We start from the raw sequence: 230,686 nt of genomic DNA, 5'->3' as shown, positions 1-230,686 counted from the left end.
ATCGTTCTCATTGGTTTGCTAGTAGTTTACTGTTTGCACAAAATTAAAACAGACGAATTACCTATATAGAGGGCGATCGTGACAAAATAAGGGGGCTTTTGAGACCAGGTAAACTACTCTACCACCTTAGTTACGCATCAACAAACTAACCGTTTTCGGCGTAGCGATCAGGAATTGCCTACAGTAGGTTAGATACTAACGTATATGAACTATTTCATTTGTATCCGTAAGTTTGCTGCTCCTGCAATAAGCGATATAGAAAAATGAATCAAAGAAGGGCCGAATCAAAAGATTTTTTATTACGCCTGAGCCTGTTTTTCCTACTAACTATTTGTTTAATCCTTACCATCGTTATTCGTTTTCGGCTTATTTTTCTGGCTAATTCTGATATTGGAGGCATCGAAAGCAATGTGATTTATTCGATTCAACGGTATCTGGCGGGGTATTCGCTGTATAGTAATCCAGAAGTAGCACCGTACTCAATCACCCAGTACAGCCCATTTTACTACCGAATAGTTGCTTTTATTGGGCAACTATTAGACCTCGATCCGGACAACACGTTGCAGATATACCGGGTAAGCCGATTTCTGTCGTTGCTTGCCAATCTACTTTATGCGCTGGTAATTGCGGGGATTTGTCGCCGATTTCAACTCAATCTGTTCACGGCTATTCTTGTCGCTATGACAGCCTTTGTTTTGTTACCGCCACAAACATATTCGCGGCCCGATAGCGTCTATACCTTGTTGGTATTATGCGCACTGTATGCAGGTGTTAGAACCGTACAGGCTCAGAAAACAAGTCTGAAAAATAGATGGCTGGTTATTGGCATTGTTGCCTCGGCGCTTGCTATTGCTACCAAGCAATCGGGGATTGTATTGCCAGCTATCTATGCCAGTTATTTTCTCTTTTTAGAAAGAAATTGGTTAAAAGGAATAATAGTTGGCGCGTGTATTGGCCTGCTAAGTTTACTGCTGCTTTATAGCCTGATGCCAGAGCATGATCTGGTTTTATTGTATGCCAATATTGTTACCGGTGTTAGTCAGGGCCTGGACTGGAGCTCCTATAAGATTAATATTTTTGATCATTACCTACGTCCCTTTGGCTTACACAATGCCCTGGGAATAGCTATTTCATTCTGGCTAACTCGGCAAAGTAGGGCAGATTATCGATGGTTAGGTTATTTTGTGCTGGTATTATTTGGATTTGCTTCACTTACTGGCCTAAAACAAGGGTCTGCCTTAAACTATTATACAGAGTTTGTATCACTTGCCGGTTTGGAATTTGCGCTCTGGTTAAAAGCGAAAAATGATTTAAAACTAGAAAAATGGGGTGTAGGCACGCCATTACTTGTTTTATCAGTGGTTTTCTGGGCGGTGATCCCCAATATCACCAATTTTAACTGGCCTATGGCTTTAAAGCGGGATGCCATGTCTGACCAGCCTTATTTGGAGCAAAAAAAGGTCGCGGATTATGTGAAGGATTCTCTGAGCCTTAAGCCAACCGACGCGGTGTTCATTACTAATTACAATTACTGCTATCTAAATGGGCTTCTTTACCGGAACTGCATTTTGCCCCAGCAGGAGATCGTGATAGTCATGTACCCCCGTAAAGAACTGAATTATGAGGCCTTTAACAAACAAATTCACCAGGGTGCTATTCGCTTTTTAATTACACGTCCCAATGAAACCACAACACCTTTCCCGGGACTGACGACAGCCAATTATATACTCAGGCGTAAATTTCCAGAGTTTGATGTGTATGAACGAAAGCAACTACGGATAGAGTAAGTACTTTTTTCGCATTTGCTTATAGGCTGTCAAACCGGGCTCCCAGCTTTGGCGAATTTCCTTTTCAGATACGCCTGCTATGATCTGCTTTTTGAGCGCTTCGTTACCACTGCGGAAGTTAAAATTGCCAATTTGGTTACTGTAGCTCGTATCGAAAAAACGGGCTTTGTCTGGGTACGCTTTGTATAGCTCCATCAGCCATTTTAGATTAAGCTGTTTTGTTTTCCGGAAAACGCTGGTGTCGTATTTGCGCAGATCAAGTCCGTAACAATCCGTATCCTGATGCAAGGGCGTTTCGCTCATCCCTTTGATACTGACGGGTTTAAAGGAAAATGAATAGATGCCTTTCAAGGCTGGTGCACCCAGAACTGTAAAGGGCATATAGGTTCCCCGACCCTGACTGATCATTGTCCCTTCAAACCAGCAAGTGCTTGGATATAGCAAAATAGATTGTTGTGTATTCAAATTCGGTGAGGGAAGAACGGGCAACGTATAAGGAGTATCGTGCGTATAATTAGCTAGTTTGACAATCTTGAGTTTACACAAGTTTTTGCCTGGTAATCCACCCCATCCTTCCCCATTGATCATTTGCGCAAATTCAGCAATAGTACAGCCGTGTGTTATGGGAATGGGGTGCATCCCAATACCTGAATAAAGGTGTTTTTCCAGAATAGGCCCGTCAATGATGAAACCGTTCGGATTGGGGCGGTCCAGAATCATCAGCTCCTTGTTATTTTCGGCGCAGGCTTCCATCACGTGGTTGAGCGTATTGATATACGTGTAAAACCGGCAACCCACGTCCTGAATGTCGAAAATCATCAAATCAACATCTGCCAGTTGTTCTTTGGATGGTTTTCGATTTTTGCCGTACAGCGAGATAATAGGTATCCCCGTTTTCGCATCGACGTCGTCATCCACTCTGGCTCCATTGCTGGCGTTTCCCCGAAAGCCGTGCTCAGGGCCGAAGACTTTAACAATGTTTACCCCTAAACTGTGTAAGCTATCAACACTGGGTTTACTGCCAATAATAGAGGTTTGATTAACGACCATGCCAATTCGTTTGCCCTTGAGATAAGGCAAATAGGCAGAAACCTGATCAGCACCCGTTACCAGACTGTTTGCCGTAGGAGAGGGCTTGACAAATGCCTTCTGGGCTAGTTCAGCCTGATTAGCTGGATAAAAAAAACCGATTAGGATCGGCAGCAGGACTAGGAAAATCGTTTTCATGAACAGTCAGCGTTGCAGAGAAAGTGGCAAGTTGCTGATAAAAATCCTGAAGACAAATAGAATAAAGTTTGAGGTTCCAGGTTTCAAGTTGTGGACGTGCAAAAAACTTGAAACCTGGAACCTCAAACTCGTTATTGCCCTGACGCATCGCCCTTTGCTATTTATTCACTTCGCAAACTCTTGATTGGGTTCATGAGCGCAGCTTTAGTTGCCTGATAGCCAACCGTCAGAAAGGCGATCAGGAATGTTCCGGCAATGGCGAAAGCGAATACATCAAGACCTACACTTACCTGGAATTGAAAGTTGTCGAGCCATTTGTTCATAGCGTACCAGGCAATAGGAGCGGCAACGATAAAGGCGATCAGAATCAGGCGAGAGAATTCTTTCGCGAAAATCCAGATGATTTGCCCAGTGCTGCTGCCCAGCACTTTTCGGATACCAATCTCTTTGGTTTTCTGTGATGCCATAAACGAAACCAGCCCGTAAAGACCTAAACAGCCGATGAAAATAGCCATAGCTGCAAACGCCTGAATAAGCTTCAGCATCAAAGATTCGGTTTGGTAAAACTCCGCGATCTGATCATCCAGAAATTCGTAATCGTACACCTGATCGGGATGCATTTCACTCCAGGTTTGATCCAGTGCAGCCAGCGTTTGTTGCGTATTCGCGAGATCAATTTTTACCGCATAATAATCGTATTGATCCATAGCGGAACCAATGCAGACAGCATTAATAGTCTCGTGGAAGGAGAGGTCGTGAAAATCCTTCACCACACCAACGATAGGGCCTTTCATCCGGCCACCGTTCAGACTGACCAGTTTGCCCAATACTTCGTCGGGGGATTTAAGGTTCAGTTTCTTCGCGAACGTTTCATTCACGACAAACTCTTTTGCAGAGTCGGATGGGAAAAGGTTATGTCCGGCAACCAGATCCAGTTCAAACATTGGAATGTAGTGCTCATCAGCAGATCGTACGTTGACGTTGAAATTTTCCGCTTCCGCTCGGTTGTCATACGTGGGCGAGGTTGTCCAATTGCTGCTCGAAGAAGGGGCTGCTTTGCAAAGCGATACGTTTTTCACGCCCGAGATTTTGCCTAGTCGATCGGTTAACGTATGCATCGTTTGTGAATTCGATCCTGATGCGATGGGGAGCATCACGACGGCATCCTTATTGAAACCCAGGTCGGATTGTTTGGCGTACCGCATTTGGTTTGCAATAACAATCACGCCGATAATCAACATCTGGGAAATGGCAAACTGCGTAACAATCAGCGACCGCCGAATATTGAAACCACCTATGTTTTGCTGTGATAGCTTTCCCTTGAGTGCCAGCACAGGCTGAAAACGAGCGATAATCAGGCCAGGATAGGAACCAGAGAAGAAAATCACGAATAACGTAACAACCAGAATAAATACCGTTAATCGCCAATCGGTGAGGAAGTTGATGCGCATCTGCGATTGAAACCATTCATTCACATACGGGAGTGTCAGCAGCGAAAGTACAATTGCCAGTACGGCCGCTGTAACGGTAATAAGTCCGGTTTCGGAAATAAATTGCCAGAAAAGTTGCCCGCGAATGCTGCCCAAAACTTTCCGCACCCCCACTTCCTTTGATCGATTCAGCGCTTGCGCGGTTGCCAGGTTGACGAAGTTGACACAAGCCGTAATGATTAAAAATAGCCCGATTAACCCCAATACCCACAGGTTGGTTTTAGTCATTGCACCGCCATATCGAGCATCGAAATGCATGTCGGTAAGCGGCTGGAGTTTGTAGATGTGAACATTTTTACTTTTAGCCCGGTACTTTTTGACGTAAGCGGGCAACAGACTTTCGATTTTCGTTGGTGATGCACCTGGCCGAAGCTTAACATAGCATTGCATAACGCTCGAAATTCCACCCCAGGCGTCATCACTGGATAACCAATCATCAAACTGTTTGAGCGTAGGGTAGGAGACATAAATTTCCGCTCGTTGGTCGGTATTGATGGGCAAGTCTTTCAGAACGCCCGTAACTCTGAAACTGACTTTATTGTCTACTCGGAAAGTCTTGTTGATTGGATTTGCCTCCCCAAAATACTTTCTGGCCATGCGCTCTGTGAGAATGGCCGTGTTGGGTTGCGTTAAAACACTTGCTTTATCCCCCTTAATCAGCGGTAAATTAAAGATGTCGAAGAAGTCCGTCTCTGTAAAGGCAACCCCGTCCGCTTCCTTAAATTTTTGAACATCTCGACCTGATTCAACAGTAACCAGTATATCGTCGTACGTGGCGACACGGGCCACCTTTTCGCCGAATGTATAATCGTTTTGAAAGGCTTTTCCCAGGGGGCTGGGTACGCTACGTGAATGATGGATAGTTTCGCGGTGCTGTTCAGTTACGAAGCGGTAAATCCGATCGGTGTCGGCATGGAAATTATCGAAGCTGAGATGATAACTGACCAGCGTAAAAATCAAAATGGCGCAGGTCATGCCTAAAGCGAGCCCCAATACATTAATGGTCGCATAGGATTTGTTTCGCGACAGATTTCGGAAAGCGATTGTTAAATAATTACGTAGCATCGTTGGACTCAAAAAGAAAGGTGTTGTGTACTGTTCTGTTGTTTTACGTTTGGCCAGTGGCCGGAGCAATTTTAGCGCACTCCAGCCATATCGCCAATTTGCCTTCTGCACGCCCACTGTCTGTACCCAATGGGCATAGAGTTCCAGCAAATCACCCTGTACTTCTTCCGATGTATCAGGATGGCCGAAGGTATTTAATAACCAGGTGGCGAAGCGGGGAGGAGTAGGTTGCATAGGACAGGGGCTGGGCAGCGGGTTGTAAGCCGGAATTACCCCAGGCTCCAATCCCGCTGCCTTCTGCTATTTATTCAGATCGTAACGATTTCACCGGATTTACCAGTGCGGCTTTAACGCTTTGGAAACTGACCGTTATTAAGGCGATGAATGCCATCAACAGGCCAGTAAGGGCAAATACCCACCATTGAATGTCGATCTTAAATTCGAAATTCTGCAGCCATTGACTCACGGCATACCAGGCAATCGGGGAGGCAATTACAACGGCAATCAACATGAGTCTTAGAAAATCTTTCGACAAGAGTACGACGACGCTGCCGATTGATGCGCCCAATACTTTCCGAACGCCAATTTCTTTAGTACGCTGTTCGGCGGTGAACGTAGCGAGGCCAAATAATCCCAGACAGGCAATCAGGACCGCTAGTAAGGTTGAGGTTTCGATAAGTTGCGCCGTTCGGGTTTCAGACTGATAAGCCTGCGCCAATGCTTCATCCAGAAATTTGTAATCAAATACCTGATTTGGAAACGTGGCAGTCCAGTTATTTTCGATTTGTGCCAATGCTGTCTGTATGGCTTCGGCCGTAGGCTTCTCAGTTTGTAGTTTGATACTGGCCTGATAAAAATTGTTGGGGACGACCTGAAGGATAGTTGGGTCGATTTTCTGATGTAACGAATTGACGTTGAAGTTTTTTACGACCCCAACGATCGTTGCAAACTCGTTACCGTCGCCATAAAATACAGGTTGACCAATAGCATCTGATGGACGGCTCAGTCCCATTCGATTGAGGAATATTTCGTTGATCATCACCTTTAACGCAGCCGACGATGTATCTGTGTCGTGGAGTTGCTCACCGGCCAGTACCTGAATGCCGTATGTATTCAGATAATGCGAATCGCCCATTTTCATCTGGGTTTTGATATCAGTGGCCTTAGCCCCTTTTCGAAATTGCATCAGCTGCATCCAGTTACTTTCTGCCGAAGCACTGTTGAATGAGAAACTGACGTCTTTTATCTGTGGAGACTGAAGTAACTGCTCGCGTAAACTTTGTAATTTCTCCGGTTTGTTATCAGGAAGACCAACCGTGATGATGGCCGATTTATTGAATCCTAAGTCGGCGTTTCGGAAGAAAGTAAGTTGCTGATTGATTAGTAACGCGCTGCTAATCAGTATTAGCGATACCGTAAACTGAACCACTACTAACCCCTGACGTAGCGAAAACCACTGTTTTGCCTGCACCAGTTTATTGGTTTTTAAAGCCCAAATTGGTGCCATACCCGACAATCGAAATGCTGGATAAATTCCCGCCAATAAGGTTGTTAAGGTTGTCATGACAAGCGCGAAGAGGACCGTTTGACCAGTAAACAGATCGGATGGTTTCAGGGGGACCGCCAGCATATTGGCCATTGTTGGTAGCGAAACCCAGGCCAGCAGCAAAGCGACCAGAACGGCCAGGAATGTAATCAGACCTGCCTCCGTCAGAAACTGGTAAATAAGCGACCACCGATTACTCCCAACCGCTTTCCGGATACCTACCTCTTTTGCCCGTTTGAAGGCTTGAGCTGTACTTAAATTGATGAAGTTGAAACAGGCGATTAGCAATACCAATAAACCAATAAGCGACAGCGTTTTGAGCAAACTTAAATTGGCCGACCGGCCTCCCAGATTACTGCCGTAATGTAGTTGGGCTAGTGAGTTTAAAAAGAAACGCTTGTCGGAAAGCATCTCTTTACCCATGTATTTAACGATAATAGTCCGGAATCGACTGGTCAACTGGTCAGGATTAACGCCATTTTTCAGTAGCACAAACACCTGAAAATTATCATTCCAGCCATTCCATTTGTTAAGGTCTAAATCCGGGTTCGTGTTTTTAACTGTGGAGAACGAAACCAGCATATTGAACGGAAAACTGGTTGTAGTTGGATGATCTTCCAGAACACCCGCTATCAGCAAATCCTGTTTATTATTGAGTTGAATGGTTTTGTTCAGCACATCGGTTGAACCGAAATATTTCTCTGCATACGTCCGTGTCAAGACAACCGTATTCGGCTGCGAAAGAGCTGTTTTGGGGTTGCCTTTTATCCACTGATAATCAAGTAGATGGAATAATTCATTCCCTGCAAATACGAATCTTTCTTTGAATCGTTTATCGGAGTTGGGTACAGCAACCGTATTGCCACCCATCTGAAGCAGGGGAACAACTAACTCGGCTTCGGGTAGGTCCGTGCGTAGTGCATTTGCCATACCCGTATACGTACCAGGATACGAATGTCCTTCTTTTATATTTTCCCCTTCAACCCGGTAAATCCGGTTTCGGTTGGCATGTTGCTGATCGTAGCGGGTTTCGTGGCTAACTGCTAAAAAGATTAGCATCGTACAGGCCATTCCCACGGCCAGACCGACGATATTGATAAACGAATATCCCTTGCTCTTGGTCAGGCTTCGATACGCGATTGTTACATAGTTTCGGATCATGATAGGACTTAATAAATGGGGTTGAGGATACTCTTTCGACCTTTTTGATTTGGCCAATGGTCGCAGCAATTTCAGAGCGCTCAAACTATAGCGCCAATCTGCTTTTGGTTTACCTGCCGTTTCGACCCAATGGTTATACAGTTCCAGCAAATCACCCTGCACTTCTTCCGAGGTGTCGGGATGACCGAAGGTCTTTAGCAGCCAGTTTGCGAAGCGGGGTGGGGGCATAGTGATGAATGATGAGAGAAATGAAATGAATAGATTTGTGGTCTGATAAAGAGATTGTTATTAGTCATCGTTCATCACTCATCACTTATAGTTTCCTTCATCCGCCCATTAGTTGCAACGTCTGTGGAGGTAAGGCATGCCATAATTCTTCGCGTACTTGTCGGACTTCGGACAGAGCTTTCCGGCCTGCCGATGTGACAGTGAAAAATCGCTTTCGGCGACCGCCCCTTTCTGCTGTAGCGCCCCCCATTTGCGAGGTTAGAAATCCTTTTTCCTCTAGTCGTTGAAGGGTAGTATGCACCGTGCTGAACCCAACCGCTCGCCCTGTTTTTTGCTCAATTTCCTGCGTGATATTTACGCCGTAGGCGCCTTCGTCAAGGACAGCTACGGTTAATAACACTACTTCTTCAAACTCTCCCAGAAAGGCCCTTTTCATGGTTTGGTTATTTTATACGATAATGCCGAACAAATGCGGTGCCAACAGTGAAAAATGCCTTTAATCGCTAAATGAGGCTGTTTTGGCTGAGTCGCGCTTAAATCAACTGTCCGATTCTGGACATCAGTTGTCCGCAAATCGGACAGGAAAAGTTAAATGCTTATCTTTGGATAATGCAGTTCCGACTCTACGATATCGCTCCCGTACTGAAGCCTTTTGTCAAGGAAATTTGCTCGGTTGAAAGTAATGGCTCTGCGGCATCGTCAGTCCCAATTCGGGTATTGCCAGATGCCTGTGTGGAGCTTTTCGTAAATGTTGGTGAGCCGCAAACCATTGTTTCTTCAACTGGGAAGAAAGCGCATACCGGAAAGAGTTTTGTTACGTCACGAATGAGCCATTTTATGGACGTTCAGACGTTAGAAAGTTTATCGTTCGTATCGGTTTGTTTTTCGATTGGCAATGCTTACCCATTCTTTTCTGCGTCAATGCTGGCTATCACGAATCAGGTTATTGACCTGCGTGATCTCTGGGGGCCCATCGTCGATGACTTGCAGCAGTATGTTGATGGAGCACAAACGATGGCGCAGCGGGTTCAGCTTATTCAGCAGTATCTGATTCGGCAACTATCGAAAGCCGAGCCACGTGATCCGAGTGTTGCTTATTGTATTCATCAGATCCGGCAGGTGAATGGGCAGCTTTCGCTGGAAGAATTGGCCAATCGGGTTGGTATCAGCAATCGACAATTAATTCGACGCTTCAATCAGCGTATTGGCCTGTCGCCCAAAGAATTTGCTCGAATAACTGCATTTAAACAGGCCTTGGTGCGCTTAAAAAACGACTCTGATCACAATCTGACTCAGATTGCCTACGAAAGTGGTTATTACGATCAGGCTCACTTTATTCATACCTGTCGTGACTATTCGGGTTTGAGCCCACGCCAATTGCTATCCGCGAACTATATCTTATGCTGATGTCCGATTTTTACAATTACGATGTACAGCTCATTCGCAACTTTGCCGAAACTTAATGAACAACTGTATGCGTAAGGTAATTTTAGAGCTGGCCGTTAGTCTGGATGGCTATATTGAGGGGCCAAATGGCGAATACGACTGGTGTTTCACCGATCAGGATTATGGTTTGAACGCGTTTTTAAAACGGATCGACTCGATTTTTATCGGGCGGAAAAGCTACGAATTGATGAATAATCCAGCTGAAGCGGCCAGCGATTATCAATTCTCAGAATACAAAAAATACGTGTTCTCGAACACACTAACTGAAGTAAGCGAGGGGGCGGAGTTGGTGCGCGGTAATCTGAAATCGCAGGTTGATGCACTTAAAAATCAACCCGGTAAAGATTTCTGGTTGTTTGGTGGGGCCGATCTGACAACGTCATTTATGAATGAATGCCTGGTCGATGAATTATTCCTGGCGGTGCACCCCATTATTTTAGGGGCTGGTAAACCGCTTTTTCAGGCTATTAAAGATCGCATCAATCTGACACTTACCGACTCGAAAACTTACGAAACGGGTTTGGTTTCACTGACGTATCAAGTGAATTAGAAAAGTCATTCCGGTCGTTTGACAAGTTGCCGTAAACGGGTACAAACAATCGCTAGATTCAGGATAGCTACCAGACCAAATCCCAGCAAGCCATCCGGCATCATCAGGAAAATACGTTCCCAGTTCAATACACGACCGCTAATCGCTGTAAGCAAGGATGGGATCAGTAGGAACGTGACAAAAGGCAGTAAGCGAATAAAAAGGAATACCCACGATCGCCAGACTGGCCGCTGCTGATAGGTTTGAAGCCATTGCCTAATTCGGGAAAGTCGGCGGATTGCTAAACCCATGAATAACAGTAAAATCAGTCCGACGAAGATTGGCCAAACCCAATCAGGCAACGTTGGTAACTCTGGCTCTCCTCCGGCCAGAATCTCAGTGACACCCCGCAGAAATGAATTGTAGTCGATATACGGATTGATGCCGCTATTGAAGAGCATGACTATGCCATAACCGTCTTTAGTTAATAAAATCTGCTCGGCACTGTATGTCCACAGAATACCAGTATGATATAGGGTTGAATCACTCCGTACAATCCAGCCCATCCCGTAATGCATCGACGTTTTGGCCGGAGGATTATGCATCAACGCCATCGACTCGCCACTCACTATTTGCGTACCGCCAACACGACCGTGGGCCAATTGCAGACTGAGCCAGTGCGCCATATCGTTGACCGTAGAACGCATTCCGGCGGCTCCGTCAACGAACCAATTCGGTTCCCGGATTGCAACAGGTTTACCCAGAACGAAAATATGCCCATTATCAATCCGATCTGAGCCTGTATAAAACGACTTTGTGGTCGAGACATCGCCAGTGTGTGTCATTTGCAATGGCTTGAAAATGTGGTTCTGCAAATAACCGGCGAATGACTCATGACTGACAGCTTCCACTATGTTTGCCAGCAGTCGGTAATTGGGATTGTGGTAATGAAATTGATTGCCCGGCTCACTGATCAGTTGGGCGCTTTTAAGCTGAGCAGTTGCTTCATCTAACGTTCCTGGCTGCTCGCGGAAGGCTAATTCTGGAAACCCTGTATCCGCCAGTCCGCTGGTTTGGTGTACTACTTGTCGCACCGTAATCGACTTGCTGCGATTGTCTTGCGTTGTGAAGGAAGGAACATATTGAACGACAGGGGTATCAAGTGAAAGTTGCCCTGCATCGACCAATTGCATAATAGCCATCGCCGTAAAGGCTTTGCTAAGGGAAGCAATGGCAAACGGGGTATTGGCGGTAATGGGTATGTTGGTACTAGTAGCACCGTAGCCTTTCGAGAGTAGTAATGTATCGTTATGAACAACGGCAATGGCCAGGCCTGGAACGCTACTTTTCGCCAGATGTGCCTGAAGGTATTGATCTATTTTATCGACTACGGATTGTCCATACGTAACGCGAACGGAAAGCGAAATGCTGAAAAAAAGTGCTAAGGCAAATCGTATTGACATTGAAACGGTTTTAACTTTCTTTTTAGGGTCAGTTCGTCATACGAAAATACAGGCAAATCCAATTTTTACTGACTAATCAAATCTCTGCTGACTTACTTCTCATACTTTATTGGGAGTAAGTCGGAAAAAATAAACGTTCTTTGTTCATCAGTCTACGTTGTAAACAACACAATATCAGTCTCCTTGATGGAACTATGGCTTCCTACGAACCGCATCTTCTGAAAAAACGATCCGTTCTTTTTGCCTGCATTCCCCTGTATGGGCATCTTGGGCCGTTGCAAAGACTAGCGGAAGAGCTTGCCCGACGTGGATGGAGGGTGCAGATAGCGTCGACTGATGAAGCACGACCTTATTTCGAAAAAGGGATTCAGCAGGTTGAATATGTTAGCATTGGATCAGGAGGTCTGGCCGTTCAGGAAGCTCAGAAGATTGTTGAACGTGTTACGAAGGAACCCGATTTTTTAAAAGGTATGATGCAGATTGTCAGCTCAATGAGCGACTCATGGCCTATTCAGTATGATGGATTCCTGGCTGCTATTACAGAACATCGGCCCGATTTGATGGTGATTGATTTTGCGACGACGGCAGCACTCGATGCCGCTGAAGCCGCTAACGTACCGTTTATTGTCAATAATGCGGATCTGCTCCCTGTATTACCCAGTGGCCTTTTTCCCCCCGCCAACAATGTTCCGTCACTTTTCGCCGGAAAGTCGAAGCGGGATTTTACGTTAATTGACCGATACCTCGCGCCAGTTAGTCGCTTAATCAGCGATTTTGCGGTGTCCATGACGATTGGGCGCGCCCAAAATAAATGCCGTCAATCCCGAGGGCTTCCACCAGTCAATTTTCATAAACGTTTATTGAATACATTAATTCTGGTCGACACCGCTTTTGGGATTGAATACGAACGACCCTTGCCGCCATCGATTCAACTAGTTGGCCCTTTACTCGACCCCAATGAACCCCAACTTACTGAAGCGGAAAAAGACTGGCTGACGGATGGTCTGCCGGTTGTATTTGTCAACATGGGTACGGTTTCTCAACTTTCGCGTGAGCATGTAGAGAAATTAGCTCTAGGATTCGCATCAACCGATTTTCGCGTTCTTTGGGTAATTCGTAGCCCTGCACGTGAATACATACCTAACAATATTGCCCCGAATATCCGTCTGATTTCCTGGGTGAGTTCCCAGTTACGAGTGCTTGCTCATCCGAATGTTAAGGCTTTCGTTTCGCATTGTGGAACAAACAGTGTGCAGGAATCAATAGCTGGTGGAACGCCCATTGTCGGTTTTCCGATGTTTGCCGCCCAGCGCGACATGGGTTTCCGTATTACAGATGCAGGTATTGGTTTGCATCTGGACAAAACTCATTTTACACTCCGTGAATTACAGGACGCAATCAAGCAGGTTCTCAACGACAACCATTTCCGGGCCGCGATCCACCCGATTCAGAAGCGATTTGCTGAAGCAGGTGGAGTACGTCGGGCGGCTGATCTGATCGAAATGTATGCGGAACCGATTACAACTTGAGAACGACTTTGTTTACTAGGATTCTTCTAAAACAGCAGAGTCGACAAGTCGTCCCAACAATCGGGTGGCTTCAAAAATGGCCTGATGAGTATGCAAAGCAGCTTGCTGTTTATAGATAGGTGAGACAAGTATCTGTTGGATAGCTGGCACAACCTCATCAATGTCTTTGGCCAGAATGCCAACCTTATGCTTAACGAGCCATTCTTCATTACCGCGCTGAACGGGACGCATTCCCCGACTTTTGAGCGCGATAAGTGGGGTGTGCGTGATAAGTGCTTCTGTAATGGTCATGGCTCCAGGTTTCCCAATGGCAAAATCCGCTAAATGAAGATAGTGAATGGGCGTTTCTGGAAGATAACTGAGTGCAACTGAAGGGTGCGGGAATAGTAGGTTGTTGATTTCGTCGTAAACGGCCTTATTGTGTCCACATAAAAAGATCAGGTTGGCTCGTACGGACGACTGCGCTATCTTTTTCGCAATGGCCTGAACGTGTGTGCAGCCTTGTCCACCAAACGAAACGAATCCTGTCGGTAAGTCAGGATCAAGGCCAAGCCGACTAAGTTCAGTGGCTCGATCAGCCGGGGGAGCCTGATAGCAGGAGGGGTCTACAATCATTCCCGAAATCCGGTGGTTATATCGGTTTGCAATGCCTGCTTTCTGAGCTTGTTCCATCAGACGGTCGGTGCCATTGACATAATATTGTTCTACTTTCGGTGTGAACCAGTACCGGGCTTTCACTTGGTCAAAATCAACGGGAATGGTTACACACACGGCATTGGGATTCACCAACCGGACACTCCGATACAAAGCTGGGTTATACATCGGAGTTACGGACACGACTAAATCAGGTGGAGAGTCTGCCCAGAATCGGGCCAGTTGCGCAATTCCTTTGTCTGTTAGTAGATCATGGCATAGCAGCGAAAGATTAATCTGTCCACCTAAATCAAAAACTTTATCGTTCTTGAGCTGATGATTGAACCGATCAATACCGTAGCGTACAACGGGGCCCAGACGTTTATGAAGATCGAATACCTCGACAATATTGACAAGTTGAACTGACCAGTCGGAGTATGCCATATGAATGGCTCGTTTGAGTCCGGATGCTGCCGAACGATGTCCGGATGCTGCGTCAAAGTATAGAATAACGACTCGCTTACTCGTTGTATTTATCATACCTATCATCTGAATTGACTATGCCTTCAGTCGGCAATAGCATAAAGGGTGTAGATATTCATTAGCTTATGAAGTTCCCAATCTTCCTGATCAACCGTCGTTCGAAAACCATGCTTTTTGAAAAGAGCAACTAGCGTATTAACCCGGTCATTCAGATCGTGGACTTCGATGATAAACTGACGGATTTTTGGCCAGTCAGCTGCTTCAATGCCTTGAATTACATCCAGTTCGCTACCTTCTACATCAATTTTGATGACGTCGATACGGCTTAGGCACTGTTCACGAATCACGTCCGAAATTGTCTTTAGCGAACAAGTGATTCGCTGAGTTGACAGATTTTGTATAGCGCTGACGGCCAGGATGGGTAATCCCAAAATACCTAGCGTCAACGGACGTAAATAGGGGTGGGACAAACCCCGAATTCCCCATCGAGCCAGCCCTGGTGAAAACCGGGATACTTTTGCCATATCGCCAATGAAAGCTTGTAACCAGGTGTAGCTGCTAGCCTGTTTTTGCGAACTTTCGGCCAAAACATCAGGATACATGCTCGCGGTCATGCTCATAGAAGGCTTAAAGGTGAACTGAGCTGTTCCGGTTTTTGCGGCTAACCCTACATTCTGCAACTGAACATTCGCACCTGAGAAAAGAGAGGTTGCGTTGGCATGTAGTACATCAAACAAAGCGGGAATGGGTTCAAACGAAAATAACCTGATTGTTGGGTACTTCTGGGTCAGGAAAATCGAATACAATCCAATATTCGCTCCGACATCAAAGACACAACTTTCATTTGTGATCTGAATACCATGCTTTTGGTAAGATTGCATGGTGAAAATTTCGTGATAAAGCATATCCGCTTCCGTACCATTTAAGGCTTGAATAACCAAGCCGTTAGGTAGCCTCACTGGTTTCATCTACAACGGGGATTTAGACACTGAGTAACGTTTGGTAAGTAGTGGTTTTGCCATTCCAACCGAGACGCATAGTCGTTAGTAAGAATGACAAAACATGATCTATTAACCTTAAAAGGGTTAATAATGACGCTCAAGTACGTACCAACTGAATGCCCGAAGTTTGATCTTTACGTCGGAATCAGGGAGTAATGTATCCAATTTCTGCCACGCTAGCTCAACAAGTTCTACAGCCTGCTGTTGGCAAGCCTGAATAGCGCCACACGCTTCCAGGCGCCCAATAATGTCAGCAATTACTGCTGTATCAGTCGGTTTTGCCTGAATGTCGTTCCATAAATCCCGGCGGGCAGGCCATCCCAAACGACTCATCGCTTTGGCTACGGGAAGGGTAATCTTACCACAGCGAATGTCCTCTCCTTTACTTTTCAGATCACGCTCAAAACCACGTAGATTCAGTACGTCGTCAATAATTTGGAAGGCTAAACCTAAAGCTTCAAAGAAAGCACCCAACACGGTTCCCTGTTCTCTAGTGCCATTACCTAAAACAGCCCCTAACTGAGCCAGCGAACTCGCCGGTACAGCTGACTTAAGTCGATGAACGGCCAGAATACGATCTTCCAACTGAGCGCCCCGCCCATAACCAACGACTTCAGGCATCAGACTTGCAAATCCATCAATATCAATCGCTTGTCCTGCGTGTGCAGCACGCATTGTTTCGAAATACAACTCGTAAATTTTTAGCTTCTGTGCATCTGAAATCCGGGCATCTGTTAGTAGTAATTCACCAAGAAAGTAGCACGCATTTCCCGCATTGATTGCCGTTGCTTCTCCAAATAAAGTGTGGCAGGAAGCTTCACCCCGTCGTATGGTTGATTGATCTTGTACATCATCGACAATCAACGAGCCGGTATGCAATAGCTCCGGCCAGGCCATCCAGTTAATGAACTGACCAGAATTTCCACCTACCAGATCAATACAAGCCAAGGCTGCATAAGAACGCCACGATTTGCCACCCCGATCAATGATTTCCCGAATAGGCTTTAGGAGTGCGTTACTATATTGTACAGGATCGAGACCATTGAGGTAATGAGCGTTCGCATCAGTGGCAACTAACCGACGAAGCTGATCGTCGGTTGGGGAGAGGGGAACCAATGCCTGAATGGACTTACGGGTCTGTTTAGTCACAGATCTGAAGAAATCATCCAACTTATCAATACGCCCGAATCCACTCCGCTCTACATAGCCAAGACCAACAACAGGTTCATGCTCAAACATTCCTTTGATGGTAACGCGACCCTCCCAGAAAGCGGGTTTTGAAATGATGGTGATAAATTCCTGAGCTGCAAACTCTGCTTCAACGTATAAGGAAATGGCTGCGTCAGGAATATCTAGTTGCCAGGCGGTTGGATATGTATCGAAGGTGCGGGAACTGGTCCAGTTTTTCAGGGGCTGGAACGTAAAATCCTCATAATACCGCGCATTCCCTTGCAGATCTATAACGATGACCCAACGACCGCAACCCGCTCCATTTGCATTATTATCAAACAGATCATAGGCGCTGATTCGATAACCGTTCACCAACTGAACTGAAATCCAGTTCCAGGCCGTGCTATGATCGATACGACCTTCTGGCGTATCATTGGTAGGCTTACCGAATTCGTGATCATACCAACCAGTAGCTTCTGCGACCTGACTGGTGTTCGTTTCCAAGGTAATTGTCCCTTCAACCTGGCAGTGCGGCATAAAATAATAGAACATATCCTCCCCGGCCGTTCCCCGAACCAAGCCATCGTCGCCATGTCGAACGGGCGCCGTTTGAGAATGAAAATACAAATCAGCTCCGACAGACTGGTCAGCCTTGAGTAAGGTCAGATGATAGCGTCCATCTGCTTCTTTGACAAACCGATTTCCATCGTAATCGAGCGATAGCGTATCCAGACTGACAAGCGCATCACGGGTCAGTAAACGATCGGGGAGGGGAACTGCGCCTTTTTGCAGTACTTCTCTTAAGGCTCTTTGCGGAAGTGGATCGGTCGTCTCCAACCCCTTATCAATCATGTCAATTCCAACCTGTGGCGCACATTGATCAACAAGCGAATCAATATGATATCGCTGGGTGCTAACATCACTTAACCCCCAGGTGAGTGAATGCGCGTAGTGAAATTCCTGTGTCTGTTCATTACGCCCGATGGCCATTCTGAAAAAGGAAGCAAACAGAGAGCAGTGTCGGCCATCGGTTAGTGTTAGATGGCTGTTAACGTACCACCATTCAATCGTAGATGAAGCATGTGGTAAGTCATGAATTGCCAGATCGATGGGTCCGGCCTTGGGCCAGTCAGTAGGAAAGGAGCGGGTATCCTGTAGGATAGCCAGCGGAGGTATTGGTTCAGTTTGGGTAATAGTTGACATGATTAAAGTAATTATGGGTTAATTCAGTTTACAATAAAATCAAGAGGATTGTCAAGAGAAGAGGCTCGATCAATGACTATAAGTGCATTTCACTGATCGAGTATCTGCGATCAAAAATGCGGATTCTCTCACCGTTAGACTATAACAGTTATTGCAAAAACTATAACAGTTGTTGCATGATAAGAAAAAGTGGGCAATTCTTAATGAATTTGTTTGGTTATCTCTGACAGGATTAGAGAGGAGGATACGGCGAGGTAACGTAAAATAAGTATTCCGCTTTTTTGCTCTGAAAGGGCTATTCAACTGATCGTTTGGATCAGAATTTGCCTGTCTTTAGGTTCTTACTTCTCAAACTTAAACAAGCCTATGGAAATAAATAACTACAAACTGCTAAATTTCAAAGAGGAATCGACAAGCTTGTATAATAAGCGGCTTGAAGCGTTTGCCATCTCGAACCGGCTTCCCCGACCCAGCAACTTTGCCTACGTAGCTGACCAGATCGTCAAGCAGGAATTGATAAATCGGTTCAAATATTTTGTACCCCCTACGATATAAATAGAGGGGACAAAATAGATCAGAAACGTATGCGGTGAAAAAAGGTTCGTTGGGAAATCCTTCCCAACGACAGCGTGTCATTTGTTTAAGTTATGTTAATGTGCCCGTTAGACTAATAGGCCGATTAGTAACTTTATCGCCAGGCAAAATAGCCAGAACGAAATGGCGATAATCAGCGTCCATGGGCCGGGTAAAAATGGCAGCATCCGGTCGAAAGCATTACGAGCTATGCGCCGAAGCTCAATAGCCAAGGTATGCCAAAGACGGTTCATATAATGTAGCCTTATTATGCTTAACAGAATAGTTATAAAAAATAACTAATATTTAATGCTTTTGACTGCTAACAAAAGGGAAAGTAACGGTGCTCCAATTATTTTTGTAATTGGAAATTGACAACTAAGGCAAGGGTCGTCAGAAAAATGGACGAGAAAAAGGTAATAGTAGCCAATAAATAATCGGTACTATACATGAATCGACCACTGATGAGCAGTAGGAGAAGGGCCTTGACACACAGGCCAGGGAAGAGGTAGTACAATAATTTTTGGCGCATTATACGGTGGATAGCTTAACAAATGCTTTATCATTAGACTCGAGCACTTTATAAAGCAGATTTAAGTTATCATGCCTAGTTTATCAGTAGGTATGGCTTATTTTTAGTAGACAAATCTGAAAGATAAATATGCTTTTGTTGTCCAGAACTCATTTCAGCGCTACTGGAAAACGCGTTTTAGCGGTTATTGGCCTGGCCATAATGCTACCAATGGCTGGGCTGGTTTCTGTTAATGAACAAATAGGAAATTCCGGTCGATTCGAAAATGGGATTGTTGGATATGCTGATCAGTGGCAACTGGTAAACGCCTTCCCAAAGCTGACCTTCGATCGACCAGTAGAATTTATTCAGGCAGGTGACGGGAGTAATCGACTTTTCGTTCTGGAGCAGGAAGGACGTATCCGCGTATTTGATAAGAACCCGGCTGTTCAGAAAGCTTCGATTTACCTGGATATCAAAGGGAAAGTCTCGTCTGAAGGCGAGATGGGGTTACTTGGCCTGGCTTTTCACCCTGACTTTAAGCGCAATGGATTCTTTTACGTTTACTACACTAAGCGAAATCCGTTAGAATCAGTCATTGCACGGTACCAAGTTTCCAGTGCTGACCAGATGACGGTTGATCCAGCTACTGAAAAGGTTATTCTTCGCTTTGCGCAACCCTATGATAATCACAATGGCGGCAAAATTGCATTCGGTCCAGACGGTTATCTCTATATTTCGACGGGCGACGGCGGTGCCTGGGGCGACCAGCATAATTATGCGCAGAATCGGACTTTCTGGCTAGGAAAGATCCTCCGACTGGATATTAACAAGCAAGATAAAGGTACTTACGGGATTCCGGCTGACAACCCATTTGCCGGTAATCAGGAAGGACTTCGGGAGGAAATCTTTGCGTATGGTCTTCGAAATCCCTGGCGCTTTAGTTTTGATCGGAAAACAGGTCAGATTTGGGCAGGTGATGTTGGGCAAAATCAATTCGAAGAAATTGATATTATTATAAAAGGTGGAAATTATGGTTGGCGGCTGAAAGAGGCTGACACCTGCTTTAATCCTCGTAAAGATTGTGATACAGGTAATTTGATCGATCCAATACATCAATATCCTCGTTCGGAAGGCGTTTCGATTACAGGCGGAGTTGTTTATAGAGGAACCCGCCATCCTGAATTAGTGGGTAGCTATTTATACGCTGATTATGCCAGCGGCAAAGTATGGGCGTTGGCTTTTGAGGGGAATAAGCGGGTTGGTAATCAGTTACTTATTTCAGGTGCTGGCTCCATTTCCGCTTTTGGCGAAGATGCTGCGGGTGAAGTATTCCTACTTGATCATCAGGGGACAATCAAACAGTTTGCACCAAAAGAAAAGTAAGTCAGAAGTTGCTGGAGTGCTTTTTTGAGCAATCAGGATCGATTGAAATAGTGACTGGTTTATTAAGTACGCTTTGTTGGCTTGATTTCACAGAAATCAATCCGATCATAGTAAATCGTTGTTTCAGACATATGCATTCCTTTTGGTACGGCTATCATTCCCTGACGAGATAAATCGATTAAATAATTAGGAATGAAATCATCGTGTTTCACATTTTCACTTTGATCGACCAGAGAATAGTTTTTGGGCAACGAAGTGAGTCCTTCAACAGATAATCGAGTGTTTTTTTGCCTTAAAAGAGCCATGATAAATGGCCGTCCTCCAAGCTTGATAAATTCTTTTAGAATGATTGCTTCGTCGAGAGCTAATTTTTTAAGAATTTCTACTAATTCAGGGTAATTTTTCTCAAGACTATCTAAATCTTCAGCCTGCGTATGGGCTGATGAAAGAGATTCAATTTTCGCCTTCTCTTCTAAGGCATCCAGATAGAGTAATGAGTCTAAAGCCGGATCAACGTCACTAGAATCTGGCACAGGGATATCTAAAGATGATAGGCTCTCCTGCTTTTTACTAAAAAACTTTGGAAGTTTAAGAGGTAGTAAAGCCATATTAATCTAGTGAATTAAGAGATTAAACGGTGCGCTAAGCTAGTATCTGACTTTAAATGCTGCTTTGGATTAAGCAAAAGAACGTTCTTTGAAGGTGACTTTTTCTTTCTTTTTTAGTCCTTTTAGACCAGGGAATCTAGCCTAATTTCATGGGTATTTACTGGCAAAATAAGATTACTGAGCGAGCATAATAACCTTCAAAATTGATGCCAAACTTTGTTTAAGCGTTAGATTTGACCCATAGCTCCTGACTAATCGAAAAAGCACATATACTCAAAAAAAATAGAGATTCATAAGGGTAGGCCTACTCTAGTTGATCTAAGTAGGGCGTTTCTGGTTATTCTTCTGTAAAAACAGGACTAATCGGTGAATTTGCGTGCTTTTTGATTGTTTTTGTGATTCCCTAAATGCCTGAGAATTACTTATTTACTTACCAGATTTGCCAATTCAGTAACATTGAGTAAAACAACTACCAGTTAATAAATACTGCTTTGGCAGGATTAACAGGGTAGGCACAATTTTTGGTTATAATATATATTTGATTATACTCTTGGTTGGGTTTTTTCACACTTTTCCATACATGATGCAGGTTATGGGAGCTACTTTATCTCGTCTTCTCTGTTTTAACCGATTGTCGATATACTTTCTGATTGTAGGCTTGCCTATTTGCGGGTACGGTCAGATTAACTATTCGGTTACCACGCCCAATTCCACAACTCCGGGTAATTTCAATACATTGGTTGGTCCGTTCGCCGGGAATAGTTCTATGCGGGGCTTTTACAATGTATTTGTTGGTAACAATGCTGGGCAGGCCACAACCACAGGATATTACAATGTCTTTATGGGATATGGAGCTGGTCAGGCGAATACAACAGGTTCACAAAATACCTTCGTTGGTATTAATGTAGGCGTCAATAATACCATTGGCTCTCAGAATGCAATTCTTGGGAGTTATGCTGGCCAGTTCAACACCACAGGTTATTCAAATGCGTTTGTAGGCAGTTATGCCGGTTACACCAATACGCTTGGTTCTCAAAACGTTTTCCTGGGGACATATGCTGGCTATCTGAACACCATCGGGGTTGATAATGCGTTTGTGGGGAGTTATGCGGGCTATAAAAATACGGCTTCTCAAAATGCGTTTGTAGGAAGCTTTGCTGGTTATAATAATACAACTGGTACCAGAAATGCTTTTCTAGGGTATAATGCCGGTCGATCAGTAGTGGCGGGTTCTCAGAACGTCTTTTCTGGTACTGAAGCTGGTTTTGGAAGTACTTCTGGATCAAATAACACCTTCACAGGTTACCGGGCAGGTTACAATAATACGGTGGGTTCGCAAAATGTATTTGTGGGCGAGAGTGCAGGATATGCCAACACGACCGGGCTCAATAATGCGATTCTAGGCAATGCCGCGAGTTATTCCAATACAACAGGTTCCAACAATATCAGCATTGGTATACGGGCTGCATATCTGAATGTGATAGGTTCCAACAATGTGATATTAGGTGATTCGGCCGGCTATAATAATATAGTTAGCAATAACGTATTGGTTGGCTCAAAGGCTGGCTTTTTAAATCAGACTGGCGCTCAGAACACATTCATAGGGTATCAGTCAGGCTATACTACAACGGCTGGGTCTAACACGTTTCTGGGTTATTTAACTGGGCGGAACAATACGACAGGGGCTGATAACACATTTATAGGCGTTAATGTAGGTCGTAGTAATACAACAGGTTCATTTAACTTTTTTGCTGGCAGCGGGGCTGGCCAGAGTAACACGAGCGGGGCCAGCAATGTATTTATTGGTAATCAATCAGGGATAAATAACACATTGGGGAACTTCAATGTGTTTGTGGGTAACTCATCAGGTGCCAGTACTACTTCTGGTAATGGCAACACGTTTGTGGGTGATGGTTCGGGCTATGCCAATCAGGCAGGCATGCGTAATACCTATTTAGGCCAGTATGCTGGTTTCAGAACGACCCAGGGTGCTCAGAACGTATTTGTTGGTTCAAGTGCGGGTTACTCAACAACGACGGGTGTGAATAACGTATTACTGGGTAGTGGTGCCAGTTTTTTAAATACGATTGGTTCCCGTAATGTGATTGTGGGCGACTCCGCTGGCTATAACAATACAGTCAGTAACAACGTATTGGTTGGCTCGAAGGCTGGTTTTTTTAATCAAACAGGAGTTCAGAATACGTTTGTAGGCTACCAGTCCGGTTATAGTACCACAGCCAGTGCCAATACTTTTCTGGGGTATTCGTCCGGGCAAAATAACTCCACTGGAGCTGAGAATACTTTTTTAGGGGCGAGTGTAGGTCTTAGCAACACCACAGGTTCGTTTAACTTCTTTGGGGGGAGTAATGCTGGACAGAGCAACACCACAGGGGGGAACAATGTATTTGTAGGCTCCTATGCGGGAGCGGCTAATACCACGGGCACCAGTAATGTGTTTCTGGGCAATCAGTCGGGCCAGGCCAACACAGTAGGTGGATTTAATACGTTTATGGGCAATGGAGCCGGTGCGAACACCACTACGGGCAATGGCAACACGTTTATGGGCGATGGTTCAGGCTTTGGAAATCTGGGAGGCACCCGCAACACGTTCCTGGGCCAGTACGCTGGTTTTAAATCGACAAATGGTTATCAGAATGTGCTGGTCGGCTCGAGTGCAGGTTTCTCAACGACGGCAGGCGTGAATAATGTGGTGTTGGGTAGTGCTGCTAGCTTTTCGAATACAATAGGTTCAAGCAATGTAATTATAGGTGATTCGGCTGGTTTCAGCAACACGGTTAGTAATAACGTATTGATAGGTTCGAAGGCTGGTTTTCTCAATCAAATAGGCGCTCAGAATACGTTTGTAGGTTACCTTTCAGGCTATAATTCCACAGCAGACGCTAACACTTTTCTAGGTTATTTATCAGGACGGGCAAATACCACTGGAGCCAATAATACGTTCCTCGGTGTGAATGTAGGCCGTAGTAATACGACGGGATCATTTAATATTTTTGCCGGTAGCAATGCTGGGTCGGCTAACACCACCGGGGGGAACAATGTTTTTGTAGGGTCTAATGCCGGAGCGGCTAACTCAACGGGAGCCAGTAATGTATTCTTGGGGAATCAAGCCGGTCAGACCAACACGGCGGGGGGCTTCAACACGTTTATGGGCAACGGAGCGGGGGCTAATACAAACAGTGGTAATGGCAACACATTTATAGGTGATGGTTCGGGCTACGGCAACCAAAGCGGAGCTCGCAATACCTATATTGGCCAATTCGCTGGTTTTAAGGGAAATACGACTGGTACTAACAATGTTTTTGTTGGCGTTGCGGCTGGTGTTAATGATGAAGCAACTACGGTTAATAATTCTGTCGCGCTGGGCGCAAATGCAATTGTCAATCAGAGTAATTCAATTGTGCTTGGCGGATCAGGTGTTAATTCCGTAAGCGTTGGTATAGGGACCAGTACTCCTCAGAACAAATTGGAAATAACACAAGGTACACCAGGGGCTAGTGGCTTACGATTAACCAATTTAACATCAACTTTTGTCCCAACCGGAACAGCAACTAAATTTTTAACGGTAGATGCTAATGGGGATATCTATTTAGCGAATGCTGCTTCTTCTACTGTGATATCGACTACGGTTATTTCTACTTCGGTTGTAAATGGAACCGGTGTTACAGGAAGCACTGATAATTTGTGGGTACGGCAAAATGGTAATTTGTTCCCTACTCAGGATAATTCGTTGGTAATTGGAGCAGGAATAACCAAAATACCAGTCGGATATAAATTGTATGTAGAAAATGGAATTCTGACTGACAAAGTAAAAGTTGCCATCAAAAACTCGAACGAATGGAGTGATCACGTTTTCGCACCCAACTATAAACTAAGAAGCTTGGAGGAAGTAGGGAAATTTATTCAAGTGAACAAACACCTACCTGGCATACCCTCTGCAAAAGAAATGGTGAAAAATGGCAATGATCTACATCAGACGGATGCTAAACTACTGGAGAAAATAGAAGAACTGACTTTGTATAGTATTCAGTTAGAGAAAGATAATCAGGAGCAGCGTTCACTCAATAAGCAACAAGAGGCTAAACTCAAAAAAGTGGAAGAGGAACTACAATCCTTAAAACAGGCCGTTCAGCAATTGCTGTTACAATCGTCTAAAAAGTAGTTGTATAAATCAATGAACCAGGAACCCTAACGCTTTCCTGAGCTTAAAACTTTAAGGAAACTCCCCATAAATGTGAAGAAACATTTATGGGGAGTTTCCTTATCGACGAAGATGTAAAAGTAAATAATGGAAAATATCGACTTTAAAACTGACGCTTTATAAAGCCCTATAATTTAAATTAGTACGAGTATATTCAGAAACAGAAAATCCCGTCAGAAATCGATTCCTGACGGGATTTTCTGTTTCTGAACAAAACTTATAAGTATTCAATCAGACGTTTGCCTGTAAGTCCGTTTTGCAGTTCCCGACGTAAAACAGCCCATCGACGACGAGGATGCGTTGATACATACTTTACGCGCATTTTGAGAATGAAACTTACGAGCATGTAAACCCCGAACAAACATCCGATGATCACTAATGATAACGTATTCGAGATATTACGATGGAGTAAAAGAAACATAACCGTATTGCATAACGATACTCCGCAGAGTACGGCTGTTGCACCAATATGCGAAAGACCGTTGTCTAATAAAATATGATGCATATGATTACGATCGGCAGAGAACGGTGAACGACCCGCTAAAATCCGCACCAGAAAAACCCGCAACGTATCGAAAATCGGAATAATTAAAATGACAATGGCTATGATCGGAGCGTTGAAAAACGCAGTCGGTTCATAGCGATAGGAAGCATTCAAACTAACGAATCGGACCGCAAAGAAAGCCAGCATAAAGCCAATAATGAGCGAACCCGTATTGCCCATGAAAATTTTGCTGGTTTTCGAGAAATTGAACCGAAGGAAGCCTAATAACGCGCCAGTCAATGTGAAAGCCAGGCAAGCCATCGTAAAATGGTTGGTTAACAGAAACCATCCGCCAAACGTACCACTGGCAATAGTCGCAATTCCCCCCGCTAACCCATCAATACCATCAATGAGGTTAATCGCGTTGGTGAGAGCAATAAAAATAAAGCATGTTAATAAAATACCTACTGCGTCAGCAACATGATGAAATCCCAGAATTCCATATAAATAATTGACGCGTAGGTCGCCAAAGAAAATCAGGACCATGGCCGCCAATACCTGAAACAAGATCTTTTTGGCTGGGTCGATTCCTACCAGATCATCCTTAATGCCGATGAAAAAAAGAATCGTCATACCGGCAATCGATAAATTCGTTCGATAGATTTCGGTTTGATCAATACTTGGCCATAGAAAATAGGCAATCAGAAGACCCGCAAAAATGGCAATACCGCCGAAGGTAGGGGTGGGGGTGGAATGAGATCGACGCTCACCCGGCTTTTCCATGAGCGATTTAAGCTCAGAAATCTTAATAATAACCGGAATCGAGACAACCGAAACAAAGCAGGCAACCAGCATGGAAAGTATACACTGATAAAGCCCTAATGTAAATAGGTCGTCTTTAAATTTATGTTGCAGGTAAGCAACGAATAAGTCAATGTTCATAAGCTAGGGCGTTTTAATAGTGTTACCCATTTGTTAATTCTTGAATAACTCGTCGAGTATCGCTACCTCAGGTCGACCCAGTGCCCTGTTTTGGTCGCGTAAAGAGCATAAAATATATGGCTTAAACTAACGTTATTGTTAAATCTGATTTAACGGCAAGTAGGATTAGCGATCCTTAACTTCGGGAGGCTTACTAATATATTGCTTCAGTTTACGCAAAGGTTTGAGCCAAAAGGTGAAAAAATAAGGTTTAAGTTCATTTAGTTGCCAAGCAAGTTTATCTTCTCGGTTTGCCCGAACACGATTCTGTAAACTACTATTACTAATACCTCCCGAGCGCATCACAATTGTTACTTCGTCCATATAAGCCAGCTTAGCTTTGTGTTTATGGATGAATCGAAGCATCAATTCGTAATCAGCGGCACTTTTCATATCGAGTCGGAACAAGCCGTAGGTAGAGTAAAGCGATCGTTTCGCAAAGAATGACAAGTGCCCAGGCATCCAGCCCCATAAAAAGGCATTGGGGCTATACCATCCTGAACGCCAGTAGCGATTGAGTTTGTTAGGGTTCGCACGATCCACATAAAGCATATCACCGTAGACCGCATCACTGTTTGTCCGCTCAAACGTAGCGACCATATTTTCAATGACACGATTATGCCGATAAAAGTCGTCAGCATTCAACAGCCCGATTACGTCACCGGTTGCTAAACGGATTCCTTTATTCATTGCATCGTATAATCCTTTGTCAGGTTCAGTGACAAAACGAGCAATTTTTGTGCCGTACGATTGTACAATTTCCACCGTTCCATCCGTCGATTTCCCATCGATAACGATGTACTCAATATCAGGATATGTCTGATTGACAATGGATTCGATGCAGTCTCGAATAAATTCTGCGCCGTTATATACAACAGTTATGATAGAGACTTTCACGCTTTGATAATTCGTTGTCGTATGAAAACAGCCGGATTGCCCTGATAAATGCCATACGGGTCTAATGAACGCGTAGCTACTGAGTTCACGGATAATACGGCATGAGAACCGCACTGCACACCCGCACACACAACAGCCTTAGCCCCAATCCAGACGCCATCTTCCAGTGTAATAGGACGAGTCGTCAGATCGAACGTAGAACGCTGGTAATCGTGGTTGCCTGTTAAAATCATAGCTCCCTGCGATAGACAGGCGTGACTACCAATAGTAACCGGGCTTAAGTTGTCGATCCAGACTTGTTCACCAATCCAGACGTAATCTCCCACGGTAAGTAACCAGGGATATTTGACATTTACGGCTGGCTTGATCATGACATTACGCCCGATTTTAGCTCCAAAAAGTCGTAAAACGGCGATTCGGAGACTTGTTGGAATGGGCAGATACGTATTTAAAAAATAGGCATTGATCAAAAACCACAAGATCACTCGCCAGCGTGGACCATGATCGTACCAGCTATTGTCGAAACGCGACAAGTCGGTTTTTCCGTTGATCTGGTCAGTCATAGTTGTTACTTAGGTAATTGAGTGATTTTCTTTGGGTTGTGTTTAGGAATGCGTCACTTGTTGTGGCCGGATCGCTTTCAGATCTTTGCCGTACTCTGTTCGGAAATAATCAATAATCGCTTCCTTATCGCGGCCAATCCGGATGTCTAATTCCAGCAGTTTGGCATCAACCAAAAACCGATACCACAAAGCTTGCAGGAAGCACCAGACAAAACCTGGTCGACCGTCCAGAAACCCTAATCGAACAAAGTATCGATACAGGAAATAAAGGATTGGCCGGGTAAAGTAGGGTAGGGATGCGTACTTCTCTTTCAAATAGCGAATTCGTTGATCCTGCGTGCCAAAAAACTTGGGTTGTACTTTTTCGGCCTGATCGAATTGATAGCGATAGTTGAGCAGATTAATCATTTCCAGAATGGTATAATGATTATGTTTCTGCGTCCACCAGGTCAGATTGTTAAGATTGTGATCAACAATGTCGTGATCAAACTGAATCGGTTCACCCTTCGTTATTTTGATATGTTCATCATGCCAGACCTGCTCACAAAACCCATCACCCCGTCGCCATAGCCGTAACAGCCAGATAGGATAGAAACCACCGTAACGAATCCAGCGATTCAGGAAGAACACCCGCCGTTTGACATAAACGCCACCCGTGTCTGCCGATAAACCAGATAAACGACGATTTATTTCGTCGGCTAGTTCGGGCATTACATATTCATCTGCATCCATTCGCATAAGCCAACTTGTTTGGAAAGGCGTATGCTCGATACCATAATTGAATTGCGTGGCATAATTGACCCAGGCATTCTGCACCACCACTGCACCCATCGAACGGGCTATTTCCACTGTTCGATCCGTTGAGAATGAATCAACGATGAAAATTTTGTCCGTAAATGGAAGTAGGCTCTGTAAACAACGAGTAATGTGTTTTTCCTCGTTGAAAGTCAGAATGATGACGGATACGTCGGCCATAACTTATAGCACCATTTGCCCTATAAATGGCCTATTCTGATCGTTTTTCGAGAACAGGACCCGTTTTTATTGGCAAATCCAGGGGTTGATAAATCATGCAATATTATAACTTTTTTTATACGCAACAAAGTAAATGACTCTACTTCATTAGTATGCTATATTGTTTTTGTACTATTTTTGGGTAACTACTAGTAACAGTCAGGTCGTGTTCGATAGATTCTATGGTAGAAAAGAGAACTCTGTAGACGAATAGCTAGCAGGCTTTTCATTGGAATACGTAGTTTTGTAATAACAACCTTCTTGATACCAATTATGCGTCTTGTATTTCTAACTCAGGATGACCCGTTTTATCTTGCTCGTAATATTGATTATCTACTGAAAAACTTACCGCCTTATGCTGAAGTAGTGGCTACGGTTGTATTCGATGTGTCGCCGTTTGGGAAGCGGGAAAGTTTCAGCGAGAAGATGAAGAAAACGTACGACATTTTTGGGCTGCCTTTCTTCATCCGCTATGGGACGAAATTTGTGATGTCGAAATTGAATAGTAAGAATAATGTTCGGAAAGTGCTGGCCGAACGAAACATTCCATTGATTCACATTGAGGGAAGCATCAATAAAGCAGAAAATCTGGAAAAACTTCGAGCGTATAAACCTGATTTATTTGTCTCAATTGCTGGTAACCAGATCTTTAAACAACAGCTTCTCGATGTAGCTACCTATGGTTGCATCAATTTACATACGGCCCTATTACCTAAATATCGCGGATTAATGCCATCGTTCTGGGTGTTGAGACATGGCGAAACGCATACGGGCGTATCGGTATTTTTCGTAGACGAAGGTATCGACAGTGGGCCGATTCTGGTTCAGGAGAAACTCGCTATTGGCAACATGAGTCAAGCTGAGTTGATTGATGTGACCAAAAAAATGGGTATGGATGCCATTCTGAAATCGATCGATAAAATTCATTCAGGAAATTATGAACTAATTGAGAATGATGCCTCTCAAATGACGTATTTCACCTTTCCAACCCGAGAGGATGTAGAAGCTTTCAAAGCAGCCGGAAAACGTTTCTATTAATCTTATCAAGCCGATATAACGGTCGATAGCTGCCATTAGCTGGTGACTAAAGACTATTGACTTTTATGAATATTCTGACGTTTGATATTGAAGAGTGGTTTCATATTCTGGATAATGCGTCAACGCGAACCGAAGCTGAATGGGGGCAGTATGAGAGCCGGATTTATCAGAATATGGATCGCATCTTCCAACTTTTGGACGAGACCAATACGCGGGCTACCTTTTTTTGCCTCGGTTGGGTTGCCGATAAGCATCCGGATGTAATTCGACGAATTGATGCCGCTGGCTACGAAATTGCGACGCATTCATACGCTCATCAACTAGCTTATGAGCAGACACCTGAACAATTTCAGGCTGACCTGGAACGATCGATCAAGCATTTACAAGATTTAACGGGAAAAAAAGTACGATCCTACCGGGCACCGGGTTTTTCGATAAAGTCGTATAATCGATGGGTATTTCCCATCCTGATCGAGCAAGGGATCGAGATAGATTGCTCAGTATTTTCAGCCCGGCGCTCGCATGGTGGTGATGCATCGCTAGGCATGTTTGCTCCAGGGTATCTTAATGTAGGCGGTACACTATTGAAGGAATTTCCGATCAATACGGCTGCCGTAGTTGGGCAAGACTTAATCTTTTCGGGCGGAGGTTATTTTCGTTTATTCCCTTACCCTGTGATTAAAACGCTTATGCGTAGGTCTCCCTATGTGATGACGTATTTTCACCCCCGCGACTTTGATGCCGAACAACCCATGATTCCGGGATTGAGTCGAACACGGCAATTTAAGTCATATTATGGCCTTCGCAGTTGCTGGCCCAAGCTGAAACAGTTGCTACTCGAATTCCCATTTGTTGATCTTTCCGAAGCAGAAAAGCAGGTAAACTGGGAAAATGTTGTTCAGCGAGTTGTGTAAGTTTAGTTAGTAGCGCGTTTTTTATCAACGATTTTAACGTACTCATCCAGCAACTGCTTGGCTACTATGTCGATATCATAGTAGGTCTGAACTGCCTTCGTCGCATTGGCGGCCACTTCTTTTCGGTAGTCAGGATTCCCAAGTAATTTTTTTAGCCCTTCTGTTACTGCTTCTGGGGTCAGGCTTGTTAAGAGAGCGGCCATTTGGTTTTGGCGAATAGCCTCGCCAAAACCAACCCGATCCGATACAAGGGCAGGGGCTCCAGAAGCCATTGCTTCGAGTACTGCCATTGAAAAACCCTCTGAATAGGAGGGTAGGGTGAACACATCAGCATCTGCCAGTGCGGCTTTCTTGTCGTCACCCGTAAGCATCCCAACCAACCGGATCGAATCGCTCAGCTTGTGGTTTTCAATAAACTGTCGGGTAGTTGCTTCATACCCATCATCAGAACCAGCTAAAGCGAGTATCGTATCAGGATGCTCGCGGACATAGGCCTGAAAGCCAGGTAAGAGTAAGTCTAACCCTTTTTTGGCGTTCAGGCGGCTCATAAACAGAACCAGTTTTTTGTTAGCGGGCAAATTGAATTTTTTACGAAATGTTCCTTTAGGGGGGAGATTGTCGAAATCGCTAAGCTTGACACCGTTCGGAATAATGACCAGATTCGGATGCGGCCCTCCGAGATAGCGTTGCACATCTTCCCGCTCATCCGTATTATTAATTTGTACCAGATCGGCTCGACGTAAATAGGCTTTTTGGGCCAACGTATCCATTACCTGTTTTTTCCAGTTATTATGGGCATATACCCATCGATCAAGTACGCCATGAATGGTAATGACCTTGGCCACTTTGCGATCGAGCATAAACGGGGCCAAGGTTCCGAAATGCCATAAACCGTGGCAGTGAATCACATCATATTCATGAATATGTTTCTGCAGAAACTGGTAAAGTTCAATGGAGAATTCCCGGAAAAAGCGACTGATGCCAGGTGTTCGCTTGCACAGGAAAAGTCGAGCGCCTTCCGGCACCGTATACGGCTTTTCGCCTGGAGAAATTGGGCTGAGGATATCTACCTGATGACCGTATCGAAGAACGACCTGCGTATGGTCGAAGATAATTTTAGGTGGCCCTCCCGTTTGCCAGGTGTAAGCACAGATGTTTAAAATTCGCATATATGCTGCGAAATAACCGATTATTTCGCGATTTTGATAAATCCGTCAAGCATTTCCTGAGCCACCGCTTCGGGTGAATACGGTTCAATAAATGCTTTTGCTGACTGTCCCATTAGCTCAGCGTTAACGGTACCATCCATAAATTGAATAAGTCGGTGCGTAAGTTGTGCGGGTTGGTCGGGGGAGAAAACAAAGCCATTTTGCCCATCATGTACAAGATCAATAGCGCACCCACAACGATCGGAGACAATAACGGGCAGGCCACAAGCCATCGCTTCATTCACGACTAACCCCCAGGGTTCCGAACGGCTTGGTAGTACCAATACATTGCTGAGTGCTAGTATTTCCGGTACGCGAAACCAGGGTCGCCCCGGCAAAATGGTGACCCGATCAGCGAGATTGAGCGTTTGGACTAGGTTCATCAGATTGCTTGCCTCAGCACCATCACCCAATAAAATTAATCCCCATTGAGCCCCATTTACGGATCGTTTACAGGCTTCGGTAAACGAGGAAATTAACATGGGTAGGTTCTTAACGTCAATGAGTCGTCCTACAAAAACAAAGTTATTGGGACGTAAACCGAGCAGCTGTTGTTGAGAAGTTCGCTGGATAAGCGCTTGTTCATAAACAGCCTGAAGCGTATTGTTGTCTACAGCGTTTTTGCGAAGCAGGATTTTGGCTGGTGTTACACCTAACTGAATCACATAGTCCGCAGCCTGGCTCCCGAAACAGAAAAAACCGTCGCATCGGCTGAATATCCATCGCTTAAAGCTTTCCTTCCAGCCTCCGCGTTGCTGATCGATTGCTGTACTTTCGTTCTGCATGATCACCCGAATGCCTCTTGCTTTGGCCCATAGTAGCAATAGCAGTTGAGCAGGATCATAATAACCCGTGAGGTTAATGACATCGGGTCGGTAAGCGCGGGCACGTTTCAATAAGGCCTGGGTGCGCTCCCTCAAACTGACTTCTTCTATATACCGATCAAAAAGCAGTTCGTAGGTATAGTGATATTCAGGTGAGTTTTCGTCTTTCGCTGCTTCCAGGCCTGCTCGAGAGCGTTCATTTCGAGCAATCTGCAATACATTGAGAGACACGTCGCCTTGCTGATCGACCAATTGCTGCAGGGCCTGAAATACGCTGGATTTATAGTGCGCCCACAGTAAATTATGGACAATTAAGATACGCATCAGGCCGGTTCTGGAGTTGAAACCACAATGTATTCTTCTGTCGGTTTAGCCGGAGGATTATCAGACACATGGGCTGGAAATAAATGCTCAACTCCCATAAATCGGATCATCATCGCGAGCGGAAACCAGAAGGATATTTCATTGGGTCGCCCATTGGTGAACAATTGCACCAGAATGAGTATGTAGAAATAAGCTAGAAACGTACTTAATGGATTTGGATTTTCGCGCATAATCCGCAAGGCATGCTTGAAAATCTTTAGGTTCAAACCGCCGAATAATACAAGCCCCAAAATTCCCTGGTTGATAATCGATTCAAGGATCGGAATATCCAGATAAAGAAACTTATAGCCGTACCCAAAGACAAGCATATGTATGTGCCCAACTAATATGTTTCGGAGGGTATCGGCGCTCACTGAACGGTTAGCTGTTGAATCGTCAAGAACGGCTTTATAGGCTGCTCCGGATGATTTTAGACCAAGCATGGCATAAACAGTTTCCAGATTCCGGTTAAATAACCCTATCACATACTCAGACAGAATCACGTACGTATAGGAGTATCGCTGGAAAAAAACGATGATCCCGGCAATCCCTAATCCTATAACCATTAAAGGAACCGGCGTGATTAAACTACGGGCAGCCGTACGAATTTGAGCTGGTCGGACATTGAAATATAAAAAGAAGCCCAACGCTATAAAAAAAGCCAGAATCGCCGATCGAGTTGATGTCAATACAAGTACTGCTAAGTTGAGAGCGCCAGCAAAAATGGATAGTAAGCGAAAGAAAATGTTGGTGTTTGGGCGAACTAACCAGATGGCACAGCCAATAATGCCAATGTAAGCATTTCGGGAAAAGGCGTGCGGATTTCCAGAACCTGCATCGCCATTATTCAGCGTAATCGTTGCCCGTTGCCCCAGTGACCAGGTAGGGTCGGTAATTAGCGCATAAATTAATCCCAGATTGGACAACAAGGTGAAAACAACAACGACCGGGATAAACATTGGAATGAAGTCGTTGGGAATATTTATCAGTAGAAATAAGAAGATCAGGACATACGTGAAATAGATCATGTCCTTCCCCGTCTCATCAAAACCGGGAACACCATTGTACACGAACATGTAGAAAATGGTAAGAACAAGAAATCCTATTCCCATCCAGAACATGGTGATATTAGGCCGGTAAAGTTTGTGGAGGGCCGTAAATGGAACCATCAGTACTAAACCGAAAGCCAGCGCCAGTGCCGTGAAAGTCGTGCTGGCAGGGGCCAGTCGCATTGTTTCCCGGAAAAAGAAAATAAGTGGATATCCATCAATAACAATGCAGATACCTAAGGCCATCCGCATGAAATTGAGGGTATGAAATAGACGAATCAGGTTATTCATAAACAGATTACTGTTTAAATCTTATCTTTTCTAAATCGCCTTACGTTGCGTCGAAAATGCCTGACCCTTGGCGAAAAGAATAGTGGTTATGTAGAGACAATAACGTTGCCAGAATGATGAGATTCTAAGGAAGGCCTGGAAATCAAGGCCTGCTTATATTTCTCCGAAAATATTCTGACAAAAATAAGGCTATCTGCCGATAATTCATTCCAGGATTGTCCATTCAGGAAAAGTACCTTAACGGATTGCTGGTAGATACACACGGTCAATAAACTGCTTAACCGCTTTCATGGACTGGATCGTCTCGCTTCGCCACCCTCGAATTATCGGTGGTTGCGGCTGGTTCCCATATACTGGACTACTCTTTTCGAAAGCTGGTCCTGAATGAGCAGTGATGGCGCTCCGATAAACTTGCAGCAGGGTAGTTATATCCGATCGTTCTGAAAGGTGTACTCGATTTTGTAAGGCAAAAAGCCCTTCGTCTGGATTCAATAGCCCTTTGAAATTCACGAAAAGCAGGGGTTGGTCGGGACTCGATGGACTGTTGACGAACCATTTCCCTGCCTGGAACCGGAGCGTACGTTCGGTCAGATTCCAGAGTGCTACATGCCATCCTGCTTTTTTTACGATAACTACATCCCGAAAAAAAATGGGGACATGCATGAGCCAAATCTGATCCAGGCAAAGTCCCTCGCAAAAGTTAATGTACGCCCGTTCACGCACCCGACTATCCCACCAGTTTAACATACGCTCTGTTTCGGCTGAACGTCTGAACACCAGAAAATCAGAACTGTAGAGACCTGTATTCTGAAAATGTTTCTCATCGGGCCAGGCTTTGCCAGTCGGTTTCAGGGCTGGATTGGTCGTAATATGCGGAGTGATCAGTACCGTTGCTTTGTCAACCTGTTCCCAAATAGTCGTAATTGGAGACAGAAACAGGATGGAAGGATCGGCATAAATCAGTCGATCGATATGAGGATATCGGCGAAAGGCTTCCGCAATGAACATAGGCTTGCAGGCGGCCGCAAATTCAACGGGTGTGTACTTGACTGATAAAGCAGTCAGTTGTTCAGGCGTAAGTAAATCCCTGATTGGCAGTATCGGATAGGGTGATACGAAATCAGATGGTAGATGGGTCGGGTCATCAACCAGGCCGATAATCACCGTCCTCAAGTTGTCATTACTTTCGAATTGACTGAAACTGCTGCCCAGCGCGAGTGCCTGGGGGAGTTGACGGATTGTACAGATAGTTAGTAGCACAGTAACTGCAAAACTACGTCATTCAAGCATATCGCCCAAAAAGGCCAGGTAAGGCGCATATCGATTGGCCGCCGGATCTGCATACCGATGATAGTTTCCTTTTAGCAAATTAGTTAGCACAGGCAAAATGCGTTTCAGGCGATTATGAGGCAGATTACTGCGTAACGTATAGTGAGCCAACTGCCGATATAGCTGAGGCAAACCAGGTGCATCTGCTGGAACTCTGCTTTGAAGTAACGCGCTGATTGCTTTTAACTGGATCTGTTTTTTATGGAGCGGTGCTAATTTCCGGGCGCGGTGACGGGTAAGGCGATCGCGCAGCCTGATGCGTTCCCGTACTTCTGGCGGCCTAACCCCAACCTCTTGCTGAACGTGCGTGCGATACAGTTGAAGAGGCAGGTTAATAAAATGAATCGCATTTTGAGCAGCTGCCACCAGGGCCATCCATCCATCATAAATATAGCCGGGAATGGTATTGGGAATTGGTAGGAGTAAAGACAAATAGGTTCGACGGAGAACCGTTGCACATCCCATCATTCGATTGCCACCCAGTAAAACATCCATTGCTTCGCCTGCTAACCATTGCTCCTGCGCTGCGTGATCGAAGCGGACGGCTTTCCAAAAACGAGCCTGGCGCCCATCCAGAAATTCATCGGTAACCCAGGCATCGCAAAAGGCAAGCTGCGCTTCAGGATGGTCTACCATGTATTGAACCATGGTACTGATTTTTTCGGGTAGCCAGAAATCGTCCTGATCACAGATGAAAATCAAATCACCTGTACAGGCTGATAAGGCTCGTTCAAAATTCTTGTTATAGCCCAGACGGGTTCTATTGGGCAGAATGTTTACAGAAAAAGGCGCTTCTTCAGCAAACTGCTTCAGTAAATCGGGAGTGCCGTCGGTAGAACAATCGTCGGAAATAATGACTTCATTCGGTAAAAGTTGCTGATGAAGTAGACTATGCCATTGCACCGGCAAATAAGTCTTCCCATTGTAGGTGCATAGGGCGATGGATATAGTAGGTTGTTGCACAGAAGTAGTCATACGCTCAGTCATATTTGATAACCGTACTTGGCGAAAATTGGGCGCCAGTACGCTAATCCATGAATATTCCAGGCGTGGCAACCGAACGGGAGTTGACCATCATTATAATGTTCAATAGCCCATTTCGGGTAAAATTCAACTGAAAAATGTAAAGCTTTCCGATAATCTGGAATTCGTAAACGTGGCCAGTACCGATTTACTTCGATACTCCAGAAAACATCTTCGTGAAAATGGTCGGTGGTTTTGCTATTGTATTCCGCAATTTTTTGTTCAAATGGTTTGAGGCACCCCAACATAGCTGATACTCGGCGAAGCGAAAAACCTCCACCACCAACTCCATTTAGATTAATAATTTCACGGGGAGTCACACCATCTGCTTTCTTAAGATTTAACCAAGTGGCTATCTGTTGTTTAATGCTGAAAAAGGTCTGGTCTACCCAACCGGTAGAATCCCGATCGCGCAGCCAGGGCGCTCCGATATAATCATAATTCTGCTGGCACCAATACGCTAATTCGTCCTTAAACACAAACGCATCTAACTGATAGATTAGCAAATATTCCTGATCGGTAAAAGCCTGATAAAATTCTTCCGACAGTACAAGGCGATTATAACCCTGTATGCCCTTAAAATAACTTTCGTCAAACGTTCGAGCCTGTAATTCAGGACCTATTTCACGATACGCGGAAAGGTCGAGCGAATGAGGAGCCACTAGCCAGATAGGATATTTTCCTAAAATACGTAGACACTGAGTTAGAGAAATTTTCTCATAATCAGTGAGTTGTGTTTTGTAAACGGGTATGACTATGTTAACACTTACTGACGATTTCATATAAGTTTGGGGAGCGACAAACGCTCCTGTACGGCTCTTTCTACCCAATCATAGGGTAATTCAGAGCAAGGGTGGTCGAAATTATTCAGAATGGTAATTCCTTCTCCCCGTTTGAAACGACCTGAGTAGGGTAGGTAATCGATAAAGTCAAATAACTTACCCAGTAATATAATTGATTCTGTATCTGAGGCATTAGCCATATGAGCAGGCCCACTGTCGATGCCAATAAACAAACAAGCCTGTCGGATTACTTCGGCGGTTTCGAGCAGGCTTAATTGACCGCATAGGTTGTAGACATGTGGTAAATTCTCCGTTAAAGTTGGTACTAGCCCCACCTCAATCACCGAATAGCCATGCAAAGTCGTTAACCACGTTACCAAACGATTCCAATGAGCTGCTGGCCAGTCGCGTTTGTAATGGCTTGACTGACAGTGGATGACTACAAAGTTAGTGGGTAATTTTCGTGACTGTATCGATTGCCGAACTGTTTCCGGAATATACATTCTGGGATCGGCTGTAAGGGCGGGCAGGCCAGCCGCTTGCGGGAATACATACAATAAATCGCCCCGAAAGTAGTAATTGTCAAAGTTTAGCCCAATCTGATCGGCGATAGGATTAATGGGATCGTCCGGACAATATTTACACTTTCGGTGGGATATATGTAGATTATAGACCTTATCGAAAATACCGGATTGAAGCAATTTCACGCGTTCGCCAGGACATTTTTCAATCAGATGACCATCTAAATCTGGGTGATATTTCACCAAATCCAGATAAGCTTTACGGACGACCCAGATAATATAATCGTTGGGATGCCGACGCCGGACTTCACGAGCAACTGGCTCACAGGCAATGATATCGCCCATTTGCTCCGAGAGAATAATGGCCACCAACTTACGACCTTTATTTTTTCGTTTGATCAGGCTTAGTTGGATGTATTTGACAGCGAACGACCAAAATTTACCCACAATGTGGGTATACTTATTGAAACGATACGTCCAGAGTGCCCGCAAGCCCGGCCCATATGCCGCCATATACTAAACAGATTCTAACAGATTGATAACTTGGTTGAACGGTGTTTTGAGCAATTTACGAATTCGCTGATAACGCAGTACTACGGGCGGTTTAATGTAAACGCACGGGTACTGTTTATAGCGATCATTCTGATTCGCTACAAGTCTATCCCGATATAAATCGAATAATGGTCGAACATCAGGACGTTGCTGCTTTACTTGTGTTGAATCGGCAAAGGTATAACGTGTTTGATATTTTGAGATTTCATCCGGGCGATCAGCGGAATAACCGCTATAGTGGAAGAATTGAAGCGGTTCCGTTGCTTTTTTGCTAGTCGTTAGATCGCTAAACTCTTCCGGACCACTTATCTGCCACTCTCCCGACGCATCCTGGGAGAAATAGCGTTCGTGAAGATTCCAGTAGGCTACGTTATAGCCTAAATGATGATCGATCAGAACATTATCGTAATATACAGGTGCAAAATTTACCCAATGTTGATCAACGAAAAGACCTTCGCAAAGATCAATTCGACATTCGTACACCAGTCGATCTTTCCACCAGTTAACAAACTCTCGCGCCGTCTTATCATTACGCAAACCGATAAAACCCAGATTGAAAATGCCCGTATTCAGATGATGCAGTTCGTTGGGCCTTTCCCAATCTGGTGTTGGCGAGCACGTATGCGGAGTAAGAATTAAACTGTTGTTTTTCAGTGCTTCATTCAGGTCATGCAATGGCTGAAAAACAATAATGTCCGGGTCGAAGTAAATGACCTCAGTAGCGTCGGGATAGGAATGATAGAAATAATCAATGAAAAAGGGCTTGACGGCCGTGTTCAGTTCCGTGATGTCGTAGCGATCGCACATGGCTTCGAAATCCGGAATCCCGATTTTGTCCACTTCAAGCATTGGATAATCGGGCACTAAGTCTGCGGGCAAATTAGCCTCGCTTAGTTTATCAACTAAACCAATAATATATTGATAATCAGGATTGGTTTGTCGGAGCGAATCGCCCAGTGTTCGGGCTTGGGCCAGGTAATTTATCGAACAGATGGTAAAAGCAAGTGTCATGTATTGAACGACGGATTATAGACTACAGGTCATGATTTATTGTTGGCGATGCTATAGATCATGCTGTAGTTTGCTATTCGTCCGCCATAATCACGTCAGTTGATTGAACAAATATACGAGAGTTTGAACGCTTTGTTGTGCGGGATGCCGTTCGAGAATTTTTTGTCCGAGTCGTTTGCCCATTTGCTGGCGAAGGGCTGGCTGATGGAGCAACTCAAGAATTCGTTCGCTCATGGCGTCCAGATCGAGATAGGGGACAACAAAACCACCATCGGTTTCAACCAGTTCGGGCGACCCGCCAGCGCCATCGAAACACACTACCGGAACATCGCATAATCCTGCTTCAAAGACGACCAGAGGATAGGGATCTTCGCGAGAGCAAAGTACAAATACGTCAAATCGGCTGATGTAGCGAAGAACGTCAGGTGTTGGCGGAATCAAGTGGACATAACTGGCAAGTCCGGCTTTCTGAATATCCAGCCATAAATCATCGTGTAGTGACCCCGGAGGCATACCCACCCACACAAAATGAATCGGCTGGCCGGTCGTATTCCTATAACGTCCAATTACCTGTTTGGCGAGGGTAACAAATAAATCGTTGCCTTTGCGCCATTCCGCATTCCCGCAGCCACCTACAATCAACGCATCATCTGGTAATCCTAGCGACGAATAAATAGTAGGCTGTGAACGGGCTTTCTGTACGTTACTCTCCAGACTTGGCGTATCGATGAGGGTATAAAGCGAGATGCGGGCTGGATTGAAGCCGTGTACTTGCTCGTAATACCGGGCCGTGGCTTTTGATACGGCTAATAAATGATTGGTTCGCTGAAGTAAATAGGCAAGCTCGTCAGGATGCGTATAGATCCTGACTGACATCGCCAGTTCATGCACAAACGTGACGACTGGTGTTTTAGCGGGGATGTCTAACTGCCTAAACCATCGGCTGCTGGTAACCGTGTTCACCAGAACCAGATCTACAGTATCCAGAGCCAGCTGAGCCCGGATATCGCGCTGATGGGACTCCAGTTGTCGATTATGAAGTGATTGCCATAAACCTAACTTACCCAGCACTTTATCAGCTAAAGCACCTACTATATAACGGGGTTGGGCTGGCCAGATAATTACGGGACAAACAGCTTGATAATCCTCCAAAATGGGGCCGCCTTCCCCGAGCAACAAACGCATCTGAAACCCCTCCGCCTTCAACAGACGCATCAGATTTAGTAAGACAAGCTGCGCTCCAGCGCGGTTGGCGTCGTGACCTATTAAGAGAAGATTCTTCAAGGGATGGGTATAGAGTTTTAGCGTTGTAGAGTTGTAGAGAAGGTGATTTCAGTATACACTTTGTGACTCTATAACTCTATGACTTTACAACTCCTTAGTACGCTTTATAGCTAGGAATTGGCCGTTTTTCAGCGGGGTTGCCAACATAGACGCCCCACGCTTCGGTGGGCTTAGTGATGGCTGCTGCCATGCCGACCAGTGTTCCTTCGGCGATGGTCAAAAAGTCGCGAATGGTGCTATTTACGCCGAAAAAGCAATAGGACTCAATCACGCAATGACCTGACATGACTACGTGAGAGGTAAAGAAAACGTGATCTTTTATCTGTCCATGATGGCCAATGTGATTGCCACTCCAAAGCACAACATTGTTGCCGATGGTCGTGAATGGCTGGATGGTGTTATCTTCCAGAATAAAGCAATTTTCTCCGATCTGGTTACCAAAGGTTGTTGCCTTTGAACTGATATACGAAATGAATTCGTATCCTTTAGCTTTGGCTTCCAGATAAATTCGTTCACGATTTCGGTTCATCCCCCGTCCCGTCATTGGCGCGAAGAATTTATATTCCTTTGGAGAAAACAAGGTTTCTACATCTTCAAAAGCGACTAAGGGTAGCCCCTGAAACGTATCGCTCTTCATGTATTCACGACTGACCGTAAAGGCTGCGACCTCATGTTCAGAATCGTGCGTAAGGTAGAAATGAGCCAGTTCGGCCGTATCCATTACGCCAAAAATGATAACTTTTGCCATGCTTTTATGAGTGATGAGTGATGAGTGATTTCTATGGATCACTCATCACTCAAAGTTTACACCAATTCATATTCATCCAGCATCATTTTAACACTGGCTACGTCGTTATTCATTAACACGTCGATGATTGATAACCAGGGCACAAACGGGGTTCGACTGACTCCCTGTAGATACTCGACTTTATTTGATTTAATAAAATTCAGTTTAATACCGGCTTCATCAAATGTTGGTTTGTCGTATAACTCAGTGCCACCAATTGGGTTGATGTAATGCGTTGCTGACTCCTGTCGACAAATATCCAAAATACGCTCCTGCGCTTTCAAATCCGAATTACCGTAGATCGTTGACGACTGGACCAGCTCTGTCGAGAGACCGATATATTGGTTTAATTCAACAAGGCTATAGTATACTAAATCGGCAATTGAATCGGTCGTAAAATTGACGATTTTTTCGGTTAGCGGCATCACCGTTGGATAATAGGGAGCTTTCCGATATCCTTGCTCCATTGTTTTCAATAATTTACTCCGCCACTTCGGATCATCCGCTATGTGAACCTCGTTGATTCGCTTATTCTGACTGGCATCTTTCAGAGGAACGGTAAAAAGATATTCCTGACCATTGATTAGCAATCGATTCCGATTGATCCAACCTCTATTGATAAAAGCAACATCGTCGTATAACACAAATTTATCGACTGCCTTAATAAGCTGCATATAACCAATGTAAGGCAGAAAGTAAGGCTGCATAATAGCAAGAGTCATAGTAATTATGACCGCGTGGGCGGCCCCGTTACGATTTACAGATTACGAATGAAAAATTGTATTCTGTAAATCAGTGCAGTTTTCGTAAATAATAATCTTCGCCGGGGACAATCACGGCGTTACGCATCGTTGTATCGGTTCCTAATCGCAAATCACCCGGCATTGGGCGAATGACACTTTTGTCGAAAAAGAGGTAATCCGCATTTTTAGGAATCGGTTTGAGTCCCTGCTCAAATGGGTTAATGGCGATAAGCCGACGAGAAAGTTCAGGCCCATAGAGTGGATACTCGTAGTCGTCGTTGATAGTCGCCAACGCAACGGTTGCATTAGCAGGAACAAGCTCATCGAATCGTTTGTAGGGTATATACGTATCAGGTCGCCCAAGTGTCATTTGTCGAATCCGATCAGAATCAAACGCTGAATCAAACGACCTGCCATCTGGCGCTGTCCAGGCGAAGGGTAACGCCCTGGTATTCAGGGAAATGCACAAAATGGCAGATATACAGCCTAACATAGTCACTAGTCCAACATAGCCTTTCCAGATGGTCCGATTAGGCGTTTCTACTGTTGTACGTTGGTGTAAGAATAATAATGCCAGAAAGGGAATGCCGAATAAGCTTGTTTCGATAAAGTAACGGCCTTTGAAAGGGTCGTAAGGGGCTGAATAGGAGAGAGCTGCAAAGTGTAGCAATAAAGCTATCCCTAGAAAAGTATGCGGGGTAGAACGAATATAGCCAACCAGAACGAGAATGAGCAATGGAAAAATCAGGGCAAAGCCAAAAATTCCCCAGTAAGGATTGGCATTATAGAAGACAAATTTACGATCGAAGGCAAAGGGTTGAATAGAGAAATCGGTTTCTTCATCTAACCGCATATGTAACTTATCTTCCAGAACGACAAGTGGTTTGCGCATGAGGTGGTTCAGTTCTGCACCAACCGCAAGATTCCGAATGCCATCTAAATTAATGTGGTCATACCCATACCGAATGACGTTTCGGCTACCCTGCTCAAGCAAGTTCGCTAATGACCCTGCCCGCTCAACCGACTGATGTTTAAGGGCTGTTGGCGGGCCAATTGGGTGCCCAAATACCTCAATATTTTTCAGATAACCTGTCGGTAACATCCACAGACAAACGCCAACTAGAATGGCCGCTCCTAATCGCCAGGTTCGTTCAAAGGTAACCGACCAGGATGAGGATAGGAAAACGGTGTAAATCATGATGATAAACACCGAAGGCAATAGGAGGGTAAACGTAATTTTATGCCCGTATGCTATGCCAAACGCCATGCCTGCCAGGTATAAATAGCGATTATTGGTGGCTGTTTGAGCATTCCGATAACTGAACAGCATATAAAGCAGTACGCTCAAATAAGCTGTCAGGACAATATCGGTTTCCGTTGTAATCGACTGCATTAAAAAATCGGGTAGCAAAGCATAGACCAGCGCGCAGAAAAAACTGGCCGAGAGCCGATTCTGACCAATGCGTTGAACAATGCCAAATACCGAAACAATAGCGATCCAGTAACTTAAATGATGGATGAACTTGAATCCATTTTCGAAGTGCCCGGTCATCAAAAACGAATAAATCTGGAGCGTACACACACTTTTAGGGTAAGTATCCATGTTCCAGTTTGTGCCGCCAAAATGGCGCATACTCCCACGCTGTATGTACTGCATTACCCGGTTTAGGTGCCCAGTCATACTGTCCCATTCATTAGGAACCGTGAAGAGCACCAGCAATAGGTTGGTAATGGCAATACCAATCAGGGTAACGAATAAAATAGAAAATAAAAAACGAGGATAAGCCGATAACCCTCTGAACCATGTTTTACCAGTTTGCCATCGTTCCTGAATAAGTGGTATGACTGAAAATCGCTCCTGACCATCGATCAGGTAACTAAGGGGCAAACCGATTATACTAGCCGTAATAAAGACAGAGACAGCCCAGGCGAACGTATTCGCTGTCAAGTAGAGCGCTGATAAAATAAAGCCGGTCAGGATAACACTTCCAGCGCCTAGAAGAAACGTTGTTAAAATCCACTCTGTCAGTGAGCGATGGCAGATGCGTGCCGAAAGTTGTCCGACGTAAACGATAAAAAGACCAAAGCAAAGAAGAGAAAGTAAGACCATAAAGAGCAGCAATCCGCAGAGGTATTTCCCCAATAAAACGCCTATCAGTACCTCAGTTACTGAACAAGTAGTTGGTTCGTAAGTAGTTGATTAAATGTCTTCGCTGACGGTAGCCACAGCCTCATTGACAAACGTGGCAATTCGGTCAATATCTTCTACCGCTAAATCAGGGTACATTGGCAGACATAATACTCGTTTGGCAATGTCTTCTGATACTGGACACGCCTGGGCGATTCCCGATACCAGTGCAAATGGAAGCGTATTTAACGAAGGATAAAAATATCGTCGAGGAACAACCCCCTGAGCTTTTAACACCTCTGTTACCCGTTCTACTGTTTCTTCTGAATCGAGAACTATTGGGTAGTAGGCATAATTATAATCGGTGCCCGGTGTCAACGTCGGGCGGGTGATTCGGGTAAAATCGAGTCGACTATCATAGAACCCGAATCGTTGTTTACGAGCTGCAATTAAGTCTGGCACTTTGGGTAAAACGCATAATCCCATAGCCGCATGAACCTCCGAATTTTTCGCATTAATACCCATCTCGAAATAATCATCATTTCGATGACCAAACGAACGGTAATGCCGTAATTTCTCGGCTACAGCGTCGTCATTGGTGATAATACAACCCCCTTCGATCGTGTGAAATACCTTGGTTGCGTGAAAGCTACACGTACTGATATCGCCGTAGCTAAGAATCGATTTACCGTTGTAGCTGGCTCCGAAAGTATGGGCTGCGTCGTAAATGACTTTTAAGTTGTGTTTTTCCGCGATCGCCTGAATTTGTTCGATATGGCAAGGATTTCCATACACATGCGTAGCCATAATGGCTTCGGTGTTTGGGGTAATCAGCGCTTCGATTTTGGCAGGATCAATATTGTAGGTGTCGGGATCAATGTCTGCAAAGACAGGCGTACAACCTTCCCATAGGAGTGCATTCGTCGTTGCTACGTAAGAAAAAGGTGTAGTTATTACCTCTTTTTTAATATTCAGTGCCTTAAGAGCCATCTGTAAAACGATGGTCCCGTTGGTACAAAAAAGCAGGTGTTTTACACCCAGAACTTCTTTGAGTTGCCCTTCCAGCTTTTGTAATAGTGGACCATCATTCGTCAGGTGTACACGCTCCCAGATTCCTTTCAGAAGTTCAGTATACTCCTCAAGGTCAGGTAAATATGATTTCGTAATATAGATCATTGATCCATCAACAATTAGCAGCTACCAGCGAATGTACGGATTTACTACGTATGCTTACTCTTCACTGACAACGGGTTCCAGCATTTTTATGTGAAATGGAAATTGCGGACGAACGTAGCCTGGCCATTTTCCGTACCAGGCGATTCCTTCGCGAAAGTCTTCAACATCAAAGGTAATGCCTTCTTCCATAACATAGATGGGAGTAACCGTATCCTTTACGACCATCACTGAAATTGTATAGGAACCATCATTTAGGAAATACCCTGGAATCGTACATTCAGCCGCAATCAATCCTTTTCCATACGGTTGGGATTGGGTACCAATGTTAAAAATACATTCGCCAGTGAGTGAGTTCAGGTGCAGACTCAAGTTCAGATTTGCCCGATCCATCATGTTCCAGAATTCAAACTGGAATTTCATAGTTGTCCGAACATCAATGTGTGTCAGATCTTCCTGATAATCCGGGATTAGCTCAATTCGGCGAATGCGTACCAGATTATTACCGGGAGCGTCTTCAGGGTTATCCCATTGCCGGAGCAGTCGCGTTTTAGATACTTTACTCAGGTAAGAAGCAACAACCTGATTGGTCTCGCCTTGTTCAATCAGCCTACCTTTTTCGAAATATAATGTTTTGTTACAGAGCGCCTGAACCGCTGTTAGGTTATGACTGACAAAGATGATCGTGCGACCACTCGCTGAATTATCGCGCATTTTGCCCAGGCTTTTTTTCTGAAATTCAGCATCACCTACGGCCAGCACTTCATCAACAATCATGATTTCGGGATCGAGGTGGGCAGAAATGGCAAACCCCAGTCGGACATACATCCCGGATGAATACCGTTTAACGGGTGTATCCAGAAATTTTTCAACACCAGCAAACGCTACAATTTCGTCGAATTGTTTCTTGATTTCACTGCGGGTCATGCCGAGCAGTGAACCGTTCAGAAAGATGTTTTCCCGACCCGTAAGTTCAGGGTGGAAACCTGTTCCAACTTCGAGAAGGCTAGCTACCCGTCCCCGAATGCGGACCGTTCCTGTTGTGGGTTGAATGATCTTACTCAGGATTTTGAGCATTGTCGATTTCCCGGCTCCATTATGGCCAATAATACCGACTCGATCTCCTTGTTCAATAGAAAAATTTACATCGCGCAGGGCCCAAAATTCCTCGTGCGTGACTTCATTCTGATCTTTTTTACCACCAAATAGGGATCGGAAATTTTCCGATATCACATCCCGTAACGTAGTTCCACCCTTGCCCTTTTTATGGTCAATGATGTATTGCTTGCTTATATTTTCGACACTAATGACAGACATAGGCTACCAGAAGTCGATAGTCGATAGTCAGTAGCCATCAATTCTTTAAAGCTGACAACTATTGACTATCGACTATCGACTGTTAAATATCATCGACAAAGGTGTTTTCCCGTTTTCTGTAAAAATATAGGGAAAACGCCAAAGTTACACATACAATACCGACGGAGATAAGTAAACTTTGAGGATTGAAATACGCTTTTTCGCCAAGTAGGGACCAACGAAAGCCGTCGATAATACCTACCATTGGATTAGCCCAGTATAAGGGAGCCCACCATTCATCGGCTTTATTGGCAACCAGTCGACTGCTGTAAGCAATCGGACAAATGTAAAAACCGACCTGTACAATGAATGGAATGAGCTGACCAATATCGCGAAAACGCACATTGACAGCGGCAAAAAATAAACCAAAGGCAAATGACGCCAGCAGTGCCAGCAGAATAAAAGCTGGCAGCATTAGTAAGTGCCAATCCGGGATAAATCGATACCAGATGGCAAGTAAAATAAACAGCCCTAATGAGACCAGAAAGTCGATAAAACTAATGGCTATTGAGCTGATTGGCATAATCAGCCTGGGGAAATATACTTTCGTGACTAAGTTGGAGTTTAGCGTTACGCTGTTACTGATCTGGGTAAATGAGGTCGAGAAAAACGTCCATACCGTAATACCGCCTAATACCATTAAAGGGTAAGGGATACCTGGATCGGGAGGAAGTTTAGCGATCTTGCTGAACACAAACACCATAATCAGCATGGTTGTGAGTGGACGAATCAATCCCCAGGCTGTGCCAAGTGCCGTTTGTTTATAACGGACCGACACATCCCGCATCGACAAAATATAAAGCAACTCCCGGTTTCGCCACAGGTCCCGCCAATAATGACGTTCTGAGCGACCTGGTTGAATAACTACTTCGTGTGTTTTCAAAATCAACGAATCTGATTTACGACTTAGGACGTACGAGTTACCAGTTACGAATTTGATCTATATAGGACAAACGCGCAATTGGTAATTCGTACAACATTACTCTTTCATTATAGAACGATAAGTCTCGCGAAGGAAAACTATAATGACTGATAACAGGAGTGCAGCAGCAATGCCAACCTGTTTCCCCTGTGGTTTAATAATCTCCATAAAAAGAGGCAGAGAGACATCCTCAATAATAGTAAAGAGGGGAGTTTCGCGGATAAGCGACAACCGCATGTTATCGGCATTTTGTAAAGCCTGATAATATAGTCCCGTTAAAAAGCCTGAGTTTCGGGTAAGTTTGTTTTCCTTAAGACGAGCCTGCGCAACAACCACTTGCTGGTTCTGATCCATAAATTGAGCTAACTGGCTTTCGGTGCCGGTCAGAATACGCGCAATTGAATCGGCCCGCGAGGTTAGCAACTCATACATGTCGCGTGTTTTCTTCGTTTGCTTTTTCTGATAATCCTCTTCAATCGTTTTGAGGTGCGTTTTCAGGAAAGATGTTGTCAGCTTTTCATCTTCCATAAAACACTCTAACGACATAAAGGAAGATTTTCGCTCAGGTTGTTTAATGGCCATTTCGTTCTCAATACGGCCCAAAATGCCAGCCATCGCGATCTGTTCCCGCCGGGTATATTGCTGAGGAGTTTTGGCGCGGGTAAAATAAAATGCCCGAAGCGTGTCATTATCCTCCCATTCTTTATCCCGGATACCGCTGTGCTTTATGTAGTAATTGACAAGCAGCGTATCTTTCCCATTGATGGTATCCGATTTCATCAGTGTTTTCTCGATTACTGGCCGCGATTTGGCATAGATCAAAAAGTTATCACCGACAAAAATATTGGCATCAGGAGCGCCCGACGATAAACCGAAGGCACTGGCTAGCTGACCTAATTCGCCCCCGAATCCACTACTTGAAGAACCTCCGCCGAGGTTAAACATAATGTGACCGTTATAAACTATACGGGGTTTGTTGAGTAAGTCGTAAATGAGCCCGCCTATGCCGCCAATTGCGATCAAGGTGAGAACCAATTTCCAGTTTCGTCGAACGACATACTTTAGCTGGAACACTCGTAACAGCACCGATTTTGGCGAAATCTGATCGGGAGGCAACGAGCGGGAAACAACAACGTTTGGATCTGTGGTTGGTTTATTTGTAGGAGTCATAGCTTACGGTTGAGTTAATTGCCTACCCGACTTAACGCAATAATTAACCCGATTACACTAAGCAACGAGGAAATTGTACCGGCTGTTGAGCTTAAGATTTGCTGAGGAGTGAGAGGAATTGTAGTTTTCTTAGGAACAACGATTTCCGCTCCTGGCTCAACGCGCGGGTAAACATTAAAGAACATAAATTTCCGGGTACGGTCGACGGAGCCATTGGCATAGACGACGAAGGATTTCCGGCGTTGTGATTTCGACGTAAAGCCACCCGTCTGAGAAATATAATCCTGGAACGTTTGTCCAGAACGGTATTTAACGGTATTCGGTAGCTGCACTTCACCCTGAATTCTGACAGTTTCGAGGAGTTTTGGAATTCGTAATGTATCGCCTTCCTGCACCAGAATATCTTCGGATGAACCCGGTCTCTCCAGGATTTTCTTCAGATTAATACCAATTGACTCTGACGTGTTTGGCGATAAAACTTCGGTTTCCACAACCGTTTTTGAACCGTTATCTCCAACCTCAGTAATGGCTCGTTGCTTCCGGCGAAGTTCGTCGGCACTGAGTTTAACCGGACGAACCAGTGTAGCACCTTCCACATAGGCCTGGGGAGTTATCCCACCTGATTGGGCTACCAGATCCGAAATTTTCATGTCCTTGGTCCGGATTGGATAAGGACCTGGTATAATCACTTCACCAACCACAGAAGCATACGTTTGCTCAAGGTAGTTAGGTGACCGACGCACGATGATTTGATCGAAGGGTTCTAGCGTAAATGACTTATTGGGGTCGTTATTGATGCTTAAATCACGGTTAACATTAAAGCGAAAGGTTTCTGCGATCTGAGCGGAAGAAGAACGAGGGTCAACATCTTTTTTCCGTCGAATTACTTCAACAACCGATGCTGCTGCCGACTCTTTCAAACCACCGGTTTTTACTAGTGCGTCGTTCAGCGTCATGTTGGCCATATACGGAATATCCGTATCGATTTTATTTACTTCGCCAGTTACTGAAATTGTCGCTACCTGTGCCAAATCGAATCGGGAAGGAATAATGATCTGATCTTCGCGCTGGAGTGGAATATCCGGATCTGTACCCTTCAGGATATTGTCTAGATTAATTGATAGACTTTCAATCGCGAGGTCTTCTCGTGTCCGCATAATATTGATTCGACCCGTAAACGCATCACCTTTCAAGCCTTCCGCCGAAGCAATCAATTCCTTAAGGGTATGGTTATTATCCAGCGAATATTCGCCGGGGCGGAATACAGCTCCTTCAATAGTAAGTTTGTTCTCGAACCGAGTTAGAATCCGTTCAACAGAAACAACATCGCCATCCTGTACAACAAACGTTTTAAATTCGGGGGTGGTCACATCCGTAACTTTAAGTTCCCGGTCTGTTACACGAGTTACTTTTACCCGACTTTTATAAGCATTGGCGGTGAAATCACCCGCGTAAAATAGAAGCCGCTCAAGGGTTTCGCCCTTTAGCATTTCAAAAATGTTGGATCGCTTAACGGCACCGTTTATTTCAACTCGCCCAATAAACGTTGTGAATCGGATATTGTCGTTATCCTGTAAACGCAGATCATTGCGTTGAATGCCATTCAAGAGATAATCATATAAATCCAGCGTGGCAGCTACCTGGTTGTTGCGGATAAGTTGCACTTTACGATAGGAACCAATATCGTTTGGGCCACCAGCCTGATAAATAGCATTCATGACAGTGGATAACCCCGACATAGTATACGTACCAGGCCGAACAGCGTCGCCTGTAACCGTTACCCGAATGCTGCGAATTGAGCCTAGTGAAACTTCCAGAAATGTATTTTGAGGCCCATACGATGAATTCCGTAGACCCACAAATTTTGACGACATCCGGCTTACCAATCGTTCTTTTGCTTTTTCAACGGATAAGCCAGATACGAAAATAGGACCAATACCGGTTTGATTGGCAATGTAAACGTATCCTTCTGGTGATACTTTTTGTGAATAATCACCCTCGGAATAGCCATACATACGAATGTTTAATTCATCGCCGGGCCCAACATTATAATTACGAGGAGTCGCAATATTCAAATTAGGCTGAAACGTAGCCACCATGGCTGGATCGTTGAAGAGCGAATAACCAAATAACTTTTCACGACGTTCCTGCTGTTCGCGCTTCTGAGCTGCCTTTATTTGTTCGGCTGCTATTTCTTCATCGGTGAGTGGAACGGGGGTATTATCCTCTTGCTTATCAAATTGCTGAGTAGAGGATTTAGCAGGATCAGTACTTGTGCCAGGTTGGGCTGGTGTATTGGTTGGCGTAGTGCCTCGGCCGTTGAGGGTATTTTGACCAGATCGTTGATTTTGGCCTGCCCGTTGATTGATTTGCTGTTGTATATTGGCAGGTAAATTCCCCTGATTAGCACCGGAAGGAAGTGCTGTTCCACGGCCTGGTGTAGCGGGACTTGCCGGTGAGGTTGCAGGAGAAATGCCGGTTGAAGGAACTATTTGTGCCTGAGCTGTCAGTCCAAGTACTAAAACCAGCAGAATGGAAAGGGAGGCATTCATTTGAGGTTGTAAACGACTTGCCTTGAAACGAAAAAAAATTAATGACAAGACGTGAATAATTCTTGAATTTTGCATATTTTTAAGATGTCGAACAGCTCGCAGATCAGAATGGCGAAGATCTGTATCTAACGAATAAGATAGATCGTGTAGTACACAGGACAGTTCAGTCGGCAAAGTAAGCGAACTTTTGTTGGATTTTAAATAGTTTCCTTTTGAACGGCAACTTTTATACCTTTAACTACGTGAGGTATGATTTTTCCGATGTTTTAGATTGTGAGTACAAAACTACTACTTTTTTAGTTAATACGTTAATAACCCTACATGGCAGAGTTAGTAAATCAATCGGTTCAATATAATGAAGATAGTATCCGTTCGCTGGACTGGCGCGAACACATCCGTCTGCGACCCGGTATGTACATCGGTAAACTCGGCGATGGGTCGGCTGCCGACGATGGTATTTATGTCTTGCTGAAAGAAACCATTGACAATTGCATTGATGAACACGTGATGGGCTTCGGCAAAACGATTGACGTTCGCGTAACGGACCACCGAGTCGAGGTACGGGATTATGGTCGGGGTATTCCATTGGGTAAAGTCGTCGAAGTCGTGTCGAAAATCAATACCGGTGGCAAATATGACTCGGGCGCGTTTCAGAAATCGGTTGGCCTGAATGGCGTAGGCACTAAAGCGGTTAACGCTTTGTCGAGCTATTTTCGTGTTCAATCCTTCCGCGAAGGGCGCACCGTTTGGGCCGAATTTGAACGGGGAGAACTGAAGCAGCAGGGAGAAGAGGTATCGGCCGAGCGGAATGGTACGCTGATTTGTTTCGAGCCCGATGATACCGTGTTCAAGCATTTTCATTTTATCCCGCAGTTTCTGGAAAATATGATCTGGAACTACTGCTACCTGAATGCAGGGCTGACAATTGCGTTTAATAAGCAAAAATATCTTTCTCAAAACGGCCTTCTCGACCTGCTCCGAAACAAAACCGATGAAGATTCGCTTCGTTACCCGATTATCCATCTGAAAGGACAGGATCTCGAAATTGCTTTAACTCACGGCAATCAGTACGGCGAAGAATATTATTCCTTCGTAAACGGGCAATATACAACACAGGGTGGCACACATCTTGCAGCCCTGCGTGAAGCATTTGTTAAAACGGTTCGCGAACACTTTGGCAAAGACTATGACCCGTCCGATATTCGAGGGTCAATCATTGCCGCTATTAGTATCCGCGTTCAGGAACCAGTTTTTGAATCGCAAACCAAAACCAAACTCGGTTCCATTAATATGGCTCCAAGTACTGATAGCCAGTCGGTTAGGTCGTTTGTTCTCGATTTTGTAAAAGAACGCTTAGACGACTATCTGCATATTAATCCGAGTGTACGCGACGCGTTAAAAAAACGAATTGAACAGTCAGAACGGGAACGTAAGGAGCTCGCCGGTATTAAAAAATTGGCCAATGATCGTGCCAAAAAAGCAAGCTTGCACAACAAAAAATTACGTGATTGCCGCAATCATTTGCCTGATTTAAAGGCAGAAGACCGTTATCAATCTACCTTATTCATTACAGAAGGCGATTCGGCGAGCGGTTCTATTACCAAATCACGCAATGTGCAGTCACAGGCGGTGTTCAGCTTGCGTGGAAAACCTCTGAACTGTTTTGGCCTGACCAAAAAAGTCGTTTACGAAAACGAGGAATTTAACCTGTTGCAGCACGCCCTGGACATTGAAGATGGTTTGGAAGGATTGCGCTACAATCGAATCGTTATCGCAACCGATGCCGATGTTGATGGCATGCACATTCGATTGCTGATGCTTACCTTCTTCCTGCAATTCTTCCCTGATCTGGTTCGAAACGGCCATTTATATATTCTCGAAACGCCATTGTTCCGGGTTCGGAATCCGAAAAATCATAAAGAAACAACGTATTGCTATTCAGAGGAAGAAAAACAGAAGGCGATCGACAAATTAACCAAAGGCGGTAAAAAGGTCGAAATCACCCGATTTAAAGGCCTTGGCGAAATCTCTCCTGAAGAATTCGGCTTGTTTATCGGTGAGAATATGCGCCTGGAGCCGGTGATTATGGAGAAGGAAACTTCTGTTCCTAAATTACTTAGCTATTATATGGGTAAGAATACGCCCGAGCGTCAACGGTTTATTATCGATAATCTACGCATTGAAAAAGATGTGGAAGACGCTGCTTTAGTCGCCTAGGGTAGCTTTATCAATAGAAATTAAAAAGGCTTAAAAAATGCCCATCAAAGTTTACAGATGGGCATTTTTTAAGCCTTTTTCTATACAAGAGTGTAAAGATTAGCATGAATCTATATCTATTTAATTTACCCGTACTATAGAAAAGTACAATTATTAAAGAGGTGTTAAAAAATTATAGATAATATTTAAATTGTACAAAATGGAAATATTCAATATATAATAGATGTATAAATGGTATATTTTAAAATAATATATTGTTAATATCAATTTAGGGGTTACTTTTGTCGCTTTAATTAAAAATCAATTAAAGACAACTAGTTCGTAACACTTCATGAGAAAAATTTTATCCATCAGTTGGTTACTGACTTTCATTTTCTGTATGCCAGTTCTGGCACAGGACGTAACAATCAGCGGTCGCGTTACGTCATCGGAAGATGGGTCAGCTTTACCCGGTGTGAGCGTGCAGCTCAAAGGAACAACGCGCGGAACAACCAGCGACGCAGACGGTAATTACCGAATCAATGCGCCCGCAACGGGTCGGTTAGTATTCAGCTTTATTGGTTATGCCTCAAAAGAAGTTGCAGTCGGTAATCAGTCAACGATTGCGATTAGCCTGGCACCTGATGCTGCTAATCTGGATGAGGTAATTGTTACCACATTTGGTACGGCTAAGCGGGCTTCGTTTACTGGCTCAGCGGGTACGCTTTCGCCTAAACAATTTGGCGATCGTCCAGTCACTAACATTTCTCAGGCCCTTTCCGGAGCCATATCGGGGGTTCAGACAAACGCAGGTCTTGGTCAGCCAGGTTCCGCCCCTGACATTCGAATTCGTGGTTTCGGATCAATCTCGTCAGGTAACTCTCCACTATACGTGGTCGATGGCATCCCTTATTCAGGCGATATTTCGAACATAGCTCCGAACGATATTGAAAGCATTTCAGTCCTGAAAGATGCCGCTTCAACAGCGCTGTATGGCTCACGGGCTGCCAACGGCGTTGTTGTTGTAACAACGAAAAAAGGTCAGAAAGACCGTAGCTCAATCAATGTTCGCTATACAAAAGGATTCAGTGGACGAGGGGTGCCTGAGTATGATCGTGTAGATGTTGGCCAGTATTACCCGCTAATGTGGGAAATCTACCGGAACAGCGTTGCTTATCGGGCCACAAATCCTGTAGCACTAGCCACCGCCAATGCGAATGCCACAGATCAGTTAATTGGTCTGGTTGGATACAACGTATATAACGTACCGAACAATCAGGTTGTGGACGTGAATGGACAGATGAATCCGAATGCTCAACTCAAATTTGCGCCGGAAGATTTAAATTGGGAGAAACCCATTACCCGTCAGGGAAATCGCGATGAACTGAACGTTAGTTTCTCGGGTGGACAGAATAAATCAGATTACTTTCTATCGCTATCGTATCTAAACGACAAAAGTTATCTGATCCGCTCAGATTTTGAACGGATCACGGGACGACTCAACATCAATTCGCAAATGAAGTCCTGGTTCCGTACGGGTGCTAACCTTTCAGCAACTCTTTCGAAATCAAATCAGGCTGATGCCGGTGGTACTGCCGGTAGCACAACGTTCGTTAATCCATTCTTCTTTTCCAGAAACATTGGCCCGATCTACCCGGTGTACGCTTACGATCCAGCGAATCCAGGGCAGTTTCTGCTTTTGCCAAATGGTCAGCGTCGGTGGGATTACGGTAACCTGACTGCTCTTGGCCTTCCAGCTCGACCACAGTACGGCGGTCGGCATGCGGTAGCGGAAACGGTTCTGAACCAGAACTATTTCCGTCGGAATGTATTGAGTGCACGGGGGTATGCAGAAGTTTCGTTCCTGCAGGATTTTAAATTCACGGCTAACATCGGTACCGATATTACTAACTACAACGGATATACTTTTGGTAACCCAGAGGTTGGCGATGGGGCTCCGGCGGGTCGTGCTTCACACGAATTCCAGAATATCACGGGCTACAACCTCAACCAGTTGTTGAACTACAACAAGTCGTTTGGGAAGCATAATCTGGAGGTTCTGTTAGGCCACGAAAACTTCCAGGTGAATGATAACAACCTGACAGGATCACGTTCACAACTGATTCTGGAAGGCAATTATGAACTGGTGAATTTTACCACAACTACGAACTTATCGTCCGTGTTGAACACACGTCGGGTTGAAGGATTTCTATCACGGGTGAATTACGATTATGACCAGAAGTATTTCTTGTCAGGATCGATTCGTCGCGATGGATCGAGTAAATTCTATCAGGACACCCGCTGGGGTAACTTCTATTCGATTAGTGGTGCCTGGCGTATCGATCAGGAAGAGTTTTTACGGTCAATTTCGGCCATCAATTCGCTGAAACTTCGGGCATCGTATGGCCAGACCGGTAACGACGGTGGTGGTAACCGGGCTGAAGATGCCAGCATCAGTTACTATGCGTGGCAGCCGCTATATGGTTTAGGCTGGAACAACGCTTCGGAAGCGGGGATTTTACAGACCAGTTTAGGGAACCGCGCTCTGGAATGGGAATCGAGCAATTCGTTTGATGCGGCTCTTGAATTTAGCCTGTTCAAAGGTCGGGTATCGGGTACGGTTGAGTATTTCAACCGTCAATCGTCGAACCTTATTTTCGATGTACCACTCCCTCTATCGGCTGGTATTTCGACCGTTACCCGGAATATCGGAACCATGTATAACCGTGGCGTTGAGATCGAACTGGGCGTTGAGCCTGTTCGATATAAGGATTTCACCTGGCGTATTGATGTGAATGCTACCAGCATAAAAAACCAGATCACTAAAATGCCCGATGAGAACCCTGAAATTATCGACGGTACCAAAAAACTGGCTGTTGGACATTCTATTTACGATTACTGGCTTCGCCAATACAGTGGTATCAATTCAAATACAGGGGAAGTTGAATATCGTGCAGCTAGTTTTGTAGCGGCTAACTCTCGCATTACCGAACAGGGAGATACGCTGACAAACAGTGTAAACAATGCTCGGTATGGGTATAATGGTACATCTATTCCCAAGTTGCAGGGTGGCTTTACCAATACATTCCGTTTCAAAGGTCTGTCGTTGTCAGCTTTATTTGTTTATCAGTTAGGCGGTAAAACGTACGATGGCGCCTATGCTGGTTTAATGAGTGCCGGTGGATACGGTAGTGCTAAACACATCGATATTCTGAGAAGATGGCAGAAGCCGGGTGACATCACCGATGTGCCTCGGATGGATGCCGGTCGTACGAGCGATTTTGATGCACAATCGGATCGTTGGCTGATCGACGCGAGCTACCTGAACCTCCGAAATATTACACTTTCCTACCAGCTGCCGAATGTCTTGACTCGCAAGCTCAAGCTGGAAAATGCACAGATCTATGTTAGTGGCGAAAACCTGCTGATTCTGTCAGGCCGGAAAGGTATGAACGTTTCACAACAGTTCAATGGCGTGACCAGTAACGCGTTTAGCCCGGCTAAAAACCTGGTACTTGGGGTTTCCTTTACACTTTAAGCAACAGAACATCCATGAAAAAAAGATATTTGACGTTAGTAATGGCACTTGGTCTGCTGGCTACGTCGTGTGAAAAAGAATTTTTAGAAACAGCGCCGACGGGTAGTATTGATGCAGGTGCTGCCTACGCTACAACCAAAAATGCTACTGCAGCCATCAACGGTATTTACCGGGCGATGGTGGTACGATATCTGAGTTCGCAAGGGCATTTTGGTCATCCAGCCATGATGATTATTCTGGATGTATTGGGTGAAGATGTGATCATTGCCAATACATCGAATACCTGGCATCTGCCCGAAACACGCTGGCAGGCTCACCGCTCTGACGTATCGACTGGAAACCAATTGCCTTATGAGCTATATTATCGACTGATCGGTAACGCGAATATTGCCATTACAAGTATCGACGCTGCGGCTGGCTCACAGGCCGAGAAAAATCAGATAAAGGGCGAGGCACTGGCTCTGCGGGCTTTCTCGTATTTTAATTTAGTGCAGCTTTTCGGAAAACGCTACGATGCTGCTGCCAAGCCGAATAGTCAGCTGGCCGTGCCACTGATTTTAACGCCAACAACGGATGGGCAGGCACGGGCAACGGTTGAAGAAGTTTACACACAGATTAATAAGGATCTGGCTGAGGCAGCTGGTCTGCTTACGTCGGCTCGTTCTTATAAATCACACATCAATCTGGAGGTTGTAAAAGGTTTCCAGGCTCGTGTAGCGTTGACACAGCAAAACTGGGCTGATGCCGCTAAATTTGCTTCGGAAGCACGAAAGGGCTACGTTCCAATGACCGTTGCTCAGTATCAGGATGGATTCTCGGATGTTAGCAACCCTGAATGGATGTGGGGCTTCGATCACCTCGAAGATCAGACCGAATATTTCGGTGCCTATCACTCATACATTTCCTGCAATTTTAACTCAACCAACATTCGGGTCGATCCTAAAGTCATTAATAGTGTACTTTATGATCAGATTCCGACGACTGATGTTCGTTCGAAAATGTGGGTTAAGGCCCCCACAGCGACCAATTCGATTGTACCAACGGGCGGTGTTCGAGTGGCTTATATGAATCAGAAGTTCCGCTTGCCCGGTACACCATCGACCAGTACGATGGGCGATATTCCCTACATGCGGGCGGCTGAAATGTATCTGATCGAAGCGGAAGCACAGGCCCGTTTGGGTAATGCATCAGCGGCTGCTACTGTCCTTTTTTCCTTAGTTAGCCAGCGTGATCCATCGTATAAACTGTCGACGAAAACGGGTGCGGATTTGATTGATGAAATCATTTTCAACCGACGTATCGAGCTTTGGGGGGAAGGATTCCGATTCACAGACCTGAAACGACTGAACCAACCGCTGAATCGAAATGGAGCGAATGTTCCTTCGGCTGTAGTCGTACTATTCGACGTACCGGCTGGGGATAAACAGTGGGAATTCCTGATTCCACGGCGTGAGATCAACGCAAATGCGAAAATCGTTCAGAATCCGCTTTAAGGTTTTATTGTATTAACCAAGCAAACGCGCCTGCCCGAACATTCGGGCAGGCGCGTTGTCGTTTGCGGTCAGTAATGTACTTTTGTGACCTACAAATGTGTATTGCCTTATAGAATGACTCTTGAATCTCTTCGTAACGACATAGACGCTCTCGATGATCAATTGCTGACGATACTGAATCAGCGGATGGAATTAGTTCGTCGGGTAGGTGAACTTAAACAATCCACGAATGCCGTCATTTATCGGCCTGAACGTGAAAAGCAAATTCTGGATCGACTACATGAGCAAAATAGCGGCCTTCTGAATCGGGAAGCCATTGAAGCTATTTTCCTGGAGATTTTTGCTGTATCGCGTAACCTCGAATTACCCGAGCGAGTTGCCTATCTTGGCCCCGAAGGTAGTTTTACCCATCAGGCCGCTGAGAGCCGTTTCGGGGCAATGAGCAATTATATGGCGCTGCCTACAATTCGATCTGTTTTTGAGAGTGTTGAAACCGGACGGGTTCGATTCGGTGTCGTCCCTATCGAAAATAACCGGGAAGGCATCGTGAGTGAAGCCATTGATCTGTTGCTCGAAAAAGATATCACTATTGCTGCCGAAGCCCAGATTCCCGTTCATTTCACTTTTGCCACGAAAGCCGAGAATCTGGCCGATATAACCCATATTTATTCGAAAGATATTGCGTTTCGTCAATGTAGCCGGTTTTTGAGCGATTCGTTTGAGGGATTGAATGCCGAGATGATACCCGTCGAATCGACATCAAAAGCAGCTAAAATGGCGGCTCAACAGCCAAATGCGGCTGCGATCTGCTCGACAATTGCGGCTAAACTCTTCAATGTGCCGGTGCTATTCGATAATATTGAAGACAGCAACCTGAACCGAACGCGTTTCCTGATTCTGGCGAAGGGCTTTGTCAATCAACCCAGTGGTCGTGATAAAACGACGCTCATTGCTCGGTTGGCGAATACAGAATCACCAGGGGTGTTAGCCGAATTTCTACAGGAGTTCAACGCACGACAAATCAACCTCACAAAAATAGAAAGCAGACCTCTGCGCGAAGGAGCTACATTCCGATACTGGTTTTTGCTCGAATGTGAAGGCCATTTCAGTGATCCTAAGTTGCAGGAAATCCTGAATCACCATGCGGCTGAAGTAAAACTATTGGGAAGTTACGTGCGGATCGCCTAAACTGTTTTTTCTGAGTCGGTTATATGGAGGCTGTATAGTTTTTTAACTGCCATAAAGCCAGATTTTCGTTTTCGTAAACTACAAAATGAAATTTACGGTTACTGAATCGAGAAGCGCATAAACGCCCTCACCATCAACAATGGAAGCCAACGAAAAAACCGATAGAATTGTCGAAGCCCGGATGAAACTCAAACGACGGTTTGAGGAGAAAATGGCGCAGACTCCCTCCATGACCGACGAAAAGCCACGGGGTTCCGGGCCCGTAAATCGTCATGGAATGCCGGCCGTTCCAGTAGGGCAGACGGTCACAACGAAGTGGCCAGTGCTGGATTTAGGCTATCAGCCAAACATTCCACTGGATAAATGGCAGTTGAACATCGATGGTGAAGTCAACCACCCCGTTCGATTGAAATGGGAGGATTTACTAGCACTACCCCAGGTAGAAGATACAAGTGATTTTCACTGTGTTACGACCTGGTCGAGACTCGATATTCCGTGGGTAGGCGTTCGGTTTATGGATCTGGCTGCCCTTGTCGATCCGAAAGGTTCAGCGACTCATGTCATGTGTTACGGGTACGATGGGTATTCGACAAATGTATCGCTGGAAGAAGCCCTTAAACCTGATGTACTGCTTGTACATACGGCAGACGGCCTGCCTTTGCCACGTGAACATGGTGGGCCACTTCGGATGATTACGCCCCAGCTTTATGCCTGGAAAGGTTCCAAATGGATCAAGCGCATCGAGTTTTTATCGAAAAATCAACTCGGTTTTTGGGAAGAACGGGGCTATTCCAATACCGCTTATCCGTGGCGGAATGACCGTTATTCGTAGACCATAACTCACGTTACTTACAATTGCGATCCGCAATATTTGCAATAAACGGCGTCGGGGTCATGGCCCTGACGGCCGCAGTTTGGGCACGACTGAGTAGAAATTTCCTGTTTTTTACTGGCTGCTGTCAAACTTACCGCGACAATTCCCGTTGGCACAGCAATAATTACGTACCCCAGTAGCATAATAATAGTTGCGATAAACTTGCCAATAGGTGTGCTGGGGACAATATCGCCATAGCCTACGGTGGTGATTGTAATAACGGCCCAGTAAATACTCAATGGAATACTTTCAAAACCGTTGGAACGCCCTTCTACAACGTACATCATTGTACCGAGCGTAATCACCAGTGCCAAAATTGCCACGAAAAAGACCGTAATCTTAGCCCGGCTTTCTCGCAGTGAATACGTGAGTATAGAAGCCGCTGCGGTATATTCACCTAGTTTCAGAATTCGGAAAACACGAAGAAGTCTGAGGATTCGGACTGTGGCAAATTCGGGTGCGCCCAGCATAAACAGAGTCAGATAACTCGGTAGAATGGCTAATAGATCAACAAGTCCGAAAAAGCTGGTTATGTAACGTATTGGCTGCCGGATACTAATGATTCGGAGTATGTATTCGAAGGTAAAAAGAACCGTAAAAATCCATTCAATACGGTCAAACCAAAAACCATAAGTTCGTGCTAATGAGGGAATACTTTCCAGCACAACAGCTAACACACTGAATATGATCAGGAAGAGCAAGGTAACGTCGAACGCACGGCCAGCCCAGGTGTCGGCCTCAAAGATGATTTCGTGGAGTCGGTGCCTAAAACGTTGCCATCGGGAGTTCATAAGGCAGAAAATTTAAAGGACTAATGTAGTCGATCTCGAACTTCCATGAGTGCAAAACCCAATAGATTTTTCCCTTTCCACAGAGAAGGATTTTCAATAACCGGATCGCCTTTGGCTAAACCAACTCCCCAAATGGTATCGACCGGGCTGGCTTCAACCAAAATGCGGTTTCCTGTTGTCAACAGATAATCACGCAGATCCGGGTTTTGGGAGAACTTATGGAAGTTACCCGTAACGACAATTTCGAAGCAATGACTTTCCCAAAGTACTGGATCGAAATTTTGTACCATCCTCCCTAATTTTTTGGCTTCTGCTGGTGACTGACAGGTGAGAATTTTAGTTAATACGTCCGTGTCGTTAAATAACCGAGCTTTTTCGGCCATCATGTAATGTTCAGCGGTACGGTATGGTACACCATCAACCACAAACGGTGCTACCCACCATTGACTAAGACACGATTCGGTGATACGACCGTCTTTATGAGGCTGATGTCCCCAAAAGAAAAGATATTTTAGCCGAGCAGATTTTTTATCTTGCTCTATAAGCCAGTCGATGGTATACAGCATTGATCTACACCATCATTAATCGCCAGATTCCCGAAATTAACAGCAATAGTAATCCGGCGGGTGTCAGGACTTTCCAGCATAGAAACATCATTTGATCGACGCGGATTCGGGGGAAAGTCCAGCGTACCCACATCTGAACAAGAACGGCCAAAAATACTTTTGAGAGAAGCCAGAAGCCGCCTGTCAATTGTCCCCAAACGGTTCCAGGCTCACCGCTTGTCCAGTCGGCTAATCGGATGGGACCGAGGTTAGGTAGGGGAGTATTCCAGCTTCCCAGGAATAATACCGCACCCAGAAACGACACCAGCAGCATCATTGCATACTCTGATAGGTAAAGTAAGGCAAATCGCATCCCGGAGTATTCGGTATGAAAACCACCGACAATTTCAGATTCGCCTTCGGGAAGATCGAATGGAGCGCGGTTGCTTTCGGCTAATGTGCAGATGAAGAAAATGACGTAAGCAACCAGTAAAAAGGGACTGCGAACAATATTCCAGGAGAAAATACCGCCCCAGCCCGTTACGTCGATACCCAAACCTTTCAGCCCAAACAGGTAATTTGTGTCACTCGTGAAAATTCCCTGTTGGAAGCTAATTGCCTGTAAATCCAACGTCTGGCAGATCATCACGACGCAGAGAATGGTCAGACCAAGCGGAATCTCGTAGGAGATAATCTGAGCAACTGAACGCATCGCACCAAACAGGGAGTACTTATTATTAGACCCCCATCCCGCCATCAAAATACCGACTACATCAAACGAAATAATCGCCATCAAATAAAATACGCCGACAGCCGCGCCCGAACCCTGTAAATCTGGCGTTAAAGGCAATACAGCAAAACCGGCAAAAACCGACGCAAAAATGATGGCAGGAGCCAACAGAAAAAGTCGTCGATCAGCCGCCGTTGGGACAATGTCCTCTTTCTGAAGAAGTTTCAGCAAATCGGCGAAAAGTTGCAGCAGCCCCCATTTCCCTGTTTCCATCGGCCCAAGCCGATCCTGCATGAACGCCGAAACTTTCCGTTCGGTGTACACACCAACGACTACGAAGCCGGAAGCCATTGCCAGGAAAATGGGAAGAGCGAGGAACATAATTCGAGTGATGAACGATGAGTGATGAACGATGAGTGTTTTGTTGTGTCGGTGGACCATTCATCTCTTATCGTTCATCACTCATCACTCTTTAAAATTCTGCTGTTTTCGGGGCGCGGGGGAATGGGATGACATCGCGGATGTTGCCCATACCTGTTACGAATAAAACGAGTCGTTCGAAACCCAATCCGAAACCAGCATGCGGGGCCGACCCAAACCGGCGCGTATCCAGATACCACCAGAGTGCTTCGGGCTCAATGCCAACTTCGTGCATACGGGCCGTCAGTTTGTCAAGATCATCTTCGCGCTGCGAACCGCCAATGATCTCACCGATACCAGGAAACAGGACATCCATTGCGCGAACGGTTTTTCCATCTTCGTCCTGTTTCATGTAGAACGCTTTGATTTCGCGCGGATAGTTGGTCAGGATGACGGGCTTTTTGAAATGCTTTTCAACCAGATACCGCTCGTGTTCTGACTGTAAATCAACTCCCCATTTCACTTCGTACTGGAACTGACCTTTCTTCGCCGGTTTTGAATTGATCAGAATATCAATCGCTTCCGTATAGGTCAGTCGAACGAACTCATTGCTAATCACGAACTGAAGCTTTTCGAGCAGACCGAGTTCGCTTTGTTCCTCTTTCTTTTTGGTCTTCTCCTCGTCTTTTAGGCGATTATCTAAAAACGCCAGATCGTCGGCGCAGTGTTGAAGCGCGTACCGGATCACGTTTTTGACAAAATCTTCGGCCAGATTCATGTTGTCTTCCAACTCATAAAAGGCCATTTCGGGCTCGATCATCCAGAACTCGGCCAGGTGACGAGTTGTATTGGAGTTTTCCGCCCGGAAGGTCGGACCGAAGGTGTAGATTTTACCCAAGGCCATCGCGCCCAATTCACCTTCCAACTGACCCGATACCGTCAGATTCGTTTCGCGACCGAAAAAATCCTGGCTGTAATCGACTTTGCCCTCTTCGTTCAGTGGAGGTTTGATAGCGTCAAGGGTCGTTACACGGAACATCTCACCGGCACCTTCAGCGTCAGAAGCGGTAATGATGGGCGTGTTAAGATAATAGAAACCGTTATCGTTGAAGTATTTATGTACGGCAAAAGCCAGCGCATGCCGGATACGCAAAATCGCACTGAACGTATTGGTTCTTGGGCGTAGGTGAGCAATCTCGCGTAAGAACTCCAGCGAGTGTTTTTTGGGTTGTAGCGGATATTTATCAGGATCGGCAGTACCGTAAATCGTTACGTCAGCAATTTTTACTTCAACCGCCTGACCCGCTCCTTGTGATTCAACCAGTTGACCCGTAACAGCCAGACAGGAACCCGTTGTGATCAACTTTAGGGTTTCTTCGGGGAGTTGACCGGCTTCAGCAACAACCTGAATAGTATTAATCGTTGAGCCGTCATTGAGGGCAATGAAAACGGCGTTTTTACTTTCACGTTTGGTGCGGACCCAGCCTTTTACGGTCACGGTAGTGCCAACGGGGGCTGTTCTTAATAATTGCTGAATCGGTAAGTAACTCATATTAAAATGATAACCCGGTAATGATTGTAGCCGCAAAAGTACGGATTGTCGCCCGAATCGTCCATAAACAATTTTAATCCGTAAAAACATATATCCGTAGTTCCGGGTTAATTGCTGACTTATTTTTGCGAACGATTTTCGTTGATCGCTTAGGTAAGTCATTGAAAATTGAGCAAACTAATTCCTCGTTCTCCCTGATAATATGCCGCTTACACTTTACATTGTTCGCCATGCCAAAGCCGAAGATAGGGCAATATTCATGGTTGATCATGACCGGCAACTCACTCCCGACGGCATTATTGCAGCCGCCAGAATGGGCCGCTACCTGCACCAAAAGTCGATTTTACCTGATGTGATTATCAGCAGTACCGCTCCTCGAGCCAAGGACACGGCTAAGGTTTTGGCCGAACAGATTGGCCACGATACCGCGCAGATTCGATTAGATGACAAATTATTTGATGGTGGTCCCAAAGCGTATCTGGCAGCAATCAATGCCTTACCAGCTGATGTTCAGGTAGCGATGATTGTTGGGCACAATCCTGATGTATCTTATTTTGCCGAATTTCTGACGCATCAGGATGTTGGCTCGATGAGTAAAGGAGCAGTCGTTGCTATCGATCTGGGCAATCTGAACTGGCCTGAAGTTTCCGGCCGAACAGGGTCTATACTCTTTCAAATCGGCCCAAAAGAAATTCAAAATTAGATTTAGTGGGAAACTTTTGTCATTCTGACGCAGGAAGAATCTTAAGGCATCTAGAGTTACACGTATGGAAATGTTAAGATTCTTCCTGCGTCAGAATGACAAAAGTTTAGCTAATCCTTTTCACCGTAATTCGTAAACCGTACCTCGTAAATCCCTTGAATCGCAATCGTCGCATATTTATTGTCGTTTTTATTGTCTTCACGACAATCGTGGCTTTGTTTGCTATCGATATGGCTCGTCGGACAACGGCTCCCTGGAATAAACGTCGGGAAGCTGAGCGTGCGTTACCGCCCAAAGATGGTACCGTTGTAGATACGATGGCGACGGATACCCTTCTGCAACCTTAAGAATCATGCTTCAACTTGCTGCTGTTCATCACATTGCCATTATCTGTTCCGATTACGAACGTTCCAAACTATTTTACACGAAAACGCTGGGCTTTACCATACTAGGCGAATATTATCGGGCAGAGCGACAATCCTATAAATTAGATCTGGCGCTCAACGGGCAGTATTTAATTGAACTGTTCTCGTTCCCAAGTCCACCAAAACGCCCTTCTCGACCCGAATCCGCTGGATTACGTCATTTAGCCTTTGCCGTCGCCAATCTCGATGCAGCCATCCAGCACCTTACCGAACAAGGCGTTTTTACAGAACCCATTCGTGTCGACGAACATACTGGCCGACGCTTCACCTTCTTCGCCGACCCCGACGATTTACCACTAGAGTTATATGAGGTGTAGGTAGTATTGTAATAGAGGGCTCAGGGCATTTTCCATAATATCCACCACGCCCTGCCTTATGCTATAATACATTAGTTAGCACATCAACCAGCGCATCGACATCGTTCGCATTGTTATATACGTGTGGGGCGATGCGTAGCACTCTTGCTCGTGCTGAAACCGATACATTTTTCTGTTGAAGTGCCTGTTGAATCTTCATTGGATCGGCATGGTCGGGCAACCAAAGACCAACTAAATGATGGCTTCTGCCCTTATTGCCATTTTCTGGCTCTACGTAGCACCCTATTTTCTCCAGAAGTGGCCAGGCGTCTGCCATGAGATTCTTTGTATATTCCTGAATACGAGCTGGTTGCCAATCTAATAATTGGGATAAAGAAGCTTCGAGCATTGGCATTTGCAAAAAATGCGAATGCTCACCTACATTATACCGATAGGCTTTCGGTCGATAAACGGGTTGATAATCCATTAACCGATGGAACTGATTGCTATCCAACCGATTCATCCAGCTCTCTTCCAAAGGAATACCATCATCGAAAGCTGGTCCGAAATACGCCAGCCCGAGCGAATAGGGACCCATTAACCATTTATAACCAGCACAGATAAGGGCGTCGGGTTGAATGGCCGCCAGGTCGAAGGGAAGGGCGCCGATGGCTTGAGTACCATCAATTATTAACCACGCACCCACTTCGCGAGCTCGTTGCCCGATTGCTTCCAGATCAAAGCGGATGCCGTACATCCAATGAACTGGTGGTACAATTACTACAGCCGTATTGGCATCAATTGCGTCAAGCAGCCGATTGTTCCAGAGGTCGCCTTTGGGAAATTTATCCGGCATAGCCACAGTAGTAATGGTTAAGCCAAGCTCGGTCGCGGTACGATCCCAGGCATAGACATCACTTGGAAATTCATCGTCGATCAGGACAATTTTCTGCCCAGCCCGGATGCCCGGTTTACGGTGCAGGTTCCGGGCTACCACAGCCATTCCGTATGAGACAGCCGGGATGACCGCAATCCGCTCAGAATCGATCGATCCAGCATGCCGGTTGTTAATTAATTCGGAAAATCGTTCTCGTACCTGAATGGCTCCTGAGAAAAAATCGTCGGGTTTCAGTCCGAAGGGATTGGCTTGTTTAATAAGTAGTTTATGGCCAGTTTGTTCAACAAGTCGACTAGTAGGAGCACGAGTTGCACAATTGAGATAATGTATGCCTTCGGGTAAGCTAAATTGATCTTTTTGACAAAGAAGTGAGGTTATATTCGAGAGCATAAAAAGAATAGTTGTTGAAAAGCGTTTGTTCTGGCACGGGGTTTGTTTAGAGTAAATCGAAATCATAAATCAACCCATTTTATGACTACCCTATTGGGCATTGGATCACGCGTTCATCACGAAGAGTTTGGAGACGGTGTTGTTATTAATTTGAAAGCCAGCGGCTATACAATTACGTTCATTAGTCATGGCGTGAAGGTAATCAAATTCGATGCACCCCTCACTATTTTGGACGCGCTGGAACCCGATGGCGATTTGGTTAGCTTGTTTGATGTGGAGCAATCGCTTACCCGCGTATTACAGCGCTGGGTTGATCAGACGGAAATTGTTCCGCTCGGCGATAAATGGAAAGGAGGGAAGCTGATTTTGAAACCCGGTCGGGCCGATCTGGCGCAGAAAGACATGCCAATTGATGCGTTCTTTCATAAAATCGTGATGGTTCGCGATCGGCTGCGCACGCTCGAACAACGGGTGAATGCCAGCGCCCTTGATGATGAAGAGAAGATAAATATTCAACAATATATCAAGCGTATTTACGGTAGTCTGACCTCGTTCAATCTACTGTTCAAGAATCAGAATCAACAATTTGTTGGCGAGAAATCAATGGCCGACGCTTAGCGGGGCCAATTGTTCTCAGCGAAATTGTTTCATATAGTTTTGGGTTAGTTAGATTGGGGGCTCCCCGCTGCCGTTTCGGTGGCGGGGACTTTTATGACCGGGATTTAACGGATTTTAAGATTAAACTGATTCTGTTTTTCGCTTCGAAGAAACATTTTATCTACAAAATCATAGTCAGTCAGTTAAATCCTATAAATCCCGGTTCCGACTACGCGGATGATACTCTTTCAACGTTTGCTGGAGATAATCGCGATCGAGATGAGTGTAGATTTCGGTTGTTGTAATTGATTCGTGTCCAAGCATTTGCTGGACAGCGCGAAGATCGGCCCCGCCTTCGATCAGATGCGTGGCGAAGGAATGACGGAACGTGTGCGGACTGATCGTTTTTTTTATGCCTACCTCAGCCGCCAGTTTTTTGATGGTCGTAAAGACTGAAATCCGGGAAAGTTGGCTTCCTCGCAGATTCAGAAAAATCGTGTCCTCGTCGCCTTTTTGTACAGCTAACTGATTTCGTACGTGTTCAACATAAATTTTGGTGTAATGCATCGCATCTTCGCCAATCGGAACGAGTCGAACTTTATCTCCCTTTCCCAATACGCGAATAAAACCCGCATCGAAAAAGCAGTTTGTCAATCGTAGATTCACTAATTCCGTTACGCGAAGTCCAGAACTATAAAGAATTTCGAGCATGGCCCGGTCGCGGGTGCCGCCGGGTGTAGAGAGATCAATTGCCTGTAGAATATCTTCGACTTCGGGGAAACTTAATGTATCCGGTAATTTGCGGCCAAGCTTTGGGGCTTCCAGCAGTTGCGTCGGATCGTGCTGGATCAGATTTTCCAGCAATAAATATTTGAAAAATGATTTCAGACCCGATAACATACGTGCCTGACTCGTCGCTGATAAACCCAGTTCGCCCAGATATTTCAGAAAATTCATCAACTCCTTTTCTGTCACCTGTATTGGCGTTTGGGCTGGATTGGTAAGCAGAATGTATTCATAGAGCTTTTCAGCGTCATGCAAATACGCTTCCACTGAATTTTCGGCCAGCGATCGCTCCAGCTTAAGGTAGTTCTTAAAGGCGTTTATATAACTTTGCCACACAAGTGATGTATGAGTTACGAATTACGATGTGCGATTTCTTGCTGGCGCACGAATGACAAATCGTAATTCGTACATCGTAATTCAAATACATGAAACAGATTCTGATTATTAACGGCCCGAACCTGAACCTATTAGGCAAGCGCGAACCGACCATTTATGGTAATCGCTCGTTTATCGATTACCTAAAAACGCTGGAAGTTCAGTTTCCAGAGGTGCAACTTCGCTATTTTCAATCGAATCACGAAGGAGAAATCATCGATAAAATTCATGAGCTTGGTTTTGACGTCGATGGTATTGTAATCAACGCAGGTGCTTATACTCATACATCCATTGCCATAGCCGACGCACTTTCGGCCGTTACATCTCCCGCCGTTGAGGTACATATTTCGAACGTTCACGCCCGCGAATCGTTCCGCCATCACAGCTATCTATCCGCCAAATGCAAAGGTGTAGTTGTGGGGTTAGGGTTGATGGGTTATGAAATGGCAATCCGTTATTTAGTGATGAGCGATAAGTGATGAACGGTCCGCCGTTGCGGTTTGCTGACGCGACATACTTATCACTTACTACTCATCACTCATCGTTCATCACTTATCGCTCATCAATATGATCACCTTCTATCCAGGTCCGTCGAAAGTTTATCCGCAAGTGGCTGACTATGCCGCTGAAGCTGTGCGTCAGGGTATTGTAAGTCTGAATCACCGCAGTGCAGGCTTTATGGATATTGTAAAGCAAACGGTTCAACTGCTTCACGAAAAGCTGGCTATTCCGGCTGATTATCATATTGCATTTGTATCGTCAGCGACGGAATGTTGGGAGATTGTAGCGCAGTCGCTGACAGACGAAGCGAGTTTACATCCGCATAGTGGCGCGTTCGGGAAAAAATGGGCTGAATATGCGTACCGAATCAAACAGCCTACTAGTCTGAGTGAGGCCGATGTGCTTTGTCTTGTTCAGAACGAGACGTCGAACGGAACGCAGGTGAATATGGAAACGCTGGGCCAGTTTCGTAAGGATTTTTCAGGGTTGATTGCGGTCGATGCCGTTTCGTCAATGGCGGGTATCCTGTTCGATTGGACGCTGGCGGATGTCTGGTTTGCGTCAGTGCAAAAATGTTTTGGTCTTCCGGCTGGGCTGGCTGTGTTGATTTATTCGCCAAATGCGCTGAAAAAGGCCGAAGAAATTGGCGAACGCAATCATTACAACAGCCTGCTTTTTATTCACGAAAACTTTTCTAAGTTTCAAACGCCCTACACACCAAACGGATTGGGAATTTATCTGCTGAATCGGGTCATGCAGCAGGTACCGCCCATTGCTGAAGTAGCTAACGGTACTAAAAGCCGTTCAGAAAGTTGGTATTCCTTTCTGGAACAAACATTGGCAGAAACGCCATTTCATTTGTTGATTAATGATCCAGTCCTCCGTTCCGACACGGTGATTGCAGTAGAAGGGCCAGAAGCTGACATTAAAGCCATAAAAGCTGCGGCTCAGCAAGCAGGAATTACCCTCGGCAATGGGTATGGCGACTGGAAAACAACAACGTTTCGAATAGCCAATTTTCCTGCTATTACGGATGCTGACATCGATACCTTAAAGCAGTTCATGCTGACTTGGCTTCCCAATCAATATGCTTAATGTTAAAGAGATCGTTTCGGTTACGCTTATTCTATTTTCGGTTATTGATGTAATCGGGTCATTACCCGTAATTATTGATCTGCGTCAGAAATCGGGGAAAATCGAGTCGGAGCGAGCTACGCTTGCATCGGGTATTCTGATGATTGCATTCCTGTTTGTCGGTGAGCGAATCCTGCAATTATTTGGCGTAGATGTAGCTTCGTTTGCCGTAGCGGGCGCATTGATCATTTTTCTGATTGGTCTGGAAATGATTCTGGGAAGAACAATTTTCAAATCAGAAGTAGAGACTGGCGGAGCTACGCACATTGTTCCGATTGCGTTTCCGCTGATTGCCGGTGCCGGTACATTAACGACAATTATTTCCCTCCGGGCCGAGTATCAGACAGTCAACATTATTGTAGGGATCGTTCTAAACCTGATTCTTATTTATCTAGTCCTTCGTTCTTCAGCCTGGCTTGGCGTTAGACTTGGAGCGGGCGGGTTAGCTGTACTGCGTAAAATATTTGGTATTATTCTGCTGGCCATCGCAATCAAATTACTTAAGACCAATCTTATTCCTGGATTTTAATCTACGTTTTATAAGATGAATGGAAGAATAGAAATAGTTGACTATCTATTTGGCTTTCTGTTTAACGCAGTATTGTTAAAAACTAAACATTTTTAGTAGAATGTACCATATTTTCTAGGTAATTCTTACCTATCTACTGTTTTTTTTATCATATCGACTCAGATTATAAAGCACTAAAAAAAATACCCAAATATGGTATTTTACTGTACTGAACGAATTTAAATTATAATATTTCCATAAAACCCATAAAAAATATGGCTTAGGGGTAGGTTAGCCTTTATAATTTATTGTAAAGCCACACTATATTTGCTGGAAGTCTTGTTACAAACCCCTTTTACAAAATTCACTTGTACATCATGGCAAAGGCGAAGTTAGAATACATTTGGCTCGATGGTTATAAGCCCACCCAAAGCTTACGGTCAAAAACTAAAATTGAAGGCGATTTCTCTGGTAAATTAGAAGATTGCCCAATGTGGTCGTTCGACGGTTCGTCGACCGAGCAAGCGCCGGGTGGTTCGTCTGACTGTCTGTTGAAACCCGTTTTCATTTGCCCCGATCCACAGCGTAAAAACGGTTACCTCGTAATGTGCGAAGTACTGAACGCTGACGGGACACCTCACGAGTCGAACGGCCGCGCCACGATTGAAGACGATGATAACGATTTCTGGTTTGGTTTCGAACAAGAATATTTCCTGTGGGACATGAGCATCGATAAGCCGCTTGGCTTCCCGGCTGAAGGCTTTCCAAAGCGCCCACAAGGTCCTTATTACTGCTCGGTTGGCGCACAAAACGCGTATGGCCGTTACATCATCGAAGAACACCTGGATGCTTGTCTGGATGCTGGTCTGAACGTTGAGGGTATCAACGCAGAGGTAGCAACGGGTCAGTGGGAATTCCAGATCTTTGCTAAAGGTGCTAAAGAAGCTGGCGACCAAATCTGGGTTGCTCGGTATATCCTGGAGCGTATCGGTGAGAAATACGGTATTTCGATCAACTGGCACTGCAAACCACTGGGCGACACCGACTGGAACGGTTCGGGTATGCACGCAAACTTCTCGAACAGTACGTTACGGACTGCCGGAAGCAAAGAAGTTTACGATACCATCTGCGCATCGTTTGGCCGTTCTCCAGAAGTAATTAAAGCTTGTATCGACGTATACGGTGCTGATAACGAGCAACGTCTGACGGGTAAACACGAAACACAGTCGATCACCCAGTTCTCGTACGGTGTTTCTGACCGGGGTGCTTCGATCCGTATCCCTATTGCTACAGTAGAACGCGGCTGGAAAGGCTGGTTGGAAGATCGTCGGCCAAACTCGGCGGCTGATCCATACAAAGTTGCTGCGGTCATCATCAAAACCGTTAAATCGGCTGATGTAGTAGAAGCTTAAGCGATCTCATAGAGTTACTAAAAATCCCGACTACGAAAGTGGCCGGGATTTTTTATGCGCTGTAACAAGAAATTCATTTAATCGAGTTTTTATAGCTCTGTATTTTGTTTTATCTATCTTTAACTGTCAGTTTTCCTGAATCTTAACAACAAAAAGCTATGGACGCGAAAGAGTATGATTTCGAAGAAAAATGGAAGCAGTTAGAAGCTTCCAGTAAAGAAATATCTGGTACAATCGGCGCGGTAGCGGGAGCCGTAGTCGGTATTTCCGTATTAGGGCTTAGTGCGCCTGTGATGTATCTGAAAAAGAAAGCCGCTGGAAAAGAAACCTCGGATGCCTTAAAAGAAGTTGGAGACAGAGTTATTGAAAAGACCAAATGGATGAGTGAATTTGGTCGGTTTACCGGGAAAAAATTCGGCCCCAAAATTTTAGGCACAATCGTTATTGGCGTTGCAGGTCTCCTTTCCAGCGAAGAATAGTCGTTTCTGTATTACAAGTTTGCTAATTGGGCAGTCAAGTCGAGCAGATAATCGGCGGTTTCAGGCGAACGGCGCCCAAGACCGCACGAACTGGCTACATCAACTAATTGACCACGCGCTGATTCTATACTGTTCAAAATCCCGATATTCTCGTCTACGCTTCGTTTTTCATGGACAAAACCAGCAATAAAACGCGTAGTTGAAGGAAGTTGTATATCCTTTAGCGGAGCGTAATAAGCGGCACAAGTTGAGGGCGGAGTTCCGGCTTCGGCAAACGGGTAATGGATGTAGGCAAGTGAGTGCTGAGCGGGCCATTCTTCGACTAATCGATTCGAAAACTGGACCATTTTATTAAGCGTCTTTGGGTGCACAAGTGCTTCATTGTGAAAATCGCCCAGGCATAAATGCATCCCAATCTGAGCGCCAGGTGTAATTTTCGCCAACAAGTCTTTGATCGGAATTAATGATAAACCAATCATAGGTTTGGGCAACATATAAGCTGCATACAATTCCGGAGGTACTTCAAGCTGAATCAATACGTCGGGGCCAAGCTCGGCTAAGACTGCATTTACTTCGCGGGCAATAACGGTGTTGAATGCTTTGGTATAACGCAGCCATGTTATCTGGCTCGCGAAGGCAAACCCCATCGCAAATCCCGTCGGTACACCCATCTGGAATTTCAGACTTGGCAAATTGTTTTCCTTCCGTAATTCTTGAAAAATTGGATAACTACGTCGGGCAAAATCATCGTACCCTAGCGTCACGTGGTGAGGCATATCGGCCGGAGAATGCTTAGGTTTTAGTTTTTGAAACTGATCGTAATTGATCGCCATACCATCCTCTCCACGAACGGGTTGTTTCACAATTTCCCAGTTTCGATTATCACTCGTCAGTTTTTCAATAGCGTACACAACCCACGCGATTCGATTTCCTTTCGGGAATGCAGGTGTTTTGTCGCCAATTTCTCCATCGGGTAAACTGAACAAAGCAGGGCCGAGTTTGTCTAACGCGCGATTCATACACGTTTTTTCGTCATTAAACGGCAGGCTACCGACCAGTAAAGCGGAGCGTTTAGGCGGCTGTTTGGGAGAAGCTAAGTTTGGTCTAGATTCAGGCTGTTGAGTCATAGTAGAGTTGGGTTAGATTTGAAAGGTGTTCAATCTTGCATATATACGAAAACTTAGTGTTACTCGCTGATTAAGAGCACATTTTTACCAATAAATAAGATGAGTTGCTGCCGCCTTGTTGCCCATTCGTTTGGCTGCGTTAAGAAAGTAGAAAACGAATGTGCTGTAACTGGCAGAAGGAATGTATGTTTGGCAAATTTTTCACCCAATCCTAAACCTCATCAATGTCTAATTTTCGGTTTAAAGCCCTTGAAATTGCACAAAGCCGCCAGGCGATGCCGGTTGCTGCACCCACTGAACGGGTCGGTGATTTTTTTGGCAGCTATACCTTTAATAATGAAGTAATGCGGTCGTTGCTTTCGCCCGAAGCGTATATAAAAGTAACGGAAGCGATTAATACCAATGGCCAAATCGATCGCGCTATTGCCGACGAAGTGGCTGGTGCCATGAAATCGTGGGCAACGTCGAAAGGAGCCACCCATTACACGCACTGGTTTCAGCCCTTGACAGGTGAAACAGCCGAAAAACACGACGCTTTTTTCGATGTTGGATCGGATGGAAAGGCGATGGAGAAATTCAAAGGAAGCGCGTTGGTTCAACAGGAACCTGATGCGTCGTCATTTCCAAACGGTGGATTGCGGAATACCTTTGAAGCTCGTGGATACACCGGCTGGGACCCGAGTTCACCCGCGTTTCTGATGGATAACGGAGCGGGTGGCAAGACACTCTGCATTCCGTCCGTATTTATTAGCTATACCGGTGAAGCGCTGGATTACAAAACACCTTTATTGAAAGCTTTAAACGCGCTGGACAAAGCTGCCACAGCCGTTTGCCAATATTTTGATCGAAACATTACTAAAGTAACGCCTACGCTAGGCCCCGAACAGGAATACTTTGTAGTTGATCGGGCACTTTTCTATGCTCGTCCTGATCTGGTATTAGCCGGTCGGACCGTGTTTGGACATCAGCCCGCGCGGGGTCAACAATTGGAAGATCACTATTTCGGATCGATTCCACCACGGGTTAACGCGTTCATGGTTGATTTTGAATTCGAGTCGATGAAACTCGGTATGCCCGTTCGGACGCGCCATAATGAAGTCGCCCCCGGTCAATTTGAAGTTGCACCGACGTTTGAAGAAGCGAACCTCTCCGTCGATCATAACGCCTTATTGATGGACTTGATGGAGAAAGTGGCGGAGAAGCATAATTTGAAAGTGCTTTTCCACGAAAAACCATTTGCGGGCGTCAACGGCAGCGGTAAGCATAATAACTGGTCAATGGGGACGAATACAGGGGTTAATTTGCTGGCGCCCAGTACCAAACCCAAAGAGAGTTTACGTTTTCTGACGTTTTTAGTCAATGTCGTAAAAGCTGTTCACGACAACGCCGATCTGCTCCGAGCCAGCATTGCCTCTGCCGGAAATGAACATCGCTTGGGGGCCAACGAAGCGCCACCAGCCATCGTTTCAGTTTTCCTCGGCGAAACGCTTACTCGCGCGCTAAATGACCTCGAAACCAAATCAGAAGTTACTGTAAATAAAGGTGATAACGTCTATTATAAACTGGGACTCAACCGTATTCCGAGTTTGATGCGTGATAATACCGATCGAAATCGTACTTCACCGTTTGCCTTTACGGGAAATAAATTCGAGTTCCGGGCAGTGGGCAGCTCCGCCAATTCAGCCTCGACCATGACGGTATTAAATGCCATCGTCGCCGACCAACTCAACAAGTTTAAAACCGACCTTGATGATCGACTGGGGAAGGGCGAAAAGAAAGAGTTGGCTATTGTCGATATCTTGAAAGAGTATTATGCCAATACCAAACGGATTCTGTTTGAGGGTAATGGCTATTCGGATGAATGGGTCGAAGAAGCTGCCCGACGTGGTTTATCAAATATCAAATCGTCACCCGACGCGCTGAAGGTATATGTCCTACCAGAATCGTTAGCCCTGTTTGAACGAACGGGGGTGATGAATCATGCCGAAGTCGAGTCTCGCTACGAAATTGAACTTGAAAAGTACATTAAAAATGTACAGATCGAATCGCGGGTAATGGGCGATCTAGCCATGAATCACGTAGTATCGACGGCTTTGAAATACCAGCATAAACTAGCGGAAACAGCCCGAAACTTGGTGGAATTAGGTATGAATGCCGAAGCCGAGCCGATCAAAGATATTCTGCGTGAAATTTCGACTCGGGTACTGGTCATCAAGAAAGGCGTGGAAGCTATGATCGAATCACGCAAAAAGGCAAACAATGTAGCTGAAACGGCCGAACGCGCCCGGTTGTATGCCACTGAAGTTAAAGATCACTTTGAGCTGATTCGGTATGAGGTCGATAAACTCGAAGAGATCGTAGACGACGAAGATTGGCCATTGGTGAAATACCGGGAGTTACTGTTTGTGAAATAAGACCGGGATTTAGCAGATTAGGGGATTAAACGGATTTTGTTTTTCGCTTCGAAGAAGTGCTCATATACAAAATCTGTTTAATCCCTTAATCTGCTAAATCCCGGTTCAAAATCAGTTTAATCAGTTAAATCCAATAAATCCCGGTTCAGACTATTAGCTTTGTGTTATGGCAAAATATAAAAACGAAGGGTATGACCCTGAGGAAATCAGCGCCCTTAAAGACGAATGTCGGAAGGAAGGTAAGTCGTTTGTTTACGTTGAAGACGACGATCTGGATACGCTGGATGAGGGCGAATGTGTTCATATTCAGTTCCCCGGCCACTATCAGCTGGAAGAAGTTATTTTCGATACGCTGGTCTACACACTCCGACTGCATCATAGCAGTTTAGTGTACGAAATGGCTGTAGAGCAGGTTCGTAAGACGTATCCTGAGTATGTTCCACCCGAAGATCGTAAACTGAATTATAAGATATCGCCCGAACTGGAAGAGGAAGCTGAAACGGCTTTGACTGAAATTATTGACGAAATCGAAGAAACCGAAACAATAAAGGTGCAGGAACACGTAGAAGTCGATATGCAATCCGACTATGGCATTGCGCTGGACGTCTGCTTGAATGTCGAAGAAATCACGGATGAAATCATCGAAAAATTTATACATGATTTCAACGCCAATAAGCTCTCTCTCGATACAACTCTCTATTCATTCACCAGCGAAGAAGAAAACTAAATGAGTGATAAGTGATGAACGATGAGTGAAAAATAATTCATCGTTCATCACTTATCACTCATCACTACTATCATGCAACAACCTGATTCTCTTAACCAGGTCGCGGAATTTCATCGCACCTTTCACGCTCCTATTTTAGATACTCCCCAGATCCCATCCGAAGCGCGCAGTCAACTGCGCGTATCCTTGCTGGCAGAAGAGCTCGATGAGTTACGGGATGCTATTGCCGAGGGCGATATTGTCGCGGTTGCTGATGCGCTTTGTGATCTACAATATGTTCTTTCTGGAGCCGTGCTTGAATTTGGCTTGGGCGACAAATTCAAAGCATTGTTTGATGAAGTACAGCGCTCGAACATGAGCAAAGCCTGTTTGACCATTGCTGAAGCCGAAGCAACAGTGACTTCCTATCGGGATAAAGGCGTTCCCTGTCATTTTATTGAATCAGATGGGAAGTATTTAGTGTTTCGCGATGCGGATCACAAGACACTGAAAAGCATCAATTACTCTCCTGCCGATTTAATCGGTGTTTTAGAGGGAATACCGGAATAAATGATTCGCTGACCTTTATGATTAGTGAACAAGAAACAACCCGTATTAGTAAACGATTAAGTCTGATACTAAGGCATCGACCCGAATCGATCGGTATACTGTTGGATGAAAATGGTTGGACAGACGTTGCCATTTTGCTCAATAAATTAGCCATTAGTAAAGCAATTTTATCGCATGTAGTGGCTACGAACAATAAAAAACGGTTTGCTTTTAATGCGGATGAAACGAAAATTCGGGCTAACCAAGGTCATTCCGTTGACATTGATCTAGGCTACCAGACCCAGGAACCTCCGAAAGTACTTTATCACGGAACAGGCCAAAATTCTGTTCAATCTATCTTAAAAACGGGCTTACAAAAACAAAAGCGACATCACGTTCACTTAAGTGCCGATATTGAAACAGCTCTTAACGTTGGAAAGAGACATGGTGTACCTGTTGTGCTCGAAGTGAATACAGAACAAATGCAGAACGATAGCTTCGCATTTTACCAGTCAACTAATGGTGTCTGGCTGACCGATCATGTGCCTGTTAAGTATATTAAAGAGCTAACTACTAATTAGTAAGTAGAGCAATGCAAAATTATCAATTCACCGCCGTCGACCGTTTTCTTCGTTACGTTCAGATTGATACGCAATCTGATCCACAATCGACGGCAAATCCGAGTACAGAAAAACAGAAAGCCCTTAGTTGCGTGTTGGTTCAGGAACTGATCGAGATGGGTATTTCTGACGCAGAACTGGATGAGTGGGGGTACGTGTATGCGACGATTCCGGCTAATACCGGAAAAACAAACGTTCCAACCATTTGCTTCTGTTCGCATGTCGATACATCGCCTGATGTGACGGGTGAAGGTGTCAAGCCAATAATTCATCGGAAGTGGAATGGGGCTGATATTATGTTGCCAGATGATCAGAGTCAAGTGATTCGCGTTGCTGATCATCCAGACCTGAAGGAACAAATTGGGAATGATATTATTACGGCTAGTGGGACTACGCTATTAGGTGCCGATAATAAGGCGGGTGTGGCTGAAATTATGGACGCGGCTCATTATCTACTCACGCATCCTGAAGTCAAACACGGTCGAATTCGACTGCTATTTACGCCCGATGAAGAAGTCGGGCGCGGAACTGAAAAAGTTGACATTCAAAAACTTGGTGCTGAATTCGGGTACACGATTGACGGCGAAGCGTTGGGTACACTCGAAGATGAAACCTTCTCGGCTGATGCTGTCAAGATTGTTTTTCAGGGAGTGAGTACACACCCCGGTTTTGCCAAAGGTAAGCTCGAAAATGCGCTGAAAATCGCGGCAGATTTATTAGCCAAACTACCCAAAAACGCCCTCTCACCCGAAACTACGGAGGACAAGATAGGGTTTGTGCATCCGACGCGCATGGAAGGAAATCAGGATCAGGCTGTTCTGGAATTCATTATCCGCGATTTTACCGAAGTTGGTTTGCAGGAAAAGGAAATTTATCTGCAAAATCTGCTGAACGATGTGCTGGTAAACTATCCTGGATCATCGGCGCAGTTTACGGTAAAAGAGCAATATCGAAATATGAAAGTTGTGCTGGATCAGCATCCTGCCGTAGTGGAAAACGCACTCGAAGCGATCAAACGAGCAGGTCTGTCGGCCGAGAGACGTAGTATTCGGGGCGGCACAGATGGATCCCGACTTTCGTTTATGGGTTTACCTTGTCCCAATATTTTTGCGGGCGAACACGCGTTTCATTCCCGATTGGAATGGGTATCCGTACAGGATATGCAAAAAGCGGTGGAGGTGATTGTGACTGTCGCACAAGTCTGGGAAGAACGGAGCTAGTCCAGCAAACCCATTCTCTTATTTCATATAACAAAATCGTCATTTGGTGAGTTGAGCAGCTACAAAACTCAACCAACATGGAAAACGAACTGGAAGTAGAGACGCTGCCGGGAGCGGACGTAAAAACGCCTTATGATGTAAGAGACGATGTAGCTGGTATCAAAACCCTGTTTGTCAATGTCTTTTTTATTGGCAAACGAGGACATGGTAATCCCTGGATACTAGTTGACACGGGGTTTATGGGGTATGCAGACCAGATAAAGAGTCATGCCGCAAAGCTATTTGGATCAAACAACAAACCCCAGGCTATCGTATTGACCCACGGCCACGCCGACCATACAGGAACGTTGAAAAAGTTGCTGGAGGAGTGGGATGTGCCCGTTTACGCGCATCCACTTGAACTGCCATACCTGACGGGTAAGTCGAGTTATCCGCCACCTGATCCGGCAATTGGTGGGGGAGGGATGGCTTATATGTCATGGATCTTTCCAATTGGCCCAACCGATTTCGGCGATAAGATCAAGACAATTCCTGAAAATGGTTTAATCCCCGAATTGCCTGATTGGCGCGCTATTCATACGCCAGGCCATTCGCCAGGGCATATCTCGTTGTTTCGCGATAAAGACCGAACGCTGATTGCAGGTGATGCCTTCGTTACAACGAATCAGAACGCAATTACGGCTGTAGCTACCCAACGCGAAGAGTTTCACGGGCCACCGGCGTACTTCACCTGTGACTGGGAAGCCGCCAAAAAATCGGTGCTTAAACTGAATAATCTTAATCCGCTAGCTGCCGGAACAGGTCATGGTGTATCGGTACGTGGTCTTGATCTTGAACTAGGCTTGAATCGATTGGCTCATGATTTCGAAGCTCGTTCAATTCCTTCGTCTGATGGTCGATATGTAAAACAACCTGCAATTACCGACGAAAATGGCATCGTGGATATGCCGACACCAATATCTTTTCATGTAGCCCGCACGATAGGGTTAGGCGTCGCGATGGGGCTGGTTTTATCACTAATTTGGACGGTACGAAAGAATACGAAATAAGAGTAGAGAGCCTTATCTGAACTGGTAAGGCTTTTTTGTTGATAGCCTATATCCTTATTTTTGCAAAAAAGGATTTTGTATATGGGCGCAAAAAAGCCTAAATTTTACGTTGTCTGGCAAGGTCGAAAGCCCGGTGTGTACGACAGTTGGGAAGAAGCCAAAGTGCAGACAGATGGGTTTGCCAAACCATTATTTAAGTCATTCGATACGAAAGCTGCGGCTCTGAAAGCATTTAAAGAAAAACCGCACCTACACATAGGACAAGCCCCAAAAACACCAGGTCAACATACTAAATTAACAGAACTTGTGGGCTCGCCAATTCTGGATAGCTTAGTCGTTGACGCAGCCTGGAATACGGCTACGGGCGATATGGAATACCAGGGAATTTACCTCGGAACCAAACAGCGACTATTTCTCAAAGGGCCGTATGCTGATGGCACCAACAATATTGGTGAATTTCTGGCCATCGTCCATGCTTTAGCACTACTTCATCAGAAAGGCAGCAATATTCCTGTATACTCCGATTCCCGAACAGCAATTGGTTGGGTCAAAAAGAAGAAAGCGAATACCAAACTGGAAGAAACATCCCGCAACGCTGAACTGTTCGACCTGCTTGATCGAGCCGAAACCTGGCTCCAAACGCACCGATTTGCCAACCCTGTCCTCAAATGGGAAACCACGGTCTGGGGCGAAAATCCCGCTGATTTTGGGAGGAAGTAAGACCGGGATTTAGCAGATTAAGGGATTAAACGGATTTTGAACCACACCAGCGGCTCGGCGGGATGTGTGGAATTGAACGGATTTAGATGATTTTTTTTTCCTTCAAAAAATCAACGAAACACTTATCTACAAAATCATAGTCGGTCAGTCAAATCAGAAAAATCCCGGTTTCGATGTTCACCTTCAAGCAATTCGTCATTCATCAGGATCGCACAGCCATGAAAGTCTGTACCGATGCTTGTGTATTGGGGGCTTATGCTGATTTGGGAGTTGGAGGGAGTATACTAGATATCGGTACCGGGACAGGTTTATTGGCGCTTATGGCCGCACAGCGTAATTCAACAGCCCGAATCGATGCCATAGAAATGGATGAGGCAGCCTACCAACAGGCTGCTGAGAATGTAGGCAGTAGTCCTTTTTCTGAGCGGGTCAACGTAGTGCATAGTCGAATACAGGACTTTGTTGGTCAAAATGGTTATGATCGAATTTTGACGAATCCACCCTTTTATACAAATCATCTTCGCTCGCCCGATGCGGCTGTTAATCGCGCGCTTCACACGGATGAATTGCCGTTTGCCGATTTGGTTAACACTGTCACTCGATTCCTGAAACCTGACGGAGAATGGTGGGTATTATTACCCCCTTATGAATCAGGTAAACTTGTTGAATTGGCTCAGGCCGAAAGTCTATTTCCTTTTAAACAGCTTTCAGTCCGTCATCACGCAAAAAAGCCCGTTTTTCGGATGATAACAGCTTTTTCCTTTGATCGTCAGGCTGTTAATGAGGAAGTGCTGGACATATATGAAGTAAATGGACAATCAACATACACACCTGAATTTCAGTCGTTACTTCGCGATTTTTACCTGATATTCTGAAAACTTGCGACCTTTGCGTTAATCTTTGCGCACTTTGCTAGTTTCTGGTGCGTTGTAGAAATTATATGTCAGAATTGCTTCAACTCACCGTTCTGATTCCGCTTTATAACGAAGAAGAATCGCTGCCCGAACTCCATAATTGGATTGTGCGGGTTGTAACGGAAAATCACTATACCTACGAAATCCTGTTTGTAGACGATGGCAGTACTGATGACTCCTGGGCGGTCATCGAGCGACTGGCTAGCGAAAATCCGGCGGTGCGCGGTATTCGCTTCAACCGGAATTATGGCAAAACAGCAGGACTACAAACGGGCTTTCAGGCGGCTCGTGGGCAGGTCGTTATTACGATGGATGCCGATTTGCAGGACAGCCCCGACGAAATTCCAGAATTGTATCGGATGATTACGGAAGGTAAATACGATCTGGTATCGGGCTGGAAACAGAAACGCTACGATCCTATTACCAAAACGCTGCCTACCAAACTGTTTAATTCAGTATCGCGCTGGATTTCCGGGGTTCAACTCCACGATTTTAACTGTGGTCTGAAAGCGTATCGACAGAAGGTTGTGAAAACTATTGCGCCAACCTTATACGGCGATATGCACCGAAATTTACCTATTGTCGCCAATTGGAATGGCTTTAGCAAGATTGGTGAAAAAGTAGTCCAGCACCGAGCCCGAAAATACGGTACGACAAAATTCGGATTGGAACGATTCATTAATGGCTTTCTGGATGTACTGGTTATTGCTTTTGTTCATCGATTCAGTAAGCGACCGATGCACTTCTTCGGTACGTTTGGAACGTTGTCATTTTTTGTCGGAACGGTACTGGCGATATGGCTTATCGTTGAAAAATTGATAAATATTTCACAAGGTGTCAAATTTCGTAACGCAACTGACAATCCGTTGTTTTACTTTGGCCTGGTAGCTATTATTTTAGGCGTTCAGCTTTTTTTGACGGGCTTTTTGGGCGAAATGCTGGTTCGGCAATCGCTCGGTAAATCAGGAGATTCGCTAATTGCTGAGCGAATCGGATTTACTGAACAGAAATTGCCTGTTTAATAAAAACGCCGTCTCAATTGATCTATTTACTTATAAAACACAATGAAGAGTAATTTTAAAGCGCATCCCTGGCATGGTATCCCGATTGGCGATTTAGCCCCTAAACAAGTGACGGTTTTTATCGAGATCGTGCCAACAGATACCGTCAAATACGAAATTGATAAAAACACGGGCTACCTGAAAATTGACCGCCCGCAACAATATTCAAACGTTTTACCCGCTTTGTACGGTTTTGTACCGCAGACCTTCTGTGGTAACCAGATTGCTAAACTAGCATCTGAAAAATCGGGCCGGGTTGTCGAAAAAGGCGATGGTGACCCGCTCGATATTTGTGTATTGACCGAGCGCGAAATTACCCACGGTGACCTGATTCTACAGGCAATTCCGATTGGCGGTTTCCGGATGATTGACAAGGGTGAAGCCGATGACAAAATCATCGCTGTTCTGAAAGGCGATGCTATGTATGGACAATATACCGAGCTTGCTCAATTGCCCGAAGCGGTCGTAAAACGATTACGTCACTACTTCCTCACGTATAAAACGTTACCCGACGAACCGGTTGCTATGGAACTGGCGAATGTATACGGTCAGGCTGAAGCGTGGGAAGTAATTCAAACATCGATCAACGATTATAAGTTGATGTAGGAGGGAGAGCAAAGGACGTGGGGCAGAGGGCATAGGGATTGGGGTAATAGAGATATGAATTACCTTATGCCCAATGCTCTCTGCCCCATGCTTTTTCAACCACTTATCCGGTTGATTGCGCATTCAACATTTTTTCGACAGTGTGCCCTAGATAGGCTGTATTTTTGCGTATATGTGTACTGACACACAACTTTGTTAACAATTCATGCAACAGTTTCTCAAATATGTTTTGGCCACAATTGTTGGGCTAATTCTGTTTTCGTTTGTTGGCTTTTTGATGTTGATAGGACTGAGCGCAGCTTTATCCTCTTCGAGTGATCAGAAAACGGAAGTCAAGAATAATTCGGTGTTGAAGATCAATCTGGATGAGCCGATTAATGAGCGAAGCAGCGATAACCCATTCGATGGGTTTGGTCCCATGTTTGGCTCTGGCGATGCGATTGGGATCGTCGAGATAAAGCAGGCTTTAAAGGAGGCTAAAGAGGATGATAATATCAAAGGTATCTACCTGCAATCCGAAAGCCCGATGGGCGGATGGGCGTCGCTGGAGGAAATTCGTAACGCTCTGATTGACTTTAAACAATCGAAAAAATTCGTTTATGCCTACGCCGAGGGCATGACCGAGAAAGGTTACTACATTGCTTCGGTGGCTGATAAAATTTACCTGAACCCTGTTGGTGAGTTAGAGTGGAATGGCCTGGAAGCAGAATTGACATTCTTTAAAGGTACACTGGATAAACTGCAACTAAAACCTGAGGTTTTCCGGGTAGGCGATTTCAAAAGCGCAGTTGAGCCGTTCATTCGGGAAGATATGAGTGAACCCAATCGCCGTCAGGTTACGTCGTTTCTGAATTCAATCAACGACCATATGCTGGTACGAGTAGCGCAAAGCCGTAATCTGCGGGTCGATTCCCTGAAACGGTACGCTGATAATCTGACCATTCAGCGGCCCGAAGATGCGCTGCGCACCAAACTTATTACCAACGTAGGCTATCAGGATGAACTGGAAACCATTATTCGTAAACAGCTAGGCATTGATGAAGACAAGAAAATCAACTACGTCGGGCTGGATAAATACAATAAATCTGGTAAAGACGACACCGATGGAAGCAGCAAGAATCGCATTGCTGTAATTATCGGATCGGGGGATATTCAAACAGGTAAAAGCGGTAGTGAGAGTATCGGATCGGAAACGATTGTTGAAGAAATTCGGAAGGCCCGGCTAGACGACAAAGTGAAGGCTATTGTCTTACGAGTTAACTCAGGTGGAGGAAGCGCCCTGGCGTCAGATATAATGTATCGGGAGGTAGAACTGGCCAAAAAAGCAAAGCCCGTTATTGGTTCCATGTCTGATTACGCAGCTTCTGGAGGTTATTATATGCTTATGGGGTGTAATAAAATCGTTGCCCAACCTAACACCATTACCGGCTCAATCGGAGTTTTTTCCCTACTGTTTAATGCCGAGACGTTTTTGAAAGACAAATTGGGAATCACGCATGATCGGGTGAAAACCAATGCCAATGCTGATTTTCCGGCTGTTACGCATGAAATGACGCCTTTCCAGAAACAGGTAATGCAGCGCGCAACGGAACGGATTTACGCTCAATTCACCAGCAAAGCCGCAGCTGGGCGAAAACTGCCGGTCGATAGTGTACGCGCTATTGCGGGCGGCCGGGTCTGGACGGGTTCGCAGGGGAAAGCTCTTGGATTGGTTGATCAATTGGGTGGGCTGGATGAAGCCATCAAACTGGCTGCTCAATCAGCGAAGCTCGGCGAGGGAGATTACCGATTGAAATACCAGCCAGTAAAAAAAGAATTCTTTGAGCAACTGATGAACTCGTTTGGAGATAATGAAGAAAGTAAAATTCAGGCACAGCTTGGCGAATTGGCGCCGTATGTGAAGTACCTGAAGAAGCTTAAAACGCTGGAAGGTATTCAGATGCGCCTGCCATTTGAGATAACAATTCAATAGGGTTACAATTTGGTTTACCATGTCAGACCTGTACGGTTGAATTCAACTGTACAGGTCTTTTTTTATCTTGCATAACGCAACGCCATCCTGCATGCAGACTCTACCCATTCGTCTTGATCTATTCGCACTCCTTATTTTTCTAGGGGTTGTTCAGGGCGTGTTTTTGGGTGTTTTTTTTCTGACGGGTAAACGAGTAAAGAACCTGGCCAATCGCTGTATCGGCTTTTATCTGTTGAGCGTATCCGGTATTATGCTGGAAATTGGTCTGGAATATTCCAATTACATGTTCCAGATGCTCGCGCTTGTTGATTATGGTGAGATATTCAATTTTGTATTAGGACCGCTTGTATACTTTTTTGTCTACGCAAAAATAAATACCCGGTTACCCAAACATTGGCGCTGGCATCTACTCCCGGCCATTATCTGGTCGATTAATGCGATTACCTGGATTATTCAACCTGTTGAATTCAAGTACAATAGCTATATCCACGCGTTCCATCCTGAACTAACATTTGTTTATGCAGAGGAATATCTTCCGGAAGATTTTACGGGTTTACGTGGCTATATCAATGAAATGACCACCGTAAGCTGTCTGGTATACATAGTTTTAGCGGTACTTGAAGTGCGCAAAGCATTTCGAAAGGCGAATTTGTCATTGTCGGGTAAAGCCCCTGCTTCATTAACAATGGCCCGAAATGTTACAGCGCTTGTTATTTTGTTTCCACTGCTAATCAGCGCGGTAAAAATGACATACCAGGAAGATATGGGCGATCACTTTCTGGCAGCCTATCTGACAGTAACTATCTACGCAACTGCTTTGCTGGTTATGCGAGGATCGAATGTAATTCAGCAGGATGAAGTAGCGGATGAGATAACACCAACTGAGCCGAAAAAGAAATACGAGAAATCATCGTTGTCTGACGAGTTGGAAGAAGCCTTGCTGACAAAGCTAAACCGGATGATGGAAGATGAAAAACCTTATCTCGAAAGTGATCTCTCGCTACCCAAACTTGCGCAACGACTGAATACCTCGCCCCATCATTTATCTCAATTGCTGAACGATCGACTTGATCAGAGCTTTTTCGATTTACTAGCTGCTTATCGGATTGCCGAAGGAAAAATCTTGCTGAACGATTCGGCAACCGCTCACCTTAAAATTGATGAGATTGCCGAGCGGGTTGGCTACAATTCTACGTCGGCTTTTCACACAAGTTTTAAACGCCTGACGGGACAAACACCTGCTCAGTTTCGAAATCAGCCGAACGAATCCCTACCAAAAAACTAATTTCGACTTCTTCCCGGTCGGCACGAACTTCATTATCATCGGGGAATAGGGTATTTTGGGGTCATGAGCCACAATTTTGAGCCATCAAACCAAAAATATCATTTATGAAAACCCCGGCTGTAGTTTTCGCTGTGCCTACCTTGTGTAGTCAATTCATTGCCAGCTCACTTCTACTAATTAGCCAATCTGTCTGGTTGCAGGCGCAACCAACAGGTCAACAGAGCCCTGCCAATTCAGTTGAGTGGCCTGCGTATGGAAATGATGCCGGCGGCATGCGCTTTTCGCCCCTTAAACAAATCGACGCGTCAAACGTAAAGAATTTAACTGTTGCCTGGACCTTCCGAACGGGTGAGTTGGAGCACTACAAAGGAACAAGCGCCGAAGAGAAAGCAGCTTTTGAGGCCACACCTGTAATGGTAGATGGTACATTGTTTTTCAGTACGCCAACGTCACGTGTTTTTGCTCTTGATGCCGCCACCGGGCAAAAAAAATGGGAGTATAATCCCGATGTTTATCTGCGTCAGGACCTTTCCGAAATTACATCACGCGGAGTTTCTGTCTGGCCAGCACCCAATGATAAAAAAGCATCTGCCGGAGCTGGCAAACGTATTTTCATTGCTACGCTCGACGGGCGATTGATCGCATTAAATGCCCAGACAGGCAAACTGATTTCCTCATTTGGCAAAGAAGGCAGCGTGGATTTGCGACAGGGCGTTGGCAATATCAGCATTACGTCGCCACCGGCAGTGATTGGCAATATGATCGTTGTTGGCTCGTCGATGGGTGATAACCAGCGGTTTAATTACGAACGTGGGGTTGTACGGGCTTACGATGCCATAACAGGTGCGCTCCGCTGGAGTTGGGACCCGATTCCGCGGACAAAAGGCGACGTGGGCTTTGATACATGGAAAGGCCCCGCTGCGAATCAGACAGGAGCTGCCAATGCCTGGTCCATTATTTCGGCTGATCCCGAGCGTGATTTAATCTTTATTCCGACTACCAGCCCCAGTCCAGATTATTACGGAGGTGAACGGCTTGGTCAGAATTTATGTGCTAGTTCCATCGTCGCACTTCGGGCATCGACAGGGAAAATTGTCTGGCATTTCCAAACTGTGCATCACGATATATGGGATTACGACAATGCGGCTCAGCCGTTGTTGTTTACGTTTACCCAAAATGGAAAAGCCGTTCCCGCTGTTGCCGTTGGTACAAAAATGGGTCATGTCTTTGTGCTGAATCGGGAAACGGGTGTACCGTTACTTCCCGTTGAGGAACGCCCTGTTCCGAAATCAGATGTTCCAGGTGAAGAGACATTTCCGACACAACCTTTCCCTAAAACACTTCCCTTGCTGGATTTACAAAAATTTGAACCTTGGGGAATTACACCGGAGGATAAAGCCGCTGCTCAGCGTCGCATCGACGGATTACGGTATGATGGTCCATTTACACCACCTTCTATGCAGGGAAGTATTATGGCTCCCGGAAATGTGGGGGGTATCCATTGGGGCGGTATGTGTTACGATCCGGAATCAGGTTTACTAATTACGAATGTGAATCGAATGGCGGCTGTGGTCCGACTGTTGTCGCGTGAAAAATTGGCCACTTCGCTGAAAGACAATCAGGAGCTGTTACGTGCCGAAACCGGAATGCAATCCGGAACACCTTACGTTTTAAAACGCAGTTATATGTTCGCCCGAGGTGAATCGGGTATTGCCATGCAGACGCCACCGCCTTGGGGAACACTGGTCGCTATAAATCTTAAGAAAGGTGCACTGGCCTGGGAGGTTCCACTGGGGTATATGATGGATATTAATAAATATCCGCAGGCAAAACAATGGGGCTCGTTGAATTTCGGTGGAGCTATTGCTACTGCTGGTGGGCTTGTATTTGTGGCGGCTAGTTTAGATGGTCATTTACGGGCGTTTAAAACGCAGGATGGTAGCCTACAATGGGAAGTTCCGCTTCCGGCCAGTGGACAGGCTACGCCAATGACGTATCAGATGAACGGCCAGCAATATGTGGTAATTGCCGCTGGGGGCCACGGTAAACTTGGTACTAAACTCGGCGACTACGTAGTAGCGTATCGCCTTCCTTAGACAACAATCATCCTAACGAACGAAAACTTAGAAAATGCAACCCTTACCAATTCCTTCTGCCCCAACCCCTTTGCCCAATGCCAACACCACCCGTCGGTATGACCTCGACTGGCTGCGCGTTATTGCTATTTTGACACTACTGTTTTACCATACTGGGATGATTTACGTATCCTGGGGATGGCATATTCAGAGTATCGAGCAAAGCTATCCGATGGAAATTGTGATGCGCTGGCTTCATCTATGGCGTATGCCATTACTCTTTTTTATCTCCGGTGCTGGTACTTTTTTCGCTCTGAAAAAACGCTCGTATGGCTCATATGCCGGTGAGCGCGTGCGACGACTTTTTGTGCCGTTGCTATTCGGTATGTTCGTCATTGTGCCACCGCAGATCTACATGGAATGGTTATTTAGGGGCCGATTCTCAGGGAGTTACGCAGATTTTTATCCTGAAGTATTCAACTTTCAACCGTATCAGGAAGGAGCAAAAGGAGGTGCGTTTAGCTGGCACCACTTGTGGTTTATTTGCTACCTATTTTTCTATTCGCTGTTGAGTATTCCGGTCTTTCGATGGTTGAAAGGAGAGGCCGGTCAGCGGTTCGTTGACCGCCTTGGCCGACTAATTGCCCGTCCGGGTGGTGCGCTGTGGCTGGTTGGTTTCCTATTGTTAAACGACGTTGTATTAGGCGGTTTCTTTCCCAACGAAACCCATGCATTAATTAATGATTGGGCGTATTTTATGAAGAACCTGATCTTGTTCTGGCTAGGTTATATCCTGATCAGCCGACGCGAATTCTGGCAAATCCTCACCGATCAGCGACGCTATTTTCTGGTTGCTACCGGCGTTTTTACAATTATTCTTTACGCTGCGCCGATGATTTTAGGTTGGGAGAACATACAGTCGTCCAGATTGCTTATAACACTGTATAGTTTTGAACGAATTGGATTGATGTGGTCGTCGGTCATCACAACAGTTGCCTACGGTTATCGGTATCTGAACAAAAATCATCCGATTTTACCGAAATTGAACGAGGCTGTTTATCCATTTTACATTCTTCATCAAACGGTCATCGTTCTAATTGGCTATTACGTGTTAACTCGAACAGAGTTAGGTGTTTACGATGGCTTTCTTGTGATTAGCTTTTCTACATTAGCCGTCTGTATTGCTATTTACCTGCTTCTGATTCGGCCGTTTAAGTTGATACGAATTCTGTTTGGACTGAAATAAATGCTCCGATGTTTGATTTACGATAGCGGAGTTACGATTTTTGGGCGATAGGAAATCGTAATTCGTCATTCACCCATCGCAAATTAGTCTATGCGTACCGATTGGACTCGTGCCGAAATCTCTGAAATATATAATTCGCCTGTTCTGGATTTAATCTACCGGGCAGCTACTGTTCACCGCCAAAATCACGACCCGCAGGAAGTACAGGTTTGTACGCTGCTGTCGGTAAAGACTGGCGGTTGTCCTGAAGACTGCGCATACTGTCCGCAGGCCGCTCGCTACCATACGGCGGTGAAAGTTCACAAACTGATGGAAGTGGATGAAGTGTTGACAGCCGCTCAACGGGCAAAAGATACAGGTAGTACACGTTTCTGTATGGGAGCAGCCTGGCGCGAAGTGCGCGACAATCGCGACTTCGACAAGGTGCTGGAAATGGTACAGGGCGTCAATGAAATGGGGCTCGAAGTTTGTTGTACACTTGGTATGCTGACCGAAAGTCAGGCGCAGAAACTGAAAGATGCCGGATTATATGCGTACAATCATAACCTCGACACCAGCGAAGAATATTACGGCGACATCATCACGACACGCACCTACGACGATCGTTTAGATACGCTTGGGCACGCTCGTAAAGCTGGTATTTCGGTCTGTTCGGGTGGTATTATTGGTATGGGAGAATCTAACCAGGATCGAATCGGTATGTTGCATACATTGGCTACATTACTAGAGCATCCGGAATCAGTGCCTGTCAATGCGTTGGTGCCTGTTGAAGGTACTCCGCTGGAAGATCAGCCCCGCGTATCGATCTGGGAAATGCTTCGGATGATTGCAACGGCAAGGATCATCATGCCGAAAGCAATGGTACGTCTTTCCGCCGGTCGGGTTCGGATGAATACCGAAGAACAAGCGTTATGCTTCCTGGCTGGAGCCAATTCTATTTTTGCAGGCGATAAACTCCTCACAACGCCTAATCCTGATGAAGATGCTGATCAGCAGTTATTTCAGACGTTAAATATTCGTCCGCGGAAAGCATTCAAAAATGGCGATCAACCGGCCGTCGTGTTTGAACAGATTCCAGTATAAATAGGTCAACATGCATAAAAAAAGTCGCTGATTTCGTCAGCGACTTTTTTTATGTAAAGAAAAGAACGATTACAAACGACGAACGTATTCGTTCTCGGCAATTTTATCCATCAATACTTCAGACAACGATTCAGCCTGGTGTTTCTTTTCTTCAGCTTTGCCTTTTGATTCAACCTTTACACTGATAATGTGGTTGTTGTACAAAACGTGTAACGCACCTGCTGAAGCATCCCAAACGGCTTTATCACCAACACCAGACACGGCTTCGTAATGACCAGTGCTAACTGCAGGGTGCTCGGCTACAGAAGGATGAACGGCTGTTACACCTGAATGCGTTGGGTGATTATCGGTAGGGCTATGATGAGCCGAATCAGCAGACGTTTCAGCGTTCGTACCTTCGGGCTCTGGACCGCTGGGTGTTTCTTCATTAGCTTCCTCCACGTTTTCGACAGCAGCTGCTGGTTTGCCCTGATACATACGGTCGAAATAATATTCGGCCAGTTGAACCGATGCGTATGGTTTTGCTCCCGCAAACGAAACAACTACTTTATTACCAGCCCATTCAAAAGCGCAACCACCATGTTCTTGAGCTTCTGCCAACTCTACTTTTTCATCCAGATGGAATGTCTGGCGAACGTATTCTTCACCCAAAATTGTGCAAGGTTCGTCGTAATTAAAATCGACGGTGAGGGTATTAACACCTGCTGGTTTTTTCCCCATATAGGCACTGGCCTCCATCTGGAGAGCTGGATCGGAGACATCAGTATTGCTTGTGCAGGCGAAACAAAGTACAGGAAAGGCCAGTAACAGCGATTTGATTTTCATGATATGATCGTGAGAAAAGCCAAAATTAGCGTTTTCTTCAATACTATTTTCGTCAGACTAGTGTTTTAGTCATCAGAAAATAGCTATTCATTTAAGATCGGCTTGTTCGGAGCTTTAGGTTAGAAGAATTGAACGACCAGCCACGATACTCAACATTGCGTTCGACACCTTTCCCGGATCGTAATATTCTAGCCTGAACTGTAGACAGAGCTGAACAGCCTGACAATCGATAATTATTCAGTGTTTTAATATGAGTGATCGCTATTATTGACTAATCGTATTAGATTGTTTTAGAGGTACTTATTGAAATTCAGTGAGTAAACGGCCAGAAATTCGTGAGCGAACGGTAATCGTTCCGTAGTTTTGTTGCAGAATAATTTGCATGCATGTCCGCAATCGAAACTATCCCACTGGCTCCTGGCCGAAAGGTTTATTTTGCTTCTGATTTCCATTTAGGTACACCCTCGCCCGAACAAAGTCGCGAACGCGAACGCGCCGTTGTGAATTGGCTCGATACTGTACGAACAGATGCTGAGGTTGTTTTTCTAGTAGGTGATGTATTCGACTTCTGGTTCGAGTATAAGCATAGTATTCCCAAAGGATTTATTCGGTTGCAGGGAAAACTAGCCGAAATGACTGACGCCGGTACCCGGATTATTCTTTTTACAGGCAACCATGATATGTGGATGACGGATTACTTCTCGCAGGAAATGGGCATTCCTGTGTATCGGCAACCGCGTCGGTATGACATTGGCGGCAAGCGTTTCTATATCGGCCACGGTGACGGACTTGGCCCCGGCGATTATGTATATAAACGATTGAAAACACTCTTTGAAAGCGGGTTGGCACGTCAATTATTTCGCTGGCTACACCCAGATTTAGGGATTGGACTGGCCCATGCCTGGTCGCGCCGGAGCCGGATTAGTAATCAGAAAAAAGGAGAGGAGAAATTCCTGGGCGAAGATCGTGAATGGCTGATGCAATATTGTCGTGAAGTGGAAGCTACATCGCATCACGATTTTTATGTATTCGGGCACCGCCATCTTCCGCTCGATTTAGCCGTAAATACCCAGAGCAAATACATCAATCTCGGCGAATGGGTAACTGCAAAAACCTACGGCGTTTTTGACGGTCAGGAGTTAAAACTGGCAACCTGGAAGAACCAGTAGTAAACTGATAACACCTTCATGGAGCTGTCATCAGTATATTAATTGATTAGGTGAATTATTTCATGTATACTTGTGACATAATTCTCTTTCGTATGGCCTCTATGATCCCTTTAACTGGTGCCTCTGCTCGTTCTTCATCCTTTGCTCTGGTGCAGTCATCCCGGCAAGGACTAACACGCTCGGAAGTCGATGATATAGCTGCATTAGTAGGTTTGACGGACAAAGAAATGGCTTATGCGCTTAACATGACTCCTCGGAATCTCCACCGACTCAAAGCCGATCAACGTTTTGGGGTGGATGCATCTGAACGACTCCTTTTACTCAAAAATCTGTTGGTTCACGCTCTGGATACCTTTGAAGGGCGTAAATCAACTGTTTTAACTTGGCTAAGAACGCCGATTCGTGAACTGTCTAATCAAACGCCGATTCAATTGCTGGATACTGTAACAGGATTTGGCTTAGTTGATGATGTATTAGGGCGTCTTGATCACGGGCTACCAGCTTAAGTCTTTCTATGCCTGTATTCTACAGAATCATTCGTGATAAATATCGCCATGAACCACTTTCCGTAACCGGAAGCTGGCTTTTTGGTGGACGCTGGAATCCCAAAGGGTGTGCAGTGTTATACACTACCTCAACGCCTGAGTTAGGGTTAGTTGAGACACTGGCTCATGCTCCAGGCGTTCGGTATGAGGAATTGCCTACTTATTGGGTATTTAGCCTGGATGTGCCGGATGATATTCGTTATTATAAGCGAGAAGAACTTCCTAAGTATTGGCAGGACGAGACGTATGAACGAGCACAAGAATGGCTTCGCGATTGGCTGGCTCAACCCACTCAACTAGGTGTTGCCGTATCATCTGTCTTGGTACCTCTGTCGTACAATATCATCTTACATCCGGCTCATCCGCTGTTTGAGCAAATTAAGATCACAAGCAGTGAGATTCAACCTGTTGATCAACGACTCTGGAAAAGGCCTGACTAGAGTGCGAAGAAATCGGAAATGGCTTAATTATTTTCCTGAAGAATATCTTTCCGGGATACGTTTTCGCGAGGGGCTTTGTTGATCTCGTTACGCCACTCCTTGCTTTTGAAATCCCCCCGCTTTACCGATCGGATAAAATTGGCCCAGGCAAAGGGGTTCGTAAACGCAAAAGTGGTCATATTACTACGCCCAGCAATCGACTCGCGACCGAAGAACTGCTGATTGACGAAGTTCTGGTGGTTTGCCAGTGCACTCATCGGCATAGTAGCTGCCTGACGCATAATGGCTTCCGGGCTAGTGTTTTTCGCTAAATTCTCCCGTTCTTTTTCGTCAGGAAGCTTTAGGTTGACGAAGGCTTCTTTAAACAATTCTTCCGTTGCATATGGATAAACCTTCACTTCGGCCAGCGTTTTTACATCTTCCTGCAACGCGACGACAGCCGAATACGTAAGATCAGTTAATCGCTGTGGAATGATATGGTATTGAGTTCGGAAGCCGACATAGCTAAAAATAACACTATCACCTGGGAAGACGGGCAGCGCAAAATAGCCATTAGGAGCGGCTAATACTCCTCGCCCAGCTTTGGGGATGTAAATGTAGGCACCAGGCAAGGGTTCGTTCGTTTTACCACCCGTAATAAAGCCTGTGAACGTTACCTGCTTCTCCTGTCCCTGCGCCCATACGGTCGTAAATAGCCCTGTTAAGGCTGTTAACCCTATAATAAGCACCAATAACGTCAATGACTTCTTCATAGGCTTGCCAAATAAACTACAAAGTAAACGAGGAAAAGGCAGTATATGGTTTCGACTACCCGAATTTTAAGAATTTTAACAACTAGATTAAGTCCCTTTCCTGTCGATTTAGGCGAATAGTTTCAGAAAGGTAATGATAAAAGGAGCCGCCAGCAATAAACCATCGAATCGATCCAGAAAGCCACCATGGCCCGGAATGCTACTACCTGAATCTTTAATCGCAATACTTCGCTTAAATAATGACTCAACCAGGTCGCCGTATGTGCCTGTTACTACGATAATGGCACCTACGCAATACCACTGCCAGGGACGAAGTTCGTTATCGAAGAACGCCAGCCCACCAGCAATAAGGGCAGCCGCAGCCGCTCCACCGAGAGAGCCTTCCCAGGATTTTTTGGGCGACACCCGCTCAAAGAGCTTCCGTCGACCAAACTTGGTTCCGGCGAAGTAGGCGCCAATATCACTCGCCCAAAGCAGTAAAAGACAGCCGGTGATAATCATGGGATGGAACGTGCCACCTCGTAAGGCTAGAATGATCAATAGAGCGAAGGGCATTGCTACATAAATGATGCCCAGAAACGTGAAACCGATGTTAGTGAAGGGTTTCATATCCCGTTTTTTATAGAGCTTGATCAGGAAAATCATCGACGACGCCGGGCAGATCAGGAAATAATTACCCATACCAATCTGATCTGTTTCGATAAAATAGGCGAGCACACAAATCAGGCAGCCTACGAGCGTGCCATATGCTGTAAGTGGTTCAAAACCATCCAGACCAAGGAGTCGGTAAAATTCGCGTTGGGTGAGGGCGCTGATCACGCAGAATAACAGGGCAAATGTCCAGTCCTGATACCAGATCATAAATAAAATAAACGGAACCCCAATCAAAGCAGCAATGATCCGCTGCTGGAGGTTCGTCATACTAGCTAAACGTTGCTTCATTCTCTAAAATCACTTTGGCCAGAATGGCATCTTTGGCCGGTACATGAACCTCACTTTTTCCCCAACCAATAGTCGGATAACTACTACTTTGCTTATTGACAATGACAGCCGGAATATCATGTTCCAGCAGTAATGCCTTAGCCAGCTCCGCCCGGTGGGGCAGGGGAGTTACATAAATCGATTCCCAGTTTTCTGTCATGTTTTCTGGTTTCCAGTTTACCGAATACAGCAAACCTTAAACACTAGTTTGATTCAACTTTCTAAAATAATACAATAACCCACTAGTAACGGCCAGTCCAACTAATGAACCCAAAATTGGTACTGATTTGGTACTTTCAATATCCATGGAAGTAAATCCTTGCTGATATAGATAAACCATAAGTACAGTTAGACCATTGTTAATAAAGTGAGCCACAATAGGCACCCAGATGTTTCCGGACCATACATAGAGATATCCGAAAAGAGCACCGAGTAGCATTCGGGGGAAAAATCCTAGAAATTGAACGTGGATCGCGCTAAACAAGGCAGCTGCAAGCCAGATGCCTATGTGAACATTACCAGTCCAATGAATGAAATTACGTTGTAAGATTCCCCGAAATAGGACTTCCTCTCCAATTCCTGGAATAACCGCTATAACGAGAAGAGCGAGCAATAGCTGACCAACCGTTTTGAAGGTTGTCAGATACTCAGTGACGCTACTTAACTTTTTCTCCTGATCGCGCATCCACTGCTCGATAGGAGCGAGAGCTTCAGGAAGGTGTAGAGTCTGATTCCACTCGATAATCAACCCGTCAAAGGGCATGAAAGCGACAACAATAAGGCCGATTAAGCTGAATCCGACGACGGCCGAAAGAGGACGAAGGTTAAACTGTTGCCAGGAACGTCGCTCGATAAAATACCAGTAAACCAGCGCAGGTAGTAAAAAAGACCCCATGTGGTTAACAGCCTGAAGAATCATCAGGGTATACCAATTGCCGGGAGATGTGGCAGGATTAGCCGTCAGATCTTGTAAATAAACCTGAGTAGCCTCCAAACTTAATCCTTTGAAAAACGTCAGGATCACAAACAGAAAATAGGTGCTCACGACACCACCCATAAGGATGAAACCGACGAGCATAATCAGTCCGCCGAGGGTGGGGGGGCGGGATGTTGAGGTTTGTGGAGATTGAACGGGTTGCATAATTTCTGTAAATATACAGATGTCCGTATTATGATTGATGATGTCGGGCTCATTCGTAATTTGGGAACCAAACCAACGGGCAAATCGTAATTCGTACGTCGTAACTCATTAAATTACTGTTTTCGTGGTTACTATTGGTGATATACAGCTCCCTGATTTTCCATTGTTATTAGCGCCGATGGAAGATGTCAGCGATCCGCCGTTTCGGGCTGTTTGCAAAGCAAACGGTGCTGATCTGATGTACACAGAGTTTATCTCGTCGGAGGGGTTAATTCGGGATGCGGCCAAAAGCGTTCAGAAACTGGATATTTTCGAATATGAGCGCCCGATCGGAATACAACTTTTTGGTTCAGACGTCGAAACGATGGGCGAATGTGCCCGTATTGCCAGCCGCGCCAATCCTGATCTGATCGATATTAATTACGGATGCCCAGTAAAAAATGTGGCTTGTCGGGGCGCTGGAGCTGCTTTATTACAGGATATTCCCAAAATGGTTCGGATGACGGAAGCCGTTGTGAAAGCAACTCATCTGCCCGTAACCGTTAAAACTCGACTGGGTTGGGATGAGCATACGAAGAATATTGGCGAAGTGGCCGAGCGGTTGCAGGATATTGGCATCAAAGCATTAACCGTTCACGGGCGTACGCGCGTACAGATGTATAAAGGCGAGGCCGACTGGACGCTTATTGGTAAGATTAAAGAAAACTCACGTATTCAGATTCCAATTTTTGGAAACGGCGATATTGATTCGCCCGAAAAGGCACTGGAGTATAAAAATCGGTATGGCGTAGATGGTGTTATGATTGGTCGGGCCAGCATTGGTCATCCGTGGATTTTTAACGAAATCAAGCATTTTGTGAAAACCGGTCAGCATTTATCACCACCCACCATTAGCGATCGGGTAGACGTTTGCCGTCAGCATCTCGATTTTTCGATTCGTTGGAAAGGTGAAATCGTCGGCCTGTTCGAAATGCGACGCCATTACGCCAATTATTTCAAAGGCTTACCCGATTTTAAGCCATACCGGATGCGCCTGGTTACGTCCGATTCGTACAATGAGGTGAGTGCTATTCTTGATGAAATTGCGGAAAATTATACGGAAGAGTTAGTGTCTATTTAATTGTTTCTTTTTGATCAAGCGTATTTTTGTCATTCTGACCGCAGGGAAGAATCTCAAGCTTGCCTATTAAGAGATTTTAAGATTCTTCCCTGCGGTCAGAATGACAGTAAGCTAGCTTCGTTCTTAATACTTCAAGCCATTAATGACTCCCGAAGAACCTGTTGTTCTGTCTCAGAAACGTCCGTTGCTGGCCTGGTTGTTACTTTGCTGTTTAGCCCTCGTATGGGGAAGTTCGTTTATTCTGATCAAGCGTAGCCTGGAGGCATTTCCACCTGAACAAGTAGCTGGCGGACGTTTAGTTTTTGCCTTACTTTTCTTCGTTCCATTTTTAGCAGGCCAAAGCCGCCAGCCTGAGATTCGAGTAGCCATACGGCATCGCTGGGTAGCCATACTGGCGTCGGGTATTATTGGATTTGTGATTCCTGCGTTTCTATTTGCCGAAGCAGGGGCTCATCTCAATAGTTCGCTGGCTGGTGCATTAAATTCACTGAGTCCTTTATTTACGTTAATTCTGGGTGGTGTATTTTTCGGACAATCCCTTAAGATTCGTCAGGTAGCTGGTATTTTGCTAGGATTGGCTGGGTCACTCTTGCTGGTATTTTTCAGTGCAACAGGTTCATTTCAGATTAACGGCTATGCATTGCTCGTAGTCATCGCTACCGTATGTTACGGACTAAATACAAATCTGATTGGGCGTTACCTCAGGCACCTGCCAGCTCTTGTGTCAACAGCCTGGCTCTTTGCGTTTGCTGGTCCGATTGCTCTTCTTACGCTCATGCCAACCGATTTCCTGACCCGAGTAGTTGATACTAAAAATAGCTGGCCGTTGGCTGCATTGGCGACGCTGGGGGTATTTGGGTCGGGGCTAATGTCCATCTTTTTTAATCGGGTGATGCAATTATCGTCGCCGTTGTTTGCTGCGTCTGTTACGTACTTGATTCCGATTGTCGCGCTGATGTGGGGTGTACTGGATGGCGAAACGATTTACGCCGTACAATTTGCTGGAATGGGGGTATGTTTACTAGGAATCTGGTTAGTAAATAAGGCGTAGGATGGGTACCTTATGAAAAAAACACTATTTCTGCTTGCTGTACTGATCGCTGCTGTACAATACTCGTTTGGGCAGCGGTCTACTCAAACCTACAGACCTCAATTTCATTTTACGCCAAAAGCCCACTGGATGAACGATCCAAACGGGATGGTATATTACAAAGGCACCTATCATCTATTCTTTCAATATTATCCCGGCGCCACCAAATGGGGCCCAATGCACTGGGGCCACGCAACCAGCAAGGATATGGTGCATTGGCAGGAGCAATCAATTGCCTTGTATCCAGATAGTTTAGGGTGGATTTTTTCAGGAAGTGCAGTTGTCGATGTGGCCAACACAAGTGGTTTTGGTAAGGATGGTCAGCCTGCATTGGTGGCCATTTTTACGCATCATAATGATAAGTTAGAGAAACAGAAATCGACTAGGTTTCAGTACCAAAGTATTGCCTATAGTCTGGACGAAGGGAAAACGTGGACGAAGTACAAAGGAAATCCGGTTGTAGCGAATCCAGGTATCGTCGATTTTCGTGATCCGAAAGTTCGATGGTACGCGCCGGGTAAAAAATGGATTATGACCCTGGCAACCAAAGATCGCATTACCTTTTACTCGTCGCCGGACTTGAAAAAGTGGTCAAAGGAAAGCGATTTTGGTAGTAATCTGGGAGCACATGGCGGTGTATGGGAATGTCCAGATTTGTTTCCTTTACTGCATAACGGTAAACAGGTCTGGGTACTCTTAGTGAGCATTAACCCCGGCGGCCCAAACGGTGGCTCCGCTACGCAATACTTCGTCGGCGATTTCGATGGAAAACAGTTCAAACCGTATTCCACAAAAACGAAATGGATGGATTATGGGACCGATAATTACGCGGGTGTGACGTTTGCAAACACGGGCAACCGAACGATTCTGATGGGCTGGATGAGTAACTGGCAATATGCACAGGAGGTGCCAACGGTGGCCTGGCGAAGTGCGAATACCGTACCACGCGAACTCGGTTTGAAAGATGTAAACGGCGATCTATTTCTTACGTCAACGCCCATCAAAGAACTGAATGATTTGGAAGGGAAAACAGTAACAGTTGGCCCTTTGGACGTAAAAGGGGAGTATAATCTCACGGCGAAAACTGGCGGGAAATACGATACGTTTAAACTCTCTTTGTCGGCTCCGGCAACAACTAATTTTTCGATTGTATTGTCTAATGACCAGGGTAACGAAGTCGTGATCGGATACGACAAAGGCTCGAATGACTATTACATTGACCGGACCAAATCGGGAAAGACGGATTTTGAAAAAGGATTCGCGAAACGCATAACGGCCCCTCGATTATCCATCGATAAAACCATATCGCTCACCTTGCTGGTTGATGTTGCATCAGCAGAATTATTTACCGATAAAGGGCTTAGCGTGTTAACCAGCATCTTTTTCCCCGAGCAGAAGCTAACTAAATTAGCTATTCGGTCATCCTCTGGTACCACCATCACTTCGTTATCCTTCTCAACGTTGAAAGCGTCAGTGGCCAAAGGACTTTGAAAAGAGTTATAATGACAAATGCTGTCAAATAGTCAACAAAGGTTTTTCGACTGGTTTGGCGATTACATGGTGATCAGTCTGATCAATTTGATCGTTTCAGGATGAATTCGTAAATCGTAGTCCCTAACTCGAACGGTATGTACACAACAACCCTGAACAACCAGCTTTTCACGATAGATTTTGCAACAGATAAGCCGGTGCTTAATGGCGAACCCTTTGCCTGGGACTTGGTTAAATTATCCGATCGGACATTTCATATTTTATATCAGAATCGGTCGTATACGGCAGAAGTATTGAACCTGAATGCTGCCGGGAAAACGGTAAGTCTAAAAATTAATGGCCATATTCATGAGGTGCAGCTAAAAGATCGATTCGATTTGTTGCTCGAAAAAATGGGAATTAGCACCGAGTCGAGCACCAAAGTAAATAAGTTTAAAGCGCCTATGCCAGGATTGATTGTGGGTGTTAGTGTACAACCGGGTGATGTCGTCGCAAAGGGCGATAACCTGATGATTCTGGAAGCGATGAAGATGGAAAACGTTCTGAAAGCACCCGGCGAAGGTACCGTAAAAGCCATTCAGGTAGCGAAAGGAGACCGCGTTGAAAAAGGGCAGATATTGGTAGAATTTGCGTAGGCAAGTATTTTAGCCTGTATGAATACTCACTATTCCCGTCGTCGATTTCTGGCTCAGTCTGCTTTGGCGGCTGGTACGCTGTCGATTAATCCAGAAGCTTTTTCTCAAGCAGCCGCTAAAACTGAAGTTGGCTTACCCGAAATCCATATTTTCTCGAAACACCTTCAGTTTCTGAACTATGCAGATATGGCCGATGCGGCAGCCAACATGGGTTTCGCTGGTGTAGATCTGACGGTTCGTCCAGAAGGCCATGTACTACCCGAACGTGTTGAGGACGATCTGCCCAAGGCTGTTGAAGCTCTAAAAAAAGTTAATCTCCCTCCCAAACTGATGACGACAGCCGTAGGTGATGCGGCAGACGCCACTGATCTCATACTTCTAAAAACGGCGGCCAAACTCGGGTTTCAGCTTTATCGGATGAAATGGTATGCGTACGATGAAAAACGATCTGTTCCTGATAGTTTGCAGGGATTTCAGAAACAAATTCGGGCGCTGGGTGAATTAAATAAAACTCTACACCTAACAGGTTGCTATCAGAATCATGCCGGAACGTTGGTTGGGTCATCTGTCTGGGAAATTTGGGAGATGCTAAAAACGGCTGATCCTACGCATATGGGAACTCAGTACGATATTCGTCATGCCACTGTGGAAGGAGGACAATCTTGGCCTACGGGGTTGCGATTGATTCAGCCTCAGATTAAGGCACTTACGATGAAGGACTTTATTTGGGAGAAGAAAAAAGGCAAATGGGTTGTACAGGATGTTCCACTTGGTGAGGGCATGATTGACTTCAAAACCTATTTCGCTTTCTTAAAACGGACTGCTATAAAAACACCAATAACCTTACATATTGAATATCCGGCAGGTGGTGCTGAACATGGTGCTACAAAACTGACAATTCCTCAAAATGAGGTATTTATGGCTATGAAACGGGATCTGAACCGACTAAAAGAACTTTGGCAGGCAGCCTGACATGCCTATCTTTCAGTAGTTCTTCTTTCCTGCTTCCTCTCTTTTTCTATATCTTTGCCCGCAAACTTTCCTTCATGGCATCACAAACAAAGTATAAACGTATTCTGCTTAAATTAAGTGGAGAGGCTTTGGCAGGCCCTTCTGGTTACAATATCGATCCGGCTGTGCTTGAACAATACAGCGAGGAAATCAAACAGGTTGTTGATTTAGGCGTTCAGGTTGCTATTGTTATTGGCGGTGGAAATATCTTCCGGGGCGTTTCGGGCGAACGTTCAGGGATCGACCGCGTACAGGGCGACTACATGGGTATGCTGGCGACGGTTATCAACGCGATGGCCATTCAAAGTTCGCTGGAAAAACATAAGATGTATACCCGCGTCATGTCGGCCATCAAAATGGAGCAGGTCTGTGAACCTTATGTCCGTCGCCGGGCAGTACGGCATCTGGAAAAAGGCCGCGTAGTGATTTTCGGCGCTGGAACGGGTAATCCCTATTTTACAACGGATTCGACAGCCGCTCTACGGGCGATCGAAGTAGAAGCCGATGTCGTTTTGAAAGGAACAAAAGTGGATGGCGTTTACACGGCTGATCCAATGAAAGACAAAACGGCTCAGCGATATACGACCATTACGTTTGACGACGTTTATGAAAAAAAATTAAACGTAATGGACCTGACGGCGTTCACGCTTTGCCAGGAAAACAATTTGCCTATCATTGTTTTTAATATGAACAACAAGGGTAGTCTGCTTCGCCTTATTCAGGGAGACGATAGCGTGGGTACGCTGATAACGACGAAATTACCGGAATAAAAGAGTTGTAGGGTTGTAGAGTTATATAGTTGTAAACTAGTCGACTACATAACTTTATAACTCTATAACCTTCCAACTTTATAACTTGGTTAAAAATGGAAGAGATCGAGCTATTTCTCGATGATGCAAAAGACACGATGGAAAAGGCACTCAAGCACTTAGCCATCGAATTAACAAAAATCCGCGCGGGGAAAGCGTCTCCCCAGATGCTCGATGGTATTCAGGTTGAATACTATGGATCATTGACTCCTCTGAATCAGGTTGCTTCGGTGAGCACACCCGACGCCCGTACCCTTGCTATCAAGCCTTTCGAGAAAAAATTGATTGGTGAAGTCGAAAAAGCTATTCGCAATTCCAATCTTGGTTTGTCGCCAAGTAATGATGGTGAACTCATCCGACTCAATATTCCTCCTCTGACCGAAGAACGCCGACGTGATTTGGTGAAGAAGGTGAAGCAGGAAGTGGAAACGGCTAAAGTGAACGTTCGGAATATTCGTAAAGACACAAATGAGGATATTCGAAAACTGGTAAAGGATGGTGTATCTGAAGATGCCGTAAAAGTCGGTGAAGAACGCGTTCAAAAATTGACGGATGCCTTTATCGCTCGCATCGACGATACGTTTGTTGTAAAAGAGAAAGATATTTTGGCCGTATAGCCTGAATAACCTTCATGAAATAAATAAAAGCTAGTCTCAAAGGCTAGCTTTTTTGCTTGTAAGCGTTTGCAAGGAGTAGGTTGAATGACGATCATCGGATCGTTTGGCGGATAGCCGATTTGAGATAATCTTTAGCTGTTCTGCTAATAACCTCATCGTCGACATCTACAATACGCTCTCCTCGATGTTCGTAAGGCCAGACTTCGCCAGTTAATACATCAAAGATGCCATACGGTAACAAGTCGTATTCTTCATAACCCCAGAACAAAAAATCAACAGCGTCGGGGAGTGTATCAAATCCCACGGCGTAACCAATTTCCTGTTGAGCGAAAACAACGATGTAGCGCATGTTCGTATATACGGTCGGACGCAACATATGGTTGCGTGTCTATGTGACTTGACGACGAATTGCGGGTCAAAAAGATGAACGTGCGATCCTTTGAAATGCACTTTAGAACCCTACATCTTCGATAATAACTGGAAATTTATTAGGCGGTAGGTGAGCCGTTGATTTTGCTTCGAGTTAACTGTTTTTAGTAGTTATGCAAATTGTTTACTTCCTCTATTTCAGCTTTTTAGGGGTAATTGTATTGAACGTCTTATACTGGATTGTTTTTGCGATAGCCGGTCGGCTTGGGAAAGCAGACGACCGCAACGCAACGCCAGATACATTTCGGAGAATAGGAGTTCTAATTCCAGCTTATAAAGAAGATGCAGTAATTATCGATTCAGTTACGGAGAATCTAAAACAGACGTATCCTACTGATCGATTCGATTTGATTGTAATTGCTGATTCTTTTCAGCCGCAAACGTTACTCAAACTAGCAGCTATGCCCATTAAGGTGCTGGAGGTTTCGTTCGAAGTTTCTACAGTTGCCAAAGCCATTAATACTGCACTGCATAAGTTGCCGGTTGAAGAATATGATATCCTTGTTGTATCGGATGCGGATAATCACATGGCTTCTGATTTTCTGAGCCGGATCAATATCGCATTTTCCCAGGGGTGGAGAGCAATTCAGGGACACCGGGTTGCAAAGAATATCAATACCAGTGTCGCTATTTTGGATGCGATCAGTGAAGAAATCAACAACCATATTTTTCGTAAAGGTACTCGCGTTCTGGGTTTGTCATCTGCAACAATTGGGTCAGGAATGGCGTTTGAGCCGACCCTGATGAAATCGGCAATGGCTACCCAACGTACCATGGGTGGATACGATAAAGAGCTGGAAACCAATGTTGTATTAAGTGGATATAAGATTGGATACCTGGAGCATGCCTATATTTTTGATGAGAAAGTTGCGAATAGGGCTGTCTTCCAAAATCAACGTACGCGCTGGATTGCCGCTCAGTGGCAATTTGTTAAATTCTATTTCTGGAAAGGTATAGCTGAGATTTTACGTGGAGAGTTTGCCAGCGGATTCAAAGTAATTCAGGCAATTATTTTACCTAAAATTCTGCTCCTGGGACTACTGCTTGGCGGCTTGTTTGTTGGTGTATTCACTGGCTATCCACTGCTTTGGCAAATTCCACTTGTCTTGTTGCTTGCTTTAAGCGTAAGCCTGGCTATTTCGGTGCCCACTTATTTGTGGAAGCGATTCAGTTGGAGGGAGGTATTGTTGATTCCGGTCATACTGCTAAGCTTTGTTCGGGCAATAATGAATATGCGTAAAGCCTTTAAGCGGTTTATGCATACTCCCCATACAGGACCGACCGATGCGCAGGTTCCTAAAGTAAATACATAGGCAATTGGCCAGTGCTAATGTGTGACAAAACGTTTGCGAAATAGTCAAAAGTTAAAAAAGTACAAGGAAAGGGTAAATGAATCGGCTAATTAACTTAATAATATAGATTAGCTATTTAATAGATAATAAATTGTCGAAAAAAGACAATAGTAAACAAAAGGAGACGCGCTGGGAGGATCGGCTACTGTAAATTTTTTTAGAATGAAATTTTTTTTAGTAAGCACAAATACAAAAATAATTTTTCGGATTAGCCTTTTTTTCCTCCTGGGATTTTGTTCAATAGCAATTTGCTCCGGTCAAAATCGGGGTGGCCGTGGTTTGGTTTCATTTGGAGCCTCGTCGGGCTTCGCGGAAGATACGCTCTATCTCGATATTAACCAGGATGTTGCTGGACAGTTGTTACCGTTTGATGATTTGTTTAAGGTTGCTGTAGTGCACTCGCCCTTGGTTAAGTACCAGAATGAGGTAGTAAATTCATTAGGCGAATCTTATGAGGTAACTAAGTTACAGATCTTGCAAAACGTTTCAGGATTTGCCAATTATTCGGGTGGTAACCAACTTCTTGTATCCTCTGGTGGGACAACATTGCCGGGACAGGGAACACTCGGCCAGATCACAAACGGGTATCGTGTTGGGGTCGATGTACGTATTCCACTTTACGAATTTTTTGGCCGTAAGCACCAGGTTAAATTGGCAAATGCCAACTATAAAGCCGCTATTCACCAGAAGGAGACGGTAGAATTACAATTGAAACGAGACTTGATCGGAATTTATCAGGATATGATAACAACGCAGCAATTGCTGAAAATCCTCCTGATTGATGAACAAGCTTCATTAACATCTCTCCGAGTTGGCGAAGTAGAGATTCAAAAAGGCCAAATTACTGCCGATATGATGGCTTCCATTACCACTCGGTATGTGCAGGCCAAAACCGCATCGGAACAGGCAAAAGGTAACTTTTTGAAAAATGTTCGCTATTTTGAGACATTAATGGGAATGCCAATTCAACGTTTGAAACGTAACTGAACGAAATAACATGACAGTTGAGATTTTTTTACGGCTACTGAAACAGCATATACTCTGGTTTATTCTTATTCCAGGTATCGTTGCTGGAACAACATTCTATGTTACCCGTGATCAGCCAAAGTCGTATAAATCACAAGCCACTTTATATACAGGTCTGGTATCGCGCTACTCGTTGTTATCGGATCGATTGAGTTCCTATACAGATCGGTCGGCCAGCGCCGTCGATAATATTCTGACTACTTTGAACTCTCGGGAAACCCTGATTCAGGTGGGTGTCAGTCTACTTACAGATCACCTGCGGCTACAACATCCCGACACGTTAGTGCTGCGGGAAGCTGGTTTTCAGGAATTGCGGAAAGCGATCAAGCCGGGTTGGGAAAATTTATTTTTTATCGCTGCTGATTCGGCCTTACTGCGTCGAACGGTTGATAGTCTGGCCAAATCGAAATACGATAATCCGATCAAGGATTTACTGTTTAAAACCGATTCTTATTATTCAATCCAGCGCCTAACCGATGGGATTAAAGCGACTCCTCGGAAAAATACCAACGATATATTGATGATGGAATATGAAGCCGACGATCCGGGAGTAGCCCAGCGGACGCTTCACTATGCTATTGAATATTTGAATCGACGGTATTCGACTCTAAAAACGTCTGAAACAAACTCGGTTATTGGTTATTACGAATCCAAACTGGCGAAGGCAAAAGAGAAACTAGCCCAGGCTGAAGGGGCGCTGCGAGCTTTCGGTGAACGGCACCAGTTATTGGATTATGATGAAGAAGCCAAAACTGTAGCGTCATCACGCGAGGCTTTGCAGGGAGAATATAATCAGGAGTTAATGCGTAGAGATGCTGCGAAGGCTGCGCTGGAAGCGTTGAACAAGCGGATGGGCCAACAGGGAGGAATTCGTTCGGCCAATAATGACCTGAATGAAAAGCAGAAAAAGCTGGCTGATGCCGAAAGTAAACTGGCAAACGCAAGAGCCTATGGCCAACCGAAATCAGTAATTGATCAGTTGCAGGCAGCAGTAACCAAAGCAACTGATGATTTGAAAATCAGTGCCCAGAAATACGATGTCGCTACCAGTACGGGTGATGCCCTTCCAGCCCAAGTATTAGCCACCGACAAATTGAACAAATCGCTGGATTATGATGAATCGGTGGCGAGGTTGGAATTGTACAAAAAGCGAATGGGCGAATTCGATACGAAAATCGAAGAATATGGACCGTTGGGATCGCAACTTCGTCAGCTAAAACGTGATCTGACCATTGCTGAAAAAGAGTACTTCGATCTGCTTCAGAATGTTGATCAGTCGCAGACCCGGCGGCAGGATGTATCGATTGGGGGAACGCTCGAAGTGATGGATGCACCTGATTTTCCGTTACTTCCGCAGCCTTCCAAACGAATTCAGCAAGTTTCCATTGGGTTCGGTGTCGGTATTTTCCTGGCGTTATTACTAACGGCGCTGAGCTTCTGGCTGAACAAACGAATTCAATCGCCGGAGCAGGCTGAAGCCATGGTAGGTATGCCAGTGACTGCATTATTTCCAACGGTTAGAAAGCCGCAGGTGTATTCCAAAACAACTCGGGCAGCCCGGAATATGCTCGAGCAGCTCTTCAATGCCATTCACATTGAGGTTTCTCAAAATACGACTAAACCGTACCCACCGATCATTACTATTTTTAGTATCCGTTCAAAACAAGGAAAAAGCTGGGTTGCTAATGGATTAAATCAATTGTATGCAACAGCCGATCAACGGGTAGCTTATTGTTACCCACGTCAGAATGGAAAAGAACAGCAGGAGTACCAGAAAGGAGTAACGTATTTCCCGTATACAGTGCGTCCTGACTTTATGAATGTTACTGGTCTCGAATACCTGGTCGATTACAATCTGGGTTTCGACATTACTCAATTCGACCGGGTTATCCTTGAATTACCTGCCCTAATTAACAATCAGATTCCTGTTTACCTGCTCAAAGGCAGTGCTTTATCCCTATTAGTGATTGATGCGAACAGTCCATGGGCAAGGGCTGAGAAGCAACTACTGAGTATGTATGTACGTGTAACAAACCAACCGATTTTGACGGTATTGAACCGCGTGGAAGGGAATTACGTCGATGTGCCAGGTCGGGCCGATTCAGTTCTGCCCCCTCCGCCCCCTACTCAGGAGCGTTCGTTGCATCCTCAGCGTAACGTGTTGTAAGCCATCAGAAAGTAACGGTTGATAAATGGACAGACAGGCGAATCCGCTACATAGCGGGGGTGACCCGCTTGTGCTCTTTTGAGAAGTTACTACTAGTTGAATTGATGAATAGTATGAGTGCTCATAAACATGTTGACATTGGCCGGGAACTACTCTATCCACAGTTCGTCTATCAACTCGTAGAGCAGGTTGCTCAGGAAAATTCCGATCAGGTTGCTGTCGTATTTGGTACGCAGGAACTGACCTATCGTGAACTAAATGATCGGGCTGAAATTCTGTGTCAGGTTATTTTACATACTGATCCTGAGGCTGCCTGGATTGGAGTAAGCACAACACGCAATCTGGAAATGGTCGTTGGGGTACTGGCAATTCTAAAAGCTGGGAAAGCCTATTTGCCGCTTGATCCATCCTATCCTGAGCTGCGTCTTCAACAAATAATCACGGATTCAGGTCTAAAAACCTGCCTGTCGGCAAACGTCGATAAGTCTCTCTTTGATCGGCTGAATTTGCAGGTAATTGCGTCCGATGGCAAGTACGATCTATTGCCAACGGTAACGAGTCGTCAGCAAAGTACAGCCTACGTTTTATACACATCGGGTTCGACTGGAAAACCTAAAGGGGTTTGCATGGGGCATGGGCCTCTCATAAACCTTCTGCAATGGCAGGCCAAACATTCGCAGGCTGGTTTGAAAACACGAACACTGCAATTAGCTCCGCTAAGTTTCGACGTTTCGTTTCAGGAAATTTTCGCAACACTGAGTACGGGTGGAACATTAATGCTGGTTGACGAATCGCTCCGGCTGGATCTAAACGCGCTTCTTCAATTTATTGATGACCAGGCTATTAATCGGTTGTTTTTGCCTTTTGTAGCGCTTCAGTACCTATCTGAGGCAGCGGTTAGTTTAAAGTTGTTTCCGAAACAACTTCGCGAAGTAATGACGGCTGGGGAGCAATTAAAAATTACGCCCCAGGTTGCTCAGTTTTTCTCGGCGCTGCCCGGTTGTCTGTTGTTTAATCAGTACGGTCCTACAGAGTGTCACGTAGTTACGCAATTGACCTTGTCTGGTGATCCTGCCGAATGGCCTGTTTTGCCGAGTATTGGCTCGGTAATCGATAACACCAACGTATTTGTTGTTGATGATAATTTGAATCTGGTTCCTGATAGTGAAGCTGGCGAACTTTGTTTTGGTGGAGCCTGCGTAGCCGAAGGATATCTGAATCAGCCTGAACTGACAGCCGAAAAATTCATCGAATTGACAATCCCGAATCGGGGCCGTTTGCGTGTTTACCGTACAGGCGATCTGGGCCGTTTGCTATCGGATGGCACAATTGATTTTTTAGGCCGTCGCGACGATCAGGTGAAAATTCGTGGGCATCGGGTTGAGTTGGGCGAAGTAGAAGTGGTTGTCAATCAGATTAGTGGAATTAAACAGGCTGTCGTTGTAGCGCGCGAAGGTGTAGGTGGTCAAAAGCAATTAGTTGCGTATCTGGTTTCGGCAAATGGGGAAACCAATACATCGGCAATTCGGAAGCAACTTGATGATAAGTTGCCGGATTACATGATGCCATCGGCGTTTGTGTGGCTGGATGAGTTACCCAAAACGACCAGCGGTAAAGTCGATAAAAAACAGTTGCCTTTGCCCGAACGGAAACGACCTGAACTAGCGGTTGCCTATCGGAAGCCCAAAACTGACCTCGAACAAACCATCGCCAGCGTTTGGGTGGCTTTATTGGAACTAGATAAAATTGGGCTGGATGATAACTTTTTTGAGTTGGGTGGTAATTCCCTCCTGGCCCAAAAAACAGTTGCACTGCTGAAAGAACGCCAGTACACGTTACCCGTTACGAAGCTTTATCAATACCCGACCATTGCCAGCGTTGCGGCTTATTTACAACCCACAAAATCAGAAACAACGGGGCGTTCTTCGGTCGAAACGACGAAAGGACGAATCCGAAAATCAGAATCTTCTGATTCGGATATCGCTATTATTGGTATGGCAGGTCGTTTTCCAGGAGCCAATACCATTGACGAATTCTGGACATTGCTAAAGGAAGGGAGAGAAACAACTCGTTTTTTCACTGATAGCGAGCTGGATGCGACTATATCATCTAGTCTAAAAAATGATCCCCTGTATGTAAAAGCTCGTGGAATTATTGATCAAGTCGATCAGTTTGATCCGCTTTTCTTTGGCTTGTCGCCGAAAGTAGCGCAGCTCATGGACCCCCAGCAACGTATCTTTTTGGAAATTGCCTGGGAAACGCTGGAGCAAACAGGTTATTTGCCTCAACATTATGCGGGTCGAGTGGGGGTGTTTGCCGGTTGCGGAAATAACACATATTACCTGAATAATATACCCGGTCATAAAGAGCTGATTAATCAGGTGGGCGCGTTTCAGGTGATGACTCTGAATGAGAAAGATTACATTGCTTCCCGAACGGCCTATCAGTTGAATTTAAAAGGTCCTGCTGTTAGTGTTTACTCCGCTTGTTCTACCTCGTTATTAGCTGTCACTCAGGCTGTCCAGAGTATTCGTAATGGGCAGTGCGAAGTAGCGTTGGCGGGCGGAGCTAGTGTGACAACACCCGTCAACAGCGGTCATTTGTATCAGGAAGGCGCCATGTTGAGCCAGGATGGACATTGTCGCTCATTCGACGCAAGCGCTCAAGGCACAGTTTTCAGCGATGGAGCTGGGGTTGTGTTGTTAAAAAATCGGGAAGCCGCTCTTCGCGATGGCGATACAATCTATGCTGTTATTAAAGGCGTTGGGGTTAATAACGACGGAGGAGGTAAAGGCAGTTTTACCGCACCAAGTTCCGAAGGACAGGCCGGAGCAATCGAGATGGCGATTGCTGATGCTGCCATTGACCCGTCCACGATCAGCTATGTAGAAGCGCACGGAACGGCTACACCGTTAGGTGATCCCATTGAAATAGAAGGATTAACGCAGGCTTTTGGCGAACAAGCAACGCAGCAGTTCTGTGCGATTGGTTCCATCAAAAGCAACATGGGGCATTTAACCGCAGCGGCTGGTGTTGCCGGACTTATTAAAACAACGCTGGCGCTGCATCACAAACAAATTCCAGCATCGCTGCATTACACAAACCCGAATCCGGCAATTGATTTTGCGAATAGCCCATTCTTCGTCAATACAGAACTGACTGACTGGACTTCAAACGCAACTAGTCCACGTCGGGCAGGTGTAAGCTCGTTTGGCGTAGGAGGAACCAACGTACACGTTGTACTGGAAGAATTTGCCAGTGACTCTCAGGAATCAGGCGATGGGCGACCAGTACAATTGGTCACCTGGTCGGCGAAATCGTTGGCGAGTTTGGATACTTATACGCGAAAACTGGCTGATTTTTCGGGTCAGACAGAAATTTCGAACTTAGCTGACATTGCCTTTTCACTACAAACGACGCGGGCCGATTTTGCTCACCGTCGATTTGTTTTAGCTACTTCAACCGCTGAGCTTCGGCAAAAATTACAGGTTGATACCACTAAAATACCTACGACCAAAGTAGATAGTAAGCCCGACGAGATCGCGTTTTTGTTTCCGGGGCAAGGCGCTCAGTTTCTGAACATGGGTCGTGGATTGTACGAGAATGAGATCGTATTCCGCAACGCCGTTGATACTTGCGCGCAACTGCTGGAAAATCATCTGGATACCGATATTCGGCAGATCATGTATCCGGATGTAGTCGATAGTACGAATGAGCAACTCTTGAAAAATACACGCTATACGCAACCTGCCCTCTTTGTGACAGAATATGCGTTGGCGCAACTCTGGATGAGTTGGGGGATCGAGCCTTCCGTATTGTGCGGCCATAGTATCGGTGAGTTTGTAGCGGCACACCTATCGGGCGTGTTTACGCTGGAAGATGCCTTGACGCTGATAACAGCCCGAGGGCGCATGGTGAGCGAACTACCCAAAGGAAGTATGCTTTCCGTACGGATGTCAGCTGATTCGGTAATGGCGTTATTGCCCGAAACACTATCGATGGCAGCTGTCAACAGCCATAATCTATGCGTTGTGGCTGGTACGGATGAAGATGTTGCCGATTTTGCCCGGTTGCTTGATGAACGGGACATCCCGAATCAGCCACTAGCAACTAGCCATGCGTTTCATTCGGCAATGATGGATCCAATTGTCGATCAATTTGCCAAGGTTGTCCAGACTGTCTCGCTAAATAGACCGCAAAAGCCGATAGTTTCGACTGTAACGGGAGCCTGGATGACTGATAATCAGGCAACTGACCCTCGTTATTGGGCTGGACACTTGAGATCAACAGTACAATTTGCCAGCGCACTCGATACAATTATTGGCCTTGAAAATCCACTCCTCCTGGAGGTTGGACCAGGGCATGTTATGGCTACGCTGGCTCGTCAGCAAATTGGTAAAAAACCGATACCGGTTTTCGCAGGTCTACCGAATGTGTCAGACTGGCCAGCTGCCTGTCAGGCTATTTTAACGACACTGGGGCAACTATATCTAAATGGCATTGAGCCAAATTGGAACGCATTTTATAAAGGGCAGCAACGAATAAAAGTGTCTCTGCCGACCTACGCCTTCGATAAAAAATACTGTTGGCTTGAACCTATCCAATCGCACATGGAAGTAGTCTCTACCCAATCAATTTCTGAGCGTTCTCAGAACCTAAATAACCATACCAAGTTTTCGGATAACCTGGTTAGTGATTTGGTTAATCAGCAACTTGCTGACTTTCATCAACCGACACCGAAGCTGGACCGAAAAGCGCTGCTGATTAACCAAATCAATCAACTTCTGGAAGATGCTTCGGGCATTGAAATGGAGGGCGTTTCATCCGATACAAGCTTTCTGGAAATAGGACTTGATTCGTTATTGCTGACGCAGGTCGCGTTGACGCTTAAAAAAGAATTCGGTTTACCCATTACGTTCCGCCAATTGACCAGTGATTATACATCGCCAGATCAGTTGGCCACGTATCTGGATCAGCAATTGCCACCTGAACCGGCACCTGTGGCACCTCCAACCACAGTAGCGATACCAACGCCTGTTAATTATGTTAGTCAGCCAATAATGACTGCCTCGGTAACAGCAGCTCCAGCGAACCCAGCACTTGATCTCATTGCGCAACAGTTGCAACTGCTTGCCAAACAGATCGAACTTTTACAAGGAGGAAGCGCCACAACGGTGGTGCCACCCAGTCCACCAACGGTTCAGCCACCTCGCCCGGTCGCTCACGTTACGAGCCCACCACCGATTGTTCCCAATGGACGCAGCTTTACGGATGCGTCGGATTTGACGGCAGAAGAGAAAGTAGAACTCAAAAAACCATTTGGTGCTACGGCCCGTATTGAACGTCAGGCATCGACGTTAGGCGAGAAACAGCAGAAATTTCTACAACAGTTTACCGATCGATATACGCAGAAAACAGGCAAAAGCAAAATTTATGCCCAGCAGCATCGGGCGCATATGGCCGATCCACGCGTAGTATCGGGTTTCCGCCCCCACACAAAAGAAATTGTGTATCCATTGGTAGTCAATCGATCGGCTGGAAGTCGGCTGTGGGATATTGATGGTAATGAATACATTGATGCCTTGAATGGGTTCGGATCGAATATGTTTGGCTACCAGCCTGACTGGATAAAGAAAGCCTTACATGAGCAGATCGAAGCCGGATTTGAAGTCGGACCACAGCACGAACTGGCGGGTGAAGTAAGCCAACTAATCTGCGAATTAACTGGAACTGAGCGTTCTGCCTTATGCAATACAGGTTCAGAAGCCGTTTTGGGAGCCATGCGCGTAGCCCGAACGGTAACGGGACGATCGTTGATTGTCGCTTTTTCGGGGTCATACCACGGTATTGTCGATGAAGTTTTAGTTCGAGGAACCAAGAAACTCAAATCATTTCCGGCGGCTCCCGGCATTATGCCTGAATCGGTGCAGAACATGCTGATTCTGGATTACGGTACCGACGAAAGCCTGCGAATTATCCGCGAGCGAGCGCATGAACTGGCCGCTGTTCTGGTAGAGCCCGTACAAAGTCGTCGCCCTGAATTTGTGCCAATTGAGTTTTTGAAACAGGTTCGGACAATTACCGCTAGTTCAGGAACGGCCCTGATATTCGATGAAGTTATCACCGGATTCCGAACCCATCCGGGTGGTGCTCAGGCGCTTTTTGGTATTAAAGCAGATATGGCCACTTACGGTAAAGTGGTCGGTGCTGGCTTGCCGATTGGGGTTATCGCCGGTAAACGTTCCTTCATGGATGCACTTGATGGCGGTTTCTGGCAATATGGTGATGCATCGATTCCCGAAGTGGGAGTGACGTATTTTGCCGGAACGTTTGTCCGACATCCCTTGGCACTAGCGGCTGCCAAGGCGTCGCTAACCTATATAAAAGCTGCGGGACCTGCTCTTCAACAGGAACTTACCCGAAAAACCCAGCGGTTGGCCGACGGTTTAAACGCTGTCCTCAAGGGCTGGCAACTTCCCATTTTTGTGGTTAATTTTGGTTCTCTTTGGAAAATTAAATTTAAAGAAGAGATCCCATACGGTGAGCTGGTGTTTAGCCTGATGCGAGAGCGGGGTATTCACATCTGGGACAATTTCCCCTGCTTTATCACCGAAGCGCATACCGATCAGGAAATCGATATTATTATTGATCGGTTTACAGAAAGTATCAATGATTTAATTGATGCTGGATTTTTTAAAGTTGATTTAGTGCCTTTAACAAACAGTGAAACAATTGGTGTAAATTTTGTTGGAAATATTCCACCGGCCTCTGGTGCCAAACTTGGGCGAGATCGGGACGGTAATCCGGGGTGGTATATTCCTAATCCAGATCAGCCAGGCAAGTTCTTACGAGTTGAATTAACTAAATGACGGATGGCGGAAAGCATTTCGAACGTAAATCTGATTGCTGTTGACTATAATCCGTTTGAGGGTTCCGAGATTGTTGCGTTGGCCCCGGCCAGTGAGCCGCAAATTGAAGTTTGGGCAGCCTGTCAACTCGGCGGTGATGATGCTAGTAGGGCGTTTAATGAATCGATATCCTTACGTTTTGATGGAAAGTTAGATACAATTGCTTTCGAAAAAGCCTGGAAGGCGCTGGTGCAACGGCATGAAGCATTGCATTCTGCGTTTAGTGCCGACGGAAAGCAGATCTGTATTTTTGGCGAAACACCCATTGATCTGGTGTATCAGGATTGCTCAACCAAGACAAAAGCTGAGCAGGAGCGACTCATTGCTGAATACATCAAACAGGATGCCCTTCATGTTTTCAATCTGCTGAACGGCCCTCTGGTAAAAGTTGGTTTACACAAGTTATCCGATTCTGCTTTTCATTTCACGTTAACGGGGCATCATATTGTTTGTGATGGCTGGTCGCTGGGGATTATGCTCCAGGATTTGAGTGCACTTTACTCGGCCTATGCGCAAGCTAAAGTGCCTGATTTGCCCGCTGCACCTACCTACAGCCAATATTCCATTGAGCAACTGCAGTTTGAAAAAAGCGAGGAATATCGCCAGGTAGAGAAATTCTGGCTTGATCAGTACAAAGATTCGGTGCCTGTGTTGGATCTGCCAACTGATTTCTCCCGACCAGCCTTACGCACCTTCGATATTGATCGTCTTGATTTTCCGCTAGATGGCGCCATCGGAGCGGCTGTAAAAAAGATGGGCGCCAAAGCTGGATGTAGTTTTATAACTACGCTGATGGCCGCTTTTGAGGTGTTTCTGCACCGTCTGACTGGTCAGGATGATATTGTGCTGGGCCTACCAACAGCCGGTCAATCAGCTACTGGCTACGTTGGTCTGGTTGGCCATTGCGTTAATCTGTTACCGCTTCGCAGTTTCCCAAAGCCTGAAACTAGTTTCCTTCAGTTTCTGAAACAGCGAAAGGAAGACATGCTGGATGCTTATGAGCATCAGCGATTAACGTTTGGTAGTCTGCTGAAAAAGCTACCCATCGCGCGCGATCCATCCCGTGTTCCTTTAGTTCCAATCATCTTCAACGTTGATATGGGACTTGACGATGGCGTTAATTTTCGAGGACTTACCTATGAACTGATTAGTAATCCCCGAAAATACGGGGCCGTTGATCTCTTTCTGAATATCAGCGGTTCCTCGAAAACGGCCTCCTTGATTTTCGAATGGTCGTACAATACCCAGCTATTTAAAGAAGCGAGCATCGGCCGAATGATGGCTGAATTTGAGCGGCTTCTGAAAACGATTGTCGATGATCCATCGATTCTGATTGAAGATATTCCGCTGGCTGATGAGGAAGATCAAAATCAGAAATTATCGGATTGGAATGATACCACTGCCGACTATCCTCGCCATACACCATTGCACGTATTACTGGATAAAACAGCCAAAAACTATCCGGATAAAACGGCATTGGTTTTCACGAAAGAGGCTTCCGGTTATCCGAAATATACCTATCGCGAACTGAACGAACGGGCGAATCAGATTGCTCATGCGATCCGTAAACGAGGAATTGGTAGTGGATCTGTAGCCGGAACACCTATCGTTGGGGTTCTGCTGGATCGGACACCCGATTTAGTGATTACGTTGCTGGCGATTCTGAAAGCCGGTGCTGCCTATGTCCCCATCGATCCAGAGTATCCTCAGGATCGAATCGCATTTATGCTGGCCGATTCGTCGGCTACCATGCTGATTACGTCCCGAAAATATCAGGCAATCGAACAAACCAGCAATCAGCATACTAAGGTCGTATTGTTAGAGACGATTCTAACCGAATTGGCTCAATATCCGACTACTACACCAGAGGTTAAAGTAGCGAGTTCGGATTTGGCGTATATTCTGTATACATCGGGCTCTACTGGCAAGCCCAAAGGTGTATTGATTGAGCATCGGAATCTGGTGAATCTGCTCTATAGCATGATTAGCTGGCCCGGTATTACGAAAGATGACGTTTTACTGGCTGTCACTACTGTCTCGTTCGACATTGCCGGGCTTGAATTGTACCTGCCATTATTAGTTGGAGCCACGGAAGTACTGGCCGATTCTGAAACAGCGAAAGATGGACGGGCGTTGCTGGAAGCGGTTCCTACATATGGCATCAGTTTTATTCAAGCCACTCCAATTACGTATAAAATGATGCTGGCTGCAGGGTGGGAGGAACGCTTGCCGTTGAAAATCCTGTGCTGCGGAGAGCCGATGTCGAAAGATCTGGCTCAGAAAGTAACGGCTCGTTGCGATACGCTCTGGAATATGTATGGTCCGACCGAAACAACCATCTATTCCACTGGAAAGCAGATTCTGGCCAGCGACGAGATTATTACCATTGGCAGACCCATTCAAAATACGCAAGTATATATTCTGGACGAACACCTGAATCTGTTGCCAGAAGGGAGCGTTGGCGAAATCTATCTGGCTGGCGATGGCGTTGCGCGCGGGTACCTGAATCGTCCTGAACTAACAAGCGAAAAATTCGTACCCAACCCGTTTGATCCTGCGAAAAGCCGTACGATGTACCGAACGGGCGATTTGGGTAAATTCATGGACGATGGAGAGATCCATTGCCTGGGCCGCATCGATCAGCAGGTAAAAGTCAGAGGGTACCGGATTGAATTGGGTGAAATAGAACATGCTTTAGTCACACAACCGGGCATTAGCGAAGCCGTTGTTCTTGCGCGTGAAGATCGGCCCGGCGATCAGCGTTTGATTGCATACCTAGTTGCAAAGCCACCGCTTTCTGAATCGGCTTTTAATAACCAGATTCGCGTATGGCGAAGCAAATTGCAGGATTCATTGCCATCGTATATGGTGCCAACGGATTTTGTGAGTTTGCCGCAACTTCCGATTACTCCCAACGGGAAGATTGACAAAAATGCGTTGCCGAAACCTGCGTCGGTGGTAGCGGCTGAAAAGAAGGAGCAGGCAGAACCCGCCACACCTACTGAGAAACTAATCTCGTCAATCTGGAAAGACGCGTTGCATCTGGATACTATCAGTATCGATACTGACTTTTTTGAGTTGGGAGGACACTCGATGATCGCTGTTCAGGTGATGACCCAGCTCGAAAAAGAAACGGGGAAACGACTACCCTTATCGACCCTACTGACGTATCCAACAGTTCGGAAATTAGCCCAATTGGTTCAAACGGATGAAAAGTCAACAGCCTGGAAATCACTGGTGCCTATTAAACCACAAGGCAGTAAGGTACCTATTTATATTATCCACGGTATCGGCCTTAACCTGCTCAATTTCAGTAGCTTGATTAGTTATATGGATGCTGGGCAACCGATCTATGGCTTACAGGCAAAAGGGCTGGACGGTGAGGACGAACCACTGGACAGTATGGAAGAGATTGCTGCTTTCTACATAACGGAAGTGTTGCAGCAAAATCCCACAGGACCTTACGCAATTGCCGGGTATTCCTTTGGTGGGTATGTGGCACTGGAAATGGCTCGCCAGTTGAAAGCGATGGGGAAGGAAGTGAAGCTGCTGGCGATGTTCGATACAAATGCTCAGGAATCCGACACAAACAAATCACTGGGTGATTGGCTGCAACGTAAGATTCTACGTCAGTTCCCTAAATTGATCTGGTTTACGCGTTCATTAATTCGGCAGCCCATCACAACGTTGCGTTATCAGCAGGAGTATGTCGCACGCCAGGTAGATCGTGTGTTAAAAGCTACAGGTGTACGAAAAGAGCCTGAACCAGAGGTGGTTGTGCTTGACCAGCTGAATAAAATTATACAAAAACACGAAATCGCTTTCGAGAAGTACACTATGAAGCCTTACGATGGGATTGTAGATCTTTTCAAAGCGCAGGTACGACTTTATTTTGTGGACGATAATAAGTTTTTAGGATGGAAAAAATACGCTATAAAAGGCGTACGCGTACACAACGTGCCCGGCGACCACGAACAGATGCTTCTACCGCCTAACGATAAAATCTTTGCAGAAACCTTGCAACGCGCGCTTGATAACGCGTAATCTTGTTAAAGCTTCTTAATTCCTATTAGGCTATTGCGAAACGGTCTATCTTTCCTGAAATGATCGGAAATGCTACCGTTTCGCGTCTTATTGATTTTATACAGACAACTTTATCCGCTGACCATTGCCACGTCTCTCCTAATGTGGCTAGTGGCTGAATGCCCTACATTAGGGTCTGAAAAATTTCTGTCTTTTATAACGAAATTTATTTGGTTACGTAGCCTGACTCAGCTTCTAATCTGGTACCTTTTTCGATCCACTAATCGGAAAGGATTTGTTTTTTATCATCACTTTGGATTCTCTGAGATTCAATTGGCTGGTGGAGTCTATCTAGTTGATCTTCTGATTTTTGGTGTATGGATTTGCCTGACAAGCCTTATTCTTCAGTAACAAAACTGGAAGCAGACGGTATTTGGTTAGAATATGAAAATCGTAGAATTCTACAGAATATCTATCTCCGGATTGATAAAGGCCAGATTGTTGGCTTATTAGGTCGAAATGGGTGTGGCAAGACGTCGTTGCTAGAAGTAATATACGGCACCAAGACTACGCAAAACAGTTCCGTTCGTATCGACGGAGCTTATGTTGGTAAGTTATACCAGAGTAGAGGTTTGATTGCTTATCTGCCACAGAAGGGCTTTGCGCCGAGTCAATTAACTGTCGAAAAAGCTTTATCGCTTTACCAATCCAACCTTACGGAAGCGAATGATTATTTCCCTGAATTGAATGGCTTACTACCTTATCGATTTAAGCAGCTATCCGGTGGGCAACAACGTCTAGTCGAAACCATCATGGTCATCACAAGTCCAGCACCATTCATCATGTTGGACGAACCTTTTTCGAACGTAATGCCATTACACGTCGAAACCCTAAAGGCTTGGCTTTCTGTCTTGAAAAATAGAAAAGGAATCCTGATTACAGACCATTATTACCAGGATGTATTAGCGATCAGCGACAAGCTCTACTATTTGAACATGAATGGCCGCACCATTCCGTTAGAACACCCACTGCAACAGTTGAAGGATTTTGGCTATATAAACTAAACGCTTTTTAGACGATTGAATTTGTTAGTTGAGCCGTAGATCGAAATGACAAAGTTGATAGTCTCAGTGAATTTTCAGCGCGTTAGCCTGCTCTGGTGAAAGGATTGTAGCTCGTATTTCAGGATAACGATCATGAATGCTACCTAGCGCATCAACTACCCAATCGCGATCAGCTTGATTAATGATGGGTGAGCCGAAGTGCGTGATCAGAATGGGTTTATGCCGGATGCTATACGAAATGTGTAATCGAATGGTATTGTGCATCAGCTGATATTGGGCCGCGAAAGAATGCTTTGGCAAATCATCAACCACAACTGGGCCATTCACGACATCAAGTCCCAGCCAATCAATATAGTCTCCGCTGGGGTAGTGATTGACAAAAGTTGACGGTTGCGTAGGACACCAAACCCAGGTTGCAGAAGTCATCTCTTGCTGTTGAAAAAGCTTGACAATGTGTTCCCAGACTTGCTTGTAAAGTGCCAGCGTTTTGTCCTGCCGAGTACCCCAGGCATGCGAAGTATCGTCAAATTCAGGAGCAAAGCTTAGTAAGAAGGGATGCGGATATTTTTTTAATTGATTCGCAAATTTTAGCAACACATCGTCATGACGGCCTTGTTGAAGATTAGTCAAAAAGGCCTGTAACTCCGTTTCCGATGCGGGACGATTTGATACGCTGGCTGTAAATGCAGGTTCCAAATAGAGGAGAGGCAATTGATTGGGCTGTCCTGACCAATTGGGTTGGGTAATGGAAATATTCCCATTAGCAGCTACCAAACAGTTGAGATGTTGCGGAACGATGACCTGATCAGGAACTGGAATCAATTTCCTGACAGGTTGATTAGCTGGTTCCAGCCCGTAATAAAACGGTTGAGTAGTCGCGTAACGAAGTTCATTAGGGAGTTTCGACGTTTTTTTACGGCTAGTGTATGCTACTAAACCTGTTGTCAAGACCATCCATAGAACAAACAACGGAATGGCCGATAAGCGTAACCAACGGTAGAAGCCGTACCGAATATGCCAGAAAGCAATACGTAGCGGCCAGAAAATGGGCTTTTGAAACGAAATTCGGGGAGCTACCCAGTTTTTAAGTTGCCCCAGCAATTTCTCCTGTCCAATAAGTATGTTCAACCCCAGAATCACGACGTTCAATAATCCAAAACCGATCATGAGTTGGGAAAATACGTTGCTGATCGCAAATCGTCCGTAGTGGTAAATGCTGTAGCCGATAGCCCCAAATGTGACGAGAACCATTAAGATATTGGGCAAACAGAGCACAAAATTGTTTTGGGGCCGATCACGTTTGGGCGTAGGCAGATAGGGAACGTCAACCCGAAAAATCGTATAAACCAGCCCTAATAAGTAAACCCACCAGGTACCACTGCTCAGAATACCCCCAAGAATATGGAATCCAGCTTCATCTTTTTCAATCAACCAACGCTGTGCGTATTGCCTGATCAGAAAAGCAGCTACCAATAGAGGAACGTAAGCGGTGGCGAAAAGCAGCAAATCCAGCCGAAGCGGTAACCGCATGGTGATGAGCGAAATAATCGGAATCAACAGATCTATCAATTGTACGACGCCAAGCAAATAATACATCGGCATCGTGAGGTAATGCAATCGTTGACGCCACGATAATTTGCTGACTATTTTTGGATAGGTAGTCACCAATAACTCAAACGTTCCCCTTGACCATTTCAACTGCTGTTTGAAATACGCCGACAACGTGCTGGGTACCAAGCCATAAGATAAGGGTAGCGGTACATACGCCGATTCCCACCCTTGTGCATGAAGCAACATAGCCGTATGCATATCCTCCGAAAGACCAGGTGCATGTCCACCAATCGAATCAAGGGCAGCCCGCCGGAACGTACAGTTAGCCCCAATAGCCTGCGCCGTTCCATAGTTCCCCATACAGGTCATCATGGGGCCGTAAAACGTGTAGGTTTGCTCGGCGGCACCGTAAGCAACTAGACTTTCTTTATGGTTGTAATAGCCTTGTACGCATTGTACGAACCCAATTTTTGGATTCTCGAAATAGGGGATTACGTGATCCAGAAAATCAGGCGCAGGTACGTGATCGGGATCAATAATCAGGCATATTTCACCTGTAGCTTGTTGAAGTGCATTGTTAATATTCCCCGCTTTGGCGTCTTTTTTATCAGTACGCGTTACGTGAATAACCCCCATATCATCACATATCTGGCGGAGGTAAGGATCGTTTGCTTCGTCGCACAAATAAGTGGAATGTGGATACGACATCGCCTGAACAGCACGTAATGTATTGATTACCATGTCGTGCGGTTCGCCGGGACAAAATGTCGTGAATACATCGACGCTCCAGGTACGAGTAGCGGGTGGGGGAGAAGAAGGGACTACGTTCCAGTAGTGATACCATTCATGGAGTAATCGAAACAGCTTGAACGTAACTGAAATCGTAAGCAGAATAAATAGCCAGCTATAACCCCGATTGCTTGGCTGAAAGTAGACAGCCAGGAATGCGACCATAAACAGCAGACCTACCAGAATGAGCAGGTGAATACGTCGTTTATCGCTTGGTTTAAAGGCAAAGTTGTACGCTTCGTTCGGAGAACGTTTGGTAGAAGTAAACCAGCTCATAATGGGTTAGATTGTATTGCACTCCTGTAAATAGGGAATAAACCTTATTTGGGCAGGTTGACTCTGCATAAGCCAAGTCAATTCCTGATTAATAGTTCGTTAATCAGTAGGATAAAGTCTGATCAATACATTGACACATTGTAGTCAATTCATCAATCTTATTAATTATGACGTTAAAAGATGGCTATAGTCAAGATTGAGATAGTATATTTTTTTCTCGGCCGAATTGCCTCATAGTCAGAAACAATCCAATTCCTCACAAAAGCCCTTGACGATAAGCTTTTAAATCCGATAACGAGAGTTTATAAGCTAAGGTCAATACGGCATATGTTGCTCCTCCCAAACTGATTTCAACGAACGTATTTACCAGTCCTTCATTTCCAGCAAACGTTTTGTAAAGGCTAATAAGCCCTACCATGATCAGACAGAAAATGGTGGGCTTTGCGATATTTTTCAGAAAATCGCTCATGAAATCGCCAATCAGGTAATGGACCATAGCAAAATTGACGACCATATTCAGGAAAGTGGCCAGCAAAAAAGACGCAGCTATTCCCGTTATGCCCCAATAAGTACCAAATACATAGACCAATGGTATTTTGACGATCACTGTGCCCAGGTTGAGGTAGAACAATAAATTAGGTTTCCCCTTGGTAAAAGCAACGGTGTAGAGTGGGTGACTTAGGCAAATAAACAGCCCCACAAAAACAAAAAGCCGGATTAGGTCGATGGTTTGCTCCCAACCAGGCCCATAAATTAAAGGAACTACGCTATCGGCCGTAATAAATAAACCCGCCAGCAGGGGCATATTACAATAGCTGATAAAATCCAGAATTTTCAGATACGATTTTTTCAGATCAGCCGTATTGTCTTTCATCCGGGCCAGAATTGGATACGCCACCTGTAAAATAATCGGGTTTAGTTTCATGATCGGGAATACACACAGCTGATACGCAATGGTGTAATATCCGAGCATTTTAACCCCCAGCATACCGCCCAGAAAAATATTGTCAGAATTTGCCTGAACAAAGCCTAAAAAACCATCGCCCATGTTGTAAATCCCAAAGCGGAGGTGTTCACGAACCTTACTAAGGTTGAAATATAGCTTCGGAAAGAAGAACCGAATGCCAAAAGTGATTTGTAACACCGATTTGACTATTTGCATCACCAGCGAGCCAATAATGAGCGATAACTCATGGTAGCCACTATAAGCCAAGGCTATTGTCACGGCAGTACCAGCAACAGATCCGGTAATGTCAATGATCGCTACAGATTTAAATCGAAGCTCTTTTTCGAGCAGGAACATATAAAGTTGCCCGAAATAAGCAATCACGAAATAATAGGACGATAGGTTGAGAACGCGATCTAATTTGGGTTCGTGATAAAACGCGATGATAAACGGACTACTGAGATGGATAACAGTAAAGATAAATAGGCCAATCAGTAGATTTAAATAATAAAGCGTTGATAAGACGTCGCGATCACTTTCCTGTTTATAAATAATTGAATTGGAAAACCCAAGGTTGGCAAATACCTGAAAGAAGGCAATAATCAGGTTGCTGACGCTGACTATACCAAAATCGGCAGGGGCTAATACACGAGCCAGTACGGCTATCTGCAAAAACTGAAACGAGGTGGAGATGGCTGTGGAAATGGTAATCCACTTCCCCCCGTTCATTGCTTTCTGTGTGTTACTCATTTAGATAATCTACTTAGCATTTCAAGCTGTTGATGGATAGTCAATAGCTCAAGGCTTTATAAAGTCGGGTGCTTCTTACGGGTTTAGACTGCTAAATCGCAAAATGGTCAGTAACACAAACAATGATTTTGTCATGCCGCACCGGCGGACCGCATAGCAGGACAAAGTCTACTTTTCTAACGTATCAATAAAACGCGTCCTGTTTGAATTTGCTTGTTCCTGGTCGATGCGCTCGATTGGCGGGTAATGATCCAGGTATATGGCCCGGCTGGACAAGGCATACCACCAAATGTTCCATCCCATTGCTCAGCTGCATTCTGACTCGTGAAAACCGGATTTCCCCATCGATTGAAAATTTTTACTGAATAGGAATTGGCAGCTGAAGCCCGTAAAAAGAAAGCTAATGTATCATTTACACCGTCGTTATTGGGCGTAAAGGCATCAGGAACATACACAATTTCGGGTGGAGCTGCACATTCGCCACAGGGTTTTAGTTGAATATCGTCGATCGCCATATCATTTCCGCAGCCATAATCACCCTGATGATTGACGAGTTTTATGATGACCTCATCTGTCGTTACAGGAACCGTAAACAGAGTTGAGTAGCGTCGCCACGTAGGTGTTTCAGTTTGATCAATCAAGCCAATAGCTGTTGATTGAATCAGTACTCCGTCCTTTGTTTCTACGTTGATGGATAAATTGGGAATCAACGCTTCGGAACAGGTATTGGGCCGGAGTAAGTTTACAACCCAGAACGAAATTTCGTAGTTAGTGCCTCTACACAAGTAAGAGACGGGCTGCTGATAAAATGTGCCGGGTTTGTTTCCACCATTGACAACCAGCATATTACCCGTTCCATTACTTGTTGTATGATCACCCGGAAGATTATGCCAGGTCGAATTAAAACAGGTGCCATCCACAGAATTTAAAACGGCGTACTGACCATCACCCGGACAACTGATCGGCTCAAATTCATAACTCGTGAAATCAGCGATGGAAATAGGACTGCCAGCAGTACTAAACGATTGATTGATCAACACTTCGCCAGATGGGTAGTTACAAACCTGAGCGTTTATGGATAGGGGAAAGACACAAAAAATACAGGCAATCATATTGATCGCTACACGCATAAGAAGCAGAAGACGTGTCCTAATTCGTTGACAGGGCATAGAAGCCATACCTAATTCTTGTGACTTCAGTACATTAATTTGGTCACCATATGGTCAGGTGATTTACCTGTCTGTAGTTGCACTATCATTTTGAGTAACTTGATGTAGTATCCATTGCATATGGCTAAAACAATACTACCAGAATCAATTATTTCTGTTACGAACTTTCAGGAAATTTCGTGGCTTTCCTGGTCACTATGTTCGTTTAGGGATCAATTGGCTGTGTTTCAATTTCCAGTACCCAATAAACCTCTGTCAGAAACTTTTGTAATGATCCTTTCTGCAGATGAGATGGTTCGGGCGCAACGGTTTCGCAGACAGGAAGACCGGAATCGATTTCTGTATACTCGGTATATCCTAAGAACTCTGCTGAGTAACTATCTGAAGCAATGCCCCGATCAGATTTTGTTTACTACAGGGATAAACGGTAAACCTGAAATGAAAAACAATCCAAGCTGGTGCTTCAATGTATCTCATTCTGGAAATTGGATTTTAATCGCTGTTGGAACGGGTAATGTAGGAATTGATATCGAAAAAATAGATCCTGATTTTTCATTTCAGGATATTGTTTCTCTGCAATTCAGTCTGGAGGAGCAACGCTATATTGCCGTCAGTTCAATGCCCCGTTTGGCTTTTTATAAGATATGGACTCGTAAAGAAGCCCTCCTTAAAGCGACGGCTAAAGGTATGGATGATGATTTTGCTCAGATTCCATCCTTGGATGGCTCACACACTAAGGAGAGTAAATTGATTGGTGCAACCGATGATTGGACCGTTGGTAGTTTTGGGGTATCGGAATGCTATTCGGCTGCGGTAGCGTATTCAGCCTTGCATCAGAAACCTAAATTTTATACGCTCGAAAGTGGCTTATCACCCTATTCTGAGTCATAAGAGGGTAAATTCTTTTTACAGTAAAAGTCTATTTCTGTAAACAAATAGTCAGTCGTATGCAGCAACTCATGCTGAAATTCCTATACGTCGTTGCCGCGATGAAATATCCTCGTATCAGACGCGATCTCCGATATTTTGTCCGGGATAATTACTATGCCCGATTTAATCAGATTCGGTTCGTAACGGACGATTATGTTTCGAAAAAACCGTACAAAGTGGTTGATTATCATGGCGAATTCGACCAGGAGCTACGCTATGTATTGCCGTTTGCCTACTGGCATTATCTGAACGGTACGCTCAAAAAAACCATATCCTGCACAAACACGAAGGAATTTTATTTCTTCAGTAAAGACCACGTCGAGCAGTATGAAAAACGGGTTTGGCAGGCTGGTTATGGTTACTACGATGTTCCGAATATGACTCATAGCCCAACATTTAGTTATAAAAAATGGGTACAGGTGCCATTCAAAAGTCACTATAAAAATGACTTATTTAAATTTGATAAACCGATTCTGATTATTGCCAACAAATACAATATCGAGTGGGATAAACCACCTATCAATTTTTTAAGCGTAGACGCGCTGGATCGAATCGTTTCAACCTACAAGGATAAATATCAGATCATTTATAATCGTCCCTTATCGACACAGATTGTGCTGGATAACAGCGAGATCATGGATTTGAATGAGCATGCCTGGCTTCGGGAACATCACCCAGAGGTGATTCTCATGCATGATTTATATGAAAAGCACCGAGCTGTACTCAATAATTTCAATCACCTTCAATTAATGGTGTACGCCAATGCCAATCGGTTTATTTCGATGCATGGCGGAACGGCGGCATTAGCTAGTTATTTCGGAGGAATGAACATTATTTTGTCGCATCCGGGTGGCGGCATGGAGCACCATTTTAATGAATACGCTACCATTTTTCCGGCACTGTCGGGTGCTACAATTCTGCACGCTAAAAGCACCGACGACGTCTTTCGCTACCTGAGTGAACATTATTAAAATCAGTCTGTCGGTGAAGTAGACCATTCGTCATCCCTGCTTTGGTTTTTAGATTCCCACTGAAGTTGTTCAATTTGAATAGGTTACAGAATTAGTGTAGCAACGACCGTCAACTGGAAAACTTCAAGTGAAATGGGATTGTCTAACTGCTCAAGCTATGACTTCAATGCGACGCGATTTCCTGAAAAACCTGGGTCTGGCTACAGCTGGCCTTAGTTTTCTGCCTTACCTTCCGCCCCTAACGGCTGCGCCAGCAAAAAAACTATTTTTCGAAATTTCCCTAGCCGAATGGTCGCTTCACCGGACATTGCAAGCGGGGAAATTGACGAATATGGATTTTCCAGCGAAGGCGAAAAATGACTTTGGCATCAGCGCCGTGGAATACGTCGACCAGTTTTTTAAAGACAAAGCTAAAGACCAGAATTACCTGACTGAGCTAAAGAAACGAGCCGATGATGTGGGCGTTCGGAATGTGTTGATTATGGTCGACACGGCGGGGCCATTGGCGGATTTGGACGATGCGAAACGCACGCAGGCCGTTGAAAGTCATTACCAGTGGATCGATGCGGCTAAATTTCTGGGATGCCATTCCATTCGGGTCAATCTTCGCGGGAAAGGTACGGCTGAGGAGATTGCTAAAACCAGTGCTGATGGACTGGGCCGATTAGGCGAATACGGCGCTAAGGCTAAGATTGGGGTAATTGTTGAAAATCATGGTGGCTATTCATCGGATGGAAAGTGGCTGGCTAAGGTGATGAAGCAGGTCAATAACCCTTATGTTGGTACATTACCTGATTTCGATAATTTCAAGTTGAATGAGGCCGACGTATATGATCGCTACATGGGCGTTGAAGAAATGATGCCCTATGCCAAAGGCGTCAGCGCCAAATCACGCGATTTCGATGAGCAAGGCAACGAAGTAACCATCGATTATAAACGGTTGCTACAAATCGTTAAAAAAGACAAAACGGCCGCTTTCAAAGGTTATATCGGTATCGAATATTCCGGAAATCGACTCAGCGAAGACGATGGTATTCGAGCTACGAAGCAATTATTAGATCGAGTCGGACAAACGCTTTCCTAAACCAGACTGGCCTAAAACCAGACCAGTTTTTTACCTATGCAACGACGTACTTTATTGAAAAATCTGGCCGTGACGTTTGGCGGTATGGCCAGTCTGCCAGCCTGGGCTTCCAGCTGGACTCCTGAATCGATCGGCTCTGTAGCCATCGTATCAGTTGATGAAGAAACACTATTGGGCGAAATTGTGGAAACATACATTCCCGAAACAACGACGCCCGGGGCTAAATCGCTGAAAATCCATCAGTTTGCTCTCCGAATGATTCGGGATTGTTACGACGCTACAGCTCAGACGACGCTCCAACAAGGGCTCGTTCTGGTGGATTCGAGCGCGCAACAGGCGTTTAACAAAGCGTTTACGGATTGTGATAAACAACAACGATTGACAGTTTTATCTCAACTGGCTGCTTCAACTGATTCGATCGGCAAACCGTTTGTCGACATGACCAAAAAACTGACAATTTGGGGCTACACGAATTCGGAGCATTATCTGGTCAATGTGGCAAAGTATACTATGGCACCCGGTTTTTATCACGGCTGTGTACCAGTGCAGAAATTGGCTGAAAACGGTGGTCGATAAGATTGCCTTTCTTTCTTCAATCCTTAATTTTATTGATTCTCATGGCTTATTTTAATATAGATTCGGTCAAAGAGCGCACTTTCGATGCCATTGTTATTGGTTCGGGGATCAGCGGTGGATGGGCCGCAAAAGAACTGACTGACAAAGGTTTACGTACACTTGTGCTGGAACGGGGTCGCGACGTCAAACACGTCAAAGATTATCCTACTACTATGATGCAACCCTGGGAATTTCAGCACCTGGGCCAACTTTCTAAAGAATATGTAGATGCCAATCCAATTGCCAGCCGGTGTTATGCGAACCGGGAGGATGCACAGCATTTCTTTGTGAAAGATGCCGAGCATCCGTATGTGCAGGAAAAGCCTTTCGACTGGATTCGCGGTTATCAGGTGGGTGGAAAATCGCTCATGTGGGCGAGGGGAACCCAACGTTGGTCAGACTATGACTTTGACGGTCCTGCCCGTGATGGATTCGCTATCGACTGGCCGATTCGCTACGCCGATATTGCCCCATGGTACAGTCATGTAGAGAAATTCGCTGGTATTTCCGGTAATAAAGATGGACTAGCACAATTGCCCGATGGTGAGTTTTTACCGCCACATGAGCAGTCTTGCGTCGAAAAGCATTTCACCGCCCAGATGGCGAAGCATTACAACGGAACTCGCCCGATCATTATTGGTCGTTGCGCTCACTTAACCAAACCGCAACCGATTCATTACCAGCAGGGGAGAGGGCAATGCCAAAATCGTTCGTTGTGCCAGCGGGGGTGTCCATACGGTGGGTATTTTAGCAGCAATTCATCTACGTTACCCTGGGCTGCTAAATCGGGTAAAATGACCTTGCGCCCTGACTCGGTAGTTCATTCGATTATTTTTGATGAAAAAAAGAATAAAGCAACAGGCGTTCGCGTCGTTGATGCGCATACCAAGCAGACGACAGACTATTATGCGCGTATTATTTTTGTTAATGCCGCTTGTCTGAACTCAAATCTGATCCTGCTGAATTCCAAATCGACTCGTTTTCCAACTGGTCTGGGTAATGATAACGGTCTACTGGGGAAATATGTAGCCTTTCATAATTTCCGTACGACGATATCGGCAGAATATGAGGGGTTCCAGGATACGACGACAGAGGGAATTCGGCCCAATGGTAGTTACATCCCCCGGTTTCGAAACGTATTCAAGCAGGAAACCGATTTTCTACGCGGGTACGCAGCGGGGTTTAACTCCAGTCGTATGACTAAGGCCGATACGTCGGGAATGGGTGAGGATTTGAAATCGAGTCTGATGCAGCCTAAATATGGGAATTGGCGTGTTGGATCGCACATGATGGGCGAAACCATTCCAAAGGAAAGTAACTATGTAACGCTGGACTCAACACAGACCGATCAATGGGGAATTCCACTGCTCAAAATTTCGGTGGCTTACGACGATAACGACGAAAAAATGGTCCAGGATTTTCACCAGCAAATGACGGAAATGCTAACCGTATCTGGTTTCACGAATATCCAGACACACGATATTCCTGATCGGGCGCCAGGCATTGATATTCATGAAATGGGAGGTATCCGAATGGGAAAAGATCCGAAAACATCCTTGCTGAATAAGTGGAATCAATTGCATACCTGCAAAAATGTCTTCGTAACGGATGGAGCCTGTATGACCTCAACGTCCACGCAAAATCCGTCGTTAACCTTTATGGCAATCACCGCTCGCGCTGCCGACCATGCCGTGAAAGAAATGCGGAAAGGGCTTTTGTAGCCTATTTTTTGTCCTTCTGACCGCAGGGAAGAATCTCAAACTGTCCTGATGAGAGACTTTAAGATTCTTCCCTGCGGTCAGAAAGACAAAAAATGGTCATTCAATTAGAGAGGTTTCAAATCAAGCCGGTTCCAGCGCCCAGGCGGCTGGGACCTGACGAATGACGGCTTCAAACTCTTCGGCCCGTTTTGACCAGGAGTTATTTCGGGCCATGTTGATACGCTCGGTTACCCGTTCGGTAGTTGTGTCTACTAATGCCCGGCGAAGTGCCTGGGCAAATTCTTCCGGACTTTTGGCAAGTTCAACAACCCCGTCGAAATCATCCAGAATAGAAAAAGGAGTTGAAACAACAGGTAGACCAGCCGCCAAATACTCATTGATTTTCAGTGGATAAATGGTATACGTGTGCTCGTTACAGACAAACGGAATCATAGCCGCTGTCATCTTAGCCAGCAACGGCGGAAGCTCAGCTGGTTGATGAGGGGGCGTAAAAACGACGTTCGTGTAACCCGATAATCGCTGGGTTAATTTTGGTTCGTGGACTTCGCCAACAAACTGAAACGTAACATCGGGCATCTGCCGAACACAGTATTCAACAATATCAATATTTACCCGATTGTCGGCGGTGCCCAGATACCCCACGACCGGTTTGGCAGGGGGCTGTTGCTGGGCTAGCTGATAGGCTTGATTGAATAGGTCAAAATTGACGCCGTTTTTTACACAATAGGCATTCGGTTGAAGCTTTGACTTAGATTGTCGCAACGTTTCCGATGTGGTTATCACAGCATCGACACCCCGGAGGTAATTGGGCTCGTAGCGACTACCGTGGCGGCTCATCCAGTTGATAATCGTTATTTCATCGAAGCAATAATAAATGGTAGCACACTCATTCAGTTGGTGGAGCATTGGAAGCCCAAAAACTGGATTTAATCCGTTGACAACCAGCGGACGGGTCATATTCAACTGGCTCATTACACCGAGGAGACCTTTCGTCAAACGCCGGACATTCTGTCGAACAATCACATCGTGTAACCTGGGAGACATCCAGTTCACCGGCAACATAAGTGGGGGCGTCCAGACGTATAGTTCGCTACCGTTGGCAAATGTCTTTTTCGCCAGTGGATTTTTAAGCCGGACCATTTCCTGAATGGGCATAGGTTGCTGGCCTGTTACCCCCTTGGCCCAGTCCTTCAGCGTATATTGATAATCGACATACAAAACCCGGTGCCGAACCGATAGTTCGGTCATTAACTGTACAACTGCTTTCTGAAAATCACCTTCCCAGGTTGTTTGACCGAGACAAATTATACTATCAAATTGTTGCATGAATGCAGAAAAAACGCCTTTCGAATAAATCCGGGCTGTCAAGAATCACAATTACGATGGTTTATAGAGTAAGCTTTATTAATACGTTATTTACAAAAAGTCTCTTTCGTAAACATACATATTTTATATCGGATAGACGTAGGCAATTTTCCTTATATTTTAAGTGGTTTTGTTGCCTTTGTGTCTAAAGAGAAAGATGTGGAAAGCTAATGCTAGTACTCTTTATTCGCCTAATTAGTTCTGGTATAGCATTTTTTAAACTTGCTCGTAGATAGGCGCTTTCTTCGTTTTGTTTACTGCATTTTCGTATACAGAAACCAATTTTTTAGCGGTTGTTTCCCATGAAAAGAGTGTAGCTCGCTGTAAGCCTTTTTTGCGTAAATCAGCTTGCAGTGCCTGATCTATCATAAGCCGGTGAATACCAGCGGCCATATCTTCAGCCGAATTTGGATCGACCAACAAAGCAGCATCGCCAGCAACTTCTGGCATAGACGAGGTGGTTGAGGTGATTACGGGTGTGCCACAGGCCATTGCTTCTAAAATCGGCAGTCCAAAACTTTCTCGGAGGGATGGACAGAGGAAAATGGTAGCTGCATTATAAACGAGCGGGAGAATATAATTGGGAATGTATCCACACAAAATAATATCATCAGCTAGTGCTTGACCATCAATTTCGGCCAGTTGCTCATTAAGCGATGCCTCTGGCAAATTTGAAATAACGACAGGAAGCGAAAGCTGTCCCTGCTGCTTGAGTAACAACAGCGATTTTAAGACACCCCGAACATTCTTTTTAGGATCTGTATTGCCAAGAAAGAAAATAAATTCCTTCGGCAGTTTATACTTCTGACGAACATCTTCCAGCCGATCAAGATCTCGAATGACTTTGAATTGGTCGCTTACTGCATTCCAGATCGACACAACCTGGGCCGGATCAAGGTGCATATGGTCAATGATCCGTTGCCGCTCAAAATTCGATACGGTGATAATCCGTTCACAGTTGTGCACCATACGCGGTACATTCCAGCGACGATACTGATTTCCGAATCGCTGGTACCAGCTCCCACGAAGTAGGGGTTGATTTTCCAGAAAAATGATGTCGTGGAGGGTTACTACCAACGGGACCGAACAACGCAAAGGAGCTGTATTGGCTGTGCAATGCAACAAGTCAATGCCGTGTTGCTCAATCGCTTTCGGCAACGCATATTGTTCCCAAACGGGATAAGGGCCACCTGCCAATTCAATAAGTTTTATGTTGGGTGCGCTGGGCAGACCTGTGTAATCCGTATCAGGTTTGACAAAGATCAGAAACTCGTGCTCAGGGTGGTTGGCAAATGCCCGGATGGTTTCCAGGGCAACAATGTCCATTCCGTGTTTGTGTGGACGAAGGAGCCGTTGTGCTTCTATGCCAATTCTCATGCTATTTCTTTTTTAATATCCCAGCGATCGCAGGTAGTGAATAATATTGAGCTGATGAAGACAATTGTACTGGTGGGAAATTGCCCTAATATTGGATTTGTGTAGCTAACGACGCAAATACCAACAAATTCGGCCAGCAGAGCAATCATAAGTGTACTTAACTCTGGGTCTTTTATTTGCCAGACTTTTAACGTACCGACTATAATTATACTGGCCAGCATAAGCAAATAAAGGGTAAGCCCCACACGGCCCGTTTCGATCCAGACCTGAACGTACCAACTATCAGTAGGAATCTGAGCCGCAAAATAGTTGGGTGTAAAACGCTGACCATTACCGGATGTAGTTCCGATACCTGCTCCAAACGGTTTATCTTTTAAATAGTGTCTGAGTTTTTCCTGATTCTCCAGTCGAACCTGGAAAGAGGCATCTTTTGTAGGGTTAAGCGCCGATCGAATACGCCAGATCTGATAGACTCCATCACCAATGTGGGTGAACATGAGGAAACCCATAACCGGAATGGCAACGGCTAATCCCCGGATGATGTGAACCGGACTCCGTTTCAGAACGAAATAGGTCGGAAAACCTCCAATGATCACAAACAAAGCGCCCCGAGTACCCGACACCGCAAATCCCCAGAAAAGAATACCTGCCAGCAATAGCGATCCAATCCGAACGCCCCACGATTTGGTTTCAAAGAGGAAGACTAAGCAAACGAGGGTTACACCCGCCATTTCAGACCCGAACTGACCGGCATCTGAATAGAACGAGAAACTACGTAGCTGACCCCAAAGGATATGTTGTTTTTCAGCACCTGCAGCCAGCCAGCGTTGTTCGGCTGGTTCAAGGCCAATGTACTGTTGTTTGAAGCCCCACAAAGCGGCTAGAAACGACCAAAAAAGCCAGGACCCAACTAAAATCTTGATATCTTTTTTGGTAACAGGAACTACTAATACAATGATGCAGACTAAAAACCAATTGAGCGATAAAGAACGGGCTCCATAAAACCAGGCACCTGGATACGGATGGTCAAGGTTGTAGTATTCAAGAACGGTAAACGTGAGCCATACGATCAGTATATAGAAGATCGGTCGTTCGCGGATACGTCTCCACGCCATACGCTTACCGTTCAGAAACGTGCTTAACAGCGTTAAGATAAGGATGGCATCAAGACCAGTCCCCACCGCTAAATCACTCTCCAGGAAGCGGTTAGCACCGACCAGGAAACTTAGCTGAACGTATAAAAATAACCCAATCCGTGGCTCGAGTAATACAGCTATACCTGCAACCAGCACAACAGGAAGACCAACTACGGTTACAATACCCATTGTGCCCCAGGAACCAATCAGCCAGCCAGCTAATAAAGCAACCAGAATCCCTACTATCGTCATAAACCAGGGCTTATGCCGATATTCGTCGACTAGTATTGAGTAAGTAGATGAGGCATTCAGTTCCATAACAATAGTCTGTCTATACTGGCGATACGCTGGTTGAGGTTAAATTCCAGAAGGCTCCCTCAATGAATGCTTTCGCGTGCGTAAGCTTTCCTGTAGCCAGATAAGAAACCAGGTGCTTCGGTAAAACACACCCGGTGAAAAATAAATAAAAAATAACCCGTTGACGGAATGAACTATGACGACGCACAAAAAGAATTCGATTACGTGTCATATAGTACGTTCGCAGCGGGCTGTTTTGGCCGACAGATGCCGACTCTTTATGTAAAATGGTCGCCGATGGCTGATAATAAATCAGATAACCCGCATTGCGAATCCGTTGCGACCAATCGAGTTCTTCATAATAGAGGAAAAAACGCTCGGCAAATCGCCCAACCCGGTTGATGACCTGCCGACTGACCATCATGGCACAGCCATGAGCAAAATTTGTGGAAGTAGGTTTGTCGAACCGACCGTCGTCTTCCTGATTAAAACCAATCGCCGTTGCTGTGCCCGTGTACATATTGGCCGGATTATAGCCCGCATATTGAACTAGCTGTGGCGCATCGAAGAATCTGATTTTGGGGCAGGTGACACCAACCTGATCATTTTCTGAAAAGGGTTTCAGAAGTTCTTCCAATATGTTGGGCGATAATTCTGTATCGTTATTTACGATAAACAAAAAGTCGCCTTTCGCTTCCTGAATGCCTAAATTATTTCCGCCGGTAAAGCCCGTATTTACTTCGCTACGAACGATACGTAAGTGGGGATAATTTGCCGGATCGATGTGGGAATGGAATGGCTCTACAGACGCATTGTCGACAACAATGATTTCGTAGTTTGGATACGTCAGGAAACGGGTTGAATCCAGAAACTGACGTGTTACCTCAGCCTGATTGTAGTTGATCGTAATGATGGATACGAGCGGTAATCGATTAACTGATTCCGCTATCTGAATGGAGCCCATCTCGTCTAAACGTTCTCTTTTTGCCATAAACTGAAGAACGTTTTCCAGATAATCAGAACATCTGTCTTGAATGAGAAAGTACTGGAGTATTCGATGTCGAGCATGGTTCGTTCATGATCTGACATCCGCTCCTGGCCTTTGGCGCGCTTCTGAACCTGCCATAAACCGGTTAAGCCAGCTGGGCCTGCGAAGCGTTTGGCATATTCATCGGAGGTTAATTTCTCAGCTTCATAGAGAGGAAGTGGCCGATTGCCGACCAGCGACATATCACCAATGAGAATGTTGACTAGTTGTGGAAGTTCGTCGATACTGCTATTTCGAAGGAATGTTCCAAATCGAGTGATTCGGGGATCATTCCTGAATTTCATAAATTTAGCAGAGGTCCCCGTTTCCTGAAGATAGGCTTTTTCACAGATGGCCCGATCTTGATCAAAAAGTACACGCTGGCAGGACAAGCCTTGCTCTCGGCACACACTGCAAAGGTGTTCCACATTGTTCGTTGAACCATTTTTGCTTGTTGAGGCAGCATAAATATTATGGTCGGCAAGGTTTTTGAGAAGTTGATCGGCTTCGGCGCTCATTGTTCGAAATTTATACATATCGAACACATGAAAATTGGCGCCCGCGCGCTTCGACTTATAGATGATTGGGCCTTTAGAATCCAGAAAAATGATGAGCGAAACCAGCAGCATCACCGGAGACAAAAGCAAGAGTATGGTCAGTGCGACAAAAATATCGATCGTACGTTTCCACCAGGGTAATTGGTAATGGCGGACGGTTGGATCGATATCCTGAGGTTGGAATTTCTTTACCTGATTGTTTAAGGTCAGGTAGTAGCTTATTATGGATTGAAGTTTACTATTTTCCTCATTAGTAACCAGAACGTCAGTTACGCCCATGGCCAGTGCAGGTTGGAGCAAACGTGCTTCGCCAAAACGACAGGAAATCAGAAAAGGAATCAGGCGATAATCCTCTTGACTACGGACAACTTTAATTAGCGAATGACTACTCGCATTATCAGCAATAATTAAATCAACCTTTTGGCTATCGGTGAGCCATTGTTCGGCGTCTTTTCCTTCTCTGAATCGGATTGTCGAGCAAGCTGTACCGGCTATCGCAGCAATACGATTGGCAGTTAAATCGTCTTCTAATACTAATAAGACACAGAACGTCGACATTTTATTGTCTAAAACAGGGTTAGGAGAAGGTTTATATAGTTGCTGATATGTTGACATTAGCTTTTTCGGTGGCCAGTAGCTCCGAGTATAAAATGATGGCTATCGCTATGAAACCATAATTCAACTTTCTGTGTGGTTATGTTTTTATTTTTTGTTGAAAAAATACAACATCAATGACGGTACACGAATCAAAACAAGCGTTAGAAAGCCCTCTAAATTGAACTATTCCGTTAGGTAATTTCTAATAGAGACCGCTGTATTAATCTATCGCGGCCTCGGCAAAATCAGATGCTCTGGGCCAGATAGTAATTGCCAAACAGCATTGAAAGAATTCGCGATTTTGTTTGCCAGAACGGTTTATCTTCCGATTGGGCCGTTTTGGGAATCAATTGTCGTTGAATTTCTTCCACCGGTGAATCAACGCGTCGAAGTAGTGCATTTAATTTAGCTTTTACTTCCAGCGGATTGAAGGGCTTGGAAAGAAAAGAATCCACACCTTGCTCTAAACATTGAATCCGGGTTGCACTATCCGTCGCATTTGATAGAATCACTACTGGAGTGTGCGACGCTAACCGGCTCATCCGAATGAGTTTTGTTAACTCTAGACCGTTGAAAAAGGCCAACTCTAATTCCGTAAGTACACAATCGAATCGATTTCCCTGAATCAGTAATCGGGCTGCTTCCTGCCCTGTATTAGCAACTGTAATCTTGAAATCGTTACTTAGCGTCTGTACAAGAATATCAATTACATATGGATTCTCATCCACTAGTAATAAGTGGTACTTCGTATTCATTATTAAATTACTTATGGGTTAGATTACAAATTTTTAGACTTGGGGGAAAAACTTAGGTTACTTTTTGACTAAAAAAAAATCTAAGTCCTTCTATGGGGTGGGTGCTGGAAATCACAATTCAGTTCAATCTTATTGATAAATGTTTATTAAATCATGTTGAATTGTAAGCGTTTGGTAGTGAGTGAATTAAGATATATGAAACTTCTGCTTAAGAATTCCCTGAAATAGGATTCTTTTGGGAAATTGGGTGATCTGAGGAAAATCCAAAATTGATTAAGCGGTAGGTAGGCCTTAATCAATTTTTAATAGTTTACTCTATAGAATTAACCGCCAATTCAACAACAAATACCGGGTATCTCATCCGTTTTAGCACAAAGCCGTATCTTTGAGCTACGTATCGTTGATTTTATGAACCAACCAACCCTTTTCCAACGCTTTCGCCCGCACCTGTTTGCTGTGTTGGGACTTTTTGTACTTTCTATCATTTACTTCTCTCCAGTATTATCGGGCAAAACACTTTCCATGCACGATGTACAGGAAGCGTCTGCTGCCGCCCGCGAAATCCGGGATATTACGAAGCAAACTGGCGAAAAACCACTATGGACAGATGCCGTTTTCAGTGGAATGCCCGGTTACATGATCGATTTCAACTACCCGTATATTCTGGTTTATAAAGCCGTAATGGGTGTTGTCAATATATTGCCTAATACAGCCAGCATCGTTTTCGTCGTTATGCTTGGCATGTATATTCTACTGGTTGTGCTGGGCTGTAACCCCTGGTTATCGGTGCTGGGCGCGGCTGCCTATGCTTTGGGAACCTTTAGTATTGTTAGTCTCGAAGCGGGGCACGTATCGAAGATTTTTGCATTGGGCTACGGGGCGGGTATGCTGGCCGGGGTTATTCTGGCTCTACGTGGACGTTATTGGACGGGGGCTGCTTTGACAGGACTGTTTCTGTCGATGGAATTGGGAGCCAACCACATCCAGATTACCTACTACCTTTTCATGACTGTTGGGCTGTATATACTGATTGAAGGTATTGCACTTTTCAGGGCTGGTAAAGCACGTCAGTTGGCATTTGGATTAGCAACATTGGCGGTGGTTGGTGCGGTGGCAGCTGGTAGTTTCGGCAAGCGACTGCTGGTTCTCAATCAATATACAAAAGAAACCATCCGGGGTAAATCCGAACTAACGGCGAAAACGACCAATCCAGATGGTAAAACACCAAGTAGCGAATCGAAAGGTGGCCTGGATAAAGATTATGCATTCCTATATAGCTACGGCAAAGCCGAAACCTTTACATTACTCATTCCTAATATATATGGTGGTGGATCGAATGGTGGTTTAGGCACTGATTCAGAATTTTACAAAGCTTTAGTAAATCGAGGGATTGATCCTGCAGGAGCCAAACAGTTTGCTGAATTAGGCGCTCCGACCTACTGGGGGGATCAGCCCATTTTGGGCGGGCCAGCTTATGCGGGAGCTGCCTTACTCTTTCTGTTCGTATTAGGTCTGTTTGTTATTAAAGGGCCGATTCGATGGTGGTTATTAGGTTCAGCCGCGCTAATGATTATGCTGGCCTGGGGTAAAAATCTGATGTTCTTCAATGAACTTCTGTTCGACTACTTGCCCTACCTGAACAAATTCAGAGCGATGACGATGGCGCTTTGTCTGGCGCAATTATTTCTGGCTGCTGGCGCTGCTATGGGCGTTCAGGCAATTGTGGATCAGAAACTAACATTTGCACAACTACGCCAACCGCTGATTATTAGTCTGGCTGCTACAGCAGGGGTCGCTCTGGTGATCGCCATTGCAGGTGGCGCTTTCCTTGCGTTCCAGCGTCCGAATGACGTAGATATCTTAGCCCGTTCCGGACTAGGCGACGCTGCGAAGGATTTTCTAGCGCCACTTATCAGTGATCGACAAAGTATAATGCGGGCGGATGCGTTTCGATCCGTTATTCTGATTCTGCTGGCTGCCGGAACGATCTGGCTGTTCATTACAGCTAAAATCAAATCCGCTGTATTCTATCCACTACTGCTGGCTATTGTGATCTTCGATTTGTTCGCGGTCGACAAACGTTTTCTGAACAATGACGATTTCGTTCCGAAATCGCAGACCATCAACATTTTTGAGCCGACTCCTGCTGATGAGCAGATTCTTCAGGATAAATCACTGGGCTATCGCGTTTTCGATCAGACGGTAGGTTCGTTCATGGAAACAAACCGGACTTCCTATTTCCATCGGTCTATTGGCGGCTATAACACTACTCGATTACGACGATATAATGAGCTAATTAACTTCGCTTTTCAGGGAAATACGTTGCATATACTCAATATGCTGAACGTGAAATACGTACTTCAGGCAGGACAACCTGATCCGGCAAATCCACAACAGCAGGCAGGGCCTATGGTTATTCCAAACCCTGAAGTGCTGGGTGCAGCCTGGTTCGTTGGAAATGTGCAGCAGGTAGCGAATGCGGATGAGGAAATGGCGGTGATGAAAACATTAAATCCGCGCGACTCTGCAGTGGTCGATAAGCGGTTTGCCACACAATTGGGTAATCTGTCTGCCAAGCTGGACCATACAGGCAGCACAATTCAACTCACGAGTTATCGGCCTGATAAACTAATTTATGAAGCGAATGCAGTACGAGATGGTTTAGTGGTTTTCTCGGAGGTCTATTATCGAGGAGAGGAAGATTGGCAGGCTTTTATCGACGGAAAACCCGCTCCGCATCTGCGCGCTAATTATACCCTCCGTGCTATGCGTGTTCCAGCGGGTAAGCATAGCATTGAATTTCGGTTTGAGCCCCCTCTGGCTAAAACGGGCGATATGATTGACCTAATCTGCAACGTGTTATTGATTGCTTTAATCGGATTTGTAATTTTTCGGGAAGTGCGTAATCAGCCTGCACAGCCATCGCCAGAATTAGAACCCGCTCTTTCCCCGACGCCGGAAACGCCAAAACCGGGCAAATCAAAAACGCGCTGATTTGTCAATGATAGAATAAACAGGACATGCAAAAAGGAGGGCGGTTTAACTGCCCTCCTTTTGTTTTATAGTTCAATTACTGTAAACATCTAGACATATACCAATGCATATTTTTTTCCAGGAAGTGAGCGCACAAATCCGCGAAATTCCAGATTGAGCAGGAGGGAAGCCAGTTTTCCCATCTGTATTTGGCTTTTCCAGCTTAACTCATCAATATGTATGGTTTCCGATTGGCGTAGCAACGCTAACACCTGGCTTTCTTCTTCTGTAATATCGATAGGAAGGGAAATGGAGGGTTGTTTTAATTCTCTTTTTGTGTTGCCTGCATTAATCGTTTGATCCCAATTAAGAGCCTCAATAATATCCTTCGGGCTAGTGTAGATCTGTGCTTTGTTTTCCCGAATCAGTTTATTACATCCCGCTGAAAAAGTCTGGTTTAACTGACCAGGAACAGCAAACACGTCTCGATGGTAATTGTTGGCGTATTCGGCCGTGATGAGTGCACCGCCTTTAGCTGCTGCTTCAACAACCACGATTACATCGCTCAATCCGGCAATGATTCGATTTCGGGCCGGGAATAGATGCGCATCAGGTTTGGTGCCTGGTATACTTTCGGTCAACAAACCACCGCTCATCAGCATCTCCTGAGCGGTTTTCTGATGAACATTGGGATAGATTATGTCTAAGCCACTGGCCATGACCCCAATCGTTGGTAATCCACAGGTTAAACTGGCTCGATGGGCGGCAATATCAATACCATATGCCAGCCCACTAATAACGCTGACATTCAGTGGGACCAACGCTTCAATAATTTCACTGGTAACTCGCCGACCATAATTGGTCGCCTGTCGGGTACCAACTATACCAATTGTCCGGGGAGTTGTTAAATCGCCCAAGCCTTGAAAATAAAGCAGGGCAGGAGCATCATAAAGAGTCTTCAGTCGATTTGGGTAGCCTTTATCAGTATAAAAAAGGGCTTGAGCATTCACCTGTTCTAGCCCTTTTATGACTTTTTCAGCCTCAGAAAGTACACTGGCTTTTAGAATAGACCGGGCAGTTACTTCACCTATGCCAGGAATTTTAAGCAGTCGTGCCAATGGTGATCGAAATACTTCAGGAGCTGAACCGCAATAACTAATTAGCTGACGGACCAGAATACTGCCTACACCTGGAACAAGTGTAAGGGCTATTTGATGATGCGTATCGGTGGACACAAAAAGCAAGCGAAAATTTGTAAACGAGTTGATCGATTTTGTTGATCTCGCAAGCTTACAGATTTCTTCGCTGAAAAACCAATTGAAGTATACTTATTTGTGTTTTTTATAGAAATAATGGTGCTTCCAAGAATTACAAATTCTGCCTTTTCAACTCACTAACCGCATAATTGGCGGCTCGTGCGGTGAGCGCCATAAAGGTTAGTGATGGATTCTGACAGGCTACGGATGCAAACGAAGCGCCGTCAGTAACAAAAACGTTTTTAGCTGCCCAGAGTTGATTGTTCGCATTAAGCATCGACGTTTTAGTATCGCGGCCCATCCGAACACCGCCCGTTTCATGCACAGCCAGGCCGGGTGTCGAGTGATTATTGTAGGTGCTGATGTTTTTCAGTCCGGCGGCTTCCAGCATTTCGGCGGCATCGTTCATCATATCCTTATGCATCAAATGCTCGTTTTCGCGGAATTTTACATCAAAGATCAAAGTCGGTAATCCCCACTTATCGAGACGTTCCCGGTTGAGGGTAACTCGGTTATCTTCATAAGGCAAACATTCTGCAAAACCCATAATACCCATATTCCAGGGGCCGGGTTGACTGGCTTTTTCCTTCAAATCGGCCCCGAAGCCAGCTTCGGCAATCAGCCGTTGCCAGCCCGACCGCGATGCGCCCCCCTGATACCCAAAACCTCGAAGATACTCCCGCTTGTCGTTGCCGATATTTCGATACCGGGGAATGTAGATTCCGTTGGCTCGGCGACCGTAATAATAGGTATCGTCAAAACCCATTCCATCAGCCTGTGCGTTGGCACCCGCCTGAAAATGGTGATCCATGATGTATTTGCCCAATGTGCCGCTATCATTGCCAAATCCATTCGGAAAGCGGTTCGAGACCGAATTCATCAGAATGAAATTCGTAGCCATCGCTGAGGCATTCAGGAAGATAATTCGGGCGAAATACTCGACGGACTGATGTGTGTTCGCGTCGATGACCCGTACGCCGGTTGCGCGGCCAGTTTTTCCATCATATAATACTTCCGATACGATACTATCCGTCCGGACTGTGAGCCGATTGGTTTGTCGGGCGGCTGGCAACGTAGCTGATAACGTACTGAAATAACCACCGTACGGGCAACCTTGTACGCATTTGTTTCGGTACTGGCATGGAGCTCTACCCACAGAAGTGTGTACTGGATTGGCTCTCGATAGATTAGCGGTTCGGCCAATTGTAAGTACGCGATTCATCTTGGTTTTCAGGCGATCGCGGACGTGTTGCTCTACGCAATTCAAATCCATTGGCGGAAGAAATTCCCCATCAGGTAATTGTGCCAAGCCTTCTTTTTGACCTGAAATACCAGCAAACCTCTCAACGTAACTATACCAGGGTGCTAGATCCTTGTACCGTATTGGCCAATCTGTTCCGAAACCATCGCGGGCATTTGCTTCAAAATCCAGATCACTGAATCGATAACTCTGCCGACCCCAGGTAATCGATTTACCACCCAGATTATTAGGGCGAAACCAGGTAAACGGGTGGATTTCTTTATAAGGCGCATTCCGATCATCGAAGACAAAATCGCCGTATTGTTCGTTATACGGGCGAACGCGAAAATCAGGTTGTTCTTTTTCTGTCGGCAGAACGCTGCGCCCTCGATGAGCAAATTCCCAGGGAGCTTTCTGAGCGGTAGTATAGCCAGTAACGTGCTCAAGGTTGCGGCCCCTTTCGAGCATAAGAACCCGTAAGCCTTTCTGAGTGAGTTCTTTAGCGGCCCAGCCGCCACTAACGCCCGAACCCACTACAATGGCATCGAACGTGTTGTTGAGTTGTGCTTTAAGATTAAGATTCATATAGGTTCAGGAAGCGCTTGCTGGTGCAGCTAAAGCATGTCTTTTCGGAAACGTTTTGCGTTCTAAAGAGACCTTGCCGTACGAATTTACCTACTACTCTTCCAAATAAACAGTTAAATCAACCTCCCGTGTCGGTGTCCTCACAGACACCCTTACGAATGGTGAATATTGCTGTCTCACAGATGCCTATGTCCACACAGGCATGGGAATCAGTTCAGAAGAAAAAATGGAGATTACACCCTTAACTTTTGTAGAGAAGACGCATTACTCCGCTTCAGCGTCATTGTCATCATCCAGCCCATCCCGTATCTTTTCGAGAAACGATTTGAGTTTCTTCAATTTAGCAATGTAGCGGGCATTTTCCTGCTGCCGTCGTTCGCGTTCTTTGAGGAATTCGCGGGCACCCGGAAGGGTATATTTCTGGTTATTGATCAAATCCAGAATTTCGGCCAGATGATCGATGTCGGCCTGTGTGTAAACTCGGTCGCCGGAACGGTTCTTTTTGGGTTGAAGGGTCGGGAATTCTTTCTCGTAGTAGCGAAGTTTGGACGCATTAATGCCGAATTTCTCCGCAACCTCCTTAATACCATAATACATTTTCCCGAAACCTTCCATTTTACAAACTTGCTGACGTTCCGTTAAACCTGCAAGTTTTGACGTAATTTTGCAAAATTAGTCCGGAGTTGGTAGGTAATAGTCGCTATAAAAAGCGAATTGTTCTCTATCGACTGACCGCTCCGGCGGACCGGCGTAACGGCGGTCCGTGACTATTGACTAACGACTGAAAAAAATGACTTCTTCCGAAATTCGCCGGCATTTTCTCGACTTTTTCCGCTCTAAAGGCCACCTGATTGTTCCTTCGGCTCCACTCGTTGCCAAAAACGATCCGACGCTGATGTTCAACAATTCGGGTATGGCGCAGTTTAAAGACTTTTTTCTGGGAAACGGTACCCCTCCAGCCAAACGGGTAGCCGATACGCAGAAATGCCTACGGGTATCCGGTAAACACAACGACCTTGAGGATGTAGGTTTTGATACGTACCACCACACTATGTTCGAGATGCTCGGCAACTGGTCGTTTGGCGATTATTTCAAGAAAGAAGCCTTACACTGGTCGTGGGAGTTGCTGACGGAGGTTTATAAACTGCCCAAAGACCGGATTTATGTGTCGGTATTTAAGGGCGATGAAAAAGACAACGTACCGTTCGATCAGGAGTCGTGGGATATCTGGAAAGATATAATTGGCGATGAATCGCGAATTATTCTCGGCAATAAAAAAGACAATTTCTGGGAAATGGGGGAAACTGGCCCGTGTGGTCCCTGTTCCGAAATCCATATCGATCTCCGGTTACCGGAAGAGGTTGCCAAAAAATCGGGTAAAGAACTCGTAAATGCCGACCATCCGCAGGTTGTCGAAATCTGGAACAATGTATTCATGCAGTTCAACCGTAAAGCCGATGGTTCGCTGGAAGAACTGCCCGCCCGTCACGTCGATACGGGCATGGGTTTCGAGCGGTTGTGCATGGCGATCCAGGGAAAACAGTCGAACTACGACACCGACGTTTTTTCGGGAACAATTCACGTAATCGAAGAACTTTCCGGCAGAAAATACACTGGCAGCATGGAGAAAACGGACGTAGCGATGCGCGTTATTGCCGACCATATCCGGGCTGTATCGTTCGCTATTGCCGATGGCTTGGTGCCGAGTAATGCCAAAGCAGGTTACGTAATCCGCCGAATTTTGCGCCGGGCTATTCGTTACGGTTATTCGTATCTCAATCTGACCGAGCCGTTTATGACCAAACTCGTGCCTACACTGGCGATGCAGTTTGCCGATGTATTTCCCGAGCTGAACGCCCAACGCGATTTTGTGGCTACCGTAATTCGGGAGGAAGAAATCGCTTTCCTGCGGACGCTAGGTACGGGATTAGGTCGCCTGGATCAGATTATTGGTCAGCTAACAACGGAAGGCAAAAAGGAAATTCCGGGCGAAACCGTTTTCGAACTTAACGATACATTCGGTTTTCCAGCTGATTTAACGGCGCTTATCGCTCGTGAGAAAGGATTAAGTATTGACCAGACAGGTTTCGAGAAAGCCCTGGCCGAACAAAAAGCGCGTTCACGAAAAGACGCTCAATCATCGGCTGGCGATTGGATTGAATTGGGTGAACTCGATGGAAAAGTTGAATTTGTTGGCTATGATCAACCTGAAGCGTATGCGCAGGTAGTGAAGTATCGCAAAATTCAGAACAAACAGGGAACTCAGGTGCAGGTTGTGCTCGACAAAACCCCGTTCTACGCTGAATCAGGTGGTCAGATTGGTGATACGGGCGTTCTTGAATTATTCAATGGCTCCGACCAGATCGGTACATTGACGGTATTGGATACGAAGAAAGAAAATGATCTGAGTATTCATATTGTTCAAGACGTAACGGGCATTGATGATTTATTGACACAGGCCGATAAGGTTTACGCTGTCATTAATACGTCTCGTCGTGGTCTGATTGCCAGCAATCACTCCGCTACGCACTTATTGCACTCCGCTTTGCGTGAGGTTCTGGGAAATCACGTTGCCCAGAAAGGTTCGTACGTTGGTCCTGACGCGTTACGATTCGACTTCTCGCACTTTAGCAAAGTAACGGATGAGCAACTGGCTGAAGTCGAGCGAATTGTGAACGAGAAAATTCGCGAAGATATCAAACTGGATGAGAAGCGGAACGTACCTATTGAGGAAGCGAAAGCGTTAGGGGCAACGGCTTTATTCGGAGAAAAATACGGCGATTTTGTTCGTGTCATCACCTTCGATCCCAACTATTCGGTTGAACTTTGCGGAGGAACGCACGTACCTGCTACGGGTCATATCGGTCTGTTCAAATTCACCGGCGAAGGTTCAGTTTCGACGGGTGTTCGTCGGATTGAAGCCAAAACTTCAGCCGGTGCTGAAGCGCTGGTGAACGAACAAATGGCCGTTGTTACTGAATTGAAAGAACTGCTAAAAGCACCGAAAGATCTCGTAAAAGCCGTACAAACGTTGTTAGACGAACGGAGCGCGTTGCAGAAACAGGTCGACGCGTTGCAGAATGAGAAAGTTCAGCAATTGAAGAATCAACTGCTGGATAAAGTTGAAATCGTTAATGGGCACTCGCGCTTGGTTGAGAAAGTAGATGTACCGTCTGCCGATGCGCTCAAACAACTAGCCTACGACCTGAAAGCCAAAGTTGATAATCTCGCCGTTGTGCTGGGGGCCGACATTAACGGTAAACCACAACTGGCTGTTATGCTGCCTGATTCGCTAATTCAGGGTAAAAATCTGAACGCTGGTCAGGTAGTGAAGGAACTCGCCAAAAATATCAAAGGCGGTGGGGGCGGGCAACCCTTCTTCGCAACGGCTGGGGGTTCCGATTCATCAGGGCTGGATGCCGCACTGGCACAAGGAAGGGAATTGCTGGGGTAAGTAAAATAGATTGAATTATATTGCGGTGTGCCCCCTTCAGGGGTCAACTATTTATAGCAAAAAACTATCAATAAATAGTTGACCCCTGAAGGGGGCACACATAGATCGGCTAGCCTGATCTATGTGACTATTTAAAAAGAAAATCTATCGTCATGAATTCCATTCGATATTGGTTCTTTATGGCATTTAGCACGATTGCCCTCGTGTCATCCTGTTCAGATAGCTATCGGGAAATAAGCCAGAAACGGTTTCTGCAGATGGTAAGGGCTAAAGAAGTAGAACGGATTACGATTGTCAACGACCAGCTTGTCGAAGTAAGATTAACCACTGAGGCCTTAGCAGGTAAAAAATATAAAAATACGTTCAGAAAGCGAAGACAAGGTGATAAAGAGAAGCCACATTTCCAGCTAATTATTCTTTCAGAAAAAGCCTTTCGGGATTCGCTGACAGTTTTAAAAGCTCCATTTCCTATCACGATACAGAAACGAGGTTTATTCGGCTCAAATTCCTGACCTGTTCGGCGATTGGAAATTAGGTAAATCGTATACAGGCGTAGCCGTAAATCATTCCTCATGCGAAACGTTCTTCTGTCTATTATGCTGCTGATTGCGGGTTCTGACTTTTCTCATGCCCAAAAACAAACCGTGGATGTGCTGATCAAATCGGGCAATCTAATTGATGTACATTCGGGTAAAGTGCTGACAAAGAAGATTGTTGCTACACGCGGAAAGACGATTGTCGGTGTATTTGACGAAGCACAGGAGAAGAACTTTCAGGCTAAAACCATCGTCGATGCAAAAGGGAAATACATTATTCCGGGTCTCTGGGATATGCACGTTCATTTCGGTGGTGGCGATACATTGATTGAGGAAAACAAAAACCTTTTTCCACTGTATATCGCTCATGGAATAACGGCCATTCGGGATGCGGCTGCAGATTTGAGTCCATCTGTTCTGAACTGGCGTGATCAAATTGCAAAAGGCGAATTGTCAGGTCCAACGCTGTTTACATCGGGGCCAAAACTGGAAGGCTACAAATCAACCTGGATCGGTGATATTGAAGTCAGTACGAATGCCGAAGTCGACAAAATGCTTGATTCGCTCCAAGGCTTGAAAGTCGATTTTGTGAAAATTACAGACAATGCCATTAAGCCGGATATTTATCTCTACATTCTGCAGGAAGCGAAAAAACGAGGAATGAAAACCTCTGGACACGTACCGTTTGCGCTTACGATGGATGAAGTTTCGTCGGCTGGTTTGGGCTCCGTTGAACACATGAGCTATGTGCTGAAAGCCGGTTCAACGCGGGATAAAGAAGTGGCTGACAAAGTACGGACGGGCCAATTAACTACCCGAGTAGCTTCGCCCATGATTGCCCAGAGTTTTGATGAAGCAACAGCCCTGGCTGTGTATCGGCGGATGGCTAAAAACGGAACGTTTGTGGTCCCCACGTTAACGATTAGTCGCACGATTGCCTTTCTGGATCAGGATAACCACCAGAAAGATAGTTATTTGGATTACATCGGTCAGGGGTTGAAAAATACGTATGCCTGGCGGGTAAAACGGGTTGCTAAAGACAGTCCCGAAGCGATTGCAGAACGGCATGCCCTGTATGAAAAAACAAGTGCTGTTCTTCCGCTTTTGCATAAATCAGGTGTCACGATTATGGCCGGAACGGACGCTGGTTTTCTTAACTCTTATGTGTATCCAGGTCTGGGTTTGCATAATGAACTTGAGTTGTTCGTAAAAGCTGGTTTAACTCCGTTGCAGGCACTGCAATCGGCCATTATTCCTGGCCCTATATTCCTGAAAAAGACCGATTTATACGGTGATATTACTGCCGGTAAGAGCGCTGATATCGTCTTGCTGAATAAAAATCCGCTGAAAAGTATTGACGCAACGCAGGCCATTCATATGGTTATTCTGCGGGGAACGGTCTATGATCGGAAAGCGTTGGATGCCCTACTGGCCGATGCGAAAAAGAAGGCCAGTCATCCATGAATAGTGAATTTGTCCAACCCATTGGCGTCTTCGATTCAGGCTACGGTGGCCTGACCATTCTGCGCGAAATTGTCAATAAACTTCCCCAGTACGATTATATGTATTTGGGCGATAATGCCCGTACGCCTTACGGTACACGCTCCTTTGAAACGGTTTATCATTATACGCTTGAATGCGTACAGCACCTGTTCGACCGAGGGTGTCGACTGGTGCTATTAGCCTGTAACACAGCTTCGGCCAAAGCGTTGCGGAATATTCAGCAGCTTGATTTACCTAAACTAGCGCCAGATCGTCGTGTGTTGGGCGTGATTCGACCAACTGCAGAAGTCATCGGTGATTATTCCAAAACCCGCCAGGTGGGTATTCTAGCGACAAAAGGGACCGTTACGTCAGAGTCGTACCTGATCGAGACTGGTAAATTTTTCCCCGATATACAAGTTTATCAGGAAGCTTGCCCGATGTGGGTACCCCTAGTCGAAAATGGCGAGTATGACCAGCTGGGAGCCGATTATTTTGTGAAGCAGCACATTAATCGGCTGATGGCGCAATCAACTGACATTGATACCATATTACTGGCCTGTACGCACTACCCGTTATTACTGGACAAAATCAGGCAAGCTGCACCAGAAAATACAACTATTTTAAGTCAGGGCCGTATCGTTGCCGACAGTTTAGTGGACTATCTGTTACGTCACCCGGAAATTGAAGTACAGTGTAGCAAGCAGGGCCAGCGTACGTTTCTTACAACGGATTCGACTGAAATTTTCGATCAGCAAGCTTCCGTTTTTTACGGCGAATTCGTTCAATCTCAGCAACTTTTGTTGTAATAAAATTTAAAATTCGCATTTAGTTTTTGTTCTTCTGACCGCAGGGAAGAATCTCAACGTCCCTCATTAGGACAGTTTGAGATTCTTCCCTGCGGTCAGAAGAACAAAACATATCACGTTTTAACCAATAAGGTTTTATACACTAAAACACGATCCGGTAGCTCAGAACGGGAATCAGACCACTAGCGTAACTTGTTTTGATTGTATTGCTGGTCGGATCAAAATAACGACCGTAAACATTCTGTCGATTGATTGCATTTTGCATATCGAGTGAGAGGGTGCGGGTAGAATGGGGGCGATTCTTCTTCCAGCTCAGTCGAATGTCGGGGCGAAAATAAGCGGGCATTCGTTCTGTAAAAGCCTGATTGTCTACGTAAACAGCTTCGCTTAATCGTTTTGATTCTGCCAGATCAATAGGCGTATCGAGATAACCTCCGTAGTAGCTTACTTTCAGATTCAAGCCGAAAACGTGCGAACCCGATACCCATTCTTTTCCGACCAGTAAACTTTCTGCAAACCGACCGTTCCAGCGCGTACTTCGCCAGATCCCGTCCGCCCCCTGATACTCCGAATTGTAAAGTGAGGAAGAGAGCAGAAAGTACAAACTATTGCCAGATGCCTGTTTCAACAGAAACTGTTCCAGCGTCACCTCCAGCCCGTAATTTCTGCCGTGACCCGCATTCGTCAAAAGTTGATCCGTGGATCCATCAAATTGATTGATGATCGCAAATGAGTTCGACTGACTGGCACTAACCGGAATGTTAAACAGCTGTTGATAATACGTTTCAACTTTCAGTCGAAGTGGCGAATCACTATCACGGTTAGTTAGCCGACGATCATAGGAAAGTACATAATGATGCGATCGGGTAAAACCCAGATTTCGGTTGGAAATGGTTGAAGGCGTACTGGTTTGATCGACAGGTTGGACAAAGTAGATAGCTGGGTTTTGCAACTGACTATGTAAACCATACCCAAAACTGACCGACTGGTCAGGTGAAAAAGCCCAGCGAACCGAACCGCGTGGTTCCACTGCCGATGTGCCATTTAGAGCAAGGCCCAGATAATGCATTCCAGCAGTAATGGTCAGTTGTTCGGATGGTCGATAATTCCATTGTCCAAACGCCTGGAGTGTGCTTGTCTGATCACTCACATGAACACGCGTCAGTAATTCTCGCTGTTCCGGTTCCCAGGATCGTTGAGAAAGATTATACAGTACTTGTGTGCCAATAAGACCAGCACGAACTGTATGCTTGGCGTTAATTTTGTACGTTAGCGTAGACGATAAAATTCGTTTCTGGATCGTGTACCCTTCATCATTTCGATCTGAGGCTGAATAATTTGTGGCGGGATCAACTAGTGCATTTTGATAGCGATTTTCGTAGCCAGAAACTAATAAAACGCTTTTGAGTAGAGCTTTACGACCCATGGGTAGCGTATGCGTAAGACCCGCGGCACCCGTGTTCGCCCGGAAATCTTCCTTATATCGATCATAATCAGTGGTCCATTTAGACGAATCGGCCGGAGGAGTAACTTGGCTACTACTCAGGCCGCCAAAACCAAACAGTGAAAATGTGCCAAACTTGCGGGTCGGTAAATACACATTGAACGACAAATCCTGAAACACGCGATCGCCGGAACCAATATTGACACCTAATTTTGAGAGTAAGCCTAGCGTAGAATAGCGGTAATTGACTAAAAATGAACCTGCATATCCGTTGGCAATTGGCCCTTCGGCGGCTACATCAAGGCCCAGTACACCCGCCTGGACAGTATACTCGCGTTTGAGGTTGTTACCTTTTCGCAGTCGCAAATCGAATACGCCCGACAAGGCATTGCCGTATTCAGCCGGAAAAGCCCCGGTCAGAAAATCGGAATTAGCCAGCAGTTGTGCGCTCAGAATCGAAATGCCTCCGCCAGCTGTACCCAAACTGGAGAAATGGTTGGGATTGGGAATTTCGACCCCTTCCATGCGCCAGAGTAGTCCGTTGGGGGCATTGCCGCGAATAACAATATTATTCCCACCATCGTCAGCGCCCACGACACCTGCATAGGCGGTAGCCATACGAGCCGGATCATTGACTGCCGCAGCAAATTTCTGCGTTTCTTCAACGGAAAACGTCCGGGCCGATACCATCGTCATTTCATTGATTGGTTTATCTTTTTCCGTCGTTGGCTTTACCGATATGGCGGATAGCTGATTGACCGATTCTTCCAGTGAAATCGTCAGTACCAGTTCTTTACCCGCATCAACGACATTTTGTATCGTTGCCTGTTTATAGCCTACTACGCTAATTGTCAATGTTTGTCGCCCAACGGGAACTTGTTGAAGTTGAAACTGGCCATTTGCGTCGGTGCTGGTTCCCTTGATGGGCGATGTATTGAGCAAGACCACTGAAGCCCCTGGCAACGGCGTTTGCAAACGTTGATCGATTACGATGCCCCGAATCGTTTGGGTAAAAGGCTGGGCATGAAGCGAACTGGAGAATAAAAGAAGCCCCAAATAAATGGCCCGTTGAAAGAGTAGCATGGTTAAATGGATTGTCTTGATGTATGCTCCTGACAATCCATTTGTGATCTACCCCTACAGCATCAACTTATTTTTTAGCCTGATAAACAGCGCATAAAATTTATTTTATGAAGGCGTAGGGGTAACCGAAAACTAAACTGTCTTAGGGTTGGATCAACCGGATGTTCGGCGAAAATGGTAGCTTTGCAATCTCCCATCATCTATCAATATAACTCAGTGCCTCCAACCGAGCAGAATGTAATTGCTGCCATCCGGGCAGGTAGCGAACACGACTTCGAGACGGTGTTTCGACAGTATTACGCTTCATTGTGTCGGTATGCCCGTCAGCTACTGCCTGATCCTGATGACGCCGAAGAGGAAGTACAGGCGATGTTTCTGGCACTCTGGGAAAAACGGTCGGGTTTGCTGATTACGGTTTCGCTGAAATCCTACCTTTATCGGGCAGTGCATAATCGGTGTCTGAACCGGATTAAACATAGCTCCATCCGTAACGAACATCAGGAGTATGCGCGTTATGTGGGTGAGGAGGCCGTTGAATCGCCCGCTCAGACAGTGATTGGGGATGAATTGGCGACGCAGGTACAACAGGCAATTCAGAAACTTCCCGAACAATGCCGGTTGGTATTTACGTTAAGCCGGTTTGAGGAGTTACGGTACGGAGAAATTGCCGAGCGATTAGGGATTTCGATAAAAACCGTTGAAAATCAGATTGGTAAAGCCTTGCGTATTTTGCGTACTGAACTGAGCGAGTATTTGCCTATGCTATTCGTAACTGTAAAGGCAGCAAAATGGGTATTGGATGACGCTTTGGGATGGCTGACCTTACTGACTATTGCTGCGTTTTTTCTGTTTATAGGGTATCCGTCACTTAACCTCGTTCATTCATAAGCCATGGCCGACCAACAACCCATAGATGATGCCCTGCTGGGTAAATTTCTGGCGGGCGAAACCAGCCCGGCCGAGTCGGCGCGGGTACGGCAATGGCTCATTAGTCGTAATGCGGGTTTGCAGGAACCTACGCACGATGATTTTACCAAATTCGAACGCATCTGGAATGCTGCTCAAACAGGAAAGTCCGCAAGCAATCGAATCGATGCCAACAATGATGAGGATGATCCATATTCAGTCGATACAGATGCTGCCTGGCGAACGGTTCAGCAGAAAATGCGCAGTAATGATAACCACTCAACGGCAGAGTCGATTACCAAACCAATTTCTGTACGACGGACGGAATGGGACTCTGGTTGGCGGCAAATTACGTACCGGGTAGCGGCAATGCTGGCACTGGTGATGAGTCTGGGGTGGATATTCTATCAGTTTCGGTACATGAGTCATGATAATCCGGCCATTCACACTGTAACGCTTGTAACCGGCGACCAGAAACTTCGTAAAACCCTACCCGATGGAACGATAATTTTACTTAATCGTCATTCAACATTAACCTACCCAACTGCGTTTGCCGATGATCGACGCGATGTTACTCTAAACGGTGAAGCTTTTTTTGACGTAACTCCCGATGCTTCCCGACCCTTTCGGATTGACGCCCGTAAAACGACTGTGCAAGTAGTAGGAACATCCTTTAGCGTTCGCGCCTACGATGCCAATGTTAGCGTGGCTGTACAGACAGGAAAAGTGAAGTTTTCTCGTGGAAAAAAGATGGTCTTGCTCGTAAAAAATCAACAGGCCATCCTAGAAACCAATGCGGATACAATTCGTAGACTGGCAGCACCATCGGCCAATACATTTGCCTATAAAACGGGACTGCTAGTATTCAATAATGAGCCGTTGCGCGATGTTATTCAGACTATTAATCAGGTTTATAATTCGGATGTGCGACTCGCCAACGTGCAGGTTGGAAATTGTCGTCTGAATACGCGATTCGACAAAATGCAGCTGGATGATGTGCTGGCCGTTACAGCCGAAACACTGGGTCTTCAGATTCGGCACGAAGGGAAACAGGTAATTTTAGACGGGACTGGATGCCGATGAATAGGGGTAAGCGACGAGTTAACTGTCTTGTCGTAAAACCATCTGTTAGTAAAGTCAATGCGCTATTTCATTTTTCTGGCTTGTTTTTTCGTCAGCTCCCGACTCGCTGCTCAATCCGTACCACCGCTTGATCGGGTAATTTCGGTCGATATTCGTGGTGCTTCCTTAGAGAATGCTCTTCGTCAGATCAGCCGCGCCGGACGTTTTGAATTTTCCTATAATCCAACGCGGATCGATGGAAATGCTTCAGTTACAGTTCGTCTGGTGAATACGCCCGTTCGGGAAGTACTTAACCGTGTGTTTCAGAGCCGGATAAATTATAAAGCAAGAGGCAATCACATTATTTTGCTCCGCGCCGATCCACCCGAATCGACGCCGAAAAACTTCCTGCTGGATGGCTATATTCTGGATGAACAAACCGGTGAACGCATAGCCCGGGCCAGTATTTTCGAAAAAACAACCCTGGCCTCAACCGTCAGTAATCCCTTCGGTTATTATCGATTGCAACTTCCGACCAATTTGCCAGGGGTTCGGCTGGATGTTCGGAAACAGGCGTACGTAGGAGAAACGGTGCTGATTCGTTCCAGAGCCTCGCATACAATCAATATCCGGCTAACTCCCCAACCTACCACTTCCTTAGTGCAGCCTTTACCGATTCGTGTAACCGAGGATACGCTCAGGCCAACTGATAATACATTTGCTTCTGTGACAGTTGAATCACCCGCACCAATGATCGATTCGACCGCTCGCCAGTCAGAATCGGTAGTCGATCGTGGATGGGCAGGGATTAGTAAATTGTTTGTTTCTGCACAACAGGCCATCCACGACATTAACTTAAGTCGGGATACGCTCTACCGCGACTGGCAGGTGTCCTTTGTGCCGTTTTTGGGAACAAATGGTCGTTTGAGCGGACGAATTAGTAATCGTTTTTCGGTCAACGCGCTAATGGGCTATTCCTTTGGCGTGCGAGCGTTTGAAGTGGGTGGCCTGATGAACCTGGTTCGAACTGATGTAAACGGTTTTCAGGCGGCTGGTCTGGCAAATGTACTTGGCGGTAAAGTCGATGGTTTTCAGGCTGCTGGCTTGATCAATTACGTGAATCAATCGGTAAATGGCGTACAGGCTGGTGGTTTAGTGAATGTGTCAGGTCGATCTGTAAAGGGGGCTCAATTAGCTGGGTTAGTTAATTTTTCGAATCAGGAAGTAAACGGCGCACAGATTGGTGGACTCGTCAATGTGGCTGGTCGCTCCGTCGAGGGTATTCAGATAGGTGGTTTAATGAACTATGCCCAGGGCGATGTGCGTGGCTGGCAAATCAGTGGTATTCTGAATCGAGCCCGACGAGTTACCAAAGGGCTTCAGATCGGCCTTTTCAACATAGCCGATACCGTTGGCAGCGTACCGATTGGGCTACTTAGTTTTGTTCGAAAAGGCGGGTATAATCGTATTGAAGTGGCTGCCAACGAATTCAATCTGCTCAATGTAACTTTTCGGACGGGTGTCCCTCGGTTGTATAATATCCTGACCGCTGGCCATAGTTTCGACCAGATAGGTAGCCCCCGGCTAAGTGCAGGTTATGGGCTAGGAACATCTTTCCGGCTCTCGAATGCAACTTCGTTCAGTCTGGAAGCCATTGATTATCATCTGTTTTATTTCGATAGGACCTATCCTGATGGCTGGAATAACTTAATACGGTTGAACACACTAATTGAAACCAAATTGAGTAATCACCTGGCACTCGCGTTTGGCCCATCAGCAAACTGGTATTTCAGCACAGACGGACGGCCCGCTCCCTTGCTTCAACCCAACATTTCCCTCTTTTCTGATCGCACGGACACCTATAGCGACGCCCGGCATTGGGGCTGGATTGGCTTTCAAATTGGCCTGCGGTATTTGTAGTATGGGTAGAGCACGCGGGGCATGAGGTATTTGATTTCTGTCCGAATTATCTTTTTGAAAAAATCTTTTAATTTTTTCTCCTTGCCCGTAGGGGTAAAGTTAGTGTTGGCTGTCATGTTGGAGAAAGGCGCGGAAATGAATGATTCATTCGCGTTAGTAACTACCAAACAACAAGTGTAACGATGACACGCACACAATTTTTAAGCATCAGTTTAACCGTATTAACGCTTTCATTATCAGGCTGCTCCCTGCATCGGGAAGATGTAGGACCCTATCAGGCTGATCAACAAACCTACGCGCTCGCGAATTTCGACCGGCTCGATATGGGCAGCGCTTTTGAGATTACGGTGGTGCAGGGAGCGACCTTCAGCATTACCGCTGAAGGCGATCGCCGGAATTTGGATGATTTACAGGTATACACGCGAAACGGTACACTGAACGCACAGTATCGGGTAGCCCGTAACCGTCAGTATACTACCTCCTTTCGAATCACGATGCCCACCTTGCGCGGGGTTGAATTTTCGGGAGCCAGCAAATCGACGGTCGTTGGCTTTACCAACCTGGATAATCTGGATATCAATCTGTCGGGTGCATCCGAAGGGCAATTTAGTGTACAAGCCGAACGACCAACTATTGAATTGTCAGGTGCTTCGTCGCTCAATTTAACTGGAGAGGGAACCTATATGACGGCCAATTTATCGGGGGCGTCAAAACTGCAAGGGTTCAGCTATCCGGTTGACAAAGCAACACTGGATGCATCAGGGGCAAGTAAAGCAAACATCAATGTACTTTCTTCTTTGGTTGTTGAGGCCAGCGGTGCCAGTTCTGTGCGTTATCGAGGAGCTCCTACAGTAGATAAGCGCGTAAGTGGTGCAAGCACGGTGCAGAGAGATTAAGCAGCCTTTATTAATTTTTTGTCATGCTGACGCAGGAAGCATCTTAGAATTCCCTTGTATCTAGTAGAGGGAGCTTAAGATGCTTCCTGCGCTAGCATGACAAAATTTGTATGTAGATGATTAGCAATGAGACGTTTTATAGCATCTTCTTCTCTGTCATCCGGGAGAGATTAAAATAACCATACATCGTGCAAAGCAGGGAATCGATACCAAATACAAGTAGTATCCGGTTAATAATGCTTTTCCTTATAATAATGCCACGTTATGCCTCATGGTTAAGCCTGCTTATTATATCTGCCTGATTTGCATTGGCCTGTTCTGTCTGCTCAGTTTTAAAACGAATCTAAGAACGACGCTGACCGAAGGGCCTTCTCCTGCCAAAACACCCATTGAAGAACGGGCTACGTTCCAGCTAGAGCCTGGTTTGGATATTCAGCTAGTTGCGGCTGAGCCGATGGTAGAAGATCCTGTCGTGATTACGTTCGATGAAAACGGTCGGCTCTGGGTTGTGGAGATGCGCGGATTTATGATGGACATTGACGGTAACGGCGAAGATAAACGGGTCGGGCGTGTATCCGTTTTGGAAGATACCAACGGTGACGGGCAGATGGACAAGAGTAGTGTGTACATCGACAGTCTGGTAATGCCCCGAGCCATTGCATTGATACCCGGTGGTGCGCTCATCGCCGAAAGTGGAGCCTTATGGCTGACGAAAGACACGAACGGAGATTTAAAAGCCGACACAAAAACGCTTGTTGACGCACAATATGCCGCAACTGGCCTTCCCGAACATGCCCCAAACGGCCTCTGGCGGAGTATGGACAACTGGTATTATAATGCTAAAGCGCGGGTTCGTTATCGAATGACAAACGGCAAATGGGAGCGCGATAGCACCGAATTTCGTGGACAATGGGGCATTAGCCACGACGATCAGGGACGGCTTTATTACAACTATAACTGGTCGCAACTCCATGCTGACCTAGTCCCACCGAACTATCTATCGCGAAACAAAAATCACAAACCAACAACCGGTATCGACTATGGTTTAACGATCGACCGGCGCGTATATCCGATTCGGCCCAATCCGGCTGTAAACCGGGGTTATATACCCGGAACGTTGGACAAAGAAGGTCATTTACAGGAGTTTACAGCTGCCTGTTCTCCACTTTTTTACCGTGGAACAGCCTTATCCAAAGAATATTATGGGAATGCGTTTGTCTGCGAACCGGCCGGAAATCTGATTAAGCGAAACGTAGTAGAATCGAAAGGTTTACTGATTTCTGCCAAAGATCCGCATCCTGGCAAAGAATTCCTGGCATCCACCGACGAGCGATTCCGCCCGGTTCATATGGCAACTGGGCCGGATGGCGCGCTATATATCGCTGATATGTATCGGGGGCTTATTCAGCATAAAGCTTATGTGACACCCTATTTAAAGGAGCAAACCCTTTCCCGTGATCTGGTATTGCCGATCAATCGGGGACGTATCTGGCGGATTGTGCCGCAGAACTGGAAAGCGCAGAAGGCGAAAAAACTTTCGGATGCTTCCCCTGAGGAATTAGTGGCAGAATTGTCCAGTCCCGACGGATGGCATCGCGATATGGCGCAGGGTTTATTGATTGATCGGGCCGACAAACGCGTTGGTGCATCTCTGATGAATCTGGCTCAAAAAGGAGATCAACCACTAGGCCGATTTCATGCCATGTGGACGCTGGATGGACTGAAATTGAGCAACCCGGCAATGCTGCTCAGTCTGGTAAATGATCCGAATTCGTTGGTCAGCAGCACCGCGATTCGGTTGCTGGAACCCTTTGCCATGTCGGATAAAGTAATTCGAACAAAACTGGGTAAGCAATTGCTGGCTAATTGGGAGAAAGCACCGATCGAGCAAATTCTTCAGATGACGCTCACAGCTGGCGTTCTTGATCCTGCCGAAGCTCATCCTTTATTGGCAAACATTGTTCAACAATATGGCGAATCGCCGTTGATTCGGGATGCCGCTATGAGTAGTCTTCAAAATCAGGAATTTGCGTTTCTGCAACGATTGCTCGCATCACCACAATGGCAAACGCACGAACCAACGAAAGAGATTTTTGTCGAAACACTGGCGACGGCTGTCGTTAAGAAACGAAACCCAACGGAATTAGCGTCTTTACTGGCAAAGCTCAATACGGGAAAAGAAGCGTTAGGCTGGCAGCAAAAATCGGTGCTGACCGGACTTTCGATAGGGGGGAGCAGTAGCAAACTGAAACCAATCAAATTGGCATCCGCTCCGGCTTTATTGACCAGTGCCTCCGCTAAAGTTGATCCGTCGCGATTGTCAACGTTATCGGCTATGTTCGAATGGCCAGGTCACGTTGCCAGCAAAAACGTCGCGCAGAAAAAGAGCCTGCTGAACGACGAAGAACAAAAGCAGTTTGCACTCGGTCGGCAACATTATCTGAGCACCTGTTCAGGCTGTCACGGTACGGATGGGGCAGGATTGGCGCGATTTGCTCCTCCGCTCATTGGTTCTGAATGGGTATTGGGTGACGAAAAACGATTAGCACTCATTGTGTTGCACGGAATCGAAGGGCCAATTGAAGTAGCCAAACGCATTTACGACGCACCCGATATTCTCCCGGTAATGCCATCCCATTCCACGATGGACGATGGTGCGATCACCGCCATACTAACGTATATCCGGAACGAATGGGGGAATAGTGCCGGGCCAATGGGCAGACGAACCGTTAGCATGACCCGTGTTACCTCGCAGGGGCGAGTAGTGCCCTGGACGGCCAAAGAATTGAACAAATACATTCTCGAAGCCAAAGCCCCTCCCGCCAACGGAAATTAGGCCAACGGCCAGTAACGAGACATTGCGGAATTACCTGAACCTTTTTTAACCTAATGAATCGACGAGATTTTTTACAGCGGGCTTCGGTAGGCGCTATGGCACTATCGTTACCCCAAATTCCTGAATTCCTGGCCGATAAGCGCATGGGAATTGTGGTGCATTCCTACTGGAGCCGATGGAATTCGAAGGTCGAGAGTAAAAAGTATCCGGCGTTTACGAATGCCCTTCAACTGTTAGACCATTGCCATCAGCTTGGTGGAGGAGGCATACAGGCAATTGTCAACGGTTGGTCGACGGATTTCGCGAAGAAAGTACGTGACGAACGGGAAAAGCTTGGCCTTTATCTGGAAGGGTCGATTAGTTTACCCAAAAAAGCGGAGGACGTTCCAAAGTTTGATCAGGATGTTGCCAACGCTCGCGAAGCAGGAGCCCAGGTACTGCGAACCGTTTGTTCGAATGGTAGACGTTATGAGACATACCACTCAGCTCAGGCAATTGACGACCTCAAAAAGAACTCATTAGCATCGCTACAACTCGCTGAGCCTGTGTTGCGAAAACACAAAGTCAAACTTGGCGTCGAAAACCATAAAGATTTGCAGGCACCTGATCTGGCCAACCTTATAAAACAGATCAATAGCGAATGGGTGGGCGTGACTCTCGATTTTGGAAACAGTATGGCGTTGCTCGAAGATCCGATGAAAGTGGTGGAAACATTGGCTCCTTACACATTCAGCACACACGTGAAAGACATGGCTGTAGAAGAATACACCAATGGATTTCTCTTGTCGGAAGTGCCCATGGGGAAAGGTATTCTGGATTTGCAAAAGATGGTCGATCTCTGTAAAAAACATAATCCATCGGGTACATTTAGTCTGGAAATGATCACACGCGATCCCTTGGAAATTCCCTGTCTGACGGATGCCTACTGGGAAACGTTTCCAACCCTGCCTGCGTCTGAATTGTCCAAAATGCTGAGACTGGTCAAACAACACAAGTACGCTGGGGGCCTTCCCAGAGTATCGCAGTTAAGCAACGACGAAAAATTGGCTGTTGAAGAAAAGAACATCGTCGAATGTCTGGCCTATAGTCGGGATAAATTGGGAATGAAGTAGATGGGTTAGTTTGTGCTTCAAGCTAAAAATTACAAACTGCAAATAATGAGTAAAGAATTGCTACCGGGAGTTAAACAATTTGATTTGACAGGAAGAGCCGCCATCGTAACGGGCGGTTCCAAAGGATTAGGCTTAGCTATGGCCGCTGGACTGGCTTCGGCAGGAGCCAATCTGATGCTGGTTAGTCGGAATGGTGCCGAAGGTCAGAAAGCGGCTGACGAATTAAGCCGGGATTTTGGTATAAAAGCCATTGCGTTTTCCGCCGATATTACGAATCAGGACCAAGCCGAAGCCATGGCGAAGATGGCTATGGATACGTTTGGTCGGATTGATGTGCTGATTAATAGTGCAGGCATTAATATTCGCGGGCCGATCGATGAACTTACGCTCGACGAATTCAGTGCTGTGCTGGACATCAATGTAAAAGGTACCTGGCTGGCTTCGAAAGCGGTTATCCCGTATATGAAACAGGCTGGTCGGGGAAGTATAATCAACCTGGCTAGTACACTTGGTTTGGTCGGTTTGGCGAATCGAACGCCTTATACCGCTAGTAAAGGGGCCGTTGTTCAGATGACACGGGCACTAGCGTTGGAAATGGCTCCCTACAATATCACCGTCAATGCCATTTGCCCCGGCCCTTTCCTGACGTCAATGAATGTTCCAATCGCTGATACCGAAGAAGGTAAAAAGTTTGTCGTAGGCGCAACAGCGTTAGGCCGATGGGGAGAACTGCGCGAGATTCAGGGAGCCGCTATTTTTCTTGCCAGTAATGCCGGAACCTACATGGTCGGCTCGATGGTCACCGTTGACGGCGGCTGGACAGCAAGGTAAATTAGCGATGAGTGATGAACGATACGTGATGAGTTAGCTGAGGTTAACTTGTTTTATATGCGTCAGCAAACTCATCACGTATCGTTCATCACTCATCGCTAAAATTCTCTATTGATTTCCCTAAAACCTGATAACTCATCATGCAACTAACCCCACCTACCGTGAAACCTACTCGAGTGCGTTATGGTATGTTGGCGCTCGTTTTCGTTAATGTAGCGATTAACTATCTGGACCGCGCCAATCTTTCGGTGGCAGCTACTGCGCTTGGGAAAGATCTCGACCTGTCGACCAAGGAATTAGGCTATATTTTTTCGGCGTTTGGCTGGGCGTATGCGGCATTGCAAATTCCCGGTGGCATCATTGCTGACCGATATGTTCCGCGAATTTTGTATGCATTTTGCCTGATTACCTGGTCAATCGCTACAATAGCGCAGTCAATTGTGAACGGATTTCTAAGCTTATTTTCACTCCGATTGTTGACGGGTACATTTGAAGCTCCTTCCTATCCAATTAATAACCGCGTCGTAACCAGTTGGTTTCCAGATAATGAGCGAGCATCGGCGATCGCCATGTATGTATCTGGGCAATTTATTGGATTAGCTTTTCTGACGCCTGTTTTAGTATTGATCCAGTCTTATGCAGGCTGGAAAGGTCTGTTTATAATAACCGGATTTGTAGGACTGATTTGGGGTATTGTCTGGTATTTGTTCTATCGCGACCCGTTAGATCATTCAAAAGTGAATCAGGCTGAACTGGATTATATTGAAGAAGGAGGGGGGCTATTTCATGGTAAGAAATCGGGCGTCGATAATCCATCGTTATGGCGCTGGGAGAATTTCAAACTGATCCTCTCGAAACGAACCTTATGGGGTGTCTACATTGGTCAGTTTTCCGTCAATGCAACGCTCTGGTTCTTTCTAACCTGGTTTCCAACGTATCTCGTCAAGTACCGGGGTATCGATTTTAAACAGTCGGGCTATCTGGGATCTGTTCCGTTTCTGGCAGCTTGTGCCGGATTACTTCTGTCTGGATTCATATCAGATCGATTGGTCAAACAGGGTAAATCGGTGAGCATGGCTCGGAAAACGCCAATTATTGCTGGTTTACTCTTGTCGGTAGTGATTATTGGGGCCAACTATACGGATGATGTTTCCATGATTATCTTCTTCATGTCGCTGGCATTTTTTGGCGTTGGTATGGCGTTGATCTCCTGGGTATTCGTGTCGATTTTATCGCCGAAACAGTTGATTGGCCTTACAGGTGGGGTATTCAATCTGATGGGAAATCTGGCGTCAATTGTGGTTCCCATCACCATTGGTCATTTAATTACGGGCACGGATTTTAAACCGGCTATTGTATTTATTGGCATAGTCGAATTTATAGGCGCGTGTTCCTATATCTTTTTGGTAGGTAAAGCAGAACGCATTACGACCAGTACCGATGCGAAACAGCAGGAATTAGTTTTATAAAACTCTGTTTTGTGGGGCTGTTTGGTAGGTAGATCGCCAACTGGAAAAACCCGCTCGAAGAACGACCAAAGCAATTAGCCAAAAGAAAACAGGCACAGCTATTTTCTTAAATTCGAATGAATAGTCGGCAGACATTAAGTCATCTACAGAGGGATCGTAAAGTGCCTTGAGCGGGTCATTTGGTTTAAGTGACTCATAATCTTCTTCACTGATGGCAATGGTTCGTTGTTGTCCCTTAAAGGAAATGTAAGCATAGTAATCGTACCACTCAGACCAGTGGCGATGTCGGCTACTTCGATGGTATGAATGGCGATGTGTCGAAATCACTTTGACCATTTCGGGGTGACCCTGTGCTTTCATGGATTGATAATATTGGTGGTACTTCCAGGTATCGTAGGTGAAGAAAATAGCAACAGCAACGAGTTCGACGATAAGAATCAGTTGCACACTAGATCGGAGAAAGGGTATGGGCAGGATGCTTACGATAATGCCGGATGCCATAAACAAAAACGCTGTGGCCAGTATTATGCAGAGTACTAATAGCTTATTTTCGTTACTGAAATCCCGAACGGTTGTCCAGTTAACTAATCGAGATTTCCCGGCATATTGGTTAAAAACAACGACCCGGCCGGGTTGTCGGAATGCATCAATAGTGGGATGATAAAGCAACTGAACCTGATCGCCCGAACTTACGTACGTATCAGTCATAACGTAACGAGTCGTGTAGGGCTTTCCCTGATACGTAAAATGGAGATAGACGCTGTTGCCTAAAATATCCCGCCAGGAACGTCGCTCGCGCTCAGCCTGATCGACTGTGACGGAAATTGGTTTCCCCTCTTTCATAAACCGACTCTGAAGTACTTCTTCCTGGTAGAAGCCCCAGCATAACCAGGTGATAACGCCCAGTACTGCCGTGAGTATCACGGACATTACGAACGTGTAAATGTGGCCTAGTGTCTTGAAAAAGTGCTGTATCATCGACGTACCAATTTAGCAGATACTATTTACTAAGGTAATCGAAAGCAAAAACCGATTGACAAGTCAGTTTTTGAACGGTAAAGTGTTGTGATTTAGTAGTCAATAAGTCTATGCGAGTGTACTCTTGGTAGATAGGTAGTTGATAACTACCATACTTCTGATTAAATCTTTTTAACAGACTCTATAAACCAGTATTTTATCATCTATTTGGTATTATACCTGGGCATCCAACCAATAGTGGGTCGGTGTCACCAATAAATAAAGTGTTTTAACATAGCTCCCGGAAAGGTTATAAAACCCGGATTTTTGCTCGTTCATACGCGTATAAATACGCTATGAGGCCGTTTAATTACCCCTTTACTTTGTCTTCTGCTAGAATTGTAGACTAGTTAGTGCCGAGCCGCCTGAGCGGCTGATTGTTGATTGGTTTGATCTTGATAAATACTATACCAATGACTACTCATCGCCATCTTCTCCTGATTTCCTGCCTGGTTTCAAGTATTGCCCTTGCGCAAGCTCAGACATTAGCTTCGTTGAACAGGCCCAATCGGACTACGGAGCCGGTAACAACGGCCCCCGAAAAGGCTCCACGTAAAACCAAAGCCGCCGTTGAGGCCCCGTTCTATGTCAAGCTGTATGGTTTCTACGGATTGCTGACGCCCGGTTCTCAGGTGACGACTAGTTATGCATCTGGCCAATCAGGTATGACGAATACGGGTTTTAAAAATAATTCGACTGGCCTGGGCTCTGGTCCAAGAGCGGGTATTGGTGTCGGTGTCATTGTTAGTGAGTTTATCAATCTGGGTATCGATGCGGACATGCTGTTCGGGTCTAGTCTAACCACCACGAACGATTATAAAGGAAGTAACTATACGTCGACGGGGTCAACAACGACATCCCTGCAAGTATTGTCAATTACGCCGAATATTACCTTTAAAGCGTTGTCGCGACCGGCCTATTACATCTATAATCGACTGGGTCTGGTAGGCGGCATCGTTATGGATTATAAAACCAGCTCCAATAGCGTTTACACCCCAACAACCGGTGGAGCGACCACAACGATCAGCGAAACCGACTACCGTGAAAACTCACTGGCGATTGGCTATCAGGCTGCATTAGGGATTCAGTTTCGCCTGGGTGAAAGCATGCGGGGATTTGCGGAAATTGTCGCGTATAACCAGTCATTCCGGCCGAAAGAGTCCTTATATACCTCTACCAGTACAAAATCAGGGACGACACCAACCAAAACTACCTCTACTTACATCTACCAGTATAGTAATGAAGGCGAATACGTAAATGCGAAGCAGAACGGTATAGACGTTTATCAGTCGCCAAGCTCGAATGTGGTAATGAACAGCATCGGTCTGGGGGCTGGTATCTTATTCCGCTTCTAATTCGCAGCTGCCATGCCACAACCCTATTATGCCTTGCCCTTGCGTCTGGATGAAGTGATACAGCACAAACCGCATCCAACCTGCTCTTTGCCACAATCCATTGCTCAGAATCTGTACCTGATGTTAACAACGCACTTCGCTGAATCGCGCTTTGATGAGTCATTTGGCTGTAGTTTGTGGGACGAAGATTTTGTGAATCAGGCAAATAGTCGCTGGAAAGAAGACGTTCGGCAATCGATTGAAACATCCATAGCTGAACATGAAAAGCGACTCACGCAGGTTCGGGTTCGGGTTGATCTCTCGGATCAGGAAATGCAGCTTGGACGAGCGAATCGCCGGGTAAAACGCCGTTTGACGGTCTGGATTGACGGTACACTCGTACGTACCAATGAGCAGTTCTCGTTTCAACGAAGTTTGTTTCTGGCACCGCTTTCAACGGAATAAGTTTCAGGTTTTACGTTTCAGGTCAGGTGGCTCATCAGCGACCTTTTGCAAGCTGAAACAGTGAACCTAAACTATCTAATCCTAAACTCAATAACCCATAATGGCTATCGATCTTGTTTCTGAGGGTTTTTCCCGTGATCGCGTGAAAACTCGGATGCTGCGCCGGGCCGCTGAGCTATGGGGGTATGCCGAAACTGATTTAGATAGCTTTGATCCTCTGGTCGCGTTGCTAATCGAGGCTTGTGCGATGGAGTTCGAACGGGTATCGGTAGAAATTGGAAACACCCAAACCCGACTTCTGGATCGACTGGCACAGGTGCTGCACCCCGAACCCGACGTAGCCCGACCTGCTTTTGCCATTGCTCAGGTCCGCCCGGTGGAGCCTCAATCGACCACATCTCCGGCAACCCAACTGAGTTTTAAACGGACTGCTGCTACACGAACGGGTTCGAACAATGCATCTGAGGCCTTTTTTTCACCAGTCGGTAATTTCTCGATTGTCGATGGGGCCGTTCGGTATCTAGCGACTACGGAGACCCTGTTTCGGGTTGAGGAAGCTACGCAGAAAATGCCGGTTGCCCAACGGCAGGGCGCATCCGCCGTGTTGCCCTACCAATCGCTTTGGCTAGGTCTTGACGTAGATGAAGACGTGACATCACTGGAAGGGGTGTCATTCTTTTTTGATTGGCCAACTGAGTCGGGGTCGTTGGAACAGCTGGCTCTACTATCAATGAGTTCCTGGTGGTTAGGAGGACAACTCATTCAGGTGCAGGCCGGATTAGCCAATACGGATGCTGCCGGAACAACGGGTTCGCTGCTGGAGAACGAATTCAACGTCATGTACAAGGTGGAAAAACAGGCCATTGCTGCCTACGAACGTCATTTTGTGCGCGTTGGAAGTGCTCCGTTATTTAAATCGCTGAATGGACAGCGACAACCCTATCCATCAACATTCAGCCAATGGTTTTCAGAACGGGAGTTGCGAACGATCAAGGAATCGCTTTGGTGGATTGAGGTGCAATTGCCGCATACGGTTAACGTGCAGACGCTGGCGGGTATGGTATGTGGAATCAATTGCTTTCCAGTCGTTAACCGACGATTACACCGGATTACGTATCGGCTTCAGCAAAATCTCAACATTATTCCACTCGAAACCGACCGCTGCTTTTTGGCCGTTCGCGAGGTGAAAACCAGTCAGAACCGTCAATTAACCGCCATTCCATTGGGAAATATGTCGGATGTAGAAGCTGAAACCTACACCGTACAATATGGCGTGAGCCGGTTTGATGATCGGGATGCTCGGCAGGCTCTGACTAACTTACAGGATTTACTGCGTGACGAAAGTGCGTCATTTGCCGCGTTGGGTGAAGATTTTCTGACGTCGGTGATTCGCGAGCTGAACCAGGCGTTGGCCCGGCTGGAAGCAAAAGTCGATCAGCAAACCCGCAAACGCGATGCTATTCCCTATCTGATCATTAAGCCTAAACAACCTGGCGATACAGTTTTTATCGAATACTGGACCTGCGATGGGGAAGCGGCTAACCGTCTGCCGATGGGAAGCCGACTAACGCCTTATTCGGATAGCTCACTTCGGAAGGACGGTAGTTTTCTAATGACGACCACAACGGGCGGGAAGGAGCGCCCGAAAGAGTCGGAAAAAATAACGCAGTATAAACGAGCGCTGTTGACCCACAACCGGATCGTAACAATTGAGGATGTACGTGCAGCTTGCCAGGCTGAATTAGGTCAGCATCTTCAATCGGTTCGAGTTGAGCGCGCTTTTCGCGTCGACCCATTACCGACAAACGGTTTTCAGCGGTGCCTGCGTGTCAGTTTGCAGCCATCCATAAGAAGCACGTATTCGCCCGACGATTGGCAACAACAGGCTGTTTTGTTGCAGCAACATCTGGAATCGCAGTCAGTGTCGGCATTACCATATGAAGTGATTATTGTATAAAGAACCCATGGAGCCGCTATCCACGTACGCTGAACGAATCAGTCAACTGCCTATCGACCTTAAAGCCGAAGTAGTGTTGGCGGATATGCTTGAAGCGGGTATTCCGCTTGACGAGTTGGTCATGAATCCAGTTGGGCTGACGAAACGAGGGTTTGGTCGCGACATTAATCGGGTGGAATGGGTTGAGGCACAGCATATTTCGAAGAAGTGGTTACAGGTCGATCTGAACCGCAGTGGCTTGTATGATCTGCTACCGGAAGGGGTATTTCATCAGCCTACCACCAACGAGGTACCGACAACGAAGGAAGCGATCCTGCACGAAATGAGCATCCAGCGTCAGCGAGAGCAGACGGCCCGGAAGTTTTTTCTGCCAATTGAACAGGAGTTTTTTCGGCAACGGATTCGAATTGAACAGGAGCAGCGTAATTATCCGATTGGAGCTGATTTGCCTCAATCAAACGATGTGCTAGGCTGGTTCTGGAATCTACCTGATTTTTTGACACCCGCACAGATAAAGCGATTGCTATATCTATTGCCGGTGATCCATGATATGGTGGGTGATTTGGCCACTATGACCGCCTGTTTCGAGCAATTGGTAGAAGAACGGGTGAGTTTAGCGCTTGAGCCTCCTGGTATGACCTTGATTGACGCCGATACCTCTCCGCTTGGCGAGTGGGAGCTAGGCGAAAGTTCTGTGTTTGATGGCTGGGTACGTGATGAAGATCCACTGTTACGTATCACTGTACACATTGATCGGACTGAACGAGTGGCTCATTATCTGCCCGGAAATAAAGGCCGTCAACTGCTTGAGTGGCTGGCTGGTTATCTGGTCCCATTGGATGCAGCCGTCGGTATCGAGTTAGATACATCCGCCCTGAAAAATGCGTTTGTACTAGCCGAAGATGAAGTTTTTGGACGATTAGACTTTACAACATATTTGATGAGTGATGAGCGATAAGTGACAAACGATGAGAAGGTAAACTAGAAGAAATACTCATCGTTCATCTCTTATCGCTCATTACTCAACTTAACCCTCTCTATTATGACTATACCAGAACTTACTTACTCCCCTGTGAACTGGGTCGACGGTATGAAGATTGCCCGGCGCCATTTTACCGAGTGGGAGAATTTTATGCATGACCAGCTGCGTGATAGCCATGCAATGGGTTTATCGCGGTTTCGCTATGGCATCTTACCGGCAAATAATTCACTTGATGTACAGATTCAATGCGATTATAATCAGAACATCAAGGTTCAATTGCGCACCTGTCGGGCCGTTAGTCCGCATGGAGGACGGATTGACTACCATAATCCGGCGGATTCATTAACGTGTTCTACCTCGTTCTCAACGCTGGCGGCCACCTACGGCCTGCAAACTGGGAAACCACAAACATTTGATGTCTTACTGACGGTCGATCCGTTCAAGCGGGTGCCAACGGGCGAACCCATTCTGACCGAAACCCCTGCGCGTCATCCGCACACTCGACCTGAGTATCGGCTCGACGTAGTGCCATCGGCTCAGGTTCGGCCCAGTGAACTAAACTATCAGATCATTATTGGGCGGGTCCGCTACGGGAACGGGGAAATGCAACAGGATACGGATTACGTACCCGCCTGTACGTCGGTCTACAGTTTGCCCCGGCTCCAGCAATGGCATCAGCAATTTGGTAAACACCTCGAATCGCTGGAATCCAATGCGTATAAAATCCTCCAGCGAACGAAAGAGCGGGATTCCAAAAATGCGCTGCAAACCAGCACGTTGATGATGGCTGAACGTATCGCATTTACACTTGGCGACATCAGTACGCGATACAGTTGGATTGTGCCCTACGAGCCACCTGTATATATGGCTGAGACCCTTCTGCGACCAATTCAGGCAGTTCGGGTCGTGATGACAATGCTCAGTGGGCGCGAACGGGAAGAATTTATTGGCTATATCAGCGAGTGGGCTGATCTGACGCCCGGTGCGCTGGAAGCCCAACTCAATGCCATTCTGCAATTGCCGTACGAGCACACCGAACTAACAACCTTACTAACCGAGCTGGACACGTTTTACCGGACCATATCGAACGTATTCTATAAGCTGGCGCAGTTGGATTTTATTGGCAAACGCAAGGGGCAAAACGTGTTCATTATCGAACACGAAGTGAAGGAAACGCCACCCGAAAAGCCACGTTCGCGCTGGAGCCCACTAGGGTAGAACCGCTAAATAAGTCGTTCTAAGTATCTGTCTGAAAATAACTTAACATTGATAGTTCTAGGTTTCAGGTTGGTAATAGCCTATTGCAGATGTGTCAGCCAATTACGTTAGTGGCTACCATGAAACATCAAACCTCAACCAGACAAAAACTTCTTTCTCGAATCCATGGAACCACTCAATAAACCTGAACGTCAACAAGCTTTTAGTCGATTTCTGGGGGTGTACTGTTTGTCGCTCAGTGTTCCACTTTTAGCTATTTACCTGCTATTTAGTGCTCCCAATTATGTATTAAAACAGGAAAATGCCCGTCTCACTGAAACGCTGAACGAACAGACTCAGAAGCTCATGAAGCCGATGGAGGGCGTTACGGCTAATTTGAAAAACCTCCAAACCACTGACCAGGCATACCTGAAAGCGACCGATATCGAGAAAGGAAGCCTAAAAACGCAATTGTCGGGCCTGGAAAGTGGAATTCAGCAGCAGGTAAATAGCCTGAAAGCCGATACGGTTCAATTACAACCCGTCAACAAGCAACTCTCGAACGGAGTCATCAAAGCCTATGACGCCGTGTTGACGTATCGGAATAGCATTTCTTATCTACGGGATTTACTGGATAAAAAAGGGATCGATGCCAGTCAGATTGATAAGTTGACAGCGGCTCTAACACAGGCTCGTCAGGAGAATGAAATGTTGAAGTTATTGGCAGCTAAAACGGCCGCTCCGGCCGCGGCTCCTGCTCCATCGGGTGGCGGTAGTGGCCCGAATTATTTGTCACAATTTCAGGAGTGTACGGCTAAAATGGTGGATGCTCAAAGACGGATTGCTGACCTGACAGCACAGTTGAAGGCAGCAGGTAGCACTCCGGCTCCTACCGTATCGGCACCAACAGTTGCGGGTGTATCACGAGCAGATGTGGAAATGGACATCGTGGATCGATGTGAGAAAAAAGCTGATGCGACAAACCGTCCACCACTCTGGCGCCGGCCGCTGTATGAATTTGCGGTTGAAACACTGGAAAAAAACACCCGCCCCGACGCTCAGCAGCGTATTACTGCGATCAATGCCAAGTTGCGCCGATTAGGTTCTGACTGAGTAACAGATGGTCAAAATTTGCCCTATTGGCCGAATCTGACGACACTATTCCCATATTCTTAACCTCCAATTCTGATGGCATACACCGAAGAAGTAAAACGGGCTATACAAATTGCTCAGGCCCTTTCGAAGGAATATCAGAATGAGATGTTCGCTCCGGCGCATCTTCTCATGGGCTTGCTTCACAATGAGGTTGGCCTGGCTTCGTGGCTGGGTGTACTGGGGCAAGATGTCCCTTACCTGCGTGAGTGGGCCGAAGTAAGAATCGAAGCTGCTCCCAAAACAAATCGACTGTCGACCAATCCGCCGGGTGATGAGCAGGTAAAATCAGCCATGGAACTGGCCGAGTTGGTAGCTATGCAATTGGGGAAATCACAGACTGACCCCGTGTGTGTGCTGGCGGCTTTGTTGAAACCCGGTTTAGCCTTTACGTCAGAGCAACTGAAGAGTTTTCCGTTGACCCAGGCTGAATTGATGCAGGCGGCTCTGGCGGATGCTGATGTGCAGTCGGCAGTTTCTCCTGCTACTGGTTCGGAGGCCAGTCCGCGAGCAACAGGTGCTGCCAAGAGCTCATCGGAGCAAGCCTTATTACGCTACTGTGTCGATAAAACGGCGATGGCTACCGAAGGACGACTCGATCCGATTCTGGGTCGTGATCGGGAAGTCAGAATGATGACCGAAACTCTGGGCCGACGGACCAAGCCCAATGTGATTCTGGTAGGGGAGCCGGGCGTTGGTAAAACCGCTCTGGCGGATGGTTTTGCTCTCAATATTGTCGCTGGTGATGTACCGGGTCATCTGAAAAATGCTCGTTTGCTTGAACTTGATTTAGGGGCGCTGGTAGCTGGAGCTTCGTATAAAGGGGAAGTTGAAGATCGGCTAAAGAGCATTCTAAAAGAGCTAAAACAGGATACGAAAATCATTCTGTTCATCGACGAAATTCATCAATTGCTGGATAGTCGGGGACCACTGGGAACGGGTGTCGCAAACCTACTAAAACCCGAACTGGCGAAAGGAAATCTGACCGTTATTGGAGCCACCACGCTTGATGAATATCGGAAATACATTGAAACGGACGAAGCCTTTAGCCGCCGGTTCGATGTATTACGGGTCGAAGAACCGTCTGTCGATATGGCGATTCGCATGGTTCAGCGACTAGTGCCATTTTATGAAAATCACCATCAGCTTACGGTCGGTCCTGATGCGGTTTCTGAAGCTGTCGTACTTGCCAAGCGATATAGCCGGAATCGTCGTCTGCCCGATGCTGCCGTTGATCTCCTCGACCGAACATTATCGGCGGTTCGGATGATTAGCGAACGCACTCCTGCCGAAATCGCTCAACTGACCGAACAGCTTAATCAGTTAACTAATTCGTTCGATGGAAGCGGCTCATTGAGTAACCTACGTTACCTGCATCAGGAACTGGAAGCGAAAGTCAGTCCGATTTTGCTGGCTAATCTGGCTGCTGAGAGCGAAGGCGAGGAAGAAGCGACAGACGATCCGTTCGAATCAGCTACGTCATTAGCGGAGCATATTCAACAAAAGCTGACCCGACTTTCTGCTCTGACAGATGCACAAAAAACGACGGTTGATCGACATGATGTGGCGGCTGTCATTTCGCATAAAACAGGTATTCCGCTGGGTAAAATCCAAAGCAAAGAGCGTGATAAGCTCCTGGAAATGGATGAGATCCTCAAGCAGAGAGTTATTGGTCAGGATCATGCTGTTAAAGCGGTTGCCGATGCCATTCTGGAATCGCGTTCTGGTCTTACAAAAGCAGGGCAGCCGATTGGGTCGTTCTTTTTGCTGGGACCAACCGGAACGGGTAAAACCGAGTTAGCTAAATCACTGGCCGATTTCCTGTTCAACGATGAGTCATTCCTGATTCGCTTCGATATGTCGGAGTTTAAGGAAGAGCATTCGGCCGCATTACTTTATGGCGCTCCTCCGGGCTATGTGGGGTATGAAGAAGGTGGGCTGCTGGTGAATAAAATCCGCGAGAAACCATATTCGGTCGTATTGTTCGATGAGATCGAAAAAGCGCACCCGTCGGTGTTCGATATCTTCCTGCAAATTCTGGACGAAGGTCGTTTGCATGACCGATTAGGAAAAGAAGGCGACTTCTCCGATGCGGTAGTCCTGTTTACGTCCAATATTGGTAGTCAGCTAGTTATCCAGCGATTTGGCGAGGGGCAGATTCCGGCGAATTCGGAGTTGATGGAAACGATGAGTCGCCATTTCCGGCCGGAATTCCTGGCTCGTTTGACCGAAATTGTGCCGTTTGCCCCGATTTCAGAGGAGAATGCCATTCGCATTTTTACGCTGCATTTGTGTAGCCTCACCGATCAACTGACTAAGCAGGGCATTTCACTTGATCTAACCCCCGAAGCACGTCGGCATCTGGCACTCTCAGGATTTACCCCACAATACGGAGCGCGTCAACTCAAAGGGGTAATTCGGAACCAGCTTCGGCGACCTATTTCCCGGATGATTATTGCTGGCGAAGTATCGAAGGGTTCGGTCATCCATGTCGACGTGAAGGACGAAGAACTTCAGTGGACTATTACACATGAATCCGCAACCGTTATTCCAACTATTAAACAACCTGCTGATATCTCAGCGCAAACCGCTTAAATCATGGGACAACCTGCCGCCCGATTAACTGATATGCACGTTTGCCCGATGCAAACCCCGGCTGTAGTACCGATTCCCCACGTTGGAGGCCCTATTATGGGACCTGGAATGCCGACCGTACTGATCGGTGGACAACCCGCTTCGGTAGTAGGGGATATGTGTACCTGCGTAGGACCGCCTGATGTCATTGTGAAGGGTTCCGCTACAGTGATGATCGGCGGAAAACCAGCCGCCCGAATGGGCGATACAACGGCTCACGGAGGCAGCATTGTAGCTGGCTATCCGACTGTGTTGATCGGAGGATAATAGATAAGTGATATTGAAAAGTTATTGATTTCTAACCGTTTAGCTGATTATATAGACCATGTTTGACTACGGAATCGGTGGGCAGGAGCGAAAGCTCAACGTCAGCGAAAGTATCGTTGATATCCCCCAGAACAAAACCCTCCTCATTGAGAAACTAACCTCTGATCCCCCTGTCAGTCCGCAAGTGGTTGAAGGACTTAAAACAGTCGGAGAGGTATTCGCCTACTTCAAACCGGAAGTAGAAGTCGAGTTCGAAACCGAGGACGGAGGGGGTACCAGCGAAACACTCCAGTTTAATTCTCTGGCAGATTTTGGGCGTAAAGGGATTATTGCCCAGAGCGAATATCTGCAGGAACTGAGCATGACCTTCGAGGATTTTCAACGCTATGTCAAGCAGTTGAAATCAAATAAAATCCTAAAAACGATGCTCGAAAATCCAGATGGTAAGGCCGCTTACATTGCTGCTATACAGGCCATGATTCGCGAGTTGGAACAAGCTTAATCAATCCGTTTACAGTTTGTAGTTCAACGTTTAGTGTTAGCTGGTGCCCGCATCAGTGGGCAGTAGTTAATCAACCTCAAACTACGAACCTGAAACTCAAAAAACTTATATGGAAGCACAGGACAAACCATTAAAAACAGGCGAAAAACTCGCTGAAGATATACCCTCGCTTGAGGCCAGCTCGGCCAAATTAGCTAAATATGGCGGGTTCGCCATTCTGGAAACTACTCTGGAAGGCGTTCAGAACCTGAATCCAGAGAAGAAAGCCCGCAAGAAAATCTTTCTGACAGAGCAGGCAAAAGAACAGGAGCGTGCTCAATTGAGTAAGCGCCTGCAACTTATGCTTGATCTGTTGACCAGTGCCGACACGGTAGCTGAACTAGCCGAAACGGCGCAAACCAAAGCGGAAGGTGCCCAAACGCTTCTTAGCGAGAACCTGCGTCGGGCTTTCGAAGCCAGCCGTGGATTAGAACAATCCTATCGTTCGGTGGCTAGTTTCTATGCCAATACCGATCAGGATAAAGTCAAAAATGTCAATATCATGAACGCCGAGCCTGAGCAACTCACGGATCTCGACAACACGACATTTATTGACGCAGTATCGGAAGAGTTCGCCCGGAACTTTGATCGTCTTGACCTTCGCGATAGTTATGCGTTGCTCGTATTACCCGGCTACCTGGGCGCAAAGAAAGTGATCGATACGTGGGCGCAGATTGCCCATAAAAATAAGGTGATGATGGTGACGGATTTTCAACATCTGGATGCGGCTGAAGATGTGGTTGATCTGTTCGAAGCGGCTGATCTGACGGGAGGTGATGCGTATCTGTCGAATGTCATGATGACCTGTAACTGGCTGGCGGGACGAGGGCGGCATCAGGACGTTGGCGAAGAAGAGGACTTATACGTACCAGGAGCAGGTGCCTTAGCGGGTAAATTACACGCTACCGTAATGTCGCAGGTATCGGCTGGGCGTAAGCATGGGGCACTCAGTGCCGCTGATGGTGTGCGCTTTCCGCTGAAGAAAAGTGAGATATCAACGCTGGAAAAAATGGGGCTGATCCCAATGGTGAATGAATACGGTAAAGTAATGCCGTTTTCGGCCAAAACGCTCTTCAATGGCGATAATCTCGGCCTGCAGACTTATTCGGTAGTTCGCGTATTCGATTACATCACCAAAGTTCTGATCGACTTCCTGAATCGCCGGGCATTCGAAAATTTCAATTTTAACACCCGAACGGAGATTCAAAAGCAGATTGTAAAATTTCTGGACAGTATAACCGGGCCCGGTAAGCTGATCGAGAAGTTTAAAGTCATCCGATTCGAACAAGATCCAAAGCAGAAAGACCGGATTTTGCTGGATATCCATATGGTGCCGTATTTCCCTGCCAAAACCTTCCTGCTCAAATTGGACGGCCAGAAAGGCGATGATCCCGATTCGGCCCAGTGGAAAGCAGATTATGATCAACAATAAGTCTTTTATTCACCCTTTTAACACGGATTAATATGGCTTCATTTAATGCCAAATTAGAAATTGACGGCCTTAGCGACCCAATAGAGTTGAGAAAAGTTTTTGTGACTTGTCACCGTAAGCGGGACACAAAAGGGCGGCCATCTTCTGCTGCTCGATGGGTCATTGCCGTAGCTATTGATACGGATGTGGATGGAACGTTTACCGAGTGGATGGTTAGCCCAACTATGACAAAAAATGTCTCGATCAAATACTATAAGATCGATGAAGAAGGGTCGGTATTGAAACAGTGGGATCTTAAAGACGCGCACTGCTATGGTATGACAGAAGGCTTTGTTGCTGACTCCTCAATTCTCATGACCACACTGACCATTTCGGGCGATCAAATAAGCAATGGCAATGCTACCTTAGAGCATCTCTGGAGCTAATCTAACATCATACAACTATGGCTTATAAAGCAAACTTAACCGTTGCCGGTCTGGAAGAATTGCCAGTTTATGAATTCTCCCTTACGCTTCACCAGGCGATGGATAACCGGGGACGGCCTGCTTCCGGCGTATTCACGGGTGATATTTTTTTAATAGTAGAAGGTGGCGACGATACCTTCTTTGAATGGCTTTGTGAGGCCACACGAACCGAGAGTGGCAAAATCAAGACCATCGACGATGCCGGAAGTACACTGGTTGAGTATTCATTTGAGAGTGCTTTCATCACCGATGTGAACGAGAGTTTTATTGATGATAGCATGGGTGTCCGAAATGAGTTCAATCTGATATCTGTTGAAGAAGACGATAATGGTAATATAGCACATAGAGTAGCGAATATAATTCGGGGTAAGGATGAAAACTTTCGTCCTTTACTTAGTGCGTATGATTCAGCTCGTGCCTTTCAGCGTCGTACGGGTAATGCTTACGTTACCTATTTTTCGTTATCGTGTGAAAAAATTCGGGTTCGGGATGTCGAACACGATAACCAGTGGGGTAAGAAGTAACTAACCAGGTTGTGTCTGGAAAACAAGAAGATTCCAGACACAACTCCTAGCGATGAGCATATTATGGCTTTTGAAGCAACGCTGAATATTGATGGAAACGCCTATAACATCAATTGGATGATGTTGGAAATTGGTCGAAAGGAAGACCAACGGGGAAAACCTGCATCCCGTCCCTCGTGGGCGTTGATTGTTAGCCTGGACGTGATGGATGATAAGGCCATTAAAAACTGGATGATTGACCCACATATGCAGAAAGATGGCAAGATTATCCTGAGCCGAATCGACGAAGCCGCTACGTTCAAAGAAATTGAATTCAAGCAATCCGTTTGTGTCTCCTACTCCGATAATTTTATGGCGGATATGAGTTACATGAATTCCCGAATTATGATAACGGGCGGAGAACTGGTTATTAACAAGGCAACATTGCGCGTTACCTGATTTTACGCTAAACGATATGTCATTTCAAGCGACCTTAACCGTTGAAGGAAAAACATTCAATGTATTGCAGTGTCTGCATACGCTTTCTCAAAAATATGACCGGGGTCGCCCAACATCAGGGGTGCGTGGAGGAACAATCTTACTGATTCTGGATGGTAGTGATGAGGACCTGCTGGGCGACTGGGCAACGGGTGCCACTACAAAAAAGAATGGCGATATTACCTTCAACCGAACCGATCAGCAATCGACGCTGCAAAAGCTGGAATTTGAAGGGGCTTATGCAACTATGTATAGCGAATTTATGTCGGCAAATACAGTTAGCCCATCCAGTATTTCAGAAGATGTTGAAGATATTGTAAATACGGATGCGGGACCGCATGACGATGATTTTAAGCTACGGTTAATCACCAATCGTAAGCGACTGGTTCGATTTATTGAACGAACAGGAAGTAGTTACTGTACAATGATCCGATTATCGGCTGAAAAAATTAAATTGGACGGTATTGATCATCAAAACACCTAACGAATGGCCAAACAGGTCATCATTCATGCAGAACTGGAAGGCGGTAAGGAGCTGAAACAGGTTTTGTCGCTCACGATCGGGCAGGATTTATTCAGCCACCACCAGTTTGAGCTTGCCGTGCCGTTTGAAGAGCTGGAAGACCGCAACGAGTTATTCTTTCACGAGTCGCACCGGAACGTCATTGGCAAAACCATTCAGTTTTCATTTGAGCCATTGCTCGAAAAAGGCTCTTTTGATTTCAAGTTCAAAGGCATCATTACTGAATTAGCGCTGAAAAACACCAGCGACCTATCTAACTCATTCATCCTGAAGGGGTATGGTTTGACAATTTTGCTGGAAGATAGTCGGCAACGTCGGTCGTTTCTGCAATGCGCGATTAGCGATATTGTCGACAAAGTACTGAGTCCGTATCCCAGCAATCTGCTCAAGCGGTCAATCAACCCCAAGCATACCGACTCCCTGAAGTATGTTGTGCAATACGACGAAACCGCATTTGAGTTTCTGGCGCGACTGGCGGCTGAATACGGCGAATGGTGTTTTTATGACGGACAGCAGCTGGTGTTTGGCAAACCAGACGATCACAAAGTAGATTTCTTAGTGGATGGCATGCAGACGTTTGCCATGAGTTTGCGGGTAAAGCCGGCCAAATTTCTCTTCAACCGATACGATTATCTGGCCGATGAAACGTACGAAAGTCACTCGAAAGATCAGGATGTAGATGGCCTGGGTCAATGGGGCGATTTTACGCTGGACGAATCAGAAAAATTATTTAGCGAAGAATCGCAGGGACCGCTACCGAAACAGGTGTACGGGCAAAAAGAGTTGGATGATGTGACCAAAACCCAGAAAGCCATGGAAGCCAGCCGTTTGGTTGATTTTCAGGGCTTTGGTGAAAATCCAGACATGTCGGTCGGAACAGTAATTTCGGTAAAAGGAACCCGTATTACGGAGCGAGGAACATCGGAAGAAAATTTCGGCAGCTATCGAGTCACCCACGTATCGCATTCGCTGGATGGCAGCGGGAATTATTCGAATACGTTCCGGGCCGTACCTGATTCAGTAGCGTATCCTCCACCAAATCCGTCCTTTAAACTTCCCATTGGCCAGCCTGAACTGGCTAAAGTGGTCGATAATGAAGATCCTGATAAATTGGGTCGGGTCAAAGTTGAGTTTATGTGGCCCGGCGATAGCAAGGAATCTGACTGGCTGCGGGTGGCCCATCCGTACACGTCTGACGGTGAAGGAATGCTGTTTGTTCCGGAGATTGATGCGCAGGTCATGATCGGTTACGAGTCAAATCTGGCTGAATATCCGTATGTAATGACCAGTTTGTATCCTAAAAACGACGGGGTTGACTATACATACCGGGATAACATTCAGAAGATTATCCAGACAAAAGCAGGTAACAAGATTAGCTTGTATGATAAAGATGGTGATGAAAAAATCGAACTAACTAATGTCAACAAGACAGACACACGCATTCTGTTATCCTTTGCCGACGATGGAAAAATTACCATCGAAACGCAAGGTACCGTTCACATAGAAGGAAACGATATTGAAGTAAAAGCGCAGAACGATATCAAACTCGAAGCACAAAACAATATCGAACTGAAAGCGACCAACAAAGTTAGTATTGAAGGCACGGCTAGTGTCGAAGTTAAGGGAGCACAAGTCAAAGCCGAGGCCGATACCAATGCTGAAATTAAAGCCAATGCGCAGCTATCCCTGAACGGCAGTGCAATGGTGGAGGTAAAAGGCGGAGTAATAATGCTGAATTAAAGATTGTTTCAAGTTTACACATCAGAAACTCGAAACAGCTTTATTCCGCTCGCATCGCAACGATCGTTGCGTTATCAACTAACCGATTCTGATTAAAATCAAGCGCCGGGTCGAAATAAACCGGGCGTTGCCACCAGGCTGTTTTCTTAGCAAATACCCATCCGAAAGGCCGTCCAGCGGCATCAGTAAACTGAATAGGACTGGCCGGAGTGCGTTCGTTGTAATCGTTAATAAAGATCAGAAACAGATCGCCCAGCGACATGGCCACTGGTGCCTTGGCTTTGAAATTCGTATAATTTGAGTCAGTAGGTGTTTTGAGAAACTCAAATTGAATCACCAAAATCTTCGACAGGTCAAGTAGATCAACATCAGGCATATCCCCGTTTATCGGATAGTACCATTTTTTATAATCGGCTGGTGGAATATCCAAATAATACTCATACGCCCGGACAATTAAAAAGGGAATAACAAAAGGTATGAGGCTGGTTACGAATGGCCATCGACTGTCGAGATGACCGGTTTTTGAATAGATAACAAATCCCAATCCCATTCCTCCCAGCATAACCACCAGGGTAATAATTAGCCCAAGACCAAACGTGGTGAAGAAGTTTGGTGCAAAGCGAGGGCTTAACCAAACGTGAAGAATGCCAACCCCTATAGCCAGTGCCTGAACCAGAATATAATATTGCTGAAAATTAGCACTTTCTAATGTGCCAGCATACGTAATTGCTCCTAGCAACAGGCCAATGACTAAGCAGTAAAGAATCCCGGGAAATCGTTTTACGGAAGCTAAATTGGGCATTACAAATAAAGATTATTGATCGAAGCAGCGTCGTTTTGGTTCATACCTGCAATATGGCCGAAAATAGGAAAGAACACACAAAAAAGTCAACGAAGGGTTGATAAAACTGTAATGTATGATTGGAAATAGTGCATTTTTGCCTTTCCTGATTTTATTCGCCTATGAATCGTCTGCTTATAAGTTTATTGGCTCTACTGACCAGTTGTGGCCCTTCGTCAAAAAAGACTGATCAGCCAGAAGCTGCTATCGTGGAAGCTCCCTTCAGGATGCCCTATAAACTAGACAAACCTACCAAAGAATACACGTTACCGAAAGAACTGACAGAAATTTCTGGATTGACCTATTTTAAGGAAGACAAGCTGCTCTGTGTTCAGGATGAAGAAGCGGTTGTGTATGTGTTCGATACGAAGAAAGGGAAAGTGACGAAGGATTTTGGCTTTGGCGGATACGGTGATTTTGAGGGTATTGAGTATATAAACGATGAAATATATGTGCTCGAAAGTAATGGAAACCTGTTTCGGTTTAAGCCCGAATCAAAACAGATCGGTCGGACAAAAACCGATTTGCCGAAAAATACCGAAGTGGAAGGACTGGGCTACGATCCCAAAACAAAACGACTACTCATTGCCGTCAAAAATGGCGGAGGTTCCGCCGACAAAGCCGTTTATTCGTTCGATTTGCTCAACAAAGCGGTGTTTCGGGATATGAGTCTGAATGACGTCCAGCTTAAAGCCGCCAATATTGATCCCAAAAAGTACAAACCTTCCGGCATTGCCGTCCACCCGATTACAGGTGAATGGTATATATTGACTGCAGCCGGAAAACGATTGGTTATTACCAGCCGTCAAGCGAAAATCAAATACTCCGAACCGCTCGATCCGAAGCTATTTCGTCAACCTGAAGGCATCTGTTTTTCGCCCAACGGCGATTTGTTTATCGCCAGTGAAGGAGCTGGTAAAAAGGGATATATCTTGAAATTTGCGTACAAAGACAGCGGTAAGTAATTGATAAACTATTTAATGCTCTTGCGGTGAATACTGGATAAGGTGGTACTTTCGCACCAAATTTCAGATTTTACTAATTCATATGCAGCTTTTAGACGGTAAGTTTTATCGCCAGAATAGATCAAAGTTAATCAATATAAAAAATTCCGAAATTCGTCTGTAATTCTCATTTTATTTACTTAAGTGACCGAAAAAGCTTATAGCTTGATTTTTTTATCCACCTATAGCTACTCCTGAAACTGGCCGACTGACCCGTCGAGAGGTTCTAGAACTAGACTTGTTTGGATCCACTGGTTTCGCCATATATTTGCCACTCTCCAACTGCTACAAGGGGACGGATAGTTAAACTGTTTCGAAGCTAGTGGAGCATAAGAAATTGTTAACGACGTAGATTCGACGAGAAAATAAATTCATCCAATTAGCTAAATAATCCCAGTCCCCATCGGCTAAAGGCAAATACGTAATATCGCCAACCTAAGCTTGATTAGGTGCAGTAGATTTACCAAACTCGATTAATCGGTTCGGACAAGCCGTTAAACCGTGGCTATAATTGGTCGTCTTCGGCACGAATTTACTAGTTTGAATGGCTCTCCAGCTTGCTCTTGTATTAAGCGACGTTTTGCTCTCCTCTTTGTTTTCGGTCGCTCTCTAGGTGTGAATCGAACTATCAAAAATGCCCATTTTACATGCTACGGCCATGACCGGTTAACCATTGGCAACTAGGTGTAGCACATCGACTTTGAACTCGGCCGGTCCGCCGGCGCGGGGTGCACTTTTGTTTGGGTAGTTTGGATTGGTTTATGGTACACGAAGTTAAAAAAGTTCTGTGTACGGATTTATTAGACTATCTCACATATTAATGCGCAGTGTTTACAAATTAGTAAGATTTGGCGTTTCCAAGGGTACTTTTTCTTAAATAGAACTAGTTTAAGGTCGATAATTTTTGTTGCTTAGTGATTATATGTAAATAATTGATAATCAATTATTTGGTGCGGATAGTAAATACGCTTGGCACTATATTCAACTCCAGTAACAAAACTGGTATATTTGAGGTTGGTATCCACACTTTTGTCAAATTCTTATGGGAAAAGTAACATCTACTGCTTTTCGTACACCTATCTACGGATTAGGCCTGCTATTCACAATAATTTATTTGCTACCAGGCTTAGGCTCCAGTTTGGGCCAGCAAAAATTTGCGGTCAAGGAATTAGGTTTTAGCCAAGGAAATTTCAGAGTGTCGGAATCTGGTGCCTTAACATATACTATTCCGATTCAAGTAGTTCCTGGGGCTTCGGGTACACAACCAGCCATCAGCATTGGCTATAACCACCAAGCTGGAGAAGGTATGATGGGAATAGGTTGGTCAATCCAGGGTCTTTCGGCTATAAGCCGCGTCCCTCGCAATAGAGCAAATGATGAATCAGTTAGCCGAAGATCCCTAGGTCGGCAATTTACTTTTGACAGACGAGATCGATTTAATTTAGATGGGCAACTGATGGTACTGACATCAGAAGATGTTAATGCTGCTTCTAATCAATTGGCAGATGGAAAATATGGATTGCCTAAAACAAGCTACTATACAGAGAAAAATAGCTTCTCTAAAATTATTATTAATGATACTCTGAATAATTCACCGACCTGCTTTACGGTATACACTAATTCAGGAATGATAATGGAGTACGGAAACACTCCAGATTCACGGATTGAAGCTCAGGGCAAAAATATCCCAGTACAATGGCTGGTGAATAAGATTAGTGATACAAAGGGAAATTATATTTTATTTAAGTATAAAAAAGATAAGACTAAAGGAGAGACACTGCCATCAAGTATAGAGTATACTGGTAATGACAAGGCAGGTGTAGTTCCATTCGCTTCCTTAGTTTTTCAATACGAAAATCTACCTATAGCAACAGTAAAGTTTCAAAGCGGTTCCCAAACAACTTTTTCGCAGCGATTATCAGCGGTTGAATGTCGATTTAAGACAGACATTGTCCGAAAGTACTCGTTTAAATACGAGCTTAAACCAGGTTATGAAAAAAGTTATCTAACCCAGATTCAGGAATCGGTTGGGGCTACTATGCTAGATCCGCTCAAGATTACCTGGAAAAATGACAATCCTTATATCGACTATGAAAGGGAAGAAGCACTCCTGAACTCGAACACACTAAAAAGAAATGACAGTAAACCCAGAGTAGCCTATTTCGGCGATTGGGATGGTGATGGGTTACAGGATATGATGATTCATGTGCTAAAATCGGATCATAAATACCCTATTTTCTATCAATCTACAAAAAAGCCTTTTGATACAGCCATCTTTCATCAGAATTTGGGTAGTGCAGAAGAAAGCGAGTGGAGACCTATTGGTGGGTTTATCAGCAGACGATATTCTGAACTCCCTTTTGATGTTCCTCCACCATCATTAGATGAAACCAGCAATTTTGTAGTGACTGATTTTAATGCTGATGGCAAAAGCGATTTAATTTGGTACCGTCCTAAAGATGGATTGAACTATTTCTATCTGAATAATTCCGACGGTGCAAAAATTAGGTTTGTAAAACAACAATTCAGTGGTTTAACTCCGCCTTCAAATCAATTTTTCACCAAAGCTTATGAACTTAGTGTAAGAGATTTTAACAATGATGGCCTAACGGATTTAATTTTTTACTGTAAGCAGGGGGATGGATCTGTTAAAAATTCAGTCTGGCAGACAGTGCCATCAGGAGGTAATCAAATTAGTGGCTCTTCACTTCAACTATCAACTTTTTCGGATGGCCTGATTCAGAAAGCAAATGGTTGGAACATACCCATTGCAAAAACGGATACCTCAAGGATATACTTTGAAGACCTAAATGGGGATGGTTTATTAGATGCATTAGCCATTAACAATAATCAGGCGACTAAAATAACGAGTGGTCCAGTAGATAATGGTAACGTACGAATCTTTCCTCAACGAAACTATGAAACTATTCGCAACAGTCAGGCAGTCTACACAAATGAATTTGATACAAAATCGCTTAGCCCCTTTGAGGTACCAATTGTAAGTATTTTCGTAGCAACAGGAAAGCCTCCGAAGATAGTAAAAAACTACGATGATATCCTGATAACCGATTTTAATGGAGATGGGCTTCCTGATATTTTTATCTACGGCTTTAATAAAGATGCACGCCAGTTCAGCTTTTATGTAAACAACGGAGATTTCATATTTTCAACACCAAATAATAATCCACGCATTTTATCTGATGGACGCACCGTTGAGTCTGTTCTTCCTAACTCGTCTTACAAAATCTATGTGCGAGATGTAAATACAGATGGATTACCTGACTTACTTTTTTCAGATGACAAAACAGTTCTGACCTGTATAAATCTGGGTGGATTTAGATTCCAAAGCCCCATGCCGGATTTTGCCAAGTTCAATACTAAAAACGTTTATTTAAGAGGAAACTTTTTGGGGAATGGCAAGCAATCGGAGGTATATTTCGACTATGATACAGGTGAAAATAAACATCGGATTCCTTCAAAAAGTGACCAAAAGACCAACAATGTGGTTGTCTCGATTGCTGAAGTATTTAAGCAGTGCAACATAAAATATACAACTATTTATGATAAAGATATCTTCAATAATGCGACACTTACAGAGTATAAATATCCGCTTACAAAAGGGACTATACCCCTCAGTGTAGTGAGCCAGTTAGAAGTCCTCACTAATCTAACCTTTCGTACATATTCTTACACCTATCAGGGGGCGGTGATGGACTTGAGAGGAAGGGGATTCAGAGGCTTTGAGCGGATGACAACCTATGATGTAGGTAAGAATAGGACAGAAATTAAATTTTTTGACTACGCAGAGGATTATCGTGATGATCCGCTCAAAAGGATTGCGGTCTACAGCGGAACGGGAATTAATACTAAACTCCTCTCTAATAATTTTTTTACACCTGAGATAAACCAGGGAAGTGTATCACGGTCCTATTTTACGTTCCCTCGGCAGACACAAGTTGTTAAATATGAGCCAAGTACGCAAAAAGTTAATAACTCAATAAACACTCGGCAGACGGTTGATTTCTATGGTAATGTTCTGTCGACGGTTTCCGACTATGGAAACGGGATGGTAGATTCAATAGCAAATACCTATACCAATGATGAACAAAATTGGTTTTTGGGACGACTTACCAAGGCCACCATTTACAAACGGATGCCAGGGAAACCGCTTCAGACAAACTCTTCAACTTTTGAATATGACAAAGAATCTGGGCTATTAACAAAGGAAATCAGTAACGCTGACGCTGGGGACGAAAAACTATTAAAAACGAAACGGTATAAACATGATGTTTTTGGCAACATTGTTGAAAGTTCGATTCGGGCTTGGAATGGTAAAGCGTGGGAAGAACGAACGACAAAGACGGAGATGGATGCTTTAGGTCGTTTTATAATCAAAACCACTAACTCCTTAGGTCATTCATCAACTTTTAAGTATGATGAAAAGACGGGTAATGCTCTGGAAACAACCGATCCCAATAAACTAACAACTAAATTTGAGTATGATGCCCTTGGGCGAAAACGAAAGGAAATCCTCCCTGATGGCAACTGGACAACCCAGGATTTTTATTATCAAGACGAACGAATCTTTGGAAATCCGTACGAGTGTAAAACCAATTGTCAGCGAATATTCCCTTATCCGTTTATTGCCTATGTTGTTTACAAGCAATCATCAGTCGGCCCGCCTGTGGTTGACTATTATGATGAGCTAAACAGAAACATAGGTTCAAAAACTACGGGCTTCAATGGACAAACTATTAACAAATACAGACTCTATTCTCCAGTCAAAGAAGCAGAAATAAATGTAGAATACAATCCATTTGCTGACGGTGAAACTCCACAGGAAACACGGTTTACCTACGATGAATTTGGTCGGCTTATAAAAACAGATCGCCCAACTAATCGGTCAGAGCGGATCGAGTATAATGGCAATACAACCACGTATATTAACGCGCTGAATCAACGAAAGATAGCTGTTAAAAACAGTAAAGATAATGTTATCAAAGTCACCGATGAGCAGGGTAACGTGCTAACCTATGACTATGATGCCAATAATAATTTATTAAAAACAACTGACCCTAAAGGCAATAACCTAACAGCAGAGTATGATTTTAGGGGATTCAAAATTAAGTCGACTGATCCTAACCTTGGAACTTATCAATATGAATATAACGGATTTGGGGAACTAATCAGGCAGATAAACCCGCGCGGACATATTACCGAGATTGAGTATGATAATTTAGGTCGAGTAAAAAAGCAGGTCGAGAAAGAGGGGACAACTACATGGAGTTATGACTTAGGGTCGAGAGGAGTAGCTTTTGGCAAACCTACTTCCGTATCGTACACCGCAGGGAACATAAATACTGATTATGAGTATGATAACCTACAAAGACTAACCGCCGAGCGCAAATCAATAGATGGCAAGACTTATGTTAGCCGGTTTACATATGATTCTAACAGCCGACCGAATACATACACTTACCCATCTGGTTTTCAGGTAAAATATGAATACAATTTAGTCGGTTTTTTGGAGCTGATTAGAAGAGCCAGCGATAACCAGATTGTATGGCGAGCTAAAACATTTAATGCCCGGGGGCAAATTGGGCTACAGGAGTTTGGAAATGGGACACAAACTCAGTATCAATTTGACCAGAACACGAATGAACTGCGAAAAATTGAAGTGTCGAAGGGTAGTCAATTTGTACTCAATCAGCAATATAGTTACGATCAGATTAGTAATCTGACCGAACGACGCGAACTGTCTAAAAATAAGCAGGAGCGGTTCACTTATGATAATTTGAATCGCCTGACTCGGTCAGAGGTCATTGGCGGAAGTGTCGTCTCGGTGACATATGATATTTTAGGGAATATCCTGTTCAAGTCGGATGTGGGCTCTTACGATTACGGAACCACAAATAAAGGACCCCATCAGGTAATAAATATTACGCCGTCCAGCTCAGCAACAGCCGTTGTCTGCAGCCCAACTATAGCCGTTAATACTGAATATAACTCCTTTAACAAAGTTACTAAGATAAGCAATGACACTGCTTATGTGGATATTTCATACGGAGTCGACAAACAGCGGGTAATGCAGCGTATGTATATCCGTAATAAATTAGTTCGTACGAAGATTTATGTTAACAACACGTTTGAAGTAGAAACCACTTTACAGGAAACTCGGGAAGTGCATTATTTGAGGGCGGGGAACGGCGTTTTTGGAACATTTATCAAGAGTGATAAAGGACAATCTCGTACGGAATACTGGCATAAAGATAATCTGGGCTCCCTAGTCGCCATTACAGATGAGCAGGGTAAAGTTGTTGTAGAATTAAGTTATGATGCCTGGGGTAAACGTAGAAATTCTGATTGGTCACAGCTAACGGCAACTACTAAAGTAGATGAAGCGGCCCGTGAACGCGGATTTACCACACATGAGCACTATGACCTGTTCGACTTAGTCGACATGAATGGTAGAATTTATGACCCCACTCTGGGAAGATTCATATCGGCTGACCCGTATATCCAGGATATATCAAACCTCCAGAATTACAACCGATATAGTTATGTACTGAATAACCCGCTTACTTATTCAGATCCGAGTGGTTATTTTAGTATTGGACCGATCAGCTTTCCTAATCCAGTTGAGCAAATAATTGATGTGCTCAACTGGATAACACCTGCACTAACGGGTGTTACGACGGGTATCGACCGGGCAGTCGAGAAAGGCACTAAATGGATTAAAGAGAATTGGAAAACCGTGGTGGCAGTAGCCGTAGCCGTTGCTGTTACCTATTTTACAGGCGGGCTTGGTGCAGGACTTGCCGGGGCTATTATAGCTGGGGCTGCGGGTGGTTTTGCCGGGAGCTTTACCGGGACACTTTTGAATGGTGGAACTGTTTATGACGCTTTAGAAGAAGGGGGCCGAGGGGCAATAATTGGAGGGGCTACCGCAGGGTTAACATATGGCGTAGGGTCAGCAGCTCAAAGTCTAGGGACAGCCGGAAATTCAGTTACCCCTGCTGGTTATGCCGTTAAAATTGCGGGACATGGTTTGGTACAGGGTGGTATGAGCGTAGCACAGGGCGGTAAGTTTAGTCATAGTTTTTATGCTGGTGCAGTGACGGGGGCATTTGGACCAATTAGTGGCAATATTGACTCGCAGTTGGGTCAGGTTGCCGCTGCTGCTGCTTTAGGCGGTACTGTTTCTGTAATAAACGGAGGCAAGTTTGGTAATGGTGCTGTCACAGGAGCCTATGTACAATTTTTTAATGAGTTAAGTCATCCTGGGCTTGACCCAGGTACCAGCGAGCAGACTAAAGAGTCATTGAAGTTTTCCAAAAGTATAGATGAAACACTAAAAACTATGGGAACAGTAACTGATGTATTTGGAGTTGCAGACGTTCTTGGGGGACCGGGCCTAGCTTTAGATGTGTATTCAGCGTATAGTGATTATAATCAAAGTAATTATGCTGGTATGGTTCAGACGGCTGCAAAGGTTGTTATTGTCTCTGGAACTGTTGCTGTCTTAGGCCTAGCGGGTACTGAAGTACTTTTAGTATATACTGCCGCTTATGCTGGCGTAGTTGGTGTTAGTTGGGCGTACAATAATGCCATCAGTACAGCAAAGAATCTGAATACTAATTTGCAACAAAAATGAAAAAGATCATATTCGCCACCTTCTGCTTGATCAAAATAAGTTTTGTTATAGCTCAACCAGCAATTACATACGACCAAAGTGGCAATCGTATTAGTATCAAAAAAGGTGGCAATAAGCCTGCTATTTCGACAATTTCTGGAATCAACCAGAATATAACTTTTGCCGGTACGAGCCAGGAAAGTGGGGCATATACTTATACTGTTGCCAATACTTCCGGCTCCATGTATCAATGGACTGTAAATGGGGGAAGAGTTATCAACGGGCAGGGCCAGAATGAAGCACTGGTTGTATGGCAAAAGAATACCAAAAATGCCGGAAATGTTTTTGTGGTTGAAACAAATCGAGCAGGATGTAAAAGTGATACGGCCAAATATTCTGTTACGTTTGGTATCATTACCGCTACGGGTGGACCTTATTCCGAGCAAACGCTTAACCTGTTTCCAAACCCAACTCATCGTGAATTGACCGTATCATTTACGTTGGACGTTACTAGTGAAGTTTCCGCATCAATCATGAATATACTTGGCCAGGAAATACGACTTTATGATTGGGGAAAACAATCACGTGGTCCACATGTCAATTATATTAATGATTTAGATCTACTGCCAAGTGGTACTTATCTACTCACGCTGAAAACGCAACAGATAACTACCACTCAAAAAGTGGTAGTTAAATAAAGTCGTAACTATTTTGATTATTTACCGATTGGTGGGCATCTGACCGATATAGGTAAGATGTAGTGAATTGACAAATTAATTAGCAAGTAGCCATCCTTGATAAATCCAGTGTTGCCACGAACGGCTGAGGTAAATACTTCAGTATTCCCTTGAAAAAGCTGTTGAGCCGTTGTAAAACGGTTTGTATTGACGCGAGCAGCATCATATTCAAATCGGCGATCAGCCATCAATTTAGATAAGCCTTGCACTGCATCAGGTTGAGGATAGGAACCTGCAACGTCATCAAGATAATCCGAAAAAGTATAGCGAAACCCGATTTCAAAACCTAAGTTAAAATCCTGGTTTAGGCGATAACGCATGCCAACCCCGATTGGAATAGCAACGCTTAACAGAGAATAAGGTGCCTCATAACCGGGTTGCCCCTGCCCTTCAGTGTTCAGAGGCTGAAGTTTTACCCAGTGACGGGCTTCAAAATCACCATTATCATTTCTAGATGTGGTTGGAGTAAGGGCCTCAGGATTGTGAGCTATCAGAGCAAGTCCTCCGAATATGTAAGGGGTTATCTCTGCACGATTGAGTGAATTTCGTCCATCTGCAAAAAAATTATAAATACCCGTAATCGCTAACTCCTTAACATCGTTGCGAAAATGCAGATTTCGAGCAAATTGAGCTGCAAACTGAGTCGCATTATCTTTACTATATGTGTAATCATCCCCTACAATACGAACCCATGTAAACATGGCACGGGTCGCAAAATGGGGGGTTAGCTGGCGAGTGACCCCTAAACCAATATTCCAACGAGGTAACGTTGTCAGCGACTTGATCGGTTGACTGTAACCAGCTAAATCGCCTAAGTAGGTTGAAGAACCTGCACTGAATACAATCGAATAGTAAGGTAAAAAGTTAGTGTTTTTTTGACGCCATTGCGCGAAACCTTTATCGATTTGAAATAGTAGCAAATAGACTAGCAATAGCCGTAAAACCAGTTGTTTGCTGTTTTGGTGTGAGTGAAAATTCGTAGTCAAAAGCATATGTAAAAATACCTTTATCCTTGAAACGATTGTAATAGCTAATGCAATTTATATATACCCGAATGCATAACTAAGTAATTACTTTTTTAATCCTTTTTATGATCTAACTCCTCAGCACTACTATCGCGCCCATTGCCTGTAGTAGTTATATACTATGAAGACATCGCTATAGAGTAATATTGGCCTTATTTTGATTGCCCTAATGGGTATACCATTTGGTAGGCAGGCGGCAACATAAAATAAACACTTTGCCAGGATAGACAACAAAAAATGAGTGTAAAGGCAGGTTTGAGTTACGAGGGCTCGCATTACCTACTCCACCCCGGGGCTTTATTTTGGAATGCACCAAAATGAAGATGGTCCGATTTAGCGGCATGCTGTAAGGGGGCAGGATAAGGGTTCTTCCAAGGCCACCTGTGTCTATCAGTTGTGTTAAGGTAGATCTAATTCTTACACTTTTTGTCAGGGTGGAATTTTCTGTTCTATGAATTCAATTCCTTTTGTACTTTGGAGGAGATGAATCAAGAATTAGTCCTACTTGTTATGTCCACGCGCTTTTACTTCCTTCTTCTGCTTGGAACCATGCTGCTGCCTAACGCATCCTACGCTCAAAATCAAACTAAAGTAGATTCATTTTTACAATTAAATGAGCAGATAAAAATCCTGAATGGACAAGGTAACTTCGGTCAAGCACTTAAAATGGTCCAAAAAGTACTCAACATAGCCCAGGGAATTGGAGAAACCTATCCAACCTATCCAGTAGCGCTGGCCGTTTTAGCCAATGCGTACTTTCATACTGGCCAATATGGAGAAGCTTTACCATGGCTTGAAAAGGCACTGGATGTGTATGCCAAAAGATCGGGAAAGCAAAGTGCGATTTATGCCACCATTCTCAATAATATAGGAGTAATTTATACGAATACAAGCCTTATCCAAACTAAATGAATGCCTTTCGGGAAACTGTATTAGGTAAAAAGGCTATTGGTTACGCAATTACCTTGAACAATATTGTGATGGTTTACATAAAATCGGGACAATATAAAGAAAGCTTACCCGATCTATCCAGAGCACTTGACGAGTGTTTACGTATTTTTCAAGCTGAAAAGGGGCCGATTCGTGCCGAATACTTGGGAGCACTTAATAATAGAGCAGCCTTGTGGCAGTTTGAAGGTAAATATGAGGATGCCCTAAAGGTATACACTGCGATTTTAGCTATTAATAAAAACATCATTGGAACAAATCACCCTGATTATGGGACAACTCTCAACAATATAGGCTTACAATTATATTTCCTAAGACGATACGAAGAAGCCGAATTACGCTTCCTCGAAGCACAAGCTATAGCCAAAGTTGCATTGGGTACTACTCATGAAAACTATGCATTGGCTTCAGAAAGTTTGGCAAGGATATACCAGATTACTGGCCAGTACTCTAAGGCAGTATGGCAATTGAAGGAAACATACACGTCGTTTCAACAGCAATTAGTGCAGTTTTTATCTTTTTCTTCCCAGCAACAACAAGCCAATTATGTAGACGCTCATAATTCTAAGTTCACCTACGGCTATTCTTTCGCACTTCGTCATCACCGCCAACAACCTGATTTGGCAGGTTAGGCGTTTAATACTGCGCTTTTTCATAGTGGTTTGCTACTCAACGCCGGTCAAAGTTTGTACCGGACATTAGAAAAAAGTCCTGATGCCAATATACGTCAGCTATTTACTGAACTTAAAACCGTTAAAGCGGCTTTGGCTACCCAATATAGTCGCCCAATAAGGGAACGCTCCAACGTATCGGAACTGCAAACTAGGGCCGATGGCTTAGAGCAAAAACTAAACCAGCAATCCCAACAATTTCGGGATATTCGGAAAGACATTCTCATTCAATGGCCGCAGGTATTACAATCACTAAAGCCAAGAGAAGCCGCTATCGAATTCGTTTCGTTTGATGACCACAATGATAAGTGTAACTGTAACGATAGTACGGTCTATGCCGCCTTCGTCATCCGGCCTGGCTATGTACAACCTCATTTTGTTCGCCTTTTTGAGCAGCGACAATTAGATAAACTACTAGCCAGGTCAGGAGAAACTGTTGAAGCACAGGTGAATGCCATCTTTCGGGAAGGGGTTAAGGCAAAATCCGTTACTGGTAGCGCGGAAGTTAGCCAGGGAGTTGCCCTATCCCGCCTAATCTGGCAGCCAATTATTTCACTGTTGGCAGGTGTAAAAACGGTGTACTATGCCCCCGCTGGTAATCTCCACCAGGTTGCATTTGCAGCTCTGCCCCACCCCAGATACATTGCTACTCGACTCTCCGACAGCCTGACACTTCAACAGGTAGGCAGTACGCGGCAATTAGTGCAGCGAACTAGCATCGACTATCTACCAAAGAACTTTACAGCTGCAGTGTATGGAAATATCGTATATAGCATTGATAGCCTGACCCTGGCCCGCCGGGCTATACCAACCAGATCAAAACAGGTAAAGTCGGATCTGAAAGCAGGTCAGCATAATAAGCCGTTTAGCGAATTACCTGGTACAATTGTGGAATTAGACAGTATGAAAAAGTATGTGACTTGGCAGCAAGGGGTTAGCTGGTATACCAACACCTCGGCGACTGAAGAGCAGGTCAAGGTCCATTCAGGTCAGGGACCAGACGCACTGCATGTTTCTACCACGGGTATTTCTATCCGGGTCCAGTGAATCCTGTAAATAATAAGTTGGGGCAACTTCCCAATAACTTCGCCGGGGCCGAGAATCCACTGTTGCGGTCGGGCCTGGCGATGGCCGGGGCCAATCATGTCTGGCTTGGGGGCAAACCCATAGCCGGTATGGATGACGGCATTCTGACAGCATTGGAAGTGTCTGATCTTGACTTATCAAACACGAAATTAGCCGTCTTATCGGCCTGTGAAACGGGGCTCGGCCAGATCACTTCTGAAGGTGTGTTTGGCTTACAACGGGCATTCAAACTGGCTGGAGTTAGGTATCTTTTGATAAGCTTGTGGAAAGTTCGAGATGATTACATTGCCGAATACATGGCTCTCTTTTACTAGAAATTGTCGGCACAACAACCCATACGTGAAGCTTACCAGGCTACCCTGAAAACTCTACGGTATAAATATCCCAATGAACCATATCGCTGGGCTGCGTTTGTGTTAGTTGAGTAAGGCACTTGGTTTTCGCTCAGACATTAATCTCGCTCGGAATACCAAATACATGCTTTCTCGCACTATTAATTTCAATCTGGCTATACCAACCTATTATACAATATTAGTATAAAAATGGGTCGGAGGTCGAGATTATCGTCAACTGTTGTCTAATACTGCAAAAGGTTATTAGTAGTAGTATCTGGACAATAAATAATCGTACAGCCTACCATAATAACACAATTTAAACGCGCCCTATGGATGAAAAAGCATTTTAAATAACTCACAACCGTTATCAAAAAGAATATTTAATTTCTCTCTTAAGATGGTACTTTCGCAGCTAAATACGGATTTAGTCAATAGACAGTTGATATATAGTGTGTATCTTATTTGTATCCTAGACTGAACTTCAAGACCGTATTGAATTGACTATTAGATAATTATAATTCATATGCAGCTTTTAGACGGTAAGGTTCTTTCTTCTCAAATTAAACTGGAAATCGCAGCTGAAGTAGCACAGATTCGTGAGCAGGGTGGCAAAATTCCTCATTTGGTAGCGATTCTGGTCGGTAACAAGGGTGCTTCGGAAACCTACGTAGCTTCGAAAATGAAAAACTGCGAAGAGGTAGGTATGCATTCAACACTCATCCGATTCGATCCTTCCGTTTCAGAAGCTGAGTTGCTTGATAAAGTACGCGAAGTGAATGAAAATCCGGATATGGATGGGCTGATCGTCCAACTCCCGCTTCCTGATCATATCAACCCCGACCGCATTATGGAAACCATCAATCCGGCTAAAGACGTGGATGGTTTTCACCCCATCAATATTGGTCGTATGGCTAAAGGACTTCCTGCGTATATCTCCGCTACACCACAGGGCGTTCTGGAAATGATTAAACGATACAATATCGAAACGTCTGGAAAACACTGCGTTGTGGTTGGTCGTAGCCAGATTGTCGGCCTGCCGATGTCAATTCTGATGCAGCGTAATATGTATCCAGGTAACTGTACAGTTACGCTAACCCATAGCCGTACGCAAAATCTGGCCGAAATCTGCCGAACAGCCGATATTCTGGTAGCTGCTCTAGGGAAACCTGAATTCGTCACCGCCGATATGGTGAAAGAAGGTGCCGTTGTGATCGATGTGGGCCTGGAACGCGTACCCGATGCCAGTAAGAAAAGCGGTTTTTCCCTGAAAGGCGACGTGAAATTCGATGAGGTAGCACCTAAAACGAGTTTTATTACGCCCGTTCCCGGTGGTGTCGGCCTGATGACCATCTGCTCGCTCATGCAGAATACATTGAAAGCTGCCAGGGGAGAAGTGTATTAAATTACTTTATCTCCAATCACAGTAGATACGCTACCTTAACAAACTTTAACAGGCTGCCTTAACCTGTACGGCCTTGTTTTTGCGTAATTTTGGCTGTACGTACACAAAAAGTAATCCGTTAATCTTCATTTGTATGCAATCTTTCAAACGCCTGAATACCCTCACAGGCTGGGCTGTTTTCGTTGTCGCGCTGATTACCTATGCGATGACCGTTGAACGGACGGCTAGTTTCTGGGACTGTGGCGAATTCATTGCGTGTTCGTTTAAACTTCAGGTGCCGCACCCGCCTGGCGCGCCATTTTTTCTTCTGCTCGGTCGACTCTTCTCCATGATGTCGTTTGGCGATCTAACCAATGTGGCTTATTGGGTAAACATGGCATCAGTGTTGGCGAGTGCGTTCACCATTGCTTTTCTGTTCTGGACAATTACCATGCTGGCGCAGAAACTTCTCGGAAAATCGGAGAGTGAGTACACGATGGGCGACACACTTTTGGTACTGGGAGCTAGTGCTGTAGGGTCTCTGGCGTATACATTCTCGGATACGTTCTGGTTCTCAGCCGTTGAGGCCGAAGTATACGGAATGTCGTCATTTTTCACAGCTATTGTCGTATGGGCAGCGTTCAAATGGGAGCGAATCGATGATGAAGCTGCGGCTAATCGCTGGCTTATTTTCATTGCTTATCTAACGGGTCTATCCATTGGCGTTCACTTGTTGAACCTGGTAACGCTACCAGCTTTAGCCTTGATTTACTATTTCAAAAAACAACCAAAACCAACGTTCTGGGGTGGTGTAATCGCTGCTGGCATAGGTCTGGTTGTGCTGGCAATTATCAATGCCGGTATCATTCCAGGGCTGCCAGGTATGGCGTTTGCCGTTGAACGTTTCTTTGTTAATACGCTTGGTTTACCGTTTACAACAGGGGCTAACTTCTTTATCGTTGTCTTCCTGGGGGCTATTGTTTATGGGATTATCTGGTCGGCGAAGCAGAAGCGTGTTGTACTCAATACCTCATTACTGGCTCTGGCGTTTGTCCTGATCGGATATGCGTCTTATATGCAGGTGCTGGTACGGGCAGACTTCAATCCGCCGATCAACGAAAATGATCCTAGCGATGAACTGAACTTCCTGTCGTATCTGCGTCGGGAACAATATGGTAGCCGTTCGTTGCTGTATGGTCCGGTCTTCACCTCGCGCCCGATTGATCAGAAACAAGGAGCACCAATCTGGAAAAAAGAAGGAAAGAAATACGTCGTTTTCGATCACCAGCCAGAGTATGTTTATTCTCCGGGCGATGAGATGTTGTTTCCCCGTGTGTATAGCACCCAGCAGAACCACCCAGCTTTATATCGGCAGATGCTCGGACTTGCTGAAGGACAAAAGCCGACAATGGGCGATAACCTGAAATTCCTGTTCAGTTATCAATTAGGACATATGTGGTGGCGGTACCTGATGTGGAATTTCGCCGGTCGGGAAAGTGATGAAGAAGGGGCAGGCTATTTGTTGCCCTGGTCGTCAGACAACGGGGCTCCCGACTTGCTGAAGAACAACAAAGCGCGCGACAATTTCTATATGTTGCCATTTGCATTGGGTCTGTTCGGAATTGCCTTCCAATATTTCCGTCGCCGTCGCGATTTCCTGATTGTAGGATTACTCTTCCTATTCACGGGTATTGCTTTGCAAGTTTTCCTGAACTCTCCGCCAACCGAACCTCGTGAACGAGATTATATATACGTAGGCTCGTTCTATTTCTTCGCAATCTGGTTGGGCTTGGGTGTAATGGCACTAGCCGAAGGGTTGCGGAATGTAATTAAAGCCGATGTTGCCCGGAATGGACTGGTGGCAGGGTTATGCTTATTGGTTCCGGTTATGATGGGCGCGAAAAGCTGGGACAACCACAATCGCGACCACCGTTACCAGTCGGTCGATTTTGCCAAAAATCTGCTCAATTCCTGCGCACCCAATTCGGTACTCTTCACAGGTGGCGATAACGATACATTCCCGCTTTGGTATGTACAGGAAGTAGAGGGTTTCCGTACGGATGTGCGGGTGTGTAACCTGAGCTTGTTGGGTACGGAATGGTACATTCAGCAAATGAAGCGTAAGACGTATTTGTCGGATGCGTTACCGATTTCGCTGGAATTCGACAACTTCAATAAAGGCAAGAATGATATCGTGCCGTTCTACGAAGTGGCTGGGGTGAAAAACGGAATCGATCTGAAGCAGTATATCAACCTGATTAAGACGAATAATCCGGCTATTCAGGTACCGCTGACGAGTGGAGACATGACGAGCATTTTGCCATCATCGGTACTGTTCCTGCCTATTAATAAAGAAGCAGTTGATAAGGCGAATTTCGTGCCGGCCAATCTCCGTCCGCTCATGAAAGATACGTTGCAGTGGACCATCGGCAAGAAAGATCTGTATAAGCCGGATCTGATCATGCTCGATATTATTGCCACCAACAACTGGCAACGACCAATCTATTTTTCAAGTACGCTGGCTAGTGATAACTACCTGAGTCTGAAGAATTACATGCAGCTGGAAGGCTATGCCTATCGACTGATGCCAGTTGCTATTCCGGGCGCAACGGATGGTTATGTGAACTCCGACATCATGTATACGAACATGACGAAGAAGACGTTCTGGCGTGACTTCGACAATCCGAACTCGTATTACGACGAAACCTACAAAGGACCACCCGTAATTTCGGCTCGAATTGCCTTCTTCCGACTCGCTGATCAGCTTATGCGGGAAGGTAAGAAAGACAAAGCGCAGGAAGTACTCAATTACTCGTTGAAGGTTATTCCGGACAAGAGTATTCCGTACGACCAGATTTCGTCGAACTACGTACGCTTCCTGTTTGAATTAGGTGATAATAAAAAGGCGCTCGACATTGCTGAAACGATGGCTTCGCGCGCTGACCAGAATCTGACCTATTATAAGAGTGGCAAGGGGCGTTTCGGTAGTACGGACTCTGATCTGTATATTTTGCAAACAATTGTAGAAGCCTGCAAAGAAGCCAAACAAACGGCTGCGGCTAACAAATACGAAGCGATTTTCCAGAAGCATATCAACTCGTTCGGTTGATCACATGGGCATCAGCTAATCAATCGACCTCCCGAAAGATTCATTTTTTCGGGAGGTTTTGTTTTAAGCTAACGTGCCAACTAAATAAGTAATATCCGTCACTTCGTTCTATTTTGTAGAATTAAGGGTTTATGAGTATAACAGATTAGACAATAAGAAACTATGCTTCAATACATTATCTGGAATGTTGATCCTGAAATCGTTCGTATTGGCTCCTGGCCAGTGAGATGGTATGGCTTGCTGTTCGCTGCTGGATTTCTGATCGGAGTGCGGATTACAACCCACATTTTCAGGACGGAGAAGAAGCCCCTTGCTGATATGGATTCGCTGCTACTGACAATGGTGATGTCAACGATTCTTGGAGCGAGACTCGGTCACTTTTTGTTTTATGAACCCTATATGTTCATTCAAAATCCGTTATACATCATAACTCCGCCTTTTGGTGGGTTGGCTAGCCATGGGGGTATTCTAGGGGTCATTATTGGCCTTTGGCTTTACGCACGCCGTCAGTCGAGTCAAGCCAGCGGGCAAACGTTTTTATGGGTTAGTGACCGAATGTGTATCACCGCAGCATTGGCAGGAGCTTTCATTCGGTTTGGCAATCTAATGAACTCCGAAATCTTCGGGAAGCCAACAGATGTTCCCTGGGCGTTCATCTTCCTGAGAGATCATGATTATAGCCAGGTGCCCCGCCATCCTACTCAGTTATACGAATCTTTATCTTATCTGGTACTTTTCTTTATCTTATTTTGGTATTGGAAAAACTACCGTAGCCAATCAAAACCGGGTACAATGCTTGGTATATCGCTAATTTGGGTATTTGGCCTACGGTTTGTTTGGGAGTTCTACAAGGAAAACCAAGTGGCCTTTGAAGATAGTATGAGCCTCAATATGGGGCAACTGTTGAGTATACCAGCCATTTTACTTGGTCTGATCTTACTATTAAGAAATTTTATCAGACCTACTTCCTTAATTCCAGTAGCCTTGGTTATTCAGTCATCAAGCCTTTGTTGTCAGTGCAATTATCAGTCGGCTTTGCCAGTTTCAGAGCAAGTTCATTCCAACAGATGTGAAGATTTTATTTCTGAAAAACAGCTCCTTACACCCGATAAGCAATCTCTACTGGTTGTCCTAAAAAACGACTGTAAGGATCAATCGCTTCTGCCAGCAACTGTACAATTGAGCTATCGACTGGTTTAAAAAAAACGGGTTCGATAACCGCTTTCTCTTTCTTCGAAACCCGCTTCCAAACACCGATGATCTGACCGTCCAGCACAATGATTGGGCTGAATATACCATTTGCTGAAATCGCCTGTTTCTGATCTTCGGCTGAAAGTACAGCGCTCCGATCCTTATAACTCACGGTGTATTCATCGAAAGCGGGCAGCAAATGAATTGTCTTAGTCCTGGCAAAACCTGTACGGAGTGTGGAGCGAAACCAATATGTCTGATTACCAATCAGCTCCGAATTAAGATCAGATTTAATCATCTCCAAAGCTCGGCGCGCATCGGTGACCGATAAACCTGACCACCAGACGAAATCCAGTATCGTAGCAGGACCGTGACTACTGAAATATGTGTAGGCAAGTTTTGCTAAGCCTTCCTCACGAGTCAGTGAGGGTGGTTTAGGAATTCGCTCTTCGAGGAGCGCATACGTAATTTGCTTTCCATTGATCGGACCATTGCAGACAATTCCGTCTAATTCAGCCCGCATCATCAAGTGAGCCGACCGGTTTTCATCCGTACGAATCGACGATTTCTGGAGTTCGAGCATCAACTCTCCTCGAGTCAGATACGTATGTTCAATCAACGCTTTTTCAATAATTGTATGGCTCTGTACGATTAACTCTTCGCTGATTTCCAATGATTTAAGGCTTGACTTTAGCAAGGTTTTTACGTGCGGTGCAGTTACGTCGAGTAACCAGTAAATATCCTGAGCAGCCACAATGTGCCAGGTAGGTCGTAACAGATGCGTTCGAACGAGTTCGCCAGAATCGAGTGCGTGGGTAATTTGGGCCTCGGTATAGTCGGGCAGTCGGACGCCCATTGCCCATTTTACCATGTTGCCATCCTGCCCCTGGAGCGCGCCCATCCAACTCACTAGTTCACTTGGTGTTCGGAATGTCGACTCTTCAATTTGTTGGTTGACCAACCTTACGCGCGCTACATCGGAAAGAATCATACGGAATCAAGGCTAGCTTTAGGTAGTTCAGTGAATAGGATGGCTGATCTTTTCTTCTTCTAAATCAATTCGGGCTTCTTCCTGACGAATGATTTCATCATCGAATTCCTGTTTTCTGCGTAGTCGATGTAACTCATCACGCTTTGCGTTCAGAATAGCGGTCATCACTTCATTGTAACGAGTAACGTGTTCACCGTCGTTCTCAATTGAATCCAGATGTCGTTTTGTTTGATGCGTATCCGTCTCCAGTCGATTTTTAAGATTTTCTAATAAGTCATTGGTACTAATTTCATCGGCATAATTGTCATTAAGATGTTTCAACGCTACTTTAAGTAGTTTGAGTTGGATCATCGATTCCTGAGTTTCCTCCGGAAGTCGATGATCCGGGTCCTGGTAATTGACCCATCGAACGACAAGTGGTAAAGTCAGCCCCTGAAAAACCAACGTGACCAGAATCACGACAAACGTGATGAACAGAATCAGATTACGGTGGGGGAAAGGCTCTCCATTGTTAATTGTCAACGGAATAGATAAGGCCGATGCCAACGACACAACTCCGCGCATACCCGCCCAACCGAGGATCATAGGCGCTTTATACCCAACCTTGCGTCGGGCAACAGTAATGTATTGGCCGATAAATTCGGTGAATCCGGCTGAGGCAAACGAAAAAAGTATACGAGTAACAATGATAACGGCGGTAACCAGTAAGGCATAGCCAATCGCTTCCAGTTTTGAATAATCTTCCAGACTATTGATAATAACTGGTAACTCAAGCCCGATCAAAATAAAAACCAATCCATTCAGGGCAAACACAACCGTAGCCCACATGCCTGTTCCCTGAATGCGCGCGCTGTGGTTGAGTATAACGTGGCTCTGGTTGGAGAGAAATAACCCTCCGCTGACAACCGCCATAACGCCAGAAACCTCAAATTCCTCGGCCGTCATATACATAATATAAGGAGCCATGAACGTCAGTAAAATACTGATTCGGGTTGAGGTAGGTAACCATCGATGAATGGCGTAGAATACAACAGCTATCCCCAATCCCACAACTACCCCTAAAATTGTGACTAAAACAAAATCAACGGAAGCTGTCTGCCAGACGAACGTACCTGTTGAAACCGCAGCCAACGCAAAACGGAAAACCACTAAGCTTGCTGCATCATTCACCAGACTTTCACCCTCCAGAATACTGAGGGCTGATTTTGATATATTGACTCCTCGTAAAACCGACGTAGCGGCAACGGCATCGGGTGGTGAAATGATACCGCCTAACAGAAAGCCAAGCGCCAGTGTGAACCCCGGAATAACGGCGCTCGAAACATAAGCGACCGAAAAAGCCGTTACGATAACCAGGCCAAACGCCAGAACGGTAATAATCCGGCGCCATCGCCAGAACTCTTTCCACGACATAAACCAGGCCGCTTCGTAGAGTAGGGGTGGAAGAAAGATGAGAAAGATAAGTTCAGGATTGACTTCAACACGGGGAATACCCGGAATCAAACTAATGACTAAGCCGCTAATAACCAGAAAAATAGGGGTAGGGATGCGCAGCCGCTGACCTGCCATTACCAGCAGCGTAACCGCAAGCATTAACGACAAACAAAGCAGTAATGTTTGGTGCATACAGTACAGAAAAACAAGTATTCAGCGAAGTTAATATGTCCTGATTCCTGTCAAAAGGAAGCTCCAATTTTTCAGACATGTGTTCGCCCGTTCTGACTAAGCCTATTCCTGGCATTATTCCGTTTTGGGACTGAGGCAGGCCATAACCATGAGCACAAGGGCTATCACGGACGCTACTGTCCGAATCATGTGCCAGTTGTTCCAGGGCATTTCAAATCGGGCTCGTAAATTAGCCATTTCTTCGGCCGAAGCGGTCTGAATCGAAAACGATTCCAGCATATTGTTTAGAGGAATATTCCCCATTGCCGTAATGCCAAAAACGCCAAGTAGATAAATGAGGGTAGCGGCCAGGAGAGCCCAGAAACGAACGGTTATGGGCTGGCTATAATGTTGCAAAGTCGTCATGGGCAACAAAACCAGAGCCCCCATAAAGCTGACGAAAAATAGAGGATTCAGAATGGCCTTGTTGATGGATTGCATGGCCGATAAATAAGCCACATCCGATAGCCGGCCCAATCCTGGATTTACTGAGCAGGAATACCCGTAGAAAAGGCCAGCGATGAGTGCCGTTGTAACTGTAGCACAGATCAACAGGAGTGTAGGAAGGGAGGTCATTGTCGGTGTTTTTGAAGCTGTGATGCCGAAATATCATTAATTGGCGTCAATTGCTGAAAGGCATCTTTCCGGCCAGCCACATCGGTCGAATCAAACCGTTTATAGGTGGCCCAGTCTACAAAAGCTGTATTCGTTTCTGGATGCAGGAAACCCCCACCGGGTAAATTTTCTGTATCCAGATCCGGTATATAAATCACCGTTAGCGTGATCGACGCAGGTTCACCTTTCGGATAAAAAGTCCAGCTTAGTTTCATGCCCTAAAATTAACAGCGCCTTTGGCCGTAAACTTTACCACAGAATCATATTTATCACCAACTGATAGTCTGGCACATTATCAGTTGGTGATCGAGTACCTTATTTAACGGGTAATTGAATCATCGTGGAGCTATTGGCACCTAATTGAGTTGTCGGTAGCTGACCGTTCCACTTTTTAATCCATTCCTGCTGAACCAGCAAAGGCGTGAGGGTCTTCTGCTTCAGCTCGTTGGCTCTCGCTTCGGCCTCCGCTTCAATAATTTTTGCCCGGGCAATCCCGTTGGCTTTCGTAACGGCAATTTCTGCCGATGCTTTTTCGGCGGCAATCTGATTTTGCAGACGTAGTGCATTCTGGACAGCCGTGTTCTTCGCATCAATCATGGCCTGAAGCGATTCGGGAGGAGTCAGGTTGGAAGTAATGTTTTCAAACGCAAACCCATCGTCAGATAACGCCTTTCTGAGTTTGGCTTCTACATTTTCTTCAAAACCAACGCGATTATTCACCAGCGAATCGGGGGTAAACGCATTCGCTACATCGCGATACGAGTTGTAGACAATGGTTCGAAGAATATTATTCTCAATGTCAGGCAGCTCTTTGCGGTATTTGCGATAGACGTTAGCGCCCTGGCCTTTCACCAGGTGATAGTTCAGTGTAGGGTCAATTTTAAACAGCGTTCCGCCTTTGGCGCTGACATTGAACGGATCAAAATCTTTGGTTTGGGTAAACGTCGGATACTGTTCAATAAAGGAAGTAAGGGGATTGTAAAATATCCAACCCGTTACATTTTCAATGTCGCTGGCTCCCCGATCAGAGCCTATTTTGCTGACTTTAATACCTTCGTGGGAAGCGTCGACGGTGGTACAGGATTTACTAATGATAAGTACAAGAATCAGAGCAACAACAGCCCAAATACCTATGCGTAATTTACTCATGGTGGTGATTAGTGAAAGGGTTTTTAGTGAAGAATTTTGACCGGACCGTCAGCCATAGATAAACAAGCAGCACCAGCCCAGCTATCATCGGTAACGTATCGCTGCGTTGATTCAGTAACCAATAAACAGCTTCCAGCATGAAGCCCGTGACGACCAGAAAGGCGAAGAGTTGAAGAACTCGAAGTATGCTCATGGCTAAATGTACAGGATGAATCAGCGATTTAGCTAACTGATTTAGTTTTCGGTTGTTAGGCCGGATAATCGGCGCTAGCACGTGACCAAATTACTAATTTCCTATGTACGCTGCTCGTCTTTAGCTAAGCCATTCAATCCTACTTCTAATGGATACGTACAGTCAAAACGTGGCTTTTCTTAGGTATACAATCTTCAATCCGACTGTAGCTGGAACATACGAAAGTCGCGTCAACCTGAGGCAGGTTGCATAGCACTATTTTTTGCAGGTTTTACAGCGAGCTTGCTTAGATAATTTCTTAATAAAAGTAGGTATGCGCTGATAATGAGTTTTCTACATACATTTAGCAGGATTAAACGTTTAACGCCAACTTCGTATGCGAAAAGTGATTTTACCCACCGTATGGCTGATGACAGCCTCATCAATTGTTCTTGCACAACCCAAAAATGATACAGGCGGAGGACACTCATCTGGCCTTGGTACAATCGTTTGGGTAGTTGGATTGGTAGTTGTGGTAGCAGCTATTTACTTTTTCAGCACTCGCTCGAAAAAATCGTAGTCAGGGTACGTGGTTCATCGTCACCAACAACGGAACAATTCGCTCCCTGACTTGCGGATTGTTCCGTAAAAAAAAGCCCATTTTCTTCGGTTTGTAACTGATTAACCTCTTAGAAATCAATATATCACTAAAGGCCCTCATGGCTCGGTTAGGAAATGTACCTTTTAATGAGTTCATCGACAGAAGGTAGTCATCTATATTGGGTATTTCTTTTTCTGAAAATAAAAATAGCCAATACTCCTGACCGACGCTTCCTCCAAGGATCAGGCGTGTATTATCACTGGGATAGTTTAGTCGATTTCCGGGGGTGATAATCATCTTGTAGCCTGGCCGTGGAAGTACTTTACTGGCTGCGCTGTCTGCCTCACCAGATGTGATCAGATAGAGATACGTTTGCTTTTTTACGTCCAATGTGAACTTGAATGACGTATTTGTTCGCTGCGGTTGTGTAAGGGTGTACGTCATCAATTGAGAACTATTGGAAGAGGTTGTAAACGGCAATGCTTCGCCCGTGAACGCTCCATGAGATATGGTCAAATCCGTATCGAGAAGGTTGTCGGAAGGCCTGATAGTTGACGATAGAAAGGCCTGATACCCATATTTAGCGAATCGGCCGAAGGTATCATACGACATCCAGAAATAGCCCTTATCGCCCCAGGGGCTTCCCCAACTGTTAATCAGCTTAAATGCTCCGTTGCCCAGCATCGTATCGTCGTACCCGACGACGCACATGGCATGGCCAAAATCCAGCGAATTTGCCTGATAAGGGCGCCATTCCATTTTCGGGCCTGAGGCATTATCGCTAGCCATTAACTCCGACACAAACGATTTCAGTCGGGGCACTAAGGTCTGGGTAAACGATAAATTTGCCATCGAGCCAGTAGTCTGAATTCCCACCACAATGGGCGACCACTCCGCCAATGCCTGTTTTGCGGCTACTACTTTGGCTTCTTTAGGATCTGTAATACTAAACAGCTTTACATAGTCCTCTATTCTGGAAGAAGGATTGATTCGGAACTCTTGATTTAGTTGACAGGAATTTGGATCAGGGAATGCCGAGAAAGCGGGTAAGCCATTTTGCTTGATGTAATCCAACGCCTGACCAGCATCAATTCCGGATGTACAGCTGTAATCATAGGCCATCTTAAGATTGGCGTAGAGGTAAAAAGGCGAGAAACTACGTTTCAAAATTTGAGATTTATCCGTAATTCCCTGTTTTCTAGCCTCCAGTATAGATCGCATATAGTACCCGATTGATACCGCTACACAGGTGCCTTTTTCACCTTGGTCGATAACGGGAGGTGCATAAATAGACATATCTATCCGGGGGGGCAGCTGTTTGGTTGGCTGGCTTACCCACTTTTGGGGTAACTGGTCGTAATCATACTCGTTAACCAAAAGCCCCTGCCAGCGTGTTCCTATTGGGGGAACACCCCTACTCTGTTTTCGGACAATAATGGAACCAGCCCAGTTTTTAACTTCCAGAACTGGCTTTTGAACATAGTTCGATTTTCGTAAAATAAAGTTTATATTACTCGATGTCCACGATTGAAGTGTCTCAAACGATAGACCGGGTAATATATCAGGGGAGGAAGACTCCAATAAGGAGCCGAAAGCAGTGCATAAAGCGTTGGTAAACAGCGTTCCTGGATTTAGTTTATTCACTTTAGCCGCCAGATTTAGGTAGCCTGGGGCTGATGGAGTAGAACTTCCCAACTTAACTATGCCTTTCGTGCGGAGAAAGAGCTGTTTAATAATCTCCTGAGAAAGTATGATACCCTCAACAGTTGTGGCCTCTGGTACTGCCGGAGGAGTATGGTCAATTCGTTGGCTGCTACAATCGGCAATCAGTACGCCAAGATGTACGTTCTTGGCTCTCAGCCAATTTTCTACTTCACTAACAGGCAGCCCTGTTTTGTTCATATCGGATAGCCGCCAGTTGGCGAAATTATCGGCTGGATTAGTTGGAGGAAGACCATAACCGGAATAATAGACGATGATAATATCGTTGGGGGACGTTTTCATCGCTGTAATCGTATCCTGCAATGCCTTTCGGGTAAAATTAGATTGATCCAGGCGACTGATTCGCATCGGGTACTGTAATTCAAGATGAATTTTCCTAACGAAGAGATTCATGAGTGAGTCGTTTTCCATATTGAGTCGCCCGAACTCGAGCTCACGTTGCTCCATTACGAAAACGACGTGTAGTTGGGGCACTGGCGGCTTAGCCACCGACTGGGCCTGAGCCTGAAAACAACTCAGGAGAAGAATGAGTAGGGGAAAAAATTTCATCGTGTTTCAGAATGGTAGTTTAGGCTTTGTTAAGCTAATCTATCTGAAAATCAGTACAAAACGAATGGCGTAAACGTATATTTGTTCCGTAACCTCTTTTTCATGAAAAATCGGTTAGTCCTCTTTTTTGTACTGAGCTTCTGCTGCCTGAAAACGCTGGCCCAGCAGAGCCTATCCGACAGTCTGCAAAATCTGCTCACCCAATCCATTGCCGATACCGCCCGCGTTCAGGTACTCGATCAACTGAGCCGATCGCTGATGTATTCGAAGCCATTTGTGGCTATGCAATACGCGCGGGAAGGTCTAAAAATCGCCCAAAAAGTGGATTTTCTGCGTGGAGAAGCTCGTATACTGAATCGAATTGGTACCATTTTCCGGCTTACAGGTAATTATGACCGTTCGTTGGAATCGCATTTAGCCTCGGTTACTGTTGCCGAAATCAATAACGATGCAGATGCCCTCGCCCGGACCTATAACAATATGGGTAATCTGTATTCGGAGCAGAAAAATTCGTCCAAAGCCATTGCCTATTATCAGAAAACCAGTGAATTAGCTACCCAACTGGCCAATTTAGCCTTAAAGCGCATTGCACTCTCGAATATTGGTTCGGAATACGCACTTCTCAATCAATTGGATTCTGCCCAGACTTACACGCGTATTGCCTATGACTATGCGCTTCAGCAGAAAGCAGCTGATATTCAGATTGAATTGATGATTCTGGCGAATATTTACAAACGCATGAACCGCTATGGACAGGCGTTAATGTATTATCGAAAGAGCATTCCAACGTCTGTAGCTGTTAAAAACGACCGCACGCTGAGTCAAACTTATCTGGAAATGGCAGAGATTTTTCAGGCGACCCATCAGTCTGACTCTATGGTTGTTTACGCTAAAAAGTCGCTGCAACTGGCCCAGTCGTCCAATATGCTCAATACGATTCTAAAAGCCAGCACGATCCTGTCTGACTATTACGAGACGCCGGAACCTAGTGAGGCACTAGCCTATCTGAAAATAGCCTCGGTAGCCAAAGACAGCCTGGAAAATGCCGAAAAAATTAAAAGTTTTCAGACTATCGAGTTCAATCAGAAGATGCGTCAGGAAGACGCCAAACGTCTCGAAGAATCGTATCGGACCCGCATCCTGCTGTATTTACTGGTAAGTGGTATTGGTGCATTTATGCTCATTGCACTCATTCAATATCGTAATAACCGCCACAAACAAAAAGCGAATAGGCTACTTCGGCAACAACGAGACGAAATTAATGCTGAACGGCAGAAAGTGGAAAGTGCGCTGGATGAGCTAAAAGTTACCCAAGCACAACTCATTCAAAAGGAAAAATTAGCCAGTTTGGGCGAGCTAACGGCAGGCATCGCTCATGAGATTCAAAACCCGTTGAATTTTGTTAATAATTTTTCAGATGTAAGTACAGAACTGGTCGATGAATTAAAGGAAGGTCCATTTCAACACCTGCCAGATGCAGAAAAGGCCTATGCCACCGAAATTCTAGTCGATCTCACTCAAAACCTACAAAAGATTCAGCATCATGGCGGGCGAGCCAGCAACATCGTCAAAGGAATGCTGGAGCACTCGCGTACCAGCTCGGGTGAACGCCAGCCTACTGATTTGAACGCCCTGGCCGATGAGTATTTGCGGCTAGCTTATCATGGACAGCGTGCGAAGGATAAGACGTTTAATTGTGAGCTCGTGACTCACTTTGATCCAACTGTGGGTAAAGTAACCGTAATGAATCAGGAGCTAGGCAGAGTGGTGTTGAACCTGTTTACCAATGCATTCTACGCCGTGCAGCAGAAAGGCAAAAGTGATGTCGGCTATCAACCCATCGTAACGTTAACGACAAAGCGATTGCCGACCAGTGTCCAAATTCAGGTGGCAGATAACGGAGCAGGCATACCCGAAACCGTTCAGCAGAAGATTTTTCAGCCGTTCTTCACGACGAAACCAACTGGTGAAGGCACCGGCCTGGGTTTATCCCTCTCGTACGATATCATCACTAAAGGGCACGGAGGATCGTTAGTCGTATTGAGTAAGGAAGGGGAAGGCACTGTTTTTACTATCGAGTTGCCCACCACAATAAAATAAAGCCCAGTCAGATGGCTGGGCTTTATTTTATTGGCTGGTTATCAGTTAATTATCCGTGAAAAAAGTCCTTCATCTTGTCGAAGAAGCCTTTTTCGTTTTTGTTGGGCTTCGGTTGGAAATTCGGTGAGTTACGCAACTTTTCCAGCAGAGATCGCTCTTCAGCGGAAAGTGTTTTTGGGGTCCAAACGTTGACGTGGACTAGCTCGTCACCCCGGCCGTAGCCGTTTAATTCTTTAATACCTTTTCCTTTCAGACGCAGGATTTTGCCACTTTGCGTACCTGGATCGAGCGTGATACGTGCTTTTCCGTCGATAGTCGGTACTTCAACGCTGGTGCCCATAGCGGCATCCACAAAGTTGACGTACAGATCGAACACCACATTGTTACCATCTCGTTTCAGATCGGGATCTTCCTCCTCCTCAATCACAATCAATAGGTCACCGGCAACACCACCGCGAGGAGGTACGTTTCCTTTACCACCCACCGATAGTTGAATACCTTCAGCAACGCCCGCTGGAATCTTGATCGGAATAACATCTTCCTGTAAAACGCGGCCTTCACCAAAACAAGCGTCGCAACGATCCGTCACGATCTTACCGTCGCCATTACAGGTTGGACACGTACTCGTCGATACCATCTGACCGAGCATTGTATTCACTACTTTACGGGTCTGGCCGGTACCGCTACAAGTCGAGCAGGTTTGTACGGAAGTTCCGTTTTTAGAGCCATTGCCCCCGCAGGTGTTACAGGTAACGTGACGTTTTACCTTAATTTTCTTTTCAATACCGTTGGCAACTTCCTGTAAATTCAGCTTCAGCTTGATGCGCAAATCGGAACCCCGCCGAACGCGTTGCCGTCCGCCACCTCCGTTTCCACCCCGGAAGAAACTTCCGAAAGGAGAATCGTCGCCGAAAACGTCGCCAAACTGACTGAAAATATCTTCCATCGTAGGCCCACCAGCGCCATAACCGCCTGCCGCACCACTCATACCCGCATGACCAAACTGATCATAACGCGCTTTTTTTTGAGGGTCGTTCAGAACGTCGTAGGCTTCGGCGGCCTCCTTAAATTTTTCTTCGGCGGTTGGGTCGTCAGGATTTTTATCGGGATGGTATTTGATCGCCATTTTCCGATAGGCCTTCTTCAATTCCTCCGACGTGACGTTCTTTGAGACGCCCAGAATTTCGTAATAATCGCGCTTCGTTGCCATATTTTTGAATGAGTGAATGAGCGAATGAGTGAATAGCTGACGCAACCATACTGGTAATCTGTCAATATTCACTCATTCGCTCATTCACTCATTATTTTAACTTCCTACTATCACTTTTGCAAACCGAATGACCTTGTCATTCAGGTAATATCCTTTTTCAACTTCGTCGATTACTTTTCCTTTCAGATCGTCGCTGGGGGCTGGAAACTGCGTAATCGATTCATGAAGGTCTGCATTGAATGGTTCTCCTTTCGAGGCCATTGGTTTCAGACCTTTACCTTCCAGCGTTTTGAATAACTTGTTGTAGATCAGGGCAACACCTTCCTTCAGCGCAGCCACATCATCCGTATTTTCCATCGACTGCATGGCCCGCTCAAAATCATCGACAACCGGAATCAGCGCTTTTAATACGCCCTCATTCGCATTGCCGATCAAATCAAGTTTTTCCTTAGCTGTACGTCTACGGAAGTTCTCAAAATCAGCGTATAAACGGAGATACTTATCTTTGAGTTCTGCTAGTTCACTGCCGGTCCGGTCGCGGTCCGACGTTTCAGTTTCGGCAACAATATCTTCTGCTGGTGCGGTTCCTGTACTTTCCTCTGCTTCTCCGCCGTTTACGTTTACGGCTTCTTCGGTTGTCAGGTTGTCAGGTTGTTGAGTATCCATAGACGCTTGTTCGTCCAAAATGTCTTTATTTTCCATTGATGAGTTCCTATTTCGCTTCCAGAAATTCATACGCAAAGATGGGCAAAAGACCGGCCAAAACCACATTGTCTGCCAAGTTGACACAATTTCTGGGTCGAGAATTTTTGGAATGTCATGTTTCCAAGCCGGGATCCTCGAGATTTGACCCATTGGCAGGATTTAAAAAATGTAGATTATCGTTCAGTATCATATAGGTAACAAGCCTGGATTTGCACTTTCATCAAACTATAGTATGCATTTGCCCGTTCGCCAGTATACGCAACTCGTTAAAACCAAAGCGCTCGAATTGGGCTTTGATTTTTGCGGTGTGGCCAAAGCGGATTTTCTGGAAGAAGAAGCTCCTCGACTAGAGACCTGGCTTAAGAATGGGATGCACGGCCAAATGAATTACATGGCCAACCATTTCGATAAACGACTTGATCCTCGTTTGCTGGTCGACGATGCGAAGTCTGTCATCACGGTACTATTGAATTATTACCCTGAGCAGCGACTGCCGGAGGGTGAGGCTGAGTTTAAGGTCTCGAAATATGCCTATGGTACAGATTATCACTTTGTTATAAAAGATAAACTGAAGGATTTGCTGGCCTATATTCAGGAAGAGATTGGTGAAGTAGGCGGCAGGGCGTTTGTCGATTCGGCACCCGTGATGGATAAAGCCTGGGCGAAACGCGCGGGGCTTGGCTGGGTTGGAAAACACACGAACCTGCTTAATCGGGAAATAGGATCGTTTTTCTTCATCGGAGAGTTGATTCTTGACCTTGAATTAGAACCCGATGGTCCCATCACTGATTACTGCGGTACCTGCACCCGCTGCATTGATGCCTGCCCGACCGATGCCATTGTAGGGCCTTATGTTGTGGATGGCAGTAAATGCATTTCCTATTTCACGATTGAGCTAAAAGAGGCTATTCCAGAAGATGTTCGTGGAAAGTTTGATAACTGGATATTCGGCTGCGATATCTGTCAGGATGTTTGTCCCTGGAATCGGTTTGCCAAACCCCACCAAACGCCCGCTTTCGATCCGCATCCGCATTTAGCTGCGTTTACGAAATCGGACTGGGAGGAAATTACGGAAGAGGTATTTCGTGAAATTTTTCGTCGGTCGGCCGTGAAGCGTACTAAATTGGAAGGGCTGAAACGAAATATTCAGTTTAATCAACCTGAGCAATAGCGCCAAACCATTCTAATGGTAAAATTGCGTTAATGCTTCGGCTACACGCCAAACGTCTTCATACGTATTATACAAGGGCGTAGGAGCCAGACGTATACAATCCGGTTCGCGCCAGTCGCCAATAATGCCCTGATCGGTCAGATGCCTGAAAACCTCTTTTCCGTGTTTTCGAACCAGAAGAGAGAGCTGACAACCGCGTTGGTTGGGATCATCAGGCGTGAGAATCTGGATTTCATCGAATGGAGCCAGTAAGTATTCCAGAAATCCTGTCAGCGTTTCGCTTTTCTGACGGAGCGCTACGATACCGGCTTCGGCAGTAATCGAAATCGCTGCCCGATGGAGGGCCAGCGCCAGAATGTTGGGCGTACTGACCTGCCATCCATCGGCACCGGGAGCAGGCAGAAAACCAGGTGTCATCTCAAAGCGTCGATCTTGCCGATAACCCCACCAACCAGCTAAACGAGGTAAATTCTGTTCGTGATGTTTCTGGTGAACAAACACCCCTGATACGGCACCAGGTCCGCCGTTAAGGTATTTATACGAACACCAGGTTGCAAAATCAACTCCCCAATCGTGTAGTTGGAGCGGAATATTGCCAATCGCATGGGCGAGGTCGAAACCGATAGGAATACAGTGCTGTTGAGCGGTTTCGGCAATAGCCGCCATGTTATACACCTGACCCGTATAATAATTTAGCCCACTCATCCAGATCAGCGCCAGGGTATTGGCATGTTCAGCGATGGCTTTCTGAATATCCGTTGTGTGAATCAAGCCGTCGTCGGGACGTGGAGCTATTTCAATGAGTGCGTCGGCTACGGTAAGTCCATGATGCTTGATATGCGTTTCCAGTGCGTATTGATCAGAAGGGAAATCGCCTTTGATTGTCAGTATTTTATAATTCTTATCAGTCGGTTGGTAAAAAGAAGCCAGGAGTAAATGAAGGTTCACCGTTAACGCATTCATCGGGCAAACTTCATCGGGTTTGGCCCCCACAATTGCGGACAGAGCGGCTTTACAAGTTGTATGGTAGCTAAGCCAGGGCTGTTCATTGTCTTCGGTTGATTCAAACCAGCCTTCAACCCCTAGGTTTTGCCAGGTAAGCAACTCCTGACCAAGTGCCGCCTGTGCGCTTTTAGGCTGTAAACCGAGGGAGTTTCCGCATAAGTAAGTTATGGATTTTCCATGGCGTTGAGGAATGTGAAAACGCTCACGAAAATGCCTGAGCGGGTCCATTTGATCGAGTTTTTGGGCAAATGCGAGCGAGCGTTCGTAGTTCATATAGGAATATAAACGAAAAAGTAAGTAAATTGGCTATCTCCCTTCGGCAATTCGGTAGAGCGAGTTGTCACAATAGACCAAATTTCCTGACCGTATTTAGTAAGATCAGAGGCTCAAAAACTGTCTGCTGAATATTGTTGCGTGTAATTTCTATCCCTTTGTTTAGCTAATCAATCTTTTCTGGGTAAATTAATCAAGTTTATTAATGAGTTGATTATCAGTGGTGGGCTTGCATGATTAGATGTATTTTGTATCTGGAGTAACAACCCAATAAGATGCATTATGGATGAATCGATACGGTATGCCTTAGCAATCTGGTTTACACTAATTCTGTCTCAGGCAAGCTGGGCACAGCATAGTTTAAGTCTAAGTGGCTATGTGTATGACGCAGCCGATCAAAAGCCATTAGCCAATGTCAGTGTGGCCTGGCCAGATCAACATATTGGTACTTACACAAATGCTTTGGGTTACTTTAGTCTGGCTATTCCTGCACAGGAAAGCCTGCAACTTACTTTCGCACTCACTGGATATACTCCCCAAACTTTTTCTCTTCCAGCACGCGATACGCTCTTGACTGTTACAATGGTTGCCGGAAATACGCTTCGTGAAGTAGTTGTTAAGGCGCCTATTCTGGACCAACGTGTTAGTGATAATCCGCAAATGAGTCAGATAGCCGTTTCGATTGGTCAAATAACTAAAGTGCCATCATTGTTTGGCGAAAAGGATGTTTTGAAAGTTATTCAATTGCTGCCAGGCGTGCAGAAAGGCTCAGAAGGGAATGCAGGTATCTACGTGCGAGGGGGCGGACCTGACCAGAATCTGATTTTGCTAGACGGGGCTACTGTCTATAATCCAAATCACCTTTTGGGCTTTTTCTCGGCTTTTAATAGTGATGCATTGCGCCGGGTGGAACTGACAAAAGGGGGATTTCCTGCTCGATTTGGCGGGCGCGTATCGTCGGTGATTGAGATGGATACAAAAATAGGAGGCTCCGATACATTGCGCACAGAAGCCAGTATTGGAATTATATCCTCACGTATAACCGCCGACGGGCCATTATTGAAGAGTAGGGTTCGATTTATGCTAGCTGCTCGCCGTACGTATGTAGACTTAATCACTGAACCGATAAGTGAGTTATCGGGTAATAATTCAGTTGCTACGAAGTCATATTTCTACGACCTGAATGGTAAATTTCAATGGCAGATAAATGCTCGTAACAAGTTTAGTGTTAGCACGTTTTTCAGTCGCGATCAGTTCAGTAATTTCCACCAACTCACGGCGAAGTCGTCTCGGGCAAGCTTAGGTTGGCAAAATACGGTAGCTGCATTACGTTGGGACCAGGTCCATTCGGAGAATGATCTAACTCACTGGTCCGTCTTTTATAGTCAATATGGTCTTTCTGTGTCCAACGATTATTTGTTGAATAGTGGATCAACAACACAATTGTATGCTTTGCGCTATCAATCGGGCATACGTGATATGACATTGCAATATAGTCGCGAACGGTTCATCAACCCCATTCATGAACTGCGGTTTGGTATACAGGGCATCTATCATCGGTTTACACCCGATGCCGTTGTATTACCGGATGACAACGGAGGTGCTGGATCTGAACGACATTATATTGATGTATTGGAGTCTGGCTTGTGGCTTGAAGATACCTGGAAGCCAACTACTCGCTTACGAATCAATGGTGGTTTGCGCTTAAGTCATTATGAATTGATTGGTAGTGGTGTGCTGTCTAAAGCTGATAAACCTAATCCTCCAGTTAAACCTGTTATTCCCAAGGAACAAACTAGTTCATCGGAACAATCGGCTCGTTACATCAAGCCAGAACCCAGGTTATCAATTGCTTACGTGTTACAACCTAATTTATCATTGAAAGCGTCGTATGCTACCATGAATCAATACGTACATCTTTTGTCGAGTACGGGAGTAGGTTTGCCAACCGATTTATGGATACCAACTACCTCGCAAATGAAACCGCAGCAGGCCCGGCAGGTGGCGGTTGGGTTAGCGAATGACTTGACAAAATCGGGCCTGACCTTGACACTTGAAGCTTACTACAAAACAATGAATAACCTGATTAGCTACAAGGAAGGTGCTAGTTTTCTAAGCCGTACAGGTACGGAGAACAGTCAGAATTGGGCGAATAATATCACTACTGGGCGAGGGTGGTCGGAGGGGGTAGAAGTGCTGGTACAGAAGAAGGCTAATTCCGACTGGTTACCCCGACTTTCAGGATGGATTGGGTATACCCTTTCGCAAACGAAGTGGCAGTTTGACCAATTAAACGGAGGTAAGCCATTTTTCCCACGTTACGATCGCCGACACGATGCTTCGATTGTACTACTGTTCGAACTGACGTCTACTATGACGCTGGCAGGAACATGGGTGTATGGTACAGGTAATGCATTGACGTTGCCACTCTCACGGTTTCCGGGTTATGTCAATCAGCCTCAGACAGGTAACCCCTCAAAGTCCGCCGAAGCGTTGTTTGGTACAGGGCCGAACGTAAAGGAATACGGTGATCGAAACAGTATGCGGGCCGAGTCCTATCATCGACTCGATTTGAACTGGCAGATTCGGCGTCGACGGCGGATTTACGAGCGGACTTGGTCGATCGGTGTGTACAATGCATATAACCGGCGCAATCCATTCTATTATTCACTCGAAGGCCAAGACCAAGGCCCCGGATTACCGTCGAAAACGGTTCTATATCGCTATTCTATTTTTTCGGTACTGCCTTCTGTGAGTTACTCAATCAAATTTTGATTATGAAAACGGTTCTGTTCATTAGTCTTATTTTCGGCCTGACTGCCTGCGGCAATCTGAGCGAAGAAGTCGTGCCAGACGGATTGGGAGCCGGGGCTCGTAAGCTGGTTGTCGCTTGTTTTATTTCCCCACAGGACACTATACTGACCGCCAAAGTAGCTTATTCCCGTCCGTTATTGGCTAATGATCCAACCCGTAATCCAGCTGTTAGCGATGCTGCGGTGACCTTATCAGATGGACCACGAAGTGTGTCGTTTGTGTATAATAAGCAACTTGGATATTACCAGGCTAATGCTCAGTCCGTGCCGATTGTGGCTGGTCAAACGTACAATCTGACCGTAAAAGCTGCGAATGGTCAGCAGGTAACGGCTTCGGCCAGGGTTCCGGATGGTATCCCCATTCAATCGATTGATGTTACCTGGGAGAAGCCTACTTCTGGAAACGGTATACAATTGATGACACGCACAGCCTGGCAAGATCCGGCCAACGCAACCAATTTTTATCAACTGCGTGGCCAAATCATCAGCCAACCGGCCAATCCGCGTGAGCCCATTGTTAGCCAACCTGTTATTTTTGCTGGCAATGAGCAGGGGCTGTTTACCGATGACGGTAACAATGGTACGTTGCTTATCTCGACGCCAGGCTACGTTGATAATGTAGTTGGTTCCGAGTTAGTTATGAAACTATGGCATCTGGATGCTCCCTATTATCAGTATCATCAGGCATTATCCCTCCAACTGGCAATCGACGGTGATCCATTTGCCGAACTGGTTCCGATTCCGACGAATATTCAAGGCGGTTTGGGCTGCTTTGGCGCGTATAATCAGGTGATAGCTACCCGATCTCTTCGATAAAAATAGCCGCTCGTTCTAATTCTGTTTACGCTGTTCCAGTAGCCAGTCGTAGATGGTCTTGTCTTTGTAGAGATATTGAATACCATGCCCTTCGCCTTCCAGTCGTGTAAATTTTACCTGACCACCGCACGTATTTAATCGCTTAACTAACCGCTCCGTTTCATTGATAGGAATAACGTAATCGGTAGTTCCATGAAACGTCCAGATCGGTATGTGCCTGATTTGACAGACTTTCGTGGAGTCATCACAACCGCCACAGAGTGGAACGATGGCCGCGAATTTATCAGGATATTCCAGGGCCGTTTGCCAGACTCCATAACCTCCCATGCTGATTCCGGTCAGATACACGCGTTTTGGGTCAATCCGGTACTTAGTTTTCAATTCTTCAAAAAGCGGTTCAAACCAATTGTCCGTCGACCAGAATTTGCCGTTGGGGCATTGGGGTGATGCAATGATAAAGTCAAAATCCTGCCCCTGTTCAACAAGTTGCGGTAAGCCATACGACTTGAGTTTCGCTAAATCCTGCCCTCGATGTGAGCTGCCATGAAGGTAGATAACCAGTGGAAAATCCGATTTTTCAGAGGCATAGTTTTTGGGCAGGTAGAGCAGGTATTTATAGGCTTCTTTGGTTTTAGCCGTCGGCTGTGCATATAGCCCGGCGCAAAAAAACAGGAAGAAAATAGACAAATAGTGAAAAAACGGGCGTAATCGCATGGATGAATAGATGGGAGAAATCATTGTCTTAGGTAAACGGATTCTTAGCGGCAATACTCGAGCAGGGAGACAACCTCATACGTTGGATTCGCTTTGTATAACTCCTGAAGTACGCCAATATGCGTTTGTCCAAACATTACCAGCAATTTTCTGCCATTGTGCTGTTGCTGAATCGTCAGCGCGTTGCTGTAAATCTTTAGGTTTCGATTGTAAAACAAGCTGATGTATTCGGCTCCGATGTACCGATTGTCAACATGGCTCACATCAACGGTTGTCTGGGCATTTTTTGAAAACGAGCCGTTCGTAACCAGTGCTGGTAAATTATAGAAAAGGTGATGGGTCATGGCAATCATATCCGGCTGGTTCAACCGCCGTATGTAATCATAAAGCGATAAACTGTCTTGTTGTACTTGTTTTTTCAGCGGACGGGCTACACCCTGAAATTGACGTAACGCCTTCTGAAACGATTCGATGTGTTCACCATCGACTAACAATGATTGAGATGTGGCTTCATAATGATCAGCGCCATAAATCCGTTGATGGCCAAGCCGTTTGGCCAGGGCAAACCCAACCTGATAGGTTTCACTACGGCCTTCCTTTAGTGTCTTCAAATCCAGTTTTCCGCTCTGATACAGTCGATATAAACTATCCAGATGTGGTTGCTGACTCGGCTCAAGTTCAACCAGGATCATGTCTGGAGCAAATTGTTGAAGGCACAAATGTAACTTAGCGAGTTCGGCTTGTTTTTTAGGGCTCAGAACATCCGATTGTGGCGATTGATTGTAGAGTTGAGCTAAATGATCAAAGCCAACAAGCATGACCTGTATTGGCGGATCGGTTTGGGCCTGACAAGGAGCGGTGGCACTAACGAATAGAATAAAGCCCAGTAGGGGCCATATCATATTAAATCGGATCATTCGATGAGTTGTCATTCAGGTTGAGCCAGCAATAACTAATTCGACAAGATAGCCGATTCAATCAAATAGACATGGTAAATGATCAGAAAGTTAGGCTGGGGAGGTAAATGCCTACGTCAACGTTTACACCTCCCAAACCAGAAGCCTCCTGAAGGTTAGTTAGTTTTATTGTTTTTGGATAAAGTAGAATAACTAAAACTGGAAGTAGATAAATAAGCCGTGCAGCGCTCCCCAAATAACAAATGTATAGGATGCTCCGTGCCAGAGTCCGCCCAGCAGCGTGGTAACCATTAGGTTCACATACGTTCTAAGGGTGCCAGGTCGGTTACCACCCAATGGAATATAAACGTAATCGCGTAGCCAGATAGAAAGAGTAATGTGCCAGCGACGTCAGAAATCCGAAAAACCAATAGCAGCGTAAGGCCAGCACACCCGTCCAGGTTGTAAATAGGAATAGGATTATTTTTCACATGAAATAACCGCTAACTCAAAATAAGGGGCTTTAGAAAGGGTGTGTGCAATAACCACGCACTGATGTCCTGGTTGGGTATCCAGATAACTAACTCAAAATTAATGAGTTGAAGGGCATACGGAAAGTAAGGCGGGGTGAGTGTAGAATTATTTGTGAACAATCGAAATTCTGCGTGGAACCTGTAACGGTCAGTTGGTCAGTTCACTCAGAAATAAACCACTTATTCAAAAGAGCCGACGCTTCATTTGGAAAGAAAGTCGGTTGATGGAGCGATTCAGATGGTTATAACGCATTTACAACCGAAAAGCGGATAGCGGGGTCTACAGATGAAATTCGCTGGCAGTATGAAACGTATACTATTTCTTCTAGTGGTAGGCTGGACATCGATGCGCCTACATGGTCAGTCTGTTAAGACAGAGAATGAATCATTTCCAACGTATCAACAAATCAAACCGGATCATGCTGAAATCATTGATTTCGCTCCATCGCGTGGCACATCTGGGCAAGTTGTCATGAGTACGCGCCGGGTTCCAGTTAATTTATTCGATTATCCTGAAAAGACGGTGACGTATTTGCTGAATGGTAAACCGACAATGAACGCTAAGTATGCGAAAGAAGTGCTTAATAAAAAAGGAACGCAGGTCGAACGAATAAACATTCATGAACCATCTCCAGACGGAAAGCGGACCATCGAAATTGAGTATATAATTCGCCAATAAAATGAGACAGTTATCAATAGAATGGGCTCACAATTAGCTAATTGTGAGCCCATTCTATTGATAACTATATACTTACTGGTGATCCGTTCCGCCCCCTTTTTTGCAGCAGCTTGGTAGTTTATTATAGCCAGCTTCATCGGCAACCAGTTCGTCGGCGTCGTAGCCAGTTTTGCTGATGTTGGCTTTTAACTTATCAACATCCGTTTTCGCTGGGTTATACTTGATTGTTACAACCTTCGATTTAACATCTAAATTCGCTTCTTTGACGCCTTTTTCAAAAGTGAGGTTTCGTTCGATACGGGCTTTACACATGCCGCAAATGGCCGATGTTTTAATCTTAACTTCTTTCTCTTTGTCGTCGCGGGTAGAAGTGCTGGCAAATGAGTTGCCCAGGATTATCAGGGACGTTAGAGCGGTTAGAACTAGGTTACGAAACATGAGATAACTGGTTTATAGTGAATTGTTAACGAAAATTTGCGTTGAATGGTGCCCACTTAGCGGTGCATTTTATGCATTTGAGGTGCGCCAGTATGGTTCATTGTGCGCATGGTCATTAAGCTAGGTGTCAGACGAAGATAAATTTCACCCGAGAGCGGCATTTTGCCATAGAGACTCTGCAACGATTTTTCTGGCATACTACTCGTAAGTTGGGCTCCCAATACAAGATCAGTGTTACGTGTCTGTATAATTCGGTAATTCATGCCGAGCGTTACGTTGTTGATAATGAGTGGTCTGTCAGCGGGAATGCCGCCAAAGTACGGATCAATAATCGCTAACTCTGCCGCTGTCTTTCCAATGTTTTCGTATCGACCATACAAAGCGACCTTGTTTATCTGTAAGCTGCTCTCCGCCAGAAATGAATTGTCGCCTTCACCATCATGGCTATTTCGACCCCAAACCAGAGCCGATGCGACATACCGATTCGGGCCCAATCCTTTACTATGCAAAATGGATGCCGTTGTTCGAGTTATATTTTCTGCGGTATGTGTTTCTTCGGGACTGTGTAAAAATCCCTGCGAAAATTGCAGGGCCAACGATGGCGATGGATTTATAGATATTCGATATGAATAACTATCGAATTTGGGTTTATCGAAATTATACCGATGCTCGTCTGGTTCGCGACCCGTAAAGCTCGATGCTTCCAGTTTAGCCCATTTATAGCGAAATCCGGCAGTAGCAACGCCAAACAAAATATGTGAGGCATCCTGCCAGTGATGGCTCAGGGGAGCGTCGGGAATATTGAATGCCGAAATACGGTGCATAAACGCGGGTGGCCCAAGGGCTGGTTCGCCAGGATACCCAACATAGCCGAAGATATCGATGTCCTTATTGACCGAATGACTATAGCTAACCGATAACTCCGAAATCAGATCGTGAGGGTGCTGCTTATCGACCAGAGGCTGGCCTTTGTAACTTTCACCGGTCTGAAATAGAAGAGGGTAGCCTCCGTTGCCAACCGTTAATGGGTCAAGGGAAATCATGGCTCGAATCTGAAACAGCCCCCGCTGGCCTACTTTTCGCTGGGCCATGCCCATAAACCAATTCGGTGCTCCGAATTGCTGACCGTATCCTCGCTTGTCGGCATTAGCCACATTCTGACTAGTGTAGCGCAGGTAAATAGCATAATGCAGCATGTAACTCCAGCCTTTTGGCGATGGATGGCTCATGTAAGCGTACATTGGCGTATTATCAGGATGCCACGACGTACCAGAGCCATTGCGATTCATGGGCAAGTTTCGCGAAAGCGAATGCGTCATTCCCATGGTTGTATCCATTGTAAGGCCATAATTGAACATCGCCATGTCGCCCATCATCCCCAATTTATCCATACCATCATCCCCGCGCATGTCGTGCATCGAGTGATTCATTGGTTTAGTGGTATCAGGCTTGGACGGGGTTTTCATCGGCATTCCTTCGTGATGCTGATGTTGCCCAAAGGTTGCTCCACTGAGAGTCAATAGTAGGCCAAATAAAAATTTGTTCATTAGCTTGTTGTTCAAATAATGCGATAGCCTTTTTAAAGGCTATCGTCGCTTCGCATCAGGCATGTGCGGCCATCGCCCGACATTCCTCAGCGCATTTTCGGCAGGCTTCGGCGCAGGCTTTACAGTGCGCGTGGTGACCAGCATGTTTTTCGCATTCGTCGGCACAGGCATCACAAACCTTGGCACAGAGTTCCATGTAATCATGAGAAAAATCAGAGCCACGGGCATCCAAACGTCCGCATAAAGTACAGATATCAGCGCAGTCGCGGCAAAGTTTAATACAGGTCGTCATATCGTGACCTTTGCCATCTTTGTCGCCCATTTCCAGGCAGGCTGTTACGCAGCGCTCGCAGGCTTCGGCGCATTCAAAACAGGTATCTACATGACTGTGTGCGTGTTGCATCGTTTCCATAGACTTGTTGAGTTATAGTTGAATCGACCACCATTGGTCTTTCAAAATAACTATAGACAGCCGATAGAGTTTTTACATAATTCTGGAGGAGATGTGTAGTAATCTGGAGGTATCAAGCTGTGGCCAGTAGCCCAATCAGGTATTTTTCCAACTCGGGTACAGATACGTAGATATTTTCTTCCAGAGCTGCGAACTGATTTTCTTTTGGATTGCCCTGATAATAAGCAGCATATCGCATCTGCATGATAGCTGCTAAGTACCGGAAATGGACGGATACATAATTGGGGGAAAATAACTCCAGGAGTTGTGTATCAGGTTCGCACCAGATAATGTTCGTGAACGATGCTCCGTGAGGCCCTATGATAAATGAGGCATTTTTATAGATATCAACCTGCTCAGCAATCGATCTGGGACGATCCTCAATATATACAAAATGGTATTTATCCAGTAAGCTGCGTAATTCCTGTTCATTTGCCAGACAACGTCTGCCGGAACGGCTGATATAAATGCGGTTACGAGTTTTCCGTTCGAATTTTAATTGTGATTCTATGTGCTTCCTTAACGATAAGATATCCGCGATATTCGGATAAAACCAGTGTCCATTGTTACCAAGAATAATTCGTTCAGCCCGAACCGCCTGGACACGGCTATCGATTATACGTTCTGAACTAAGCCCGATCAGAGCCAGAAACTCCTGTTCGTAGGATGTGTTGAAAAGTGGATAAGATACGATTGACGTAATGAATTCAGTATCTGACAGGGCATCTTTGATCCGGCACAATTGAGCGGCTACCAGCATCATAAAGTCGTAATAACCACCATAGGCAACTCCATCGATGTAATTACTCCAGGGGGCAATTGCGGTTTTCGCAATGTATGGCTTACGGCCCTGCCAGCTCTTCAGATTTTTCAGCAAATGATTATCGCCAAAATTGGTGCAAAGAAGTTGAGTACTAACTAACCAGCTTCCATACGGTAGTTGCTTCAGGGTCTGGCCATTATGCGGGTAACTCCAAACGTAACTGGGTAGTGTCATGATCTCGATTGGCGAGAAGATCAATCGGGTTGGATCAAGCGCATTAGGTACTGCAGGAAGTTGCAGACGAGTCGCTGGATTACTGGCGATTAGGTATGGTTTTAAAAACGTTTCTGTCTGATCCTTAGTCAATACAGCAATGCCGATCAGCCGCAGAAAGGCACTGGCCAATCGACTCAGCAAATGTTTAATTTTCTGAACCATAGAGGTACATTTCTGGAAACCCGATTGATTACAATCGGTTCGATATCATTTATGGGTATAAGTAGGTGAGCAAAGGATTAGTTGGGCTAATCCTTATTGCTGCAACCTGTTTGTTTTGACTATCAAAGCTCGTCCAGGTTACGTCGTTCGGCAGTAGTGGCTTTTCTGAACTGGCCTGGCGTTTGGCCGGTTACTTGTCGAAACTGATTGGATAGATGCTGGACGCTACTATACCCTAGCCGCCAGGCGATCTCACTGAGTGTCAGTTCATCATAACGCAACCACTCTTTTACCTTTTCAATCTTGAGGGCAATAATGTATTTCTCAAGGGTTTGCCCTTCACTCGCCGAAAATAATCCACTCAGATACGAGTACTCGTAGCCGATCTTACGTTCCAGAAATGTCGAATAGTTTTCGGTGGGCAAACGCTCGCTTTTTAAGTGCTGGATTTCGTTAATTAACAGAACCTTAATCTGTTCGATCAACATCTGTTTCCGATCATCGACCAAATCGAATCCATTTTTTTGTAGCGTTAAGCGAATATCGTCAAGGGTAAGTGTCGAGGGCAAACTGTCTGTTTCAACCGCGCCCAGATCAACCCGATGAACGTTGAGTCCCAACGTTTCGAGTTCCTCGCGTACGACTCGCTTACATCGGTCGCACACCATATTTCGGATAGTGAGTGTCATGAACCAGGATTTAGCTGAATTAGGGATTAATCTGATTTTGTTTTGAGCTGAAAAAAGAGATTAGCGAAATCCGTTTAATCCCTAAATCAGCTAAATCCCGGTTTAGAAGGGAGGTTTAAAACGAAAGCCCATGTACACCATACGACCCGTAATGGGCCCCCAGACAGTGGCACCCGCATCGAAACGGGGGCCGAAAGGATCGTTAGCCGAAATGATGGGATTAAGCTGACGGAAGCCCGTCAGGTTTTCGCCACCGAGATAGATTTCCCAGCCGCTACGAAATCCACGACTTATTTGGGCATTAAGATTATAAAATCCTGGTGCCATGTCGACAGGCATATTCTGGTAGCCGGTATGAACGTAGCCTTCGCGCAGGTAAGGTATCCGTCGGGGACCATTCCATTGCAGCGTGGCGTCGAATTTCCATTTATCGTATGGCAAGGCATAACCAGCATTGAGCAATACCCGATCCCGACTAATCATCATTTTAGGTAGTAATCGTTCTTCGCCAAATGGGCCACCCATGCTTTGTTCGACGTCGAAAAGCCGATAAGCTGCTTTTACCTCGAATCGTTTGGCGGGTTGTACGTTCAGTTCTGCCTGAAAACTATTGGCATACGAACGCCCTTGTCGGCCTGATGCTGTCAGATTATAGAAATAAAGTTCGCCGGGATGCTCAAGGTCAACGATCAATTGATTCTGAAAATCAGTCCGATAGAAATCCAGTACCAGTGATGCTTTTTTACCTAATACAGTAAAATCGTTTGTCAGACTCAATCCGTAATTCCACGAAGATTCGGATTGCAACGGGTTGCTGAGGAAAACCGTCCGTGAGCTGACCAGATAACCAAAGTTTTCGGCAAAGGGATTCGCGGCCCGGAAACCTCGTCCAGCCGATGCCCGTAAGGTAAACGTCTGATTAGGGCTATACTTGAGGTGAGCCCGAGGGGTAAACTGGGTTCCAAACAGGTTATGAAAATCCAGTCGACCGCCCAAAATAAAGGTCAGTTTTTCGGGATATGTGTATGTGTACTCTACAAAAGCACCGGGTACTGATTCGGTTCGGGCGGCATTGATTGCCCGATAATTCTCTTGATAGTCATCCAATAAATAGCTCAGGCCCGCTTTGAAACTGTTATTTGTTGTACCGATAACACTCTGGTATATCAGGTTCGCGTAAAATGTTTGCTGTCGACCGTCGTAGGGCGCAAAACCGAAACGGGCCGATTGCTCATGATGGACGCCATTCAGAATGAGCCCCAGACCCTTATAGGGCTTGTCTGGATACAGTTTGGCTGTTTTTGAAAAAACTTCCAGTCGTTTGGTCGTATTGAGAAAACTATAGCGCGAGCCCCCAAAGCTCGACAATTGACCGCCATCCCGATCTTCATAAAGGGCCTTCACGCCAAACTGTGCCATGAACCGGTCGCTGCTGTAGCGATATCGATTCACAACGTTGACCTGCGTATAAAGTGGCAAATCACGAAAACCATCGTTGTTCTGGTCGATTTCCGTACGAAGTGTACTCACGTGACCCAGAAGCGCCATGCTCCATCGTGGGTCAGCTACAGATCGGTCTTTTTGATTTGGCCATAAGAGATTTTTTGCTCTATTTTTGCTGACAAGGGGTGTCGACCAATTGATATTGCCTTCGATCCGCCCGAAACTATTCACATAGCCGTTGAGAAAAATCTTCTGCTTATCATCGGGTTTTTGCAGTTCGATGTTCATCTGCCCACTCATCGATTCATAACCGTTCACGACTGAGCCAGCTCCTTTGCCAATATCGATGCCAGTAATCCAGGTACCCGGAATGTAGTTTAAACCAAACGCCGTAGACAGTCCACGAATAGTCGGGATATTTTCGACATTAGTCTGAACGTACTGACCGCCCAGGCCCAGAAATTGAATCTGTTTCGATCCCGTAACCGCATCGCTATAGGATACACTGACGGAAGCATTGGTCTCAAAGCTTTCGGATAAGTTGCAGCAGGCAGCTTTGGCCAACGTTCGCTGATTGATGTATTCCGTTTGGATGGGATTAATCCGATCAACCTGGCCAGGTGGTCCCGATACCGTTACTTCCTGAAGCGTTCGGGTACTGCGTAGCGTAACGGCCACTTCGATAGATGGATTCGTAATCGTTATTGTGTCGGATTGGTAGCCGACATAACTAACAATGAGCTGGTTAGATGAAGAGTGAGTCGATAATTGAAAATGGCCATTGGCATCTGTAGCCGTGCCAGTAGTTGTACCGACCCAAATTACGGTTGCACCAACGAGTGGCACTTGTTTGCCATTGGCGAGTTCGCTGACCTGGCCTCGAACAAGAGCAGTCTGGCTGGAATCAATGTGGGACTTTTGAGTAGACTGAGCAACAGAATGGCCTGAAAACCAGAGACTACAGCCTATCAGAAACCCCCATATTTGGAGAAATTTCATGTATTCGTTGATTGATAGATTAAAAATACAACATACACATGTCGTGCCGACATGCGTTGAACTTTAACAATCAACGAATCAAATCTGGAGTGTGCGAACGAGCGTCAGAATGTCGCGCCCGGAAAGCGAAGGGGGAGAAGGAAATGCAGAAATAGTCGCCGACTTCTTTGCAAACAGCCAATCGACAAGCCAGGTCAAAACGGAAGTAACTTCAGCAATAACGGCCTCAGTGACCGTCTTCACAAATTTGGCAAGTAGCTGGCTCAGCGACGATGAAACATCTATGTTCTCATATTGATGATCGTCCTGACAGCAGACCGTTTTCCGAACCGTCGTCTGATCCGTTGCGCCCGACTGGCTGTCCGTTGCACAGCTTGGTTTGGCTTTCACATCGCTAAACGCGACAACCATCGTTTTCTTCTTGCCTCGCATCTGGCACGAATGTTCAACCAACCCAAAGCCCGTACTGCTCAGCAGCACGACGCAGGCCATCAAGAGGTTGAATAATCGGAACAGAGTGCGTTTCATAGTGGGACAAATATCCGTAACGAAAGCAATTCGATGCAAGCAAACGTGACCAAAAGTCCAGAATTTTATAAAACATGCAGGCGAACCTGTAAAAAAATGCCCCGAATGTACTGGACGTTCGGGGCATTTGAAGCTTAAATCGTTTCGGGCTCTGGGCTTATCAACTCGCTGAGTGGGCGTAGGTTACGCTTTTCATCTGCGTGATAAGGGAAAATTTCAAGGATTTTCGTCGTATTCACATCCGTGATTTCAAACGGGTCCAGCGCTGTTTTCAGGCTTAGTTCAACGCGTTCGTACGCTTGCTTTG

The 230,686-nt window shown here is 45.5% G+C and carries 184 protein-coding genes and 1 pseudogene (2 of these 185 running past the window's edge); 103 read left to right on the top strand and 82 right to left on the bottom strand.

The genetic code is table 11. The features are described 5' to 3' along the window. A protein-coding gene (locus ACYVE4_RS10940; RefSeq protein WP_461039819.1) for a dihydrofolate reductase family protein crosses the window boundary here: on the bottom strand, nucleotides 1-11 show its start. It extends 565 nt beyond the left edge of the window; the window shows 11 of its 576 coding nt (coding positions 1-11); it begins with the start codon at nucleotides 9-11; the stop codon falls past the left edge of the window. Between the two features lie 252 nt (nucleotides 12-263). Between ACYVE4_RS10940 and ACYVE4_RS10935 the strand changes: the two genes are divergently transcribed. Further along, nucleotides 264-1,787: an ArnT family glycosyltransferase gene (locus ACYVE4_RS10935; RefSeq protein ID WP_461039818.1), complete on the top strand. Its 1,524-nt coding sequence runs from the start codon at nucleotides 264-266 to the stop codon at nucleotides 1,785-1,787. On the opposite strand, the gene ACYVE4_RS10930 is transcribed toward ACYVE4_RS10935, so the two are convergent. The 4 genes from ACYVE4_RS10930 to ACYVE4_RS10915 all read right to left on the bottom strand — a co-directional run bounded on the left by ACYVE4_RS10930 (nucleotide 1,773) and on the right by ACYVE4_RS10915 (nucleotide 8,940). Continuing rightward, a complete protein-coding gene (locus ACYVE4_RS10930) occupies nucleotides 1,773-3,014 on the bottom strand; it encodes an exo-beta-N-acetylmuramidase NamZ family protein (RefSeq protein ID WP_461039817.1) in 1,242 nt (413 codons plus the stop codon). The two genes, ACYVE4_RS10935 and ACYVE4_RS10930, sit on opposite strands and share 15 nt — an antisense overlap. 161 nt (nucleotides 3,015-3,175) lie before the next feature. Then, complete coding sequence (locus tag ACYVE4_RS10925) at nucleotides 3,176-5,803, bottom strand: ABC transporter permease (RefSeq protein ID WP_461039816.1); 2,628 nt, start codon at nucleotides 5,801-5,803, stop codon at nucleotides 3,176-3,178. 70 nt (nucleotides 5,804-5,873) lie between these two features. Then, nucleotides 5,874-8,504 carry an ABC transporter permease gene (locus tag ACYVE4_RS10920; RefSeq protein ID WP_461039815.1) on the bottom strand — a complete coding sequence of 877 codons (2,631 nt, stop codon included), beginning with the start codon at nucleotides 8,502-8,504 and terminating at the stop codon, nucleotides 5,874-5,876. 97 nt (nucleotides 8,505-8,601) lie between these two features. Further along, nucleotides 8,602-8,940, bottom strand: coding sequence for a PadR family transcriptional regulator (locus tag ACYVE4_RS10915; RefSeq protein WP_461039813.1), 339 nt, complete (start codon nucleotides 8,938-8,940; stop codon nucleotides 8,602-8,604). Nucleotides 8,941-9,113: 173 nt separating this feature from the next. On the opposite strand from ACYVE4_RS10915, the gene ACYVE4_RS10910 reads away from it, so the two are divergent. Both ACYVE4_RS10910 and ACYVE4_RS10905 read left to right on the top strand, forming a co-directional pair. Beyond that, nucleotides 9,114-9,911 carry a helix-turn-helix domain-containing protein gene (locus tag ACYVE4_RS10910; RefSeq protein WP_461039812.1) on the top strand — a complete coding sequence of 266 codons (798 nt, stop codon included), beginning with the start codon at nucleotides 9,114-9,116 and terminating at the stop codon, nucleotides 9,909-9,911. A gap of 67 nt (nucleotides 9,912-9,978) precedes the next feature. After that, complete coding sequence (locus ACYVE4_RS10905; RefSeq protein ID WP_461039811.1) at nucleotides 9,979-10,500, top strand: dihydrofolate reductase family protein; 522 nt, start codon at nucleotides 9,979-9,981, stop codon at nucleotides 10,498-10,500. A 5-nt stretch (nucleotides 10,501-10,505) separates the two neighbouring features. Here ACYVE4_RS10905 and ACYVE4_RS10900 read toward each other — a convergent pair whose 3' ends face one another. Then, the gene (locus ACYVE4_RS10900) at nucleotides 10,506-11,942 is read right to left on the bottom strand and encodes a serine hydrolase domain-containing protein (protein ID WP_461039810.1); all 1,437 of its coding nucleotides are present in this window, start codon (nucleotides 11,940-11,942) and stop codon (nucleotides 10,506-10,508) included. Between the two features lie 194 nt (nucleotides 11,943-12,136). On the opposite strand from ACYVE4_RS10900, the gene ACYVE4_RS10895 reads away from it, so the two are divergent. Next, nucleotides 12,137-13,471 (top strand): glycosyltransferase, encoded by a 1,335-nt coding sequence (locus ACYVE4_RS10895; RefSeq protein ID WP_461039809.1) that lies wholly within the window; start codon nucleotides 12,137-12,139, stop codon nucleotides 13,469-13,471. A gap of 15 nt (nucleotides 13,472-13,486) precedes the next feature. Here ACYVE4_RS10895 and ACYVE4_RS10890 read toward each other — a convergent pair whose 3' ends face one another. From ACYVE4_RS10890 to ACYVE4_RS10880, 3 genes are all read right to left on the bottom strand, one after another. Then, the gene (locus ACYVE4_RS10890) at nucleotides 13,487-14,644 is read right to left on the bottom strand and encodes a glycosyltransferase (protein WP_461039808.1); all 1,158 of its coding nucleotides are present in this window, start codon (nucleotides 14,642-14,644) and stop codon (nucleotides 13,487-13,489) included. Nucleotides 14,645-14,670: 26 nt separating this feature from the next. Beyond that, nucleotides 14,671-15,555 (bottom strand): FkbM family methyltransferase, encoded by an 885-nt coding sequence (locus tag ACYVE4_RS10885; protein WP_461039807.1) that lies wholly within the window; start codon nucleotides 15,553-15,555, stop codon nucleotides 14,671-14,673. A 117-nt stretch (nucleotides 15,556-15,672) separates the two neighbouring features. After that, the gene (locus ACYVE4_RS10880) at nucleotides 15,673-17,961 is read right to left on the bottom strand and encodes a polyprenyl synthetase family protein (protein WP_461039806.1); all 2,289 of its coding nucleotides are present in this window, start codon (nucleotides 17,959-17,961) and stop codon (nucleotides 15,673-15,675) included. Nucleotides 17,962-18,327: 366 nt separating this feature from the next. Here ACYVE4_RS10880 and ACYVE4_RS10875 point away from each other — a divergent pair, with 366 nt between their 5' ends. Further along, on the top strand, nucleotides 18,328-18,516 hold the full coding sequence (locus tag ACYVE4_RS10875; RefSeq protein ID WP_461039805.1) for a hypothetical protein: 189 nt from the start codon (nucleotides 18,328-18,330) through the stop codon (nucleotides 18,514-18,516). 107 nt (nucleotides 18,517-18,623) lie between these two features. On the opposite strand, the gene ACYVE4_RS10870 is transcribed toward ACYVE4_RS10875, so the two are convergent. Next, entirely contained in the window at nucleotides 18,624-18,788 is a 165-nt protein-coding gene (locus tag ACYVE4_RS10870) for a hypothetical protein (RefSeq protein ID WP_461039803.1), read from the bottom strand. A 407-nt stretch (nucleotides 18,789-19,195) separates the two neighbouring features. Here ACYVE4_RS10870 and ACYVE4_RS10865 point away from each other — a divergent pair, with 407 nt between their 5' ends. Then, on the top strand, nucleotides 19,196-20,431 hold the full coding sequence (locus ACYVE4_RS10865; protein WP_461039801.1) for a PQQ-dependent sugar dehydrogenase: 1,236 nt from the start codon (nucleotides 19,196-19,198) through the stop codon (nucleotides 20,429-20,431). Nucleotides 20,432-20,493: 62 nt separating this feature from the next. Here ACYVE4_RS10865 and ACYVE4_RS10860 read toward each other — a convergent pair whose 3' ends face one another. After that, a complete protein-coding gene (locus ACYVE4_RS10860; protein WP_461039800.1) occupies nucleotides 20,494-21,039 on the bottom strand; it encodes an Abi-alpha family protein in 546 nt (181 codons plus the stop codon). Nucleotides 21,040-21,619: 580 nt separating this feature from the next. On the opposite strand from ACYVE4_RS10860, the gene ACYVE4_RS10855 reads away from it, so the two are divergent. Then, nucleotides 21,620-25,219: a beta strand repeat-containing protein gene (locus tag ACYVE4_RS10855; RefSeq protein ID WP_461039798.1), complete on the top strand. Its 3,600-nt coding sequence runs from the start codon at nucleotides 21,620-21,622 to the stop codon at nucleotides 25,217-25,219. A gap of 256 nt (nucleotides 25,220-25,475) precedes the next feature. On the opposite strand, the gene ACYVE4_RS10850 is transcribed toward ACYVE4_RS10855, so the two are convergent. The 4 genes from ACYVE4_RS10850 to ACYVE4_RS10835 form a co-directional block, all read right to left on the bottom strand. After that, on the bottom strand, nucleotides 25,476-26,684 hold the full coding sequence (locus ACYVE4_RS10850) for a glycosyltransferase family 4 protein (RefSeq protein ID WP_461039797.1): 1,209 nt from the start codon (nucleotides 26,682-26,684) through the stop codon (nucleotides 25,476-25,478). A gap of 165 nt (nucleotides 26,685-26,849) precedes the next feature. Beyond that, complete coding sequence (locus ACYVE4_RS10845; protein WP_461039795.1) at nucleotides 26,850-27,620, bottom strand: glycosyltransferase family 2 protein; 771 nt, start codon at nucleotides 27,618-27,620, stop codon at nucleotides 26,850-26,852. Then, complete coding sequence (locus ACYVE4_RS10840; protein WP_461039794.1) at nucleotides 27,617-28,183, bottom strand: WcaF family extracellular polysaccharide biosynthesis acetyltransferase; 567 nt, start codon at nucleotides 28,181-28,183, stop codon at nucleotides 27,617-27,619. Before ACYVE4_RS10840 ends, ACYVE4_RS10845 begins: the two co-directional genes overlap by 4 nt. A gap of 42 nt (nucleotides 28,184-28,225) precedes the next feature. Then, complete coding sequence (locus ACYVE4_RS10835; RefSeq protein ID WP_461039792.1) at nucleotides 28,226-29,158, bottom strand: glycosyltransferase family 2 protein; 933 nt, start codon at nucleotides 29,156-29,158, stop codon at nucleotides 28,226-28,228. 312 nt (nucleotides 29,159-29,470) lie between these two features. Between ACYVE4_RS10835 and ACYVE4_RS10830 the strand changes: the two genes are divergently transcribed. Beyond that, nucleotides 29,471-30,235 (top strand): methionyl-tRNA formyltransferase, encoded by a 765-nt coding sequence (locus ACYVE4_RS10830; protein WP_461039790.1) that lies wholly within the window; start codon nucleotides 29,471-29,473, stop codon nucleotides 30,233-30,235. A 65-nt stretch (nucleotides 30,236-30,300) separates the two neighbouring features. Then, a complete protein-coding gene (locus tag ACYVE4_RS10825) occupies nucleotides 30,301-31,149 on the top strand; it encodes a polysaccharide deacetylase family protein (RefSeq protein ID WP_461039789.1) in 849 nt (282 codons plus the stop codon). A gap of 2 nt (nucleotides 31,150-31,151) precedes the next feature. Here ACYVE4_RS10825 and ACYVE4_RS10820 read toward each other — a convergent pair whose 3' ends face one another. From ACYVE4_RS10820 to ACYVE4_RS10740, 17 genes are all read right to left on the bottom strand, one after another. Next, entirely contained in the window at nucleotides 31,152-32,318 is a 1,167-nt protein-coding gene (locus ACYVE4_RS10820; RefSeq protein ID WP_461039788.1) for a glycosyltransferase, read from the bottom strand. Nucleotides 32,319-32,338: 20 nt separating this feature from the next. Next, the gene (locus ACYVE4_RS10815; RefSeq protein ID WP_461039786.1) at nucleotides 32,339-33,505 is read right to left on the bottom strand and encodes a glycosyltransferase family 4 protein; all 1,167 of its coding nucleotides are present in this window, start codon (nucleotides 33,503-33,505) and stop codon (nucleotides 32,339-32,341) included. Then, nucleotides 33,505-34,884, bottom strand: coding sequence for a hypothetical protein (locus ACYVE4_RS10810; RefSeq protein ID WP_461039785.1), 1,380 nt, complete (start codon nucleotides 34,882-34,884; stop codon nucleotides 33,505-33,507). The genes ACYVE4_RS10815 and ACYVE4_RS10810 overlap by 1 nt, the downstream gene beginning before the upstream one ends. A 237-nt stretch (nucleotides 34,885-35,121) precedes the next feature. Then, nucleotides 35,122-36,144 (bottom strand): hypothetical protein, encoded by a 1,023-nt coding sequence (locus ACYVE4_RS10805; RefSeq protein ID WP_461039784.1) that lies wholly within the window; start codon nucleotides 36,142-36,144, stop codon nucleotides 35,122-35,124. 18 nt (nucleotides 36,145-36,162) lie between these two features. Then, nucleotides 36,163-37,188 carry a glycosyltransferase gene (locus ACYVE4_RS10800; protein ID WP_461039783.1) on the bottom strand — a complete coding sequence of 342 codons (1,026 nt, stop codon included), beginning with the start codon at nucleotides 37,186-37,188 and terminating at the stop codon, nucleotides 36,163-36,165. An 8-nt stretch (nucleotides 37,189-37,196) separates the two neighbouring features. Continuing rightward, a complete protein-coding gene (locus tag ACYVE4_RS10795) occupies nucleotides 37,197-38,018 on the bottom strand; it encodes a DUF5672 family protein (RefSeq protein ID WP_461039782.1) in 822 nt (273 codons plus the stop codon). After that, complete coding sequence (locus ACYVE4_RS10790; protein ID WP_461039780.1) at nucleotides 38,015-39,052, bottom strand: glycosyltransferase family 9 protein; 1,038 nt, start codon at nucleotides 39,050-39,052, stop codon at nucleotides 38,015-38,017. The genes ACYVE4_RS10795 and ACYVE4_RS10790 overlap by 4 nt, the downstream gene beginning before the upstream one ends. A 3-nt stretch (nucleotides 39,053-39,055) precedes the next feature. Then, nucleotides 39,056-40,102: a glycosyltransferase family protein gene (locus tag ACYVE4_RS10785; protein WP_461039779.1), complete on the bottom strand. Its 1,047-nt coding sequence runs from the start codon at nucleotides 40,100-40,102 to the stop codon at nucleotides 39,056-39,058. Nucleotides 40,103-40,192: 90 nt separating this feature from the next. After that, nucleotides 40,193-41,386 (bottom strand): glycosyltransferase family 4 protein, encoded by a 1,194-nt coding sequence (locus ACYVE4_RS10780; RefSeq protein ID WP_461039778.1) that lies wholly within the window; start codon nucleotides 41,384-41,386, stop codon nucleotides 40,193-40,195. Nucleotides 41,387-41,480: 94 nt separating this feature from the next. Beyond that, nucleotides 41,481-42,134, bottom strand: a complete 654-nt coding sequence (locus ACYVE4_RS10775) for an acetyltransferase (protein WP_461039776.1) — start codon at nucleotides 42,132-42,134, stop codon at nucleotides 41,481-41,483. Between the two features lie 56 nt (nucleotides 42,135-42,190). Further along, entirely contained in the window at nucleotides 42,191-42,895 is a 705-nt protein-coding gene (locus ACYVE4_RS10770; protein ID WP_461039775.1) for a WbqC family protein, read from the bottom strand. A 70-nt stretch (nucleotides 42,896-42,965) separates the two neighbouring features. Further along, nucleotides 42,966-45,026, bottom strand: a complete 2,061-nt coding sequence (locus ACYVE4_RS10765; protein ID WP_461039774.1) for an ArnT family glycosyltransferase — start codon at nucleotides 45,024-45,026, stop codon at nucleotides 42,966-42,968. Between the two features lie 90 nt (nucleotides 45,027-45,116). After that, complete coding sequence (locus ACYVE4_RS10760) at nucleotides 45,117-46,220, bottom strand: DegT/DnrJ/EryC1/StrS family aminotransferase (RefSeq protein ID WP_461039773.1); 1,104 nt, start codon at nucleotides 46,218-46,220, stop codon at nucleotides 45,117-45,119. 54 nt (nucleotides 46,221-46,274) lie between these two features. Further along, nucleotides 46,275-47,534 carry an ABC transporter ATP-binding protein gene (locus ACYVE4_RS10755; RefSeq protein WP_461039772.1) on the bottom strand — a complete coding sequence of 420 codons (1,260 nt, stop codon included), beginning with the start codon at nucleotides 47,532-47,534 and terminating at the stop codon, nucleotides 46,275-46,277. 82 nt (nucleotides 47,535-47,616) lie between these two features. Further along, nucleotides 47,617-48,456: an ABC transporter permease gene (locus ACYVE4_RS10750; protein ID WP_461039771.1), complete on the bottom strand. Its 840-nt coding sequence runs from the start codon at nucleotides 48,454-48,456 to the stop codon at nucleotides 47,617-47,619. Between the two features lie 96 nt (nucleotides 48,457-48,552). Continuing rightward, nucleotides 48,553-49,665 (bottom strand): hypothetical protein, encoded by a 1,113-nt coding sequence (locus tag ACYVE4_RS10745; protein ID WP_461039769.1) that lies wholly within the window; start codon nucleotides 49,663-49,665, stop codon nucleotides 48,553-48,555. Between the two features lie 14 nt (nucleotides 49,666-49,679). Next, nucleotides 49,680-52,292, bottom strand: coding sequence for a polysaccharide biosynthesis/export family protein (locus ACYVE4_RS10740; RefSeq protein ID WP_461039767.1), 2,613 nt, complete (start codon nucleotides 52,290-52,292; stop codon nucleotides 49,680-49,682). A 246-nt stretch (nucleotides 52,293-52,538) separates the two neighbouring features. Between ACYVE4_RS10740 and ACYVE4_RS10735 the strand changes: the two genes are divergently transcribed. The 5 genes from ACYVE4_RS10735 to ACYVE4_RS10715 all read left to right on the top strand — a co-directional run bounded on the left by ACYVE4_RS10735 (nucleotide 52,539) and on the right by ACYVE4_RS10715 (nucleotide 61,464). After that, nucleotides 52,539-54,434: a DNA topoisomerase IV subunit B gene (locus ACYVE4_RS10735; RefSeq protein WP_461039766.1), complete on the top strand. Its 1,896-nt coding sequence runs from the start codon at nucleotides 52,539-52,541 to the stop codon at nucleotides 54,432-54,434. Nucleotides 54,435-54,765: 331 nt separating this feature from the next. Continuing rightward, nucleotides 54,766-57,951 carry a SusC/RagA family TonB-linked outer membrane protein gene (locus tag ACYVE4_RS10730; protein ID WP_461039764.1) on the top strand — a complete coding sequence of 1,062 codons (3,186 nt, stop codon included), beginning with the start codon at nucleotides 54,766-54,768 and terminating at the stop codon, nucleotides 57,949-57,951. 14 nt (nucleotides 57,952-57,965) lie between these two features. Next, entirely contained in the window at nucleotides 57,966-59,444 is a 1,479-nt protein-coding gene (locus ACYVE4_RS10725; protein ID WP_461039762.1) for a RagB/SusD family nutrient uptake outer membrane protein, read from the top strand. A gap of 114 nt (nucleotides 59,445-59,558) precedes the next feature. Then, complete coding sequence (pheA, locus tag ACYVE4_RS10720; RefSeq protein ID WP_461039760.1) at nucleotides 59,559-60,632, top strand: prephenate dehydratase; 1,074 nt, start codon at nucleotides 59,559-59,561, stop codon at nucleotides 60,630-60,632. Between the two features lie 139 nt (nucleotides 60,633-60,771). Then, on the top strand, nucleotides 60,772-61,464 hold the full coding sequence (locus ACYVE4_RS10715; protein ID WP_461039758.1) for a sulfite oxidase-like oxidoreductase: 693 nt from the start codon (nucleotides 60,772-60,774) through the stop codon (nucleotides 61,462-61,464). Nucleotides 61,465-61,481: 17 nt separating this feature from the next. Here ACYVE4_RS10715 and ACYVE4_RS10710 read toward each other — a convergent pair whose 3' ends face one another. The 4 genes from ACYVE4_RS10710 to asnS form a co-directional block, all read right to left on the bottom strand. Further along, a complete protein-coding gene (locus ACYVE4_RS10710) occupies nucleotides 61,482-62,297 on the bottom strand; it encodes an ion transporter (RefSeq protein WP_461039756.1) in 816 nt (271 codons plus the stop codon). Between the two features lie 20 nt (nucleotides 62,298-62,317). Further along, nucleotides 62,318-62,863 (bottom strand): NADAR family protein, encoded by a 546-nt coding sequence (locus tag ACYVE4_RS10705; protein WP_461039754.1) that lies wholly within the window; start codon nucleotides 62,861-62,863, stop codon nucleotides 62,318-62,320. Nucleotides 62,864-62,867: 4 nt separating this feature from the next. Beyond that, entirely contained in the window at nucleotides 62,868-63,953 is a 1,086-nt protein-coding gene (locus tag ACYVE4_RS10700; RefSeq protein ID WP_461039752.1) for a complex I subunit 1/NuoH family protein, read from the bottom strand. 91 nt (nucleotides 63,954-64,044) lie between these two features. Next, nucleotides 64,045-65,484 carry an asparagine--tRNA ligase gene (gene asnS / locus ACYVE4_RS10695; RefSeq protein ID WP_461040375.1) on the bottom strand — a complete coding sequence of 480 codons (1,440 nt, stop codon included), beginning with the start codon at nucleotides 65,482-65,484 and terminating at the stop codon, nucleotides 64,045-64,047. Between the two features lie 202 nt (nucleotides 65,485-65,686). Between asnS and ACYVE4_RS10690 the strand changes: the two genes are divergently transcribed. The 3 genes from ACYVE4_RS10690 (at nucleotide 65,687) to gloA2 (ending at nucleotide 66,929) form a co-directional block, all read left to right on the top strand. Further along, nucleotides 65,687-66,187: a SixA phosphatase family protein gene (locus ACYVE4_RS10690; protein WP_461039750.1), complete on the top strand. Its 501-nt coding sequence runs from the start codon at nucleotides 65,687-65,689 to the stop codon at nucleotides 66,185-66,187. A 155-nt stretch (nucleotides 66,188-66,342) separates the two neighbouring features. Continuing rightward, nucleotides 66,343-66,534, top strand: coding sequence for a hypothetical protein (locus ACYVE4_RS10685; protein WP_461039748.1), 192 nt, complete (start codon nucleotides 66,343-66,345; stop codon nucleotides 66,532-66,534). 5 nt (nucleotides 66,535-66,539) lie between these two features. After that, a complete protein-coding gene (gloA2, locus tag ACYVE4_RS10680) occupies nucleotides 66,540-66,929 on the top strand; it encodes an SMU1112c/YaeR family gloxylase I-like metalloprotein (RefSeq protein ID WP_461039746.1) in 390 nt (129 codons plus the stop codon). Nucleotides 66,930-66,990: 61 nt separating this feature from the next. Here gloA2 and ACYVE4_RS10675 read toward each other — a convergent pair whose 3' ends face one another. Next, the gene (locus ACYVE4_RS10675) at nucleotides 66,991-68,196 is read right to left on the bottom strand and encodes an aminotransferase class V-fold PLP-dependent enzyme (protein ID WP_461039745.1); all 1,206 of its coding nucleotides are present in this window, start codon (nucleotides 68,194-68,196) and stop codon (nucleotides 66,991-66,993) included. Nucleotides 68,197-68,277: 81 nt separating this feature from the next. Between ACYVE4_RS10675 and ACYVE4_RS10670 the strand changes: the two genes are divergently transcribed. After that, a complete protein-coding gene (locus ACYVE4_RS10670; protein WP_461039744.1) occupies nucleotides 68,278-68,814 on the top strand; it encodes a hypothetical protein in 537 nt (178 codons plus the stop codon). A gap of 189 nt (nucleotides 68,815-69,003) precedes the next feature. Here the strand turns inward: ACYVE4_RS10670 and xerD are convergent, their stop codons facing one another. Next, on the bottom strand, nucleotides 69,004-69,915 hold the full coding sequence (xerD, locus tag ACYVE4_RS10665) for a site-specific tyrosine recombinase XerD (RefSeq protein ID WP_461039743.1): 912 nt from the start codon (nucleotides 69,913-69,915) through the stop codon (nucleotides 69,004-69,006). Between the two features lie 89 nt (nucleotides 69,916-70,004). On the opposite strand from xerD, the gene aroQ reads away from it, so the two are divergent. The 5 genes from aroQ (at nucleotide 70,005) to ACYVE4_RS10640 (ending at nucleotide 73,988) form a co-directional block, all read left to right on the top strand. Next, a complete protein-coding gene (gene aroQ, locus ACYVE4_RS10660; RefSeq protein ID WP_461039741.1) occupies nucleotides 70,005-70,433 on the top strand; it encodes a type II 3-dehydroquinate dehydratase in 429 nt (142 codons plus the stop codon). Nucleotides 70,434-70,521: 88 nt separating this feature from the next. Continuing rightward, nucleotides 70,522-71,550, top strand: a complete 1,029-nt coding sequence (locus ACYVE4_RS10655) for an aminotransferase class V-fold PLP-dependent enzyme (protein WP_461039739.1) — start codon at nucleotides 70,522-70,524, stop codon at nucleotides 71,548-71,550. Beyond that, a complete protein-coding gene (locus tag ACYVE4_RS10650) occupies nucleotides 71,543-72,118 on the top strand; it encodes a MarC family protein (protein WP_461039737.1) in 576 nt (191 codons plus the stop codon). The genes ACYVE4_RS10655 and ACYVE4_RS10650 overlap by 8 nt, the downstream gene beginning before the upstream one ends. A 356-nt stretch (nucleotides 72,119-72,474) precedes the next feature. Then, nucleotides 72,475-73,509 carry a glutamine synthetase beta-grasp domain-containing protein gene (locus tag ACYVE4_RS10645; protein WP_461039735.1) on the top strand — a complete coding sequence of 345 codons (1,035 nt, stop codon included), beginning with the start codon at nucleotides 72,475-72,477 and terminating at the stop codon, nucleotides 73,507-73,509. A gap of 158 nt (nucleotides 73,510-73,667) precedes the next feature. Then, nucleotides 73,668-73,988, top strand: a complete 321-nt coding sequence (locus ACYVE4_RS10640; RefSeq protein WP_461039733.1) for a hypothetical protein — start codon at nucleotides 73,668-73,670, stop codon at nucleotides 73,986-73,988. Nucleotides 73,989-73,999: 11 nt separating this feature from the next. On the opposite strand, the gene ACYVE4_RS10635 is transcribed toward ACYVE4_RS10640, so the two are convergent. Further along, on the bottom strand, nucleotides 74,000-75,115 hold the full coding sequence (locus tag ACYVE4_RS10635; RefSeq protein WP_461039731.1) for a hypothetical protein: 1,116 nt from the start codon (nucleotides 75,113-75,115) through the stop codon (nucleotides 74,000-74,002). Nucleotides 75,116-75,339: 224 nt separating this feature from the next. Here ACYVE4_RS10635 and ACYVE4_RS10630 point away from each other — a divergent pair, with 224 nt between their 5' ends. From ACYVE4_RS10630 to bioB, 15 genes are all read left to right on the top strand, one after another. After that, on the top strand, nucleotides 75,340-77,529 hold the full coding sequence (locus ACYVE4_RS10630) for a glutamine synthetase III family protein (RefSeq protein WP_461039729.1): 2,190 nt from the start codon (nucleotides 75,340-75,342) through the stop codon (nucleotides 77,527-77,529). A gap of 166 nt (nucleotides 77,530-77,695) precedes the next feature. Beyond that, on the top strand, nucleotides 77,696-78,256 hold the full coding sequence (locus tag ACYVE4_RS10625; protein WP_461039727.1) for a hypothetical protein: 561 nt from the start codon (nucleotides 77,696-77,698) through the stop codon (nucleotides 78,254-78,256). Between the two features lie 72 nt (nucleotides 78,257-78,328). Further along, on the top strand, nucleotides 78,329-78,805 hold the full coding sequence (locus tag ACYVE4_RS10620) for a pyrophosphohydrolase domain-containing protein (protein ID WP_461039725.1): 477 nt from the start codon (nucleotides 78,329-78,331) through the stop codon (nucleotides 78,803-78,805). A gap of 17 nt (nucleotides 78,806-78,822) precedes the next feature. After that, nucleotides 78,823-79,365, top strand: coding sequence for an RNA 2'-phosphotransferase (locus ACYVE4_RS10615; protein ID WP_461039723.1), 543 nt, complete (start codon nucleotides 78,823-78,825; stop codon nucleotides 79,363-79,365). An 11-nt stretch (nucleotides 79,366-79,376) separates the two neighbouring features. After that, nucleotides 79,377-80,624, top strand: coding sequence for a peptidase T (gene pepT, locus ACYVE4_RS10610; RefSeq protein WP_461039721.1), 1,248 nt, complete (start codon nucleotides 79,377-79,379; stop codon nucleotides 80,622-80,624). 77 nt (nucleotides 80,625-80,701) lie between these two features. After that, nucleotides 80,702-81,673 (top strand): MBL fold metallo-hydrolase, encoded by a 972-nt coding sequence (locus ACYVE4_RS10605; RefSeq protein ID WP_461039719.1) that lies wholly within the window; start codon nucleotides 80,702-80,704, stop codon nucleotides 81,671-81,673. Between the two features lie 81 nt (nucleotides 81,674-81,754). Further along, complete coding sequence (locus ACYVE4_RS10600; protein ID WP_461039717.1) at nucleotides 81,755-82,393, top strand: ribonuclease H1 domain-containing protein; 639 nt, start codon at nucleotides 81,755-81,757, stop codon at nucleotides 82,391-82,393. A gap of 173 nt (nucleotides 82,394-82,566) precedes the next feature. Next, a complete protein-coding gene (locus ACYVE4_RS10595; RefSeq protein WP_461039715.1) occupies nucleotides 82,567-83,268 on the top strand; it encodes a tRNA1(Val) (adenine(37)-N6)-methyltransferase in 702 nt (233 codons plus the stop codon). Between the two features lie 65 nt (nucleotides 83,269-83,333). Beyond that, a complete protein-coding gene (locus ACYVE4_RS10590) occupies nucleotides 83,334-84,329 on the top strand; it encodes a glycosyltransferase family 2 protein (protein WP_461039713.1) in 996 nt (331 codons plus the stop codon). A 42-nt stretch (nucleotides 84,330-84,371) separates the two neighbouring features. Then, the gene (locus ACYVE4_RS10585) at nucleotides 84,372-84,974 is read left to right on the top strand and encodes an inorganic pyrophosphatase (RefSeq protein WP_461039711.1); all 603 of its coding nucleotides are present in this window, start codon (nucleotides 84,372-84,374) and stop codon (nucleotides 84,972-84,974) included. Nucleotides 84,975-85,179: 205 nt separating this feature from the next. Further along, nucleotides 85,180-86,946, top strand: a complete 1,767-nt coding sequence (gene sppA, locus ACYVE4_RS10580) for a signal peptide peptidase SppA (RefSeq protein ID WP_461039709.1) — start codon at nucleotides 85,180-85,182, stop codon at nucleotides 86,944-86,946. Between the two features lie 91 nt (nucleotides 86,947-87,037). Then, nucleotides 87,038-88,231 carry a helix-turn-helix domain-containing protein gene (locus ACYVE4_RS10575; RefSeq protein WP_461039707.1) on the top strand — a complete coding sequence of 398 codons (1,194 nt, stop codon included), beginning with the start codon at nucleotides 87,038-87,040 and terminating at the stop codon, nucleotides 88,229-88,231. A 104-nt stretch (nucleotides 88,232-88,335) separates the two neighbouring features. Then, the gene (locus tag ACYVE4_RS10570) at nucleotides 88,336-90,327 is read left to right on the top strand and encodes a pyrroloquinoline quinone-dependent dehydrogenase (protein WP_461039705.1); all 1,992 of its coding nucleotides are present in this window, start codon (nucleotides 88,336-88,338) and stop codon (nucleotides 90,325-90,327) included. 34 nt (nucleotides 90,328-90,361) lie between these two features. After that, a complete protein-coding gene (locus tag ACYVE4_RS10565; protein WP_461039703.1) occupies nucleotides 90,362-91,552 on the top strand; it encodes an acyltransferase family protein in 1,191 nt (396 codons plus the stop codon). Between the two features lie 90 nt (nucleotides 91,553-91,642). Beyond that, on the top strand, nucleotides 91,643-92,635 hold the full coding sequence (gene bioB, locus ACYVE4_RS10560; RefSeq protein ID WP_461039701.1) for a biotin synthase BioB: 993 nt from the start codon (nucleotides 91,643-91,645) through the stop codon (nucleotides 92,633-92,635). Between the two features lie 69 nt (nucleotides 92,636-92,704). Here bioB and ACYVE4_RS10555 read toward each other — a convergent pair whose 3' ends face one another. Further along, entirely contained in the window at nucleotides 92,705-93,460 is a 756-nt protein-coding gene (locus ACYVE4_RS10555; RefSeq protein WP_461039699.1) for a hypothetical protein, read from the bottom strand. A 386-nt stretch (nucleotides 93,461-93,846) separates the two neighbouring features. Between ACYVE4_RS10555 and ACYVE4_RS10550 the strand changes: the two genes are divergently transcribed. From ACYVE4_RS10550 to ACYVE4_RS10540, 3 genes are all read left to right on the top strand, one after another. Then, nucleotides 93,847-94,629 (top strand): UDP-2,3-diacylglucosamine diphosphatase, encoded by a 783-nt coding sequence (locus tag ACYVE4_RS10550; RefSeq protein ID WP_461039697.1) that lies wholly within the window; start codon nucleotides 93,847-93,849, stop codon nucleotides 94,627-94,629. A 92-nt stretch (nucleotides 94,630-94,721) separates the two neighbouring features. Beyond that, complete coding sequence (parS, locus tag ACYVE4_RS10545; RefSeq protein ID WP_461039695.1) at nucleotides 94,722-95,135, top strand: type II RES/Xre toxin-antitoxin system antitoxin; 414 nt, start codon at nucleotides 94,722-94,724, stop codon at nucleotides 95,133-95,135. An 8-nt stretch (nucleotides 95,136-95,143) separates the two neighbouring features. Continuing rightward, nucleotides 95,144-95,614, top strand: coding sequence for an RES family NAD+ phosphorylase (locus tag ACYVE4_RS10540; RefSeq protein WP_461039693.1), 471 nt, complete (start codon nucleotides 95,144-95,146; stop codon nucleotides 95,612-95,614). A gap of 23 nt (nucleotides 95,615-95,637) precedes the next feature. On the opposite strand, the gene ACYVE4_RS10535 is transcribed toward ACYVE4_RS10540, so the two are convergent. The 4 genes from ACYVE4_RS10535 to ACYVE4_RS10520 form a co-directional block, all read right to left on the bottom strand. Further along, nucleotides 95,638-96,366, bottom strand: a complete 729-nt coding sequence (locus tag ACYVE4_RS10535) for a carboxypeptidase-like regulatory domain-containing protein (RefSeq protein ID WP_461039691.1) — start codon at nucleotides 96,364-96,366, stop codon at nucleotides 95,638-95,640. Between the two features lie 108 nt (nucleotides 96,367-96,474). Beyond that, nucleotides 96,475-97,308, bottom strand: coding sequence for a phosphatidate cytidylyltransferase (locus tag ACYVE4_RS10530; protein ID WP_461039689.1), 834 nt, complete (start codon nucleotides 97,306-97,308; stop codon nucleotides 96,475-96,477). Next, nucleotides 97,289-97,507 carry a putative signal transducing protein gene (locus tag ACYVE4_RS10525; protein ID WP_461039687.1) on the bottom strand — a complete coding sequence of 73 codons (219 nt, stop codon included), beginning with the start codon at nucleotides 97,505-97,507 and terminating at the stop codon, nucleotides 97,289-97,291. The genes ACYVE4_RS10530 and ACYVE4_RS10525 overlap by 20 nt, the downstream gene beginning before the upstream one ends. Before the next feature lie 36 nt (nucleotides 97,508-97,543). Further along, a complete protein-coding gene (locus ACYVE4_RS10520; RefSeq protein ID WP_461039685.1) occupies nucleotides 97,544-98,488 on the bottom strand; it encodes a lysostaphin resistance A-like protein in 945 nt (314 codons plus the stop codon). 124 nt (nucleotides 98,489-98,612) lie between these two features. On the opposite strand from ACYVE4_RS10520, the gene dusB reads away from it, so the two are divergent. The 7 genes from dusB to frr all read left to right on the top strand — a co-directional run bounded on the left by dusB (nucleotide 98,613) and on the right by frr (nucleotide 105,261). Next, nucleotides 98,613-99,608 (top strand): tRNA dihydrouridine synthase DusB, encoded by a 996-nt coding sequence (dusB, locus tag ACYVE4_RS10515; protein WP_461039683.1) that lies wholly within the window; start codon nucleotides 98,613-98,615, stop codon nucleotides 99,606-99,608. A gap of 142 nt (nucleotides 99,609-99,750) precedes the next feature. Beyond that, a complete protein-coding gene (locus ACYVE4_RS10510) occupies nucleotides 99,751-100,659 on the top strand; it encodes a DMT family transporter (RefSeq protein ID WP_461039681.1) in 909 nt (302 codons plus the stop codon). Between the two features lie 12 nt (nucleotides 100,660-100,671). Next, the gene (locus ACYVE4_RS10505; RefSeq protein WP_461039679.1) at nucleotides 100,672-102,189 is read left to right on the top strand and encodes a glycoside hydrolase family 32 protein; all 1,518 of its coding nucleotides are present in this window, start codon (nucleotides 100,672-100,674) and stop codon (nucleotides 102,187-102,189) included. A gap of 137 nt (nucleotides 102,190-102,326) precedes the next feature. Then, nucleotides 102,327-102,824: an acyl-CoA carboxylase biotin carboxyl carrier protein subunit gene (locus ACYVE4_RS10500; RefSeq protein WP_461039677.1), complete on the top strand. Its 498-nt coding sequence runs from the start codon at nucleotides 102,327-102,329 to the stop codon at nucleotides 102,822-102,824. An 18-nt stretch (nucleotides 102,825-102,842) separates the two neighbouring features. Next, nucleotides 102,843-103,796, top strand: coding sequence for a sugar phosphate isomerase/epimerase family protein (locus tag ACYVE4_RS10495; RefSeq protein ID WP_461039675.1), 954 nt, complete (start codon nucleotides 102,843-102,845; stop codon nucleotides 103,794-103,796). Between the two features lie 74 nt (nucleotides 103,797-103,870). Further along, entirely contained in the window at nucleotides 103,871-104,605 is a 735-nt protein-coding gene (gene pyrH / locus ACYVE4_RS10490) for a UMP kinase (RefSeq protein WP_461039673.1), read from the top strand. A 95-nt stretch (nucleotides 104,606-104,700) separates the two neighbouring features. Continuing rightward, nucleotides 104,701-105,261, top strand: a complete 561-nt coding sequence (frr, locus tag ACYVE4_RS10485) for a ribosome recycling factor (RefSeq protein ID WP_461039671.1) — start codon at nucleotides 104,701-104,703, stop codon at nucleotides 105,259-105,261. A 91-nt stretch (nucleotides 105,262-105,352) separates the two neighbouring features. On the opposite strand, the gene ACYVE4_RS10480 is transcribed toward frr, so the two are convergent. Further along, a complete protein-coding gene (locus tag ACYVE4_RS10480) occupies nucleotides 105,353-105,637 on the bottom strand; it encodes a hypothetical protein (RefSeq protein ID WP_461039669.1) in 285 nt (94 codons plus the stop codon). A gap of 166 nt (nucleotides 105,638-105,803) precedes the next feature. Here ACYVE4_RS10480 and ACYVE4_RS10475 point away from each other — a divergent pair, with 166 nt between their 5' ends. The 6 genes from ACYVE4_RS10475 to ACYVE4_RS10450 all read left to right on the top strand — a co-directional run bounded on the left by ACYVE4_RS10475 (nucleotide 105,804) and on the right by ACYVE4_RS10450 (nucleotide 122,230). Continuing rightward, nucleotides 105,804-107,003: a glycosyltransferase family 2 protein gene (locus ACYVE4_RS10475; protein WP_461039667.1), complete on the top strand. Its 1,200-nt coding sequence runs from the start codon at nucleotides 105,804-105,806 to the stop codon at nucleotides 107,001-107,003. Nucleotides 107,004-107,321: 318 nt separating this feature from the next. Then, the gene (locus tag ACYVE4_RS10470; protein WP_461039665.1) at nucleotides 107,322-108,029 is read left to right on the top strand and encodes a TolC family protein; all 708 of its coding nucleotides are present in this window, start codon (nucleotides 107,322-107,324) and stop codon (nucleotides 108,027-108,029) included. Between the two features lie 10 nt (nucleotides 108,030-108,039). After that, complete coding sequence (locus tag ACYVE4_RS10465; RefSeq protein ID WP_461039663.1) at nucleotides 108,040-110,235, top strand: GumC family protein; 2,196 nt, start codon at nucleotides 108,040-108,042, stop codon at nucleotides 110,233-110,235. A gap of 113 nt (nucleotides 110,236-110,348) precedes the next feature. Then, entirely contained in the window at nucleotides 110,349-117,104 is a 6,756-nt protein-coding gene (locus tag ACYVE4_RS10460; RefSeq protein ID WP_461039661.1) for an amino acid adenylation domain-containing protein, read from the top strand. Between the two features lie 3 nt (nucleotides 117,105-117,107). Further along, nucleotides 117,108-121,187 carry an amino acid adenylation domain-containing protein gene (locus ACYVE4_RS10455; RefSeq protein ID WP_461039659.1) on the top strand — a complete coding sequence of 1,360 codons (4,080 nt, stop codon included), beginning with the start codon at nucleotides 117,108-117,110 and terminating at the stop codon, nucleotides 121,185-121,187. Between the two features lie 356 nt (nucleotides 121,188-121,543). Beyond that, nucleotides 121,544-122,230, top strand: coding sequence for an ATP-binding cassette domain-containing protein (locus tag ACYVE4_RS10450; RefSeq protein ID WP_461039657.1), 687 nt, complete (start codon nucleotides 121,544-121,546; stop codon nucleotides 122,228-122,230). A 63-nt stretch (nucleotides 122,231-122,293) separates the two neighbouring features. On the opposite strand, the gene ACYVE4_RS10445 is transcribed toward ACYVE4_RS10450, so the two are convergent. The 3 genes from ACYVE4_RS10445 to ACYVE4_RS10435 all read right to left on the bottom strand — a co-directional run bounded on the left by ACYVE4_RS10445 (nucleotide 122,294) and on the right by ACYVE4_RS10435 (nucleotide 127,672). Further along, nucleotides 122,294-124,846: a glycosyltransferase gene (locus ACYVE4_RS10445; protein WP_461039655.1), complete on the bottom strand. Its 2,553-nt coding sequence runs from the start codon at nucleotides 124,844-124,846 to the stop codon at nucleotides 122,294-122,296. 256 nt (nucleotides 124,847-125,102) lie between these two features. Further along, nucleotides 125,103-126,542: an MOP flippase family protein gene (locus tag ACYVE4_RS10440; protein WP_461039653.1), complete on the bottom strand. Its 1,440-nt coding sequence runs from the start codon at nucleotides 126,540-126,542 to the stop codon at nucleotides 125,103-125,105. A gap of 176 nt (nucleotides 126,543-126,718) precedes the next feature. Next, nucleotides 126,719-127,672, bottom strand: a complete 954-nt coding sequence (locus tag ACYVE4_RS10435; RefSeq protein ID WP_461039651.1) for a T9SS type B sorting domain-containing protein — start codon at nucleotides 127,670-127,672, stop codon at nucleotides 126,719-126,721. 309 nt (nucleotides 127,673-127,981) lie between these two features. Here ACYVE4_RS10435 and ACYVE4_RS10430 point away from each other — a divergent pair, with 309 nt between their 5' ends. From ACYVE4_RS10430 to ACYVE4_RS10410, 5 genes are all read left to right on the top strand, one after another. After that, nucleotides 127,982-128,602, top strand: coding sequence for a 4'-phosphopantetheinyl transferase family protein (locus ACYVE4_RS10430; protein WP_461039649.1), 621 nt, complete (start codon nucleotides 127,982-127,984; stop codon nucleotides 128,600-128,602). Between the two features lie 56 nt (nucleotides 128,603-128,658). After that, nucleotides 128,659-129,612 (top strand): hypothetical protein, encoded by a 954-nt coding sequence (locus ACYVE4_RS10425; protein WP_461039647.1) that lies wholly within the window; start codon nucleotides 128,659-128,661, stop codon nucleotides 129,610-129,612. 157 nt (nucleotides 129,613-129,769) lie between these two features. Continuing rightward, nucleotides 129,770-130,696, top strand: coding sequence for a sugar phosphate isomerase/epimerase family protein (locus ACYVE4_RS10420; protein ID WP_461039646.1), 927 nt, complete (start codon nucleotides 129,770-129,772; stop codon nucleotides 130,694-130,696). A 36-nt stretch (nucleotides 130,697-130,732) separates the two neighbouring features. Further along, on the top strand, nucleotides 130,733-131,272 hold the full coding sequence (locus tag ACYVE4_RS10415; protein ID WP_461039644.1) for a gluconate 2-dehydrogenase subunit 3 family protein: 540 nt from the start codon (nucleotides 130,733-130,735) through the stop codon (nucleotides 131,270-131,272). A 41-nt stretch (nucleotides 131,273-131,313) separates the two neighbouring features. After that, entirely contained in the window at nucleotides 131,314-133,032 is a 1,719-nt protein-coding gene (locus ACYVE4_RS10410) for a GMC oxidoreductase (RefSeq protein ID WP_461039642.1), read from the top strand. A 120-nt stretch (nucleotides 133,033-133,152) separates the two neighbouring features. Here ACYVE4_RS10410 and ACYVE4_RS10405 read toward each other — a convergent pair whose 3' ends face one another. The 6 genes from ACYVE4_RS10405 to ACYVE4_RS10380 all read right to left on the bottom strand — a co-directional run bounded on the left by ACYVE4_RS10405 (nucleotide 133,153) and on the right by ACYVE4_RS10380 (nucleotide 140,143). Continuing rightward, nucleotides 133,153-134,358, bottom strand: coding sequence for a glycosyltransferase (locus tag ACYVE4_RS10405; protein ID WP_461039640.1), 1,206 nt, complete (start codon nucleotides 134,356-134,358; stop codon nucleotides 133,153-133,155). Nucleotides 134,359-134,613: 255 nt separating this feature from the next. After that, nucleotides 134,614-135,774 carry a glycosyltransferase family 4 protein gene (locus tag ACYVE4_RS10400; RefSeq protein WP_461039639.1) on the bottom strand — a complete coding sequence of 387 codons (1,161 nt, stop codon included), beginning with the start codon at nucleotides 135,772-135,774 and terminating at the stop codon, nucleotides 134,614-134,616. Next, nucleotides 135,771-137,228: an O-antigen ligase family protein gene (locus ACYVE4_RS10395; protein ID WP_461039637.1), complete on the bottom strand. Its 1,458-nt coding sequence runs from the start codon at nucleotides 137,226-137,228 to the stop codon at nucleotides 135,771-135,773. The genes ACYVE4_RS10400 and ACYVE4_RS10395 overlap by 4 nt, the downstream gene beginning before the upstream one ends. 13 nt (nucleotides 137,229-137,241) lie before the next feature. Next, nucleotides 137,242-138,198 carry a glycosyltransferase family 2 protein gene (locus ACYVE4_RS10390; protein ID WP_461039636.1) on the bottom strand — a complete coding sequence of 319 codons (957 nt, stop codon included), beginning with the start codon at nucleotides 138,196-138,198 and terminating at the stop codon, nucleotides 137,242-137,244. Beyond that, nucleotides 138,177-139,406, bottom strand: coding sequence for a sugar transferase (locus ACYVE4_RS10385; RefSeq protein ID WP_461039634.1), 1,230 nt, complete (start codon nucleotides 139,404-139,406; stop codon nucleotides 138,177-138,179). Before ACYVE4_RS10385 ends, ACYVE4_RS10390 begins: the two co-directional genes overlap by 22 nt. Nucleotides 139,407-139,633: 227 nt before the next feature. After that, nucleotides 139,634-140,143: a response regulator transcription factor gene (locus tag ACYVE4_RS10380; protein ID WP_461039633.1), complete on the bottom strand. Its 510-nt coding sequence runs from the start codon at nucleotides 140,141-140,143 to the stop codon at nucleotides 139,634-139,636. A gap of 408 nt (nucleotides 140,144-140,551) precedes the next feature. Between ACYVE4_RS10380 and ACYVE4_RS10375 the strand changes: the two genes are divergently transcribed. Continuing rightward, entirely contained in the window at nucleotides 140,552-143,137 is a 2,586-nt protein-coding gene (locus tag ACYVE4_RS10375) for a hypothetical protein (RefSeq protein WP_461039631.1), read from the top strand. An 89-nt stretch (nucleotides 143,138-143,226) separates the two neighbouring features. Here ACYVE4_RS10375 and dprA read toward each other — a convergent pair whose 3' ends face one another. The 3 genes from dprA to ACYVE4_RS10360 form a co-directional block, all read right to left on the bottom strand. Then, nucleotides 143,227-144,351, bottom strand: a complete 1,125-nt coding sequence (gene dprA, locus ACYVE4_RS10370) for a DNA-processing protein DprA (RefSeq protein WP_461039629.1) — start codon at nucleotides 144,349-144,351, stop codon at nucleotides 143,227-143,229. Nucleotides 144,352-144,484: 133 nt separating this feature from the next. Continuing rightward, complete coding sequence (locus ACYVE4_RS10365) at nucleotides 144,485-146,197, bottom strand: GMC oxidoreductase (RefSeq protein WP_461039627.1); 1,713 nt, start codon at nucleotides 146,195-146,197, stop codon at nucleotides 144,485-144,487. A 264-nt stretch (nucleotides 146,198-146,461) separates the two neighbouring features. Continuing rightward, nucleotides 146,462-146,812, bottom strand: a complete 351-nt coding sequence (locus ACYVE4_RS10360; RefSeq protein WP_461039625.1) for a MerR family transcriptional regulator — start codon at nucleotides 146,810-146,812, stop codon at nucleotides 146,462-146,464. 175 nt (nucleotides 146,813-146,987) lie between these two features. Here ACYVE4_RS10360 and alaS point away from each other — a divergent pair, with 175 nt between their 5' ends. The 4 genes from alaS (at nucleotide 146,988) to murI (ending at nucleotide 152,478) form a co-directional block, all read left to right on the top strand. Next, nucleotides 146,988-149,651 (top strand): alanine--tRNA ligase, encoded by a 2,664-nt coding sequence (gene alaS, locus ACYVE4_RS10355; RefSeq protein WP_461039623.1) that lies wholly within the window; start codon nucleotides 146,988-146,990, stop codon nucleotides 149,649-149,651. A gap of 152 nt (nucleotides 149,652-149,803) precedes the next feature. Further along, entirely contained in the window at nucleotides 149,804-150,163 is a 360-nt protein-coding gene (locus ACYVE4_RS10350; RefSeq protein WP_461039621.1) for an ATP-dependent metallopeptidase FtsH/Yme1/Tma family protein, read from the top strand. A gap of 60 nt (nucleotides 150,164-150,223) precedes the next feature. Next, nucleotides 150,224-151,651 (top strand): amidohydrolase family protein, encoded by a 1,428-nt coding sequence (locus tag ACYVE4_RS10345; protein WP_461039619.1) that lies wholly within the window; start codon nucleotides 150,224-150,226, stop codon nucleotides 151,649-151,651. Continuing rightward, nucleotides 151,648-152,478: a glutamate racemase gene (murI, locus tag ACYVE4_RS10340; protein ID WP_461039617.1), complete on the top strand. Its 831-nt coding sequence runs from the start codon at nucleotides 151,648-151,650 to the stop codon at nucleotides 152,476-152,478. Before ACYVE4_RS10345 ends, murI begins: the two co-directional genes overlap by 4 nt. A gap of 142 nt (nucleotides 152,479-152,620) precedes the next feature. Here the strand turns inward: murI and ACYVE4_RS10335 are convergent, their stop codons facing one another. Then, a complete protein-coding gene (locus tag ACYVE4_RS10335; RefSeq protein WP_461039616.1) occupies nucleotides 152,621-155,005 on the bottom strand; it encodes a TonB-dependent receptor in 2,385 nt (794 codons plus the stop codon). A gap of 174 nt (nucleotides 155,006-155,179) precedes the next feature. Between ACYVE4_RS10335 and ACYVE4_RS10330 the strand changes: the two genes are divergently transcribed. From ACYVE4_RS10330 to ACYVE4_RS10295, 8 genes are all read left to right on the top strand, one after another. Beyond that, nucleotides 155,180-155,893: an RNA polymerase sigma-70 factor gene (locus tag ACYVE4_RS10330; RefSeq protein ID WP_461039615.1), complete on the top strand. Its 714-nt coding sequence runs from the start codon at nucleotides 155,180-155,182 to the stop codon at nucleotides 155,891-155,893. A 3-nt stretch (nucleotides 155,894-155,896) separates the two neighbouring features. After that, nucleotides 155,897-156,994, top strand: coding sequence for a FecR family protein (locus ACYVE4_RS10325; protein ID WP_461039614.1), 1,098 nt, complete (start codon nucleotides 155,897-155,899; stop codon nucleotides 156,992-156,994). A 57-nt stretch (nucleotides 156,995-157,051) separates the two neighbouring features. Further along, the gene (locus ACYVE4_RS10320) at nucleotides 157,052-158,893 is read left to right on the top strand and encodes an STN and carboxypeptidase regulatory-like domain-containing protein (RefSeq protein ID WP_461039613.1); all 1,842 of its coding nucleotides are present in this window, start codon (nucleotides 157,052-157,054) and stop codon (nucleotides 158,891-158,893) included. A 182-nt stretch (nucleotides 158,894-159,075) separates the two neighbouring features. Then, complete coding sequence (locus ACYVE4_RS10315) at nucleotides 159,076-159,789, top strand: head GIN domain-containing protein (protein ID WP_461039612.1); 714 nt, start codon at nucleotides 159,076-159,078, stop codon at nucleotides 159,787-159,789. A gap of 271 nt (nucleotides 159,790-160,060) precedes the next feature. Next, a complete protein-coding gene (locus ACYVE4_RS10310) occupies nucleotides 160,061-162,625 on the top strand; it encodes a DUF7133 domain-containing protein (RefSeq protein WP_461039610.1) in 2,565 nt (854 codons plus the stop codon). A gap of 53 nt (nucleotides 162,626-162,678) precedes the next feature. Next, entirely contained in the window at nucleotides 162,679-163,737 is a 1,059-nt protein-coding gene (locus ACYVE4_RS10305) for a sugar phosphate isomerase/epimerase family protein (protein ID WP_461039608.1), read from the top strand. Between the two features lie 45 nt (nucleotides 163,738-163,782). Further along, nucleotides 163,783-164,568 carry an SDR family NAD(P)-dependent oxidoreductase gene (locus ACYVE4_RS10300; RefSeq protein ID WP_461039607.1) on the top strand — a complete coding sequence of 262 codons (786 nt, stop codon included), beginning with the start codon at nucleotides 163,783-163,785 and terminating at the stop codon, nucleotides 164,566-164,568. Between the two features lie 140 nt (nucleotides 164,569-164,708). Continuing rightward, nucleotides 164,709-166,037 carry an MFS transporter gene (locus ACYVE4_RS10295; protein WP_461039605.1) on the top strand — a complete coding sequence of 443 codons (1,329 nt, stop codon included), beginning with the start codon at nucleotides 164,709-164,711 and terminating at the stop codon, nucleotides 166,035-166,037. Here ACYVE4_RS10295 and ACYVE4_RS10290 read toward each other — a convergent pair. After that, complete coding sequence (locus tag ACYVE4_RS10290) at nucleotides 166,032-166,967, bottom strand: hypothetical protein (protein ID WP_461039603.1); 936 nt, start codon at nucleotides 166,965-166,967, stop codon at nucleotides 166,032-166,034. The two genes, ACYVE4_RS10295 and ACYVE4_RS10290, sit on opposite strands and share 6 nt — an antisense overlap. 500 nt (nucleotides 166,968-167,467) lie before the next feature. On the opposite strand from ACYVE4_RS10290, the gene ACYVE4_RS10285 reads away from it, so the two are divergent. The 15 genes from ACYVE4_RS10285 to ACYVE4_RS10215 all read left to right on the top strand — a co-directional run bounded on the left by ACYVE4_RS10285 (nucleotide 167,468) and on the right by ACYVE4_RS10215 (nucleotide 182,743). Continuing rightward, nucleotides 167,468-168,409 (top strand): hypothetical protein, encoded by a 942-nt coding sequence (locus ACYVE4_RS10285; RefSeq protein WP_461039602.1) that lies wholly within the window; start codon nucleotides 167,468-167,470, stop codon nucleotides 168,407-168,409. 12 nt (nucleotides 168,410-168,421) lie between these two features. Next, a complete protein-coding gene (locus ACYVE4_RS10280; protein WP_461039600.1) occupies nucleotides 168,422-168,853 on the top strand; it encodes a GPW/gp25 family protein in 432 nt (143 codons plus the stop codon). 100 nt (nucleotides 168,854-168,953) lie between these two features. After that, nucleotides 168,954-170,810, top strand: a complete 1,857-nt coding sequence (locus ACYVE4_RS10275) for a type VI secretion system baseplate subunit TssF (protein ID WP_461039599.1) — start codon at nucleotides 168,954-168,956, stop codon at nucleotides 170,808-170,810. Between the two features lie 7 nt (nucleotides 170,811-170,817). Then, entirely contained in the window at nucleotides 170,818-171,768 is a 951-nt protein-coding gene (locus ACYVE4_RS10270; RefSeq protein WP_461039598.1) for a hypothetical protein, read from the top strand. A gap of 84 nt (nucleotides 171,769-171,852) precedes the next feature. Then, nucleotides 171,853-173,010 (top strand): hypothetical protein, encoded by a 1,158-nt coding sequence (locus ACYVE4_RS10265; protein ID WP_461039596.1) that lies wholly within the window; start codon nucleotides 171,853-171,855, stop codon nucleotides 173,008-173,010. 165 nt (nucleotides 173,011-173,175) lie between these two features. After that, nucleotides 173,176-174,102, top strand: coding sequence for a hypothetical protein (locus ACYVE4_RS10260; protein ID WP_461039594.1), 927 nt, complete (start codon nucleotides 173,176-173,178; stop codon nucleotides 174,100-174,102). A 75-nt stretch (nucleotides 174,103-174,177) separates the two neighbouring features. Further along, nucleotides 174,178-176,736 (top strand): ATP-dependent Clp protease ATP-binding subunit, encoded by a 2,559-nt coding sequence (locus tag ACYVE4_RS10255; RefSeq protein ID WP_461039592.1) that lies wholly within the window; start codon nucleotides 174,178-174,180, stop codon nucleotides 176,734-176,736. Nucleotides 176,737-176,739: 3 nt separating this feature from the next. Next, entirely contained in the window at nucleotides 176,740-177,042 is a 303-nt protein-coding gene (locus ACYVE4_RS10250) for a PAAR domain-containing protein (protein WP_461039590.1), read from the top strand. Nucleotides 177,043-177,100: 58 nt separating this feature from the next. Continuing rightward, nucleotides 177,101-177,544, top strand: a complete 444-nt coding sequence (locus ACYVE4_RS10245) for a hypothetical protein (protein WP_461039589.1) — start codon at nucleotides 177,101-177,103, stop codon at nucleotides 177,542-177,544. Nucleotides 177,545-177,653: 109 nt separating this feature from the next. Continuing rightward, entirely contained in the window at nucleotides 177,654-179,015 is a 1,362-nt protein-coding gene (locus ACYVE4_RS10240) for a DUF5458 family protein (RefSeq protein WP_461039588.1), read from the top strand. A 32-nt stretch (nucleotides 179,016-179,047) separates the two neighbouring features. After that, a complete protein-coding gene (tssD, locus tag ACYVE4_RS10235) occupies nucleotides 179,048-179,440 on the top strand; it encodes a type VI secretion system tube protein TssD (RefSeq protein ID WP_461039586.1) in 393 nt (130 codons plus the stop codon). 17 nt (nucleotides 179,441-179,457) lie between these two features. After that, entirely contained in the window at nucleotides 179,458-180,003 is a 546-nt protein-coding gene (gene tssD, locus ACYVE4_RS10230) for a type VI secretion system tube protein TssD (protein ID WP_461039584.1), read from the top strand. Nucleotides 180,004-180,066: 63 nt separating this feature from the next. Next, complete coding sequence (tssD, locus tag ACYVE4_RS10225) at nucleotides 180,067-180,441, top strand: type VI secretion system tube protein TssD (RefSeq protein WP_461039582.1); 375 nt, start codon at nucleotides 180,067-180,069, stop codon at nucleotides 180,439-180,441. Between the two features lie 16 nt (nucleotides 180,442-180,457). Continuing rightward, a complete protein-coding gene (gene tssD, locus ACYVE4_RS10220) occupies nucleotides 180,458-180,964 on the top strand; it encodes a type VI secretion system tube protein TssD (protein ID WP_461039581.1) in 507 nt (168 codons plus the stop codon). A gap of 3 nt (nucleotides 180,965-180,967) precedes the next feature. Beyond that, nucleotides 180,968-182,743 (top strand): type VI secretion system Vgr family protein, encoded by a 1,776-nt coding sequence (locus ACYVE4_RS10215; RefSeq protein WP_461039579.1) that lies wholly within the window; start codon nucleotides 180,968-180,970, stop codon nucleotides 182,741-182,743. Between the two features lie 40 nt (nucleotides 182,744-182,783). Here the strand turns inward: ACYVE4_RS10215 and ACYVE4_RS10210 are convergent, their stop codons facing one another. After that, the gene (locus ACYVE4_RS10210) at nucleotides 182,784-183,545 is read right to left on the bottom strand and encodes a TssN family type VI secretion system protein (RefSeq protein ID WP_461039578.1); all 762 of its coding nucleotides are present in this window, start codon (nucleotides 183,543-183,545) and stop codon (nucleotides 182,784-182,786) included. Nucleotides 183,546-183,706: 161 nt separating this feature from the next. Between ACYVE4_RS10210 and ACYVE4_RS10205 the strand changes: the two genes are divergently transcribed. The 3 genes from ACYVE4_RS10205 to ACYVE4_RS10195 all read left to right on the top strand — a co-directional run bounded on the left by ACYVE4_RS10205 (nucleotide 183,707) and on the right by ACYVE4_RS10195 (nucleotide 192,919). Beyond that, nucleotides 183,707-184,549 (top strand): SdiA-regulated domain-containing protein, encoded by an 843-nt coding sequence (locus ACYVE4_RS10205; RefSeq protein ID WP_461039576.1) that lies wholly within the window; start codon nucleotides 183,707-183,709, stop codon nucleotides 184,547-184,549. 1,081 nt (nucleotides 184,550-185,630) lie between these two features. After that, on the top strand, nucleotides 185,631-192,242 hold the full coding sequence (locus tag ACYVE4_RS10200) for an FG-GAP-like repeat-containing protein (RefSeq protein WP_461039575.1): 6,612 nt from the start codon (nucleotides 185,631-185,633) through the stop codon (nucleotides 192,240-192,242). Continuing rightward, nucleotides 192,239-192,919: a T9SS type A sorting domain-containing protein gene (locus tag ACYVE4_RS10195; RefSeq protein ID WP_461039574.1), complete on the top strand. Its 681-nt coding sequence runs from the start codon at nucleotides 192,239-192,241 to the stop codon at nucleotides 192,917-192,919. The genes ACYVE4_RS10200 and ACYVE4_RS10195 overlap by 4 nt, the downstream gene beginning before the upstream one ends. Before the next feature lie 17 nt (nucleotides 192,920-192,936). Here ACYVE4_RS10195 and ACYVE4_RS10190 read toward each other — a convergent pair whose 3' ends face one another. Further along, on the bottom strand, nucleotides 192,937-193,944 hold the full coding sequence (locus ACYVE4_RS10190; RefSeq protein ID WP_461039573.1) for a DUF6089 family protein: 1,008 nt from the start codon (nucleotides 193,942-193,944) through the stop codon (nucleotides 192,937-192,939). Nucleotides 193,945-194,466: 522 nt separating this feature from the next. Here ACYVE4_RS10190 and ACYVE4_RS10185 point away from each other — a divergent pair. The 7 genes from ACYVE4_RS10185 (at nucleotide 194,467) to lgt (ending at nucleotide 202,713) form a co-directional block, all read left to right on the top strand. After that, nucleotides 194,467-194,895 (top strand): tetratricopeptide repeat protein, encoded by a 429-nt coding sequence (locus ACYVE4_RS10185; RefSeq protein ID WP_461039572.1) that lies wholly within the window; start codon nucleotides 194,467-194,469, stop codon nucleotides 194,893-194,895. Then, a complete protein-coding gene (locus ACYVE4_RS10180; protein ID WP_461039571.1) occupies nucleotides 194,892-195,563 on the top strand; it encodes a tetratricopeptide repeat protein in 672 nt (223 codons plus the stop codon). Before ACYVE4_RS10185 ends, ACYVE4_RS10180 begins: the two co-directional genes overlap by 4 nt. Before the next feature lie 54 nt (nucleotides 195,564-195,617). After that, on the top strand, nucleotides 195,618-196,649 hold the full coding sequence (locus ACYVE4_RS10175; protein ID WP_461039570.1) for a CHAT domain-containing protein: 1,032 nt from the start codon (nucleotides 195,618-195,620) through the stop codon (nucleotides 196,647-196,649). Then, complete coding sequence (locus ACYVE4_RS10170; protein ID WP_461039569.1) at nucleotides 196,646-197,002, top strand: CHAT domain-containing protein; 357 nt, start codon at nucleotides 196,646-196,648, stop codon at nucleotides 197,000-197,002. The genes ACYVE4_RS10175 and ACYVE4_RS10170 overlap by 4 nt, the downstream gene beginning before the upstream one ends. A 544-nt stretch (nucleotides 197,003-197,546) precedes the next feature. After that, the gene (locus tag ACYVE4_RS10165; protein WP_461039568.1) at nucleotides 197,547-198,425 is read left to right on the top strand and encodes a bifunctional 5,10-methylenetetrahydrofolate dehydrogenase/5,10-methenyltetrahydrofolate cyclohydrolase; all 879 of its coding nucleotides are present in this window, start codon (nucleotides 197,547-197,549) and stop codon (nucleotides 198,423-198,425) included. 133 nt (nucleotides 198,426-198,558) lie between these two features. After that, nucleotides 198,559-201,513 (top strand): protein O-mannosyl-transferase family, encoded by a 2,955-nt coding sequence (locus ACYVE4_RS10160; protein ID WP_461039567.1) that lies wholly within the window; start codon nucleotides 198,559-198,561, stop codon nucleotides 201,511-201,513. A 162-nt stretch (nucleotides 201,514-201,675) separates the two neighbouring features. Then, nucleotides 201,676-202,713: a prolipoprotein diacylglyceryl transferase gene (lgt, locus tag ACYVE4_RS10155; RefSeq protein ID WP_461039565.1), complete on the top strand. Its 1,038-nt coding sequence runs from the start codon at nucleotides 201,676-201,678 to the stop codon at nucleotides 202,711-202,713. Here the strand turns inward: lgt and ACYVE4_RS10150 are convergent. The 6 genes from ACYVE4_RS10150 to ACYVE4_RS10125 form a co-directional block, all read right to left on the bottom strand. Beyond that, complete coding sequence (locus ACYVE4_RS10150; protein WP_461039563.1) at nucleotides 202,613-203,695, bottom strand: winged helix DNA-binding domain-containing protein; 1,083 nt, start codon at nucleotides 203,693-203,695, stop codon at nucleotides 202,613-202,615. The genes lgt and ACYVE4_RS10150 overlap by 101 nt on opposite strands. Before the next feature lie 27 nt (nucleotides 203,696-203,722). Continuing rightward, nucleotides 203,723-205,321: a Na+/H+ antiporter gene (locus ACYVE4_RS10145; RefSeq protein ID WP_461039561.1), complete on the bottom strand. Its 1,599-nt coding sequence runs from the start codon at nucleotides 205,319-205,321 to the stop codon at nucleotides 203,723-203,725. A gap of 114 nt (nucleotides 205,322-205,435) precedes the next feature. Continuing rightward, complete coding sequence (locus ACYVE4_RS10140) at nucleotides 205,436-205,936, bottom strand: anthrone oxygenase family protein (protein ID WP_461039559.1); 501 nt, start codon at nucleotides 205,934-205,936, stop codon at nucleotides 205,436-205,438. Further along, complete coding sequence (locus tag ACYVE4_RS10135; RefSeq protein ID WP_461039557.1) at nucleotides 205,933-206,190, bottom strand: hypothetical protein; 258 nt, start codon at nucleotides 206,188-206,190, stop codon at nucleotides 205,933-205,935. The genes ACYVE4_RS10140 and ACYVE4_RS10135 overlap by 4 nt, the downstream gene beginning before the upstream one ends. A gap of 100 nt (nucleotides 206,191-206,290) precedes the next feature. Beyond that, on the bottom strand, nucleotides 206,291-207,124 hold the full coding sequence (locus ACYVE4_RS10130; RefSeq protein WP_461039555.1) for an SPFH domain-containing protein: 834 nt from the start codon (nucleotides 207,122-207,124) through the stop codon (nucleotides 206,291-206,293). Beyond that, nucleotides 207,117-207,317, bottom strand: a complete 201-nt coding sequence (locus tag ACYVE4_RS10125) for a hypothetical protein (protein WP_461039553.1) — start codon at nucleotides 207,315-207,317, stop codon at nucleotides 207,117-207,119. Before ACYVE4_RS10125 ends, ACYVE4_RS10130 begins: the two co-directional genes overlap by 8 nt. A 376-nt stretch (nucleotides 207,318-207,693) precedes the next feature. On the opposite strand from ACYVE4_RS10125, the gene ACYVE4_RS10120 reads away from it, so the two are divergent. Beyond that, the gene (locus ACYVE4_RS10120; protein ID WP_461039552.1) at nucleotides 207,694-207,876 is read left to right on the top strand and encodes a hypothetical protein; all 183 of its coding nucleotides are present in this window, start codon (nucleotides 207,694-207,696) and stop codon (nucleotides 207,874-207,876) included. On the opposite strand, the gene ACYVE4_RS10115 is transcribed toward ACYVE4_RS10120, so the two are convergent. Then, nucleotides 207,877-210,168 carry a C1 family peptidase gene (locus tag ACYVE4_RS10115; RefSeq protein WP_461039550.1) on the bottom strand — a complete coding sequence of 764 codons (2,292 nt, stop codon included), beginning with the start codon at nucleotides 210,166-210,168 and terminating at the stop codon, nucleotides 207,877-207,879. It abuts the gene before it with no gap. Between the two features lie 102 nt (nucleotides 210,169-210,270). On the opposite strand from ACYVE4_RS10115, the gene ACYVE4_RS10110 reads away from it, so the two are divergent. Then, nucleotides 210,271-212,268, top strand: coding sequence for an ATP-binding protein (locus tag ACYVE4_RS10110; protein ID WP_461039548.1), 1,998 nt, complete (start codon nucleotides 210,271-210,273; stop codon nucleotides 212,266-212,268). A gap of 49 nt (nucleotides 212,269-212,317) precedes the next feature. On the opposite strand, the gene dnaJ is transcribed toward ACYVE4_RS10110, so the two are convergent. Together dnaJ and ACYVE4_RS10100 are read right to left on the bottom strand one after the other, a co-directional pair. Beyond that, a complete protein-coding gene (gene dnaJ / locus ACYVE4_RS10105; protein WP_461039546.1) occupies nucleotides 212,318-213,478 on the bottom strand; it encodes a molecular chaperone DnaJ in 1,161 nt (386 codons plus the stop codon). A gap of 96 nt (nucleotides 213,479-213,574) precedes the next feature. Beyond that, the gene (locus ACYVE4_RS10100; RefSeq protein ID WP_461039544.1) at nucleotides 213,575-214,180 is read right to left on the bottom strand and encodes a nucleotide exchange factor GrpE; all 606 of its coding nucleotides are present in this window, start codon (nucleotides 214,178-214,180) and stop codon (nucleotides 213,575-213,577) included. Nucleotides 214,181-214,415: 235 nt separating this feature from the next. Between ACYVE4_RS10100 and queG the strand changes: the two genes are divergently transcribed. Next, on the top strand, nucleotides 214,416-215,354 hold the full coding sequence (gene queG, locus ACYVE4_RS10095; protein WP_461039543.1) for a tRNA epoxyqueuosine(34) reductase QueG: 939 nt from the start codon (nucleotides 214,416-214,418) through the stop codon (nucleotides 215,352-215,354). Between the two features lie 12 nt (nucleotides 215,355-215,366). On the opposite strand, the gene kynU is transcribed toward queG, so the two are convergent. Continuing rightward, nucleotides 215,367-216,632, bottom strand: coding sequence for a kynureninase (kynU, locus tag ACYVE4_RS10090; protein WP_461039542.1), 1,266 nt, complete (start codon nucleotides 216,630-216,632; stop codon nucleotides 215,367-215,369). A gap of 282 nt (nucleotides 216,633-216,914) precedes the next feature. Between kynU and ACYVE4_RS10085 the strand changes: the two genes are divergently transcribed. After that, the gene (locus ACYVE4_RS10085; protein ID WP_461039541.1) at nucleotides 216,915-219,407 is read left to right on the top strand and encodes a TonB-dependent receptor; all 2,493 of its coding nucleotides are present in this window, start codon (nucleotides 216,915-216,917) and stop codon (nucleotides 219,405-219,407) included. Nucleotides 219,408-219,409: 2 nt separating this feature from the next. Further along, entirely contained in the window at nucleotides 219,410-220,261 is an 852-nt protein-coding gene (locus ACYVE4_RS10080) for a DUF4249 domain-containing protein (protein WP_461039539.1), read from the top strand. 15 nt (nucleotides 220,262-220,276) lie between these two features. On the opposite strand, the gene ACYVE4_RS10075 is transcribed toward ACYVE4_RS10080, so the two are convergent. The 3 genes and pseudogenes from ACYVE4_RS10075 to ACYVE4_RS10065 all read right to left on the bottom strand — a co-directional run. Next, a complete protein-coding gene (locus ACYVE4_RS10075) occupies nucleotides 220,277-220,999 on the bottom strand; it encodes a carboxylesterase family protein (protein WP_461039538.1) in 723 nt (240 codons plus the stop codon). A gap of 20 nt (nucleotides 221,000-221,019) precedes the next feature. Next, on the bottom strand, nucleotides 221,020-221,907 hold the full coding sequence (locus tag ACYVE4_RS10070) for a DUF5694 domain-containing protein (RefSeq protein ID WP_461039537.1): 888 nt from the start codon (nucleotides 221,905-221,907) through the stop codon (nucleotides 221,020-221,022). A gap of 192 nt (nucleotides 221,908-222,099) precedes the next feature. Further along, nucleotides 222,100-222,315: pseudogene (locus ACYVE4_RS10065) on the bottom strand (MBOAT family O-acyltransferase); the annotation flags it as partial. A gap of 393 nt (nucleotides 222,316-222,708) precedes the next feature. Here ACYVE4_RS10065 and ACYVE4_RS10060 point away from each other — a divergent pair. Next, nucleotides 222,709-223,083 carry a hypothetical protein gene (locus ACYVE4_RS10060; RefSeq protein WP_461039536.1) on the top strand — a complete coding sequence of 125 codons (375 nt, stop codon included), beginning with the start codon at nucleotides 222,709-222,711 and terminating at the stop codon, nucleotides 223,081-223,083. A 72-nt stretch (nucleotides 223,084-223,155) separates the two neighbouring features. Here ACYVE4_RS10060 and ACYVE4_RS10055 read toward each other — a convergent pair whose 3' ends face one another. The 8 genes from ACYVE4_RS10055 to ACYVE4_RS10020 all read right to left on the bottom strand — a co-directional run. After that, nucleotides 223,156-223,521: a heavy-metal-associated domain-containing protein gene (locus tag ACYVE4_RS10055; protein WP_461039534.1), complete on the bottom strand. Its 366-nt coding sequence runs from the start codon at nucleotides 223,519-223,521 to the stop codon at nucleotides 223,156-223,158. Between the two features lie 56 nt (nucleotides 223,522-223,577). Next, a complete protein-coding gene (locus ACYVE4_RS10050) occupies nucleotides 223,578-225,068 on the bottom strand; it encodes a hypothetical protein (protein WP_461039533.1) in 1,491 nt (496 codons plus the stop codon). Nucleotides 225,069-225,123: 55 nt separating this feature from the next. Beyond that, complete coding sequence (locus ACYVE4_RS10045) at nucleotides 225,124-225,480, bottom strand: four-helix bundle copper-binding protein (RefSeq protein WP_461039531.1); 357 nt, start codon at nucleotides 225,478-225,480, stop codon at nucleotides 225,124-225,126. Between the two features lie 112 nt (nucleotides 225,481-225,592). Next, a complete protein-coding gene (locus ACYVE4_RS10040; protein ID WP_461039530.1) occupies nucleotides 225,593-226,720 on the bottom strand; it encodes a glycosyltransferase family 61 protein in 1,128 nt (375 codons plus the stop codon). A gap of 122 nt (nucleotides 226,721-226,842) precedes the next feature. After that, nucleotides 226,843-227,409: an AraC family transcriptional regulator gene (locus ACYVE4_RS10035; RefSeq protein ID WP_461039529.1), complete on the bottom strand. Its 567-nt coding sequence runs from the start codon at nucleotides 227,407-227,409 to the stop codon at nucleotides 226,843-226,845. Nucleotides 227,410-227,511: 102 nt separating this feature from the next. Then, entirely contained in the window at nucleotides 227,512-229,851 is a 2,340-nt protein-coding gene (locus tag ACYVE4_RS10030; RefSeq protein WP_461039527.1) for a TonB-dependent receptor, read from the bottom strand. A 78-nt stretch (nucleotides 229,852-229,929) separates the two neighbouring features. Further along, nucleotides 229,930-230,379 carry an HYC_CC_PP family protein gene (locus tag ACYVE4_RS10025; protein ID WP_461039525.1) on the bottom strand — a complete coding sequence of 150 codons (450 nt, stop codon included), beginning with the start codon at nucleotides 230,377-230,379 and terminating at the stop codon, nucleotides 229,930-229,932. A 134-nt stretch (nucleotides 230,380-230,513) separates the two neighbouring features. Next, nucleotides 230,514-230,686, bottom strand: partial view of a DUF4494 domain-containing protein gene (locus ACYVE4_RS10020; RefSeq protein WP_461039523.1) — the 3' end only. It continues 346 nt past the right edge of the window; the window shows 173 of its 519 coding nt (coding positions 347-519); its start codon lies off the right edge, out of view — the gene reads right to left on this strand; the stop codon is at nucleotides 230,514-230,516.

The sequence above is a fragment of the Spirosoma harenae genome (assembly GCF_054776975.1).
The sequence above is the reverse complement of the archived record's forward strand: the minus strand, read 5'-3'. Positions and strand labels throughout refer to the sequence as shown.

Bases quoted from the DNA above. Each gene is read 5' to 3' on its own strand.
- parS (WP_461039695.1), top strand. From the start codon at position 94,722: ATGGCCTCTATGATCCCTTTAACTGGTGCCTCTGCTCGTTCTTCATCC.
- ACYVE4_RS10895 (WP_461039809.1), top strand. From the start codon at position 12,137: ATGGCTTCCTACGAACCGCATCTTCTGAAAAAACGATCCGTTCTTTTT.
- frr (WP_461039671.1), top strand. From the start codon at position 104,701: ATGGAAGAGATCGAGCTATTTCTCGATGATGCAAAAGACACGATGGAA.
- ACYVE4_RS10430 (WP_461039649.1), top strand. From the start codon at position 127,982: ATGATCCTTTCTGCAGATGAGATGGTTCGGGCGCAACGGTTTCGCAGA.
- ACYVE4_RS10045 (WP_461039531.1), bottom strand. From the start codon at position 225,480: ATGGAAACGATGCAACACGCACACAGTCATGTAGATACCTGTTTTGAA.
- ACYVE4_RS10530 (WP_461039689.1), bottom strand. From the start codon at position 97,308: ATGAAGCAACGTTTAGCTAGTATGACGAACCTCCAGCAGCGGATCATT.
- ACYVE4_RS10510 (WP_461039681.1), top strand. From the start codon at position 99,751: ATGACTCCCGAAGAACCTGTTGTTCTGTCTCAGAAACGTCCGTTGCTG.
- ACYVE4_RS10025 (WP_461039525.1), bottom strand. From the start codon at position 230,379: ATGAAACGCACTCTGTTCCGATTATTCAACCTCTTGATGGCCTGCGTC.
- ACYVE4_RS10310 (WP_461039610.1), top strand. From the start codon at position 160,061: ATGGTTAAGCCTGCTTATTATATCTGCCTGATTTGCATTGGCCTGTTC.
- ACYVE4_RS10450 (WP_461039657.1), top strand. From the start codon at position 121,544: ATGGATTTGCCTGACAAGCCTTATTCTTCAGTAACAAAACTGGAAGCA.
- ACYVE4_RS10240 (WP_461039588.1), top strand. From the start codon at position 177,654: ATGGAAGCACAGGACAAACCATTAAAAACAGGCGAAAAACTCGCTGAA.
- ACYVE4_RS10475 (WP_461039667.1), top strand. From the start codon at position 105,804: ATGCAAATTGTTTACTTCCTCTATTTCAGCTTTTTAGGGGTAATTGTA.
- ACYVE4_RS10085 (WP_461039541.1), top strand. From the start codon at position 216,915: ATGGATGAATCGATACGGTATGCCTTAGCAATCTGGTTTACACTAATT.
- ACYVE4_RS10705 (WP_461039754.1), bottom strand. From the start codon at position 62,863: ATGCTGTATACCATCGACTGGCTTATAGAGCAAGATAAAAAATCTGCT.
- ACYVE4_RS10435 (WP_461039651.1), bottom strand. From the start codon at position 127,672: ATGCGTGTAGCGATCAATATGATTGCCTGTATTTTTTGTGTCTTTCCC.
- ACYVE4_RS10620 (WP_461039725.1), top strand. From the start codon at position 78,329: ATGCAACAACCTGATTCTCTTAACCAGGTCGCGGAATTTCATCGCACC.
- ACYVE4_RS10215 (WP_461039579.1), top strand. From the start codon at position 180,968: ATGGCCAAACAGGTCATCATTCATGCAGAACTGGAAGGCGGTAAGGAG.
- murI (WP_461039617.1), top strand. From the start codon at position 151,648: ATGAATAGTGAATTTGTCCAACCCATTGGCGTCTTCGATTCAGGCTAC.
- ACYVE4_RS10765 (WP_461039774.1), bottom strand. From the start codon at position 45,026: ATGGTCTTACTTTCTCTTCTTTGCTTTGGTCTTTTTATCGTTTACGTC.
- ACYVE4_RS10410 (WP_461039642.1), top strand. From the start codon at position 131,314: ATGGCTTATTTTAATATAGATTCGGTCAAAGAGCGCACTTTCGATGCC.
- ACYVE4_RS10135 (WP_461039557.1), bottom strand. From the start codon at position 206,190: ATGAAACTAAGCTGGACTTTTTATCCGAAAGGTGAACCTGCGTCGATC.
- ACYVE4_RS10415 (WP_461039644.1), top strand. From the start codon at position 130,733: ATGCAACGACGTACTTTATTGAAAAATCTGGCCGTGACGTTTGGCGGT.
- ACYVE4_RS10305 (WP_461039608.1), top strand. From the start codon at position 162,679: ATGAATCGACGAGATTTTTTACAGCGGGCTTCGGTAGGCGCTATGGCA.
- ACYVE4_RS10640 (WP_461039733.1), top strand. From the start codon at position 73,668: ATGGACGCGAAAGAGTATGATTTCGAAGAAAAATGGAAGCAGTTAGAA.
- ACYVE4_RS10500 (WP_461039677.1), top strand. From the start codon at position 102,327: ATGTACACAACAACCCTGAACAACCAGCTTTTCACGATAGATTTTGCA.
- ACYVE4_RS10285 (WP_461039602.1), top strand. From the start codon at position 167,468: ATGACTACTCATCGCCATCTTCTCCTGATTTCCTGCCTGGTTTCAAGT.
- ACYVE4_RS10520 (WP_461039685.1), bottom strand. From the start codon at position 98,488: ATGCAACCCGTTCAATCTCCACAAACCTCAACATCCCGCCCCCCCACC.
- ACYVE4_RS10060 (WP_461039536.1), top strand. From the start codon at position 222,709: ATGAAACGTATACTATTTCTTCTAGTGGTAGGCTGGACATCGATGCGC.
- ACYVE4_RS10080 (WP_461039539.1), top strand. From the start codon at position 219,410: ATGAAAACGGTTCTGTTCATTAGTCTTATTTTCGGCCTGACTGCCTGC.
- ACYVE4_RS10855 (WP_461039798.1), top strand. From the start codon at position 21,620: ATGATGCAGGTTATGGGAGCTACTTTATCTCGTCTTCTCTGTTTTAAC.
- ACYVE4_RS10275 (WP_461039599.1), top strand. From the start codon at position 168,954: ATGGCTATCGATCTTGTTTCTGAGGGTTTTTCCCGTGATCGCGTGAAA.
- ACYVE4_RS10150 (WP_461039563.1), bottom strand. From the start codon at position 203,695: ATGATTCTTTCCGATGTAGCGCGCGTAAGGTTGGTCAACCAACAAATT.
- ACYVE4_RS10935 (WP_461039818.1), top strand. From the start codon at position 264: ATGAATCAAAGAAGGGCCGAATCAAAAGATTTTTTATTACGCCTGAGC.
- ACYVE4_RS10915 (WP_461039813.1), bottom strand. From the start codon at position 8,940: ATGAAAAGGGCCTTTCTGGGAGAGTTTGAAGAAGTAGTGTTATTAACC.
- ACYVE4_RS10605 (WP_461039719.1), top strand. From the start codon at position 80,702: ATGGAAAACGAACTGGAAGTAGAGACGCTGCCGGGAGCGGACGTAAAA.
- ACYVE4_RS10585 (WP_461039711.1), top strand. From the start codon at position 84,372: ATGAAGAGTAATTTTAAAGCGCATCCCTGGCATGGTATCCCGATTGGC.
- tssD (WP_461039584.1), top strand. From the start codon at position 179,458: ATGGCTTATAAAGCAAACTTAACCGTTGCCGGTCTGGAAGAATTGCCA.
- ACYVE4_RS10400 (WP_461039639.1), bottom strand. From the start codon at position 135,774: ATGAGAATTGGCATAGAAGCACAACGGCTCCTTCGTCCACACAAACAC.
- sppA (WP_461039709.1), top strand. From the start codon at position 85,180: ATGCAACAGTTTCTCAAATATGTTTTGGCCACAATTGTTGGGCTAATT.
- ACYVE4_RS10375 (WP_461039631.1), top strand. From the start codon at position 140,552: ATGAACCAACCAACCCTTTTCCAACGCTTTCGCCCGCACCTGTTTGCT.
- ACYVE4_RS10030 (WP_461039527.1), bottom strand. From the start codon at position 229,851: ATGAAATTTCTCCAAATATGGGGGTTTCTGATAGGCTGTAGTCTCTGG.
- ACYVE4_RS10655 (WP_461039739.1), top strand. From the start codon at position 70,522: ATGATCACCTTCTATCCAGGTCCGTCGAAAGTTTATCCGCAAGTGGCT.
- ACYVE4_RS10565 (WP_461039703.1), top strand. From the start codon at position 90,362: ATGCAACCCTTACCAATTCCTTCTGCCCCAACCCCTTTGCCCAATGCC.
- ACYVE4_RS10405 (WP_461039640.1), bottom strand. From the start codon at position 134,358: ATGCAACAATTTGATAGTATAATTTGTCTCGGTCAAACAACCTGGGAA.
- ACYVE4_RS10850 (WP_461039797.1), bottom strand. From the start codon at position 26,684: ATGAACATTGACTTATTCGTTGCTTACCTGCAACATAAATTTAAAGAC.
- ACYVE4_RS10345 (WP_461039619.1), top strand. From the start codon at position 150,224: ATGCGAAACGTTCTTCTGTCTATTATGCTGCTGATTGCGGGTTCTGAC.
- ACYVE4_RS10710 (WP_461039756.1), bottom strand. From the start codon at position 62,297: ATGAACTCCCGATGGCAACGTTTTAGGCACCGACTCCACGAAATCATC.
- ACYVE4_RS10675 (WP_461039745.1), bottom strand. From the start codon at position 68,196: ATGCTCTCGAATATAACCTCACTTCTTTGTCAAAAAGATCAATTTAGC.
- ACYVE4_RS10055 (WP_461039534.1), bottom strand. From the start codon at position 223,521: ATGTTTCGTAACCTAGTTCTAACCGCTCTAACGTCCCTGATAATCCTG.
- ACYVE4_RS10200 (WP_461039575.1), top strand. From the start codon at position 185,631: ATGGGAAAAGTAACATCTACTGCTTTTCGTACACCTATCTACGGATTA.
- ACYVE4_RS10925 (WP_461039816.1), bottom strand. From the start codon at position 5,803: ATGCAACCTACTCCTCCCCGCTTCGCCACCTGGTTATTAAATACCTTC.
- ACYVE4_RS10625 (WP_461039727.1), top strand. From the start codon at position 77,696: ATGGCAAAATATAAAAACGAAGGGTATGACCCTGAGGAAATCAGCGCC.
- ACYVE4_RS10885 (WP_461039807.1), bottom strand. From the start codon at position 15,555: ATGAAACCAGTGAGGCTACCTAACGGCTTGGTTATTCAAGCCTTAAAT.
- tssD (WP_461039582.1), top strand. From the start codon at position 180,067: ATGGCTTTTGAAGCAACGCTGAATATTGATGGAAACGCCTATAACATC.
- ACYVE4_RS10360 (WP_461039625.1), bottom strand. From the start codon at position 146,812: ATGGAAGGTTTCGGGAAAATGTATTATGGTATTAAGGAGGTTGCGGAG.
- ACYVE4_RS10050 (WP_461039533.1), bottom strand. From the start codon at position 225,068: ATGAACAAATTTTTATTTGGCCTACTATTGACTCTCAGTGGAGCAACC.
- ACYVE4_RS10650 (WP_461039737.1), top strand. From the start codon at position 71,543: ATGCTTAATGTTAAAGAGATCGTTTCGGTTACGCTTATTCTATTTTCG.
- ACYVE4_RS10615 (WP_461039723.1), top strand. From the start codon at position 78,823: ATGATTAGTGAACAAGAAACAACCCGTATTAGTAAACGATTAAGTCTG.
- ACYVE4_RS10495 (WP_461039675.1), top strand. From the start codon at position 102,843: ATGAATACTCACTATTCCCGTCGTCGATTTCTGGCTCAGTCTGCTTTG.
- ACYVE4_RS10860 (WP_461039800.1), bottom strand. From the start codon at position 21,039: ATGGCTTTACTACCTCTTAAACTTCCAAAGTTTTTTAGTAAAAAGCAG.
- ACYVE4_RS10815 (WP_461039786.1), bottom strand. From the start codon at position 33,505: ATGCGTATCTTAATTGTCCATAATTTACTGTGGGCGCACTATAAATCC.
- ACYVE4_RS10195 (WP_461039574.1), top strand. From the start codon at position 192,239: ATGAAAAAGATCATATTCGCCACCTTCTGCTTGATCAAAATAAGTTTT.
- pyrH (WP_461039673.1), top strand. From the start codon at position 103,871: ATGGCATCACAAACAAAGTATAAACGTATTCTGCTTAAATTAAGTGGA.
- ACYVE4_RS10380 (WP_461039633.1), bottom strand. From the start codon at position 140,143: ATGAATACGAAGTACCACTTATTACTAGTGGATGAGAATCCATATGTA.
- ACYVE4_RS10865 (WP_461039801.1), top strand. From the start codon at position 19,196: ATGCTTTTGTTGTCCAGAACTCATTTCAGCGCTACTGGAAAACGCGTT.
- ACYVE4_RS10440 (WP_461039653.1), bottom strand. From the start codon at position 126,542: ATGAGTAACACACAGAAAGCAATGAACGGGGGGAAGTGGATTACCATT.
- ACYVE4_RS10555 (WP_461039699.1), bottom strand. From the start codon at position 93,460: ATGAAAATCAAATCGCTGTTACTGGCCTTTCCTGTACTTTGTTTCGCC.
- ACYVE4_RS10165 (WP_461039568.1), top strand. From the start codon at position 197,547: ATGCAGCTTTTAGACGGTAAGGTTCTTTCTTCTCAAATTAAACTGGAA.
- ACYVE4_RS10715 (WP_461039758.1), top strand. From the start codon at position 60,772: ATGGAAGCCAACGAAAAAACCGATAGAATTGTCGAAGCCCGGATGAAA.
- ACYVE4_RS10880 (WP_461039806.1), bottom strand. From the start codon at position 17,961: ATGTCAACTATTACCCAAACTGAACCAATACCTCCGCTGGCTATCCTA.
- ACYVE4_RS10725 (WP_461039762.1), top strand. From the start codon at position 57,966: ATGAAAAAAAGATATTTGACGTTAGTAATGGCACTTGGTCTGCTGGCT.
- ACYVE4_RS10160 (WP_461039567.1), top strand. From the start codon at position 198,559: ATGCAATCTTTCAAACGCCTGAATACCCTCACAGGCTGGGCTGTTTTC.
- ACYVE4_RS10760 (WP_461039773.1), bottom strand. From the start codon at position 46,220: ATGATCTATATTACGAAATCATATTTACCTGACCTTGAGGAGTATACT.
- ACYVE4_RS10125 (WP_461039553.1), bottom strand. From the start codon at position 207,317: ATGAGCATACTTCGAGTTCTTCAACTCTTCGCCTTTCTGGTCGTCACG.
- pepT (WP_461039721.1), top strand. From the start codon at position 79,377: ATGCAAAATTATCAATTCACCGCCGTCGACCGTTTTCTTCGTTACGTT.
- ACYVE4_RS10630 (WP_461039729.1), top strand. From the start codon at position 75,340: ATGTCTAATTTTCGGTTTAAAGCCCTTGAAATTGCACAAAGCCGCCAG.
- ACYVE4_RS10245 (WP_461039589.1), top strand. From the start codon at position 177,101: ATGTTTGACTACGGAATCGGTGGGCAGGAGCGAAAGCTCAACGTCAGC.
- ACYVE4_RS10425 (WP_461039647.1), top strand. From the start codon at position 128,659: ATGCAGCAACTCATGCTGAAATTCCTATACGTCGTTGCCGCGATGAAA.
- ACYVE4_RS10270 (WP_461039598.1), top strand. From the start codon at position 170,818: ATGGAGCCGCTATCCACGTACGCTGAACGAATCAGTCAACTGCCTATC.
- ACYVE4_RS10035 (WP_461039529.1), bottom strand. From the start codon at position 227,409: ATGACACTCACTATCCGAAATATGGTGTGCGACCGATGTAAGCGAGTC.
- ACYVE4_RS10120 (WP_461039552.1), top strand. From the start codon at position 207,694: ATGCGAAAAGTGATTTTACCCACCGTATGGCTGATGACAGCCTCATCA.
- ACYVE4_RS10480 (WP_461039669.1), bottom strand. From the start codon at position 105,637: ATGTTGCGTCCGACCGTATATACGAACATGCGCTACATCGTTGTTTTC.
- ACYVE4_RS10910 (WP_461039812.1), top strand. From the start codon at position 9,114: ATGCAGTTCCGACTCTACGATATCGCTCCCGTACTGAAGCCTTTTGTC.
- ACYVE4_RS10180 (WP_461039571.1), top strand. From the start codon at position 194,892: ATGAATGCCTTTCGGGAAACTGTATTAGGTAAAAAGGCTATTGGTTAC.
- ACYVE4_RS10395 (WP_461039637.1), bottom strand. From the start codon at position 137,228: ATGGAACTGAATGCCTCATCTACTTACTCAATACTAGTCGACGAATAT.
- ACYVE4_RS10835 (WP_461039792.1), bottom strand. From the start codon at position 29,158: ATGGCCGACGTATCCGTCATCATTCTGACTTTCAACGAGGAAAAACAC.
- pheA (WP_461039760.1), top strand. From the start codon at position 59,559: ATGACTCTTGAATCTCTTCGTAACGACATAGACGCTCTCGATGATCAA.
- ACYVE4_RS10595 (WP_461039715.1), top strand. From the start codon at position 82,567: ATGTTCACCTTCAAGCAATTCGTCATTCATCAGGATCGCACAGCCATG.
- ACYVE4_RS10130 (WP_461039555.1), bottom strand. From the start codon at position 207,124: ATGAGTAAATTACGCATAGGTATTTGGGCTGTTGTTGCTCTGATTCTT.
- ACYVE4_RS10670 (WP_461039744.1), top strand. From the start codon at position 68,278: ATGACTACCCTATTGGGCATTGGATCACGCGTTCATCACGAAGAGTTT.
- ACYVE4_RS10700 (WP_461039752.1), bottom strand. From the start codon at position 63,953: ATGTTCCTCGCTCTTCCCATTTTCCTGGCAATGGCTTCCGGCTTCGTA.
- ACYVE4_RS10740 (WP_461039767.1), bottom strand. From the start codon at position 52,292: ATGCAAAATTCAAGAATTATTCACGTCTTGTCATTAATTTTTTTTCGT.
- ACYVE4_RS10455 (WP_461039659.1), top strand. From the start codon at position 117,108: ATGGCGGAAAGCATTTCGAACGTAAATCTGATTGCTGTTGACTATAAT.
- ACYVE4_RS10635 (WP_461039731.1), bottom strand. From the start codon at position 75,115: ATGACTCAACAGCCTGAATCTAGACCAAACTTAGCTTCTCCCAAACAG.
- ACYVE4_RS10075 (WP_461039538.1), bottom strand. From the start codon at position 220,999: ATGATTTCTCCCATCTATTCATCCATGCGATTACGCCCGTTTTTTCAC.
- ACYVE4_RS10320 (WP_461039613.1), top strand. From the start codon at position 157,052: ATGCGCTATTTCATTTTTCTGGCTTGTTTTTTCGTCAGCTCCCGACTC.
- ACYVE4_RS10365 (WP_461039627.1), bottom strand. From the start codon at position 146,197: ATGAATCTTAATCTTAAAGCACAACTCAACAACACGTTCGATGCCATT.
- ACYVE4_RS10920 (WP_461039815.1), bottom strand. From the start codon at position 8,504: ATGCCCCCACCCCGCTTCGCAAACTGGCTGCTAAAGACCTTCGGTCAT.
- ACYVE4_RS10110 (WP_461039548.1), top strand. From the start codon at position 210,271: ATGAAAAATCGGTTAGTCCTCTTTTTTGTACTGAGCTTCTGCTGCCTG.
- ACYVE4_RS10840 (WP_461039794.1), bottom strand. From the start codon at position 28,183: ATGACTGACCAGATCAACGGAAAAACCGACTTGTCGCGTTTCGACAAT.
- ACYVE4_RS10300 (WP_461039607.1), top strand. From the start codon at position 163,783: ATGAGTAAAGAATTGCTACCGGGAGTTAAACAATTTGATTTGACAGGA.
- gloA2 (WP_461039746.1), top strand. From the start codon at position 66,540: ATGCTTCAACTTGCTGCTGTTCATCACATTGCCATTATCTGTTCCGAT.
- ACYVE4_RS10250 (WP_461039590.1), top strand. From the start codon at position 176,740: ATGGGACAACCTGCCGCCCGATTAACTGATATGCACGTTTGCCCGATG.
- bioB (WP_461039701.1), top strand. From the start codon at position 91,643: ATGCGTACCGATTGGACTCGTGCCGAAATCTCTGAAATATATAATTCG.
- ACYVE4_RS10745 (WP_461039769.1), bottom strand. From the start codon at position 49,665: ATGACTCCTACAAATAAACCAACCACAGATCCAAACGTTGTTGTTTCC.
- ACYVE4_RS10185 (WP_461039572.1), top strand. From the start codon at position 194,467: ATGAATCAAGAATTAGTCCTACTTGTTATGTCCACGCGCTTTTACTTC.
- ACYVE4_RS10465 (WP_461039663.1), top strand. From the start codon at position 108,040: ATGACAGTTGAGATTTTTTTACGGCTACTGAAACAGCATATACTCTGG.
- ACYVE4_RS10535 (WP_461039691.1), bottom strand. From the start codon at position 96,366: ATGAAGAAGTCATTGACGTTATTGGTGCTTATTATAGGGTTAACAGCC.
- ACYVE4_RS10755 (WP_461039772.1), bottom strand. From the start codon at position 47,534: ATGTCTGTCATTAGTGTCGAAAATATAAGCAAGCAATACATCATTGAC.
- ACYVE4_RS10690 (WP_461039750.1), top strand. From the start codon at position 65,687: ATGCCGCTTACACTTTACATTGTTCGCCATGCCAAAGCCGAAGATAGG.
- ACYVE4_RS10550 (WP_461039697.1), top strand. From the start codon at position 93,847: ATGTCCGCAATCGAAACTATCCCACTGGCTCCTGGCCGAAAGGTTTAT.
- ACYVE4_RS10460 (WP_461039661.1), top strand. From the start codon at position 110,349: ATGAGTGCTCATAAACATGTTGACATTGGCCGGGAACTACTCTATCCA.
- queG (WP_461039543.1), top strand. From the start codon at position 214,416: ATGCATTTGCCCGTTCGCCAGTATACGCAACTCGTTAAAACCAAAGCG.
- asnS (WP_461040375.1), bottom strand. From the start codon at position 65,484: ATGAGTTACTTACCGATTCAGCAATTATTAAGAACAGCCCCCGTTGGC.
- ACYVE4_RS10905 (WP_461039811.1), top strand. From the start codon at position 9,979: ATGCGTAAGGTAATTTTAGAGCTGGCCGTTAGTCTGGATGGCTATATT.
- ACYVE4_RS10100 (WP_461039544.1), bottom strand. From the start codon at position 214,180: ATGGAAAATAAAGACATTTTGGACGAACAAGCGTCTATGGATACTCAA.
- ACYVE4_RS10525 (WP_461039687.1), bottom strand. From the start codon at position 97,507: ATGACAGAAAACTGGGAATCGATTTATGTAACTCCCCTGCCCCACCGG.
- ACYVE4_RS10325 (WP_461039614.1), top strand. From the start codon at position 155,897: ATGGCCGACCAACAACCCATAGATGATGCCCTGCTGGGTAAATTTCTG.
- alaS (WP_461039623.1), top strand. From the start codon at position 146,988: ATGACTTCTTCCGAAATTCGCCGGCATTTTCTCGACTTTTTCCGCTCT.
- ACYVE4_RS10830 (WP_461039790.1), top strand. From the start codon at position 29,471: ATGCGTCTTGTATTTCTAACTCAGGATGACCCGTTTTATCTTGCTCGT.
- ACYVE4_RS10115 (WP_461039550.1), bottom strand. From the start codon at position 210,168: ATGAAATTTTTTCCCCTACTCATTCTTCTCCTGAGTTGTTTTCAGGCT.
- ACYVE4_RS10825 (WP_461039789.1), top strand. From the start codon at position 30,301: ATGAATATTCTGACGTTTGATATTGAAGAGTGGTTTCATATTCTGGAT.
- ACYVE4_RS10505 (WP_461039679.1), top strand. From the start codon at position 100,672: ATGAAAAAAACACTATTTCTGCTTGCTGTACTGATCGCTGCTGTACAA.
- ACYVE4_RS10330 (WP_461039615.1), top strand. From the start codon at position 155,180: ATGGTAGCTTTGCAATCTCCCATCATCTATCAATATAACTCAGTGCCT.
- ACYVE4_RS10040 (WP_461039530.1), bottom strand. From the start codon at position 226,720: ATGGTTCAGAAAATTAAACATTTGCTGAGTCGATTGGCCAGTGCCTTT.
- ACYVE4_RS10735 (WP_461039766.1), top strand. From the start codon at position 52,539: ATGGCAGAGTTAGTAAATCAATCGGTTCAATATAATGAAGATAGTATC.
- ACYVE4_RS10930 (WP_461039817.1), bottom strand. From the start codon at position 3,014: ATGAAAACGATTTTCCTAGTCCTGCTGCCGATCCTAATCGGTTTTTTT.
- ACYVE4_RS10070 (WP_461039537.1), bottom strand. From the start codon at position 221,907: ATGACAACTCATCGAATGATCCGATTTAATATGATATGGCCCCTACTG.
- aroQ (WP_461039741.1), top strand. From the start codon at position 70,005: ATGAAACAGATTCTGATTATTAACGGCCCGAACCTGAACCTATTAGGC.
- ACYVE4_RS10350 (WP_461039621.1), top strand. From the start codon at position 149,804: ATGAATTCCATTCGATATTGGTTCTTTATGGCATTTAGCACGATTGCC.
- ACYVE4_RS10820 (WP_461039788.1), bottom strand. From the start codon at position 32,318: ATGCGAATTTTAAACATCTGTGCTTACACCTGGCAAACGGGAGGGCCA.
- ACYVE4_RS10210 (WP_461039578.1), bottom strand. From the start codon at position 183,545: ATGCCCAATTTAGCTTCCGTAAAACGATTTCCCGGGATTCTTTACTGC.
- ACYVE4_RS10770 (WP_461039775.1), bottom strand. From the start codon at position 42,895: ATGACTCTTGCTATTATGCAGCCTTACTTTCTGCCTTACATTGGTTAT.
- dnaJ (WP_461039546.1), bottom strand. From the start codon at position 213,478: ATGGCAACGAAGCGCGATTATTACGAAATTCTGGGCGTCTCAAAGAAC.
- ACYVE4_RS10145 (WP_461039561.1), bottom strand. From the start codon at position 205,321: ATGCACCAAACATTACTGCTTTGTTTGTCGTTAATGCTTGCGGTTACG.
- ACYVE4_RS10295 (WP_461039605.1), top strand. From the start codon at position 164,709: ATGCAACTAACCCCACCTACCGTGAAACCTACTCGAGTGCGTTATGGT.
- ACYVE4_RS10890 (WP_461039808.1), bottom strand. From the start codon at position 14,644: ATGATAAATACAACGAGTAAGCGAGTCGTTATTCTATACTTTGACGCA.
- tssD (WP_461039581.1), top strand. From the start codon at position 180,458: ATGTCATTTCAAGCGACCTTAACCGTTGAAGGAAAAACATTCAATGTA.
- ACYVE4_RS10205 (WP_461039576.1), top strand. From the start codon at position 183,707: ATGAATCGTCTGCTTATAAGTTTATTGGCTCTACTGACCAGTTGTGGC.
- ACYVE4_RS10875 (WP_461039805.1), top strand. From the start codon at position 18,328: ATGGAAATAAATAACTACAAACTGCTAAATTTCAAAGAGGAATCGACA.
- ACYVE4_RS10790 (WP_461039780.1), bottom strand. From the start codon at position 39,052: ATGGCGGCATATGGGCCGGGCTTGCGGGCACTCTGGACGTATCGTTTC.
- ACYVE4_RS10600 (WP_461039717.1), top strand. From the start codon at position 81,755: ATGGGCGCAAAAAAGCCTAAATTTTACGTTGTCTGGCAAGGTCGAAAG.
- ACYVE4_RS10265 (WP_461039596.1), top strand. From the start codon at position 171,853: ATGACTATACCAGAACTTACTTACTCCCCTGTGAACTGGGTCGACGGT.
- ACYVE4_RS10795 (WP_461039782.1), bottom strand. From the start codon at position 38,018: ATGAAATCGTCAGTAAGTGTTAACATAGTCATACCCGTTTACAAAACA.
- ACYVE4_RS10445 (WP_461039655.1), bottom strand. From the start codon at position 124,846: ATGAGCTGGTTTACTTCTACCAAACGTTCTCCGAACGAAGCGTACAAC.
- ACYVE4_RS10900 (WP_461039810.1), bottom strand. From the start codon at position 11,942: ATGTCAATACGATTTGCCTTAGCACTTTTTTTCAGCATTTCGCTTTCC.
- lgt (WP_461039565.1), top strand. From the start codon at position 201,676: ATGCTTCAATACATTATCTGGAATGTTGATCCTGAAATCGTTCGTATT.
- ACYVE4_RS10590 (WP_461039713.1), top strand. From the start codon at position 83,334: ATGTCAGAATTGCTTCAACTCACCGTTCTGATTCCGCTTTATAACGAA.
- ACYVE4_RS10315 (WP_461039612.1), top strand. From the start codon at position 159,076: ATGACACGCACACAATTTTTAAGCATCAGTTTAACCGTATTAACGCTT.
- ACYVE4_RS10140 (WP_461039559.1), bottom strand. From the start codon at position 205,936: ATGACCTCCCTTCCTACACTCCTGTTGATCTGTGCTACAGTTACAACG.
- ACYVE4_RS10570 (WP_461039705.1), top strand. From the start codon at position 88,336: ATGAAAACCCCGGCTGTAGTTTTCGCTGTGCCTACCTTGTGTAGTCAA.
- ACYVE4_RS10800 (WP_461039783.1), bottom strand. From the start codon at position 37,188: ATGACTACTTCTGTGCAACAACCTACTATATCCATCGCCCTATGCACC.
- ACYVE4_RS10420 (WP_461039646.1), top strand. From the start codon at position 129,770: ATGACTTCAATGCGACGCGATTTCCTGAAAAACCTGGGTCTGGCTACA.
- ACYVE4_RS10385 (WP_461039634.1), bottom strand. From the start codon at position 139,406: ATGTCAACATATCAGCAACTATATAAACCTTCTCCTAACCCTGTTTTA.
- ACYVE4_RS10870 (WP_461039803.1), bottom strand. From the start codon at position 18,788: ATGAACCGTCTTTGGCATACCTTGGCTATTGAGCTTCGGCGCATAGCT.
- kynU (WP_461039542.1), bottom strand. From the start codon at position 216,632: ATGAACTACGAACGCTCGCTCGCATTTGCCCAAAAACTCGATCAAATG.
- ACYVE4_RS10540 (WP_461039693.1), top strand. From the start codon at position 95,144: ATGCCTGTATTCTACAGAATCATTCGTGATAAATATCGCCATGAACCA.
- ACYVE4_RS10645 (WP_461039735.1), top strand. From the start codon at position 72,475: ATGGCAAAGGCGAAGTTAGAATACATTTGGCTCGATGGTTATAAGCCC.
- ACYVE4_RS10730 (WP_461039764.1), top strand. From the start codon at position 54,766: ATGAGAAAAATTTTATCCATCAGTTGGTTACTGACTTTCATTTTCTGT.
- ACYVE4_RS10575 (WP_461039707.1), top strand. From the start codon at position 87,038: ATGCAGACTCTACCCATTCGTCTTGATCTATTCGCACTCCTTATTTTT.
- ACYVE4_RS10255 (WP_461039592.1), top strand. From the start codon at position 174,178: ATGGCATACACCGAAGAAGTAAAACGGGCTATACAAATTGCTCAGGCC.
- ACYVE4_RS10785 (WP_461039779.1), bottom strand. From the start codon at position 40,102: ATGACACTTGCTTTTACCATCTGTTCGATAAATTACCTGGCCCAAGCC.
- ACYVE4_RS10260 (WP_461039594.1), top strand. From the start codon at position 173,176: ATGGAACCACTCAATAAACCTGAACGTCAACAAGCTTTTAGTCGATTT.
- ACYVE4_RS10390 (WP_461039636.1), bottom strand. From the start codon at position 138,198: ATGGCAAAAAGAGAACGTTTAGACGAGATGGGCTCCATTCAGATAGCG.
- ACYVE4_RS10280 (WP_461039600.1), top strand. From the start codon at position 168,422: ATGCCACAACCCTATTATGCCTTGCCCTTGCGTCTGGATGAAGTGATA.
- ACYVE4_RS10810 (WP_461039785.1), bottom strand. From the start codon at position 34,884: ATGAATAACCTGATTCGTCTATTTCATACCCTCAATTTCATGCGGATG.
- ACYVE4_RS10775 (WP_461039776.1), bottom strand. From the start codon at position 42,134: ATGGCAAAAGTTATCATTTTTGGCGTAATGGATACGGCCGAACTGGCT.
- tssD (WP_461039586.1), top strand. From the start codon at position 179,048: ATGGCTTCATTTAATGCCAAATTAGAAATTGACGGCCTTAGCGACCCA.
- ACYVE4_RS10335 (WP_461039616.1), bottom strand. From the start codon at position 155,005: ATGCTACTCTTTCAACGGGCCATTTATTTGGGGCTTCTTTTATTCTCC.
- ACYVE4_RS10290 (WP_461039603.1), bottom strand. From the start codon at position 166,967: ATGTCCGTGATACTCACGGCAGTACTGGGCGTTATCACCTGGTTATGC.